The 230,686-nt window shown below is 34.6% G+C and carries 183 protein-coding genes, 8 tRNA genes and 25 pseudogenes (2 of these 216 running past the window's edge); 116 read left to right on the top strand and 100 right to left on the bottom strand.

What is annotated here, in order from left to right; all coding sequences use genetic code 11:
* A protein-coding gene (locus ABWU62_RS08185) for an IS5 family transposase (protein WP_353287093.1) occupies nt 1-555 on the top strand; the annotation gives its coding sequence in 2 pieces (ribosomal slippage) (nt 1-26 and nt 28-555; 792 coding nt in all); it begins 238 nt to the left of the window's first position.
* A 95-nt stretch (nt 556-650) separates the two neighbouring features.
* Here ABWU62_RS08185 and ABWU62_RS08180 read toward each other — a convergent pair.
* From ABWU62_RS08180 to ABWU62_RS08160, 4 genes and pseudogenes are all read right to left on the bottom strand, one after another.
* Nucleotides 651-1,332, bottom strand: a pseudogene (locus ABWU62_RS08180) (IS630 family transposase); the annotation flags it as partial.
* A 19-nt stretch (nt 1,333-1,351) separates the two neighbouring features.
* A protein-coding gene (locus ABWU62_RS08175; RefSeq protein WP_353287093.1) for an IS5 family transposase occupies nt 1,352-2,144 on the bottom strand; the annotation gives its coding sequence in 2 pieces (ribosomal slippage) (nt 1,352-1,879 and nt 1,881-2,144; 792 coding nt in all).
* Between the two features lie 60 nt (nt 2,145-2,204).
* Nucleotides 2,205-2,522: pseudogene (locus ABWU62_RS08170) on the bottom strand (IS630 family transposase); the annotation flags it as partial.
* Nucleotides 2,523-2,595: 73 nt separating this feature from the next.
* Nucleotides 2,596-2,802 (bottom strand): annotated as a pseudogene (locus ABWU62_RS08160) (IS110 family transposase); the annotation flags it as partial.
* A gap of 221 nt (nt 2,803-3,023) precedes the next feature.
* Between ABWU62_RS08160 and terL the strand changes: the two are divergent.
* The 5 genes and pseudogenes from terL to ABWU62_RS08135 form a co-directional block, all read left to right on the top strand.
* Nucleotides 3,024-3,572: pseudogene (gene terL / locus ABWU62_RS08155) on the top strand (phage terminase large subunit); the annotation flags it as partial.
* 121 nt (nt 3,573-3,693) lie between these two features.
* Complete coding sequence (locus tag ABWU62_RS08150; RefSeq protein WP_264330662.1) at nt 3,694-3,897, top strand: hypothetical protein; 204 nt, start codon at nt 3,694-3,696, stop codon at nt 3,895-3,897.
* Nucleotides 3,898-3,917: 20 nt separating this feature from the next.
* A pseudogene (locus ABWU62_RS08145) lies at nt 3,918-4,115 on the top strand (ankyrin repeat domain-containing protein); the annotation flags it as partial.
* Nucleotides 4,110-4,583 carry a hypothetical protein gene (locus tag ABWU62_RS08140; protein ID WP_353288200.1) on the top strand — a complete coding sequence of 158 codons (474 nt, stop codon included), beginning with the start codon at nt 4,110-4,112 and terminating at the stop codon, nt 4,581-4,583. The pseudogene ABWU62_RS08145 and the gene ABWU62_RS08140, both read left to right, overlap by 6 nt.
* A gap of 170 nt (nt 4,584-4,753) precedes the next feature.
* Nucleotides 4,754-5,995: an IscS subfamily cysteine desulfurase gene (locus tag ABWU62_RS08135; RefSeq protein ID WP_353288101.1), complete on the top strand. Its 1,242-nt coding sequence runs from the start codon at nt 4,754-4,756 to the stop codon at nt 5,993-5,995.
* A 43-nt stretch (nt 5,996-6,038) separates the two neighbouring features.
* Here ABWU62_RS08135 and rodA read toward each other — a convergent pair whose 3' ends face one another.
* Both rodA and ABWU62_RS08125 read right to left on the bottom strand, forming a co-directional pair.
* Complete coding sequence (gene rodA, locus ABWU62_RS08130) at nt 6,039-7,142, bottom strand: rod shape-determining protein RodA (RefSeq protein WP_353288100.1); 1,104 nt, start codon at nt 7,140-7,142, stop codon at nt 6,039-6,041.
* 45 nt (nt 7,143-7,187) lie between these two features.
* Nucleotides 7,188-8,636 (bottom strand): proton-conducting transporter membrane subunit, encoded by a 1,449-nt coding sequence (locus ABWU62_RS08125; protein WP_264330659.1) that lies wholly within the window; start codon nt 8,634-8,636, stop codon nt 7,188-7,190.
* Nucleotides 8,637-8,700: 64 nt separating this feature from the next.
* Between ABWU62_RS08125 and ABWU62_RS08120 the strand changes: the two genes are divergently transcribed.
* From ABWU62_RS08120 to virB9 (ABWU62_RS08110), 3 genes are all read left to right on the top strand, one after another.
* Nucleotides 8,701-9,006, top strand: a complete 306-nt coding sequence (locus ABWU62_RS08120; RefSeq protein ID WP_353288099.1) for an NADH-ubiquinone oxidoreductase subunit NDUFA12 family protein — start codon at nt 8,701-8,703, stop codon at nt 9,004-9,006.
* A 2-nt stretch (nt 9,007-9,008) separates the two neighbouring features.
* The gene (gene mlaD / locus ABWU62_RS08115) at nt 9,009-9,464 is read left to right on the top strand and encodes an outer membrane lipid asymmetry maintenance protein MlaD (RefSeq protein WP_353288098.1); all 456 of its coding nucleotides are present in this window, start codon (nt 9,009-9,011) and stop codon (nt 9,462-9,464) included.
* A 161-nt stretch (nt 9,465-9,625) separates the two neighbouring features.
* Nucleotides 9,626-10,411, top strand: coding sequence for a P-type conjugative transfer protein VirB9 (virB9, locus tag ABWU62_RS08110; protein WP_353288097.1), 786 nt, complete (start codon nt 9,626-9,628; stop codon nt 10,409-10,411).
* Here virB9 (ABWU62_RS08110) and ABWU62_RS08105 read toward each other — a convergent pair whose 3' ends face one another.
* Nucleotides 10,412-11,005 (bottom strand): ribonuclease HII, encoded by a 594-nt coding sequence (locus ABWU62_RS08105; RefSeq protein WP_353288096.1) that lies wholly within the window; start codon nt 11,003-11,005, stop codon nt 10,412-10,414. It abuts the gene before it with no gap.
* 5 nt (nt 11,006-11,010) lie between these two features.
* Nucleotides 11,011-11,991 carry a phospho-N-acetylmuramoyl-pentapeptide-transferase gene (mraY, locus tag ABWU62_RS08100; RefSeq protein WP_353288199.1) on the bottom strand — a complete coding sequence of 327 codons (981 nt, stop codon included), beginning with the start codon at nt 11,989-11,991 and terminating at the stop codon, nt 11,011-11,013.
* A gap of 157 nt (nt 11,992-12,148) precedes the next feature.
* On the opposite strand from mraY, the gene ABWU62_RS08095 reads away from it, so the two are divergent.
* Nucleotides 12,149-12,343 (top strand): hypothetical protein, encoded by a 195-nt coding sequence (locus ABWU62_RS08095; protein ID WP_353288095.1) that lies wholly within the window; start codon nt 12,149-12,151, stop codon nt 12,341-12,343.
* A gap of 59 nt (nt 12,344-12,402) precedes the next feature.
* On the opposite strand, the pseudogene ABWU62_RS08090 reads toward ABWU62_RS08095, so the two are convergent.
* Nucleotides 12,403-13,383 (bottom strand): annotated as a pseudogene (locus ABWU62_RS08090) (IS256 family transposase); the annotation flags it as partial.
* 14 nt (nt 13,384-13,397) lie between these two features.
* Nucleotides 13,398-14,403 (bottom strand): IS630 family transposase gene (locus tag ABWU62_RS08085; protein WP_353287090.1). Its coding sequence is split into 2 segments (ribosomal slippage): nt 13,398-13,940 and nt 13,942-14,403, totalling 1,005 coding nucleotides; the frame shifts between segments, so codons are not numbered across the junction.
* Nucleotides 14,404-14,554: 151 nt separating this feature from the next.
* Here ABWU62_RS08085 and ABWU62_RS08080 point away from each other — a divergent pair.
* On the top strand, nt 14,555-15,445 hold the full coding sequence (locus ABWU62_RS08080) for an alpha/beta hydrolase (RefSeq protein ID WP_353288094.1): 891 nt from the start codon (nt 14,555-14,557) through the stop codon (nt 15,443-15,445).
* 277 nt (nt 15,446-15,722) lie between these two features.
* Here ABWU62_RS08080 and ABWU62_RS08075 read toward each other — a convergent pair whose 3' ends face one another.
* The 5 genes from ABWU62_RS08075 to ABWU62_RS08055 all read right to left on the bottom strand — a co-directional run bounded on the left by ABWU62_RS08075 (nt 15,723) and on the right by ABWU62_RS08055 (nt 19,989).
* Nucleotides 15,723-16,202: a dihydrofolate reductase gene (locus ABWU62_RS08075; RefSeq protein ID WP_353288093.1), complete on the bottom strand. Its 480-nt coding sequence runs from the start codon at nt 16,200-16,202 to the stop codon at nt 15,723-15,725.
* Nucleotides 16,199-17,452: a dihydropteroate synthase gene (folP, locus tag ABWU62_RS08070; RefSeq protein WP_353288092.1), complete on the bottom strand. Its 1,254-nt coding sequence runs from the start codon at nt 17,450-17,452 to the stop codon at nt 16,199-16,201. Before folP ends, ABWU62_RS08075 begins: the two co-directional genes overlap by 4 nt.
* On the bottom strand, nt 17,449-17,835 hold the full coding sequence (locus ABWU62_RS08065) for a dihydroneopterin aldolase (RefSeq protein ID WP_353288091.1): 387 nt from the start codon (nt 17,833-17,835) through the stop codon (nt 17,449-17,451). The genes folP and ABWU62_RS08065 overlap by 4 nt, the downstream gene beginning before the upstream one ends.
* 18 nt (nt 17,836-17,853) lie before the next feature.
* The gene (locus ABWU62_RS08060; protein ID WP_353288090.1) at nt 17,854-18,513 is read right to left on the bottom strand and encodes a CADD family putative folate metabolism protein; all 660 of its coding nucleotides are present in this window, start codon (nt 18,511-18,513) and stop codon (nt 17,854-17,856) included.
* A 470-nt stretch (nt 18,514-18,983) separates the two neighbouring features.
* Nucleotides 18,984-19,989 (bottom strand): IS630 family transposase gene (locus tag ABWU62_RS08055; RefSeq protein WP_353287306.1). Its coding sequence is split into 2 segments (ribosomal slippage): nt 18,984-19,526 and nt 19,528-19,989, totalling 1,005 coding nucleotides; the frame shifts between segments, so codons are not numbered across the junction.
* On the opposite strand from ABWU62_RS08055, the gene ABWU62_RS08050 reads away from it, so the two are divergent.
* The gene (locus ABWU62_RS08050; RefSeq protein ID WP_353288089.1) at nt 19,983-20,123 is read left to right on the top strand and encodes a hypothetical protein; all 141 of its coding nucleotides are present in this window, start codon (nt 19,983-19,985) and stop codon (nt 20,121-20,123) included. The genes ABWU62_RS08055 and ABWU62_RS08050 overlap by 7 nt on opposite strands.
* A gap of 32 nt (nt 20,124-20,155) precedes the next feature.
* Here ABWU62_RS08050 and ABWU62_RS08045 read toward each other — a convergent pair.
* A pseudogene (locus ABWU62_RS08045) lies at nt 20,156-20,443 on the bottom strand (transposase); the annotation flags it as partial.
* 221 nt (nt 20,444-20,664) lie between these two features.
* Nucleotides 20,665-20,808: a hypothetical protein gene (locus ABWU62_RS08040; RefSeq protein WP_353288088.1), complete on the bottom strand. Its 144-nt coding sequence runs from the start codon at nt 20,806-20,808 to the stop codon at nt 20,665-20,667.
* Between the two features lie 297 nt (nt 20,809-21,105).
* On the opposite strand from ABWU62_RS08040, the gene ispD reads away from it, so the two are divergent.
* Complete coding sequence (gene ispD, locus ABWU62_RS08035) at nt 21,106-22,311, top strand: 2-C-methyl-D-erythritol 4-phosphate cytidylyltransferase (RefSeq protein ID WP_353288087.1); 1,206 nt, start codon at nt 21,106-21,108, stop codon at nt 22,309-22,311.
* An 84-nt stretch (nt 22,312-22,395) separates the two neighbouring features.
* On the opposite strand, the gene ABWU62_RS08030 is transcribed toward ispD, so the two are convergent.
* From ABWU62_RS08030 to ABWU62_RS08020, 3 genes are all read right to left on the bottom strand, one after another.
* Nucleotides 22,396-23,262 (bottom strand): ParB/RepB/Spo0J family partition protein, encoded by an 867-nt coding sequence (locus tag ABWU62_RS08030; protein WP_353288086.1) that lies wholly within the window; start codon nt 23,260-23,262, stop codon nt 22,396-22,398.
* Entirely contained in the window at nt 23,259-24,101 is an 843-nt protein-coding gene (locus ABWU62_RS08025) for a ParA family protein (protein ID WP_353288085.1), read from the bottom strand. The genes ABWU62_RS08030 and ABWU62_RS08025 overlap by 4 nt, the downstream gene beginning before the upstream one ends.
* An 84-nt stretch (nt 24,102-24,185) precedes the next feature.
* Complete coding sequence (locus ABWU62_RS08020) at nt 24,186-26,666, bottom strand: response regulator (RefSeq protein ID WP_353288084.1); 2,481 nt, start codon at nt 26,664-26,666, stop codon at nt 24,186-24,188.
* A 160-nt stretch (nt 26,667-26,826) separates the two neighbouring features.
* Here ABWU62_RS08020 and hemF point away from each other — a divergent pair, with 160 nt between their 5' ends.
* The 10 genes from hemF (at nt 26,827) to sucD (ending at nt 33,535) form a co-directional block, all read left to right on the top strand.
* Nucleotides 26,827-27,651 carry an oxygen-dependent coproporphyrinogen oxidase gene (gene hemF, locus ABWU62_RS08015; protein WP_353288083.1) on the top strand — a complete coding sequence of 275 codons (825 nt, stop codon included), beginning with the start codon at nt 26,827-26,829 and terminating at the stop codon, nt 27,649-27,651.
* Between the two features lie 78 nt (nt 27,652-27,729).
* The gene (locus ABWU62_RS08010; protein WP_353288082.1) at nt 27,730-28,521 is read left to right on the top strand and encodes a hypothetical protein; all 792 of its coding nucleotides are present in this window, start codon (nt 27,730-27,732) and stop codon (nt 28,519-28,521) included.
* 51 nt (nt 28,522-28,572) lie between these two features.
* A protein-coding gene (locus ABWU62_RS08005; RefSeq protein WP_353287097.1) for an IS630 family transposase occupies nt 28,573-29,578 on the top strand; the annotation gives its coding sequence in 2 pieces (ribosomal slippage) (nt 28,573-29,034 and nt 29,036-29,578; 1,005 coding nt in all).
* Entirely contained in the window at nt 29,556-29,933 is a 378-nt protein-coding gene (locus ABWU62_RS08000) for a hypothetical protein (protein ID WP_353288081.1), read from the top strand. The genes ABWU62_RS08005 and ABWU62_RS08000 overlap by 23 nt, the downstream gene beginning before the upstream one ends.
* A 131-nt stretch (nt 29,934-30,064) precedes the next feature.
* Nucleotides 30,065-30,136, top strand: a tRNA-Glu gene (locus tag ABWU62_RS07995).
* 32 nt (nt 30,137-30,168) lie between these two features.
* Nucleotides 30,169-30,864: a 16S rRNA (uracil(1498)-N(3))-methyltransferase gene (locus ABWU62_RS07990; protein ID WP_353288080.1), complete on the top strand. Its 696-nt coding sequence runs from the start codon at nt 30,169-30,171 to the stop codon at nt 30,862-30,864.
* Nucleotides 30,865-30,986: 122 nt separating this feature from the next.
* Nucleotides 30,987-31,060 (top strand) — tRNA-Pro (locus ABWU62_RS07985).
* 198 nt (nt 31,061-31,258) lie between these two features.
* Complete coding sequence (rpsU, locus tag ABWU62_RS07980) at nt 31,259-31,459, top strand: 30S ribosomal protein S21 (RefSeq protein WP_015588134.1); 201 nt, start codon at nt 31,259-31,261, stop codon at nt 31,457-31,459.
* Between the two features lie 30 nt (nt 31,460-31,489).
* Nucleotides 31,490-32,650 (top strand): ADP-forming succinate--CoA ligase subunit beta, encoded by a 1,161-nt coding sequence (gene sucC, locus ABWU62_RS07975; RefSeq protein WP_353288079.1) that lies wholly within the window; start codon nt 31,490-31,492, stop codon nt 32,648-32,650.
* 3 nt (nt 32,651-32,653) lie between these two features.
* A complete protein-coding gene (sucD, locus tag ABWU62_RS07970; RefSeq protein ID WP_353288078.1) occupies nt 32,654-33,535 on the top strand; it encodes a succinate--CoA ligase subunit alpha in 882 nt (293 codons plus the stop codon).
* Nucleotides 33,536-33,541: 6 nt separating this feature from the next.
* On the opposite strand, the gene dapF is transcribed toward sucD, so the two are convergent.
* Nucleotides 33,542-34,336, bottom strand: coding sequence for a diaminopimelate epimerase (gene dapF, locus ABWU62_RS07965; protein ID WP_353288077.1), 795 nt, complete (start codon nt 34,334-34,336; stop codon nt 33,542-33,544).
* 72 nt (nt 34,337-34,408) lie between these two features.
* Here dapF and ABWU62_RS07960 point away from each other — a divergent pair, with 72 nt between their 5' ends.
* The 3 genes from ABWU62_RS07960 to ABWU62_RS07950 all read left to right on the top strand — a co-directional run bounded on the left by ABWU62_RS07960 (nt 34,409) and on the right by ABWU62_RS07950 (nt 36,280).
* The gene (locus ABWU62_RS07960; RefSeq protein ID WP_353288076.1) at nt 34,409-35,197 is read left to right on the top strand and encodes a glycoside hydrolase family 5 protein; all 789 of its coding nucleotides are present in this window, start codon (nt 34,409-34,411) and stop codon (nt 35,195-35,197) included.
* Nucleotides 35,166-35,456 (top strand): hypothetical protein, encoded by a 291-nt coding sequence (locus ABWU62_RS07955; RefSeq protein ID WP_353288075.1) that lies wholly within the window; start codon nt 35,166-35,168, stop codon nt 35,454-35,456. Before ABWU62_RS07960 ends, ABWU62_RS07955 begins: the two co-directional genes overlap by 32 nt.
* A gap of 31 nt (nt 35,457-35,487) precedes the next feature.
* Nucleotides 35,488-36,280, top strand: a protein-coding gene (locus tag ABWU62_RS07950) for an IS5 family transposase (RefSeq protein WP_353287093.1) whose coding sequence is annotated in 2 segments (ribosomal slippage) — nt 35,488-35,751 and nt 35,753-36,280 — 792 coding nt in all. Because the reading frame shifts where the segments join, the coding sequence is not laid out codon by codon here.
* A gap of 116 nt (nt 36,281-36,396) precedes the next feature.
* Here ABWU62_RS07950 and ABWU62_RS07945 read toward each other — a convergent pair.
* A complete protein-coding gene (locus tag ABWU62_RS07945; protein WP_353288074.1) occupies nt 36,397-36,954 on the bottom strand; it encodes a nitroreductase family protein in 558 nt (185 codons plus the stop codon).
* A gap of 107 nt (nt 36,955-37,061) precedes the next feature.
* Here ABWU62_RS07945 and ABWU62_RS07940 point away from each other — a divergent pair, with 107 nt between their 5' ends.
* The 6 genes and pseudogenes from ABWU62_RS07940 to petA all read left to right on the top strand — a co-directional run bounded on the left by ABWU62_RS07940 (nt 37,062) and on the right by petA (nt 42,505).
* A complete protein-coding gene (locus tag ABWU62_RS07940; RefSeq protein WP_353288073.1) occupies nt 37,062-37,589 on the top strand; it encodes a biotin transporter BioY in 528 nt (175 codons plus the stop codon).
* The gene (locus tag ABWU62_RS07935) at nt 37,586-37,984 is read left to right on the top strand and encodes a DUF1284 domain-containing protein (RefSeq protein ID WP_353288072.1); all 399 of its coding nucleotides are present in this window, start codon (nt 37,586-37,588) and stop codon (nt 37,982-37,984) included. The genes ABWU62_RS07940 and ABWU62_RS07935 overlap by 4 nt, the downstream gene beginning before the upstream one ends.
* 68 nt (nt 37,985-38,052) lie before the next feature.
* A complete protein-coding gene (locus tag ABWU62_RS07930; protein WP_353288071.1) occupies nt 38,053-38,919 on the top strand; it encodes a tetratricopeptide repeat protein in 867 nt (288 codons plus the stop codon).
* 64 nt (nt 38,920-38,983) lie between these two features.
* Nucleotides 38,984-39,056: transfer RNA gene (locus ABWU62_RS07925), tRNA-Val, on the top strand.
* Between the two features lie 51 nt (nt 39,057-39,107).
* Nucleotides 39,108-41,811: pseudogene (gyrA, locus tag ABWU62_RS07920) on the top strand (DNA topoisomerase (ATP-hydrolyzing) subunit A).
* Between the two features lie 94 nt (nt 41,812-41,905).
* Nucleotides 41,906-42,505 (top strand): ubiquinol-cytochrome c reductase iron-sulfur subunit, encoded by a 600-nt coding sequence (gene petA, locus ABWU62_RS07915; protein ID WP_353288198.1) that lies wholly within the window; start codon nt 41,906-41,908, stop codon nt 42,503-42,505.
* A gap of 133 nt (nt 42,506-42,638) precedes the next feature.
* Here the strand turns inward: petA and ABWU62_RS07910 are convergent.
* Together ABWU62_RS07910 and ABWU62_RS07905 are read right to left on the bottom strand one after the other, a co-directional pair.
* Nucleotides 42,639-43,431 (bottom strand): IS5 family transposase gene (locus ABWU62_RS07910; protein ID WP_353287093.1). Its coding sequence is split into 2 segments (ribosomal slippage): nt 42,639-43,166 and nt 43,168-43,431, totalling 792 coding nucleotides; the frame shifts between segments, so codons are not numbered across the junction.
* Between the two features lie 90 nt (nt 43,432-43,521).
* Nucleotides 43,522-44,527 (bottom strand): IS630 family transposase gene (locus ABWU62_RS07905; RefSeq protein ID WP_353287090.1). Its coding sequence is split into 2 segments (ribosomal slippage): nt 43,522-44,064 and nt 44,066-44,527, totalling 1,005 coding nucleotides; the frame shifts between segments, so codons are not numbered across the junction.
* Nucleotides 44,528-44,608: 81 nt separating this feature from the next.
* Between ABWU62_RS07905 and ABWU62_RS07900 the strand changes: the two are divergent.
* A pseudogene (locus tag ABWU62_RS07900) lies at nt 44,609-45,142 on the top strand (transposase); the annotation flags it as partial.
* A 75-nt stretch (nt 45,143-45,217) separates the two neighbouring features.
* On the opposite strand, the gene ABWU62_RS07895 reads toward ABWU62_RS07900, so the two are convergent.
* From ABWU62_RS07895 to ABWU62_RS07860, 8 genes are all read right to left on the bottom strand, one after another.
* Complete coding sequence (locus tag ABWU62_RS07895; protein ID WP_353288070.1) at nt 45,218-46,291, bottom strand: ankyrin repeat domain-containing protein; 1,074 nt, start codon at nt 46,289-46,291, stop codon at nt 45,218-45,220.
* A 93-nt stretch (nt 46,292-46,384) separates the two neighbouring features.
* Entirely contained in the window at nt 46,385-47,164 is a 780-nt protein-coding gene (locus ABWU62_RS07890) for an SDR family oxidoreductase (protein WP_353288069.1), read from the bottom strand.
* Nucleotides 47,165-47,169: 5 nt separating this feature from the next.
* The gene (locus ABWU62_RS07885; RefSeq protein ID WP_353288068.1) at nt 47,170-47,814 is read right to left on the bottom strand and encodes an alpha/beta hydrolase; all 645 of its coding nucleotides are present in this window, start codon (nt 47,812-47,814) and stop codon (nt 47,170-47,172) included.
* Between the two features lie 97 nt (nt 47,815-47,911).
* Nucleotides 47,912-48,277: a hypothetical protein gene (locus ABWU62_RS07880; RefSeq protein ID WP_353288067.1), complete on the bottom strand. Its 366-nt coding sequence runs from the start codon at nt 48,275-48,277 to the stop codon at nt 47,912-47,914.
* Between the two features lie 95 nt (nt 48,278-48,372).
* Nucleotides 48,373-50,238 carry an aminopeptidase P family protein gene (locus ABWU62_RS07875; protein ID WP_353288066.1) on the bottom strand — a complete coding sequence of 622 codons (1,866 nt, stop codon included), beginning with the start codon at nt 50,236-50,238 and terminating at the stop codon, nt 48,373-48,375.
* A gap of 8 nt (nt 50,239-50,246) precedes the next feature.
* Entirely contained in the window at nt 50,247-52,442 is a 2,196-nt protein-coding gene (gene mnmG / locus ABWU62_RS07870) for a tRNA uridine-5-carboxymethylaminomethyl(34) synthesis enzyme MnmG (RefSeq protein ID WP_353288065.1), read from the bottom strand.
* A 91-nt stretch (nt 52,443-52,533) separates the two neighbouring features.
* A complete protein-coding gene (locus ABWU62_RS07865) occupies nt 52,534-53,064 on the bottom strand; it encodes a hypothetical protein (RefSeq protein WP_353288064.1) in 531 nt (176 codons plus the stop codon).
* 169 nt (nt 53,065-53,233) lie between these two features.
* A tRNA-His gene (locus ABWU62_RS07860) sits at nt 53,234-53,309 on the bottom strand.
* 143 nt (nt 53,310-53,452) lie between these two features.
* Between ABWU62_RS07860 and murJ the strand changes: the two genes are divergently transcribed.
* Both murJ and ABWU62_RS07850 read left to right on the top strand, forming a co-directional pair.
* The gene (gene murJ / locus ABWU62_RS07855; RefSeq protein ID WP_353288063.1) at nt 53,453-54,949 is read left to right on the top strand and encodes a murein biosynthesis integral membrane protein MurJ; all 1,497 of its coding nucleotides are present in this window, start codon (nt 53,453-53,455) and stop codon (nt 54,947-54,949) included.
* A gap of 252 nt (nt 54,950-55,201) precedes the next feature.
* Complete coding sequence (locus ABWU62_RS07850; RefSeq protein ID WP_353288062.1) at nt 55,202-57,700, top strand: AsmA-like C-terminal region-containing protein; 2,499 nt, start codon at nt 55,202-55,204, stop codon at nt 57,698-57,700.
* A 69-nt stretch (nt 57,701-57,769) separates the two neighbouring features.
* Here the strand turns inward: ABWU62_RS07850 and ABWU62_RS07845 are convergent, their stop codons facing one another.
* The 3 genes from ABWU62_RS07845 to ABWU62_RS07835 all read right to left on the bottom strand — a co-directional run bounded on the left by ABWU62_RS07845 (nt 57,770) and on the right by ABWU62_RS07835 (nt 60,946).
* Nucleotides 57,770-58,417: an ankyrin repeat domain-containing protein gene (locus ABWU62_RS07845; protein WP_353288061.1), complete on the bottom strand. Its 648-nt coding sequence runs from the start codon at nt 58,415-58,417 to the stop codon at nt 57,770-57,772.
* Nucleotides 58,418-58,527: 110 nt separating this feature from the next.
* A complete protein-coding gene (locus tag ABWU62_RS07840) occupies nt 58,528-59,718 on the bottom strand; it encodes an ankyrin repeat domain-containing protein (protein ID WP_353288060.1) in 1,191 nt (396 codons plus the stop codon).
* Nucleotides 59,719-59,770: 52 nt separating this feature from the next.
* Entirely contained in the window at nt 59,771-60,946 is a 1,176-nt protein-coding gene (locus ABWU62_RS07835; protein ID WP_353288059.1) for a phage portal protein, read from the bottom strand.
* A 269-nt stretch (nt 60,947-61,215) separates the two neighbouring features.
* Between ABWU62_RS07835 and lipB the strand changes: the two genes are divergently transcribed.
* The 3 genes from lipB to ABWU62_RS07820 all read left to right on the top strand — a co-directional run bounded on the left by lipB (nt 61,216) and on the right by ABWU62_RS07820 (nt 63,790).
* Nucleotides 61,216-61,833: a lipoyl(octanoyl) transferase LipB gene (lipB, locus tag ABWU62_RS07830; protein ID WP_353288058.1), complete on the top strand. Its 618-nt coding sequence runs from the start codon at nt 61,216-61,218 to the stop codon at nt 61,831-61,833.
* Nucleotides 61,833-62,801, top strand: coding sequence for an LD-carboxypeptidase (locus tag ABWU62_RS07825; protein ID WP_353288057.1), 969 nt, complete (start codon nt 61,833-61,835; stop codon nt 62,799-62,801). The genes lipB and ABWU62_RS07825 overlap by 1 nt, the downstream gene beginning before the upstream one ends.
* Nucleotides 62,802-62,997: 196 nt before the next feature.
* Nucleotides 62,998-63,790, top strand: a protein-coding gene (locus ABWU62_RS07820) for an IS5 family transposase (RefSeq protein WP_353287093.1) whose coding sequence is annotated in 2 segments (ribosomal slippage) — nt 62,998-63,261 and nt 63,263-63,790 — 792 coding nt in all. Because the reading frame shifts where the segments join, the coding sequence is not laid out codon by codon here.
* An 82-nt stretch (nt 63,791-63,872) separates the two neighbouring features.
* On the opposite strand, the gene ABWU62_RS07815 is transcribed toward ABWU62_RS07820, so the two are convergent.
* On the bottom strand, nt 63,873-64,916 hold the full coding sequence (locus tag ABWU62_RS07815; protein ID WP_353288056.1) for an ankyrin repeat domain-containing protein: 1,044 nt from the start codon (nt 64,914-64,916) through the stop codon (nt 63,873-63,875).
* Nucleotides 64,917-65,116: 200 nt separating this feature from the next.
* Between ABWU62_RS07815 and dnaE the strand changes: the two genes are divergently transcribed.
* The 6 genes from dnaE to ABWU62_RS07785 all read left to right on the top strand — a co-directional run bounded on the left by dnaE (nt 65,117) and on the right by ABWU62_RS07785 (nt 71,704).
* Nucleotides 65,117-68,446: a DNA polymerase III subunit alpha gene (gene dnaE / locus ABWU62_RS07810; RefSeq protein WP_353288055.1), complete on the top strand. Its 3,330-nt coding sequence runs from the start codon at nt 65,117-65,119 to the stop codon at nt 68,444-68,446.
* Between the two features lie 48 nt (nt 68,447-68,494).
* Nucleotides 68,495-69,268, top strand: coding sequence for a 30S ribosomal protein S6 (rpsF, locus tag ABWU62_RS07805; RefSeq protein WP_353288054.1), 774 nt, complete (start codon nt 68,495-68,497; stop codon nt 69,266-69,268).
* On the top strand, nt 69,268-69,546 hold the full coding sequence (gene rpsR / locus ABWU62_RS07800) for a 30S ribosomal protein S18 (protein ID WP_353288053.1): 279 nt from the start codon (nt 69,268-69,270) through the stop codon (nt 69,544-69,546). The genes rpsF and rpsR overlap by 1 nt, the downstream gene beginning before the upstream one ends.
* Before the next feature lie 3 nt (nt 69,547-69,549).
* Nucleotides 69,550-70,104, top strand: a complete 555-nt coding sequence (gene rplI / locus ABWU62_RS07795) for a 50S ribosomal protein L9 (protein ID WP_353288052.1) — start codon at nt 69,550-69,552, stop codon at nt 70,102-70,104.
* Nucleotides 70,105-70,340: 236 nt separating this feature from the next.
* Entirely contained in the window at nt 70,341-71,633 is a 1,293-nt protein-coding gene (gene purB / locus ABWU62_RS07790; protein WP_353288051.1) for an adenylosuccinate lyase, read from the top strand.
* A tRNA-Met gene (locus ABWU62_RS07785) sits at nt 71,633-71,704 on the top strand. The genes purB and ABWU62_RS07785 overlap by 1 nt, the downstream gene beginning before the upstream one ends.
* 515 nt (nt 71,705-72,219) lie before the next feature.
* Here the strand turns inward: ABWU62_RS07785 and ABWU62_RS07780 are convergent.
* Nucleotides 72,220-73,545: an iron-containing alcohol dehydrogenase gene (locus ABWU62_RS07780; protein ID WP_353288050.1), complete on the bottom strand. Its 1,326-nt coding sequence runs from the start codon at nt 73,543-73,545 to the stop codon at nt 72,220-72,222.
* A 42-nt stretch (nt 73,546-73,587) separates the two neighbouring features.
* Here ABWU62_RS07780 and dapE point away from each other — a divergent pair, with 42 nt between their 5' ends.
* Together dapE and ABWU62_RS07770 are read left to right on the top strand one after the other, a co-directional pair.
* Nucleotides 73,588-74,733, top strand: a complete 1,146-nt coding sequence (gene dapE, locus ABWU62_RS07775) for a succinyl-diaminopimelate desuccinylase (RefSeq protein WP_353288049.1) — start codon at nt 73,588-73,590, stop codon at nt 74,731-74,733.
* A gap of 676 nt (nt 74,734-75,409) precedes the next feature.
* Complete coding sequence (locus ABWU62_RS07770) at nt 75,410-75,589, top strand: hypothetical protein (protein WP_353288048.1); 180 nt, start codon at nt 75,410-75,412, stop codon at nt 75,587-75,589.
* Here ABWU62_RS07770 and ABWU62_RS07765 read toward each other — a convergent pair.
* The 5 genes and pseudogenes from ABWU62_RS07765 to ABWU62_RS07745 all read right to left on the bottom strand — a co-directional run.
* Entirely contained in the window at nt 75,586-76,131 is a 546-nt protein-coding gene (locus ABWU62_RS07765) for a hypothetical protein (RefSeq protein WP_353288047.1), read from the bottom strand. The two genes, ABWU62_RS07770 and ABWU62_RS07765, sit on opposite strands and share 4 nt — an antisense overlap.
* A gap of 21 nt (nt 76,132-76,152) precedes the next feature.
* A tRNA-Gln gene (locus ABWU62_RS07760) sits at nt 76,153-76,224 on the bottom strand.
* Nucleotides 76,215-76,550 carry a divalent-cation tolerance protein CutA gene (gene cutA / locus ABWU62_RS07755; protein ID WP_353288046.1) on the bottom strand — a complete coding sequence of 112 codons (336 nt, stop codon included), beginning with the start codon at nt 76,548-76,550 and terminating at the stop codon, nt 76,215-76,217. Before cutA ends, ABWU62_RS07760 begins: the two co-directional genes overlap by 10 nt.
* A 300-nt stretch (nt 76,551-76,850) precedes the next feature.
* A complete protein-coding gene (locus ABWU62_RS07750; RefSeq protein WP_353288045.1) occupies nt 76,851-77,744 on the bottom strand; it encodes a zinc ribbon domain-containing protein in 894 nt (297 codons plus the stop codon).
* A 2-nt stretch (nt 77,745-77,746) separates the two neighbouring features.
* Nucleotides 77,747-78,370, bottom strand: a pseudogene (locus tag ABWU62_RS07745) (IS256 family transposase); the annotation flags it as partial.
* A 79-nt stretch (nt 78,371-78,449) separates the two neighbouring features.
* Here ABWU62_RS07745 and ABWU62_RS07740 point away from each other — a divergent pair.
* A protein-coding gene (locus ABWU62_RS07740; RefSeq protein WP_353287090.1) for an IS630 family transposase occupies nt 78,450-79,455 on the top strand; the annotation gives its coding sequence in 2 pieces (ribosomal slippage) (nt 78,450-78,911 and nt 78,913-79,455; 1,005 coding nt in all).
* 13 nt (nt 79,456-79,468) lie between these two features.
* On the opposite strand, the pseudogene ABWU62_RS07735 reads toward ABWU62_RS07740, so the two are convergent.
* From ABWU62_RS07735 to ABWU62_RS07705, 7 genes and pseudogenes are all read right to left on the bottom strand, one after another.
* A pseudogene (locus tag ABWU62_RS07735) lies at nt 79,469-80,173 on the bottom strand (transposase); the annotation flags it as partial.
* A gap of 259 nt (nt 80,174-80,432) precedes the next feature.
* On the bottom strand, nt 80,433-83,243 hold the full coding sequence (locus tag ABWU62_RS07730) for a hypothetical protein (RefSeq protein ID WP_353288044.1): 2,811 nt from the start codon (nt 83,241-83,243) through the stop codon (nt 80,433-80,435).
* Nucleotides 83,224-85,578 carry a type VI secretion protein gene (locus ABWU62_RS07725; protein WP_353288043.1) on the bottom strand — a complete coding sequence of 785 codons (2,355 nt, stop codon included), beginning with the start codon at nt 85,576-85,578 and terminating at the stop codon, nt 83,224-83,226. The genes ABWU62_RS07730 and ABWU62_RS07725 overlap by 20 nt, the downstream gene beginning before the upstream one ends.
* 51 nt (nt 85,579-85,629) lie before the next feature.
* Nucleotides 85,630-85,995 carry a hypothetical protein gene (locus tag ABWU62_RS07720; protein ID WP_353288042.1) on the bottom strand — a complete coding sequence of 122 codons (366 nt, stop codon included), beginning with the start codon at nt 85,993-85,995 and terminating at the stop codon, nt 85,630-85,632.
* Between the two features lie 101 nt (nt 85,996-86,096).
* Nucleotides 86,097-87,578, bottom strand: coding sequence for a DUF350 domain-containing protein (locus tag ABWU62_RS07715; RefSeq protein WP_353288041.1), 1,482 nt, complete (start codon nt 87,576-87,578; stop codon nt 86,097-86,099).
* Between the two features lie 132 nt (nt 87,579-87,710).
* A complete protein-coding gene (locus tag ABWU62_RS07710) occupies nt 87,711-88,706 on the bottom strand; it encodes an NAD(P)H-dependent flavin oxidoreductase (RefSeq protein WP_353288040.1) in 996 nt (331 codons plus the stop codon).
* 5 nt (nt 88,707-88,711) lie between these two features.
* Nucleotides 88,712-89,233 (bottom strand): cytochrome b, encoded by a 522-nt coding sequence (locus tag ABWU62_RS07705; RefSeq protein ID WP_353288039.1) that lies wholly within the window; start codon nt 89,231-89,233, stop codon nt 88,712-88,714.
* Nucleotides 89,234-89,486: 253 nt separating this feature from the next.
* Here ABWU62_RS07705 and ABWU62_RS07700 point away from each other — a divergent pair, with 253 nt between their 5' ends.
* On the top strand, nt 89,487-90,659 hold the full coding sequence (locus tag ABWU62_RS07700) for an NADH-quinone oxidoreductase subunit D (RefSeq protein WP_353288038.1): 1,173 nt from the start codon (nt 89,487-89,489) through the stop codon (nt 90,657-90,659).
* A gap of 306 nt (nt 90,660-90,965) precedes the next feature.
* Here ABWU62_RS07700 and recJ read toward each other — a convergent pair whose 3' ends face one another.
* A complete protein-coding gene (gene recJ / locus ABWU62_RS07695; protein ID WP_353288037.1) occupies nt 90,966-92,705 on the bottom strand; it encodes a single-stranded-DNA-specific exonuclease RecJ in 1,740 nt (579 codons plus the stop codon).
* A gap of 674 nt (nt 92,706-93,379) precedes the next feature.
* Between recJ and miaB the strand changes: the two genes are divergently transcribed.
* Nucleotides 93,380-94,702: a tRNA (N6-isopentenyl adenosine(37)-C2)-methylthiotransferase MiaB gene (gene miaB, locus ABWU62_RS07690; RefSeq protein WP_353288036.1), complete on the top strand. Its 1,323-nt coding sequence runs from the start codon at nt 93,380-93,382 to the stop codon at nt 94,700-94,702.
* A 63-nt stretch (nt 94,703-94,765) separates the two neighbouring features.
* On the opposite strand, the gene ABWU62_RS07685 is transcribed toward miaB, so the two are convergent.
* Nucleotides 94,766-94,999: a hypothetical protein gene (locus ABWU62_RS07685; protein WP_353288035.1), complete on the bottom strand. Its 234-nt coding sequence runs from the start codon at nt 94,997-94,999 to the stop codon at nt 94,766-94,768.
* Nucleotides 95,000-95,137: 138 nt separating this feature from the next.
* Between ABWU62_RS07685 and ABWU62_RS07680 the strand changes: the two genes are divergently transcribed.
* On the top strand, nt 95,138-98,449 hold the full coding sequence (locus ABWU62_RS07680) for a class I tRNA ligase family protein (RefSeq protein ID WP_353288034.1): 3,312 nt from the start codon (nt 95,138-95,140) through the stop codon (nt 98,447-98,449).
* A 59-nt stretch (nt 98,450-98,508) separates the two neighbouring features.
* The gene (locus ABWU62_RS07675) at nt 98,509-101,262 is read left to right on the top strand and encodes a hypothetical protein (protein WP_353288033.1); all 2,754 of its coding nucleotides are present in this window, start codon (nt 98,509-98,511) and stop codon (nt 101,260-101,262) included.
* Here ABWU62_RS07675 and pheT read toward each other — a convergent pair.
* Nucleotides 101,259-103,598 (bottom strand): phenylalanine--tRNA ligase subunit beta, encoded by a 2,340-nt coding sequence (gene pheT, locus ABWU62_RS07670; RefSeq protein ID WP_353288032.1) that lies wholly within the window; start codon nt 103,596-103,598, stop codon nt 101,259-101,261. The genes ABWU62_RS07675 and pheT overlap by 4 nt on opposite strands.
* 110 nt (nt 103,599-103,708) lie before the next feature.
* Nucleotides 103,709-103,978 carry a hypothetical protein gene (locus tag ABWU62_RS07665; RefSeq protein ID WP_353288031.1) on the bottom strand — a complete coding sequence of 90 codons (270 nt, stop codon included), beginning with the start codon at nt 103,976-103,978 and terminating at the stop codon, nt 103,709-103,711.
* A 157-nt stretch (nt 103,979-104,135) separates the two neighbouring features.
* On the opposite strand from ABWU62_RS07665, the gene ABWU62_RS07660 reads away from it, so the two are divergent.
* The 7 genes and pseudogenes from ABWU62_RS07660 to ABWU62_RS07630 all read left to right on the top strand — a co-directional run bounded on the left by ABWU62_RS07660 (nt 104,136) and on the right by ABWU62_RS07630 (nt 109,202).
* Nucleotides 104,136-104,540, top strand: coding sequence for a hypothetical protein (locus ABWU62_RS07660; protein WP_353288030.1), 405 nt, complete (start codon nt 104,136-104,138; stop codon nt 104,538-104,540).
* Between the two features lie 111 nt (nt 104,541-104,651).
* Nucleotides 104,652-105,377 carry a F0F1 ATP synthase subunit A gene (locus ABWU62_RS07655; protein WP_353288029.1) on the top strand — a complete coding sequence of 242 codons (726 nt, stop codon included), beginning with the start codon at nt 104,652-104,654 and terminating at the stop codon, nt 105,375-105,377.
* A 59-nt stretch (nt 105,378-105,436) separates the two neighbouring features.
* Nucleotides 105,437-105,664, top strand: a complete 228-nt coding sequence (locus ABWU62_RS07650; RefSeq protein WP_006014985.1) for a F0F1 ATP synthase subunit C — start codon at nt 105,437-105,439, stop codon at nt 105,662-105,664.
* A 3-nt stretch (nt 105,665-105,667) separates the two neighbouring features.
* Nucleotides 105,668-106,147: a hypothetical protein gene (locus ABWU62_RS07645; RefSeq protein ID WP_353288028.1), complete on the top strand. Its 480-nt coding sequence runs from the start codon at nt 105,668-105,670 to the stop codon at nt 106,145-106,147.
* 7 nt (nt 106,148-106,154) lie between these two features.
* The gene (locus ABWU62_RS07640) at nt 106,155-106,631 is read left to right on the top strand and encodes a hypothetical protein (protein ID WP_353288027.1); all 477 of its coding nucleotides are present in this window, start codon (nt 106,155-106,157) and stop codon (nt 106,629-106,631) included.
* Nucleotides 106,632-106,636: 5 nt separating this feature from the next.
* Nucleotides 106,637-108,225, top strand: a pseudogene (locus tag ABWU62_RS07635) (glycosyltransferase family 2 protein).
* Nucleotides 108,207-109,202 carry a COX15/CtaA family protein gene (locus tag ABWU62_RS07630; RefSeq protein WP_353288026.1) on the top strand — a complete coding sequence of 332 codons (996 nt, stop codon included), beginning with the start codon at nt 108,207-108,209 and terminating at the stop codon, nt 109,200-109,202. Before ABWU62_RS07635 ends, ABWU62_RS07630 begins: the two are co-directional and overlap by 19 nt.
* On the opposite strand, the gene ABWU62_RS07625 is transcribed toward ABWU62_RS07630, so the two are convergent.
* Together ABWU62_RS07625 and ABWU62_RS07620 are read right to left on the bottom strand one after the other, a co-directional pair.
* Nucleotides 109,185-111,284, bottom strand: a complete 2,100-nt coding sequence (locus ABWU62_RS07625; RefSeq protein ID WP_353288197.1) for a biotin carboxylase N-terminal domain-containing protein — start codon at nt 111,282-111,284, stop codon at nt 109,185-109,187. The two genes, ABWU62_RS07630 and ABWU62_RS07625, sit on opposite strands and share 18 nt — an antisense overlap.
* 156 nt (nt 111,285-111,440) lie before the next feature.
* Complete coding sequence (locus ABWU62_RS07620) at nt 111,441-111,989, bottom strand: ankyrin repeat domain-containing protein (protein ID WP_353288025.1); 549 nt, start codon at nt 111,987-111,989, stop codon at nt 111,441-111,443.
* 143 nt (nt 111,990-112,132) lie between these two features.
* On the opposite strand from ABWU62_RS07620, the gene gltX reads away from it, so the two are divergent.
* Together gltX and ABWU62_RS07610 are read left to right on the top strand one after the other, a co-directional pair.
* Nucleotides 112,133-113,611 carry a glutamate--tRNA ligase gene (gene gltX, locus ABWU62_RS07615; RefSeq protein WP_353288024.1) on the top strand — a complete coding sequence of 493 codons (1,479 nt, stop codon included), beginning with the start codon at nt 112,133-112,135 and terminating at the stop codon, nt 113,609-113,611.
* A gap of 463 nt (nt 113,612-114,074) precedes the next feature.
* On the top strand, nt 114,075-114,782 hold the full coding sequence (locus ABWU62_RS07610; protein WP_353288023.1) for a pyridoxine 5'-phosphate synthase: 708 nt from the start codon (nt 114,075-114,077) through the stop codon (nt 114,780-114,782).
* Here the strand turns inward: ABWU62_RS07610 and ABWU62_RS07605 are convergent.
* The 3 genes from ABWU62_RS07605 to rplM all read right to left on the bottom strand — a co-directional run bounded on the left by ABWU62_RS07605 (nt 114,775) and on the right by rplM (nt 116,139).
* The gene (locus ABWU62_RS07605) at nt 114,775-115,086 is read right to left on the bottom strand and encodes an HU family DNA-binding protein (protein WP_353288022.1); all 312 of its coding nucleotides are present in this window, start codon (nt 115,084-115,086) and stop codon (nt 114,775-114,777) included. The genes ABWU62_RS07610 and ABWU62_RS07605 overlap by 8 nt on opposite strands.
* Nucleotides 115,087-115,231: 145 nt before the next feature.
* On the bottom strand, nt 115,232-115,633 hold the full coding sequence (gene rpsI / locus ABWU62_RS07600) for a 30S ribosomal protein S9 (protein ID WP_052264863.1): 402 nt from the start codon (nt 115,631-115,633) through the stop codon (nt 115,232-115,234).
* 47 nt (nt 115,634-115,680) lie between these two features.
* Nucleotides 115,681-116,139 carry a 50S ribosomal protein L13 gene (gene rplM, locus ABWU62_RS07595; RefSeq protein ID WP_017532138.1) on the bottom strand — a complete coding sequence of 153 codons (459 nt, stop codon included), beginning with the start codon at nt 116,137-116,139 and terminating at the stop codon, nt 115,681-115,683.
* 119 nt (nt 116,140-116,258) lie between these two features.
* On the opposite strand from rplM, the gene ABWU62_RS07590 reads away from it, so the two are divergent.
* The 4 genes from ABWU62_RS07590 to ABWU62_RS07575 all read left to right on the top strand — a co-directional run bounded on the left by ABWU62_RS07590 (nt 116,259) and on the right by ABWU62_RS07575 (nt 119,984).
* The gene (locus tag ABWU62_RS07590; protein ID WP_410542198.1) at nt 116,259-117,503 is read left to right on the top strand and encodes a TolC family protein; all 1,245 of its coding nucleotides are present in this window, start codon (nt 116,259-116,261) and stop codon (nt 117,501-117,503) included.
* Between the two features lie 10 nt (nt 117,504-117,513).
* Complete coding sequence (locus tag ABWU62_RS07585) at nt 117,514-118,035, top strand: PopZ family protein (protein ID WP_353288021.1); 522 nt, start codon at nt 117,514-117,516, stop codon at nt 118,033-118,035.
* Between the two features lie 75 nt (nt 118,036-118,110).
* The gene (locus tag ABWU62_RS07580) at nt 118,111-118,689 is read left to right on the top strand and encodes an RlmE family RNA methyltransferase (protein ID WP_353288020.1); all 579 of its coding nucleotides are present in this window, start codon (nt 118,111-118,113) and stop codon (nt 118,687-118,689) included.
* Nucleotides 118,690-118,978: 289 nt separating this feature from the next.
* Nucleotides 118,979-119,984, top strand: a protein-coding gene (locus ABWU62_RS07575; protein WP_353287646.1) for an IS630 family transposase whose coding sequence is annotated in 2 segments (ribosomal slippage) — nt 118,979-119,440 and nt 119,442-119,984 — 1,005 coding nt in all. Because the reading frame shifts where the segments join, the coding sequence is not laid out codon by codon here.
* Nucleotides 119,985-120,499: 515 nt separating this feature from the next.
* Here ABWU62_RS07575 and lysS read toward each other — a convergent pair.
* Complete coding sequence (gene lysS / locus ABWU62_RS07570) at nt 120,500-122,203, bottom strand: lysine--tRNA ligase (protein WP_353288019.1); 1,704 nt, start codon at nt 122,201-122,203, stop codon at nt 120,500-120,502.
* A gap of 64 nt (nt 122,204-122,267) precedes the next feature.
* On the opposite strand from lysS, the gene ABWU62_RS07565 reads away from it, so the two are divergent.
* The 8 genes from ABWU62_RS07565 to rsmD all read left to right on the top strand — a co-directional run bounded on the left by ABWU62_RS07565 (nt 122,268) and on the right by rsmD (nt 137,447).
* Nucleotides 122,268-122,564, top strand: coding sequence for a type IV secretion system protein VirB3 (locus tag ABWU62_RS07565; protein WP_006015054.1), 297 nt, complete (start codon nt 122,268-122,270; stop codon nt 122,562-122,564).
* Nucleotides 122,565-122,573: 9 nt separating this feature from the next.
* Nucleotides 122,574-124,979, top strand: coding sequence for a VirB4 family type IV secretion/conjugal transfer ATPase (locus ABWU62_RS07560; RefSeq protein WP_353288018.1), 2,406 nt, complete (start codon nt 122,574-122,576; stop codon nt 124,977-124,979).
* A complete protein-coding gene (locus ABWU62_RS07555) occupies nt 124,972-127,524 on the top strand; it encodes a type IV secretion system protein (protein WP_353288017.1) in 2,553 nt (850 codons plus the stop codon). Before ABWU62_RS07560 ends, ABWU62_RS07555 begins: the two co-directional genes overlap by 8 nt.
* Nucleotides 127,525-127,541: 17 nt before the next feature.
* On the top strand, nt 127,542-129,893 hold the full coding sequence (locus tag ABWU62_RS07550) for a type IV secretion system protein (RefSeq protein WP_353288016.1): 2,352 nt from the start codon (nt 127,542-127,544) through the stop codon (nt 129,891-129,893).
* Nucleotides 129,890-132,838 (top strand): type IV secretion system protein, encoded by a 2,949-nt coding sequence (locus tag ABWU62_RS07545; RefSeq protein WP_353288015.1) that lies wholly within the window; start codon nt 129,890-129,892, stop codon nt 132,836-132,838. The genes ABWU62_RS07550 and ABWU62_RS07545 overlap by 4 nt, the downstream gene beginning before the upstream one ends.
* 96 nt (nt 132,839-132,934) lie before the next feature.
* Nucleotides 132,935-136,180, top strand: coding sequence for a type IV secretion system protein (locus tag ABWU62_RS07540; RefSeq protein ID WP_353288014.1), 3,246 nt, complete (start codon nt 132,935-132,937; stop codon nt 136,178-136,180).
* Entirely contained in the window at nt 136,164-136,793 is a 630-nt protein-coding gene (locus ABWU62_RS07535; protein ID WP_353288013.1) for a hypothetical protein, read from the top strand. Before ABWU62_RS07540 ends, ABWU62_RS07535 begins: the two co-directional genes overlap by 17 nt.
* 105 nt (nt 136,794-136,898) lie before the next feature.
* Nucleotides 136,899-137,447, top strand: coding sequence for a 16S rRNA (guanine(966)-N(2))-methyltransferase RsmD (gene rsmD, locus ABWU62_RS07530; RefSeq protein WP_353288012.1), 549 nt, complete (start codon nt 136,899-136,901; stop codon nt 137,445-137,447).
* Here the strand turns inward: rsmD and ABWU62_RS07525 are convergent.
* From ABWU62_RS07525 to icd, 7 genes are all read right to left on the bottom strand, one after another.
* The gene (locus ABWU62_RS07525; RefSeq protein ID WP_353288011.1) at nt 137,405-137,737 is read right to left on the bottom strand and encodes a hypothetical protein; all 333 of its coding nucleotides are present in this window, start codon (nt 137,735-137,737) and stop codon (nt 137,405-137,407) included. The genes rsmD and ABWU62_RS07525 overlap by 43 nt on opposite strands.
* A 4-nt stretch (nt 137,738-137,741) precedes the next feature.
* On the bottom strand, nt 137,742-138,332 hold the full coding sequence (locus tag ABWU62_RS07520; protein ID WP_353288010.1) for a COQ9 family protein: 591 nt from the start codon (nt 138,330-138,332) through the stop codon (nt 137,742-137,744).
* 18 nt (nt 138,333-138,350) lie between these two features.
* Nucleotides 138,351-139,883, bottom strand: a complete 1,533-nt coding sequence (locus ABWU62_RS07515) for a Mur ligase family protein (RefSeq protein ID WP_353288195.1) — start codon at nt 139,881-139,883, stop codon at nt 138,351-138,353.
* A gap of 721 nt (nt 139,884-140,604) precedes the next feature.
* Nucleotides 140,605-141,610 (bottom strand): IS630 family transposase gene (locus tag ABWU62_RS07510; protein WP_353287306.1). Its coding sequence is split into 2 segments (ribosomal slippage): nt 140,605-141,147 and nt 141,149-141,610, totalling 1,005 coding nucleotides; the frame shifts between segments, so codons are not numbered across the junction.
* Nucleotides 141,611-141,943: 333 nt separating this feature from the next.
* Nucleotides 141,944-142,582, bottom strand: coding sequence for an endonuclease III (gene nth, locus ABWU62_RS07505; protein ID WP_353288009.1), 639 nt, complete (start codon nt 142,580-142,582; stop codon nt 141,944-141,946).
* A 21-nt stretch (nt 142,583-142,603) separates the two neighbouring features.
* Entirely contained in the window at nt 142,604-143,770 is a 1,167-nt protein-coding gene (locus tag ABWU62_RS07500; RefSeq protein ID WP_353288008.1) for a molecular chaperone DnaJ, read from the bottom strand.
* Between the two features lie 82 nt (nt 143,771-143,852).
* Entirely contained in the window at nt 143,853-145,280 is a 1,428-nt protein-coding gene (gene icd, locus ABWU62_RS07495) for an isocitrate dehydrogenase (protein ID WP_353288007.1), read from the bottom strand.
* 144 nt (nt 145,281-145,424) lie between these two features.
* Here icd and ABWU62_RS07490 point away from each other — a divergent pair, with 144 nt between their 5' ends.
* The gene (locus ABWU62_RS07490; protein WP_353288006.1) at nt 145,425-145,742 is read left to right on the top strand and encodes an RDD family protein; all 318 of its coding nucleotides are present in this window, start codon (nt 145,425-145,427) and stop codon (nt 145,740-145,742) included.
* 212 nt (nt 145,743-145,954) lie between these two features.
* On the opposite strand, the gene purD is transcribed toward ABWU62_RS07490, so the two are convergent.
* Nucleotides 145,955-147,226 (bottom strand): phosphoribosylamine--glycine ligase, encoded by a 1,272-nt coding sequence (gene purD / locus ABWU62_RS07485; protein ID WP_353288005.1) that lies wholly within the window; start codon nt 147,224-147,226, stop codon nt 145,955-145,957.
* Nucleotides 147,227-147,257: 31 nt separating this feature from the next.
* Nucleotides 147,258-148,538: a serine--tRNA ligase gene (gene serS, locus ABWU62_RS07480; RefSeq protein ID WP_353288194.1), complete on the bottom strand. Its 1,281-nt coding sequence runs from the start codon at nt 148,536-148,538 to the stop codon at nt 147,258-147,260.
* A gap of 127 nt (nt 148,539-148,665) precedes the next feature.
* Between serS and ABWU62_RS07475 the strand changes: the two genes are divergently transcribed.
* Together ABWU62_RS07475 and dusB are read left to right on the top strand one after the other, a co-directional pair.
* Entirely contained in the window at nt 148,666-150,162 is a 1,497-nt protein-coding gene (locus ABWU62_RS07475) for a hypothetical protein (RefSeq protein ID WP_410542197.1), read from the top strand.
* 7 nt (nt 150,163-150,169) lie between these two features.
* A complete protein-coding gene (dusB, locus tag ABWU62_RS07470; RefSeq protein ID WP_353288193.1) occupies nt 150,170-151,120 on the top strand; it encodes a tRNA dihydrouridine synthase DusB in 951 nt (316 codons plus the stop codon).
* Nucleotides 151,121-151,154: 34 nt separating this feature from the next.
* On the opposite strand, the gene ABWU62_RS07465 is transcribed toward dusB, so the two are convergent.
* The 13 genes from ABWU62_RS07465 to ABWU62_RS07405 all read right to left on the bottom strand — a co-directional run bounded on the left by ABWU62_RS07465 (nt 151,155) and on the right by ABWU62_RS07405 (nt 168,361).
* On the bottom strand, nt 151,155-159,674 hold the full coding sequence (locus ABWU62_RS07465; protein ID WP_353288003.1) for a DNA-directed RNA polymerase subunit beta/beta': 8,520 nt from the start codon (nt 159,672-159,674) through the stop codon (nt 151,155-151,157).
* A 58-nt stretch (nt 159,675-159,732) separates the two neighbouring features.
* Nucleotides 159,733-160,134 (bottom strand): 50S ribosomal protein L7/L12, encoded by a 402-nt coding sequence (gene rplL / locus ABWU62_RS07460; protein ID WP_007301986.1) that lies wholly within the window; start codon nt 160,132-160,134, stop codon nt 159,733-159,735.
* A 26-nt stretch (nt 160,135-160,160) separates the two neighbouring features.
* Nucleotides 160,161-160,679 carry a 50S ribosomal protein L10 gene (rplJ, locus tag ABWU62_RS07455; protein WP_353288002.1) on the bottom strand — a complete coding sequence of 173 codons (519 nt, stop codon included), beginning with the start codon at nt 160,677-160,679 and terminating at the stop codon, nt 160,161-160,163.
* A gap of 12 nt (nt 160,680-160,691) precedes the next feature.
* Complete coding sequence (rplA, locus tag ABWU62_RS07450) at nt 160,692-161,345, bottom strand: 50S ribosomal protein L1 (RefSeq protein WP_353288001.1); 654 nt, start codon at nt 161,343-161,345, stop codon at nt 160,692-160,694.
* A gap of 4 nt (nt 161,346-161,349) precedes the next feature.
* Complete coding sequence (locus ABWU62_RS07445) at nt 161,350-161,790, bottom strand: 50S ribosomal protein L11 (RefSeq protein WP_353288000.1); 441 nt, start codon at nt 161,788-161,790, stop codon at nt 161,350-161,352.
* 2 nt (nt 161,791-161,792) lie between these two features.
* The gene (nusG, locus tag ABWU62_RS07440) at nt 161,793-162,629 is read right to left on the bottom strand and encodes a transcription termination/antitermination protein NusG (RefSeq protein WP_353287999.1); all 837 of its coding nucleotides are present in this window, start codon (nt 162,627-162,629) and stop codon (nt 161,793-161,795) included.
* Nucleotides 162,619-162,819, bottom strand: coding sequence for a preprotein translocase subunit SecE (secE, locus tag ABWU62_RS07435; RefSeq protein ID WP_353288192.1), 201 nt, complete (start codon nt 162,817-162,819; stop codon nt 162,619-162,621). The genes nusG and secE overlap by 11 nt, the downstream gene beginning before the upstream one ends.
* Before the next feature lie 19 nt (nt 162,820-162,838).
* Nucleotides 162,839-162,911 (bottom strand) — tRNA-Trp (locus ABWU62_RS07430).
* A 12-nt stretch (nt 162,912-162,923) separates the two neighbouring features.
* A complete protein-coding gene (tuf, locus tag ABWU62_RS07425) occupies nt 162,924-164,096 on the bottom strand; it encodes an elongation factor Tu (protein ID WP_353287553.1) in 1,173 nt (390 codons plus the stop codon).
* Between the two features lie 12 nt (nt 164,097-164,108).
* The gene (fusA, locus tag ABWU62_RS07420; RefSeq protein ID WP_353287998.1) at nt 164,109-166,184 is read right to left on the bottom strand and encodes an elongation factor G; all 2,076 of its coding nucleotides are present in this window, start codon (nt 166,182-166,184) and stop codon (nt 164,109-164,111) included.
* Between the two features lie 21 nt (nt 166,185-166,205).
* Nucleotides 166,206-166,682, bottom strand: coding sequence for a 30S ribosomal protein S7 (gene rpsG / locus ABWU62_RS07415; protein ID WP_353287997.1), 477 nt, complete (start codon nt 166,680-166,682; stop codon nt 166,206-166,208).
* A 5-nt stretch (nt 166,683-166,687) separates the two neighbouring features.
* On the bottom strand, nt 166,688-167,062 hold the full coding sequence (gene rpsL, locus ABWU62_RS07410) for a 30S ribosomal protein S12 (RefSeq protein ID WP_353287996.1): 375 nt from the start codon (nt 167,060-167,062) through the stop codon (nt 166,688-166,690).
* Nucleotides 167,063-167,355: 293 nt separating this feature from the next.
* Nucleotides 167,356-168,361, bottom strand: a protein-coding gene (locus ABWU62_RS07405; RefSeq protein WP_353287090.1) for an IS630 family transposase whose coding sequence is annotated in 2 segments (ribosomal slippage) — nt 167,356-167,898 and nt 167,900-168,361 — 1,005 coding nt in all. Because the reading frame shifts where the segments join, the coding sequence is not laid out codon by codon here.
* A gap of 175 nt (nt 168,362-168,536) precedes the next feature.
* Here ABWU62_RS07405 and ABWU62_RS07400 point away from each other — a divergent pair.
* Both ABWU62_RS07400 and ABWU62_RS07395 read left to right on the top strand, forming a co-directional pair.
* Nucleotides 168,537-169,001: pseudogene (locus ABWU62_RS07400) on the top strand (IS5 family transposase); the annotation flags it as partial.
* 222 nt (nt 169,002-169,223) lie between these two features.
* A pseudogene (locus ABWU62_RS07395) lies at nt 169,224-169,613 on the top strand (IS110 family transposase); the annotation flags it as partial.
* Here ABWU62_RS07395 and ABWU62_RS07390 read toward each other — a convergent pair.
* A complete protein-coding gene (locus ABWU62_RS07390; protein WP_353287995.1) occupies nt 169,562-169,702 on the bottom strand; it encodes a hypothetical protein in 141 nt (46 codons plus the stop codon). The pseudogene ABWU62_RS07395 and the gene ABWU62_RS07390 overlap by 52 nt on opposite strands.
* Here ABWU62_RS07390 and ABWU62_RS07385 point away from each other — a divergent pair.
* The 4 genes and pseudogenes from ABWU62_RS07385 (at nt 169,696) to prmC (ending at nt 172,736) form a co-directional block, all read left to right on the top strand.
* Nucleotides 169,696-170,701, top strand: a protein-coding gene (locus tag ABWU62_RS07385; protein WP_353287151.1) for an IS630 family transposase whose coding sequence is annotated in 2 segments (ribosomal slippage) — nt 169,696-170,157 and nt 170,159-170,701 — 1,005 coding nt in all. Because the reading frame shifts where the segments join, the coding sequence is not laid out codon by codon here. The genes ABWU62_RS07390 and ABWU62_RS07385 overlap by 7 nt on opposite strands.
* Nucleotides 170,702-170,716: 15 nt before the next feature.
* Nucleotides 170,717-171,274: pseudogene (locus ABWU62_RS07380) on the top strand (transposase); the annotation flags it as partial.
* 239 nt (nt 171,275-171,513) lie between these two features.
* Nucleotides 171,514-171,810: pseudogene (locus ABWU62_RS07375) on the top strand (transposase); the annotation flags it as partial.
* A gap of 74 nt (nt 171,811-171,884) precedes the next feature.
* The gene (gene prmC / locus ABWU62_RS07370) at nt 171,885-172,736 is read left to right on the top strand and encodes a peptide chain release factor N(5)-glutamine methyltransferase (RefSeq protein WP_353287994.1); all 852 of its coding nucleotides are present in this window, start codon (nt 171,885-171,887) and stop codon (nt 172,734-172,736) included.
* Here prmC and ABWU62_RS07365 read toward each other — a convergent pair.
* Nucleotides 172,647-172,833, bottom strand: a pseudogene (locus tag ABWU62_RS07365) (IS1 family transposase); the annotation flags it as partial. The gene prmC and the pseudogene ABWU62_RS07365 sit on opposite strands and share 90 nt — an antisense overlap.
* A 230-nt stretch (nt 172,834-173,063) precedes the next feature.
* Here ABWU62_RS07365 and ABWU62_RS07360 point away from each other — a divergent pair.
* Both ABWU62_RS07360 and ABWU62_RS07355 read left to right on the top strand, forming a co-directional pair.
* Nucleotides 173,064-173,309, top strand: a complete 246-nt coding sequence (locus tag ABWU62_RS07360; RefSeq protein WP_353287993.1) for a hypothetical protein — start codon at nt 173,064-173,066, stop codon at nt 173,307-173,309.
* A 16-nt stretch (nt 173,310-173,325) separates the two neighbouring features.
* Nucleotides 173,326-173,586: pseudogene (locus ABWU62_RS07355) on the top strand (transposase); the annotation flags it as partial.
* Between the two features lie 10 nt (nt 173,587-173,596).
* Here ABWU62_RS07355 and ABWU62_RS07350 read toward each other — a convergent pair.
* Nucleotides 173,597-174,602 (bottom strand): IS630 family transposase gene (locus ABWU62_RS07350; protein ID WP_353287090.1). Its coding sequence is split into 2 segments (ribosomal slippage): nt 173,597-174,139 and nt 174,141-174,602, totalling 1,005 coding nucleotides; the frame shifts between segments, so codons are not numbered across the junction.
* A gap of 81 nt (nt 174,603-174,683) precedes the next feature.
* Here ABWU62_RS07350 and ABWU62_RS07345 point away from each other — a divergent pair.
* Nucleotides 174,684-175,232 (top strand): annotated as a pseudogene (locus ABWU62_RS07345) (IS256 family transposase); the annotation flags it as partial.
* A 35-nt stretch (nt 175,233-175,267) separates the two neighbouring features.
* Here ABWU62_RS07345 and ABWU62_RS07340 read toward each other — a convergent pair.
* Entirely contained in the window at nt 175,268-176,500 is a 1,233-nt protein-coding gene (locus ABWU62_RS07340; protein WP_353287494.1) for an IS256 family transposase, read from the bottom strand.
* Between the two features lie 75 nt (nt 176,501-176,575).
* Here ABWU62_RS07340 and ABWU62_RS07335 point away from each other — a divergent pair.
* Nucleotides 176,576-177,009 (top strand): annotated as a pseudogene (locus ABWU62_RS07335) (transposase); the annotation flags it as partial.
* Nucleotides 177,010-177,032: 23 nt separating this feature from the next.
* Here the strand turns inward: ABWU62_RS07335 and ABWU62_RS07330 are convergent.
* Together ABWU62_RS07330 and ABWU62_RS07325 are read right to left on the bottom strand one after the other, a co-directional pair.
* Nucleotides 177,033-178,265, bottom strand: a pseudogene (locus tag ABWU62_RS07330) (IS4 family transposase).
* A gap of 94 nt (nt 178,266-178,359) precedes the next feature.
* Nucleotides 178,360-179,331: a hypothetical protein gene (locus ABWU62_RS07325; protein ID WP_353287992.1), complete on the bottom strand. Its 972-nt coding sequence runs from the start codon at nt 179,329-179,331 to the stop codon at nt 178,360-178,362.
* A gap of 123 nt (nt 179,332-179,454) precedes the next feature.
* Here ABWU62_RS07325 and ABWU62_RS07320 point away from each other — a divergent pair, with 123 nt between their 5' ends.
* Both ABWU62_RS07320 and dcd read left to right on the top strand, forming a co-directional pair.
* Entirely contained in the window at nt 179,455-180,912 is a 1,458-nt protein-coding gene (locus tag ABWU62_RS07320; RefSeq protein ID WP_353287991.1) for a TrkH family potassium uptake protein, read from the top strand.
* Nucleotides 180,913-180,983: 71 nt separating this feature from the next.
* A complete protein-coding gene (gene dcd, locus ABWU62_RS07315) occupies nt 180,984-181,541 on the top strand; it encodes a dCTP deaminase (protein ID WP_006012513.1) in 558 nt (185 codons plus the stop codon).
* A 319-nt stretch (nt 181,542-181,860) separates the two neighbouring features.
* On the opposite strand, the gene ABWU62_RS07310 is transcribed toward dcd, so the two are convergent.
* Complete coding sequence (locus ABWU62_RS07310) at nt 181,861-183,096, bottom strand: metallophosphoesterase family protein (protein ID WP_353287990.1); 1,236 nt, start codon at nt 183,094-183,096, stop codon at nt 181,861-181,863.
* Between the two features lie 190 nt (nt 183,097-183,286).
* Between ABWU62_RS07310 and ABWU62_RS07305 the strand changes: the two genes are divergently transcribed.
* From ABWU62_RS07305 to ABWU62_RS07270, 8 genes are all read left to right on the top strand, one after another.
* Nucleotides 183,287-183,374: transfer RNA gene (locus tag ABWU62_RS07305), tRNA-Leu, on the top strand.
* A gap of 20 nt (nt 183,375-183,394) precedes the next feature.
* On the top strand, nt 183,395-184,480 hold the full coding sequence (locus tag ABWU62_RS07300; RefSeq protein ID WP_353288191.1) for a GTP cyclohydrolase II: 1,086 nt from the start codon (nt 183,395-183,397) through the stop codon (nt 184,478-184,480).
* A gap of 72 nt (nt 184,481-184,552) precedes the next feature.
* On the top strand, nt 184,553-185,233 hold the full coding sequence (locus ABWU62_RS07295; protein WP_353287989.1) for a virB8 family protein: 681 nt from the start codon (nt 184,553-184,555) through the stop codon (nt 185,231-185,233).
* A complete protein-coding gene (gene virB9, locus ABWU62_RS07290; protein ID WP_353287988.1) occupies nt 185,220-186,011 on the top strand; it encodes a P-type conjugative transfer protein VirB9 in 792 nt (263 codons plus the stop codon). The genes ABWU62_RS07295 and virB9 (ABWU62_RS07290) overlap by 14 nt, the downstream gene beginning before the upstream one ends.
* Before the next feature lie 16 nt (nt 186,012-186,027).
* Nucleotides 186,028-187,509, top strand: a complete 1,482-nt coding sequence (locus tag ABWU62_RS07285; RefSeq protein ID WP_353287987.1) for a TrbI/VirB10 family protein — start codon at nt 186,028-186,030, stop codon at nt 187,507-187,509.
* Between the two features lies 1 nt (nt 187,510).
* Complete coding sequence (gene virB11, locus ABWU62_RS07280; RefSeq protein WP_353287986.1) at nt 187,511-188,503, top strand: P-type DNA transfer ATPase VirB11; 993 nt, start codon at nt 187,511-187,513, stop codon at nt 188,501-188,503.
* A gap of 30 nt (nt 188,504-188,533) precedes the next feature.
* Entirely contained in the window at nt 188,534-190,537 is a 2,004-nt protein-coding gene (locus tag ABWU62_RS07275) for a type IV secretory system conjugative DNA transfer family protein (protein WP_353287985.1), read from the top strand.
* Nucleotides 190,538-190,637: 100 nt separating this feature from the next.
* Nucleotides 190,638-191,522 carry a P44/Msp2 family outer membrane protein gene (locus ABWU62_RS07270; protein ID WP_353287984.1) on the top strand — a complete coding sequence of 295 codons (885 nt, stop codon included), beginning with the start codon at nt 190,638-190,640 and terminating at the stop codon, nt 191,520-191,522.
* Between the two features lie 183 nt (nt 191,523-191,705).
* On the opposite strand, the gene topA is transcribed toward ABWU62_RS07270, so the two are convergent.
* Complete coding sequence (gene topA, locus ABWU62_RS07265) at nt 191,706-194,156, bottom strand: type I DNA topoisomerase (protein ID WP_353287983.1); 2,451 nt, start codon at nt 194,154-194,156, stop codon at nt 191,706-191,708.
* A 741-nt stretch (nt 194,157-194,897) separates the two neighbouring features.
* Between topA and ABWU62_RS07260 the strand changes: the two genes are divergently transcribed.
* Together ABWU62_RS07260 and radA are read left to right on the top strand one after the other, a co-directional pair.
* Nucleotides 194,898-196,169, top strand: a complete 1,272-nt coding sequence (locus tag ABWU62_RS07260) for an MFS transporter (RefSeq protein WP_353287982.1) — start codon at nt 194,898-194,900, stop codon at nt 196,167-196,169.
* Between the two features lie 66 nt (nt 196,170-196,235).
* Nucleotides 196,236-197,579 (top strand): DNA repair protein RadA, encoded by a 1,344-nt coding sequence (gene radA / locus ABWU62_RS07255; RefSeq protein WP_353288190.1) that lies wholly within the window; start codon nt 196,236-196,238, stop codon nt 197,577-197,579.
* A gap of 992 nt (nt 197,580-198,571) precedes the next feature.
* Here radA and ftsY read toward each other — a convergent pair.
* Nucleotides 198,572-199,483, bottom strand: a complete 912-nt coding sequence (gene ftsY / locus ABWU62_RS07250) for a signal recognition particle-docking protein FtsY (protein ID WP_353287981.1) — start codon at nt 199,481-199,483, stop codon at nt 198,572-198,574.
* Between the two features lie 176 nt (nt 199,484-199,659).
* On the opposite strand from ftsY, the gene iscU reads away from it, so the two are divergent.
* From iscU to hscA, 4 genes are read left to right on the top strand one after another with little or no spacing between them, the layout of a single operon-like run.
* Entirely contained in the window at nt 199,660-200,043 is a 384-nt protein-coding gene (gene iscU, locus ABWU62_RS07245; protein ID WP_006012607.1) for a Fe-S cluster assembly scaffold IscU, read from the top strand.
* Nucleotides 200,044-200,048: 5 nt separating this feature from the next.
* Entirely contained in the window at nt 200,049-200,435 is a 387-nt protein-coding gene (locus ABWU62_RS07240) for a HesB/IscA family protein (RefSeq protein WP_353287980.1), read from the top strand.
* Nucleotides 200,428-200,886 (top strand): iron-sulfur cluster co-chaperone HscB C-terminal domain-containing protein, encoded by a 459-nt coding sequence (locus tag ABWU62_RS07235; protein ID WP_353288189.1) that lies wholly within the window; start codon nt 200,428-200,430, stop codon nt 200,884-200,886. The genes ABWU62_RS07240 and ABWU62_RS07235 overlap by 8 nt, the downstream gene beginning before the upstream one ends.
* Nucleotides 200,864-202,729 carry a Fe-S protein assembly chaperone HscA gene (gene hscA, locus ABWU62_RS07230; RefSeq protein WP_353287979.1) on the top strand — a complete coding sequence of 622 codons (1,866 nt, stop codon included), beginning with the start codon at nt 200,864-200,866 and terminating at the stop codon, nt 202,727-202,729. Before ABWU62_RS07235 ends, hscA begins: the two co-directional genes overlap by 23 nt.
* Before the next feature lie 3 nt (nt 202,730-202,732).
* Here the strand turns inward: hscA and lepB are convergent, their stop codons facing one another.
* Nucleotides 202,733-203,518, bottom strand: a complete 786-nt coding sequence (lepB, locus tag ABWU62_RS07225; protein WP_353287978.1) for a signal peptidase I — start codon at nt 203,516-203,518, stop codon at nt 202,733-202,735.
* A gap of 199 nt (nt 203,519-203,717) precedes the next feature.
* Here lepB and ABWU62_RS07220 point away from each other — a divergent pair, with 199 nt between their 5' ends.
* Nucleotides 203,718-204,089: a TrbC/VirB2 family protein gene (locus ABWU62_RS07220; protein ID WP_353287977.1), complete on the top strand. Its 372-nt coding sequence runs from the start codon at nt 203,718-203,720 to the stop codon at nt 204,087-204,089.
* Here the strand turns inward: ABWU62_RS07220 and ABWU62_RS07215 are convergent.
* The 4 genes from ABWU62_RS07215 to ABWU62_RS07200 all read right to left on the bottom strand — a co-directional run bounded on the left by ABWU62_RS07215 (nt 204,076) and on the right by ABWU62_RS07200 (nt 207,566).
* Nucleotides 204,076-205,074 carry a pyruvate dehydrogenase complex E1 component subunit beta gene (locus ABWU62_RS07215; protein WP_353288188.1) on the bottom strand — a complete coding sequence of 333 codons (999 nt, stop codon included), beginning with the start codon at nt 205,072-205,074 and terminating at the stop codon, nt 204,076-204,078. The genes ABWU62_RS07220 and ABWU62_RS07215 overlap by 14 nt on opposite strands.
* Before the next feature lie 60 nt (nt 205,075-205,134).
* Complete coding sequence (locus ABWU62_RS07210; RefSeq protein ID WP_353287976.1) at nt 205,135-205,950, bottom strand: hypothetical protein; 816 nt, start codon at nt 205,948-205,950, stop codon at nt 205,135-205,137.
* Nucleotides 205,934-206,392: an ankyrin repeat domain-containing protein gene (locus ABWU62_RS07205; protein ID WP_353287975.1), complete on the bottom strand. Its 459-nt coding sequence runs from the start codon at nt 206,390-206,392 to the stop codon at nt 205,934-205,936. The genes ABWU62_RS07210 and ABWU62_RS07205 overlap by 17 nt, the downstream gene beginning before the upstream one ends.
* Before the next feature lie 229 nt (nt 206,393-206,621).
* The gene (locus tag ABWU62_RS07200) at nt 206,622-207,566 is read right to left on the bottom strand and encodes an IS110 family transposase (protein ID WP_265022222.1); all 945 of its coding nucleotides are present in this window, start codon (nt 207,564-207,566) and stop codon (nt 206,622-206,624) included.
* A gap of 596 nt (nt 207,567-208,162) precedes the next feature.
* Between ABWU62_RS07200 and uvrA the strand changes: the two genes are divergently transcribed.
* From uvrA to ABWU62_RS07185, 3 genes are all read left to right on the top strand, one after another.
* Complete coding sequence (gene uvrA / locus ABWU62_RS07195) at nt 208,163-210,964, top strand: excinuclease ABC subunit UvrA (protein WP_353287974.1); 2,802 nt, start codon at nt 208,163-208,165, stop codon at nt 210,962-210,964.
* Nucleotides 210,965-211,015: 51 nt separating this feature from the next.
* Nucleotides 211,016-211,720 carry a ComF family protein gene (locus tag ABWU62_RS07190; RefSeq protein ID WP_353287973.1) on the top strand — a complete coding sequence of 235 codons (705 nt, stop codon included), beginning with the start codon at nt 211,016-211,018 and terminating at the stop codon, nt 211,718-211,720.
* 343 nt (nt 211,721-212,063) lie between these two features.
* A protein-coding gene (locus ABWU62_RS07185; RefSeq protein ID WP_353287112.1) for an IS630 family transposase occupies nt 212,064-213,069 on the top strand; the annotation gives its coding sequence in 2 pieces (ribosomal slippage) (nt 212,064-212,525 and nt 212,527-213,069; 1,005 coding nt in all).
* A gap of 336 nt (nt 213,070-213,405) precedes the next feature.
* On the opposite strand, the pseudogene ABWU62_RS07180 reads toward ABWU62_RS07185, so the two are convergent.
* The 3 genes and pseudogenes from ABWU62_RS07180 to ABWU62_RS07170 form a co-directional block, all read right to left on the bottom strand.
* Nucleotides 213,406-213,653, bottom strand: a pseudogene (locus tag ABWU62_RS07180) (transposase); the annotation flags it as partial.
* 26 nt (nt 213,654-213,679) lie between these two features.
* Nucleotides 213,680-213,974, bottom strand: a pseudogene (locus tag ABWU62_RS07175) (transposase); the annotation flags it as partial.
* Nucleotides 213,952-214,212 carry a hypothetical protein gene (locus ABWU62_RS07170; RefSeq protein ID WP_353288207.1) on the bottom strand — a complete coding sequence of 87 codons (261 nt, stop codon included), beginning with the start codon at nt 214,210-214,212 and terminating at the stop codon, nt 213,952-213,954. The pseudogene ABWU62_RS07175 and the gene ABWU62_RS07170, both read right to left, overlap by 23 nt.
* Before the next feature lie 245 nt (nt 214,213-214,457).
* Here ABWU62_RS07170 and ABWU62_RS07165 point away from each other — a divergent pair, with 245 nt between their 5' ends.
* From ABWU62_RS07165 to ABWU62_RS07120, 10 genes and pseudogenes are all read left to right on the top strand, one after another.
* Nucleotides 214,458-215,402 (top strand): ankyrin repeat domain-containing protein, encoded by a 945-nt coding sequence (locus tag ABWU62_RS07165; protein WP_353287972.1) that lies wholly within the window; start codon nt 214,458-214,460, stop codon nt 215,400-215,402.
* 29 nt (nt 215,403-215,431) lie between these two features.
* A pseudogene (locus ABWU62_RS07160) lies at nt 215,432-216,663 on the top strand (IS256 family transposase).
* Nucleotides 216,664-217,023: 360 nt separating this feature from the next.
* Complete coding sequence (locus ABWU62_RS07155; protein WP_353287971.1) at nt 217,024-218,367, top strand: AAA family ATPase; 1,344 nt, start codon at nt 217,024-217,026, stop codon at nt 218,365-218,367.
* A gap of 622 nt (nt 218,368-218,989) precedes the next feature.
* A complete protein-coding gene (locus tag ABWU62_RS07150) occupies nt 218,990-220,810 on the top strand; it encodes a glycoside hydrolase TIM-barrel-like domain-containing protein (protein WP_353287970.1) in 1,821 nt (606 codons plus the stop codon).
* 51 nt (nt 220,811-220,861) lie between these two features.
* A protein-coding gene (locus ABWU62_RS07145; protein ID WP_353287090.1) for an IS630 family transposase occupies nt 220,862-221,867 on the top strand; the annotation gives its coding sequence in 2 pieces (ribosomal slippage) (nt 220,862-221,323 and nt 221,325-221,867; 1,005 coding nt in all).
* Nucleotides 221,845-223,302, top strand: coding sequence for a phage tail protein (locus ABWU62_RS07140; RefSeq protein WP_353287969.1), 1,458 nt, complete (start codon nt 221,845-221,847; stop codon nt 223,300-223,302). The genes ABWU62_RS07145 and ABWU62_RS07140 overlap by 23 nt, the downstream gene beginning before the upstream one ends.
* A gap of 48 nt (nt 223,303-223,350) precedes the next feature.
* Nucleotides 223,351-224,214, top strand: a complete 864-nt coding sequence (locus ABWU62_RS07135) for a hypothetical protein (protein ID WP_353288187.1) — start codon at nt 223,351-223,353, stop codon at nt 224,212-224,214.
* 74 nt (nt 224,215-224,288) lie between these two features.
* Nucleotides 224,289-225,629 (top strand): hypothetical protein, encoded by a 1,341-nt coding sequence (locus tag ABWU62_RS07130; RefSeq protein ID WP_353287968.1) that lies wholly within the window; start codon nt 224,289-224,291, stop codon nt 225,627-225,629.
* Nucleotides 225,630-225,751: 122 nt separating this feature from the next.
* Nucleotides 225,752-226,003: a hypothetical protein gene (locus tag ABWU62_RS07125; protein WP_353287967.1), complete on the top strand. Its 252-nt coding sequence runs from the start codon at nt 225,752-225,754 to the stop codon at nt 226,001-226,003.
* A complete protein-coding gene (locus ABWU62_RS07120; protein WP_353287966.1) occupies nt 225,993-226,559 on the top strand; it encodes a hypothetical protein in 567 nt (188 codons plus the stop codon). The genes ABWU62_RS07125 and ABWU62_RS07120 overlap by 11 nt, the downstream gene beginning before the upstream one ends.
* Nucleotides 226,560-226,722: 163 nt before the next feature.
* Here the strand turns inward: ABWU62_RS07120 and ABWU62_RS07115 are convergent.
* Together ABWU62_RS07115 and recG are read right to left on the bottom strand one after the other, a co-directional pair.
* A pseudogene (locus ABWU62_RS07115) lies at nt 226,723-227,210 on the bottom strand (transposase); the annotation flags it as partial.
* A 535-nt stretch (nt 227,211-227,745) separates the two neighbouring features.
* Nucleotides 227,746-229,785 (bottom strand): ATP-dependent DNA helicase RecG, encoded by a 2,040-nt coding sequence (gene recG / locus ABWU62_RS07110; protein WP_353287965.1) that lies wholly within the window; start codon nt 229,783-229,785, stop codon nt 227,746-227,748.
* Between the two features lie 144 nt (nt 229,786-229,929).
* Between recG and ABWU62_RS07105 the strand changes: the two genes are divergently transcribed.
* Nucleotides 229,930-230,686, top strand: the 5' portion of a protein-coding gene (locus ABWU62_RS07105) for a hypothetical protein (protein ID WP_353287964.1). It continues 218 nt past the right edge of the window; 757 of the gene's 975 nt are visible here — the first part of the coding sequence; the start codon lies at nt 229,930-229,932; its stop codon lies beyond the right edge, outside the window.

The raw sequence follows: 230,686 nt of genomic DNA, 5'->3' as shown, positions 1-230,686 counted from the left end.
GAGAAAGTGTTCTAGAAATTGTCTTAAAAAAAATTAGTTGGAGAGGTTCGTTTCAACAGTGGTCGGAATACAAAAACAAGCTTCTGCATCATTGATGCTCAAAGTGTAAAAAACACCGATATTGCTGAAGAAAAAGGTTATGATGCCGGCAAGAAAATTTCAGGAATAAAGCGTCATATTGCAGTAGATACGCAAGGTTTGCCACATGCAATTTATATTACTACAGCTAATATCGGAGATCGTACTGCTGCTGTAGAGATGATTTGTAACGCAAGAAAAAATCTTTCCGAAGTTCAAAATATACTAGTTGATGCAGGTTATACAGGAGAAAATTTTGCAACTCAAATAAAAACGACTATTGGTGCAACCGTTGAAGTAATAAAACGAAGTGAATTACATACCTTTGTTGTATTGCCAAAAAGGTGGGTTGTAGAGCGTTCTTTTGCTTGGCTGGAAAAGTGTAGACGGTTATGGAAAAATTGCGAGCGTAAACTCAATACTAGACTACAAATGGTCGTTCTAGCTTTTACTGCCTTGCTCCTCAAAAGATTATGAACAGGCTCTTAAAACAGTTGCAATTATAGATTATATAAAAGCTATGAAACAACAAATTTGTTGTGAGATTTTAATTGTTATACCAACTCTCATTATTAATGAACCAAATAAGAAGCATTGCAGAGTTGTTTAACCGTGGAAGGGGAAAGAGAGGTAATAAATTTACACAAAGCGCTCTCAAGCAGAACAATTGTATCGTAGATTTTATTGCGCAAAATGTTCTGTTTTATATATAACCAAAACCTCTCAACAGGATTGAGGTCAGGTGAGTATGGTGGTAGGTATATAATTTCGATATTTTTAGGTATCTTTAAACTTTTTGACTTATGCCAACTAGCGCAATCCATCACGAGAAAAGCCTTTCGTATTCCTAAATATTGCGACATCTGTTCAAGGAATATATTTATACAAGCAGTGTTGACGTTTGGTGCAAATAAGCTAAAATTCTCTCCATTTCTGGGATTAACTGCACTATAGAGATAAAAATTTTCCCTACCTAATTTTACCTTAACCTGTGTCCTACTGCCTTTTTTAAACCACCCATGTCCAACTTTTGAATGTGTACCAAACCGTGATTCATCGAAGAAAAATAGCTCTTTTTCAGAATGCATGACAATAGTTTCATTGAGGTTTTTTTTTAAACTCCTCTTGCTTATTTTTATCCTGTCCACTATGAACTGGTCTTGGTGTGATATATGAGAATTTCATTCTTTGCATATTACGATGTATTGTGGATTTGCTGATATTCAAACCAAATCTTTCTTGGATTCTTATTCTCATTTCTCTAAGAGCCTGTTCATAATCTTTTGAGGAGCAAGGCAGTAAAAGCTAGAACGACCATTTGTAGTCTAGTATTGAGTTTACGCTCGCAATTTTTCCATAACCGTCTACACTTTTCCAGCCAAGCAAAAGAACGCTCTACAACCCACCTTTTTGGCAATACAACAAAGGTATGTAATTCACTTCGTTTTATTACTTCAACGGTTGCACCAATAGTCGTTTTTATTTGAGTTGCAAAATTTTCTCCTGTATAACCTGCATCAACTAGTATATTTTGAACTTCGGAAAGATTTTTTCTTGCGTTACAAATCATCTCTACAGCAGCAGTACGATCTCCGATATTAGCTGTAGTAATATAAATTGCATGTGGCAAACCTTGCGTATCTACTGCAATATGACGCTTTATTCCTGAAATTTTCTTGCCGGCATCATAACCTTTTTCTTCAGCAATATCGGTGTTTTTTACACTTTGAGCATCAATGATGCAGAAGCTTGTTTTTGTATTCCGACCACTGTTGAAACGAACCTCTCCAACTAATTTTTTTTAAGACAATTTCTAGAACACTTTCTCTATCTTCATTCGGTTTTTTACTCCATCTCTTGAAGTAATCGTAACAATTGCGCCATTTTGGAAACTCTTTTGGTAGCATTCGCCACTGACAGCCACTTTTTAGCACATAAAGTACACCGCAAAATAACTCATATAAATCCAGTTTTCTTGGTTTTGTTTTTTTTCTACAGGATTCTAGATCTGGTAATATAATCTCAAATCTTTCCCGACTTATATCACTTGGGTATACACTCCTCATATATCCTAACTTATATACATTATCTCTTAGTTTATTCCTTTCTTGAGATCATGTACAGGTTCTAATAGTAATATTGGGGTTTTCCTCTATCCACACCTCAATTTGTTCAAGTTGACTTTGGTTCAATATAGTTTTTCTACGGCGTTGAGGTGGAGAAAATAATTTTTCTTCTCTTCCAAATTTTATGTGCTTTATCCATGTAGTAATTGCCTTTCTCGAAATGCAACATATTTTTGCTACAGCTGTTATACTGTGCTTTTTTGCTGCAATTACAGCATTTAGTTTTTTTGCAACATACGCATTATTTCTTACTTTCTTCAGCATCTCTTTTGCTGATTCCACCACTTTTTCATCCAATAATTTTGATCTTAATGCCATCTAAACCTCGCTATTTTACTTACTCCAGTATGGCTTTTTTTCCATTATTGTCTATTCGTTGCTTGTATAGCGGGAATTGGTATAAGCCAAGCTCATATTTTCCAGTGTTTTCTAAAGTTACTAGAGAATTAGGTAGGATATCTGAAAATTTTTGAAACAACTGTTGCCAACCAGTAGCATCATTGTCAAACTTGATAGCGCTCCTTTGGTTATAAGCTGCAGCAACATTTTTAAATTTTCCGATATCAATGCCAATGAAATTTTGATAAGATGTAATCATAATAAATAACCTCGATAGTTTAATTAATTTAAGATTGTAAACGGGTGCATACATATGTCCCATGCAACTATTCAAACGTATCGAGAGATGGGGCTAGTTTACCTTGATGGCTACGGTTGTAATACCAACTTTCATTCGGTCGCACACGCCCGTGATAGCCCTATTCCTATAGTGAGTAGGGTTATCTTTCCCTCTTATCTCTTTTATATCACATTTTTAACTTACAACTTTCAAGTGGTATAATTAAGCAAGAATGGTTGAAACGCTATAGAAATTTTCCTGACAATCTCTCACATATAACTCAGAGCTGGGACACTGCTGTTTCAACAAACGATTCTAGCGGCTTTAGTGTCTGCACTACCTGGACAAAGGTGAATAATAAGTTTTATTTACTCGATGTGTACCGTGCGAAGCTTGAGTATCCAAAACTTAAAGAACAAGTTCTGTCACTAGCTGCAAGATGGAAGCCACACTCAATTTTAATCGAAGCAAAAACAAGCGGTCAGCAATTGATTCAAGAGCTCAAGGCAATACCTATTATCGGGATAGTGCCACACGGTGGCAAACTTGCTCGATTCCACCAGATTGTTCCGATAATAGAATCTGGCAAGGTTTTTCTGCCACACCAAGCAGTATGGCTCAGCGATTTTGAGTATGAGATTTTAATGTTTCCAGAAACCCGCCACGACGATCAAGTAGATAGCGCTGTGCAATATCTTCAGTGGATGAGAGATAGTAGCTTCAGGGTTGCAGCTATACGAACATTGTGATTCAAGAGGCAATAATTTGCTACCCACAATTTCGATTATAAGCTCATTTAAAATAAATATTGATTTCTTATTTTAATTATTTAAAAATTAAAATAAATTATTTAAGATTGGGGTAAAAATTATGACAATAAATTATCAGCAGTGGCGGGAAGTATTAAGTACGGTTAATAGTGATAATAAATTAGATAAAAGGAACGTAATTGAAAAAGTAAAAGAAGAGCTAAAGGCAAGCAATGAAGAGGTATTTAAACAGTGGGAAGAGAGTAATTTTTATGTAAATTATAATTTGAAGTTGGAGATAATGAATTCACATTATTACATTTAACTGCTAAGTTAGGCTATACGAGCTTGACAAAGGCTTTAATAGTAACAAAAGGGATAGATGTTAATATAAAAGATGAAAATAAAAAGACACCTTTACATTTAGCTGCTGAAAATGGTTATAAAGAGGTAGTAGATGCTCTGTTGGAAAAAGATGAAATCAGGATTAATGAACAAGAAGATAAGGAGGGATGGACACCTTTACATTTAGCTCTTATGAATGGCCATGCAGACGTGGTATACTCTCTCGTAAGAAACGGTGCGGATGTTAATATACAAGATGAATATGGAATGCCACCTGCATTTTTGGCTATTCGAAGAGATTATGTATTTACTTTGCCAAAAAAACGTGAAGGCTCCTATGTTAATGTGAAAAATCATGCTAGAACTGCTTCTAGGAATTTAGCTAAAGAGGAAAAACAACGTACATCAGCAATTGCGAAAGGTTTTTTTGCCGGTAGTACAACTGCATTATCAGGTGTTTTAATAGCGAAAGCACTTTCTGCAACTGGAATAGTTACAGCTGAGTCAAAACCCTCTACACCAATAGCAGTGGTTGCAGTTATAGCAACAGGACTAGCAGTTGGTAGTGCTACATATATGATGTTAAAGCCCAGTACTAAAGTTGATGGAGTAGCAGTCTTAATGGATGGGCGTCAAGAAGCTGCTAGCACTAGTAGGGTTACCTAGCGCGTATTCGACCTAGCTGCATAAATACTGATCATAGAAAATGACATTACAGGGACAGTGGAATAACGTAGGAGAGAGCGCTGACAACTTGCGTTTAGGCAAGATTATATCTTGAAAAAATTAAGCTTTAGTGCTACTAAATATTGTAACTTCTATGCTGAAACCTGACTATGAATATGGAAAAAATACGCAATGCTAAAATAAAATTACCAATATTTCTCGATTATCAATCTACTACTAAAGTAGATCCTCGTGTTTTGGAGGTGATGATACCTTATTTTGGTGAGTTTAGTAATGCACACTCTCGTAGTCATTCATTTGGTTGGACAGCTGAGGAAGCAGTAGAAAAAGCAAGGAAGCACATTGCTGATTTAGTGAATGCAGACAGCAAAGAAATCGTCTTTACCTCGGGTGCAACCGAATCAAATAACATGGCTATCAAAGGTGTTGCTCATTTTTATAAGAATAAGGGAAATCATATAATAACTGTCTGCACGGAGCATAAGTGCGTTTTAGATTCTTGTCGACATCTGGAAAATGAAGGCTTTAAAGTTACATATTTGTCCGTTAAGCAAAACGGAATTATAGATTTGTTGAAGCTTGAGAAGGCAATCACTGATAAAACAATTCTGATTTCAGTGATGATGGCAAATAATGAAATCGGAGTAATGCAACCTGTCAAAGAAATTGGTGCAATGTGTAGAAAGCATAATATATTTTTTCATACAGACGCTGCCCAAAGCTTTGGAAAAGTTCCAATAGACGTAAATGAAATGAACATTGATCTTATGAGCCTTTCTAGCCATAAAATTTATGGATCTATGGGAATAGGTGCATTATATGTCCGTAGAAAAAATCCTCGTGTTAGGTTGACGCCACTAATTAGTGGTGGTGGACAGGAGAGAGGCATGCGCTCTGGAACAGTTCCTACTCCCCTTGCAGTTGGTTTTGGTGAAGCAGCACGTATCGCTAAAAAAGAAATGGAAATAGAAGCAAGCAGATTAGAAGAGTTGAGAGATATTTTGTACAACAAAATAAAAGAGGCATTTCCTGATGTTGTTTTAAATGGTGACTACGAAAATAGGATTCCAGGTAACCTTAACTTAAGTTTTCCTTATGTTGAGGGTGAGTCTCTTATCATGGCAATCAAGGATTTAGCAGTAAGCTCTGGTTCTGCATGCACATCTGCATCCCTTGAGCCTTCTTATGTTATAAGATCACTAAACAATGGCCACGATCTTGAGCATTCATCAATTAGATTTGGCCTTGGCCGATTTACAACTAAAGATGAAGTTCTATACGCAGCAGATCTTGTTACTAAAAATGTTGGACGGCTAAGAGAGATGAGTCCACTTTTGGAAATGGTACAAGAAGGAATAGATTTAAGCACCGTAAAATGGGATTCTCATTGAAGAACGTTAACCATTAGCAGAGTGATGGTTGTCTAAGCTCTTTCTATGGGTGAAATCGGAAACTTAGCTTTAAGTTCTTTGTAGATGCCACGGAACTAAGTAGCAATCCTATACATATTAAGCTCGCAGCAGTTGTGCTTCCGCCATAGGATAGAAATGGAAGTGGGTCACCTATTATAGGTAAGAAGCCTATTGTCATTCCAATGTTTATAAAGAAATGAGCACTAAAAAAGGCAAAAACCCCGATAGATATTAACTTAGAAAAGTAATTTTTTGACCTGTAAGCAATGGAGAATATTATAGCAAGCAATGTGGTATAGAGTAAAATCAAAGCCATGCTGCCTAAGAACCCCCATTCCTCACTAAGTACCGCAAAAGCAAAATCTGTGCGTTTCTCTGGCAAAAATCCAAGTTGAGTTTGACTCCCATTAACAAATCCCTTACCAAATAAACCTCCTGAACCAATAGCTATTTGAGATTGCTGTGCATTATAACCTATTCCAAGTGGATCTACTGATGAATCCAAAAATGATAATATCCTTTGCTTGTGATAAGGGCGCAAAAAAGGCCAAATAGCTGGTATTGCGAAAATGCCAAGAGTTCCAAAAATTATTAAATGAGGTCTTTCCATTATTGCTGTGAATATAATTGATGCTCCTATAAACAATATTATTACAGCTGTTCCTAAATTAGGTTGCTTCAATACAAGGAATACAGGTAAGAAAATAATTATAAGTGGCTTAAATAAACTTTGAAATTTCATCATTTTATACACACTTTGTTTATTAAAATAATGAGCAAGTGCAAGTATTAAGCCCACTTTTACAAATTCTGATGGTTGTAAACTAATTGACCCAATTCTTATCCATCTCGTTGCACCCATTATATGCGAGCCAAAAAAATTTACTGCTAACAGCGCAATTACTGCTGCTATGTAAAAAAAATAAGCGTGCTTCAAATAAAAATCTAGCTCTATAAATGACATAGCTATAGCAAGCAAAAGGAAGAAAGAGAATATGACCAATTGGTGAATTGCAAATGGAGCCCACTTTCCTCCAGCAGAAGAATATTGAACAACAATGCCAACGCAAAACAGAGCTATTACGTTAATGACTAATAATAAGTGAATCTTCTTCAGCTTATCCATAGCGAAAACTTTACAGACTTTTAGATACAATAAAACATAAGAAAATCAAAAAGCAAATTTATTAATTACCAACCGAATTGGACTACTATATATCCCAGTTATTACTGTTAAAATTGCCATAAATAATAGACAAAAGAGCATAAGTAATGGTACCTCATTAAGTGTCATTCCAGCGTTTGATGCTGCGCTATTTTCAAAATACATTTTCTCTACCACCCTCCACATATATATTAGTGCAAGAAAAGAGCCAGCAGCAAAAACTGCGAGGGAAATCCATGCATGAGATTCGATAATTGCTTTCATCATATACCACTTACTTACAAAGCCATTTGTCAAAGGTACACCGATTAATGCGAAACTAAGTAGAGTAAATGCAAGTGTTGTATAGGGCATTGACTTTTTTAGTCCTGATAAATTTTCTATTTTTGTCATACCAAACTTATAAGAAATACACCCTGCAGTCATGAATAAAGACGTTTTTATCATGCTATGATTTACTATGTGAAGAACTGCTGAAAACAAACCTGCTTTTGAATTTAAACCCAGCATTAAAATTATATAGCCAATCTGACTGATACTGGAGTGAGCAAACAGTCTTTTTATATCTTTTTCGATCATTGCAGATATTGATCCAAATACAACAGCACAAAGCGCAAGGATGATCATCACGTTGCTTAGTGGTAAGAAAAAATTTTGCTGAAAAACAGTGTAAAAGATTCTGATAAAAACATATATCATCACTTTGGTTACTGTACCTGAAAAAAATATGCTAATGAAGCTAGGTGCTTCACTATATGCGTTAACCAGCCATCTGCTGAGTGGAAACAGTGCCATTTTGATTGAGAGACCAACAAAAATGAATAATGTACCAAGTCTTATGATGTTATTATCGTATAATGGTACTATTCTTTCAGCCATGTCAGACATGTTGAGCGTTCCGGTCATAGAGTATAAAAGGCCGATGCCAAACAAGTAAAATGTTGCTCCTAGAGTACCACTAATGAGGTATTCAAATGCTGCAACTAAAGCTTTCTTATCCCTTCCCATTGAAACTAAAACATAAGAAGAAAGAGATGAAATTTCTAAAAAGACATAAAGATTGAATATGTCATTTGTGACTAAAATCCCAAGTAATCCACTTAGGCACAGTAGAAATAGAGAGTAAAAACCAGAGATTTTGTTTTTGCTAATCTCTTTTTCATTAATATGAAAGCTATAAAGCACACTAATCAGCGCTATAAAATTCACCAAAGTTAGAATCAAGGAGTTCAATATGTCAATTCTCAACTCTATTCCGTATGGAGGAGCCCAATCTCCAAGATAATAAGTTATAATTTCACCATTGTATGTTTTCACTAGCAACATTAATGAAATAAAGAAAGTAGCTGCCGTTGTAAAAAAAGAGATAAACCAGGACACCCTATGTTTCCTGGTAAGAAAGCAGAACATCGATGCAATTATTGGTATAATAACTTGTAGAATTGGTAATTGCATTAAACTGTTGTTAATACATCGTTAAAGTATTAGTATATATAATACTTTTTATTTTAATACCTTTATGTTATCTAAAATTTATAATGCAGTAACAAACTTATTAAGGAGAAAAGGTAAACTTATAGGTAGGGATGAAAGCGGAAATTCTTACTATGAGTCAAGTAAAGGGAAAAGATGGGTAATATATGGTAATGTTTCTGAGCCCACAACAATTCCTCCAGAATGGCATATATGGCTGCATTATACTAATAATGCAGTACCAGTTAATAATAACAAAAGAAAAACTCCTAATTTAACAGGTACGAAAGGTGCATACTACCCAAATCAAAAGGTGAAAAACTACTATGAAAGCTGGAATCCTAATAATTAAAGATGCGAAGGTCAAATATACTTGAAATAATTGCTGGATCGTTTGTATTAATTTTCACTATTTTTCTTGTCTTCTTCGCTATTAATAAGCTATCTTACATAAAGAGAAACTATAAGGATTGCTATAAAATACATGGCCTTTTTACTGATGCTAACGGTGTAGGGGTTGGTGATAGTGTCAAGATCTCTGGTGTAGAAATTGGAAGCATAACTGGTGTATCGCTTGACAAAGCTACCTACATAGCACGAATCGATATGTGCGTAAGCCGAGATATAAAGTTGCCAGTTGATAGCTCAGCTCTAATTGCTAGCAGTGGGGTTGTTGGTAGTAAATTTGTTAATATATCACCTGGTGCAGATCCTAAATTAATTTTACACGGTGGTAAAATAGCGCATACTCAAGCTGAAGCAAATATGGGTGGAATAGTGGATAAAATTATTGGTATGTTTACGAAATGAAATGGCAGAATTCCAAACTCAATTGAAGCTTCTGTAGTTCTAAAATACTCAAAAAGTTTGACTTATTTCTTTCTAATTTATAATTGAGGTTTATAGTACTGCTTAACAGTTGCAGTGCATGCCTATCAATGATAAGATGAAGACTAGTTTATTTTGATACTATGATTAGGTTGCTGTTTGCTGCGCTATTATTTTTTTGTGGTAGTGATGTGTTTGCAAAACAGGAAGCACGACCAATAGCCGGTGATAACCACATAAAGGTAATGAATTATAATCCACAGGCTATACATAAGTACACGGGCTTTTATGGTTATCAATCCAGCATATTGTTTGAGCCAGGGGAGATAATAGAGAATCTTTCAATGGGTGATGCAACTGGTTGGCAACTTCTTCCTCAAGGTAACAGATTGTTTATTAAGCCTATAGATGATATTGCGGATACTAATGCAACTATAATTACCAATAAAAGAGTTTATTATTTCGAGTTTCACGCTGAAGAGGCAACCGGACTAGATGATCCAAGGTTAGCATATGAAGTAAGGTTTCTTTATCCACTGTTCAACAGTGATGAAATTTATTCAACGAGTAACGGTGATATTCTAGAGCAAGCTAGTCATACCACTATCCCTGATATAAGTGATGTTGAGGTTATAAAGAAAGGCTTGAATTTTAACTATTCCATCTCGCACGTTAAAGGCAGTCAATCAATAATACCAATTAAGGTTTTTGATGACGGAAGATTTACATATCTACAATTCAATAAAATAAATTCTGATTTTCCAGCAGTTTTTATGGTTGATTCTGCAGGGTATGAGTCCTTGATAAATTTCCGTACAGTTGATGATTATCTAATAGTCGAAAGAGTAAGTTCGGTATTTACCTTAAGAAACGGATCAAGCACAGTTTGCCTATTTAATGAAAGTATGCCTTTCAAAAAAGGTAAGTGATTAAAGTGTCCGTATAGGTGCAAAATTCTTTCTATGGTGTTTCGTTATTCCATAAAGGCCAATAGCGCTGAGGTGTTCTTTTGTTCCATATCCTTTATTTCTATACCAATTATATTGAGGATGTTTATTATGCAATTCTTCCATAAGCCGATCTCTTGTAACTTTTGCAACGATTGAAGCGGCTGCAATTGATATACTTAAACTATCACCATTCACTATGGATTTTGTTTGCCATTTTACTTCAAGTGGTTGGTTACCATCAACCAAAACATAATCTAGTTCTAGATCCAAGTTTGCCAGCGCACGTTTCATTGAAAGCTTTGTTGCTTGCAAGATATTGTACAAGTCTATCTCTTCCACGCTTGCCATTCCTATACCAAATTTTGCAACAGATGTTATTTTTTCACATAGAACTTGCCTACACTTAGGAGTCAATTTTTTTGAATCATTAATACCATCAATAATTATGTTCCTATCAGTAAATACTACAGCTGCAGATATAACTGGACCAGCAAGCGGGCCTCTTCCAACTTCATCTACTCCTGCTATCATTCCTGACAGTGTATTTTCTAATGTAAAGTCTGGATATTTCATAATTCCTATAATAAGAAAGTTAAAGCAAAAATCGAATAAACAATAGAGATTATCCAAAATTTCATAACGATTGTATTTTCTGACCATCCTTTCTTTTCAAAGTGATGATGTATTGGCGACATAAGAAAAATTCTTCTTCCTTCTCCATATTTTAATTTCGTATATTTAAAATATGATACCTGAGTAATCACAGACAAAGTCTCTATTACAAAGATTATTCCAATAATAGCAAAAAGCATTTCTTTTTTAATTAGGACACTAGTTAACCCTAAAACTGCACCGATTGATAGGCTTCCAACATCACCCATAAATATTTTTGCTGGATGTGTGTTAAACCATAAGAAACTTAAAATGGCCCCTATAAATGCGATGCAGAATAAAGTAATATTTACATCTGCTTGAGTCATATATGCAATTAGCCCCAAAAAAGCAAAGGAAGTAATAGCTTGAGTTGCAGCAAGGCCATCTAGGCCATCTGTAAGATTCACAGCATTAGAAGAGCCGACAATTACAAATGCAGCAAATGGAATATATAGATAGCCAAAGTCGATTACTACTTCTTGAAACAGGGAAGTTTTTGTAAAACCTTCAGTAGCTTGTAGCTTAAGTATAGACATACAAACCAGAGCAACGGCAAACTGAATGAGTATTTTGGTTTTTGCACTTAAACCTTGGTGATGATTTGCCTTTAATTTTAAACAGTCATCAATAAATCCAAGTAGAGCAAAAAATAGAGTTATAAATATCAGCAATGAAATTTCTGGTGTTAATTGACTCCAAAACAGAATTGGTAGTAGAGCAGAAGTGAGTATTATTATTCCACCCATAGGTGGTATATTCTTTTTTGTTATTAAATGACTTTCTGGTCCATACGATCTGATTGGCTGTCCATCTTTACTCATCTTTTTTAGAAGTTTTATAAAATAGGGAAAAAGAATGAGCCCAAAAATAAATGAGGTAAAGAACGTCTTTGTAGCTAAGATCACCTGCCTATTCAAAATTAACTAGATATTATACCAAAAGCTTTACCTAATCTCAATTTATACCTTTTTAGCAGCTCATTTTATTTGGAGTAAATTTAGTTATTGATTAGTTATAGCAAAGTTTGCATACTGATATTTAGTTAATGGTAAGAGGTGGCATATGTTAGATTATATTAAAAAGCTTTTGTGGGCTACTACAGTACCTGATAATGAGAGTAGAGTTAAAAGTTCTTACACGCATATAGTAGAGAAACCTTCTTTTGGTGATGCAGCTTCAAAGTTGAGTAAGGAAGAAAGGTCAGAAGAGCATCTTGTTCTTCTAAAAGGTAAAGGCAATAGCTCGTTATCTAAGTGAAGAAGGTTGCCCCTCCTCACTCGACGGGAGTGTTAAATAAACTGTGTCAAGCCGCATTTTTAGTTCAACTCAATTTTCAGTCTGTTGGGAAAGAAAATGTCAAGCTGAGACATAGTTAATGACCAATTAGGCAAAGCTGTAGTCCACTTTTGCTCTACCTTTTTTATAGCACAATATACCTGTTTGTACAAGGCATTTGTATTAGTAAATGAGCCCTTAGTTTTAGTAAATTTCCTAATTTGTCTATGCAATCCCTCAATTGGATTGGTGGTGTAAATCAGCTTCCTAACTGGTCCAGAATACTTAAAATAACCAGACAAATTTTCCCAATTGTTTTGCCATGATTTTGTAACCAAGGGATATTTTTCACTCCATTTTTCTTCCAGCTCAAGCAAATAATTCTCAGCAATCTCTTTACTTGAAGCACGATATATTTTTTTCAAATCATTTATGAAAACTTTTACATCTTTGCTAGATACATACTTCAGTGAATTCCTTATCTGATGCACTATGCATAGCTGTACTTCTGCTTTAGGAAATACACTATTTATAGCGGTAGGAAAGCTTTTTAGCCCATCAATACAGGCAATTAGAATATCTTCTACTCCTCTTTCTTTGAGGTCATTTAGTACTCCCAACCAGAAGTTAGCTCCTTCACTTTCAGCCAAATAAAAACCTAATACTTCTTTTCTGCCATTTTGATTTATGCCCAATATATTATACATACATTTACTTATGCAATGTCCGTCCTCCTTGACCTTAAAAAACATGCCATCCATAAATACTATTGGATACACTGATTGCAGTGGGCGGCTGCGCCATTCATTGATTACTGGTAGCAGTTTATCGGTAATACTAGATATCTCTGCTGCTGATATTTTGTGGTCATATATTTCCTCAACATGTGAAGCTATATCTCTGTATCCCATGCCACTGGTATATGTGCTTAAGACCTTTGCTTCAAGTTCTGGATGTAGGCTTGTTTGCCTTTTTTTGACTATTTGTGGTTCAAAGCTTCCCTCCCTATCTCTTGGTGTTATACCAACTCTCATTATTAATGAACCAAATAAGAAGCATTGCAGAGTTGTTTAACCGTGGAAGGGGAAAGAGAGGTAATAAATTTACACAAAGCGCTCTCAAGCAGAACAATTGTATCGTAGATTTTATTGCGCAAAATGTTCTGTTTTATATATAACCAAAACCTCTCAACAGGATTGAGGTCAGGTGAGTATGGTGGTAGGTATATAATTTCGATATTTTTAGGTATCTTTAAACTTTTTGACTTATGCCAACTAGCGCAATCCATCACGAGAAAAGCCTTTCGTATTCCTAAATATTGCGACATCTGTTCAAGGAATATATTTATACAAGCAGTGTTGACGTTTGGTGCAAATAAGCTAAAATTCTCTCCATTTCTGGGATTAACTGCACTATAGAGATAAAAATTTTCCCTACCTAATTTTACCTTAACCTGTGTCCTACTGCCTTTTTTAAACCACCCATGTCCAACTTTTGAATGTGTACCAAACCGTGATTCATCGAAGAAAAATAGCTCTTTTTCAGAATGCATGACAATAGTTTCATTGAGGTTTTTTTTTAAACTCCTCTTGCTTATTTTTATCCTGTCCACTATGAACTGGTCTTGGTGTGATATATGAGAATTTCATTCTTTGCATATTACGATGTATTGTGGATTTGCTGATATTCAAACCAAATCTTTCTTGGATTCTTATTCTCATTTCTCTAATAGTAATATTGGGGTTTTCCTCTATCCACACCTCAATTTGTTCAAGTTGACTTTGGTTCAATATAGTTTTTCTACGGCGTTGAGGTGGAGAAAATAATTTTTCTTCTCTTCCAAATTTTATGTGCTTTATCCATGTAGTAATTGCCTTTCTCGAAATGCAACATATTTTTGCTACAGCTGTTATACTGTGCTTTTTTGCTGCAATTACAGCATTTAGTTTTTTTGCAACATACGCATTATTTCTTACTTTCTTCAGCATCTCTTTTGCTGATTCCACCACTTTTTCATCCAATAATTTTGATCTTAATGCCATCTAAACCTCGCTATTTTACTTACTCCAGTATGGCTTTTTTTCCATTATTGTCTATTCGTTGCTTGTATAGCGGGAATTGGTATTAATATATAAAAAGCTTAGCAAAATTATAAGAATAGTATATAATTGAAAGTATTTTATAGCGAGAATAATGCCTAACGAAATATATCTTATATTCTTTCATGGACTAGGGGATAATTATAAAAATGCAACTACATTCTGTAAAGATATGCAATCTGAGCTCATGCACCACCATGATATACCTAATTTTCACACTCATGCACACAAATACCCGGCTGCATTTCAAAATTATATAACTTATGCCTTAACCAGCTTCGTATGCTTACTAGCATCAATATTGCCACCTACTGTCATACTGCTCACTAATCCAATAACAGCTAGAACAGCTGGATTAGCAGTCTTATCAGCTTCAGCTTGTGTTTTTTTATCTATATTGCTACTCATGATTCCGTTTCTAAATAAGAATCAAAACTTATTCAAGTCTTCAATAGAGAAAATTAATCAACTAATAAATCAAGGTGTGAAACCCGAAAATATTATACTTTTCGGTCATTCTTTTGGAGGAGCAGTTGCATCAGAAGTATCAAGGCATTTTGCGAATAGAGATGTTAAACTTGGAGGAATTGTCTTCACTAGCACTTTTAGTTCTTTTCATACAGCAATAGAGCATTTTCCAATGCCTCAGACGAAAATTTTGAGTATACTGCCCTCATTCCTACTAAAAAGAATACTAAAAGCCTTCGATTTAGACTTTGATATAGTAGATAATTCACAAAAGTCACAAAATGAAAAAACGCCAATAGTAATTATTAATCACGCAAGAGACAAATTAATACCACTTCCTGCACAGTTGGCAAATGCAATGAGAGATGATCGATTATTAAATGGTAATCCGATTAAGATTCGTGATGATCTGTGTATATATGGAGATGATCCTCATAACAGTGTTTTGGATAGTGGCACACTGACTGAAGAATTAAGAGAAATGGTACTTAGTAAAGTTACGTCTAGAACGCGTTAACTTTTTTGCTGCTTTTTTTGGCTAAGGTCACACTTCATTATGCATTAAATTGTATGCATCTATTCAGGGAATTTGCTAATGTGAAAGCCAGTGCTTCCTTTCTTGCGATGTAGCTGTACAGAAATTGAAGATGTCATTTAGTAGCTCTCCCCTGTTACTTAAGTAGCTAACACTGAGATCCATAAATTTAACTGGATGCCAGTTTCTGGGCACTGACCATCATAAAGGAGCCAGTGTCATGCACTGATAGTTGTCTTTTCTCGCCTACCTTATTTTACTACTCTGCTGAACGTACACAATTGCATATAGTATAGTCTTCTGTTTTGGCGAGAATAGTTTTATTCCATTCGTCAAGAAGTGCTAAATTGAAATACGTATCACCTTTATAAGTTTTATGCATTTCAGTTATAATAAATTCTGAGATTAGGTTATGCTCTAAAAAAAGGTGTGCTATTTGTGCCCCACCAATCACAAAGACTTGAGAACTACTTTGAATTGACAGAAATTCTTGCATGGAAGAGACAACAGTACATTTTGGGCCTCTATTAAAACACTTGTTACGGGAGAAAACAATAGGTGTACGATTCTTTAGTATACTCTGAGGCACGGTTTCAAATGTCTTTCTTCCCATCACAATAACTTGTTTGTCAGTTACTTGGCAAAAATGTTTGAATTCACTTGGATAACGCCAGGGCAAATCATCATTTATTCCAATTACCCCATTAGGGTCAACAGCCATAATTCCAATAATCTTCATCCCTGTAAGGCAGCTTGGGCTACAAAAAATCGCATGTGGTCGCGTACATTATGCACTCGAAGGAAATCAATCTTATTTTGTAGTATAGCAGATGTAGCAATTGTTTCTAAATCTCTATTAGAGGCAGGCTCTGTGGAAAAAGAAGAAATAAATGACTTTCTAGAATGGCCAACTAAAACCTTGCAGCCAAAATTTTGTAAAGTTTCTATACTGCGTAAAATCTGAATGTTCTGATACATAGATTTACCAAAACCAATACCAGGGTCAATAACTATTGAATTTTCATCAAAACCCAGATCTAGTAGTCTGTTAATGTTCTTCTCTGCCCAATGATTTATTGTATCAATTGGGTCAGTGTCATATGGAATAATGTTGTCCTTATGTGTTGGTATCGAAAGCGAATGCATAATAACGATACTACACCCACTGCTAGCAACTTCTTTTAAGGTATTATTATTCAGATCTCCCCTCTGATCATTTACCCAGGCAATATTGTAGTGCTTCAAAACGTTCAAAATAACGTCTGGCCAAAAACTATCAATGCTGACTTTAATATCACCAATTTTCATATAATCGCTAAGATTATCAAGTACTGGTTTTAGACGTTCATATTCTTCCTCTGGCGTCTGTATTGAAGCTCCAGGCCTTGTTGATTGAGCTCCAAGATCAACTATGCTTGCACCATCTGATACCAACTGCAATGCCTGCTTGGTTGCTCGATTCGCATCATAATAAAGACCACCATCTGAAAATGAATCAGGGGTAATGTTGACAATACCCATAAGCTTTGGTGAAATCGTAAAACTCTTTGAAAAACAGTCTTGAACATTGAAAGCAAATGTTTTGTTAACCATTGCCATCAAGTGGAGCAAAAATGGTCTATTTACTAATTCTGGGTGAGGAATTTTAAGGTCAGGTATATCAAGCGTTAGATCATCCCATAACAAAATATCTAAATCAATAACACGAGGTGCCCATTTTTCGTAGACTTGTGGACGACCAATATCACATTCGATTTGTTTTAAGCCTTTTAGTAGCTCCTCAGGAGAAGAAGAACAACTTCCATAGACAATCATATTGAGGAATGGCTTGTTCCAATCAGGTGGAGCACCATTTGGTAAAATAGCCTTAGTTTCTAGAATGATCGAAGACTTTAAGTCTTTTAAATAGCTCTTCTTTAGTAACTCAGTAGCTTTTTGTAAATGGGAAAGGCGATTTCCTATATTTGATCCAATAGAAATATAGATCATTCTTGCAATTCATTACAGTAAGTAAAAAAAACGCCCCCATGCACACCAGGAACTGGTGGTGCGATTTTGTGAGTAGTCACTTTGACAGAAGAAATAATATGCTTCTTTCGCAGCAAAAGGTTACTAATGGCTCTGTATATCTCATGAGTTAAATGTTCGATTAAATTAAATTGCTTGCCCTGAACGAGGGATTGAATATTCTGCACTACTTCCAAATAGCAGATAGTATCTTTAAGTTGATCAGTTGTAAGTCCTAAAAGAGGAGATTTAAAAGTGAAATCAATATCAATACTCACCAATTGGGGAGAAAATTTCTCTTCTGCGCTACATCCTAAATGAACCCAAAGCCGTAAATCAGATATAAGAAGATTACATGCTACCACTGAACCTAGTATTTATAACTAATGACACACGTTAACATTCATCATTCCGTCAAGAAAGCCCCATAAGAGTTTTGCTCCTTTTTCAGCGCCTTGCATGACTTTCTCTTGCTCTTCTTCGCTTAAATCTGCAATAAGGTTTGCACATTCTTCAGAATGCCACTCATCAGCTTCCATATGAACGGTAAAAAATTTTAGAGAACGTTCGTCGTTTATTGAATAGTGTTTTTTCAGACCTTCAATTTTAGACTCAGAAACCTCTGGAGTTTGACGTTCATAAGCGTACAGAGCTCCAAGACCTTCTGCAAAACCTGATCTTACAATATCAAAGTAACCGTCAACTAATTCTTGCGTCTCTTTGATCTTTGCACCTTCACGGAGATCAGATCGCGCAACTCCAAGCCCTTCAGCAAAACGCTGCCATAACTCTGGGTGATTCTCGTCGCCTTGTTCTTCCTCTATTAAATTACCAAGCAAAACTTGCCGCATTTTCAAATTCGGACATAAGGAATGTATACCGCTGATATAACGAGGAAAAGCAGCAACGTGGTGATAATATTCCTTAGCATAGGTTTGCAGAGCCTGCAGGCTTAAGCTACCCTCATTCCATGATTCGTAAAACGGGTGTTTTAATAATTGTAAATTATCTAATTGATTATTAAGTGATTGAACAAATGTCATAAATAAACACTAAATTGTTTTAGGCTACGTTTAGGTTTATCAAATGTCAAGAGGCATTTCTCACTACCTTATCTCCGATTATAGAATTGTGCTCATCAAGTGAACACAATTCCTGAGTTAATTTCACTTTTTTTAGAATTCACAGATCGAAAAGAAGGGCTCAAGAGATAAAAACAGAAGTGATATGTGGAAAGAATAGTGAAAAAGAAATAGAGGAAAAGGAACAGTATTTTACCAATTTAAAGAATAAGTCAGAGTATACCTCAAAAGCTAACATCTCTGCAAATATTGAAATCAGTACTTCCTTCCTTTTCATCCAAGCTTTCGTAATGTCACTCAAGTAGCTGATACTGGGATCTAGATTTTTTAGACTTGATCCTATAGTCAACTCCACAACTACAAACGTTGTAATATAAGAGTAATATTCACCAAAAAGAATGTCATGCCAGTGCTCATACCAACTCTCATTATTAATGAACCAAATAAGAAGCATTGCAGAGTTGTTTAACCGTGGAAGGGGAAAGAGAGGTAATAAAATTACACAAAGCGCTCTCAAGCAGAACAATTGTATCGTAGATTTTATTGCGCAAAATGTTCTGTTTTATATATAACCAAAACCTCTCAACAGGATTGAGGTCAGGTGAGTATGGTGGTAGGTATATAATTTCGATATTTTTAGGTATCTTTAAACTTTTTGACTTATGCCAACTAGCGCAATCCATCACGAGAAAAGCCTTTCGTATTCCTAAATATTGCGACATCTGTTCAAGGAATATATTTATACAAGCAGTGTTGACGTTTGGTGCAAATAAGCTAAAATTCTCTCCATTTCTGGGATTAACTGCACTATAGAGATAAAAATTTTCCCTACCTAATTTTACCTTAACCTGTGTCCTGCTGCCTTTTTTAAACCACCCATGTCCAACTTTTGAATGTGTACCAAACCGTGATTCATCGAAGAAAAATAGCTCTTTTTCAGAATGCATGACAATAGTTTCATTGAGGTTTTTTTTTAAACTCCTCTTGCTTATTTTTATCCTGTCCACTATGAACTGGTCTTGGTGTGATATATGAGAATTTCATTCTTTGCATATTACGATGTATTGTGGATTTGCTGATATTCAAACCAAATCTTTCTTGGATTCTTATTCTCATTTCTCTAATAGTAATATTGGGGTTTTCCTCTATCCACACCTCAATTTGTTCAAGTTGACTTTGGTTCAATATAGTTTTTCTACGGCGTTGAGGTGGAGAAAATAATTTTTCTTCTCTTCCAAATTTTATGTGCTTTATCCATGTAGTAATTGCCTTTCTCGAAATGCAACATATTTTTGCTACAGCTGTTATACTGTGCTTTTTTGCTGCAATTACAGCATTTAGTTTTTTTGCAACATACGCATTATTTCTTACTTTCTTCAGCATCTCTTTTGCTGATTCCACCACTTTTTCATCCAATAATTTTGATCTTAATGCCATCTAAACCTCGCTATTTTACTTACTCCAGTATGGCTTTTTTTCCATTATTGTCTATTCGTTGCTTGTATAGCGGGAATTGGTATAAATTGCATGTTTTTCTTATATTAATGTTGTTATTTCTTTCCGAGAAGTAGTCTATATTGTCACAGATTTTTGCATTCTTTCTTGGCTTTATAATTGGTTTCAAATTATATTTATTGCATAATTTATATAAACTTGTTGTATCATAAGCTCCATCTGCAAGAAGAGACTTAATCTTATAGATGTCACATATTTCCTCCAGTATCTTAAATGCTGATACGCTATCATGTGAGAGGAAATTAGTATATCTAGTTGCTACAATCTTTTTACTGTTTATATCTAAAGCTACATGTAGCTTTCTCACCTGATCTGTGCCATTATATTTCCTTATCTTAGCGTTATCTTTGTTATGTTGAGTGCTGTTACTATAAATATGAATTGCAGTACTATCTATAGCAATTTCAATACTTTCTATATCATTTTTATCTGTCCTATGGTCGTAAAGTTTTAAATTAAGTTTATTTAATCGGCGACAAGCTTGTGAATACTTGGAGATTTTTTCTTATACTTTTCAGATATCCTTTTACAAATCCAACCCCTTGCCTTAAACCTATTCTAAACAGATTAACGATTATATGTATTACAATGACAACTTTATCGCTGTAAATCTCCGGCAACTTTTTCTGAAATTTCGTACCAGCTTTCTATAGCTTCATCGATGAAATGAAAAACATTCCCTCTTTTTTCTAGCAATTGGTTATATTCGCTATTGTTACTAACTCTCATCTTTTGTGGCATACACTTCTCAAAATATTCATTTTTTAATAGATTAACCACTTCTCTTCAGTTTTTCTCTCTTTTGTTTTCTCCTACCACTATTTGCTATGCAATAAAGCCTACCAGGATGCATTTTTATAATTATCACCTATTCCGTGGAAAAATATAAGATGTGTTTCCTTTTCTTTATTATATTTGGCAACATGCATTATTTCCCTCTAGCATATATTACACTTAGTAAAAGAATATTCTTTTTTGAGAATAAAATCAACTTTTTTAAAATGCTAAATAACCTGTTACTATACATTAGCACCGAAAATGATAGGCATACACATTAACAGACTCGAGAAATACAAGATAGCAGTATTGATAGTTGCAGCAGGAGTGGGCAGTAGATGCAATGTCAAAACCCCTAAACAGTATATAAAATTGGCAGGTAAATCTGTTTTATTTCATGCAATTAGGAAATTCTTAGCTAATCAGCACACAAATTATATAAAAGTGGTAATAAATAAAAGTCACGAAAACTTCTATAAGGAAACGATATCATCAATTGCAGATGCTAAATTACTAAGTCCAATATACGGGGGAGAAAGTAGGCAGAGTTCAGTTAAACTTGGACTGGAAAGCTTGCAAAAGATCAATCCAGATTTTGTCATTATACATGATGCTTGTAGGCCTTTTGTGTCAAATGCTCTGATAGATAACTTGGCTCAGTTCATGATTAATGATCAATATACAGGAGTAGTTCCAGCAATAGATGTTGAAGATACTATGTCATTGGTGAGTAATAATTTTGTTGAATCTACGATTTCAAGAGGAAAACTCAGAGCCATACAAACTCCTCAAATTTTTAATTTTGGAGAATTATTATCATGCCATCAATCAGTCAAAGAATTTACTGATGATTCATCACTAATGGTGGAGCATAAAAAACATGTTGCGATTATTGAAGGTGAGAAAAAGAATTTTAAGTTAACTACAAAAGAGGATATCAATATGGCAAAACTTCTTTTTGGAGAGCCAAAATTCCGTGTCGGAACCGGTTATGATATACATAAATTTGTTAAAATTCAAAATGATGCTAAGAGCTTTATAAAAATTTGCGGTGTGGAAATTGAGCATAATATGGCAATAGAGGCACATTCCGATGGTGATGTTGCAATACATGCAATCGTTGATGCAATACTAGGAGCACTAGGATGTGGCGATATAGGAGAACATTTTCCTCCTAATTCCTCTAAATGGAAGGATTGCAATTCATCTCATTTTCTTGACTTTGCTGCTAAAAAAGCACAGGAAAAAGGATATAGCGTGTCTAATTTAGATATTACTATAGTTTGTGAAGAGCCTAAAATATCGCCTTACAAAGCAGGAATGAAGGAATTCATATCAAAAATATTAGAAATTAATGTTGAATTCGTAAATATCAAAGCAACCACAGCGGAAAAATTAGGTTCTATCGGAAGAAATGAGGGAATAGCAACGTATGCTTCTGTGCTATTGCGTGCAAATTTTTATTGAAGGTAGAAACGAAATAACTTACTTGACAAACTCCACCATTTCACTTCCATTACAAGGAAAGTGGGAAAGTTTGTCAAGAAATTTCTATGAGCTACTTTCGACATTAATAGCTGATTCAAGTCTTCTATTCAAAATTTTCAATATAAAATCCAATTCATTTGAGTTGTTATAACGTATCATGACTTTACCCTTAGAATTACTATCATTAATTTTGATCTTTAAACCAAGCTGAGAAGATATAGCTCCTTCTAATGCTGCCATATCTTGATTTTTAGTACACTTATGCTCTTTTCGGTCGTTATTTTGTTGTAAGTCTTTTATCAATTTTTCAGTTCGTCTAACGCTCAGGCCCTGAGAAACTATTCTTTCTGCAATACTTTCCGCATTTTCAACATTAATCAATGCTCTTGCATGACCCATAGACAATTTTTTCTTGTTGATCATTGTTTTTACTCCATTAGGGAGTGACAGCATTCGTATCATATTGGTTATGTGACTGCGGCTTTTACCTAAAGTTGAGGCTAATTCTTCGTGTGTATAGGAGAATTCATCTATTAGTTTTCTATACGCCTCACCTTCTTCTATTGGATTAATGTCTTGTCTCTGTATGTTCTCAATGATGGATACTTCTAAGCATTCCTTGTCATTTAAATTTTTTATGGTAATCGGTACACTATCAAGATTTGCGACCTTACTTGCCCGCCAACGACGTTCCCCTGCTATTATTTCATAACCGTCATTATTTGGATCTTTACGCACTACAATAGGCTGTATGATGCCATTTTTCTCTATCGAATTTGCAAGTTCTTTTAATGATTCCTCATCAAAATATTTTCTCGGCTGAAATTTGCTCGGGTGCAGTAATGAAATAGGTAATCTATCTTCCTTATTATCATAATTATCACCTATGAGGCCGGCAAGACCTCTACCTAAGCGCCTATTATCCTTCATGCTGTACCATCACTTACCAGCTTTTTCTCTTTACAGATGCTCATGTGTTTCTCTAAAATTTCCTTTGCCAAACTTATATATGCTTGCGCACCAGAACACTTAAGATCATATACAATAGCGGGTTTTCCATGAGAAGGAGCTTCTGATAACCTTACGTTACGTGGAATAATGGTCTCATACAATGGGATGATAGTTTTATATACTTTATCGTTTAAATACTGGCAGATATCATTTTTAATCTGCTCACTAAGTTTATTGCGCCTATCATACATTGTGAGCAATATTCCTTCTATTGCCAGGAAAGGGTTTAGGTTATTTCTTTTTATTAGCTCTACAGTTTTAACTAAATGGCTCAATCCTTCCAGAGCGAAAAATTCACACTGGAGAGGAACAATAATAGAATCAGCAGCGATCAGGGCATTAATAGTAAGTAGACCAAGTGATGGAGGACAGTCGATGATTATGTACTCATAATTATTACATACTTTCTCTAGCGTATCTTTTAGTACGAATTTTCCCTTCTCAAGTTGTGATAGCTCAATTTCTGCAGCTGATAAGTCAACCACTGATGAAATTAGTGATAAATTTGGAATTTCCTTTATATTGAAAATTGCCGATTCCACCAATTCACTTTCACTGCTCAGCAGTATTCTGTATATATTTTTTTCTTTCCTGCTACGATAAGAAATCCCGAGCCCTGTACTAGCATTACCTTGAGGATCAAGATCTACCAATAAAGTACTTTTTCCCACAGCAGCAAAGGCTGTCGATAAATTTATACTAGTTGTTGTTTTACCAACTCCGCCCTTTTGATTTACTATTGCAATGACCTTGCTCACGCCTTTTATCTTATGTATAGAATAATTCTATTGTATACATGCAAGAAACTTTTGCATTAGAAAAGTTTTTGTTGTTAATGATACTCAAAGTAGACTGCTTTTTTTCTCCTTGTGTAACACACTTTGAACCTTATTTCCTAACTCATTCAGAGTAAATGGTTTTGGTAGAAAGTGAAAGTCTTCTATATTGATTTCATCGCTCTTTAAAAAAGCATCCTCTGCATACCCAGAAATAAAAATAACTTTGATATGTGGTCTATGTATCAATGCTTCTTTAACTATTTCTGGACCACTCACCTCTGGCATGATTACATCAGTGATTATTAGATCTATGTGTTGATTTTTTTTTCTAATGATCTCTAATGCCTCGCTGCCTATACTCGCTTCTATTACATTAAATCCTTTTCTTGTAAGAGCCTTAGCAGTAAATTCCCTTACTGAATCTTCATCTTCAATTAATAAAATTATACCATTACCTTTAATTTCTACCGGTTTCTCTATTTCTTTACTATCTTCCTCTTTATCATTTTCATCCGATATGTACACTATGGGCAAAAATATGCTAAATTTAGTTCCATGATTCACTTTGCTAGCAACATAGATGTATCCTTCCGTTTGTTTAATAATGCCATATACAGTAGAGAGGCCAAGACCTGTACCAGAAGTAATATCTTTGGTAGAAAAAAATGGATCAAACGCCTTTTCAATTATATCACTCGTCATTCCACATCCAGTATCAATCACTTCAATCACAACATAATTCCCATGTTCAATCGTTTCCTTATCTGGAGAAAACATATCCTGAGGTGTAGAATTTAATGAATCAACCTTTTGATTAAAGGTTCGTATAGTTAACTCTCCCCCCTTTTCCATAGCAGCACCAGCATTAACTGCTAAGTTAAGCATAACTTGCTCTAATTGCCCTTGATCAGCTCTAACAGCACCCAAATCGCTACCATAATAAATATTAAATTTTATATTTTCACCTATTAATCTTTTGATCATTTCATAAAGATTAGCTATCGTACCATTTACATTAATAATCTTTGGCTGCAAGGTCTGTCTTCTTGAAAAAGCAAGCAGTTGTCTTACTAAATTTGACCCACGTTTTGCATTTTGCTGTATTTGTATTATATCTCCAAAAGATGGATCGCTAGCTGAGTGCTGGAGTAAAAGCAAGTCACAAAATCCTATTATCCCGGTTAATATATTATTGAAATCATGTGCAATACCACCTGCTAACTGCCCTATAGCTTGCACCTTTTGATAATGCTCAAGTTTTATCTCTAGTTTTTTACGTTCAGTATTATCAATAAAATAACAAAGTATGAACATCACTTTATTATGAAGAAACTTATTAAAATATATTTTCATGTTATTACCGCCATTGAGCTGCACATCAAAGGACGCATTATTTATCCTATTGCTTGAAAAATATTCACGCACTTTCATATGATAACCATCTGATATCAATGCAAAGATAGAACCATTATTTGACCCCGCAAGTTTTACTAATGCTATATTTTTCTTTATAAAATTGCCGTTTATGTCGCATTGTGCAATAGCAATTGATGAATTTGCAAAACAAGGGTGTAGTTGATAATCAACAATATTTGATTCAGTTGGTGTTATAAAGCCATGTATATAGCTATGATTGTATTTATCACAAAATATAGCAGTACTCATATAAGCCTTGAATGGAGCACCACTTATAGTAAAAAACATAATTTCATTTTTGATTGTTGTATCTTCATACTTAGATTGAGATATAAAGTCATTAATTGAGCTGCCTTTTTCCAATTTTTTTAGTTCAAACATGTCTAAAAATCTTTCATTTACAGATAAGATAACTCCTTTTGTATTTGCAACATAAGTTGCTATATTGTGTTTCTCTATTAACTCTTCATATACCTGCTCTTTGTTTACCTGCGTTGCCTTCAATACAAAATACCCATTCGGTCTTGCTATTGGTGCTAATGATAAATTTAAAATTTTATTACTATTTATAGCAATTTGTGGATTATCTGGTATTGGCTCAGAGAGCAAAAGAAAGTTAGATACTTTATTCTTCTTGTTTAAGGAAATGCATACTTTTACAGAAGTGTTATTTTTTAATGCATGATAGAATGATTTTCTGTCTTTTTCTGACACATCTCCTGCTTCAAGAATTTTATCTAGCGTAACATCATCGTCTATATGATCTTTAAACCTTTCGTAGAACCTTGCATCAGCATAAATAACACCTTCATCTTTATATAAAATGAGACAAAACTCTGTATTATGATTTAGTGCATTTGCAAATATTGCATTTTGAAACTCTATGATGTTAAGTAGATACTTGTAACGTTTTATATTATATACCATAAAGAGAGCTATTAGAGTGCTAACTAACAAATTAATCTCTATGTTAACATGCTGACTATATACATTAGAAAAGTAGAGTACTGATATTGCTATTGGAGGTAAGAGCATAATAACTGCCATCACAACAATTGACATCCCATAATTCCTTAGTATAAAGTCAACTCTGTTCTCCTTTTTGTTATCTATGTATCTTTTACTCATTGTTATTGCTTGGTATCCTTGCGCATGTAAAAATATTCTACTATATTGATTTAATTATTATAGATTTATTAAAGCTCTTGATGGGTAATTGCTATTCCAATCTAATTAAGTTCTGTCAGTATAAGGCACAACAATATTAATAAGCCAGCAAGAAGACATTATGGAAAAACAAAAAACACAAGCTTTTGAATGGTTCTGTGCACTGAGAAACAAGATCACCGAATCTTTCTTATCAATTGAAGCACAGTCACTCACAGAACCAAAAATAGAAAAGAGAAAGTGGGATCGACCAGGTGGTGGAAGTGGCAAATCTACAGTTATCTTTGGTAATTTTTTTGAAAAAGTTGGAGTAAATGTTTCAAGAGTATATGGAAAACTCACAGATTTAGCAATTAATGAAATTCCTGGTGCAAGCGAAAGCAATGGGGAATTTTGGGCAAGCGGTATATCTTTAGTGTCTCACATGCAATCGCCCCTTATCCCTGCAGCACATATGAATACAAGGCTAATATATACCTCAAAGCAATGGTTTGGTGGAGGAATGGACTTTACTCCAATTTATAAAAATGAGGAAGATCGTAAGTATATTCACGAATCAATTAAAGCAACATGTGATAAGTTTAACATCGAATATTATCCAAAATTTAAAAAGCAATGTGATGATTACTTTTTCTTACAACATAGAAAAGAGCCACGTGGCATTGGTGGAATTTTTTATGATAATCTGAGTTCTGGCAATTGGGAAAATGATTTTGAGTTCACAAAAGCAGTAGGTGAAGCCTTTTTAGAAATTTACTTGCATATCATACACAAACATATGCAAAAATCTTGGACAAAAGAACAACGAGAAGAACAATTGATAAAACGTGGCAGGTATGTGGAGTTCAATCTTCTTTATGATCGTGGTACAAGGTTTGGTTTAATGACTAATGGTAACCCCGATGCAATTATGATGTCGATGCCCCCTCTTGTTAAGTGGTTATAGAACCAGCTATTAGCAAAAAACAAATCATTTTAGTTTAAAATTATACAATAATAGTGAGCTTTTATAGAGGGGTAAATCATGGGTATAATAGATAGTTTTTTAATTAAATTCGCTAAAAGTGGTAACATAAAAGGTGTGAGACTAGCTTTAGATCTTCATAGTATAGTAAATAGCTTTGAAAAACTCTTTTCTAGCATTAATCCTTTTAGAAATAAGGGAGTATCACTTAATGTTAATAGTAATCAAGCTTTAAACCACGCTTTAGAATGTTCAGTAAGAAATCTTGATCATAACGTAATGACATTGCTTATCGATGCTGGAGCAGATGTTAACGAAATAGAAAAAAATAGCATAGGAAATGTAGTTCTTCAATACAAAATAGCATCAGAAGCTATGCCGTATGGAGATAAGGAAAATCTCAGAAATCATAGAGAAAAATGTTGTCTAGTGCTTGGTGAGCTAATAAAAAATGACAGAATTCCTCAAGATGCTAAAGAAAGAAAAGAAATATTGGAGATTTTGAAACAAACGAAAGGTTATGATAAGCTTAAAGAGGAAGTAGAGCCAAAATTTAAGGCCAACTCACCTAAAAAACCTCCTAGAATTTTTGAGCATGATGATATTTTACTTTTAAAAGAGCCCATTTATGCTGAGGTGTATGACGCTAAGGTTAGTAACTCATTAGGAGAGTTGAGTGTATCAGATTATGCTGAAATATATGATTCACAAAAAGGATCCACTGAAAATTTATCATTGGAAGATAGTGGTTATTCTAGTATATCAGGAGAACCTATCTATGAAGGTGTAGATAATTTTTCAGAGCAAAAAAAGTCTGCTAATACCAATTCCCGCTATACAAGCAACGAATAGACAATAATGGAAAAAAAGCCATACTGGAGTAAGTAAAATAGCGAGGTTTAGATGGCATTAAGATCAAAATTATTGGATGAAAAAGTGGTGGAATCAGCAAAAGAGATGCTGAAGAAAGTAAGAAATAATGCGTATGTTGCAAAAAAACTAAATGCTGTAATTGCAGCAAAAAAGCACAGTATAACAGCTGTAGCAAAAATATGTTGCATTTCGAGAAAGGCAATTACTACATGGATAAAGCACATAAAATTTGGAAGAGAAGAAAAATTATTTTCTCCACCTCAACGCCGTAGAAAAACTATATTGAACCAAAGTCAACTTGAACAAATTGAGGTGTGGATAGAGGAAAACCCCAATATTACTATTAGAGAAATGAGAATAAGAATCCAAGAAAGATTTGGTTTGAATATCAGCAAATCCACAATACATCGTAATATGCAAAGAATGAAATTCTCATATATCACACCAAGACCAGTTCATAGTGGACAGGATAAAAATAAGCAAGAGGAGTTTAAAAAAAAACCTCAATGAAACTATTGTCATGCATTCTGAAAAAGAGCTATTTTTCTTCGATGAATCACGGTTTGGTACACATTCAAAAGTTGGACATGGGTGGTTTAAAAAAGGCAGTAGGACACAGGTTAAGGTAAAATTAGGTAGGGAAAATTTTTATCTCTATAGTGCAGTTAATCCCAGAAATGGAGAGAATTTTAGCTTATTCGCACCAAACGTCAACACTGCTTGTATAAATATATTCCTTGAACAGATGTCGCAATATTTAGGAATACGAAAGGCTTTTCTCGTGATGGATTGCGCTAGTTGGCATAAGTCAAAAAGTTTAAAGATACCTAAAAATATCGAAATTATATACCTACCACCATACTCACCTGACCTCAATCCTGTTGAGAGGTTTTGGTTATATATAAAACAGAACATTTTGCGCAATAAAATCTACGATACAATTGTTCTGCTTGAGAGCGCTTTGTGTAAATTTATTACCTCTATTTCCCCTTCCACGGTTAAACAACTCTGCAATGCTTCTTATTTGGTTCATTAATAATGAGAGTTGGTATAACTTAAATCATAAAGAGCAGCCAGAGCCTATTTATGCTAAAGTAGATTTATCCAAAAAGAGAGCAGAAAGACAAGCAAAATATATAAAATCTAGTTCTGGGACTTATCATGGATTAGTGCAGGATAAAGTGAATAATTTGCAAGTAAAACTAAATGAGCAAAGTGCTAATAAGCTAGCGAATCAGCAAATCAAGACCAAGGCTGGCTTTAGCGTAAAAGAAATAAGGCAAGGTTTTGAGCGTAGAGGTTCTGGATACGATTCTGGCTATGATTCCGATACAAAAGTTGAACAACAATTAGAATTAGGATCTAAATCTCCTAAATCTGAGATAGGTTGAGTAAGCATTGAACATGGAGTAATAGGAGGCTGTCGATATAAAATCACTGATATATCACTCTAACTATGTGATTCAAAATAATTGAATTGACTTTATATGTATAATCGATATAACTCAGTTAGATTCAAGTCGACTCTTTCGTCTAGTGGTTAGGACACCACCCTTTCACGGTGGTAACACGGGTTCAAATCCCGTAAGAGTCACTCAAACAGAATGCAAATAACTAAAGTTTTGAATGAAAAAAATTAGGCTTTATGTTGAAGAAGCTTTATCACAAAATGTAAGTTTGGCGCTTCATCCACGACAAAGTCACTATATTTACAATGTAATGCGGCTTAAGAAGCATGACAATATCTACCTTTTTAATGGAAAGGATGGAGAATGGTTAGGAGAAGTAGTGAATATATCAAGTAAATCGACAAAAATTATAATAAAAGAACGTACTAAACAACAACAACATGAAAAAAATCTATATTTGTATTGTGCTATGGTAAAAAGCGGCGCCTTAAGCAACATAGTAAGACAAGCAACTGAAATGGGAGTAACTTGCATTCAATTTATTTCAACAGAGCGTACAGTAGTAAAAAACATTAACCTAAGTAGAGCGAAATTACAGGCAATCGAAGCTGCGGAACAATCCGGTAGAACAAGTATACCAGAGATTTTGCTTCCTATTAATTTTTGTGAATTATCCGATTCCCAGAATAAAAATTTTGTTTTGTGTGATGAAACAGGTGAAGGACAATCTCCTAATAAAATTCTAAAAGGCAAGAAAAACGTTGCTATTATTGTTGGCCCCGAAGGTGGTTTTTCATCTTACGAACTTGATTCTGCCAATAAATTTTGTCAGAAATTGAGTCTAGGAAAAAGAATTTTGAGAGTTGATACTGCTGTAGTTGCTGCATTAACCTTCACCAATTGGTATAGCTAGATTTTTTAATATGGCTAGTGCAACTTGACCCTCTATATAAAGAAATCTGCATTATATTTTTCCTAAAAGAAATAAATGAAACTTGCATTTTTCCGAACTATCGATACTCTTAGTAAAGAAGTCGGGGCGTAGCGCAGCCTGGTAGCGCATTTGGTTTGGGACCAAAGGGTCGGGAGTTCAAATCTCTCCGCCCCGAGATTAGAAAAATTACAAGAGCACTGTAACCTAAGAGCAATTTTTATCAGTAAGTAAATGATTGACAGCAGAATGAGGCTTTTTTCATATAAATTACTGCATATCATATTCTAGCGCTCAAGTTTATAAAATAATTGACAATGTTAATTTTCTAATTTATAGATGGATTTTGAAATGATTACCGAAGGAGGTATAGAGTTTGATTGAAGTATCAGTCCATTATGGTGATGTAGATAGAGCTCTTCCAGTGTTGAAAAAAATAATTCAAAAGGAAGGAAGAGGGCTCAAAATGAAAAAAAAATATCACGAAAAGAAATCAGAGAAAACAGCTAAAAAAAAAGCTGAAGCAAGGAAAAAGAGGTATCAGCAAGAATGCAGAAGACAGCGTTATGGTTGGTAGTTTTTACTAAGGTTAATAATTAGTTATCTTATGAATATTCACGAATATCAAGCAAAGGAAATTTTACACAAGTTTAATGTTCCGGTACCAAAGGGTTTTGTTGCTACATCTGCAGAAGGAGTAGAAACTCAAATAAATCAACTAAAATCTGATGTATTTGTGGTTAAAGCTCAGATTCATGCAGGTGGTAGGGGTAAGGCTGGTGGCGTAAAGCTAGCAAAGTCAACTAAAGAAGCTCAGCAACTTGTAAAGGACATGCTTGGCATAACTTTAGTTACTCATCAAACAGGGCCAAGCGGACAGCAGGTAAAGAGAGTATACATTGAAGAAGGTTCAAGCATTAAAAAAGAGTACTATTTGAGTCTAGTAGTCGATCCAAAGCTCAGTAGATCAGTATTTATATTTTCCTCAGAAGGCGGGATGGATATTGAAGAAGTGGCAAAAAGTTCTCCTACAAAGATTGTGAAATTTGATATTGATCCTGCTACTGGTTTTACAAGCCTTGATAACAATAAGCTTGGCAATACCTTTAATCTGAGTTCAGAGCAAATAGGAAAGATAACAAATATTGCAAAAAATATATATGATACGTTTATTACAACTGATGCGAGCCAAATAGAAATTAATCCACTAGTTGAAACAAGTTTTGGAGATTTTGTTGCGCTTGATGCTAAAATTAATTTTGATGACAACGCTTTATATCGTCATCCAGAAATTGTGCAGCTCCGTGATTATGATGAAGAAGTAAAGGAAGAAATAGAAGCTTCAAGGCATGGGCTCAGTTATATAAAAATGGATGGCAATATTGGCTGTATGGTGAATGGTGCAGGTCTTGCTATGGCAACAATGGATATAATAAAATACTACGGAGCAGAGCCTGCTAACTTTTTGGATGTTGGTGGTGGAGCAAGTAAAGAGACTGTTACCGAAGCATTTAAGATTATACTGTCTGACAGTAATGTAAAAGGAATTTTAATTAACATATTTGGCGGTATAATGCGTTGTGACATCATTGCAAATGGGGTTGTTGAAGCCGCAAAAGAAATAGATATTAAGGTTCCTTTAGTTGTTAGGTTGTCAGGCACTAATTTCAAAGAGGGAAAAAGAATTTTAGAAGAATCAGGGCTAAATATTATTGCTGCAGATGAACTTGACGAGGCTGCGCAGAAAATAGTACAAGAGGTGAAGTAGAGTATGTCCGTTTTAGTAAACAAAAATACAAGATTAATATGTCAGGGTTTTACTGGTGCGCAAGGCACATTTCATTCAGAGCAAGCCATTAGCTACGGAACAAAAATGGTTGGTGGTGTAACTCCTGGCAAGGGTGGTAGCACTCACCTTAACTTGCCAGTTTTTAATACTGTAGCAGAAGCTAAAGAAAAAACTGACGTAAATGCCACGGTGATATACGTGCCTGCTAAATTTGCAGCTGATGCAATACTTGAAGCAATAGATGCAAAAATAGAGTTGATAGTTTGTATTACAGAAGGCATTCCTATACTTGATATGGTAAAAGTTAAGCATGCACTTATTGGTTCGAAAAGTCGATTGATTGGCCCAAACTGTCCAGGGGTTATTACACCTGAAGAATGCAAAATAGGAATTATGCCAGGACATATTCACAGACGTGGACATATAGGAATTATGTCTCGCTCTGGAACTTTAACTTATGAAGCGGTAGCACAAACAACTGCTGTTGGTCTTGGTCAATCAACATGTATAGGAATTGGAGGGGATCCTGTTCATGGTATGACGTTTGTTGATTGTATGGAGTTGTTTTTAAAAGATGATGACACTCATGGTATTGTAGTTATTGGTGAAATAGGTGGAAATGAAGAAGAGGATGTATCGCATTTTATAAAGGCGGAAAAAATTAAAAAACCAATTGTTGGATTTGTAGCTGGCCAAACAGCACCTCCAGGGAGACGTATGGGGCACGCTGGAGCTATTATCTCCTCTAGTGGCGGAAGTGCTGGTGCAAAGTTAGAGGTTATGCGCAGTGCTGGGATTGCGATTGCAGAAACTCCTGCTGTAATTGGTAAAAAGGTATTAGAAGTAATGAGTGTCAGTGCCTAGCCTAGGTCATAAAAACCCTATATCCCCAGTCATCAGTATATTTTTTGACCACTCAATCAATAACTGACCCCCTGGTAAATTTACTGAAGTTTGTTTAGTAGATAAACACTTACGAAGTATAGATGCAACAAATACTGCACAAGCCGCACTACCACATGAAGCAGTAATACCTGTTCCTCTTTCCCAAACTCTTAAGTTTATTTCTCCAGATTTTTCTATTTGCGCAATACTAACATTTGTTTTCTGAGAAAATAATTCATGATTTTCTAGCTTTGGTCCTAAATTCTGCAACGGTATTTCGCTTACGTTATCAACAAAAAACACTATATGAGGGTTACCAATATTGACTGCAACTGGCTCTTTCAGCATTTCAAGCTCTATAGGTAGATAAAGGGGATCGCATTCACAAGAAAGAGGAATTTCATGCCATTTAAGCAGTGGTTTACCCATATTGACCTTTATTGATTTATCACCTACTTTAAAACATTCTAAGATACGATTATTTATCAGTTCAATAGTGATATATTCAGTACCTTTTTCTGACATTATCAAATATCCAACACAGCGTGCTGCGTTTCCGCACATTTCAGCTCGACTGCCGTCAGTATTGTAGATATGCATAAAGCAGTTTGCAGCATTAGACATTGTTATAATTATCACTTGATCACAACTGCCTTGATCAGCAATTTGTCTATAATTCCAGTCTAAATTATTTGCTGAACGTGAGTCTATGATAACAAAACTATTGCCAGTACCGTGCATCTTTACAAACGGGATCTTGTCTGTTAGGTTACTTACCATTATAGCAAAATTATATAAGTGAAAATTTTTCTTCTAATTACAGCTGTTTTGTATTCTATAGTTTTCTGTAATGTGAGTGCTAAGTCAATACCGGAGAACAGCAAAATGCTCTTTTGGCAAACTGGAGTTAGAAAGGGAGCAAATGTTTTCAATAGAAAAGTTGATAGTGACTTAATCAAAGCAGCAAAGGAATACAAAATTGGTTTTATTCGTCTTGCTCCTGACAAATTTGAAACTACGCAACGTGACTTCCTCTTAGGCAATGCAGACAATTATCCGGGCCTGATTTCCAAAGACCTGAAAGTTCTGAAAGATGTTTTAGATGCTTTTCATCAACAAAAAATACCCGTAGTCTTAACGATGCTCAGCTTGCCTGGATCTAGGTGGAAGCAAAATAACGATGATAAAGATGATTTACGATTATGGTCAGATCAAGCTTTTCAAAAACAAGCAGCAAAATTTTGGCAAGACCTTGCAAAAGAGCTTAAAGATCATCCTGCTATTGTTGGATATAATATCTTAAATGAACCACATCCAGAAAGGCTTTATAATACCGTAGATTCGGCTATTTATAACGTAGAACAAAACAAAATTCAGAAGAATCTATTTGGCTTTTATAGCAGTGTGGTGAATAGTATCCGCCAAGTTGACTCAGAGACCCCAATAATACTTGATAGCAGCAGTTATGCTGACTCTAATACTTTTGATAAATTCAAACCAATTGATGATTCTAATATTCTTTATTCTTTTCACATGTATGAGCCCTTTGCTTATACAAACTTAAAATTAAACCAGGGTAACTTTACCTACCCTGGCCATATTCAATCTTTTGATGCAAAAAAAAGTGGAGTATTGGAATAAAGATAAGTTAAGATCATACATAGAACCCGTAAAAATTTTTCAAGAGAGGTATAATATACCAGATTATAAGATCCTTGCTGGAGAGTTTGGCGGACACCGCTGTTCAAAAGGATTAGAGCACTATTTTCGAGATCTTACTTCTATTTTTAATGAATATAATTGGCACTTTGCTGTCTATGGCTTTCGAGAAGATGTGTGGGATGGTATGGACTATGAACTTGGAAGTAAGAACCTGTACATGATCTCAAGAAAGGAATAAACTAAGAGATAATGTATATAAGTTAGGATATATGAGGAGTGTATACCCAAGTGATATAAGTCGGGAAAGATTTGAGATTATATTACCAGATCTAGAATCCTGTAGAAAAAAAACAAAACCAAGAAAACTGGATTTATATGAGTTATTTTGCGGTGTACTTTATGTGCTAAAAAGTGGCTGTCAGTGGCGAATGCTACCAAAAGAGTTTCCAAAATGGCGCAATTGTTACGATTACTTCAAGAGATGGAGTAAAAAACCGAATGAAGATAGAGAAAGTGTTCTAGAAATTGTCTTAAAAAAAATTAGTTGGAGAGGTTCGTTTCAACAGTGGTCGGAATACAAAAACAAGCTTCTGCATCATTGATGCTCAAAGTGTAAAAAACACCGATATTGCTGAAGAAAAAGGTTATGATGCCGGCAAGAAAATTTCAGGAATAAAGCGTCATATTGCAGTAGATACGCAAGGTTTGCCACATGCAATTTATATTACTACAGCTAATATCGGAGATCGTACTGCTGCTGTAGAGATGATTTGTAACGCAAGAAAAAATCTTTCCGAAGTTCAAAATATACTAGTTGATGCAGGTTATACAGGAGAAAATTTTGCAACTCAAATAAAAACGACTATTGGTGCAACCGTTGAAGTAATAAAACGAAGTGAATTACATACCTTTGTTGTATTGCCAAAAAGGTGGGTTGTAGAGCGTTCTTTTGCTTGGCTGGAAAAGTGTAGACGGTTATGGAAAAATTGCGAGCGTAAACTCAATACTAGACTACAAATGGTCGTTCTAGCTTTTACTGCCTTGCTCCTCAAAAGATTATGAACAGGCTCTAAGAAATTACCATGGAAAGATTGGCAAGCAATTGAAGAGGGTAGGATGAAAAAAAATTATTTGCCAGATAATTCAATTTTTAAGATATTAAGAAAAGAATGGTCAAGTCAGCTCGCTGGCCATTCGTCATAAAAAAATATTTCTTCTATTGGCTTTCTCTTCTTTTCTTTAACTTCGGCACCTTCTTCCTCGTAACCAACCGCTATCACTGACATTATATTAAAATCATCGGATATATTGAACTCTTTCACTATTTTATCTCTATCAAATCCACCCATTTGATGAGCCATTAAGCCTATAGCTGTAGCCTGTAGCATAAGTGCGTAATTTGCTGCACCAGTATCGTGATTAGCCCAAAAATTTTCTCCTTTACCTTGTTTTCGGAAGTTCTTAGCGCTTAGAGATATAATTAGTATTTGTGCATCTTTTGCCCACTTTTGATTAGATTCATCAAGGCAATCGAGCAATTTTTTCCATGCGCTTTGATTGTTTTGTTTGTTGTATATCACATATCTCCAAGGTTCATCACCAAAACATGAGGGAGTCAGCCTTACAGCTTCTATTAAAATATCCATTTCTTTCTGAGATATTGCTCTTGTAGGATCGTATGAACGTCCGCTGTGACTTGCTTTCATTAACAATAATAGATCTTGATTACTTATCATTTTTAATTTATAAATAATTCATTGTAGCGTAATATAAGCAAAATTTAAATTGCAAAACCTCTTATACACATATATTACATTTAGTAAGTTATTTTTATTGGGAAGATATGTTTATAACACAATCAAGCAGTAGGTCAACACCGGCTGAAATATTGTCTTGCGTTTTACTTTTATTCTTGATGGCTCAAATAAGCGTACCATCGCAGCCTGTACCTATCACATTGCAAACTTTGGGAGTAATGCTTATTGGGCTTAAATTTAACCGCAGAACAGCATTCTATTCTGTGCTTACATATCTATCACTTGGTGCAGCAGGATTGCCTATTCTTGCAAGTTTTTCTGGTGGTTATCACATTTTTCTCGGGCCAACAGGTGGATATTTGATTGGCTGTTTAGTTGCTGTTGTAGTAATGAGCAGAGTAAATGAATTACTGAACTCTAAATATAAATCATTTATGTGTAATTCTTTAAGTTGTCTAGCGGGTACAGTTGTAATCTTTATTTGTGGTGTTAGTTGGCTTGCTATTTACGTGGGTTTGGAACAAGCAATAATGGTAGGTGTTTTACCATTCATCCTTCCTGGTTTGGTAAAAATTTTTCTACTTGTAGCAGCTTTGCAGTATTTGAAAAAGTGATAAGGTTTCGTCCTCATCATTTCATGTGCACTCTTGCATTTCAAGGGTATGGGTATTCTCAGGGTTTTGTAGAAAATTATAAGAAGATAGCAAGTAAAGTAATTAGCGGTCCTAATACTCAAATCAAAGTAGTTGATAACCTTGACAGTATTTGTAGTGCTTGCCCAAGCCAGACTAAACAAGGCAAATGCACCAAACAAGCTAAAGTTTTAGAACTAGATAGAAGACATAAGGAAGTTTTAGGGATAAAAATTGGAGAGATTTTAACCTGGAGTGAAGCAGTAAAAAGAATTAGAGAGAAAATGTCTTTAGAGAAATTCGACTACGCATGTAAGGGGTGCAATTGGCAGCCACATGGAATGTGCAGAAGTGCCCTTTTAACTCATTCTAAATAGTGTCTGCCAATTAATAATATCTTTACTATTATATTAGATAAATAATTTAGCATTTATGAATTTGTAATGTGTTGCGTATAGTTCAAAAAAATAAGATTTATTGGTTACACACTGCAGCTAATCCCACAACACTAGGACCTATGTTTATCTGTATGTTAATTTGCGTTGTAATTTTATGGGAGTCTTCTATTACCTATGCTAGTGAAAATTTGGAGGTACAAAAGGCTTTCGATAATGTTGTCAAGCATATAAAAGCTGATAAAAAACATAAAGATCTTGATGTTATTGAGAGAAAAAGTGACAAATTTAATATCAAAATTTCGCAGAATTCTGGCAAGAGTTTTGACATATACTCTACTTTAAAAAAAGCAAAAGATTCCTTTGAGTCAGGAGATAATGAAACAGCTATTTCTCTCCTTAATCAGATTATTGCAAAGTTTCCTTATCATGAAAGTGCTTTAATTGGACTAGGGAATATCTATTACGCTAACAAAGAATTTAAAAGAGCCGTAGAGATTTATACAAGGCTGTTAAAAGAATATCCTAGCAACCCTTATGTATTAAAGAATTTTCTGACGATAATCTCACAATATGATCCTGATTTGGCATTGAGTGAAATGTTGAAATTGTATGATATACGCAGAAATTGCGCCCCTTTATCAGCAAATTTAGGTTTGATCTATATGAAAAAAGAGGATTACGTAAAAGCTAAAGAATACATGAAAGCAGCAATTTCTTTAGATCAAAACAATATTTTTTATACCTATAATTTAGCTGTTATTCTAGATAAGCTCTCAGATTTTAAAAATGCTACAGCATTTTATTCAAAGTTGTTGAACATGTCAAAAAATGCAAGTGAAAGAATACCTTTATACAAGGTAGCAGCAAGACTAAAATTTATACAACTCCATAGTGCGCACCCAGCGATTCCATAAGAGTTGCTTGTATCGCTATTTTTGTTTACAACAACAACATTGAACTATAGAATTACATCTAGAGGGGCAATTAGCTCAGCTGGTAGAGCATCTCGTTTACACCGAGGAGGTCGGCAGTTCAAGTCTGTCATTGCCCATTAGCCTAGTTGAATATTAATATTACAATTATTTCAATCAAAGTATAGAAAATGCAAGACAACATAGTACCAGTTTCAATAGTGAAAGAGCTAGAAGATTCTTATCTCTCCTACGCAATGAGTGTGATCATAAGTCGGGCTATACCTGATGTGCGAGATGGATTTAAACCTGTTCATAGGCGCATATTATACGCAATGTCGAGGGCTGGGTTCGATGCCGGTAAACCTTATAAAAAAGCAGCTCGTATAGTCGGGGATGTAATGGGAAAATATCACCCACATGGTGACATGGCTATCTATGACTCCTTGGTTAGAATGGCTCAAGATTTCTCTCTTCTTTTACCACTTATCGACGGGCAAGGTAACTTTGGTTCAATAGATGGAGATCCACCAGCTTCAATGCGATATACAGAAGCAAGGCTTCAGAAAGTGTCACACTTCTTACTAAATGATATTGATGAAGATACAGTTGACTTTAGACCAAACTATGATGGAAATGAAACAGAGCCTGTTGTACTGCCTGCAGAATTTCCGAATCTGTTAGTAAACGGTGGAAGTGGTGTTGCAGTTGGTATGGCAACCAATATTCCTTCTCATAATCTTGGCGAGATAATTGATGCTTGCATGTTATATATAGATAACCCTGGAGTTACTCTAGATGAATTGCTTGAAGTAGTACCAGGGCCAGATTTTCCAACGGGAGGAATAATTCTTGGTAGATCTGGAATAAGATCAGCGTTTGCTAAAGGCCGAGGTTCGATTGTCGTGCAGGGTAAAACCCATATAGAAAATCTGCCACAAGATAGACAAGCAATAGTTATTGATGAAATACCTTACCAAGTAAATAAAGTAAAATTAATTGAGAAAATAGGTGAGCTCGCAAAAGAAAAAAGAATTGAGGGCATAACAGAGATTAGGGATGAGTCTGATAAGTCTGGTATTAGGGTGGTAATTGATCTCAAAAAAAACACTGAAGCAGATTTTATATTGAATCAAATACTAGGGCTTACTCCTCTAAGAAGTAGCTTTAGTGTTAATACTTTAGTTCTGAGCAACAACAGACCTGCTTTGATGTCATTGAAAGAAATCATAGCTGCTTTTATTGATTTTAGAAAAGAAGTACTAATCAGGAGAACAGAGTTTCGTCTAAGAAAAACGAGGGAAAAAGCTCATATATACATAGGGCTCTACATTGCGGTTCTCAGCATAGATGAAGTGATAAAAATCATCCGTGGTGCAAAAGATCCTGAAGAAGCAAGTAGAGAGCTTTTAAACAAGGAATGGAAAACCTCAGCTGAAATAAGCACGATTATTGAACTAATCTCAGACAGTATGAGCTTTTTGAAAGATGGAGTATATAGATTAACTGAGCTGCAAACAAAAGCTATTCTTGACATGAAGTTGCAACGCTTAACAGGCCTTGAAAAAAACAAATTGGAAAATGAGCTAAATTCAATGCTTAGCCTGATAAAAGAATATATTGCTTTCCTTGGCTCAGAAGAGAAATTGATGAAAGAAATAAAAAACAATTTACAAGAAATAAAGAATAGATTTGCCATATCACGAAAAACTGCAATAGAAGAATCAGATATGGACATTGAGGCTGAAGATCTAATTCCACAGGAGGATATGGTGGTGACCGTAACTATGAATGGTTACATCAAACGTGTGAAGCTTTCTCACTATAGAACTCAGCATCGTGGTGGAAAAGGAAAGCTAGGACAGGGGTTAAAGGAGGAGGACGTAATCACAAAATTATTTGTTGGGAATACTCATACTAGCCTCTTATTCTTTTCTAATATTGGCCGAGTTTACAGATTAAAAGTTTATAAACTACCTCTTGCAGAACCAACTGCACGTGGAAGAGCGCTTGTTAATATATTCCCGCTTAGCGATGGTGAAACTATAACTAACATCATGCCGCTTCCAAGTGAGAATGACGAAAATCAAAATATAGTTTTTGCCACTGCTTATGGGAACATAAGGCGTAACTCCTTAGCGGATTTTCACTATATTCCAAGCAATGGAAAAATAGCAATAAAGCTCGAAGAAGGGGATAAATTAGTGTCAGTTAAAGTGTGTAGCGAAATTGATCACGTTCTACTTTCAACAACGCTTGGAAAAAGCATCAGATTTATTGTAAGCGATGTGCGTCAATTTAAGAGTCGCAATTCAGATGGCGTAAGAGGTATCAAACTTGCAAAAAATGACAGCGTGATATCCATGACCATACTAAACGGCATAGGCATTGCAACAGAAACAAAAGAACTTTACTTAAGAGTTCCGCTTGCAAAAAGGATGGAAGCTGCAACCAACAACTCAATTGATTCTAAATTAGAAAAAACTTTGAATGATTTAGGAATAGATAAGCAAACATTCTTAGAGCTCGCAGTGAATGAGCAATTCATATTAACTATTACTGAAAATGGTTTTGGTAAAAGAACTTCTGCATATGAATATAGGGTAACAGGTAGAGGCGGTATTGGTATTACAAATATCCTTACTACTAGCAGAAATGGCAATGTTGTTGCTAGTTTTCCAGTTGAGCAGGATGACAACATAATGCTTATTACAGATAAAGGAAAGTTAATTCGCATTTCGGTTAATGAAATTAGAATTGCAGGGCGTAGCACTCAGGGAGTCACTCTGTTTAAAACAGAAAGTAAAGAAAAGGTGGTATCGGTAGCAAAAATTGAAGATCCTAGCTCCACTGATAGAGAATACGTCTGAGGTCGAAAGCGCTATTTCTTCTTAATTGTATAGTAAAGGCTAAGCAAAAAGTGCAAATTTCTGTTGATTAATCTATAGTATTTAAACTAAAATATATATCTATGGTCAAGTAGAGATTGATGGATAAGAAATTAACTAGAAATAAAAAATCGTTGACAAAAGAGAAGAATAAAAAAACGTCTCCTATTCAAGATCTTACTAAAAATAAGAGTAGAAGAGATTTTATAACATTAACTACGTGCGCCATGGCATGTATAGGAGCTGCAAGCAGTCTTTGGCCATTGATTAAGTCTATGAATCCTTCTGCTGAGGTTTTAGCGATGTCTACGGTTGAGGTTAATCTATCTGATATTCAAGAAGGACAAGGAAAAAAGGTAAAATGGCAAGGTAAGCCAGTATTTATCCGCAAGCGCACAAAACAAGAGATTGAGGCTGCAAGAGCCATAAATGCAGAAAATTTGAGAGATCCTGAATCAGATGAAAAAAGAGTATATAAAGGGAAAGATGAATGGTTAATTATGATTGGAATATGCACCCATCTTGGATGTGTACCGGTTGATCACGCTACAAAAGACGGCAACGGTTGGTTCTGCCCTTGTCATGGTTCATATTATGACACATCAGGCCGAGTAATTGGTGGTCCTGCACCAAAAAACATGGCTATACCTGACTACTTTTTTCCAAGTGAAAATATTGTAGTAATTGGCAAGAAGGCTTAAGGGATTTTCATAATTAAAGTAACGAAAGTATATTGTATTTCAAGAAGCACACTGACTTCATAAGCAAAGCTCTTGAAGTCTATCAAGATAATTTTATACTATGCACATATTCGGGTGACAATTAAGAGCCTGTTCATAATCTTTTGAGGAGCAAGGCAGTAAAAGCTAGAACGACCATTTGTAGTCTAGTATTGAGTTTACGCTCGCAATTTTTCCATAACCGTCTACACTTTTCCAGCCAAGCAAAAGAACGCTCTACAACCCACCTTTTTGGCAATACAACAAAGGTATGTAATTCACTTCGTTTTATTACTTCAACGGTTGCACCAATAGTCGTTTTTATTTGAGTTGCAAAATTTTCTCCTGTATAACCTGCATCAACTAGTATATTTTGAACTTCGGAAAGATTTTTTCTTGCGTTACAAATCATCTCTACAGCAGCAGTACGATCTCCGATATTAGCTGTAGTAATATAAATTGCATGTGGCAAACCTTGCGTATCTACTGCAATATGACGCTTTATTCCTGAAATTTTCTTGCCGGCATCATAACCTTTTTCTTCAGCAATATCGGTGTTTTTTACACTTTGAGCATCAATGATGCAGAAGCTTGTTTTTGTATTCCGACCACTGTTGAAACGAACCTCTCCAACTAATTTTTTTTAAGACAATTTCTAGAACACTTTCTCTATCTTCATTCGGTTTTTTACTCCATCTCTTGAAGTAATCGTAACAATTGCGCCATTTTGGAAACTCTTTTGGTAGCATTCGCCACTGACAGCCACTTTTTAGCACATAAAGTACACCGCAAAATAACTCATATAAATCCAGTTTTCTTGGTTTTGTTTTTTTTCTACAGGATTCTAGATCTGGTAATATAATCTCAAATCTTTCCCGACTTATATCACTTGGGTATACACTCCTCATATATCCTAACTTATATACATTATCTCTTAGTTTATTCCTTTCTTGAGATCATGTACAGGTTCTAAGGTATTCTAATACCAACTCTCATTATTAATGAACCAAATAAGAAGCATTGCAGAGTTGTTTAACCGTGGAAGGGGAAAGAGAGGTAATAAATTTACACAAAGCGCTCTCAAGCAGAACAATTGTATCGTAGATTTTATTGCGCAAAATGTTCTGTTTTATATATAACCAAAACCTCTCAACAGGATTGAGGTCAGGTGAGTATGGTGGTAGGTATATAATTTCGATATTTTTAGGTATCTTTAAACTTTTTGACTTATGCCAACTAGCGCAATCCATCACGAGAAAAGCCTTTCGTATTCCTAAATATTGCGACATCTGTTCAAGGAATATATTTATACAAGCAGTGTTGACGTTTGGTGCAAATAAGCTAAAATTCTCTCCATTTCTGGGATTAACTGCACTATAGAGATAAAAATTTTCCCTACCTAATTTTACCTTAACCTGTGTCCTACTGCCTTTTTTAAACCACCCATGTCCAACTTTTGAATGTGTACCAAACCGTGATTCATCGAAGAAAAATAGCTCTTTTTCAGAATGCATGACAATAGTTTCATTGAGGTTTTTTTTTAAACTCCTCTTGCTTATTTTTATCCTGTCCACTATGAACTGGTCTTGGTGTGATATATGAGAATTTCATTCTTTGCATATTACGATGTATTGTGGATTTGCTGATATTCAAACCAAATCTTTCTTGGATTCTTATTCTCATTTCTCTAATAGTAATATTGGGGTTTTCCTCTATCCACACCTCAATTTGTTCAAGTTGACTTTGGTTCAATATAGTTTTTCTACGGCGTTGAGGTGGAGAAAATAATTTTTCTTCTCTTCCAAATTTTATGTGCTTTATCCATGTAGTAATTGCCTTTCTCGAAATGCAACATATTTTTGCTACAGCTGTTATACTGTGCTTTTTTGCTGCAATTACAGCATTTAGTTTTTTTGCAACATACGCATTATTTCTTACTTTCTTCAGCATCTCTTTTGCTGATTCCACCACTTTTTCATCCAATAATTTTGATCTTAATGCCATCTAAACCTCGCTATTTTACTTACTCCAGTATGGCTTTTTTTCCATTATTGTCTATTCGTTGCTTGTATAGCGGGAATTGGTATAATTGCCTGTATTGATGGGCTAAAAAGCTTTCCTACCGCTATAAATAGTGTATTTCCTAAAGCAGAAGTACAGCTATGCATAGTGCATCAGATAAGGAATTCACTGAAGTATGTATCTAGCAAAGATGTAAAAGTTTTCATAAATGATTTGAAAAAAATATATCGTGCTTCAAGTAAAGAGATTGCTGAGAATTATTTGCTTGAGCTGGAAGAAAAATGGAGTGAAAAATATCCCTTGGTTACAAAATCATGGCAAAACAATTGGGAAAATTTGTCTGGTTATTTTAAGTATTCTGGACCAGTTAGGAAGCTGATTTACACCACCAATCCAATTGAGGGATTGCATAGACAAATTAGGAAATTTACTAAAACTAAGGGCTCATTTACTAATACAAATGCCTTGTACAAACAGGTATATTGTGCTATAAAAAAGGTAGAGCAAAAGTGGACTACAGCTTTGCCTAATTGGTCATTAACTATGTCTCAGCTTGACATTTTCTTTCCCAACAGACTGAAAATTGAGTTGAACTAAAAATGCGGCTTGACACAGTTTATTTAACACTCCCAAATTTAACTGGACGCCAATGTCACAAATTAGCCTTCTCACCTATCTTATTTTGCCACTTTGCTGAACAGATACGTCAATTTCATCTACTGATGAGCTAGGTCTGCTGTCCTTTATATGTTGTACCAAAAGCTCCATAATTTTTTTTTGCTCATAAAATTGCTGAAATGAATATATTCCATTCGAGCCAACTAACGCAAAGAATCCTCCTTGTACATTTGGAGGATTCTCATGCCAGCTAATGTTTCTTACGTATTCAGCAACTTGTAAGGAAGTATCTCCTGAAAGGTTTTTAATATTAGGATCAGCACCTTTTTCTAGCAGTAATCTTGCCATTTTTTCATTACCTTTCATAGCTGCTATATGTAGAGGTGTATTGCCAAGCTGATTGCCAATATTGACATTCACCCCTTCTACACTAAGTAATAATTGAGCTACCTCGTCATGGCCATTATCAATAGCTACACACAAAGGATTCATACTGGTATCACAGCCATTGACTTTAGCACCATTATCAAGAAGCAACTTAACTACTGCTGCATGCCCATTCTGAGCAGCTAGATACAAGAGTGTGACATTATTTTTTTTATCTACCATGTTAACATCAGCATTTTTTGTGCTAATTAATAGTTCAACTATTTCAGTATGTCCATTCTGAGAGGCTAAGTACAGAGCTGTTATACCAAATTCATTGTCTTTAGCATCAATCTCAATTCCTTTAGTATTAAGTAACACCTTTACAACTTCTACAAGTCCATTTTGAGCAGCAATATGTAAAGGTGTCTTACCATGAGTATAGTCTTTTATATTGGGATCAGCTCCCGCTTTAATTAACTCCTCTACTATAGCTTTGCTTTTAGCTGCAACAGCAAAGTGTAAAACTGTACTGCCTTTAATAGTTCTTGCATGAACATTAGCTTCTTTACTGATTAGTAACTTTACTACGTCTAAATGTCCTGAATAAACAGCAAAATGCAAGGCTGTAAATCCTTTTTTGTCCTTGATATTGATATCAGTTTTTACATTAAGTAATAACCTAACTTCATTTATATTACCACTATAAGCGGCTTGATGTAATAGAATATTTTCAACCGGGAGCGATTGAGTGCTGAACATATTTACCTCTATATAATAGTATGCCTAGTGCTATTACATCAAAACAAGGAACTTTCAAGAAAATTTTTTGCATCTCTGGCAATCTAATTTTCTCTATTCTAATATATACAAACTCTTTAAACCCACCTTGTAATCAGGATAAACTAGAGAGACACCAAGATCTTTTTTAATTTTAGTATTGGTTACTTTTTTTGATCCTAAATAAAAACCCCGTGCGTAATTCGGTACGGAAGAAATCTCAACTGGCTTTGGAGGGCTAATATTAAGAAGCTCGGCTGCATAAGTTACCACTTCAGATTGCGTAGCAGGTAAGTCATCTGCACAATTGTATATTTCACAAGGCTTTATATTTTGCATGGAAGAAAATAAAATATTCGATATATCTTCAACGTGAATACGAGAAAAAATTTTTTTCACATTTCTTGCTTTGCCAAGCTGCAGGTCAATTAACGCATTTCTACCAGGACCATATATCCCAGCCAAACGAAAAATATGTACAGGCAATTTGCTACTTAGCCACTTCTTTTCAGACTCAAGGCGCTTTTCTCCTCTAATTTCTATAGGCTTTGTTTCAGATTCCTCATTCACCCAATTACCACAGTGGTCACCATAAACATTAGTTGCAGACAGATAACCAAGCCATTTAATATTCTCCAGACAATGACCGTATCTCTCCATAACATCATCGCCGTCTGGAGGAATAGAAACTAAAACATGCGTTACGCTTTTAAGCAGATCTTGATCAACCTTTTCATAATCAAAAAGTTGTATATCTTTATTTCTTGATGTACCGTTAACTTTCCAGCCTAAGTTTAGCAATTTCTTCGATAGAAATTTAGCTACATATCCGTAACCAAAGCAAAACAAGTGCATGGAAATTAATTTCCAAAATTCTTCTTGATAAATTCAACCCCTAACTTTATTCCTTCTTCATTAATAATATGGCCTAATCCATGAATTGGGTATCCTTGAGCGTTTACTCCATTTTCTTTCAGAGCTTTAACCGCTAAATTAAGGGAAGAAAAAGGTACCACGTCATCAGCATCACCATGAATAACACATATGCTGGGTTTTGATTTGATCTCCGGTGCAATTTTTGAAGGTGAAAGAAACCTACCAGAATATGCAACAACCGATGCACAAGACTGAAGCCGGGTAAGAGCTACATGCATTGCAAGCATTGCCCCTTGAGAAAATCCAACTAAAGAAAGCTGAGTATCTTTTAAATTAAGCTCCTTTAATTTTGTATCAATAAAATGATTTACAATTGATGCAGCATTTTTTACTCCACTATATAGCGCTTCCTCACTACGATCCTCTAAACTAAACCATTGATAACCATCACCTATTTCTCTTTCAAATGGAGCATTAGGCACTATTAAATATGAATCAGATAAAGACTTGCTCATAACTTTAGCAAGATGCACGAAATTATCGCCACTTGAGCCCCAACCATGAAAAAAAATAATCAAATTTTTCTTATTTCCATTTGGACAAATTTCTTGGCTTTGTAGTTCAATCATCTCTTCATCCCTTTATGTTTATATTTAATTTTACGGTAATACTAAATTTGAGGAACAAGACCTCACTACTGCTATAGCTCTTTGATATGAATAAATACTACTTAGCTTCAACTTTCTCTATCAATTTCTTGACCAAGCCTCTCAATCTTCTGCTGGAATCATCAAGCTCTTGAATTTGTAAAGCATCTTTTCTCATGAGCTCTTTGTGATTACTCTTTATGTAATCATACATTTCCTTCATCTGAGCAATCATCTTATTGATATCCATACCACCCATATCAGATATCATGCTAGGCATATTTCCTTCCAACATTCCACCAGCCATAAGCTGCTGAGACATTTGCATAAATGGCTTTAAGGTCTGTTGAAGCAAATTAGGATCGCTTGCTAATTTTTCTATTTGCTCCTTGCAAGTATCCATGTACTGCTTCATAAATTCATCATCTTGTACTTTATCTGTCATAATTATACCCATTTGAAACTAATATTATATATTGTTTTTTAATTAAAAACAATACAGAAACAGCCATATTAATACTTGATTAAATGACAAATTAACTATTTTAAAGGTTCACATACTCTCTTTAACCATTCCTTATCTTTTATGCCATTTTCTATATTTTTATAAACAAATTGGTGATAGCTATTTATCCATTTAACTTCATCTTCAGTAAGCATTTGTACATCTATTAGCTTTTTATCATATGGAATGGAAGTCAGTTGTTTAAAGTTTAAGAAGCCATTTTCTTGCTTTTCAACATACATAAGATTTTCAATCCTTATTCCATACTTTCCTGGAATGTAGTAGCCAGGTTCGTTAGAAAGTATCATTCCTGGCATGAGCTCCACTTTATTTCCTTTTGATATTGCTTGCGGTCCTTCGTGTACCGAAAGGTAACTTCCTACTCCATGTCCTGTACCGTGCATGTAATCCATTCCAAATTTCCATAAATGTATACGCGCTAATATGTCCAATTCTCCACCAGTAGTTCCAGAAGGGAAGACTGCAGTTGCTACCGCAATATGAGCTTTTAGTACTATTGTGTAATGAGCTCGTTGCTCGTTGGTTGGATTGCCAACTGCTACAGTTCTTGTAACATCGGTTGTACCATCAAGGTACTGACCACCAGAATCGATCAAATATAGTCCATTTTTTTGAATAGTTTTATTTGTTTTACTGCTTGCACGATAATGAATGATTGCTCCATTCTCGTTGAATGCTGAAATTGTTGGAAAACTCGATTGCTTAAATAAATCCTGCTCTTTTCTGTACTCTAAAACTTTTTCTTCAGCTTCAAGCTCAGTAATTTCATTGAACTTCTTATCTGAATAATCATCATCTTCCTTGATGTTATTCCAACACCTCATTTTGTCATTCCAGCGCGTGACGCTAGAATCTATGTTTTTTTCCTGGATCCCAGTATCAAGCACTGGGATGACAGTAGGAGATCCTGAGATGGCATCAGCTACATCTACGTTTTTCTTTTGGTCAGCTACTTGGGTAACATGAGGGTTTTTAACATTATTTTCAAGCCAATATAGAAAATTTGTAACTGCTACTCCATCTTTGATGTGTGCGTTTATAGCTCCAGTTATTTCAGTTTGATTTTTTACTGCTTTATGAAGCAAACAAGGATCCTCTCTCTCAATTATCTGCTTATTTTTTATCATAGCCATAATGCTCATTGGAGTCGTGCTTGGATCTATCATCACCAAATTTAACTTATGTAGTGAATTTTCTAGCTCACTAATATCAAAAACATTTATATGGTTATCAAAATTTGCTTTTATAGTTGAATGTTCTTTATCTTGAATAAATAAATCAACATTGGCATTTTTATACAATATAGCACGACCCAATATACAAGGAGTATATTCAGCACTTTCATTTCTTAAATTTAATAACCATGAAATTGAATTTGGATCAGTCAGAAGCACTGCTTCAGCCTCTATAACTTTCACTACTCTTTCACATTTATCCTTACTGCTCTCACCAGATGTATGTGAGACTATTGTTTGTGCCTTATGACTACTATCTTTTTCAATTAAGTAAGGTACTAGTTTACAAATGCCTTCATATTTTCTTATGTCCTTCATAGTAAAATATTGCGGATAGTAACCCAGTGAGGTAGTCAATGTTAAGTTTGCTTTTACCCATTTGTGTGGATCCTCTTCTTGTATATTATATACTCGAAAACTGCCCTGATCGAGCTGACTGCGAGCTTGTGTGATATAGCGTCCATCTGTAAAAAATGGGCACTTATTACTCTTTGTAACGATAAGTAGCCCATTTGTTCCCGTGAAGCCACATAACTCTGCTAACTCTTTTGAATATTCATTCAAATACTCATCTTTAGTATGCAACATAAATGCATCAACATTTGTTTCACACATAAATGAACGAAATTCTTCGATTTTTGACATGGAATACCTTACGCAGAATTAGCAGCTATTTTCGTTTTCTTATTCCTAAGGTACACTAATATGCTAACTATTGCTGCTGGAGTGATGCCCTGTATTTGCTTTGCAATGCCAATTGTTGCTGGTTTTATTGATTGCAACTTCTCTATCACTTCAGTTGACAAGCCTTTAATCTGTGAGTAGTTGAAATTAGTTGGAATTTGAGTATTAACTTCCTCTTGTAGAAACTTCATATCTGCTTCTTGCCTTACTAAATAAGGCTTGTATTTTGCTTCAATTGCAACTGCTTCATATATTTCATTTTTAGTTATGCTATCAGTTATAGTGTTATTCCAGCACATGACGCTGGAATCTACATTTTTTTCAGTGTCATACACACAACTGTATGAATCCTGTAATTTGTAGGTAGCAGGTGGTGTCATTCCAGTGCTTGACACTGGAATCCAGTTTTTTGATCGAAAGTGTCGCTGGTTGCAATCGGTTTTACTGGATCCCAGTGTCAGAGCACTGGGATGACATCCTTCTGGTAGATAACGTTGGCACAGTTGTGTGTTATGCACTGGGATGACAGGAGAGGGTTTAGTGTCAGCTACATCCACTCTGGTGTTATTCCAACATGTGGTGCTGTTTAACTCTGGCCATATTTCTCGTAATTTATTCCAGTCAATATTTGGATAACCGAGCAAATCTAGTGCTGTTTTTCTTATCCCGTCATAAGATATTTTAATGCCATAGGACCTGAGCTGCTCAGGAGTAATTGTTAGGCTCTCTAATTTCTCCTCAAGTTGCTTAATGGATTCAAGTTTACCCTGCAAAACAGAGTGTCTCTCATGCGATACAAGGGAAATATCATAACCTTTTTGTGTCAACCTTCTATCTGCATTATCTGACCTAATCGCCAGCCTGTACTCTGCACGTGAGGTAAATAATCTGTAAGGCTCAGCGATCCCCTTAGTGACCAGATCATCTATCATTACACCGATATACGAATCTGTACGATGAAGAACAAAACTTTTTTGAGATGAAGAAAGCGCTGCGTTAATTCCGGCAATAATTCCCTGCCCTGCTGCTTCTTCATATCCCGTAGTTCCATTAATTTGACCAGCAAAATATAGTCCTTTAACTTTCTTAGTTTCAAGAGTATGAAATAGCTCGCGTGGATCGATATAATCGTATTCAACTGCATATCCAGGTCTTAATATTTCTGCATTTTTAAGCCCTTTGATACTCTTTATCATTTCATACTGCACTTCGATGGGCAATGAATTTGAAATTCCATTTGGATATATAGTGTTATCATCAAGCCCTTCTGGTTCTAAAAATATTTGGTGATTATTTTTTTCTGCAAATTTTTTAACTTTAACTTCAATCGATGGGCAGTATCTTGGTGCAATAACGTTATCTAAATATGAAGAAGCTGATCTGTGAAGATTCTCTCGAATTATTCTGTGCGTATTTTCATTAGTATGAGTAATAAAACATGGGACTTGAGGCTGGTTAATTTTCTCTGTAAGATAAGAAAAAGGTATAGGTGGATTGTCACCCACTTGTTCTTGTAATACTGACCAGTTTATAGTGCCACGATCGAGTCTCGGTGGAGTTCCAGTACGCAACCTACCCAATTTAAAGTTATACTTCTTTAGCATATTTGCAAGCTCTATTGCAGGTTTATCTCCCATTCTCCCTGAAGGAGTTGTTTGCTCTCCTATATGAATCACACCACGTAAAAAAGTCCCTGTAGTCAAAACAACTCTGCTTGTCAGTATACATTCACCTGAGCCTGTTATTACAGCTTTTATATAAGATTCTCCGTTGCTATCACTTTCTATAAGAAAATCGTCAACTGACTCTTCTTTTACTGTCAAGTTGTTATAATTTAGAATAATTTCCTGTATTGCTTTTTTGTATAATTTTCGGTCTGCCTGTGCGCGTGGTCCCCATACCGCTGCACCTCTGCTACTATTTAGAACGACTGAGTGTATGCTTGCTCGGTCGATAGCTCTTCCCATTATTCCATCAAGGGCATCCACTTCCCTAACTACAACACCTTTTGCAACTCCTCCAATTGCTGGATTACAAGACATTTCTCCTATAGTTGAAATTTTATGGGTTATAAGTAGTGTGTTTGCACCAAGACGAGCTGCAGCTGTAGCTGCTTCACACCCAGCATGACCTCCACCTACTATCACTACGTCGTATTTATACATTAAGTAACTCCTACTCTATAATATTCCAACTATAGGAGACATGTCAAATCTTACAGATTCCAATGTTGCACGCTACTCTTACTTGATTAGCTCAAACTGCCGTCTCTCTCGCAGAAAAAACTTTTTCAACTGTAGGAGAGGTAATACTTTTATTAACTTCTTCTCCCGGAAAGGTAATACATTCATCTACTTCTTCTTCCTGAGATATTCCAACATATGTAGAATCTGTAATCGAAATTGCACTTGCTACAGATGTAATTACTGTTTCATCTGCACAACGCACTATAGCTACAGTTGCAAAAATCCCTAAAATCGGTGCTATCAGCCCTATCATTCCATTTATTAATGTAGATCCTATCCTTGAATTAGGAAAAATAGAATCTACACCTGCAGTAAGTATAATTCCAATTATAGCACTTGCAGATATAGTAATACTCAAAATAATTGCTGCTTTTTCATGCTTTTCCCCAATAGGATCCCTTTTGCAAAATTTGTATAGCAAACATTTTACGTGAAAAACCGCAATCAATGCTGGAGCTATACAACCAGCAATTCCACCTATAGGTAAAGTTGATGAAATGTCAAAACTCAACCACCAAGCTAATACTCCTAGTGCTGACACTATACTATAAGCTAACAAGCAAATATACATACAATCCCTCTCACTAATTCTATTTTTACTCTAAATCGCAAACTTCCCCTCCGCCATCTAAATACTAGAGCAACAAGGAATGCTAACGGCCGTGCAAAAATATCTAATGTTTATATTTATGTAAAGTGGAAAATTTTAGTGGGGCGAGCGACCAGGATTGAACTGGCGACATTCAGTACCACAAACTGACGCTCTACCAACTGAGCTACGCCCGCCAAGGTATAAAGTTTCTAACATAAAGGCATAAATAGTCAATTAATTATTTAAGCTACCTCCTTTTGCAGAGGGTTTAAATTCAGCCAATAAATATTTTCATTTATGCTTTTACCATTATACTTAATTGTATTGACATTGTGGTATGTTTAAAAGTATTTTCACATTTAGTTTTTTTACAGCTATTTCAAGAATTTTAGGGTTAATAAGGGATGTATTGATTGCTACGGTTATTGGTGCAACCTCTCTTGCAGATATATTCTTTTCCTCGTTTCGCTTTGCTAATTTATTTCGAGCGTTTTTTGCAGAGGGAGCATTTACTACCTCATTCATACCATTATACTCTGCAGAGTCATATGATAATAAAAAGGCATTTAATTTCGCAAGTAGTGTAATATCCATTACGTTTATTATTCTAGTAATTTTTTGCCTTATCACACAAACCTTCTTCCCTTACATGATCAAAGTCTTCACTCCTGGATTTGACCAAAATAAATTTACCTTTACTGTAACTTTGTCGAAAATTATGATGCCCTACATAATCTTCGTGTCAATCGCATCACTTATTAGTGGAATGTTGCAAGTAAAACAGCATTTTGCTTCAACAGCTATTGCACCAATCTTTTTAAATCTCTGTTTAATCATTAGTTTGTTTTTACCTTATATTGAAACACCGGCTCATAACCTTTCTATAGCAGTCCTGATCGGAGGGATTTTACAGCTACTTCTGGTACTGTTTAGTGCATATAAATTAAAGGCTTTCTTTTCTTTTAGTTTAGAATTAAGTAATGAAGTGAGGTTATTTTTTAAGCGTGTGATACCTGCAATTATCAACAACTGTGTAACTCAAATAAGCCTATGGATTGACACAATCATGGCGAGTTTTATACCAAATGCAGTTTCTTATATATATTATGCCGATAGACTAAATCAACTACCGCAAGGAGTAATTGGCACTGCAATTGGTACAGTACTTCTTCCCCTGATTTCAAAACGAATAAATGATACTGAGAATATAGTCAAAATACAGAACAAGGCCCTTAATATAGGGTTAATATTAATTATGCCAATAACTGCTGCTTTTATCATTATTCCTGACATAATTTTACTTACGCTTTTTTCTTACGGCCAATTTGATTATTATGCAGTGCAGCAAACTGTTCCTACATTAGTAGCATTTTCTCTTTCTTTACCTGCATTTATTGTAAATAAAGTACTATTACCCACATTTTTTGCTAAGGGAAAGCTAAAAATACCAACTATGTTCTCATTAATGTGCCTTGGAATTAATGTAATACTAAACCTTTTGTTGATGAATAAGTATCAGCACACAGGAATTGCCATTGCTACTTCCATTTCCACTTGGATAAATTCTATTTTATTGATTAATTATTTAACAATAAATAAGATGTATAAAATTAGCCAAGCATTATTACTAAATATTGTAAAAATTCTCACTGCAACATTGGTGATGTCAATAGTTCTTTATCTCTCTAATTACTTATCAGCAGGGTTGTTTTTCGATAGAGGGCTAGCTCGTATTGTTTATTTAGTAACTTTAATAGCTTTGAGTGTTATTGTTTATTTTTGTACTCTTTACCTAACTTTTAGAGGAAGTTTGAATAATTTGAAATATGTATAAACTAGATCTTTTGCTAAAGGAACAGCAAATAATGTCATCCCAGTGCTTGACACTGGGATCCAGATATAAAGATATTTGCAAATTATGCAATAGACAACAGATTCTAGGAGCATACGCTGAAATAATGCTCATGATGAAAATAAGATGGATCCCAGTGTCAAACACTGGGATGACACCTATCTTATTTGAAATCACGCTCATACTACAACTTTTGTGCAGTTACATGTCAAGCACTAGCATGAGAGGTCTACTATGAAATTTTCTTTATACGCCATATTATCAATCTTGTTGCTATTAATTCTCATGCACATTGCTGCAACTTTTAAGGATTGGAGTGGCTACAGAGAATATATCATAAAAGAGTTAGAGAAGAAATATGATGCTAAAGTACATGTTGGAGGAAAAATTGAAGTTTCACTCATTACTCCAAAACTCACTATTCATAATGTATATGCGCAATACAATAAAAACAAGGAGCAAAAGCTATCAGATTTAATTAGTGCAAAAAAAATTGAAATAAGGCCATCGCTATTATCGTTGTTTTCATTTTCATTGCAACCAAAGTCAATCTCATTTTTGGGCATGAAAAGCAACAAAGAAAATTTACTTAATATTATAAATACGAAAGCCAATGATAATATAGTTGATATATTAATAAAGGACAGCCAAATAAGTTTTAACGCCGATACTATTAACATCAAGGAAGTTGCTATAAAAAAAAATAAGCAGTTTTTTGGTGAAGTACAGATTGGTGACAACAATTACGATTTTTCTGGAAAGGTTAATGTAACAAAAAATAATGTACACATTAGTGTTGATTCAAATTTTGCAAATTTGCTATTTAAAGGTAATAGAAATCAAGAAGAGCTCAAGGGCAATTTAGTATTGACAATTAATAATAATTCTGATTCTATGAGCGACTTGGCAAAAATCATTAATCTTAGCTTCCTTTCTTATGTGATTCCCAGCGAAAATATTGAGATATCATCCAATATCAATCTCAATGAAAGCGAGTTTACGGCAACTGATTTAAAAATTGAGTCCAAAAGCATGCAAGGCACTGGTATAATACAAAATGATAGAAAAAGTGATCATACTAATATCAATATTAGCTTTAGTAAAGTCGACCTAAAAAACGGCTCACACAAAACAACAGATATGAAGGGTCTTTTAGAATCTTTTAGAGAGGTTGTGCCAAAGAACCTGAGCTTGGATTTTAATATGGAAGCTTCAAATATTCAATATCAAAACAGGATATTGGACAAATTTCATGCTACGCTAAAATTTGCTAATGGCGAAATAAACGTTGATACTCTTCTTCAGTTTCCTGGAACCAATAATATATCTCGCTTATCAGGAAAAGTTTCAAACAATGGCAACTTGTCTGAATTTAATGGTGATATATTGATAAAGGGTGAGTCGTTCATTTCAAATATTTTACCTTCTATCAAGATGCAAGAAAGAGAGAAAAGTCAATTTACAGCAAGTTCTAAACTATATTTAGCACCTAGAATATTATCTCTTTCAGATATCAGATTGCTAAATAACAAAGAATCTTGGCAAGGATCAATTAAGGTAAATCACACAAAAAAACACAATATGATTGATAGTAAATTTAGCATACATAACATTAATATAGATAAATATGATTATTCATTATTCAGCAGAGTGCAATGGCTGAAAAATCTTAAGTATGATGTAAATATAAGAACTAGTGTTAAAGATTATATATTCAATGGTACAAAAATTGAAAATTTGGATTTTTCATTAAAAATACAAGAGAACAAGCTAGTTGCAGATAAAATAAAGTTATTCGGAGAAGATTTCGATATTACCGGTAGTGTAAAAATATTAGTGGATCAAAAATACACTAAGCCTTTATTAGATGTAAACCTTACAGGTAATAAATTTAATGGAAATATCTTTAAATTACCAAAACTATTAGAGGTAAAAAGAAACTCAAGAAATGAAATAAATCAAATTCAATGGTCAACAAAGCAGCTTAATTTTTTAGATGAGAAAGGAGACTTTGATGCAAACGTGCAAATCAAAACTACAGAATTTAAAATTGGGCAGAACGTCTTAAAAGATTTTAACTTGGATACAGTGATAAGAAACAACACTATCACTATCAAACAGATAAGTTACATACTAGAACATGGACAAATGTTTTTTCAGGGTTATCTAAAAGCAGGCTCAATTCACACAAAATTTTCTATTGCAAATTTGGACACCAAGGAAGTTATAGGAGTTAATGACATAAATGGTAAGATAAGCTTAAGTGGTGAAATCAAAACTCAAGGGAAAAGCTTTGATGATTGGGCTAGTAACTTATCAGGAAATGTAAATTTTCAAGCACAGAAAATAGAGTTTACAAATGTGGATTTTAACTCATTCATCACTAAGTTGTTAAGCAGCAAGAACAAACCTGAAATTTCCAAACTTGCTTACGTTGATATATATAATGGCAGTACGCTTTTTGAAAATATCAATGGAAAAGTAAGTATTAACAGTGGTGTATGTTCAACTAGTTCACAGTTTAGTATCGATCAAGCATCAGGTTCTATCTCTTCTAATTTAATCTTATCTAATTTCTCCTTAACTTCTATATTTAGACTCTTTTTCATACTACCAAATCATAATATTCCTCTTTATATCGAGGCACACTTAGATGGCCCTATTTGGCTCCCTAAGATGAGTTTTGACGTAGATCAAATTTTTACCACTTTAGTTAGCAAGAAAAATAGTTAATTCTTTTAGATGCAGGATTTAAGAGACTATCTATATTCAAATTAGACCTTAGTGAAATATATTCTACTCTCACCAATGATAAAACTGATTGATTGTTTGTAACTTCTCAATGCTTGTGTCGTCGCAGATTGTGCTTGGACTCTCTGTCTCTCCAAGCAATAAACGTGTTATCTTCCTATAGTCTTCGCGAGCAGATACATGTAAAACAGTAACAGAAGAATTACTTGATATATTAACATTTGCTCCTTTTTCAAGCAATAATTTTACCATACTTGTGTGGCCTAAACGAACAGCATAGTATAAAGGAGTATAACCGAGACGATTTCTTACATCAATAACTGCTCCCTTTTTAAGCAATAATTCCACTTGCTCTAAGCGATTTCTTTTAGCAGCGTAATGTAAAGGAGTTCCACCATTACGATCTGCTGCATTAACATTTGCTCCTTTTTCAAGCAATAATTTTACCATACTTGTGTAGCCTGAACGAACAGCATAGTATAAAGGAGTATAACCGAGACGATTTCTTACATCAATAACTGCTCCCTTTTTAAGCAATAATTCCACTTGCTCTAAGTGATTTCTTTTAGCAGCGTAATGTAAAGGAGTTCCACCATTACGATCTGCTGCATTAACATTTGCTTTGCGTCTCGATGACAATTCTATATGAGGAAGAATAAATCCAAAATCACTTACTGAATTTTCTTGTCCTTGATGCATAAACTACCCCCAATTTATTACAGCTTAACGTAAATACCTGCACTCAATCTGGTAATAGCAAAAGCTTCTCTTTTCATATCATAATGCTAGCTGAGCTTATGTGTATTACCCTAACTACAAACCTGTCTAGCTCCCTGCAGTTGTTCAGCACTTGGACTATCCAAATTCTGACTTGGAATAGCTGCTTTACTTTTATCTAACAAATCCCTTCTGTCAAATGCCTTATCAAATTGGCTTACTATCGTATCAGTGTGTTCAGGAAATTCTGATATATATTCCAATACGTCAGAACACCTTATTTCATCATATTCTTTATCAGACAAATAACCTGCTAATTTATCCTCATCAGTCTCCCGCAGAAACTGATATAATGATATAGTGCTATTACTAAGCTTGATGTTCATCATCTCATTTTGATAATAATCCCATAATTCGGATAATTCACTATTTTCAACAATACACTCTGGTTTTGTTGTGGCTAACATAGCATATGTAATTATATGCCCTACTAGCATTATTTTATTGTAATACCTTGTTTTGTAATCATTAGCTACAATAGATAAAGGAGTCCTTCCTTTCTTGTCTACTGCATTAAGATTTGCCCCTTTCTCAAGCAGCAACTCTACTAATTCCTCATAACCATAATTAACTGCCATATGTAAAGGAGTGTGCCCGCGCCTATCTACTGCACTAATATTTGCCCCTTTATTAAGCAGTAATTCTACTATCTCCCTATTGCCTCGCCTAGCTGCAAAATATAAAGGAGTTATACCAATATTATCTACTGCATTAACATTTGCCCCTTTCTCAAGCAGCAACTCTACTAATTCCTCACTACAACCATAATCAACTGCCATATGTAAAGGAGTGTGCCCGCGCCTATCTACTGCACTAATATTTGCCCCTTTCTCAAGCAGCAATTCTACTAACTTCCCATTATCATACTTAAGTGCAAAATGTAAAGGAGTCATACCCAAATTGTCTATTGCATTAACAATTGCCCCTTTCTTAAGCAGCAATTCTACTAATTCCTTATGACTATTATACCTAACTGCAGCATGCAAAGGAGTCCTATTTCGCCTTCCTACTGCATTAATATTTGCCCCTTTCTCAAGCAGCAATTCTACTAATTTCCCATTATCACACCTAACTGCAACATGTAAAGGAGTCTCCTCTTCCGAAGATGTTACTGCATTAACATCTGCTCCAGCTTCTATCAACTCCGTAATTTGCTGTATATTCACTCCTTGAGAAGAATTTATTAATAGCTTATTTAATTCCATTTGTTCTCTTTTATTCATAATTTGCCCCGCAATTTCATTATAATTAATTTAATATGTAAAAAGAATAATATCAACTCAATTTATCACCACCGGGTAACGATTGCAAGCCAGAAGCTTCTCTTTTTTCATTGAGCGTCATGAAACTTGCGTTTTGCACGTATTTCCACATCTTTTGTCTTTTCTCCATTAGAATTTCTATCGCGTCTTTATCATATGACAAACATAAATCTTTGCCAAACTTGGGCACTAGCCAAGAATTTAAGTGACAAATAATATTTTCTAGCGTTGGTAAAATCGTCTGTTCCCAAAGGGAAAGACGTGCTTCGATCAAATTGCTATAAGTATTATCACCTGGTATGCCAAGCAACTGCTGCGGAACGCCAAAAGCTAAAGCAATATCACGAGCTGAGCTATGTTTTGACTCAATAAAATCCATATCCCTCGGTGATAAGCTCATTTCCTTCCACTCTAAACCTCCTTCAAGCAATATAGGTCTTCCAGCGTTGACAGGACCTGAGTAATGATCATTTATCTGTCCTTTTAAGCGTTGGTACTGCTCTTGACTTAAGTTTCCACCACTTCCATCCTTTTCTGATTTTACAACTATTGCACCACTTGGTCTTGCTCCATTCTGTAGCATTGCCTGATTCCAAGCTCCCGCTTGGTTATGCTGATCTATACTATATGCAGCTGCCTCAATTGGTGATAGTCCATACCAATCATTCAAAGGGTTAAAAGTTTTAAGATGCAGTACTGTTGAACGCCCAGTCAATTTATCAACTTTAAAGTCATAACTGTTGTTATTTACGGTATAACGATAGGCATAAGGAATGTTATTTCTCCCCGGAACAATTTCAACTCTATCGGGACGCAGAAGATAAAGCTCTGTTGGTTTGCTCTGCGGCTCAATCATCAATATATAAGAATTACCGTTAACTAATCGATAAGTCACAATCCCTTCAATAAATTCCGATTTTGATGTCATTGGATTAGGAGAATAAAGTAACTTCAGTAATGGATGTGCTTTTAGTTGTGATTTTCCCTGATCAGTAAGCTGGCAGAGAGTAAAAGGTACCGAAGATGCAGCACTTGCGATCATATTAATTGCTCGAAAGGCAATAACATTTTTTATGTAACCTTCCTCAGCAAAACTTACATAATCACGCCTACTCCAACTTGGTTCCATCATTAGTTGCAAAGCAGAGTATTCACTGCTTTTCTTTCTTTGAAAAATGTTAAAATTCATACGTGCCTCCTGAAAAATTGAATTTGTTAGAAGATTGAAATTATAGTTGAATTAATATGAGCTGTTAGAATAGCTGAAACTGGTTCCTTTATGATGATGTCATCCCAGTGCTTGACACTGGGATCCAGCTTTTCATACAATCTAGTCAAAGACGTTCTTTTTAGCGTAAAGCAACTATGCTCACCAGTTCAGTGTGCTATCTACAATTAAATTTCTGGATTCCAGTGTCAAGCACCGGAATGACATTGATAGACCTAAAGAAATAGAACATGACAGAATGGCTAATCTCTAACCAAATTACTGATTATAACCATGCTATAAAATTCATGGAAGCAAAAATTCAACAAATTTACAATAATTTGTCTGATGAGCTAGTATGGCTGCTCCAGCACCCTCCACTTTATACTGCAGGAATCGGTGGAGCAGATAATGACATTATTGAAAAACTCTTTCCAATATACAAAACAGGCAGGGGTGGTAAATATACATATCACGGCCCAGGGCAACGCATTATATATTTAATGCTAAACCTCAAAAAAAGAAACAAATGTGACATCAAGCTGTATATCAGGGACCTAAGTAATTGGATCATAAACGTTTTAAAGCATTTTAATATACTCGGAGAATTCAAAGAAGATAGAATAGGTATCTGGGTGAACAACAACGGAGTAGAAGAAAAAATTGCAGCTTTTGGTATTCGTTTGAGAAAATGGATAACTTATCATGGCATAGCGCTTAATGTCTCTCCTAATCTTTCTCATTATAAAGGTATCATTCCTTGTGGACTGAAAGATTACGGCGTTACATCAATGGAAAAACTAGGAGTAAAAGTTTCTCTTTGCGAATTAGATGATATATTAAAGCGAGAGTTTCATAAGATATTTTAATGTATTCCTTTATTCTTTATTTGCTATGCCTTTTACTCACTAATCCTGCATACACAATCAATCAAGTTGATATTATTGCTCCTTCTTCGAAAGGAAAAGAATCAGATCTGTCTACTATAAGAGAATACGTAAAAACTTTGGGTTTTAATCCTCATATTTCGGAGAAAATATACAGTAATGACAACCCATTTTATTCTAACTCTGATGAGTTTAGAGCGAATGATTTGGTTAATGCGCTCACTGATGATAGCAAAATAATTTGGTGTATCAGAGGAGGAGAAGGGGCTTCTCGGCTAATTCCCTATCTAGAAAAGTTACCCAATGATAAAAAAGAAAGAATTGCTCAAAATAAAAAAATTCTTATAGGCTATAGTGATATCACTGCTTTACATATTTATCTGCAAGTTAAATACGACTGGCAAACCCTCCACGGCACCATGTTGGAAATGATAGTAAATAACTCTGTTGCTGAAAGCTCTGTTGAAAAATTAAAAGAATTAATTCTTAACCAACGCAACTCTATCAGATTTGACAACTTAAAGATGATAAATAATGGAGTTAGACTAAAAAATGGCAGATTAGAGTCTAAAATCATCGGTGGTAATATGACTTTGGTTGAAAACAGTATAGGAACTGCTTGGCAAATAAACGCAAAAAACAAAATTCTATTTTTAGAAGACATAAGAGTTTATCCATATTCAATTGAGCGCAGTCTAGATCACCTAAAACAAGCTCATATTTTTGATGGAGTACATGCAGTAATATTCGGTGACTTTGTTAACTGTTATAATGATAATCTTGTTGAAATTGTAAAAGAAAGGTTTGCAAAAAGTGTTAACTTTCCAGTATTTACAATGAAAGGAGTAGGCCATGGACATATAAATGACCCTTTACCTCTCAACACTCACACTATCATCAGCATTCAAAACGAGAAGGAGTTTATGGATGTGCAACAGTTATACAAGTAGCTTTATCTCACACTCCTTTCATTCCATCACTTTCCCTTCAACCATTCAAGTAGCCCTCCTTCTTGTCATCCCAGTGCCTAGACACTGGAATCCAGATCAAGTACGGCTATTATCCAAATAACCCTTCGTTGTTAGAACCTGTACATGATCTCAAGAAAGGAATAAACTAAGAGATAATGTATATAAGTTAGGATATATGAGGAGTGTATACCCAAGTGATATAAGTCGGGAAAGATTTGAGATTATATTACCAGATCTAGAATCCTGTAGAAAAAAAACAAAACCAAGAAAACTGGATTTATATGAGTTATTTTGCGGTGTACTTTATGTGCTAAAAAGTGGCTGTCAGTGGCGAATGCTACCAAAAGAGTTTCCAAAATGGCGCAATTGTTACGATTACTTCAAGAGATGGAGTAAAAAACCGAATGAAGATAGAGAAAGTGTTCTAGAAATTGTCTTAAAAAAAATTAGTTGGAGAGGTTCGTTTCAACAGTGGTCGGAATACAAAAACAAGCTTCTGCATCATTGATGCTCAAAGTGTAAAAAACACCGATATTGCTGAAGAAAAAGGTTATGATGCCGGCAAGAAAATTTCAGGAATAAAGCGTCATATTGCAGTAGATACGCAAGGTTTGCCACATGCAATTTATATTACTACAGCTAATATCGGAGATCGTACTGCTGCTGTAGAGATGATTTGTAACGCAAGAAAAAATCTTTCCGAAGTTCAAAATATACTAGTTGATGCAGGTTATACAGGAGAAAATTTTGCAACTCAAATAAAAACGACTATTGGTGCAACCGTTGAAGTAATAAAACGAAGTGAATTACATACCTTTGTTGTATTGCCAAAAAGGTGGGTTGTAGAGCGTTCTTTTGCTTGGCTGGAAAAGTGTAGACGGTTATGGAAAAATTGCGAGCGTAAACTCAATACTAGACTACAAATGGTCGTTCTAGCTTTTACTGCCTTGCTCCTCAAAAGATTATGAACAGGCTCTTATTCAAGCAGCCCCTTCATTGTCATCCCAGTGCCCAGACACTGGGATCCAGGAACCTGCGTCACGCGCTCTACTATGAAGGAATGCCAGTAACTCCCCGCTGTTCATTTATTGAGTTGACAATTGGTTTTTCTGCTCCATCAACTTTAGTACTAGGCTTTAGTAATTCATATGTAGCACAACCAACTACCAGTGTTGCTGCTGTAACTGCAACCACTGCTATAACTATAGGTATCAACTGAGCTGTAATTGTTCCAGTTGTAAAAAGTGCCACTGCTATGGCAGTGCCTAATAATGTAGTTACTCCACCGGCAATCATTGATTTATTACGTGCTTTCACAATCATTGCCTTATTATTATGTTCTTCCACAAAAGAACGTCCTCCTGCGTCTAATAGAGCTTTTACTAAGTCTTGATTCTTAGCATAATCTAAAGGAGTCTTTCCATATAAATCTACTGCATTAACATTTGTTCCTTCTTGTAATAAAATCCCTACTATACCTACGCGACCATTCTTAGCATCATTATGTAAAAAAAGAGGTTCTTTTAAACCAAAATCTACTCCTCTTCCGAAAAAAAACTCTGTTATCTTTTTGTGACCATACAAAGCAGCATAGTGCAAAGCAGTGCGATTCGAACTATCTTTCACATTAACATCTGCTCCTTTTGAGATTAAAAACTCTACTACCTCTTTGCGACCATACAAAGCAGCATGGTGCAAAGCAGTGCGATTCAACACATCTTTCGCATTAACATCTGCTTCTTTTGAGATTAAAAACTCTACTATCTCTTTGCGACCACACAAAGCAGCATAGTGCAAAACAGTGCGATTCAACATATCTTTCGCATTAACATCTGCTCCTGCTTCGAGTAAAACCCCTACTGTCTTTGTGTAACCATTCTGAGCAGCTATAATTAATAACTTCTGCTTTCTGCGTAGGAGAATATCAAATGCATCATTTACATCAAATTCATCTTTCTCCCACTCTTGATATAGACCTTGATCCTGTTTCTTTAGTTCTTCTTGTATTTCCTCAATTATATTATCTTTATTTAAGCCTTCCTTAACCTCAATCGTCCTCAGTACTTTTTTCAGTAATTCATATTCTCCTGTCATGATTTTACCTTCAATATTAAACGATATGTTTAATTATTACATGATTATGATAAAAAGTCAATTAAAACAAGCTAATAACCGGGATTGTGAATAGTAAATTAGATTCAAATAGCCTCTTTAGTGTTATTTCAGTGTTAGACCTTTTCATATCCCTACGAGCAAATTAATGTTATCCTTTTATTGCTAATCTAAAGTTTTTTATGTTCATACACTTGCGTGTTCATAGCGTTTATTCTCTGCTTGAGAGTTCGGTTAAAATTGAGGAGCTGATTGGTCTTTGTTTGCAGAACAAAATGCCGGCAGTTGCAGTTACTGACTCAGGTAACTTATTTGGCTCACTTGAATTTGCAGAATATGCAGCAAGTAGGGGAATACAGCTAATAATAGGATGCAATATTATCGTTCGACACTTAGAACAAAATTTATCAATACTCCTACTTGCAAAAAATGAACAAGGGTACACTAATTTAGTCACCTTGGTGAGTGAGTCTTTTAAAAAGCGCAAGAATAACAGCGATATTCCTTACGTTGATTTTGATGAGCTATTAAATTTAAGTTCAGGCCTAATCGCCTTAACTGGTGGATATGACGGCATATTGGCTCAACTGTTATTGAAGCAAGATAAAGAAACGATAAAAAGACTGCTCTCAGCATTCGATGGTCATTTATATGTTGAATTGCAGCGTCATGGGCTGAATAAAGAGCTAGAGCTTGAAGAAGCTTTAATAGATTTTGCTTATCAGCTCAATATACCACTAGTTGCAACGAATGATGTATTTTTTCCCAACAGGTCTGACTATGAAGCTTATGATATATTAACGTGCATATCGGAGGGCAGTTATGCTCTAGAGAATAACAGAAAGAAGTTAACTACCGAGCATTACTTCAAATCTGTGGCAGAAATGGAGGAACTGTTCAGCGATATTCCCGAAGCAATTCATAACACTTTAGTGATAGCTAAGCGGTGCTCTTACATGCCAAGAAGCAGGCAGCCTATCTTGCCTAAATTTCCTTGTCGAGAAAATAAAACTGAGAATGAAGAACTGAGGGAGCAGGCAGTTTCAGGGTTGAAGCTGCGTATTGCAAATGAAACGGACATAGGCCTTAAACAATACTACGATCGGCTGAATTACGAACTAAGCGTAATAACTTCGATGAACTACGCTGGCTACTTTTTGATAGTTTCTGATTTCATTCGTTGGAGCAAAGCAAATGGCATTCCAGTTGGACCGGGAAGAGGTTCTGGTGCTGGATCGATTGTTGCTTGGAGCTTACAAATTACAGATCTTGATCCAATAAAGTTTGGTCTGATCTTTGAAAGATTTTTAAATCCTGATCGTATATCGATGCCCGATTTTGATATTGATTTCTGCAAGGAAAAGAGGGATTTAGTTATTGACTATGTTCAAAAGAAATACGGTTATGTTGCTCAAATAATCACTTTCGGAAAATTACAGGCAAGGGCTGTGCTGCGTGACGTTGGTAGAGTATTGCAGATGCCCTACGCTCAGGTGGATAAAATATCCAAAATGGTTCCTTTTAATCCGGTAAACCCGGTAACTTTATCACAAGCGATAGAGTTTGATCAAAATCTGCAGAAAGAACGAGATAGTGATGAAGTAATTGCAAAACTCCTTGATATCTCTTTGAAGCTTGAAGGAATATATCGTCACGTTTCAACTCATGCTGCTGGAGTTGTGATATGCGATCAAAAGTTAGAAAATTTTGTTCCCGTCTATTATGATCCAAATTCGGCTCTGCCAATCACTCAATACAGCATGAAATATGTGGAGAAAGCTGGGTTAATAAAATTTGATTTTCTTGGACTTGGTACGCTAACACTAATAGATCATGTATGTCGTTTAATTAATCGTGATGAAAAAAAGATCGATATTTCTTCAGTTCCTTTGAATGATCAAAAAACCTATGAGATGCTCTCTAGCGGTGATTCAATTGGAGTGTTCCAGCTTGAAAGTTCGGGAATGAGAGAAGCTTTAATCAAATTAAAGCCAGATTGCATTGAAGATATCATCGCTTTAATTTCTCTTTATCGTCCAGGTCCTATGGATAACATTCCAACTTATGTTGCAAGAAAGCATGGACTTGAAAAGCCAGATTACATTCATCCATTGCTTGAAAAGGTACTAAAAGAGACATTTGGAGTAATAATCTACCAAGAACAGGTAATGGAAATAGCGCGTATTCTCTCTGGATATAGCTTAGCAGAGGCGGATTTACTCAGACGTGCTATGGGTAAGAAAATTAAAGAAGAGATGGATAAACAACGTGAACTCTTTGTTCAAGGAGCAACAAAAAACGGTGTTGATTACGACAGGGCAAGTTATATTTTTGATCTTGTTGCAAAATTTGCTGGTTATGGATTTAATAAATCCCACGCTGCAGCATATGCGATTATATCTTACCAAACAGCTTACCTTAAGGCTAACTACCCGCTAGAATTTTTTACGGCCTTGATGAATCTCAACATTGATGATAGAGACAAACTGAATTTATTTTATCATGCTGCAAAATTCAGTGGAGTTGCTGTTCTTTCGCCTGATATCAGCAAATCTAAGGATGAATTTTCAATAGAGGGTGACCACATACGCCACGGAATTGCTGCTTTGCGTAATGTTGGTTTTTCTATAGCAGAAGGAATAGTAAATGCACGCTCAAGTTCTTATAAGGACATATGGGAATTCATTCAAATTTTGGGACATATAATAAATAAAAGGGCATTAGAAAGTTTAATTAAATCTGGAACATTCGATAGTGTGCACAAAAATAGAAAGCAGTTATACGAGTCAATAGACACATTGATTTACTTTGCAAATAAAAATAGGCAGTCAAATCAAGCTGCTTTGTTTGGTAATCTTGATGTTCCGAAGCCAAGACTTGAGAACGTGGAAGATTTTAATGAAGAGGAAAAATTAGAGCATGAGTTATTTTCATTGGGATTTTACTTAACTAATCACCCACTTGAAAAATTTAGAACTCTCTTGAAAAAATTAAATATTGGGTTTATTGGAGAGAGTAAGACGATAAAAACTGCTGGTGTAATATTAAATGTGCGTATGAGAACCTCAGAACGTGGAAGATTTGTTATCCTAACACTTTCTGATCCCCACAATGTTTCTGAAATAGCATTCTACAATAATGAAATAATAGAAGAAAAAAGGAATCTATTTTCACCTGGAGCATTTGTGATAATTGATCTTGAAATTTCAGAAAACACAACGAGACTATCAGGAAAGGACATATCTGAATTTACAGAAAAGGTTACTTCTCTAATGAAAGGATTAGTTTTAACTGCTGTATGTGCAGACTCGCAAAAAGTTGCTGAGGAGTTGAATGCAGTGTTGAAAAATGGAGGTAAAACCAAAATAATGCTAAAGTTTCTTCTCGAAAAACATAAAGTCAGCATCTTGTTGCCAGGTACATATTCAATCACCCCCCAAGCTATTTATGAAATATCTCACTTAAGTTGGATTGAAGGCGTAGAAATTAATACAAATAACTTGCTTATATAAAAAAGTTTTATATAATAAAGTGTTTAATTGATATTAAAGGAAGATATAGTGAATCTCTATGAATTTACTTTTATAGCACAACAGAACTTATTGCAGCAAGAAGTAGAAGAAATGGTCCAAGAATTGGCTATTTTGTTGAAAAATATTAAAGTAGATGTTATTTCTCAGGAGGTTAAAGGTCTTATAGAAAGAGAACATAGCACAGTTACAAAACAAGAGCTAGAGGCAAGTACTGAAAGCATTAAAAAAATTCTGATTGTTTACTCTGATTTTTTGGAAACTCTGACAAAAATTTTATGGGTTGAATTGGAAGAAGATTTTTCAAATTTGAAAGAAATGAAGTCAAAAATCGATGAAGAATTGAAAAGTGAACTAAGTGATGCGGGAGTAAAACAAAATTTTATGGACCTTCCAGGAGCTAATACTAAAAGTGCATTTATCTATAATGTAGTAAATGCTTTTAAGGAAAATATTTCACAACATCTAATAAAGCCTCTTCAAGAGGTTTTAAAAAGTTTTAAAATAGTAGACTCAAATCAATTGAGTAAAACGCTGGAAGTGCTTTTAAAAAATATTGAAGCTTCAGGATTGATAAAATATGAATATTGGGGTCTACTGGATTTTGCATACCCAATAAATAAGATGAAAAGTGGTCATTACTGTATGATGTGTATAAGTTTTACTTCAAGTATTATGGATGAATTTGAGCGTAGAGTAAAACTGAATGAGAATATTATTCGCCACTTGTCTGTACGGGTTAATGAGTTTTTTAAAGGTAAATCTTACATGATGGATAAACAAATTGAGGAGAAAAGTGCATAATGATGAAAAGACGAAATAGTTTTAATAATTCTTACGTGTCTGTAAATAACAGAACTGGTTTTAAGCGTTCTAAGGTCTGTCCTCTTGCTGAATCTAAAGATGAGGATATAGACTATAAGAATATAGATTTATTGTCCAAATTCACTTCTGATTATGGTAGAATACTACCTAGAAGATTAACAGGTGTGTGCGCAAGAAAACAAAGAAAGTTGCGCTTAGCAATTATAAGAGCACGCTTTTTAGCTCTTGCTCCTTACTGTACTAAAAAAGTTAGGTAATTTATGTTAATAATTTTAAAGGAAAATATAAGAACTCTAGGTAAGCTTGGTGAAGTTGTCAAAGTTAAGCCAGGTTATGCACGTAATTTTCTTTTTCCACAAAAAAAGGCGATGAAAGCCACTAAGGAAAATTTAATAAAATTAGAGGAACAGCGTTTATTATTGGAAGAAGAAAATACCAAAAAATTAAATGCAGCAAAAGTGCTTGCATCATCACTGCATGATAAATTTATTATATTAATAAAGCAAGCTTCAGAGGATGGAAAGATTTTTGGCTCTGTAACCACACGTGAAATTGCAAAAATTTTATTACAAGAAGGATATGATATAAGTCATCATAGTTTATCTTTTGGTGGAGTAAGTATCAAAAATTTGGGCGAATATCAAGCAAATATAGAACTACATAGTAAAGTGATAGTTCCAATTACTATATGCGTCGTGAAATCCGAAACAGATGCAAATAAGCTAAGGCAAGTAAAGCTGCAAAATCAGAAATCTGAGCAACAAGAGGCAGAGCAAGATGCGAGTAAAGAAGCTACTGATGGTGATGATAGCTGATCAAAGATGATCCCACGCTATAGCCGTAAAAAAATGTCTGCCATGGCTAAGCTAGTATCATCCCAGTGCTCCCCTCATGTCATCCCAGTGCGTGACACTGGGATCCAGTTTATTTCATCATGGACATTATTTTATGCTTCTAGAATCCGTTGTCCATTGAATAATTTGCAAATACTTTTATATCTGGATTCCAGTGTCACGCACTGGAATGACACCATTATTGGAATAAATCAAAAATGATTCCACGCTATAGCCGCAAAGAAATATCTTCCATTTGGGAAGAAAAAAATAAGTTCAACATATGGCTTAAAATAGAAAAACTGGCATGCAAAGCTCAAGCAAAATTAAAAGTAATCCCAAATGATGTTGCTGAAAAGCTCTCTGGTGCTATTGAATTTGAGATTGAGCGTATTAACGAAATTGAATCTATTGTAAAACATGATGTTATAGCTTTTCTAACATATATTGCTGAAAAAGCGGGAGTTGATGTTCGTTATCTCCACTATGGAATGACAAGTTCTGATGTTTTGGATACATGCCTTGCGGTGCAGTTGAAAGAGTCATGTGATATTTTACTCGGGAATCTAGAAAATATACTTGCGGCGTTGAAAAAAAAAGCTGAGGACTATAAAGATGTTGTTTGTGTTGGGCGTAGTCATGGGATGCATGCAGAACCAACAACTCTTGGATTAAAATTTGCTAGATTTTATGCTGAATTTAAACGCAATTATCAGAGATTAATTAGCGTGCAAAAAGAGATCTCAATTTGTAAAATATCAGGTGCAGTAGGTAATTTTGCAAATGTTGATCCGTTTGTTGAAGAGTATGTAGCGAAAGAAATGGGACTCATACCTGAAACCATATCATCTCAAGTCATTCCTCGTGATAGACATGCCATGTTCTTTTCGGTTTTGGGAGTGATTGCAAGTTCAATAGAAAATATTGCAATTGAAATTCGTCATTTGCAAAGAACTGAAGTTGGAGAAATTTCTGAGTATTTTTCCACTGGTCAAAAGGGAAGTTCTGCTATGCCGCATAAGTGTAATCCTATTTTAAGTGAAAATTTGACCGGGCTCTCACGCTTGATACGTAGCTATGTATTTCCTGCATTAGAAAATGTTGCATTGTGGCACGAACGAGATATATCGCACTCGTCTGTGGAAAGATGCATTACTCCTGATGCTTGTATAGCAATGGATTTTGCTTTAGTACGATTAACAGATTTGATAGATAAATTGGTGATCAATAAGGAAAACATTGAAAAGAACTTAAGTTCTTCAAAAGGCTTGGTTTTTTCACAACGAGTATTACTCGAGTTGGTAAATAGTGGTTTGGCAAGGGAAGAGGCATATAAAATTGTTCAGAACAATGCAATGAAAGTAAGGCAGAACAATAGTAATTTTCTGTCAGAATTAAAACAAGATAAATCCTTGCATGGAATTATTGACTCTGAAAAACTTGAATATTTGTTTGATTTGAAGTATTATACGAAACATATAGATTATATATATAGCAAGGTTTTTAATTAGGCTGAGTAGCTCAGTGGTAGAGCAGGAGGATCATAATCTCTTGGTCGGGGGTTCAAGTCCCTCCTCAGCCACTCAAGCTAAACTATGGTTTGGCAAGAGCAGCGCACTTGGCAAAACAGTATATCAGCTCATTGAAATTCAGTTGTGCTAGGTAATGATGAGTATGAAGTTATAGAAATTTGACCTTTGGTCTCTTTCAGATAACAGAATTTCACTACAAAACCTAACTTTTGTATCTGTTCAGAAGTGTGGTTAATGTGCAAATATTGAAGTAAAAGTGGTATTATTCAAAGTTTTTTTCTTCTCTATCTAATGCTTAAGCTTGGATGTTGCTATATAATACAATGGTGTCATCCCAGTGCTTGACACTGGGATTCAGCTTTTACATGATCTCGTCAAAGATGTTTTTTAGCATTACTTTTATGCTCATCAACTCAGCTGACAATTTTTATCTTCAACCCCACTATCCACTGAATCTATGTTCTTTTTTTCCTGGATCCCAGTGTCAAGCACTGGGATGACACCATTTTGTTGTAAACTCACTTTTACCTTATTTTTGCCACCCTGCTGAACGAATACACAAAATCTAACTTTTTTCTATACAACCAGCCAGGTCAAGAAAGGTAAATCTATCTCTTGTTGCAAATGTAAGATTGACTACCTTGCAGTATTGCTCTTTGTTCCAATTAAGATGCTCCGGTAAGTACGGAATTGATAGATCTTCAAATACTATCTGCAAGTGTTTTGCAGATAGTAAATTTTGCTTAATTAAACTAGAAATATTACTCCATTCTTTGCAAATAATCTCTTGAATTTTTTGCTGCATCATTTGCTTCTGCTTTAGAATTTCTATAAATTCGGTATTACCAAAGCACTGAGTTATATGTTTTATATCTAAAGTGGTCGGTTTGATAATCGGGCTTTGTATTGATAATATCTTTTCCTGTAAATTAGCCATAGTAATCGTCGTAACGGCAATTTTTTCGCCATGTAACGAGGAGGAATAATCTTTTGTTACCATTTCCATTGCATGAGCTATCATATGTTCTCCTTGGCTTGCAGAGTAGCTGCCTTTTGACATCACCATTCCAAGTCCTGAAATCAATAAGGCTTCCATAAGTAATAAAACTACTCTTTTATCTTTTTTAGCAAGTGCCAAGTGTTCTCTGAGTAAAATTTCCTCCAGATCGCGAACAAATCTAAAGGGAAACTCATTGTATTCTGTGCCAAGTAATAGATGAGATAATAGCCAATCTGCTTGTACTGTTGAACGGCAGATGAAATCTGCAAATCCGCTTAATGTGAGGCGTAGTGGTGCATTGGCAATTATATCGGTATCAATGTATATTGCCTTTGGAAGATGTGCTTCAAACGATTTTTTATATCCATCAACTAATATTGAAGCGTTTGCAGAGCTGTATCCATTCATGGAAGCAGCTGTTGGAAAGGATATGTAGTCTTTGCCTTCTAAATAGCTTGCGTACTTACAGATATCATTAACAGTGCCACTGCCAAATGCAACCATTAAGTCACTATCTTTTGCTTTATTTCTAACTAGATTTACAGTTTCAAGAGAGGCAGCTCCGTCTGGTGTCATTCCAGTGCTTGACACTGGAATCCATACTTTTTCTTCCTGGATCCCAGTGTCGGAGCACTGGGATGACAAAATCTTGGGAGCATCCGAGATGACGTAGGGTTTTGCAAGAGGCCTAATGGTATTACCTGGAATAATTAAATGAGAAATTTTACTAAGTATGTTTTTGTTTAAAAGTTTTGCTGTATTTTCATCTGCAATCAGAAAAATGTCATTCCCGTATTGTCTACATATTTCGTAGATATTATCAGCAAGTACTGTTACTTCCCTAATAAGAACTTGTTCAGTGTGCTGTAATATTTGTTTTAAATATCGCATAGAATGTTTACAATATGGTAATGTCAGTATTTCAAGATTGATATGAAGATTGACCCTGTAGAACTAACTAAGAAATTAATTTCTTTTAAAAGTATAACACCAAAAGACGATGGGGCAATAGAGCATATAGCAGCCATTCTCAAGAAAAGTGGTTTTGAATGTGAGATTTTGGAGTTTGGTGATAAAGTTAAAAATCTTTATGCAAAATATATAAATGGAGTACCAAACTTGTGTTTTGCTGGACATGTTGATGTTGTACCACCAGGTGAGTTAAAAGATTGGACGTCTGATCCATTTAAGCCAGAAGTTAGAGATGGAATGTTGTATGGAAGGGGTGCAGATGATATGAAAAGTGGAATAGCTGCATTTATTGCTGCAATGGTAGATTTCGTTGCAGAGAAGTTTCGATTCAGTGGTTCAATCAGTGCATTGATTACCAGCGCTGAAGAAAGCACGGAAGAACATGGAACAAAGGCCGTTTTGGAATGGATGAAAAGTAAGCAAAAAAAGATAGATTTTTGTATAGTTGGAGAACCAACGAGTAGTGAGAAATTAGGTGATACCATAAAAATAGGAAGAAGAGGTTCTGCAACATTTAAATTGATTTGCAATGGTAAACAAGGGCACGTTGCCTACCCAGACCTAGCGGATAACCCAATATATAAAATGATATCGATATTAAGTAAGATAAAAGATACCACTTTTGATACTGGTAATAAATATTTTCAGCCTTCACATTGCGAAATTACTACTATCAACGTTGGAAATAGTACTAGCAATCTAATACCTAATTCAATAGCAGCAAGTTTTAACGTTCGATATAACAATACACAAACACCGGACATTTTATATAAGATGATTGATTCAATATGCGCCAATGTGACTAAAGATTATAAACTTTCTATGCAGAGCAGCAGGGACGTTTTTCTCTCTACTCCTGATAGAAATACTGATATTATGCTTGATGCAATAAATAAAATTACCGGTATTGATGCTGTGCTGAGTACAAGCGGTGGCACATCTGATGCTGTGTTTATTAAGGATATTTGTCCAGTGATTGAATTTGGTATGATCAACAAAACTGCACATCAGGTAAACGAATGTGTGTCAGTAGAGGATATACACAAATTAACAGCTATATATAAGGAGTTTATAAAAAATTATTTTACCCCACTAATAAAATATTAAACCAGATCAATGTAATTGGTAATACGCCTGATGGTCCATTATTAGCTTGAGGTGCAGTTGCATAGAGAAGAAAACTTACTAGACACATTTTACCAGCCCCTTATTATAATATTAAGGGTATTTTTGACTCAAAACTTGTCTTTGATCTGTGCAATCTCAATAACAAAAACTCAGTAAAAAGCTTATTAGCGAAAATTATATGGTATCCGTTCAGCAGAGTGGCAAAATAAGATAGACAAAAAAAGTATAAGAGAGAACGGTGTCATGCAAGTAGCTGACACAGGTCCTTTTATAATGCCAGTGCTCAGACATTGGTTTTTGATCGAACTTGTTTGTGATCAATTTTCCAGTGTCGCGCATTGATCATTTTTTTCTATAGTTGTCTTTTCTCGCCTACCTTATTTTGCTACCCGGCTTTACCTATCCAGATGCTTATGAGAATTTCTTAAACATTTATAGCTCATACAAAACCCGGTCTGACTGTCATAAAGGCTACTCATTTCAGCAGATAACGTTCGTACAAAATTTCCAACAAATCTTAATTTTCAAATTAAAGAGGTACATAATGTCAAATAACTTCAATTTTAAAGAATTTTTTCACCATTACGAAACAAATAGCACTTTAGATGATATACAAAGGTACTGCATACTGTGGCAATCAGTGATATCACAGGCAATGATTGATGCAGCAAGTAACTGTAAAAAAACAGAAAGCTTGGTAGAGAAACGTAAAGCAATTTCCTGGCTATCAGACTTCAGTCAAGATTTTGTTGAAACATGTATACTGGCTGATTGCGATCCGTTATACGTAAAAAACAAAATACAGCCAATTTTAAAAAAGATAAAGCCCTTTTAATGAGGTCTACCCCTCTCACCAAGAAAAATATCATTTAATCTTTTTTCTATAGCTTCATCTATATCTTGAATTAATAGCTGCTTTATCATATTCACTTTCCGTTCTGCCTCTTGAAGATTATTGTTACCGTAACTGTTCTTATTACTATAACCATAACTACTGCCATTTGGTTTATTACTCATTTTTCTTCTTGTGCTGAGTATCTGAACTATCTTCTCCTTGAAAAAAGACTTCCAGCCTGTGCCAGAAAATAATTTGTAGAGAAAATGCGGAGTAAGAAACGCTACTAATATTCTAATAGAAACTCCATAACCCAAATCATCTCTATTTTCATAATACCATTTTAAATATTGATACAAATGGTAAAATGCATTTTTGAAAGAGCTAAATTCTACAGTATACCAAAAGCCATTGGTGAGAAACATGAGCATAATGCTCGATGTATAAAGATACAGAGTGAAAAGAAATAGCTTAACAACTATATCTTTCAAACTGCCCAGTACGTAATTAAATAACCTTAATTTATAAAAAAGTGATATCATTTTACGCACACTTTAATAAAGCTGGGGTGGAAGGATTCGAACCTTCGCGTGGCGGTATCAAAAACCGCTGCCTTACCGCTTGGCTACACCCCAATATTGTTTATATCAATAACATTATTAACCCAATTAGTAAAAGATTTATTCGCTTTTCCTATGGGTATTATCACAACGGTTGGTTGATCATAAGAATGCATTGCCTCGATTTTTTCTACAATCTTATCAGCCTGATCATTCCTGCTTTTCATAATTGCCACTACTTCACAATTACTATTAATTTTACCTTCCCATAAATACAGAGAATCTACTTCAGAAAATATATTTACACACACAATTAACTTCTCGTTTAACAATTCTTCAGAAATAGCCTGAGCCTCTTTCAAGTTTGAAAAAGTTATATAGACTAAAACTAAGTTGCTCATTAATCGCTACATAAATGCATTTTTACTATACTCTACTTAGATTTATTCATCAAGAGAAAATAGGAGAAACCTCTTCAGTGCTTGACACATAGAAATTGAAGATGTCATTTAGTAGCTCTCCCCTTGTCATCCCAGTAGTTCTCCTCTTGTCATTCAAGTAGCTATCCAGCCTTTCTTAACAACAAAAACTTAGCATGACTTTTGTGCTCAAAAAACTTCTGGATTCCAGCATCAAGTGCTGGAATGACATGGTGAAATATTATTCAAGTAGCCTCTGTCCCAGTGCCTATTCGGTGTCATTCAAGTCAACTCTTTTCTTGTCATCCCAGTGCCTAGACTGCTAGTACAACATTGCATAATTCTATTATGGCTATTTTGATCAAAATTTGCAAGACTTTTTATTCGAAATACTATATACAAGTGGTTATGGTTGATTTCAATTTGATGAACTAACATTCTAATAATATTTTGCTTAGTCTGCCAATCTACTTGATCAAGCTTTGATTCAACACTTGAGGAAAAGTTTTTTAAGCTATCTGTAACAAGGCTCAATTCTTGTTGTAATTTCCTTTGATCAAGTACTTTTTCTCTTTCCTCCTCAATTTCTTTCAAATGCTGTTTCATTGTTGTAATTCTTGGCTCAAATTCTTCTTGGCTTATAAACCCTTTGGCATAGCTATCAATAAATTTTTTGATACTTAATCTTAACTTATTTTCTTGCTTTTCACGTGTTTGATTATGTAGAGGTTTTTTGTTCTCTGACAATCTACGTTGATATTCATTTGCAATCCTATCTGGCTCTTTTAATATACTCTTAACTTCTTCCCATATAACTGTATCGAGTACATCAGTACGTATTGATTTATTGTCACATACTCTGTTGCCATTAAACCTGGAGCCAGAACAACGGTAGTAAGAATAACGTTGATTTCTACTATATGCACCACAATAAGTATATTGGCAGCGCTGACATACTGTTAAACTCCGCAACAAAAACGTTTCTTTTCTTTCCCGTACTCTTGCTCTTTGTCTATTTTCAGTTAGCTGTACTTGCACTGAATCAAATAAATTATCACTGATTATTTTTGGCACTGAAACATAAATCCAGTTCTCTTTATCATTACTAAAATGACCATTTTTGAGTCTACCACAAGTTCCTTTTGGGAGTGTTAAATAAACTGTGTCAAGCCGCATTTTTAGTTCAACTCAATTTTCAGTCTGTTGGGAAAGAAAATGTCAAGCTGAGACATAGTTAATGACCAATTAGGCAAAGCTGTAGTCCACTTTTGCTCTACCTTTTTTATAGCACAATATACCTGTTTGTACAAGGCATTTGTATTAGTAAATGAGCCCTTAGTTTTAGTAAATTTCCTAATTTGTCTATGCAATCCCTCAATTGGATTGGTGGTGTAAATCAGCTTCCTAACTGGTCCAGAATACTTAAAATAACCAGACAAATTTTCCCAATTGTTTTGCCATGATTTTGTAACCAAGGGATATTTTTCACTCCATTTTTCTTCCAGCTCAAGCAAATAATTCTCAGCAATCTCTTTACTTGAAGCACGATATATTTTTTTCAAATCATTTATGAAAACTTTTACATCTTTGCTAGATACATACTTCAGTGAATTCCTTATCTGATGCACTATGCATAGCTGTACTTCTGCTTTAGGAAATACACTATTTATAGCGGTAGGAAAGCTTTTTAGCCCATCAATACAGGCAATTAGAATATCTTCTACTCCTCTTTCTTTGAGGTCATTTAGTACTCCCAACCAGAAGTTAGCTCCTTCACTTTCAGCCAAATAAAAACCTAATACCAATTCCCGCTATACAAGCAACGAATAGACAATAATGGAAAAAAAGCCATACTGGAGTAAGTAAAATAGCGAGGTTTAGATGGCATTAAGATCAAAATTATTGGATGAAAAAGTGGTGGAATCAGCAAAAGAGATGCTGAAGAAAGTAAGAAATAATGCGTATGTTGCAAAAAAACTAAATGCTGTAATTGCAGCAAAAAAGCACAGTATAACAGCTGTAGCAAAAATATGTTGCATTTCGAGAAAGGCAATTACTACATGGATAAAGCACATAAAATTTGGAAGAGAAGAAAAATTATTTTCTCCACCTCAACGCCGTAGAAAAACTATATTGAACCAAAGTCAACTTGAACAAATTGAGGTGTGGATAGAGGAAAACCCCAATATTACTATTAGAGAAATGAGAATAAGAATCCAAGAAAGATTTGGTTTGAATATCAGCAAATCCACAATACATCGTAATATGCAAAGAATGAAATTCTCATATATCACACCAAGACCAGTTCATAGTGGACAGGATAAAAATAAGCAAGAGGAGTTTAAAAAAAAACCTCAATGAAACTATTGTCATGCATTCTGAAAAAGAGCTATTTTTCTTCGATGAATCACGGTTTGGTACACATTCAAAAGTTGGACATGGGTGGTTTAAAAAAGGCAGTAGGACACAGGTTAAGGTAAAATTAGGTAGGGAAAATTTTTATCTCTATAGTGCAGTTAATCCCAGAAATGGAGAGAATTTTAGCTTATTTGCACCAAACGTCAACACTGCTTGTATAAATATATTCCTTGAACAGATGTCGCAATATTTAGGAATACGAAAGGCTTTTCTCGTGATGGATTGCGCTAGTTGGCATAAGTCAAAAAGTTTAAAGATACCTAAAAATATCGAAATTATATACCTACCACCATACTCACCTGACCTCAATCCTGTTGAGAGGTTTTGGTTATATATAAAACAGAACATTTTGCGCAATAAAATCTACGATACAATTGTTCTGCTTGAGAGCGCTTTGTGTAAATTTATTACCTCTCTTTCCCCTTCCACGGTTAAACAACTCTGCAATGCTTCTTATTTGGTTCATTAATAATGAGAGTTGGTATTAGAATATCTTCTACTCCTCTTTCTTTGAGGTCATTTAGTACTCCCAACCAGAAGTTAGCTCCTTCACTTTCAGCCAAATAAAAACCTAATACTTCTTTTCTGCCATTTTGATTTATGCCCAATATATTATACATACATTTACTTATGCAATGTCCGTCCTCCTTGACCTTAAAAAACATGCCATCCATAAATACTATTGGATACACTGATTGCAGTGGGCGGCTGCGCCATTCATTGATTACTGGTAGCAGTTTATCGGTAATACTAGATATCTCTGCTGCTGATATTTTGTGGTCATATATTTCCTCAACATGTGAAGCTATATCTCTGTATCCCATGCCACTGGTATATGTGCTTAAGACCTTTGCTTCAAGTTCTGGATGTAGGCTTGTTTGCCTTTTTTTGACTATTTGTGGTTCAAAGCTTCCCTCCCTATCTCTTGGTGTTAGCAGCTCAAATGAGCCTGCACTCGTGCGTAAAGTTTTTGCGTTTCTCCCATTTCTTCGGTTATTTTCTTCACTTTCAGCTGACATGTAGCTTTCTATTTCACCTTCCAGACTTGCCTCTAGCAACCTTTTTATAAACGGTGTTAATGCTCCATCTCTTCCTGTCAATGGTCTTCCTTCTCGTATAGATGACAGGATATTTGTTTCTAATTCTTTATAATCTACCAAACCAGTAGTTCTATTTGCTTGACTCATATCAAACCTCCATTTTTTATATCAATTTATTACTTTTTTTTCGGTTTGACACACTTTTTTGAACGTTCCCTTAAATTTACATGAATTCCAGTGTCAGCTACTTGAATGACATCTTCAATGTTCTGTACATCTGTGCATTATGCACTGGGATGACATTATGAGAACTGAGATACAAAAAAAGAAACACTGGTTTCACATGCATCTGTCTCAGTGATGTAAATTCAACTTTACCCCATTTGCAACCATCAGGGTTTTTTGACTATAGACCTAACAATTCTTTTCTAATTTCTTCTTTTATTGTATCAATAATCTTTTGATCAAGTTTATTTATTAAGGAATCATCAATACCTGTGATATCATCTGGATTTTGTATCATTTTTTCAATAGCATCATCTATTTTCTTCACTCTTTCTTTATTAATTTCTTCAAACATAGGTTTAATCTTCACGTGACCAAGAGCGCCTTTACCATAAGTCCCTTTACTTTTGTTGATACAACCGCCAGCACCATATATTTTATTAGCATAGCTTTTACTACATTTTTTTACATTTTCATATCTAATCTCACCATTCCTTATGTATGCTATTTTATTATCCTCTCTAGAGTTTAACTCATCTCCTTTTACAACTTCTTCTTCTAATTTTAAACTTTCTTCATGAATTATTGTCTCTTTATGATCTATTTTTCCATAGGTTCTGTATGTACCACCACCTGCAACAGTAATTAAATCTTTACAAATTGTTTCTGAAGGGTCTCTGCACATTTTTATTAAAGTTGGTCCCCCATCTTTGTTAGATTTATAATCTTCTTGCCCACCACCACCTTCTGTTACTTTTACTTTAATGTAGGGATAATCGGGGTTGATTTTTAGTTTAGCTTTAATGTAATCACCTGGCCTTCCTTGCTTGCTTACAGTAGACTGAGCTTTACCAATTATATGACCAGCTTCACCACCTCCCCATGCTTCTATTTCAACATAATCATACATCGATAAGTCATTTGTATAGCCATCTCCAAGCTCATAAGACTCTTTATTACTCCTTTCAAGCTCCTGCTTCCTACCTTTCAATTGTGCTACTATTATTTCACGCAATCTCTTTTTTAAACCCTCTAAATCGAATCTGCATAATTTATCAGCGTAAAAGACTTCTGTTCTATTTGCTTTAATTGGATGATCTAACTTCTTTACAACTCCATTTTCATCCTGTGAAACTCTTAAGTAAAAAGGCTTGTTGTCCTTGTTCACATACTGTGTTGAGCGATTACATACCCCATCAAAGCAGAGGCAACCATCATCACCGTGATTACAGTTTTTTTCTTCATACTTTCCATCTATTAACTCATATACTATTTTGCATTTGTCACAATTTTGTTTTGTATCTACCTCTTTATCCTCTTTCGCCGTGCAGTTATCTCTAGGCTTATTTTCAGCAGGAATGGAAATATATCCTTTTTTATTGAATATTATTTCATTCAGTGCATCTTGTGGCTTTGCTAAAACCTCAATTGTTTCGTTACAGGGAAAATAATAAAGCTGATTAGACTCCTTTGAATAAACAGTATTGTGTTTAGCATAGCTTGCTCCTACTGACTTCAGTGATATTAGCTCACTTCCTTTTTCAAGAACAAACTCTTCTGGTTCCAGCTGCCAACCAGAAAGGCAGAGCATTTTACTTTTAGGATTTTCTTTGTATTTTACTTCTATTTTGGGATATCCTAAATTGTCTCGCTTGCACTTACCATCCTTATATTCTTTACATTCTGTTTCGATATTAGGAACATACCCATACTTTTCTAGAACTTCAAATTGCGAGTTATTTTTTAATATACCTTCTATTATATTATCAATATCACTTTTTCTATTACTGCTATTGGTTGTTTTTTCTACTATTGCTGGCTTTACTACTTTTAAAGGTAGATGGCCAATGTGTGTAGAAGAATTCGCATTAACATTAAAAGTACAGACTCCATTATTGTGAGTTCCACGTGCGTCATAAGTACAAACGTTCTCACTCATCTTCATTCTTACCTCTAGCGTATTTCCATTTACTACCTTTATTTCCTCAGGCTTTGGAGCAGGTGGTGCTGGAAAGCAGCGAGCAGGAAATTGTAATTTTCTTTTTGATTCTTCTCTTTCAGTACCAGAATATTCAGCACAGAGGCGACCTTTTTTTCTATAGGTTTTGAAATAATGGATAGTATCTTTATCTGAAATGGGATATGTCCAATTTGGAATGTTCTTGTGATTTGAAACAGCAGATGGAACATATATCTCCCTTCTTTCCTTCAATTCGCCAATAATGACTCCAACTCTCGGATTAAAGTAATCGTTGTCTTGGTTTCTTATAGGTACAATTCTAACTCGTGGAGGTGACATCGCAAGTTGCTCACAAAACGGAGGCGGACCAGGTGCAAGCGGCACAGGGGCACATTTTACCTTTTGTTTCCTTCCGTTCCATGAACAAGTGTCGCAAACGTTTTCCATATTCCCTGGACGGAAAATATTTTCCCCTGAAAAGATTCTAGAAAGACCTCCAAAAAAAGCTTCCATACAAGCCCCTTTTTGACTACAAGCACATATTTTAGGAGAGTTAGTAAATCTTCTTTTTTCCTCATCAGTAACACCATCTGCCCATTCCCATCCAAGACCTTGGGCAATTTCTCCTCCAGCTTTTGTTTTATCCCCTTCCCAATCAATAAAAGCTGCAGCAGAAACTCCAGCTCCTGTACTCTGCGTTCCATATATCTGGTGGCAGAATGTTCCAGTGGATAATATATAACAGTTGTCGTTCCCTTCGTAATCGCAGACCTTAATCTTTGGATCGAAGTAACCTTCTGGTCCCTGATTATTTACTGCTGTAACTTTAATAAATTGCAATAATTTTTTGTCAAAATCTATATTGCTCCAATCAAGGCTAATAATCTTCCAAAAGCCTTTACCTGTTTTACTTCCTGCAGCTTCAAGTTTAGTATTGCTCTCTACAAAACGCGGACAATCAGCATATCCTTGATAAGAAAGACAAAATATCAAGGAGAATATCAATAAAAGATTAAGCTTTACATTTTTCATAGAACACCGGTAACCACTTACTCACTTTCTCGCCCTTTTCCTTTATTGCTTCATACATATACTTTATAGTCTCTTTATTAGCTGAAAGTACATGTATTTCTTTCATATTTTTCAAATCTAGATTTAAAGTTACTAAACCTTTGTATTGCTTTATCAAAAATAAACCTTCCTGTGTTGGTGTTTGCAAAATGACATTCAGTTCCTCTTTCGACAGAGAAAATGCTTTCATGTATAACCTATTTGCATTTATGTTCGGCATCAGGATCCTTGTATCGACATGCTTATCTAAATATTGAGTAAACTTGCTAGCAAATGCTAGGTTTAAGTTTTCAGTACTTAGAATTACTACAACATTTAACTTTGTCATTCTTTGCATCCAGTCGTCAAACTCTTCCTCTGTAGGAAAAATATTACTTATCTCCCATGCTTCATCCAAAACAAGTATTGCAGGTGAGCCATCACATTTTGCTTCGAAAGAGTATAAGAAATAGTAAAGTATCACGGACATACATTCTTTTTGCTTAGTGAGATTTGCAGTATTGAGGGATATAGTTTTTGTTCCCCAGTCAATATCTGACTCATCACCATCTTGGAATAAGTAAGCAAATTCACCGTCACCACACCATTTACTTATTTTGCCCCCAAGAAGTAAAAGTACCTCAGAAATTTGAGAAATAGAGCGCGATTCTCTTGGTATAGCAAATATAGAATCTACAATTTTTTTTGTCTTTTCTTCTACGTCTACCAAACTTGCATCTGCAACCATCCTTTTGATCAATTCAACAAGCATATTGCGATTAGAAGCACTATCTTCAATGTTCAGTGGGTTGAATTTTAGACTTTTATCTTTATATTTTGGATCAATTATGTAATATTGGCCGCTTACTGCTTTAGTAAATATTATTGATTTTCCAGTATTATCCAATATAACAATCCTAGGGTTAAATTTTCTTGATTCCGAAAGTAAGAAATTGATCAGTGAGGTTCTACCTGAATTTGGAGCTCCAAGTATTGTGGTATGACCATTATTTTTTTTTCCATGAAAGTTAAAAAAGTAAGGGCTACCTTTTTTTGAAAAAAAGACTGTTACTGCTTCTTTCCATCTTCCTCCTTTTAACGTACCTGATGTAAAATCGTGCAACATAGCAAAGCTGCAAGCATATTTTTCTAATATATTTTTTGGTTGTGTAACAAAAGCAAAGTTTCCAGGAAGCTGTGCCCAAAAATGATTTTCCATGTGCAGATCAGTTCTAAACATCATCAAACCGATTAATGACATTACAGAGGATAGATCGCTGATATTTTTAGCTAATCTGTTCTTATCATCTGCAAAGATTGTAAAAATAATTTTCTGTTGACAAAAATCCATAGCAGAAATTTTTTCAAGCTCTATTATTTCATTTATTCCTGAATTTTGAAGTAAGGTATTGTCCTCACTGATTTGCAGTATATTAATTTGTTTTTTAAATTCTTTTACTGCTTTGTTATTACTAGTAAATATTATTATTTCTGTGATGATAAGCTCAGAGTCAAGTTGCAAACACCTATCTATATTTTCTAAGGGGATTTCTCGATATTCCTTTATGCAAAAAATAGAACCAAACTTCTGTTGACCTTCAAACGATGTTTGAAATTTATTGAAACCGAAAGCTACTTTTAGGTTTTTAACATGCTGCGATAGATCCCTTTCACATATTGGATAATCTTTGTGCGTTAATGTAATAATGTAATGGAGAAATTCCATCATTTGAGAATATGTTTTGCCTTCACTAGACCTAAGGCCCAGTTTTTTAGCTCCAAAAGGTTCTAAATCTTTTTGAATCAGGTCAGTTATTTTTTGCAATTCTTGATGATTTTTTTGTAAAAATAACTTGTGCCTACTCTTTATCCCGCCAAAAAAAAATGCATTATTAATATGTTTGCCAAAATCACTGAGTAACACCACAATGTACAGCTCATTTATATACTGTAGTTTACTATCAACTAGTTTATTAAACCACGTTGAGTGTAGCTGATCGGAAAAGTCTGCAGTTTTATTCCACTTTAAGCTCAATTTATTGCGCTTTCGGACAGTGTGAATCCAAACTGTAAAATATAAACTCTTGATATTTTTTGATATACTTTTTCTAATTTCAGTTCTAAGATCACCATAGTTATCAACTGAAGAATAGTCTTCTAACTTGATTATTTTTAACAATTCCCCCTGTTTTGTTAGTATAGTTTCTTCATCGTAGTGGCAAGCATAAGGGATAAAATCTAAATTAATACTTTCTAGTAACGCTAAATTGTTCTTTTTTTCAGAATTAGAGCTAGTGGCTGGTACTTTTGGTTGCATACAATATCATGCGTATTCAATAAAAAGATAATAAAGAACCATCTATCTTACTTAATTCTCATCTTCCTTTTTGCTATCAGATTGTAACTGTATGTCCTTTACAAAGTTGAATTTTTCTTTTAGGTAATCTGTTGCCTTTTCTGTGCTTCCAAACATCATGATCAGTACGCCAAACATTATCATGAAAAAAATTAGGCCTCTGAACACTACTGCAAGTATCACTGTAGCTATACATAAACCTATAATTGTTGAGGGACTCATATTTTCTACGGTATCTTTAACTGAAAATGAAGAAATAAGTTCTTTCAACGTTCCTGGTATATTTTTCAATTCATCACTTGCTTTACTAGGACATGACATGAAGATAAAACTTAACAGAGCTACAATAGCAAAAATCCTACCCAATTGAATATGCATCAGCTAAATACCTTTAAGATACTTTTCAACTATAACAATTTTTACATCAATAGACAAGAACCGAATTCACTTGCTCACCATAAGTAACTCATATTTAATTTTTACCATGCTGTAAGCTCTTTATTATCAATAAGAGGACTCACACTAATGGATGTCAATTTACTTGACAGAATATTTGAATATAGTTCAGCAGCTGCTGCTGTAGCAAACACTGCAGCCACCACAAACAGTCCTGCTCCTACTAATCCTGATGTCATTGCTCCTGCAACAATGCACCCTATTGCTAAGAGAGCAGAACTTGTTACAAGTGCGACGTGAAGATTTTTATTATGAGGTTCTTTAACTTTACTCTTATTTTCGTAATTAGCAGCTTCTTTTTTTTCGGATTGCATTGCCTGACTACCTGTCACTAAGATCACACACTGAGATGATTCTTTTTTAACTTGATCTTCAATCTTCCCATGATCTTTAGAAGGAGATCTTCTTCCGCTTGGCCCTTTGGGCCTTGTTTTGTTCGGATGTGCTAATTTTGTTTTTCCTTCATCTTTTGGTTGCAAATCATTATCTTCCTCAGCAGAGTTTGATTTTAAGTATACACTTTCCTCAGATGAAATGCTTGTTACTGAAGTTAAGTTGCTTCTTCTGCTACTTGATGCCAAGCCAGATGAATTTATTCCACTATCTAAATCACTACTACTACTGAGTTTAGAAGTATTTGTACCTCTTGGCACTTCTACAGGATCTGCAGTTGTACTAGGGTTTTTATTTTCTAAATCCTCACAAAATTGTCTAGAGAAGCCATTCAATTGTGATTGTGCGATCTCCTTTCTTGCTTGCGGTTGTGTTGATATAAGAACTGTTGAAGCATCATAATTATCTAAACTTCCCAAGGGATTATACGTTCCAGGGGTTCCTGTTCCACTTACACCCTTAGTTAAAGAATACCTATCTAGAGCACTACTATCCGAACTTTCAGCAACTGCAACTTCACTAGGAAAACTTTTTTTCTTAAATAATCCCATAGCATTATCTTGTCTATCTGTTTGATGACTTTTTTGATTTTGAATAGTGCTACTAGAATGATTTTTGTCACTACTTTTATTAGTAATCCCTGAAATTATTCCTAATATTTTCCCTTTTATTGTTGGTGATCTTTGTGATGATTTTTTTTCATTATTAAGTACTGAAGGTTTCATTAATTCCTCTGACTCTATCACTTTTGTTTTCAATGCTGGAAGAAATTTCTCAGTGTAATAATTATAATATTTTTGATATTCTTCTTTTCTCAGTGACTTTTCTAATTCAATTAATACGTTAGGATCAGCTCCTTTGCTGAACAACTCTATGCATTTTGTGATAGTCCCATCTTCCTTTTTTAGGTTTTTATGATTATGTGTTTTTTTTGTTACCTTTTTGTGTATAATTTCGTGCAACTCTTTTGTTTCTAGTGCAAAAGGATTCTCGACTTCTTTTCCTAAAGACTCTGAAGTTTTAGTAGGACTGCTAGGAAATTCATGAGTAATACCTCCTCCTGCCATACTATCAAACATCACTCTCCTATCATATGAACCTGAGTCAAACATAACATTCCTCTCATATAAATAAAATGTATGAGTACCTCTTTAGCGTTAATTTTGCATTAAAACTGGGTAGTTATGCCTTATTGCGGATAATTATAGCAATTTGCTAACTATTTTCTTTGCTGATTACTGATTTTACATTTCAACATAATTGCTTGCCTGTTGAACTAGCATATCTATCACTTCTTTTACAGGCTTTTCTCTGTCAACCATGCCAACACTTTGACCTGCCATCAAAGATCCTGTTTCAATATTTCCTTCAATCACAGCTTTTCTTAAAGCTCCAGCCCAGAACTTTTCTATTTCAAGTTGCCCCTCTTCTTTTGAGATTTCTCCATTTTGATATTTATCGATAATGTCTCTTTGATGCTTCATAAAATCGTCACTTGCTTTGTTAGCTATAGCCCTTACTGGAATTACAGGGAAATCAGCGCTGATCTGTATAGAAGACACAGCATTACGCGCAGCTGATTTGATGAATACTTCTTTAAAATTTTTATGAGCGATTGACTCATTCGTGCAGACAAATAATGTACCTATTTGACAGCCACTTGCTCCCATCTCTAGGTAGTTCATTATCATTTCGCCTCTTCCTATTCCACCTGCAACAAAAATTGGTGTTTTCTCGTTTTTAAAATGAGGTAATATCTCTTGTGCGAGAACAGAAGTGCTAACTGGACCTATGTGCCCACCTGCTTCCATTCCTTCTATTATCAATGCATCTACTCCCATTTTTACTAACCTTTCCGCAAGGCTTAATGCTGGTGTAAAGCACATAACTTTAATACCTGCATTCTTGATTTTTTCTATATTAGGCTTTTTTGGTAACCCGCCAGCGAGAACTATGTGGCTTATTTTTGTTTCAATGCATATATCTATTAACTCACTCAAATTTGGGTGCATAGTAATTAGGTTTACACCAAATGGCTTATGAGTTAATTTTTGTGTTTCTATGATTTCTTTTTTCAGTAAGTCTGGAAACATTGCGCCACATGCAATTACACCAAAACCACCGGCATTTGAAATTGCCGAAACTAAATTTCTCTCTGAAACCCAGCTCATGGCACCACCCATTATGGCAAATTCACTACCGAGAAAATTCGTTCCTTTTTTCCAGAGGCTACTTAACATATAACCTATATCATACGTTTAAAAATATTTTGTTTATCTATGAATGTATGTTTCAAAGCGCCAAGTATATGTAAGATTATAAAGAGTATCATAAAATATGCAAGAATTGAATGTAGCTGATTAGCTGCACTAGCTAGATCTTCATTCTGATTAATTAACAAAGGAATATGGAAAAAATATTTGATCTCTTTGCTAGAAGCAGAAGACATGACATAACCAGATAGTGGCATTAGCACCATCAAAGCATATAAACAAAAGTGTATCGTTTTGCTCGCATTAATTACAAATCGAGAAAAATTGGCTGGAAGTGGTGGAACATAAGTAAAGACGCGAAAAAATATGCGTACTATAATTAATCCAAGAACGGTGATACCGCAAGCCTTATGAATAGCGTATATGCTGAATTTAATTTCACTGCTAATCAGCAAACTTTTCATGTATAGTCCAGAACAAAGCATTCCAATAATAAGAGCAGACATTAACCAATGAATGATTCTTAAACCTAAGTTGTATTTATTGTCTTTCATTAATTTTGATTACTCCAAAATAAAACTTGAAAAACTATTTTTTAGTCAAAATTATCTATACATAATTTTGCTACCTTAATCAACACAAGTATAATAATTGTAGTTCAAATAAATATTATCTATCAGATCATAAGGAGATGGTGAATTTTTAAGGAGTTTTTCTATTGTAACGATAGTTGTACTTGTGCAAGAAGCCTATTGACTTTAAGCACATTTTACCCTATACAATTTCAATACCTTAAACTACCAAAGCATGCCTGATCTAAAGACAATGATGTTAAACTTTGGTCCTCAGCATCCAGCTGCACATGGGGTGCTACGCCTTGTTTTAGAGATGGATGGCGAAGTCATCGAAAGAGCAGATCCTCATATTGGGCTTTTGCATCGTGGTACTGAGAAGCTAATAGAGCATAAAACGTATCTTCAAGCTCTGCCTTACTTTGACCGCCTTGATTATGTGTCACCAATGTCACAAGAGCATGCATATTCGTTATGTGTAGAGAAATTGTTGCAATGTGAAATTCCAATTCGGGCAAAATATTTGCGTGTTTTATTTTGTGAGCTAACAAGGATACTAAATCATTTACTGAATGTCTCTTCTCAAGCGCTTGATGTTGGGGCGATGACTCCTCTTTTATGGCTCTTTGAAGAGAGAGAAAAAATACTCGAGTTCTATGAAAGGGCCTCAGGTGCAAGATTTCACGCAGCTTATATAAGGCCAGGTGGACTTGCAGCAGACATTCCAGAAGGTTTGATTGAGGATATTGCAAAGTTTATAGAGCAATTTCCAAAGTATATAGATGATGTTGATGAGCTTTTGACAGAAAATAGGATATGGAAGCAACGCACTGTAGGAATTAGTGAAATATCAATAAAACAGGCGCTTGATTGGGGCTTTAGTGGACCAATGCTCCGTGCTGCTGGGCTTGTTTGGGATCTGCGAAAAAGCCAGCCATATGAGATATATGACCAATTAGATTTCGATATACCAATTGGCCAAAATGGTGACTGTTATGACCGTTATTTAGTAAGAATGGCGGAGATCAGACAATCTATCAGCTTGGTGAAGCAATGCATAGAGAAGATGCCTGAAGGGCCAATAAAGACTGAAGATAGAAAGATCTCTCCACCGCCAAGAGCGGAAATGAAAGAATCCATGGAAGCTATGATTCATCATTTTAAGCTTTATTCAGAAGGATATCATGTGCCAGAAGGTGAGGCTTACGTAGCTGTTGAAGCACCAAAAGGCGAGTTTGGAGTATATATAGTTTCAGATGGTACCAATAGACCTTATAGATGTCGAATAAGAGCACCTGGCTTTGCGCATTTACAGGCCTTAGATTTCATGGCAAAGGGACACATGCTTGCTGACATTGCAGCAATTATCGGTTCACTTGATATAGTTTTTGGCGAGATTGATAGGTAATTGTTGTAAAATCAGCGTACCCGTTCAGCGGAGTGGCAGAATAAGGTAGACAAGGTGATCTAAAAAGATAATCATAGAGCAAAAGTGCGGTAAGTCTTTATAACAAATGGTGTCATCCCAGTGCTTGACACTGGGATCCAGTTGAGCTACTTCAACAAAAATACTGCATTTAAGATGAGCTCTTATTCTCACCAGACTTATTTACGAGTATAACAATCAAAGTCTGGATTCCAGTGTCAAGCACTGGAATGACACCACTTTTGCTTCAATATTTGCACATTAGCCACGTCCCTGAACAGGTACAAATCAGCTAACAGTCAACACATCTTCTATTAAAAACTGCACAAATTCATTGCCATTCCAGTAATTCATAGAGATTTTACCTAAAATTGATTTAACATTACCCTGCATGATAGCAGAGCCAAGCTCAGTATTTGCAGAGCGAAACGCAATAGCTCTTACCATAACATTGTCGTCAGTAATAAAACATTTTATATGATCAACTCCTATAACTTCCGGCTTTCTTATCTTTGCCCCCTGAATGATGAATCTCGGTTCAGGATTGCCAACACCAAATGGCTCTAAGCGTTGCAGTTGGTTCCACAGGGATAAGTTTATTGCTTTAGCTGTTACTATGCCATCGGCTTTTATGATTTTGTCATTTGTAGAGTTTGCAAATCTTTCAGTAAAAAAATCATGTAGATCACTTATTTTGTCTTCCTTAATCGAAAATCCCGCTGCCATACTGTGACCACCACCTTCAATGATTAGGTTGGTAAATTTTGCAGAAAGAACCGCGGCACCAATATCTACTCCAGAAATTGACCTACAACTTGCTTTTCCTATTCCATTGTTTAAAGATATCACTATTGTTGGTAAGTGAAATTGCTCCTTTAGTCTTGATGCAATAATACCAATTATTCCCTGGTGCCAATTGCCGCTTACCATTATAAAATTTATACCTAGTTGCGCAAATTTTTCCGCTTGTGTTGTGGCTTCCAAAATAGCCTCATTTTCTAGCATTTTTCTTGCATTATTTAAATCTATTAATTTTAGTGCGATTGAATGCACCTCTTCTTCATTATCAGTGGAAAGCAACCTTGCACCGAGTGATGCTTCTCCAATTCTTCCTCCAGCATTTATACATGGCCCAATGTTAAACCCTAACCGTGAAACACTTGGTTTTTCAAGGATTCCCAAAGCATCAAACAAAACACGCAAGCCAACGTTTTTCCTTGCTGACATAACTTTTAATCCTTGCAAAACAAATGCTCTATTTAGGCCTATAATCTGCATAACATCGCAAACAGTTCCAAGAGCAACCAAATCCAGTAGATCAAATAAATCTGGTTCTTTTTTGTGGGTAAAAAATCCTTGCTCACGTAGGCTTCTGTTAAGGGCAACAATTAGCAGAAATGACACTCCAACTGCTGCAAGGTTAGTATAAGGAGAGCTCTCATCAAGGCGGTTGGGATTAACAACTGCTACAGCACTTGGTAATTTTTCTGTACCAAGGTGATGATCGACAACTATAATATCAAGTCCAAAAACCCTTGCCTCTTCTATCGGTTGATATGCAAGCGTACCGCAATCAACAGAAATACATAAATCAATTCCGTTCTTTTTAAGTTGTAATAAAGCATCTACGTTTAATCCATAGCCCTCATCAACACGATCTGGAATGTAGATTATAGAGTGTGTTCCAATCGTTCCTAGATACCTATTAATCAATGCTGACGATGTTGCTCCATCAACATCGTAGTCACCAAATATTGCAATATTTTCATTATTGTTTATTGCTTTTATTATGCGAGAAACAGCTTTATCCATATCAAGGAGGTGAAAGGGATCTGGTAATAGCGATCTGATTAGTGGATGTAAGAAGTCATGTGCATTTTCGATGTTAACACCACGACTAACTAATATTCTTGCTAATATTTCTGGCAACTCAAATCTCTGTATAAGAGTTAAGATTTCCCTTTGATCTGCTTCTTGTAACTTCCACAGTGCATTTGTTATGCTGCGTTTTTCAATATCAAGTAGCATATCTTTTGTAAATAAAACTACTTTACCAGAACTTTTAAGCTTGTTCTATAATTGTGTTAGACTTCTGTATAACCTAAAGAAAGATATAGGAGGGTGTCACCTGAAAGAAATCACATTTATTTTGACAAAGAACATCTGCAAAATCTGATACTTCTTCTTGCATAACATGCTCTTTAATTAGTATTATATCTATATTGGCATATAAGTGTGAATATTATATTAGTGTAATTACTTTTTAGGTATGCATGGCAAACTTATGCCTGGAAACGGTTTTTGGTTACTCAAACCTTTTCTACCTTTATTTCATATTCTTTAAAGTATTTTTTGCACTTTCTTTATAAAAACCATAGGTACCAATCGGTTTTTAGCTTAAGAATAAAGGTCAAGTATCTGGAATTCTAGACATAAAATCCTCCTGTGTAAAAAAGATTAGAAAGAAAATGCAGCGCACATACAACAGAATTTGAACACGTGCTGAAGAAGATACACTACGTTTTTTGTTGAAAAATTGACTGAAAAGTCTGCAGACGGAGATAAATTTTTGAGCTCTTAAAATACCGCTACTGTTAGTAGTAAGGAAAGTGAGAAGGTTTGTCAAGCAATCTTTATTGGCTGTTGTACTAGAACCCAGTTTTTCGTATAATTTGCTAGAATTTGTGTGAAGAATTTTAAATATGAAAGGCCTATACATTAAAACTTACGGCTGTCAGATGAACGTTTATGACTCCGTTTTAATGGAGAATATAGTTAAGCCTCTAGGGTTCAGTGTTGTGAGTGATGCAGAACAAGCTGATTTGGTGATATTAAATACTTGTCATATTAGAGAAAAGGCAGCAGAAAAGCTTTACTCAGAGCTTGGAAGGATTCACTCATCACAAAAAAATAAAGAAATGACCATAGTGGTGGCTGGGTGTGTAGCGCAAGCAGAGGGAGAAGAAGTGTTTAAAAGAGCTCCTTTTGTTGATATTGTTGTTGGTCCGCAGAGTATCGCTGCTTTACCGGAGCTGATAGTTAAAGCAAGTAGAAGTAAAGGTCATGTAATAAATACTGATTTTCCTGAAGTTGCGAAATTTGATAAATTACCAAATGAATGTTATGGCAATAATCAAGGGTCTTCTGCGTTTCTTGCTATACAAGAGGGTTGCGATAAATTTTGTACGTTTTGTGTAGTCCCTTACACTCGCGGGGCTGAGTATTCACGACCAGTAAATGAAATATTCCGTGAAACATTAAAGTTAGTTGCAAATGGGGCAAAGGAAATTACTTTACTTGGTCAGAATGTCAATGCTTATCATGGGGAGTGCGAAGGAGAAGTGTGGGATTTAGGAAAATTAATTAGTTACATGGCTAAAATTGAAAAGCTAGAAAGAATCCGCTACACAACTTCTCATCCAAGAGATATGCACGAATCTCTCTACTTGGTACATACGGAGGAATCAAAACTCATGCCGTTTGTTCATCTACCTGTGCAATCAGGTTCGAATAAAATATTGCACGCAATGAACAGGAAGCACACTGCAGAGGAGTATTTGGAAATAATAGACAGATTGCGCAAATTGAAACCTGAAATTGAATTTTCTTCTGATTTTATCGTTGGTTTTCCTGGAGAAACTGAAAAAGATTTTGAAGAAACTATGAAATTAGTAGAAAAAGTAAAATATGCTCAGGCTTATAGTTTTAAATATAGCCCAAGACCAGGTACACCGGGAGCGGAAAGAAAAGATCAAGTACCAGAAGAGGTTAAAACAGAGCGCCTTCTTCAGTTACAGGAATTAATTAGCAAGCAACAACTTGAGTTTAATCAGAGTATGGTGGGGAAAACTATTCCTGCTTTGTTCAGCGATAAAAAAGGTAAACACCAAAATCAAATAATTGGTAAAAGCCCATATATGCAATCAGTGTGTATTGATGACCCTGACGATAAATACAAAGATAAAATAGTAAATGTAAGAGTGTTGGAAGCTCGGCAAAATAGTTTATTGGGATGCGCTGCCTAATTAGAGAAAAGTGCTCCCATGGTCTCATGTAGAAGCACTTTGTGTGTTTTATAAGTTTATAAGCTATCTAGATTTAATCCTTAAAGGACTACAGCTCTCTGTTACGCAATCATATGAGACTTGATATAATAGATTCGCGGGATTTTTTTTCTTTTCCCACTGATAGTGTAATTTTTCAATCTTTCCAGAATTATTATATTCATAAGAAAGTGATCCCCAAACAAAGCTGCTTTTACTATTATTTTTGTTGGCATCATGAAATTTCTGATAAGGCCAACTTCTATTGTCTTTATTCATCTTCAACCTAAATAAATAAGTCTAATGAATTAATATGTTGTATAATGATGTCAATACCTATCTATGTTTATAGAAACGGAGTTTTTGAATTTGTAATTTTCTGGAAAGCTCTATATTCTTTGATTTTATCCAGTTGAAATGAACATGAAGCATTATCCTGATACAAGCAGCAGTCCTGATTTTTCATTGCTAGAAAAGGAAATCATAAAATTTTGGCAGGAAAATAAAATTTTTGAGCAGTCAGTCGAGAAACGTTCCAAGGGTCATTGTTTTGTATTTTATGATGGGCCTCCGTTTGCAAATGGACTTCCGCATTACGGACACTTACTTACTGGTTTTATAAAAGATGCATTTGCAAGATATCAAACTATGCTGCAAAAAAGGGTTGAACGCAGATTTGGTTGGGATTGCCATGGGCTACCGGCTGAGATGGGTGCAGAAAAGGAGCTTGGAATATCTGGCAGAACTGAGATAGAAAAATTCGGGATTGAGAAATTCAATAATCATTGCCGTACTTCTGTGATGAAATTTTCATCAGAATGGGAGAAGTATGTAAATAGACAAGCAAGATGGGTAGATTTTCACAATGACTATAAGACCATGGATAAATCATTTATGGAGTCGGTCATGTGGGCATTTAAGCAGCTTTATGATAAAGGTCTGGTCTATGAATCAGTGCGCGTTGTTCCCTATAGCTGGGCGTGCGAAACTCCTCTCTCCAATTTTGAAACAAGGCTTGATAATGCATATAGAGAAAAAACTAGCAAAGCTGTAACTGTTGCGTTTGAACTTTTAGAAAACCCAAAGCAATTTAAACAAAAATGTAAGTTGCTTGCTTGGACTACAACTCCTTGGACATTGCCGAGCAACCTTGCGCTGGCAATAGGGAAAGATATTAAGTATTGTGCAGTGTCAGTCCACCCTTTGATGTCATTCCAGCGCGTGACGCTGGAATCTAGAGAAAAAGAAACCTGGATCCCAGTGTCAAGCACTGGGATGACAAAAGAAGGAGGCACTGGGATGACAAAGGAAAGTGCTGGGATGACAGCAGCAGAAGGCAATGAAGGAGATTTAGTGAATAATGAGATATATATCTTTGCTAAAAGCTATCTAGAAAAATTTATTGATCACTGTACAAAGAGCAATATTCCATATGAAAACTGCAATATAAAGCTTAAAGCAGATGATCTTGCAGGTCTTTCTTATAAACCACTGTTTGATTACTTTAAAGATACAAAAAATGCATTCCGTATTTTTATTGCTGATTATGTTACAGCAGAAGATGGTACTGGTGTTGTGCACACTGCTCCTGGATTTGGTGAAGAGGATTTTAGTCTCTGTCAAAGCCACGATATCCCGGCTGTTTGTCCAATTGATAATGCTGGAAAATTTACTGCAGAAGTTTCAGATTTAGCAGGAGTTCATGTTTTTGATACCAATGATACAGTAATAAAGAAATTAAAAGGGCAGGGGAGTTGGTTTAAGACTGAGCAATATATTCACAATTATCCTCACTGCTGGAGAACTGATACTCCTTTGATCTATCGCACTATGCCTTCTTGGTACGTTGCCGTTACAAAATTCAAAAGCAGAATGGTAGAGCTAAATAAGAGAGTTAATTGGATGCCAAATCATATAAGAGATGGTCAATTTGGAAAGTGGCTTGAAGGAGCACACGACTGGTCTATTTCACGCAATCGATTTTGGGGTACTCCAATTCCTATATGGAAATCAGACGATGCAAAATATCCAAGGGTGGATGTGTATGGTTCAATAGCAGAATTAGAGCGAGATTTTAATGTTAAGATAGATGATTTGCACAGACCGTTTATAGATACTTTAACAAGACCAAATCCTGATGATCCAACAGGAAAATCGGTTATGCGTCGTGTGCCTGACGTATTTGACTGTTGGTTTGAATCTGGTTCAATGCCGTTCGCTCAAGTTCACTATCCGTTTGAAAATAAAGAGTGGTTTGAAACTGCAGATTTTATCACTGAATACATAGCACAAACCAGGGGGTGGTTTTATACGCTCTTTGTATTGTCCACTGCTTTGTTTGATAGGGAACCATTTAAGAATTGCATATGCCACGGTGTAGTTCTCGATGTAAAAGGGCAAAAATTATCCAAACGTTTGAATAACTATGCAGATCCAATGGAGGTTTTTGACAAATATGGTTCTGATGCGCTGCGTTTTCTTATGCTTTCTGGATCTATTGTTTGTGGTGGTAATTTGCTACTCGACAAAGAAGGAAATTCGATACGAGATATTCTAAAAAACGTAATAAAACCTATTTGGAACAGTTATCACTTTTTTACTATGTATGCAAATGCAGATGGAATTAAAGCTGAGGTTTGTAAGAATTATCAAAGTACTATTGATCGCTACATGATTTCAAAATGTTTTGAAGCTGTGGAAGGTATGCAAGCTTCTATGAACAGCTATAACTCCCAGGAAGCTTGTAAAATTCTGACAGATTTTTTTGAAGTGCTAAATAACTGGTATATTCGTCGCAGTCGTGAGCGTTTTTGGAAAGGTGATTTAGATCAAGACAAAACTGACGCTTATAATGTTCTATACAAAGTTTTTTATTACATACTTCGAGCTGCAGCTCCTTTGTTGCCACTCATAACAGAGACTATATGGCAAGGGCTGAAGTATAAAGAAACATCTGTTCATTTGGCTGATTTTCCACAATTAGAGAAGTTTGATAGCGAGCTTATTGCCAAGATGGATTTTGTGAGAGAGATATGCAATGCTGCACTCTCTATTAGAAACACGTTTAACATACGTATCAGACAGCCACTTGGCAGTATGACCATTTATCATAAGTCTTCCTGCGATTTTCTTGAAAATGAATATCAAGAGATAATAAGAGATGAGATAAATGTAAAAAAATTAGAATTAGTAAACAGACTTGAAGATATTGCATCACTAGAGCTAAAACTAAATTTCCCGCTACTTGGCAAGAAGATTCCAGATAAAATCAAGAAACTAGTTCAATACGTTAAGGAAGGGAAGTGGAAGCAAGTTGAAAACGAACAGATATTTCTGGGAGATGAAACAGAGAACTATATCATAGAAAAAGGCGAATATGAACTATTGTTAAAAGCAAACAGTGGATTCTCCTCTGTATTTGATAACAACAAAGGGGTTGTTATCCTAAACACTACTTTAAATGATGAATTAATTCTAGAAGGACTTGCGAGAGATATTGTGAGGCTCATTCAAGAAACTAGAAAACAAGCTGATTTCCATATATCAGATAGAATCAGAGTAATAATCAAAGCAGAAGATGAGAAAGTTAAAGAGGCAATCAATACATGGAGTGAATATATAAAAGAGCAGACTCTTGCCTTATCTTTAGAGATCAATGTAGAAATTGGAACCGACTTTTATTCTAAAGAGTACCAAGATTTAATGATTGGTATTAAGTTAATTTGTTAAAAAATTGCAAATCACCGATACTTATGCTACACTTAGATTGCTTTAGGTAGAGTGATAATATGAATCAAGTTGTTACAATTGTTGATTTAAATAATAATCGTGATTTCTCTAAAAAAGAGCCCATTGCTATTTTGGAAGAGGAAGAAGAGTTTTTTGATGCTATGGAAGATGTTTCTAATGTAGAAGAAGGCAATGATTTAGGTCTTGCTACTTCAGAAGAGGAGGAAGAGTTTTTTGATGCTGTAAGTGAGCAAACTAAACAAATAGCTGCTTTTAATGTTCCACTGAGTATATTTCATTATAAAGATTATGACTCTGGCTTTTTTACCTCCTGGTATAATATGTCAAGCGAAATATTGAAAGAGATAAACAGAGCTTGCCCAGAGAAGAAAGTATTAAATTTAGCTCTGTCAGTCTTAATGCTCCCTTATATTGCTTTTACTGCGCTGGGGTTAGTCATATACAGTAGATTTAAAGCAAATAGCAAGACACAAGAAGGTGTAGGAGGGGATAAGACAAAAAAGAGTGAAACAGGTGTACCAAAAAGATTAGCATATGGTGTTCTTGCTGCAATAGCAATTTTTGTTAATGTGACGGTACTTGTAACTTTGGTTGTTCCTGCAACAATTGCTTTAGCTACTTTTTATCTTTTAAATAGAGATTTATCTCATTCTTTAGTTGCTACTCTTAAAATAAGTATGGGGCGGTATTCTAATGAGCACCAAAATATTGAGGTATCTTTTCATGAAACGGAAATTTCTGGATCAAGCATTGCATATGATATGGAAATAAAGTTTCCACCACAATTTAAACAATTACTTAGAGACTTATGTGAGAATGAAAATAATAAATGGTTTAGTGTAACGTGGGATTCAGAGCATAATATCGTACTGAAATTGTCAACTAACATCAATTTAAAAAATGGTCTTAAGCCCTTACGCAATGAAATCAATGATGTGCTTGCGACTTCCATTCAAGAATTTGCAAAAGCTATGGAAGAATTGATGAAGCTAGAAAAAAAAGAGATTACATATGATAAGATGAAGGCATTGTTGAACGGGTTTAGGTTGAAAGTGGTGGATAGTATAGATTCTAAGTTGACAACTCACTTAATAGAAAATGCTTATCAAGTTGCTTTTATACAAGCAATTAAATTTGCACAAAAAAGAAAAAAAGATTTTTCATTAAAAGATGCGCTAAGAGATATATTAGTTAAACAAGAGTTGGAGAGCCAAGGTAAGGAATTACCAAATGAGAAAGAAGTGATAATCAAAGATTTGAAAGAACTAAAAATAAAGGAGTCACTTAATTTGACTGATGAAGGTGATCGGCTAGAGTCCCTTATGAAAGTAGGTGATATAAGTGATGATGCACTTCCTGTATTTAAAGCAAGATGGGAGCGGCTTATACAAAAAGAGAAAACAGATAAGAGTGCAATCATTTATGTTTATAATCATACGCATCCTCAAGAAACAAAGGAAGCCCTAAGTAATGCTAAAAAAAGAATTAAAGATTTAAAAAAACAAGGACAAGTAAGATATACTGGGATACGTGAAAAATTGAAAGCAATATATGATGAAGGAAAAAATAACTTAACAGATGATGATTTAAAAAGGAAATTAGAAGATCTTTTTAAATTCGAATATAATGATCAAGAGGTTGAGAAAAGGCTAGTAGAATCGAGAATAAGGACTATTCAAACTCTACTAAGTAAGTCAGATAACAAAATAAAGCAGTTTTTAGCAGAAGATCTGAGTGAATTAAATAAAACAAAGACTTCGGATAAAATGAATGACTTTGTAGAAAAGATGTATTTAGAAATAACAAGATGTAGAATTCAAGAGTTATTTGAAAAGCAAGGGGAAAGTATAAAGAATGTAGAAGATAATAAGGACATGCTATTCAATGGAGAAGGTGAAAAACGTCTAGTAAACAAGATTGTTTCTTATCGGGAGAAAATTGGAGGATATTTAACGTATCCTGTGAGATTGAAGGAAATAATAGAAAAGCAGAATAAGAATTTGAATGTTGAGAAAAATAGTAAAGAAAAGGGATCTCCAAGTGTGGAGTTAATAGAGTTATGTTTGAAACATAACCAAGAAATTCTAAAAGCATTAGAACAGTTAAAATTAGAAAAAGAAGGATTATTGATAAATGAAAAAACAAAAAATAATTATAGAGAAGAGCTAGAATCTCGTGAAAAAATAAAATTTGCAATAATAGAAGATGATTTACTGGAGGCGTTCGAGCATGAAATTTTTGATGAAGAAGCAATTAAGAAGTTGCTAGAGAAAGTAGAACTTGAGTACTATTTGGTAGAAAAGTGCATAAAAACTCCTATTATTAAAATAAAAAATAATATCAAACACTTTTGTCAAGATTTATTGTCTCCTTTAATAAATAGGTTGGTGGAAAATATAGTAAATAATGTACCAAAAGATAATGAGAGTGGTTTGTGGAGGATTTGTAACTCTCTCAAAGTTGTTTTTAATTATAATGTGATTGGATGGTCAGCTGTAAACAAAGATAATAGCACAGAAGGGAAAGCATTGAGTGAGGCACATGATACTCATAAGGAAGTAGAGACATTTCTTCAACATTTTCAATCAAGTTATGAAGAAATAGGAGTTTTTTTAGGTAATTTATTTTCTGATGATGGAACGACATTTAAAAATGATGTCTGGCCTAAAGTAGAAGAGCATTTGCATGGAATGTGGGATAGATTTTTTAAGGATATTGAATTCAAGATAGAGAATAGATTGGATGAAGTAAACGTGACACAGCAAAATCAGGGAACTGTGATTACAGTTTAATGATGAGCTCTAAAAGTTCCTTCGGTATTTTCACACACTAAGTTGACTATCATATTTGATTCTTTTTGAATTTCCTCTTCAGTTAAAGTGTGAGTTGGAGAGCAGAAAGTAACTGAAAATGCGATGGACATCTTATTCGCCTCTATGTTGTTTCCATGATATACATCAAATATCAAAACTTCTGTGATGAGCTCTGAGCTTTTTTTTACCATATTGATTATACTACCTACTACTATGTCTTTACTCACAATAAACGCAAAATCGCGCTTTGCACTTTGATATTTATAATCGATAAATTTTTTCTTACTTATAGGTAAATTTCCAATATTTTCTAATATTAATTCAAAGGCTACAACTTTTTGTTTGATGTTAAAAAAATCCAATATACTCGGATGCAATTCCCCAAAATAACCAACTATTTTACTTCTAAAAGATAAGGTGCCTGACTTTCCTGGGTGATAATATTCTTTTTTTGCTCTCTCTATCATTAAATTATCACAGTTGATATTCAAAAATTCCAAAGCCATTATGAGATCAGCCTTTGCGTCAAAAACATCTACTTTTCTATCAGTGTTATAATGGTTTCGTGGCAAATCATTTCCTGATCTAATTCCACTTAAAACGTACTTAGACTGAGCTTCACCATTGTAAATTGGTCCAATTTCAAAAATTGCAAGATCAGGTATGCCATGGGCAGTATTATCTGCAGTAACTTTCAACAAATTTGGTATGACGCTTGGTCTCATTATATTAAAGTCATTATTAAATGGGTTGTCGATAATAAATAATTTATCCGAGTAACCAAATTTTTCAGCTATTGATTCACTCATAAAAGACCAAGTTATCACTTCATGAAACCCTCTGCTTGTCATCAAAATACGCAAATCATCTTGTGTATCTGCTTCTACTGTAACGTCTTCTGCTAGTGGCTCTTCCTTTATTTTATCATAGCCGTATATTCTTACTACCTCTTCAACTAAGTCAGCAGGTATAGTTACGTCTGGCCTCCAGCTTGGTATCTGTACGCTCCAATTATTTTCAGTTCTTTTATCAATACTAAACCCTAATTTTGTTAAAATATTGAGTACTTCATCAGGTGATGCAGATACACTTCCAAGTTTGTTTGCATTCTGATAATCAAAATTTATCTTGGTATCAGCCTTATTCAGATTGCCAGCAGACACTACGCTTGACACTTCTCCACCACATAAATCCAAAATCATTTTGGCTGCAAGATTGAGTCCATCAAGGGTAAAATCAGGGTTAACTGAACGTGCAAATCTGTAACTTGAGTCTGTGGAGATGCTTAGCTGCCTTGAAGATTTAGTGATAGAGATAGGGTCAAACCAGGCAGACTCTAGAAAGATATCAGTAGTTTCAAGAGTGCATTCACTGTATTTACTGCCCATAATTCCAGCAATTGCATGAACATTTTTATCATCAGAAATAACGCTTATGTTTTTGTTTAATGAGTATTCTTTATCATTTAAACCAATAAATTTTTCTCCGTCGTTTGCTTTGCGTACTATGAGCTCTCCTTCTATTTTCTTTGCATTATATGCATGCATTGGGCGGCCAAAGGATATCATGATGTAATTAGTAATATCAACTATTGCAGAAATGGAGCGCATTCCTATCGATTCTAGTCTGTCTTTTAACCATTTTGGGCTCTCTTTATTTTTTACATTGGCAATGTATATTCCACTAATAAAACTCTCCCCATCGATGACTTTGACGTTTATTGGTGAGGCCATAGAATAGGTAAGTTGTGGAACGCTTAAAGTCTTGAGTGTCCCAATTCCAGTTGCTGCTAGATCACGTGCTATTCCATAAACGCCTAAGCAATCTCCACGATTTGGAGTGATGTTTATGTCAATTACAGGATCGCAATTAAAAAATTTATCTCCTGTTTTATAATCATCAGAAAGCTCGATTATTCCTTCACTTTCATCTTGAGTCAGTGCAAGTTCGAAAGCAGAACAGAGCATCCCTTCACTTAACACTCCTCGTATTTTTGCAGGCTTAATTGTGAAGTCATTTTCTGGTAATGTGCTACCAAGAGATGCAAGTACAGTTTTCATGCCTTCTCTAACATTTTTTGCTCCGCAGACCATCTGCAGAACTTTACTTCCATCATTTACTTTGCATAGCTTTAGTTTATCAGCATCTGGATGAGGTGCGATTTCTAATATTTCTGCAACAATAAACCCAGCTAATTTGGTATTGTTGACCACATCTTCTACTTCCAGCCCTATATGAGTTAGCTTATCAGTAATTTCTTCTAAACTAGCGCTTGTTTCTAGATGATCTAATAACCAAGATAATGTGAATTTCATCTATCTAACAAGAAACAAAAATTTATTGTAATGTAAAATATAATGATTTTAAAGCTTGTTGTAGTGAGTAGCTTCTCTATTGTAAAAAACGAAGGAGAAGCCTACTTTTTCTACAAAGAAAGGATTTTGTTTATATCACCTTTACAATCCATCTCCATGCAGAGTTGAATATTCATATTGTGATCATCTATATGGAAATTATAAATGTAAGCATCGCCGGTGAAATTTCCTATAATATCATGGTTTTCATCTAGCATTTCACCTGCCATGTGGAAAAGACCAGTGTCTGGATTAGCAGAATAATCTGTAAACTTGACATAACCGTTGCTACATTCCTGTTCTAAATTTAAAGGTGGATTAGTAAAATCTATTTCGTTCATAATTGCCTCATATTAAAATTAAATTATAGTTAAAATAAGATATTAAGTCAAGAATTTAAAGTAAAGTTGGTAGCTAACTATAATTATATCTTATTAATTATATACTTTCTTGATATACTATTATTATAATAATGATTTTAATTATGTAGGTATTAATATGGATAATACAATAGCATTTGAATTTCAACCAACAGATAGCAATGATGGCGAGATGAATTTTAATTTTTATGCTCATCCCGACCATGAAGGTACGGACCTGCAAGTAACAGCAATGCAAGGTAAGGATGCTGTAGTGATAAATTATGATCGTTCTTTTGATCAAGATTCAGGTGAAGTGGATAATTCTTCTTTAGAATTTATTAAATATTATGATTATTATGGTCCCGATTTGGCAGAGCAATTTAGTGATATTTTTGAAAGTAATCTAGTTATCAAGAAAGTAGAGTTTGATCGTGAAAATGATAAACTTGTTACTGCAAGAGTGGAATTTGAAGCTGATACTGAAGGAAATGCTGTAAAGGTCAAAAATAAGGCAAAAGCTTATGGCCTAAAGGTAAAATAAATAAAAAGGGCTCTATACACAAACATAGAGCCTACATAATCTTAATTCTTGACTTTATACTATAAAATTTATACTTTATTTACTGTTGCAGTTTTATTACATAGGGTAAAAGTGGCGTTAAATCCGCTAGAACAATTTAAAGTATATACAATAATAGAACTACCAAAGTTATTTGGGTATGACATAAGCTTTACCAACTCATCTCTTTTTATGATGATTTCGGTAATATTGATGGTACTATTTTTGCTTCTTGGAGTAAGAAAAGGGGCAGTAATACCAGGATATTTGCAGGCCGCAGTTGAATATGTATATGATTTTGTTATTTCAATAATAGAAAATAACACTGGAAGTAAGAGTCTAAAACATATTCCATTGATATTTACAGTATTTATTTTCATTTTATCATGTAATTTAGTTGGTGTTCTGCCTTATAGTTTCACGGTCACAAGTCATGTAATAGTCACTTTTGCTTTGTCGATGGTGGCTTTTATTTATATAACGATTGTTGGGTTTAAGGAAAGAGGAGTAGGATTTTTGCGCATATTGCTACCAAAAGGAACTCCTTCGTGGCTTGCGCCTATAATAATTATTATTAAGTTATTTGCTTATTTAGTAAGACCGATTAGCCTATCAATAAGGCTTGCAGCAAATATGATTGCGGGTCATACGATCATTAAAGTGATAGCAGGATTTATCGTAAATATGAACATATTTTTTACACCTGCACCTTTTTTGTTTATAATTGCACTAATAGGATTTGAAGTATTTGTTGCAGTTTTGCAAGCTTATATATTTACTATATTAACATGTGTATATTTGTCAGATGCAGTAAAGTAATTGACTTCCTTGCAGAATATTTTACAATTATATTATAAAGAAATAGTTAAAGGTAATATATGGATTTAGTGGCTTTAAAATTTATAGCAATTGGTTTGGCTGTATTTGGAATGCTCGGTGCTGGTTTAGGTATAGCTAATATCTTCTCTGCTATGTTAAATGGGATTGCGAGAAACCCTGAGTCAGAAGGTAAAATGAAAAGTTACGTTTATATTGGTGCTGCCATGGTTGAAATCATGGGGTTGCTTGCGTTTGTACTTGCAATGTTATTAATATTTGCTGCTTAACAGATGCCACAGCTTGATGTTTCAACTTTCTCTTCTCAAATTTTTTGGTTTTTGATTTCTTTCTCTTCACTTTTTTTTGTAGTAAGTTGTTTATTCTTACCAAAGTTAGATGAAATAATAAACACTAGGAGTAAAGCAGTATTAGATTCTTTTAATAGTGCTATTCACCTTTTAAGGTTTACGGAAGATCAGATTGCCAAGTATAACGCAGCTTTAAATCAAGCTAAAGTACAGGCAAAAAAAATCATAGATGATGCACTTGCTCAGGTGGAAGAAATGAGAGCGAGTGTTAAGAGTATATTGGGGGAGGAGGACAAAAAAATAGTCAAGCTTGTTGAAGAAAGAGTGGCGAAATTTAAATCTAAGTATATTAGTGAGTTAAAACAAATGGCTACTAGTATTGCTTTAATTTACTACACTAAGTTAACTAATTCTGAAATTGAAGAGGAATTTGTTGCTGACTTGGTGTCCAAAGAATTTTAGGGTTTTTATGTCTACATTACTAGTTATCAGTCTTGCTTTTTTAGTAGGTTTTATCCTTTCGTATAAATTGCTAGGGAAGGTAATAAAAAACGCACTTAACAATAAACGTAACAAAAGCAAGTTTTCAAGTGAAGAAACTGAAAAATTCAGAAAAGATATGTTGGAGTATTACAAAAAATCTTCTGAAAAATACAAAAAATTAGATGCAGAAGTTAACAAAATGATAAATGAAGCACTTGATAAGGCTAATAGTATTATTAAGCATAATAGACAGCAACTCGATCAAACGTTAGATGAAAATGCCCATTCTAATTTGAAGAAAGTTACTGACCAAGTTGAAAAAGCTCTTGGGGATTTACAAGCTAACACAGCGAGTATAGCTGCTGATGCTGTAAAAAAAATAATGCATGAACGTAAAGATGATAAGCGTAGTAGTGAGGTTATATCTTCGTTTTCACGTGACTTGAGCAAAAAGTTGCATTAAGTTTAATGCCTGTACTTCAAACTGATAATGTAGAAAAAATTAAATTTGATTCTAGTTTATGCAAAGAACAAGAGAAACTTTTCTACTATAGGTTTAATATAATTCCTTGGCAAAAATTAAATGATACTACTTTTTTTATGGTTGAAGACATAAGCCAAGATATCAACCTTTGGGTCGAATCTCATTACGGTATTGAATATGTATTAATAAAAGCGAATAGTGAACAGATTTTAAATCTTCTTAACTCGCACTTTGGTATTTCAGAATTCGCAAGTAACTACTTATATTATAAGAATCGTAATTTTTCAGCTAAAAGCATTAGGCTCAGTTCAATCTTTTTTTCCTCTTTTTTTGTTATAATTTCGACTTTAACACTGACAAAAAAATATGCATATTTTGCTTTGGTGTTGATATTTATAATCGGATGTTCTAGTTCTTTATTCAAATTCGTAACTAAAATTTTGGCTTACGCAAAATTTCTAACCAAAAAGTAGATTATGATAAGATGGATGAACCTATATATACTATTTTGTTGCCTGCTTTTAGAGAGAGTGCGGTGATAGAGCAATTGATTGAAAGCATTGAAAGTTTGGATTACCCAAAATCAAAATTAGATGTAAAGCTTGTGATAGAGAGCGATGACCAAGAAATGCTAGCAGCTATAGAAAAATGTACTTTACCGCAGTATTTTGAAGTAATAAAAGTGCCTCATTTTTTACCTAGAACAAAAGCTAAGTCATGCAATTATGCTATGAGCTTTGCTAGAGGAAAGTATGTGGTAATATATGATGCAGATGATAGGCCAGATCCGTTGCAGTTGAAAAAAGCACTAATTGAATTTAATAATGGTGACGAAAAGTTAGCTTGTGTACAGGCGAAATTAAATTACTATAATTATGATTATAATTTTTTCACAAAATCCTTTTCTCTAGAATATATGAATTGGTTTCAATATTTATTGCCTGGATTTCAAAAAATGAACATGCCAATACCTTTAGCTGGTAGCAGCAACCATTTTTCAGTAGAAATTTTAAAGAAAGTGCTTTTTTGGGATGCTTACAATGTAACTGAAGATGCTGATCTCGGTTTAAGACTTGCACAAATGGGATATAAAACCAGGATTATTGATTCAGAAACATTGGAAGAATCACCAACTACTGTGTTTGCTTGGATCAAGCAAAGAGCACGCTGGATCAAAGGTTATATGCAAACTTACATTGTTCATTTAAAAAATATAAAATTACTTTTTAAGCACACTGGGCTCAAAGGAGTTTTGCTATTAAACCTTTTTGTTGGTTTCTCAGCCTTTATATTTTTCACTACTCCTTTTTTGTTACTTTCATTGATAGTAAATCAAGTTTTAAGCGGATTATTTTTATATTATTTTGTAGTAGTATACGTTATTAACTTGATTTTTTTGATAATAGCTATCAAACAGCAAAAAATGCCTTTTTATTTTTATATAGTATCAATATTTTTTCCCGTCTATAGTCTGCTACATAGTATTGCAGCTTTTTTTGCTTTGTGGGAATTTGTTATTCACCCTCAGCAATGGAATAAAACTCAGCATGGATTATGGAAGCAAAACCTGTAGCTATTTGGCTTTTTCTCTGCTCTCTCATGGTGATTTGCATGGTGGGAATTGGTGGATTTACCAGACTTTCAAAAGCAGGATTGTCAATTACGGAATGGAAACCAATTACCGGAACATTGCCACCGCTGAGTGAACAAGACTGGCTAAAAGAAAAATCAAAATATGAAGCTACACCTGAATATAAAGCATTTAACTATGGTATGAGTATGGAAGAGTTCCGCACCATATACTTAATAGAATATGTGCATAGGTTGATTGCAAGGCTGACAGGTTTAGTTTTTATTTTACCATTTATATACTTTACACTAAAAAAAAGAATACCTAAAAATGCAGTAATAAGGTTATCTACAGCACTATTATTTGGAATTTTACAAGCTTTTGCTGGTTGGTATATGGTTAAAAGCGGTTTGGTAGTCAATCCTCATGTTAGTCACTATAAGCTCGCACTTCACTTACTGCTTGCATTGGTTATTTTTGCATTATTGTCATATCAATTTTTTGATTACCAAATCAAACCAAAGCAAATAATTAAAATTAATAGCAACATTACATGTTACATATGGATAATTTTAATCCTAGTGACAGTACAAATAATCTTCGGTGCATTTGTTGCGGGATTAAATGCTGGCTTAATTTACAATACCTTTCCACTAATGGATGGACAAATTGTTCCAGAAGATTTATTTTTCTTACAGCCTACATGGCTAAATATCTTTGAAAATAGAGTAACAGTGCAATTCATACACCGGACATTGGCATTGCTGATATTAGTTCTGACAGCAATACTCACAATAAAAAATGCCAGTGTAAAACCAGTATATATTATGCTACTCTCCGTCATTATTCAGGTAATTTTAGGAGTAGTCACTTTGTTGCTGCATATACCAATGGCCATTGCCATAGCCCATCAAATGTTTTCATTTATCTTATTTGGGTCAGGTTTATATTTCTTGTGTTATTTAAGAAAGCAGATCTAATACCAAATCACCAGCCTGTACATTTTTCCCCTCTGTAACAGGGATATTTTTTATCACCATTTCTGATTCAGCACATATGATATTTTCCATTTTCATTGCCTCCACAACAAAGAGAGGTTGTCCTATTTCTACCTGATCTCCAGCATTTACGTGTAATTTAACTAATAAACCAGATATTGGGGATTTTACAGCATCTACTAAAATCCCTTCTGTTTCATTATTTAGCATTAACTTGCTTAGTTCAGCTATGTAAGGTTTCAACACACAACATTCAGCTTTCATACCTGCATGTCTTATGAAGTACTTGCTGTCTTGTCTTTCTATTTTAAGTGCTATGTTGGTATCGCCATTAATTATGATATGTAGCAATCTACAACTTGATTTCCACCTACCTACCACGGAGTATTTATTGTGGTTATATACTGTTGTTAATATATTATCTTGGTATTTTGCATTTATGGAGTACTCATTGTCATTTATTTTCACTATGAATAAATCTCTTGCATGGTCATCTGTTGTTTCAATGCCATAAGGTATCACCCGAGTAGCTGACACTGGTGCCCCTTCTTTTTTACTAGATTCCAGTGTCACGCACTGAAATGACACCTGAGTTGTTTCATTTACTGCTTCGTGATAGTACCTTTCTTCATTTTCTAAATGAACATACAGTGCAGCAAAAATAAATATTTTAATACATTCCTCTGTGATAAAATCGCCTTGAAACCCACTGGGATAATGGTCTGGAATGAATCTTGTGTGGAGTTTTGCTGCAATAAAGTTTGGATGATGGAAAATGGATTCTAGAAATTCTATATTATTTGTTACTCCTTCTATATAACATTCAGACAATGCTTTTTGCATTCTGCTGATTGCTTCTATTCTATCTTTTCCATATGTTATAACTTTTGCAATCATCGAATCGTAGAACATGCTGATTTCTGAACCTGCAGCAACTCCATCATCTATTCTTACATAATTATTTTCATCCGGTTTATCGTAATATTTTATTCTTCCGCTGGAAGGGAAAAATTTCTTTGATGGGTCTTCAGCACAAATTCTACTTTCTATTGCAGAACCAGTAAGTTTAATATCATCCTGATTGAATCTCAATTTTTCTCTACAGGAAGTTCTAATCATTTCTTCTACTATGTCTATTCCAGTTATAAATTCTGTTACTGGATGCTCAACTTGTAATCTCGTATTTACCTCAAGAAAATAGAAGTTTTGGTCTTTATCTACAACAAACTCGACAGTACCTGCTGAAAAATAACCAACTTGCTTTGCCAAAGAAACACATTGGGCATACATTTTTTGTCTTACTTCTTCACTAATAAATGGACTTGGAGTTTCTTCCATTATTTTCTGGTTATTCCTTTGTATCGAGCATTCCCTCTCTCCAAGACACACTATATTGCCATATTTATCTGCTATGATTTGTATTTCAATGTGTCTTGGCAGCTCTATATATTTTTCTATAAAAATACTGCCATCTTTAAAACTTTTCTCCGCCTCGTTTGTTGCTGATGTAAATGCTAGTACAATTTCTTTTTTGGAATGTACAATTCGCATTCCTTTGCCACCACCACCTGATGCAGCTTTGAGCATAACGGGAAAACCAATTTCTTCAGCAACCATGGATGCGTGGTCAGCATCTTCGATCTTACCCATATATCCTGGCACTACATTTACTCCAGCCTTTCTTGCCTCTTCTTTTGCCGTTATTTTGTTGGCTGTAACTTCTATTGTCTTTGCACTTGGACCAATGAAATCTATGTTATGTTTTTCCAGAGCACGTGGAAAATCTGGATTTTCCGCTAAAAATCCATAGCCAGGATGAACCGCCTCAGCACCTGTTTCAACTGCTACTTCGCATGTTTTTTCAATATTTAAGTAACTGAGGTAAGCAGGCGAAGGACCAATGTGCCTTGACTCATCTGCTTGCTTTACATGCACAGAATTTGCGTCTGCATCTGAGCACACACACACACAAGATATACCCATCTTGCGCGCAGTCTTGATTATCCTGCAGGCAATTTCCCCTCTGTTTGCTATTAAAATTTTACTATACTTCTTTCTTATCATCTTATCAGTATACTTTCTTAACTTAAGAAAGTAAATTGTTGCCTGCAAGTAATTCTTTCTCTCTACTAAGGAGTCACAACTTGTCCTATTGGAATAATATTAACTTCTTCAACTAAAGTACTTTCATTATGCAAATCATATATCTCGTTACATGCTTTAAATAACAGACATGTAGCCCCCCCCAGAAGCTATTGTTGCTATTGAAGCCAATGCAAGAGACTGAGAAACTGAAAACAGAAGATACAAAGATACACACATAGCAATAGTACACACTATAGCTCCCACTACATATAAACCCAGGCGAAACTCCTGAGTACCTATAATGCTGTCTTTTATGCCTGCAATTTTCTTAATTTCTTTTCGTTGTTCTTCATCTAAGAAATAGAGAGGAGCTACTGCTACTCTACCAAAAAGAAAGGAGCTTTTATCGCAGAGTGCATTTTTAATATATTTTTTATTACGTTTAAGTTCCTCTTTTAATCCTTTTGATTCTTTCCACTTTTTGGCTTCTTCTGCCTTTTTAATTTCTCTCTCTAAATCAGAGATAACCTTTCTTACTGTAGGTAGCAATATTCCGCTCTTTGCTGCTATGTGAAGTAGATTACCGTCTTCGTTGCGCATAGTTACAGAAGCAATATTCTCCTTACAAGCTCTAATGAATTCATCTTCATTACCTTCTCTTGCAACCTCAAATAAGTTACTCATTACATACCTCGCTGTATTTCTAAATTATACAATGCAGTTTATTAAAGATAAATATAAATTGATCTTTCAAATTTACAATAGTTCCACGTTGTTGCAAGTGCAAATTTTAGTTATCATCAGTTACATTATTACAATTGATAAATATGTCAGGTATAGTCACTAGATTCGCTCCATCACCAACAGGATTTTTACATATTGGAGGAGCTCGCACAGCTTTATTTAATTGGCTCTATGCGAAGCATCATGGTGGCAAATTTTTACTGAGGATTGAGGATACCGACAGAAAACGCTCAACACAAGAAGCAATTGATGCAATAATAGATGGGCTAAAATGGCTTAGCATCAGTTATGATGGAGAAATAATATATCAATCAAAAAGAATAGATAGACATGTTGAAGTTACAAATCTTTTAGTTGAAAAGGGTAGGGCGTATCACTGTTATTGTCCTGAAGATGAAGTTGCAGAAAAGAAGGCAAAAGCAAGAGAAGAAGGAAAAATATATAAGCATAAATGTACTAGTTCAGCATCAGGTGCAAAGCCTGTTGTTCGCTTTAAAGTGCCAGACTCAGAAGATATTGTTGTTGAAGATAAGATATACGGCCAAGTTAAAATAAATAGCGACCAGCTTGATGACATAGTAATCTTACGTTCTGACAATACTCCAACATATATTTTTGCTGTAGTGGTTGATGACCATGATGCTGGAATAACCGATATTATACGTGGCTCTGATCATCTCACTAATACCTTCAAACAATTACTAATATATCAGGCTCTTGATTTTTATGTTCCACGCTTTGCACACGTACCGCTTATTCATGGAGAAGACGGGAATAAGTTATCTAAAAGACATGGTGCTACAAGTGTTTGCGATTATGAAAAGATGGGAATATTGCCAGAAGCAATGCGTAACTACCTGCTTAGACTTGGTTGGAGTCATGGTAACGATGAAATTATTAGCGATGAGCAAGCAATAGAGTGGTTTAATTTAGAAAACATCGGTCGTTCACCTGCACGACTTGATTTTAAAAAATTAGAGCATTTAAATAATCATTATATTAGTAACATGAGCAATGAGGATATTTTAAGTATTATTATTCCAATGTTTGAGAGTAATGCAAAAGATCTTTCTTTAACCCAATCCTTGATGTCATTCCAGCGCGTGACGCTGGACTCCAGAAAAACAAAAGAATGGATCCCAGTGTCAAGCACTGGGATGACAAGTGGTAATGTGTTTTTGATTGATAAGAAAAAGAATTATTTATTACAAGGACTAACAGAGCTAAAAAAAAGAGCAAACTATCTAACCCAACTGCTGGATTTAGCAAAGTTTTATATTCAAGTTGATTTAAGTGAAGAAGCTCAACAAATTATCAAATCTAACCTCGGTATAATTAAGTTACTTGCATCATTTCTTTCAAATGTCAGTGATGAAGATTGGAATAAGAACTTTTTATCCTCTCAGATTAAGGAATTTTCAGAATTACATAATATAAAAATGAGTGATGTATACCACTCATTGCGCGCTCCTATAACAGGAGTAATGGATGCACCTGGAATCATCGATATAATGGTAATTCTTGGTAAAGATGAGTGTATAAAAAGATTGCGAGCAGTTTAAATAAAAAATTACTTGACAGACTCTCGTGGCTTCATTATAGTGGAGAATGAAGGTTTTTTAGGATCCAAAATCTATCTTCACCAGCAGGTTTTTTCATCAAATAACCAAATTTCAGCAAAAAATATATAAGTTTATTTTTGCTAGCTCTTTATTCATATAGGAGGGTTTATGTCTAGAATTCCTGATACTTGACTTTTATTTTTAAGTTAAAAAAACAATTGGCGCCTATGGTTTTCACATTAAATCATTTTAAATTGTTAAAGTTAATGCGGGCTTTTTTTGCCTTTTTTTATTGGTATTTTTTTCATATTTTATTATATCATTATACTGTGGTACCATATAGACTTCAGTTTCATGATAAGGGGAGCAGGCAGAGTAGCTCCGTCTCAGCTATGGCATTAAACGATGACATGCATAAGATCTAATAATATGTATAATTTATAAATAATTTTTGAGGTAAATTGTGAAATTAGGTGTTAATATTGATCATATTGCAACCCTTCGCAACGCGCGTGGAGCCTCTTATCCAGATCCATTAAAAGCAGCAAGAATAGCTATTGATGCTGGGGCAGATTTTATTACTGTACATTTGAGAGAAGACAGAAGGCATATCAGAGATGAGGATGTATTCAATCTAAAAAAAAGTATTAGTACTGAGTTAAATCTTGAAATTGCAGCTACGGAAGAAATGCTCGAAATAGCAAAAGAGGTAAAACCCTATTCGATTTGTATAGTACCAGAAAAAAGAGAGGAATTAACAACCGAAGGTGGCTTGGATATTTTGAATATGCACAGTAAACTTTCTGGTATAATAGAGGAAATGCATAGCTTTGACATAAAAGTCTCACTGTTTATCGATCCAAATATTAATCAACTAAAATATCTTGAGAAGCTAGAAAGAAAGCCTGACGTAATAGAAATTCACACAGGGGATTACTGTGATAATCCATCAGAAGAAAAATTAAAACTTATTACTAACTCTGCAGAATACATTAATAAGCTAGGAATAGAATGCCACGCAGGGCATGGCATAAATTATAAACATGCTAAAAGAATAAAAGAAATACCTCACATCTCAGCTCTTAACATAGGCCATTCTTTAATCAGCGAGACTATATTTCATGGCTTACACAGTGTAACTAAAAAGATGAAAATGACTATATCTAAATAGCTGGTGCTTTCTCTTTGTTATTTAAAGTACTTGAAAGAGCTTGACTTGCTTTAAACCTGACCCTTCTCTTTTCAGGAACAGTCATGATATCACCGTTTTGGGGATTGCGGCATTGTCTTTCCTTACTTATAGCAGTAGAGAATGTCCCTATTCCATGTAAACGTATTTCACCTTTACGATTTAGATCGTTCTTGATTATTTCCATAAAAATATCATGAAGCTTACCTAAAATAGCTTTTGTTATATCTATACCTTGACTAGAGCACTCTTTACTCATTTGGTTTACTATATCTTCTTTACTCATAAATTACCTTAATATTGAAAAATTACATAAACAGCATATTATGCTAGTGCCAATAGTCAACTAAATTCATCATAAAAAGAGAAAATGTCATAAACCCTTGTAAGAACTTGTATAATATTTACAAAAAAATACCATTATGAAACAATTATCTCTTAGAAAACTGACATTTTTTTCGAGCTTTATGTTGACCATATTTCTTACGCTCAACAACACGTGAATCTCTAGTTAGGAATCCACCTTTACGTAATATAGAGTGTAGATCTTGACTTATACTACTTAAAGCTCTGCTTATTCCATGAGCTAAGGCACCTGCTTGGCCAGATAGTCCTCCACCTTTTACAGTTGCAAACACATCATACCTATCTAACATAGAAGTTACTATGAATGGTGCTTTAATCATTTGACACACTGATTCTCTTTTAAAATAAGAAATTAAATCATCTTTTTTATTAACACTAAATTTTCCACTTCCTGGCTTTATCCACACTCTTGCCACAGATTCTTTCCTTCGACCTGTAGCATATGAACGACCAAGTGAGTCAATCATTGCCTTTTTTGGCTGATCATTATTATTTATTTTCACTTTTTACTCCATTATTTCTTATTTTTACGATTTAAAGAGGCAAAATCTATTTTTTCAGGTTGCTGCCCTTGATGCTTATGCTCTGAACCAGAATAAACATATAAATTTTCAAACCGTCTACGTGCCATAGGACCATCATCAAGCATTCTTTTTACTGCCATTTTTATCACACGCTCAGGGAATTTGCCATTTAAAATATTATCTGGAGTAGTTTTCTTTAAACCACCAGAATAACCTGTATGCCTATAGTAGATTTTATCTTTAAGTTTCTTTCCGGTAAAATGTACCTTTTCTGCATTAACAATGATTACATTATCACCACAGTCCATATGAGGTGTATATTCAGGTTTATGTTTTCCACGCAATAACATTGCTACAAATGCTGCAAGCCTTCCTACTACTAATCCTTCTGCATCTATAACAAGCCATTTTTTATCAATTTGTTTCTCTTTTAAGAAAAAAGTCTTCATATATCAATACATAACAGTGGATTATGATATACTAAGTTGCTTGATAGTGTCAACAACATTAGTTATTGATTATTAAAGTAATTTATGCTAATAACTTAAATAACATGCTAGAAGGCAAAATGTTTCGATTGATTATTATATTTGTAATTGCTTTTGGTACTATAGGTTGCTATGCAATCGATTTGCAAGAAGCTATAAGCAAAGCTATCAAAAATAGCTCAAAAATAAAGTCTCAATTTTACCAATATAAGAGTGCTGAAAAACAGCTAAAATCTTCCGGCTTGGTTGGATTTTTACCTGATATCAATTTAGGGTACAGATTTAATGAAAAATTTGATTTTGAGGATAAGACTGGTGGTAGACTTGGTCTTGGAAGTAGCTTAACATTAAATCAAAAGCTAATAGATGGTGGTGGCACTTTTGCTACATTCAGCCGATCAAATTATCTTCTCCAGGCGGAAAAAATGCGATTTCAGCAATCTAAGCAAGAAGTTGCACTCAGCGCTGTGAAAGCATATGTTAATGTTTTACAAAAGGCAGAAATATTAAAATTGGGGGAACATAAAGAACGTGTTTCTTTAGAACATTTGTCAGCTATGAAAAAACGCTTTTCCCTTGGAGAAGTTACTAATGCTGAAGTTTTGTTCGCAAAAGCAAAATTTTCATCTTCTATATCCAAAAGAGTTGATGCTGAAGGTGAATTAAAGCTCGCTAATATTGCTTACTATCATTTAATTGGTGAAGATGCTGATAATCTTTATGAGACTAATGGTAAACTACCTTCTATACCAGAATTAAATGAATGTTTACAGTTAGCAAAAACCAATAACTTATCCCTAAAAGCAGCAATTTATAAAAAAAGGGCTGCTGGAATGGAAGTGATTTCTGAAAGTTCCAAGTGGCTTCCTTCTTTGAATCTAAGTGCAAGTAAAAATTTTGGAAAAGACAATATAAAATTAGACACGTTACTAGAAAATGTGAATGTTGTCTTTACTCTTGATATTCCGATCTTTAAAAGAGGTGTTAATGTTTTTGGTGTTAGTAGAGCTAAAATGGATGCAAAACAATCCACTTACGATTATTACGAAGCAGTAAAAAAGATAGAACAAGCAGTTATAAATGCTTGGAATAACGTGCTGACAGCAAAAGCTATTATTAAAGCAAGTCAAGAAGCAGAAAAAGCAGCAGCTTTAGCATTGGAAGGAGTTGAGCAAGAAGTAAACTTAAATTTAAAGAGCACAATTGATCTTTTGGATACTGAAGATGAACTATTTAAAGCACGTTCCGATCTAATTCAGGCAAAAAGCAATTATGTAATTAGTGTTTACAACTTGCTTTTTATGATAAATAGTATAAACCTTTAAATTTAATGGTATGAGCGATAATCAATCTGTAAAAGATATACTAGAAGATATAAAAAAAGCTATATCGGGTAAAAATCCAAGTGGCGATAGAGCAGAAATAATAGATGAAGATAATGAAGTATTATGCCTTGAAGAGGAGTACCCAGAAGACATCGAAGAAAAAGAAAATAGTGAAGAAGAGAATAATTGCCAAAGTGAGAAAATGAATAACCAATTTAATAGCCATAGTTACAACTCAGAAGAGAAAAATTTGTATAATAATATCCAAATGAGTAGTAACAAAGTGAGCTATCAAGAACAAAGTAACGAGCATTTAGTTTTAAAAGAAAATATGGAGGAAATTAAAACATTGCTTGAAAAGATGCAAAGCGAACTACGGCATAAACAACAAAAAAGAGCGGATCTTACTGTTGAAGAATTAGTTGTATCTCTTTTAAAACCTCAGCTTTCAGAGTGGCTGAATAAGTATCTACATGCATTGGTAAAAGAAGTAGTTGAAAAAGAGCTCAAAGATATAATCAATAATAAGTAGGTTATTAGTATAAAGACCAGAGTAAAAACAGCTAGAGGTAGAAAATTATCTTCAACAAGATGGCTACATCGCCATTTGAATGATCAATATGTGCAAAAAACCAATAAGGACGGTTATAGATCGCGCTCGGCATATAAGTTAATAGAAATAGACGATAAATTTAAACTACTCCAACAAGGGCAAAAAATTATTGATCTTGGCGCTTTTCCTGGTGGATGGTCACAAGTTGCATCTAAGAAGGGAGCGAGTGTGATTGCTGTTGACATAAAACCAATAAACGCAATTAGTGGAGTAGAGTGTATACAGTGTGATATTATCAGCGAACTTGAATTTTTAAGAGAAAAATTCAAGGATCACAAATTTGATGTAATTTTATCTGATATGGCACCAGAATCTTGCGGTTTAAAATCGTTAGATCATATCAGAATTATGCTTTTATGCGAAGCAGCACTCAATTTTGCAAAGCATTTTTTGAATCATGATGGCAAATTTGTAGTAAAAATTTTTCAAGGAGAGTCTGATAAAGATTTCTGCAATGAGCTAAAAAAAATGTTCAAAACAGTAAGATACTTCAAACCAAAATCAAGTAGATCTGAATCTACAGAAATGTATTTAGTAAGTTTAGGCTTTATTAGTGGCAACTATTCTGTATAGCAGGTACTTACAGAAATGTTGACGAATCTTATCCTATTAAACTGAAGATTAATAACGCTCGCACAAAAGCCCCTTTTTCTTGTTTAAATATTTATGATAATTAATTAAATTCTTAACTTTATTGCTTAAGTATATGATAATTAAAGTATATTATTATTTTTATAGGAGAATTTTATATGTATTTAGAATTGTTCAAACATATATTAATACCAATTCCCGCTATACAAGCAACGAATAGACAATAATGGAAAAAAAGCCATACTGGAGTAAGTAAAATAGCGAGGTTTAGATGGCATTAAGATCAAAATTATTGGATGAAAAAGTGGTGGAATCAGCAAAAGAGATGCTGAAGAAAGTAAGAAATAATGCGTATGTTGCAAAAAAACTAAATGCTGTAATTGCAGCAAAAAAGCACAGTATAACAGCTGTAGCAAAAATATGTTGCATTTCGAGAAAGGCAATTACTACATGGATAAAGCACATAAAATTTGGAAGAGAAGAAAAATTATTTTCTCCACCTCAACGCCGTAGAAAAACTATATTGAACCAAAGTCAACTTGAACAAATTGAGGTGTGGATGGAGGAAAACCCCAATATTACTATTAGAGAAATGAGAATAAGAATCCAAGAAAGATTTGGTTTGAATATCAGCAAATCCACAATACATCGTAATATGCAAAGAATGAAATTCTCATATATCACACCAAGACCAGTTCATAGTGGACAGGATAAAAATAAGCAAGAGGAGTTTAAAAAAAAACCTCAATGAAACTATTGTCATGCATTCTGAAAAAGAGCTATTTTTCTTCGATGAATCACGGTTTGGTACACATTCAAAAGTTGGACATGGGTGGTTTAAAAAAGGCAGTAGGACACAGGTTAAGGTAAAATTAGGTAGGGAAAATTTTTATCTCTATAGTGCAGTTAATCCCAGAAATGGAGAGAATTTTAGCTTATTTGCACCAAACGTCAACACTGCTTGTATAAATATATTCCTTGAACAGATGTCGCAATATTTAGGAATACGAAAGGCTTTTCTCGTGATGGATTGCGCTAGTTGGCATAAGTCAAAAAGTTTAAAGATACCTAAAAATATCGAAATTATATACCTACCACCATACTCACCTGACCTCAATCCTGTTGAGAGGTTTTGGTTATATATAAAACAGAACATTTTGCGCAATAAAATCTACGATACAATTGTTCTGCTTGAGAGCGCTTTGTGTAAATTTATTACCTCTCTTTCCCCTTCCACGGTTAAACAACTCTGCAATGCTTCTTATTTGGTTCATTAATAATGAGAGTTGGTATTACCAAGAAAAACTTGGCATAACTTTTGTGCTCAAAAAAACTTCTGGATTCCAGCATCAAGTGCTGGAATGACATGGTGAAATATTATTCAAGTAGCCTCTGTCCCAGTGTCCATTTGGTGTCATTCAAGTCAGCTCTCTTCTTGTCATCCCAGTACTGGGATTCAAAAAACTGACCAGGTTGGTTACGTGCTGGCTCTCTAAAATTACTTTAGTTATAAATATCAAGAAATTTACTAAATAAAAAAAGACAAAAGAACCCCCGTATAGCGAGTTTTAATAATTTAAATTGATAATGTGCTAACAAGCGCGATTTGGCTGAATGTAGAAAAAATAAAAAAGACATGCAGCCGCTATAATTTTATGTAATTTGCCAATAAATATCTGGATTTTGTCGTTGAGCCCAAAAACAAGGATAAATACTCTTATTAATATAAGAAGGAAAGTGGGAAAGTTTGTCAAGTAGTAAAACTAGAGAGCTCAAAAAAAGAAGGTAAACTCTAAAGTGTACGTTCAGTAGCACTTTCTATAAGAGAGATTGTATTATCTATCCCATAAAGCTTGATAAAAGATCCCATTCTAGGACCGGTTTTTTGGCCAAGCAGTGTTTCATACAGCAGCAGAAACCAATCGCGTAAGTTATTGTAATTATGTTTTTTCCCGATGGAGAAAACCTGAGATTGAATCTCTTCAGCAGTGATTGTAATAGGCAGGGAATGTAGGTTATTTTTTAAATCTAGTAACGCTTCTTTCTCTTTTTCGTTTGAAGTTTTATACGCTTTTGTTGGCTTGATAAAGTCGTGATAATACCTAACTGCAAAATCCGAAAGCCTATCTAGCATTTTGTTGCTTTCTGGTGTAACGTTTGGTGCATAAGTTGATATAAAACCCCAAAGAATCTCTTTATTTTCAGCATTACAAGCTGCTGCCAGGTTTAAAAGTAACGAAAAATTTATGCCTGAAGTTTCCACATTTGGAACTTTACCTTGGTGGATGTGCCATACAGGATTAGATTCCTCATTAGGTGTCATTCTAGTGCTTGATACTGGAATCCATGCTTTTTCTTTCTGGATCCCGGTGTCAAGCACTGGGATGACAGCAGAAGACTTTGGAATGACAGTAGATGATTCTGAAGTAGATGCATTATTTTTCTCATTTTCATTATAGCGCTTAACAAACTCCAAATACTCATCGGTTGATTTTGGTATCACATCAAAATGTAAACGTTTAGCTTTTTTAGGACTCTGAAAGATGTATAACGCTAAACTCTCTGTGGGTGCATAAGTTAGCCACTCCTCAATTGAAATACCATTTCCTTTTGATTTTGATATCTTCTTTCCTTCTTTATCAAGAAATAACTCATAGCAAAACAAAAGTGGTGGCTTTTCTCCAAGTATTCTGCATATTTGACTTGAAAGCACAGCAGATGGAGTCAGATCCTTTCCATGAGCTTCGTAATTAACTCCAAATGCAGCCCATCTCATTCCCCAATCAGGTTTCCATTGCAATTTGCATCTGCCTTTTGTTACTGGAACTTCTATTTCTTCTCCATTTGCTTCTTTATATTTGATTGTTCCTTTATCTGTATTTCTTTCAATTACTGGAACTTGTAGAACTTGAGAAGTTTTTGGGCATAACGGTAAGAATGGACTGTAGGTTTGCTGTCTTTCTTCTCGGAATGATGGAAGCATTACCTCCATTACTCTGTCGTAATTTTTCAGCAAGAGTAAGAGCTTTTCATCGTAAACACCAGATCTATAACACTCTGTAGCGCTTCTAAATTCGTATTCAAATTCAAACAAATCAAGAAATTTACACAACAACGAATTCATGTGATGACCATAACTCTCATGAGTGCCAAATGGGTCAGGTATCATGGTTAATGGCTTGTTCAGATTCTCTCTTAGCATTTCCTGATTTGGTACATTATCTGGTATTTTTCGCAAACCATCCATATCGTCGGAAACTGCAATGATTTTGGTTTTTATACTAGGAGCTATTTTTTTTAGAGCGTTTGCAATAACTGTGGTACGAAAAACTTCCCCAAAAGTACCAATATGTGGTAAACCTGAGGGACCATAACCAGTCTCAAATATTATCTCTTTTTTATTAGGGAATTCTTGTAGTATTTTTTCTGCTTCTTGAAATGGCCAGCTTATAATCATTGAATTTAAATTAATTATCTTACCTAAAGTGCTATTCATTTCAATAGATTTTTAATTAATGATGTAGTATTAGTGTTAGAGCTCTTATTAGAAGGTTAAAGATATGTCTACTGGCAGCATACAAACGAATCAATTATTTAAAGGTCTTACAAGACCTGCAATGCTCTTTGGTGTGAGTTATATGTTTGCAATATTAAACGTTCTAATTTGCATGCTAATTTTCATTAATACAAATGATCTTAGAGTAATTCTTCTGATGTTACCAGGTATACATGGACTTGGCTATATAGCTTCTGCAAAGGAACCGTTGTTTATTGAGTTATTTATGGTAAAGTTGGGAAAATGCTCCAAATGTTTAAATCGGTTTTATCATGGAGCCAATTCTTATGACATTACTTGATGTTATGCAATGTTGAGATTTAGAGCTATTGAATCAAAGAATAAATCTATTCTAGGTAGGGAGGTCCACGCTGCTGAATTTATACCTTATTCTTGCTATTGGAATAGTACAACCTTGATAACACAGCAGAATTGGTTAGTTAAATTTATAAAATTAAATGGCTTTGCGTTTGAAACAGCCGATGATGAAGACTTGGTGATACAAAATAACATCAGAAATCAGATGCTAAGAAGCATTTCATCTCCAGCATTTAGTTTGTACTTTCATACCATTAGGCGCAAGAAGAATATTTTTTCTGATGAATTTGCAAGCCAGAATTTACCAAATTTTTTTGCTAACCATGTAAATCTAAAATGGAGAGAAAAACACGCAACTAGGCAATCTTTTATTAATGATTTATACATTACGATTATTCGTAGGGCAGACACAAAGGGAGTAGAATTTTTATCACATCTACTGAAAAAAATTGGGCATGTAACTTCAAAACATGCTTGGGAAAGTGATATGCGTGATACCTATGAAGATTTAGAGGAAACGACAAATCGTATAGTAACAAGCCTTAGGAATTATTCGCCTAAAGTACTTGGAGTAAAAGAAACTCCAAACGGACTGTTTTGTGAAATAATGGAGTTTCTGTCTAGAATTGTAAATTGTGGGTTTATTACAAACACGCTCTTTCCACTAAAAACTGAAATATCAAGATACTTACCAGTTCATAGGTTATTTTTTGGCCATAAGATGATACAGGTTGTGACTCATAATGAAAGTAAATATGCTGGAATAGTTAGTATCAAAGAATATGGAAATAATACTTCTGCAGGAATGCTTGATTCTTTTTTACAACTTCCTTATGAATTTATTATCACGCAGTCTTTTCAATTTACAAATAGGCAAATGGCAATTGCGAAAATGCAGATACAGCAAAATCGTATGATACAATCTGCGGATAAAGCTATTTCTCAAATAGCGGAAATTTCTCATGCGCTTGATGATGCAATGAGTGGTAAAATTGCGTTTGGTGCACACCATTTAACTATCTTATGTATAGAAAAAAGCCCTAAATCATTGGACAATGCTTTATCATTGGTTGAATCGGAGCTTTCTAATTGTGGTGTTTATCCTGTTCGTGAGAGAGTTAATCTAGAACCAGCATTTTGGGCGCAAGTTCCTGGTAATTTCGATTGTATAGTGAGAAAAGGTACAATAAGTAGTCTTAATTTGGCCGGTTTTGCATCTCAACATAATTATCCTACTGGTAAAAAACTCAATAACCACTGGGGAGATGCTGTTACAGTTTTTGATACAACATCTGGCACTCCGTTTTTCTTCAACTTTCATATAAGGGATGTTGGACATACTATGATAATTGGGCCAACAGGTGCTGGCAAAACTGTTTTAATGAATTTTTTATGTGCTCAAGCAATGAAATTTTCTCCAAGAATATTCTTTTTTGATAAAGATCGCGGTGCAGAAATTTTTTTAAGAGCACTTGGTGGTATCTATACTATAATAGAACCAAGAACTAAGACAAATTTTAATCCTCTGCAACTTGACGATACTCCTGATAATAAAACATTTTTGATGGAATGGATAAAATCTTTAATTTTAGTGTACAACGATAAATTCACTTCAGAAGATATTGCTAGAATTAATGATGCAATTGAGGGAAATTTTAAATTAAAAAAAGAAGACAGATTTTTGAGAAATCTTGTACCATTTTTAGGACTTGCGGGCCCTGATACTCTAGCTGGAGCAATATCTATGTGGCATGATGATGGCTCTCATGCTGCAATATTTGACAATAAAGAAGATTTGCTAGATTTTTCAAAAGCAAGAGTGTTTGGCTTTGAGATGGCTAGCTTGCTAAAAGATCCTGTTGCTCTTGGGCCGGTCTTGATTTATTTGTTTCATAGGATTAGTATATCGCTTGATGGCACTCCATCTATTATTGTTCTTGATGAAGCATGGGCGTTAATAGATAATCCAGTTTTTGCACCTAAGATAAAAGACTGGTTGAAAGTGCTGAGAAAGTTAAATGCTTTTGTGGTTTTTGCTACTCAGAGTGTTGAAGATGCAAGTAAAAGTGCTATTAGTGATACGCTTGTACAGCAGACAGCAACACAAATTTTTTTGCCAAATCTGAAAGCTACTAGTGTCTATCGAGATGTTTTTATGTTAACTGAACGTGAGTACATACTGATCAAACACACAGATCCAAGTACTAGATTCTTTTTAGTAAAGCAGGGAGTTAATGCTGTAGTAGCTAGAATAGATCTGAAAGATTTGGATGATGTGGTCAACGTATTATCTGGCCGTGCGGAAAGTGTTCTATTGTTATATGATATACTGAAAGAAGTCGGAGATGATCCAAAGATGTGGTTGCCTGTGTTTTATCAAAAGGTGAAAAATGTTTAAAACTAAACTGTCATTACTGTTAGTTGCGATATTTTTGTTAAATATAGATTTTTTGCTCTCGTATCCAGTGTTTGCAGATACAGTAAGTGGTACTGACAAAACGAAATTTGTTAGCAGATTTAATTCTACTGGTAGCTTTAGCCGTGCCTCTAATCCTGACTGTAAGGCGTTTGAAACAGCTGCAGCAGTTGCTGGGATAGCAATTGCTATTGGTGCAATATTTACTGGTATTGTTTTGATTGTCTCTTCTGCTGGTTTATTTACTGCTCTTGTTATCGTTGGAATGATAGCTGCAATTGTTGGAGTCTGGAAAGCAATAGGGGGGCTTGTTGTTTGTGAACATAGTTTTGTTAAACACCCAGTTGCACGTGGTCATGATGGAAAATACAAAAATTTTAAAGAAGACACAGGTTATAGTGGCTGCACCAATAAAAATTATCGAACAGAAGATGAATATTTTTCTTGTTTGCAAGATAAAGCTCGGGAAAACGTGAACAAAAAAGACTATGACGGGAAAAGAGTAGAAAAAGAAGCCTTAAATTCTAGCGTTCAGGAGAGTACAGAAAGTTATTACTGGCCAAAAAACGGTGTGCAATACAGTGAATATATAGAAATATGTCATCGAAATCCTTTAACTTTTGGTAATCTTTTTAACAAGAAAGACTTTGATTCCAGAGAAAAACCTGGATATATAGACTTTGATGTAAGGGAAAAAGATACTGGATATGTAGATGGGTCATGGTCCCCGACGGTCGATGGTGAGCTGAAATGTAAAGTTCTCAAAGCAGGACAGAGCGAACCCATACATGGATCAACATTTAAAGCAGTGAAAAAAATGGGCAGATTATGTGTGGAGTTAGCAAGTGTGAGAATGCTTGGTATCGAAATGATTCCTTGGCCGCAAGGGGTTGATATGGGGTGCACGGAATTGCCACCTGACCCACTTGCTCCTATGTGTGAAAAATCTGTGATGAAATTCAAAAATAAAGATGGTACGGGTGAATATAAGGTTGATCTTAGCGACCTTATAAATAAAGATAAAGATTATAGAACTATTATAAGGGAAAAGGAAAAAGAAGGAAAAATTTTTGTAGGTTATGACAATAAAAGCTGTTTTAGCTCGTATGTCTCTGAAGCTTGCTACAATCAAGCGGGAAGTAAGTCATTATCTCCTATTCCTATAACTTCTATGATAGTGCAATGCATTAAGGAATCGTTAGATAATTTAGTTGCAGGTATTGACTCAAATGGTGATAAGCTAAAATATGAAGATGGAGAAAAAAAAGGACAGGAGAAGGGTAGTTTTTTATCTGTAGCACAAGGAAGGTTGAAAAATACTGTAACTGCTGTTCTAGTTTTAGCTTTAATACTGTTCTCTATAAAAGTTATGTCTGGTGGAGTGCGTAGTCCGCAAGAAATGTACATGTTGATCATTAAATTCGCTTTAGTGATTTACTTTACGACAGGTAGCACTATGTCTCATTATTACGGGGAATTAACAAAACTTTCGAACGGCTTATCAGAAATAGTGCTTAAAGCTTCATCTGAGAGTAAAAATATATGTAATTATGAGGCAGGTAAAGATTATGAATACGATCGTGCAGGGCAGAAGGTATCCTACAGTTATCTTGCACCTTGGGATAGGCTTGATTGCAGAATTTTATTTTATTTAGGTGCCCCTTTAGATGGAATTGGTGGCAAAATTGGTACTGGAGGTGTTGCAACGTTAGCGGTTTTGCTTGGCGCTGCTCCTGTCTTGTTAGTTGCAGGTTCGGTGATTGGTATTATTTTCGCTGGTGGACAAATTTTAGTAGCTCTTGTCTGTATATTTATGGCCATTTTGCTGATGATGGTTATTTTGTGGATGTGCTATGTATTTATTTTATCTCTAGTTGCTTTAAGTGTAATTGTTATTCTATCACCTTTGTTTATTCCTATGGTTTTATTCCAACACACCAAAGGATATTTTGACGGCTGGGTGAAAGAGTTAATTACCTACAGTTTATACCCAGTTATCCTTTTTGCTTTTCTATCTTTTATGTTCATCGCATGTGATAAAATCTTTTATAGAGGTCTAAATTTTGAGAAAGAGCAACTAGGCAAGGAAACATATTGGTTTAAATTGAAAGAAGGAGAATGTACTAACAATCCAAATACTTTAGCGTGCATGCTACAAGAATACAAATGGGAGAAAAGTATGCTGCTTGGTCTGGTTGATTTTGCGTATGTTGAATTTAGCAACTCTGTACTTGGAGAGTTAATGAAGTTATGTTTGGTGCTATTTTTATTTTACCATTTTTTAAACGTTCTTCCCGGCATGGCTGCTGAACTTGCTGGTAACCACAGAGCAGCACTTGGTTCAGGCAGCACTCCTGCACAAATGGTGAACAAAGCTTTATCTGCTGCCAAAGCTGCTGCTGGAGGTGCTGGTCAAGTTGCTGCTGCGGCTGTAAATAAGGCAAGAGGGGCTATTGGAGGAGGTGGAGATGCTAATAAGGGATCGGGATCCTCCTCTAGTGAAACTATAAAATCAGGTGGAGAGTGAGCGCAGGTGAGTAAAAGATGTTTGAACATTTGAGCAACCAAAACTTGGGTAAGCTATGCATAAATTTTGTGATACTCTTTTTATTATCTGGGTGTGGGTGTATTAAGCCAGAAGATTTATCAGGTTTGCGTGAGAAATTGGATATAGTGTCAACAGAGCAGAAATGGGTTGATTCTGGTATCTATATCTCAGATAAAACAAAAGTAACAGAGATTAATATAGTACCTGACGAGGTTAATTTTTGTTCACAGTATAAAGATTTTGCAATTCGACCTGGAGAAAATCCTGTGCTGTTGCCGTTTGCGCTGAGAAAGGGAAATACACTAAGCTTTAGTGTTGTTGGAAGTAAAATGTGTGAAAATAATAATGGCATGATCACCTATAAGAAAATTAACGAGAATTGTGGTGAAGAGGAAAAGGAGTATTTTTCACATATTTTAAACCACGAGGATTGTCAAGGTGGAATATGTCCTAATAAATATGAAATAGGCAATGCACAATGGTTAAATGGAAAAGAGTATTGGTCTTCAGAATTAGATCAAAGTGAAAGAGAGGAAATTAAAAATGTCATCAACTCTATAAAACAACAAGGGGAAAATGTAGACTGTAGCAAGCTTTCAGAGAGCAGTGCAAGTAAGATAGATACGCGCATTTTAAATTTACTCTGTGGACGTATATGTAAATTTTCTTCTGGCAGCGGAAACAAAGATTGCGCGTATATTGAATACAATAGTATAGAAGATGAGATATCTAGGTCTGTCAATATTGAAGATATTAGTAAAATACTAAAAGAAAAACAGGTAAAAACTGACATTACACTTTTAAGGATTAGCATGAGTGATGAAAGTTTTGAACATATTTCAGGAGGCGGTATATGTACTAATTGTGATCATAAGATAAATAATGACCATCCAGTACCAAAATTAACTTTCGAGTTAGGTAATAGTAACGGTAAAGGTGGTTTTAACATAAGAGTAACAAGAATCCCTAATTTAGAAAAAAGCTTATATATAAGTGTTTCTGACAAATTTCCCGAGCACAACCCTGGTGAAACTCAGGAAGATATACCTGTAGACATTAGCAAAGTTTATAATACTCAATATATGGAAGGCTTAAAAGAAAAGCTAAAGGACAAGAGTGGCACTATATATTACGGAATAAGAGATCATGGCTGTGATTATAAGAAAAATGAAGGTCAGTTTAGCATTAACCTTACAACTAAAGAGCCACCTGTAAGAACTTTTAGTGCGATATATAATTTCTTTGATGAAAAAGTGAAAACTGCATTTTTTGGCTCTAGCTACAAAGACACTAATGCGACTCACTCTGATAATAGCCCTGTGAGGTCTCTTTACGAAAGTTTTATAAAATCAAACAGAACAAATACCATTAGATCTACGATAATATCGCTACTAGTATTGTATATAGTCTTATATACCCTTTATTACTTTTTTGGTTTAACTCATGTTTCTATATATGAGTTTTTAATTATATGTGTAAAGATAGGAATCATTACCCAGCTATTGAAGGATAATAGCTGGAACTTTTTTTATAAAAATGCATTTTCTATTTTTGTTAATGCTCCAAAACAGTTAATAGAAATAGCAAATTTCAGAGGTACAACATCAAATGTTTTTGAGTTTCTTGATTTACCACTCAATAGATTTTTATCAGCACACTCAGTGTTATTAATAGTATCCCTTATATTCTCCGGTCCTTTGGGTATTGTGTCATTTTGCTTGGTGATTTGGGGTTTGATAACAGTAAGCTTATCAATTTTTAATGCCTTATTTTCTTTTATCACATCTATAGCAATAGTTGCATTATTGCTTTCCTTGGCGCCTCTTTTTATTATTTGCCTTCTATTTGGATATACTAGACAGCTGTTTCACAATTGGGTCAAAAATTTAGCAAGATTTGCAATTCATCCGGTAGTGCTTTTAATTTTTATATCATTAATAAGCCAGGTTATGGATTATATTGTGTATTCGGTCTTTAATTTTGAGGTCTGCCCTACATGTATACTTAATCTTAACTTAAAGATTTTTAATCCTTGTATTCTTTATGGTTATGCTTCCAAACATGCACCTAACATCACAGCTATGATGGCTTTTGTGATTTTGGGACATGCCATGAAAGCTTTAGTTGAGGCATCTTCAACAATATCTGATTCGTTGTTTGGTGTTTATGTAGCAAACGAACCAGGAAGGCAATATCAGCAAAGCTTAATGGGAACAGTAGGTTTAGATGAACAAAGTATTCAAAGAAGAGCAGGTCAGCAATCTGGTACACCAAGTCGAAGACCTCAAATACCACAATCAGCTCAAAGATCAGCACCTAAAATACCGACAAACACAGGAAATCAATGATGAGCAGAAGATCATTATTATTGATACTATGTCTTGTAATTACTGGCTGTACAATGGATTGTATTGAACCTAGGTTGCAGAGCAGAAATACTAGTGTCAGTATAGATGTTCCAGTTCGTGAAGCTGGCGAAGGAGTTAAAATTCATTGGGTTGATTCTGGTCAAGTAATTAGCAAGGATGAGAAAATCAAATTTACTCTTGGTGGGTCAGTAAATTTTTGTCCTCTTAAAGAAAAGAAGAATCCAAAGAAAGTAGTTGTGCCTGCTGTATTTTGTACTGATGATTCAGAGCCAGATTATGAAAGTGCTAAGAACATTAGTAGTGTACCTAACAATTATGGCATTAATGAAAATGAATTTTGTAATAGTAAAGGATTTGGTGGCAATAGACGTTATGTAGATACTGGAATTAAAGTAAATCCTGGTGATAAGTTAAGCTTTAGCTTAATTCCCAGAGAGATAACGATTGATTATGACAATCCACAAGGAAAAGGTATCAGTTTTGATGATAATTGCTATAGAACTGAAGAAGGGGATGAAAAAGACAAAGCTACAATAAAAGACATGATAAACGGAGGAGAGTTCTTTTGTGGAGAAAGTGGTAAAAGGACTAAAGTAGAATTTCCGTCGCTTAGCAAAGAAAAAATGAAGAAAAGAAAAGTGTTAGTTGGTAACGGCTACACTCCATACGATAATAAAGTACATTTTAATAAGGATTATATTAAAGATGAAAGTCCATGGATGAATGGTGCGTTGTTAGATATACGACGAACTAAAATAGGACTGAATGAATTATGTAATGGGAAAAGGTGTGATTTTAATGAGCTGAACAAGTACAGTTCTTATGAGCTTAATTGTTACTATCAGAAGATATGTTATGCCAAACAAGGTATGGATTTTAATGGAAATTGTGTTTCTTCTGTAAGGTACAAAAATTATGATAAGAACAACAAATGTGATATGTATTCTCATCTTAAAGGAGTTGAAGATAAACTTAAAAAGATTGAAGAAAATAAAGATAGCACTGATTTTATATCAAACATTGAAGAAGAAACTGAAGATATCTCCTGGGCCGAAGCTCTTGTTGCAAAAATTGGCGATTTTGATGATCAGGATACTGCTAAAGGTATTCAATGTTTTCCAAATGAGAAAGGTGCGAAAGGAGATAATGTATGTTCACAGATTAATTATAAATTTGAAGATTACTCTCTGAGATTAAATCATGATTATAAAATAAAAGGTATAACACCTGGTAGTAGTGTGATGCTTGCTATAGCAAGTAATGGCAACTACCAACTTTATAGAGGTGGATATCATGTTGAAGTGACTAGATCGTGCAAATTCACTGACGGCAGAAAGTTGTATGTGTATCTAGGTGATGAGCTGCCTAAAAATAGACCTGCTGACACTAATAATTTTAAAAGAGTAAGAGATTTAATTAAAGTTAAAGAAGATAGCATAAAATATTACATAATAGATGGAAGTCATTTGGGGGATAAAGAATCTAAGAAGGTATATTTTGGTATTAATGTGCACAATGTAGAGAAAGATGATATTACGGACAAAGAAGGCAAATATTATGAAGATAACAAATACACAGTAAATTTATTTTTAAAAAGAAAAATAAACGATTTTATTTCATCAACTATAAGAAATATCTTTTGTATTGCAACAGGAAGAGAATGCCCCTCATGTGATACAACAGCAAGAGAAAAATGCTCCTCATGTACTGAGACAGCAGGAAAAAAATGCGAAACAGGAATTGTAGGTAGTGTTGAAGATTTATACAAAGGATATGCAAGAGGCCTTCTACAAGGAGTAAGAGCTTTGCTTATTCTATACGTTATATTTACTGTTGTTGGCTATATGCTTGGAACAATACAATTAAGTAAATTCGATTTTATTATAAGAATATTCAAAATAGCATTTATAGCTTTTGCTTTTAGTGATAGAAGTTGGGAATTCTTTGGTACAACTTTGTCTGGGCTTTTTGTTGATGGTAGCATTTATTTAGTTGATAGTTTTTCTGGCTATATAGGAGAAGGAGGTAAAAAATTTGCATTCTTAGATTTAACAGCGGGAGTATTATTTACAGGAGAAACATGGCTGAAATTTTTGTCTTTAATGCTATCAGGACCTTTTGGCTTTATTGCATTTTTGGCAATACTTTATGCTACTTTTGTGTTTTTAAGATGCATTATTAGTGCTACGTTTAAGTATGTAATATCTACTGTTTTAGTGGCATTTTTATTGTCATTAGCACCTTTATTTATCGTATTTATTCTATTTCAACAAACTAAAACATTATTTGATAATTGGATAAAAACGCTGGCTCATGTTTCATTGCAACCAGTCATTTTATTTTCATCCTTGTCTCTTTTAAACCAGTTAATGTATTCAGTTCTATACAACCTCACAAATTTTTCTGCATGCTATCAATGCTTAATTAGTGTAAATTTTTTATCGTATGATCTGTGTCTTATGAAATCAATATTACCTCTTGGGTATAGTCCTGGTACTAGTGTTGATGTTGCGCTCAGTACTGGAGAAAGGGCTGGTGGGCACTTTGCAGCATTACCTATAGATCTAATCCAGGCATTTATATATCTCATCATTGCTAGTGCAATGGAAGCTTTTGTTTCTATATCAGAAACTATGGCGCAGGCGTTGTTCAGCTCTGGTTATGGAGTTGCCCAAAGTGTTAGTCATATTTCTAGGAGCGCATCACAAGCTATGCTGTCAACTGTTGGCCTTGATGATAGAACCCAAAATATGATACATAACATCAAGCAGGGAATGAGTAAAGATCGTAGCAAAATTGAAGCTAAATTGCCTGATACACCAAAGCAAGCAGATGAGAAAGGGAGTTCTGGCGAAAAAACGAGCAAATCTGAAACACTAAGCCAGCCAGATAAGCAAAAGGATTCTGATAAAACAAAAGGATAAGTCAAGGAAGATTGATGAGATATATGGAGTAACTAATTAAAAAGATATTTGAAGTAAGGTTTTAGAAATTTATTCTGTATTGGAAAAAGTTTAGGTATGCAATCACGCTTAGGCAAATGTTGGTTTAGGTTATTAATTTTGGTAATCTGTGTTCTGGTTACAGGTTGTGGTAAGAATGATATGCCTTTTCCAAGATGTATATCTGCTGATTATTTTGGTCCTGAACCTATTGCAATTGGTGCTCATTTTCCAATCGGTCATGATGCGTTTTTTCCAGAAGGTGAAAGTGGAGAACCTATTGATCCTGAAACCGGAGAAATCAATTATGGTTTTCACCCTAATCAAGTGGTGAAGTGGAAAGATACTGGATTTGAAACCAATGGAGATAGTTTAGTAGTACGAGTAAATGGTGCATGGACGTCTTGGAGTAATAATAATAAAGAATCTAAAGGTAGTTATAATTTGCAAAGCTTGGAACAGCTAAAATATGCGACTAAGTTTGAAGGTAAACAAGGCGATAATAGTTTGCCTGACTTTTGCTTAATTTGTAATGATTACGAATCTAGTACACAAAAAATTTCAAGTAGTCCTAATGCAAGTTGTACTGTAAATTGCAAGTGTATTAGTGAAGATGATAACAGAGAAAAACGCGGTGCTCCATGTTGGTTTACTAACGGCCATGGTGCTTATCTTTTATTTAAAAGGCCTAGCGATTCTAGTCCTAACGAAAATTTAAAATCCATGCGTAACCCTGAGTCTCCTACTGTACATCTAGGTTACAATTCCGTAGCGGAAGATGGAAGTGGGCTTTTTACTTTAGACAGAGATAACACCACATTACAGGACAGGAATTGTAATACGGTGAGGTTAGAAAAAGGATGGAAAATATATGTAAAGATATTAGATAGATATTATCTAGATAATGCAGGTGGCTACTCTTTTGAATTTTTGAGCGGAGTGCAGAAACCAAGTACCTTTGGATTTTTTGATTACGTTTATAACTATCTAAAATGTGTATTATTGATTAACGAAAATTGTAAAAAGCATTTTGATAGCAATGATCCTGCATCTGCACAAGCTATGTTTCAAAATATAGCTGAAAGAAGTACGAGCTTTCACAATTTTGTTCTTTCCTTGCTTGTTCTATTTATAGTGATTTCATCGCTTCTTTATCTTTTTGGAATGATAAGAGAAACTAAGCATGATATGCTCATCAGAATGATGAAAATCACTCTAGTAATAGTGCTTATATCTCCTGGAAGTTTTAGATTTTTCTATGATCATTTTCTTGTTTTATTTGTCAAAGGTCTTGAACAATTGATAAGCATAGTTACTAATTTTGCTCCCAACATGAACACCGGAGGTAATTCAAACGTTGCTCAAGGAAATGAAGCTAAATTGTTTAGCTTCATGGAGGATATGTTTAATAAGTTTTTTGCTTACTCTGTTTGGAAAAAGTTTGCAGCATTTTTACATTATCAAATGTGGGCAAGTCTCCTTATGATACCGGCAATTTTTATAGGGATTGTCTTATATTTCCTGCTGTGTATGTATGCTTACATAATATTCCTTTCTGGTTTTATGGGTATAGCTTTTCTTGTAGCTATAATGCCGCTATTCCTAATCTCTATTTTATTTTCACCACTGAAAAGTCTATTTGAGGGTTGGATAAAATTCTGTATTAGTTTCTGTTTGCAATCAATTATGATATTTACCCTGCTGTCATTACTTGCTGCGATGATAATGAATACCTTTTATAAACAGTTAGGCTTTACTGTGTGCTATAATAAATGGCTTGAAATAAAGTTATGTGCTCCAAGATGGGTATTTGGTGGTTTTTGTATAATTGATAAAGAATACTTTAGCTGGACTCCAGGGCAAATTTTTGTACCTTATGCTATTGGAGAGGCTTCTCCATTGAACGTAGATAAGAATATAGAAGGTATAGAAAAACTAAGCAGAATAGGTGGTACAGTAAAGTTTACTGGTGGCACTGGATATATCCCTCTTCCACCAGATTACATTAATAAAGGTTTTCGTTATATAGATTATCCTTTCTTTAATCCAATTCCTGGAACTAAAGATAATCCAGCAGACCACTATATTGCGGAAAGTGATATGATAGTTAGTAATGGCTGTAGTGCAAAAGATCTAGTACGCTTAACAAATAGTTTATCTCATGCATCAGAGAGGGCTGACATTATATTACTGATCAACAATATAGAGAAAAGGATAGGTGATGTTAGTGAAATAATAAAACGCTACTGTCAAGATATAAATAAATGCAATAGTTATAGGGAAATAATTAATGAAATAAGATCTTTAGTGCGGAGTGCGATAAAAAAACAAGGTTGTAGAATACTGAAACTTCATGATTTATATAAGGATCCCAACAGTGAATACTGTAAGAAATGTAAAGATTGTGAGGATTGCAAAAATTATAAAGAAAATAGTGATTACCAAAGGGTGCAAGACATACAGAGAGGTTATTTAATCAACGCAGGAGAGATCTTTGTATTGTTCTTGCTTTCGTTTTTGATGTTTTCTTTGAAGGAGTTTGTACAACAGATGGGCTCAAGCATTGCCGGTGGTGGGTTTGGTGTTTACAATATATCTAGTATGTATCAATCATCACCTGTGACTGGTTTAATGCAGGGATTAAAACAACAGATGCAAGATAAAATTGGTGGAGGGCTAGAGTCTTTAGGTAATTGGGCTACTCATGTACCGGACAGATTAGCTGGAGGTACAGCTAATTTGCTAGGTAGAATACCAGGAGTTGGGGGTGTGCTGAAATATGCTATTAATGTGCCACGTAAGCTTGTAGGTGCTACTATTGAAGCAACAAAATTTGCAACATTACCTAAAAATGATGTTGATAAGCTTGAGGAAAAAATCTACAGGGCGTTTGGAATTGATAAAGAAGATATTGCACGTAGAAGAATTGATAAATATTTAGAATATTATAAAGGATATGTAGGATCACATTTGGGCTATACAATAGAAGATGCTATGAAGTTTACTTGGGAACATGGTCTCGACTCTATAGGAATTAACCCTGCTACAGGAGAAAAGGATGGTTACCAGCATAATCTACTCTATAGAGCAAAAACATATAGACGGGAATTTCTTGAGAAGCTTCATGACTACACTATTGGCCGCAAGAGAGAACCAGAAGAAGATGAATCATCAAAAGAAAATAAGCCTAATCAATCAAATCGAAAATTAGGTACGGAACCAGAAACCCTAAAAAACACTACAGAAGCTATACGTGCCGGAGAAGATAGAGAGCGTCAAGATAATGAAAGGAATGAGAACATAGAGAATGATGAAGAATCGTAATTTCAAAGGGCTAAGTTATTATGGTCTTCAGCAAGACGAAGATGGTAATATCAAGTTAAACGATTACAATGATGTTTTAAATGCGCGCAGAGCGAGGGTAGATTTGTTACTAGATAGCACTAAGCAAGGTGATGTTAGTCTTTCAAAGTTAAATAAAGCTCTGAATGAGAGACTTATAGATGATAAAGGGCTATCGTCAGAATTTGACAAAGAAGACAAAGAAATTGCACAGAAGGAGCTTAAGATGTTCTCTATTTTAGACGATCTTGATAATCTTGCAAACATTGAAAGTGAAGATCTATTAGAGGTTAGTTTGTTACTATCAGATCTTAGTTTTATAGAGAGAAATATTGTGTTGAATGCCGATCAGAGTTCTGATCTAATAGGGTTCAAAAGTCTATTTATAGAAAAAAAAGCATCTGGTGAGGAATATAGTGATGAAGAGTGTCACAATTTCCTCGATAATATAGAGAAAATCAATACTATAATTAAGTTAGAGTTAGAAAGTAGAATTGAAGGGCTAAGTCATGATGAAAAAAATAACCATGATGATTTACAAGACGAGATTGGTCGTGCAGTGAGTATAGCAAATAAATCAAAGAAAGGCGATTGATCTTGCACTTCTCCACAAGCAACTTTCTCTCTATTAGACTACTAAAGCCATGTTGACATTAAATGTGTATTATTAAATAATTAGTTAATTTGGAGCTTATTCTATATGCTACGTGTTACTGCAGGCAAATATCGTGGAAGAAAAATAACCACAGACAAGCATTTAGCTGCACGGCCAACTATGAGTATCGTCCGAGAAGCAATATTTAGTACACTTTCTTCAAGAAAACCTATTGATAACTTGAATGTGCTTGATTTATTCTGTGGAAGTGCCTCTTTTTCATTTGAAGCGCTTTCTCGAGGTGCTAAACATGCATTTATGGTAGATTCAGATTATTACAATTTGCAACTGCCTAAAAAAACAGCAGAAGATTTTGGAATTACGAACGATATCACGTTAATTTGTTGCAATGCTAACGGATTACCAAGGCCTACTTCAAAGTGCGATATAGTTTTTATAGACCCACCTTACAATAGCAATCTAGTTGAATCAACGTTGAATGGACTAGCTCGCTCAGGCTGGTTAAGTGATGATGCATTGATAATTCTAGAGATTAGGAAAAACGAAGATTTTGAGTGCAATAAAAACTTCAGTATAATTTTGGAACGCACCTACGGTATAGCGAGAATAATTTTTCTTTCTCTATTAACTTGAACTTTCATATACTTTTCATTGATGAGTTCCAGTTCTATTTTCGTCAAGTTTCCGGAGAAATTACTTATTCTGTACTGCCCTAGATCAAAATTTTTATTAAATTCAGAGTCTATTAAATATTCATGCGCTTCTTCAATAAATTTATTTTCTTTTTCTTCGTAACTGTTGTATTTTGTTATACCATTATTATCCTCACGATAAACTAAATGTTCTTTATGATCAGCATGAACATTTTTATTTTCACAAACCTTTTCAGGATTGTGTTCAAGTACTTTTCTACCAACAATCAATAGCTTATAAGAAATTTCCTATGATTCCTTTTAAGCGAGTTTTGAATTTTTGAAATGTCATGACATTGTTGATACGTTTGTCAAGAAACGACAGGGTATCTGCAAAATCTTCTGAATAATCATTGATAAAAAAAAGTATCGTACTTAAGTACACTCCAGCTAATATTGCTCTTTTTGTATAGTAGTTAAAATCTGTTGATTGATCATGAATGCCATACCAAATCGCGCTAACAGTTCTGTACAAGAGTTTACTAGAAAAATATGTATTTTTGGGTAATATAGAGAATGATAAAACATTTTTTAAAAACTCTCTGTAATTTTGTAACTTAGCATAGTTTGAAAGGCGTATTTGGACAGCTAACTTTATCCGCTCTCTTACCTTCATATCTTCTAAATTGGAATTCCAAAGTTCAGTTTCCATTGAGCTATTTAAGTCCTCTGCTATGTACTCCAAAGCACTATATATTCCATTTTGAAATTTACAAAAACTATTGGCTAGGTTAAGGTTCGTGCACACTTTCAATAAGGTTGCATCACTTATTCCTTCAAATGGAATAACCTTAATCAGCTCATCTACTATTAACTTTTGTTCCATACAATATTATACTAAACATCACATATAATTATACCTGAGATTTTCAAACATTCTGCAAAATGCTTCACCGCGCTCTTCAAAATTTTTCCACTGATCAAAAGAAGAACATGCAGGAGAAAGTAATATCGCTACTTCTTCTTTGCTATTTATGGCCTCTTCAAAAGCCAGTTTAAATGCGTTTTCTAGATTATAGCACTTCATATAATCTATTTTGTTCTCCATAATGTTTGCAAAAACTTCAGTTGATTCTCCAATAAGAAAAGCTTTTCTAATCTTGGTGAAATGCTTGCTTAATGATTCTATTCCGCCTTTTTTGCTTTTTCCGCCAACAATCCAATATATGTTTTTATAAGATAAAATTGCCTTTTCGGTCGATTCTGCATTGGTTGCTTTGCTATCGTTGATAAAAAGTACATTATGTATTTTGCCAAGAAATTCATTTCTGTGTCTTAGCCCTGGAAAGGATTTGATTTCATTGACAATAGTGCTGCTATCTACTCCAAGTAACTTGCACACAGCGTGTGCAGCTACTATATTTTCTACATTGGATACTAGGTTTACTTTCATATCACTCATTGATAAGTTGTGATTCTCTAGTTTTAGCGAGATCTCCTGGATCTCGGCGCCCCTTTTGTCATCCAAGTAGCTGACACTGGGATCCAGATAATTTTGATCTATACCAGTAATCTGTTCACTATAATCAAGCAAATTGTTATCTGCCAATGATATTAGATCTCTTGCACTACCCTCTGCCATCTGAGTAGTTGGCAATGGTTTTTCTTTTCTGGTCACGCGCTGGAATGGCACCAGGGAATATGTTACTGAAATTGGAATTTTGTTTCCAGTGAATTTATTGAATACATCAGCGGTAATTTTGTTATCACATCCTATCACGGCAATCTTGCTACTGTTTATCAGTTTTAATTTAGTTGCTATGTAGTTATTCATACTTTCATGTCTATCTATGTGGTCTGGTGTGATGTTGAGCAATACAGAAATGTCTACATTAATTTTATTTATTAGCTCCAATTGAAAAGAGGAAAATTCAATTACATAAATTTCTGCGTTTCTCTCTAAATCCAAAATAGGCACACCTAAATTCCCTCCAATAGCTACTTTTTTGCCTGTGGATTTTAATATGTGCCCTATTAGTGACGTGGTGGTTGATTTGCCATTTGTTCCGGTGATGCCGACAACCTTCTGGCTTGTAGTTTTAGTTTCAAGAAATAGCTCAATGTCTGATTTTATTTTGCAGTCAAAGCTTCTTGCAAGTTTTACTATCCAATGCGTTGTTATTGGCACCCCAGGGCTCAAAATTAGTGTGCTTATCTCATGCCAATTATGCTCATTGGGATGAATGAAATTACACTCTTTATATATTATTTTTGCATTTGCTATTTGCTCTTCATTATCATCCCATGCGTATATTTTTGCACTGCTCTTTGTTAGAGCATTAATGACAGACAAACCAGTTTTACCAAGACCGAAAACCGCAACACTTTGATTTTTGTATTTGTTTAGTTGCACTGCTAGATAATTTATGCGGACTATTTTATAAAAATATCGTACAAATTACAACAGATTTCTTAAATGGTTTTTGGTAACACGTAACTGTTGTAACAGTTTCAGTCAATAGAGAACCCTTGACACATTTTGCCAACTCCCTTATTATGATAATAAGAGTATTTATCCTTGTTTTTGGGCTCAACGACAAAATTCAGTAAAAAAACTCATGTATTTATTGGCAAATTACATAAAATTATAGCGGCTGCATGTCTTTTTTTATTTTTTCTACATTTAGTCAAATCGCGCTTGTTAGTACATTATCAATTTAAATTATTAAAACTCGCTATACGGGGGTTCTTTTGTCTTTTTTTATTTAGTAAATTTCTTAATATTTATAACTAAAAGAGCAGCGCGTGACGCACAGCTGTACGAACATTGAAAATGTCATTCAAGTAGCTGACACTGGAATCTAGAAATAAAGAACCAATGTCTGGAAACCGGAATGACATCATCATAAGGTAAAACTGGATTACAGCGGATTTCTTGCATAAACATCTCAGTCTGGGGGATCCAATAAGAAAGGCTGGATCCCAGTGTCACGCACTGGGATGACAAGAAGAGTTGGTCCAGGTTATATTTTGGTGGGGAAAGTTACACCAAGGAATAGCGTTGGGATGACAAGAAAGGAATAGCACTGGAATGACTGGAAGAGGACTACTCGGATGACATCATCATAAAAATCAGCTACTTATACCAACTCTCATTATTAATGAACCAAATAAGAAGCATTGCAGAGTTGTTTAACCGTGGAAGGGGAAAGAGAGGTAATAAAATTACACAAAGCGCTCTCAAGCAGAACAATTGTATCGTAGATTTTATTGCGCAAAATGTTCTGTTTTATATATAACCAAAACCTCTCAACAGGATTGAGGTCAGGTGAGTATGGTGGTAGGTATATAATTTCGATATTTTTAGGTATCTTTAAACTTTTTGACTTATGCCAACTAGCGCAATCCATCACGAGAAAAGCCTTTCGTATTCCTAAATATTGCGACATCTGTTCAAGGAATATATTTATACAAGCAGTGTTGACGTTTGGTGCAAATAAGCTAAAATTCTCTCCATTTCTGGGATTAACTGCACTATAGAGATAAAAATTTTCCCTACCTAATTTTACCTTAACCTGTGTCCTACTGCCTTTTTTAAACCACCCATGTCCAACTTTTGAATGTGTACCAAACCGTGATTCATCGAAGAAAAATAGCTCTTTTTCAGAATGCATGACAATAGTTTCATTGAGGTTTTTTTTTAAACTCCTCTTGCTTATTTTTATCCTGTCCACTATGAACTGGTCTTGGTGTGATATATGAGAATTTCATTCTTTGCATATTACGATGTATTGTGGATTTGCTGATATTCAAACCAAATCTTTCTTGGATTCTTATTCTCATTTCTCTAATAGTAATATTGGGGTTTTCCTCTATCCACACCTCAATTTGTTCAAGTTGACTTTGGTTCAATATAGTTTTTCTACGGCGTTGAGGTGGAGAAAATAATTTTTCTTCTCTTCCAAATTTTATGTGCTTTATCCATGTAGTAATTGCCTTTCTCGAAATGCAACATATTTTTGCTACAGCTGTTATACTGTGCTTTTTTGCTGCAATTACAGCATTTAGTTTTTTTGCAACATACGCATTATTTCTTACTTTCTTCAGCATCTCTTTTGCTGATTCCACCACTTTTTCATCCAATAATTTTGATCTTAATGCCATCTAAACCTCGCTATTTTACTTACTCCAGTATGGCTTTTTTTCCATTATTGTCTATTCGTTGCTTGTATAGCGGGAATTGGTATTAAATGAAACAAAGAGGCAACTTGTATGACATTCCATTATGTCATTCCAGCGCGTGACGCTGGAATCAAGAAATAAAGAACAATGGATCCAGTATCAGCTACTTGAATAACAAGAAGGAGAGGACATTCCACCATATCATTCCAGCACTTCTTATTACCTGTTCTGGATTCCAGTGTCAGCTACTCGGATGACACCATCATAGAGATCAGCTACTTGGATGATAAAAGTAAGGAATATCGGAGTAGTGTGCTAGACTTTATACCTCTTGCATTCAAACTCACATAAATCATGAATTGTGCACGCTTCACACAAAGGTTTTTGTGCCTTGCAAATGTATCTACCGTGTAAAACTAGCCAATGATGAGCATAAAGTAGGTATTTTTTTGGAACAACATTCAAAAGAGATTGTTCTGTTTTAAATACATCTTTTTCTTTCACAAGCCCAGCTCTATTGCTTACTCTAAAAACATGAGTATCAACTGCCAATGTTGGAATAGCAAGCCCTGAATTTAAGAACACATTAGCGCTCTTTCTCCCAACCCCTGGTAAAGATACCAAATCATCGAAATCAGTAGGCACTTTGCTATTGTGCTTCTCAATCAATATTTTGCTGAGCCCGATTATGTTTTTTGCTTTGGAATTATATAAACCAATACTGCTTATACATTTTCTTAGCTCACTTTGCCCAAGATTCAGCATTTTTTCTGGCGTATCAGCGATACTAGATAGCTTTTTTGTAATTTTATTAACGCTGACATCGGTTGTCCGTGCTGACAAAACTATTGCAACCAGAAGCGTAAAATGATTGGTATAATTTAGCTCTATTTTTGGTGTAGGATTTGATTGTTGAAACTTCTCAAATATCAATTCTACTTTTTTTGAGTCCATGCATAGAGCTAAAAGCTTATACTACACTGTTTGTTGTGTAAATCCAACTCCTTGAGGTTCAAATTGCTGCTCTGCCTTGACATCAGACATATTAGTGTTAAAATTCCTCTCAGCAAACTCGCTTGCCACTTCTGCAAAACACTTTCTAACAAGAGGCATGATAATTGGCATTAACAGTTTTCGTGGATCATACCGTCCTAACAGATCAGTTTCTTTTTGTACTCTATCTCTTGAATCCTCTTCTAGTAAATCTTTTGTATGCTTGTCAGCATATATTTCAGAGCCTTTTGAGAAAATAGGAGCTAATGCTTCAATTAATACTGCCAATAACAATAGCGGACCAAGTATAGCTCCACCAACAGTTAATCCATTAGCAATGAAATTTGTTGTAAGTAGATAAACAGAAAAAGCAGCTAAAGGATAGTTGATAAGAAGCTTACTGCCTAGCATGATATAGCTCATTTTACTTATGAATTCATCAGTAGAAATTTCTGAATTTTCATACTTCTTCTTATAATGATTCGCTAATGAACCAATGACTTTATTATCAATGATATTAAATGCTATTATATACCATGAAAAATAGCAACCTATAGTAATTGTAGTTAATATAGTTAAAGGCAGAATACTTATTACTTGTACGAGCAATAGAGCATTTTTGCGCTCTATAAATTTCAATGCTAACTGTTTTTTATCCTCATCTACTAGATCCTTTTTGTTCTGTAGAGGAGAAATATAAGAGCGTAATTGCTCAACATCATCTCTAGCACAATCCCCATAAAGCTTTTTTCTAATTATAGAATTCAATTTTTCGTAATCCCCACCTATAGCTTCTTCACCAATCCCTAGTGTATCGAACAGCTTTTTCCTATAGTGAAACTCTCTTGCCGTTAAACGTCCATCACTTTCAGCGCCAACACTGACTTTAACACAAGGATTTCCTAATTCTAAAGGCTCAATATATTTTTTTAGCTCTTGATAAGCTTTATAAATTCGATCAAATCTATCTTTGTCTCCACCTTTGTCAGGATGATTTACAAGAATTAACTTCTTATGCTGCTTCTTCAAAGTTGCGCTAAGCTCTTCATAATTCTTGTCTACAACTTGCTCAGCTTTTATTTCTAATACTTTAAGCAGGTCAGCGTTATCATAAAACTCCTGACTAGTTAACTTAAAATGTTGATTCATTACTGTGCCTCACATAAATATACCATGCTGTTAGCATACCACATTTTGTATTTTACACAAGCATAAAAATATTCAATGATCATTAAGAGAAAAACCCTTCTTTCCCATCATATAAATACAACTTATCCATTCTCACTACATCAAAGCTATTTTCTTCAAGTTTTATTAGTAGGTTATTTACATCACTATTTGTAATAGCTTGTTTTCCATTATTTGCGATAAACCTGCAGGTTATTTGATCACTTGAAGATTCTGAACTTCCTGGCCAAATTGCAAGACCTTTTGAGTATATTGCTATCATTTGCAAATTACTCGATTCAAATAACCTAACTATTTGATCAAAGTTGCTAGATTTGTTCCAAGCAAGCGTTATGTCGCTACCAACCAATTTTCTAACTTTGTAATCCTGTTCATATTCATTCTGTGTTTTGTTCACTTTACTATCTGCACCGCTACCAATTACAAGCTCAGGTAATATTCCAGGTTTCTTTTCTAGATTATCTATAACGGCTTCTTCAAATTCTTTGGTACCAACTTTTTGTTTACTCCTTTTCTCTTTATATAAATCAGCAGTATGTATTCCATCCTCCAAAGTCTTCAGCCACGCATCATAAATTAGTTTTGCAGTAGCAGCTTGACCTATGTAAATTAGCATATGCACTGCAGCATTTAAAAGTCCTGAAGGATTAGCTATATTTTTTCCTGCAATATCAGGAGCAGAACCATGCACTGCTTCGAACATTGCATATCCATTACCTATATTGCTACTTCCAGCGAGTCCTACAGATCCAGAGGCTTGTGCCACTATGTCTGATAATATATCACCATACAAATTCTCGGTTACTATAACATCGAAATTCTCAGGCTCTGTGGCAACACGTGCCATTCCAATATCAACTATATAATGTTCTGCTTTTACATCTGGGTATTCTGCTGCAATGCGATCAAACGCCGCATGAAAGGTGCCATCAGTCATCTTCATTATGTTGTCTTTAGTTAGGCAAGTTACTTTTTTTCTGTTGTGTTTTTTCGCGTATTCAAAAGCATACCTGCATATTTTCTCTGAACCTGACTTAGTAATAATTTTAGTGCATTGGTAAGAATCACCAGTGAGCCTGTGCTCTATTCCCGTGTAAACGTCCTCTTCATTTTCGCGTATTACCACGATATCAAACTTATCAAATTTATTTTCTATAACAGGATGATACGAAATACACGGCCTGATATTTGCATATAACCCTAAATTCTTCCTCAGTGCAACGTTTAAGCTTTTGTGCCCTTTACCTTGAGGAGTTGTTGTCGGAGATTTGAGTAATATCTTTGTCCTTTCAATTGACTCCCAACCACTTGGAGAGATTCCGTGAGACCATTCCTTACTATAAACACGCTCACCTATTTCAATAATATCTATTGAGATCTTCGCTTCTGCTTCGCGCAATATCGACAGCACCGCTTCCATAATTTCTGGCCCGATACCATCGCCATACGCAACTGTGATTGGTGTTGACATAACTTTCCTAGTGATAAATGATTTAATATTAATTTAAATAATAGAGTGGCACAAGTAGCTAATATTACCCAAGTTAGTATATTTACGGTTATTTAATAACGTATTTTTATATTATATGATGACATTATGAAAATAGGAGGGTGTATGGATACTGAAGTGAGTTATGCAGGGATTACAAAACGCTCTTTAGCAGATGTAATTGACCGCTTTATCATGACAGCAGTAATGTGTCTAATCACTTTTCTTTTTATAATACAACATTATAGTGCTAACAAAGAAGAGGCTTTTGACCCTAACATATACAAACTATTATGCGTGTCCTTTACGGTAATATCCACTTTAGTACTAGAAGCACTATTGATAACAAGATTCAGTGGTACTCCAGGACAATTGCTATGTGGTATTCATATGAAACATGCGAACACATTTAAAAACCGTCACCCTCATGCAAGCAATAATTAGATGTGTTTCTAGAGAAGTTATTCTTACTATGATTTCTCTCTTAACTAGACGCATTTCTGGGTGGTTTGCAATCTTTGACAAACGCAAACAGTTTCTTCATGATAAAATTGCAAGAACAGTAGTAATAGACTATAAATCTAGTTGATATTTTTCTTTAATTATCCGTATTACTGCTTGTAAAGTGACTTTTTTCGTTTCTGTATGAGCTAACATTAACTACCAATATCATACCTGAAGAACCCACCTGGCCATTCTAGAAAATTTAACGCTGAGTACACTTTACTTTTAGCTTCTTCCACAGTGTTTCCTTCTCCTACTATATTTAGTACCCTTCCGCCATCGGAAATCCAATTACCATTTTCATCTAGCTTAGTACCAGCATGAAATACTAGCACTCCAGGAATGTTTTCAATTTTATCTAATCCTTTAATTACCTCTCCTTTTTGATAATCACCAGGATAGCCTTTACTTGCAACGACTACACAAACTGTAGTTTTGTGATTAAACTCCACCATTTTTGTATTTAACTTGCCTTCTGCAACTGACAACATCAACTTTAGCAAATCACAATTTGGATCAAGTCTAGGTAACATAGATTGTATTTCCGGATCCCCAAACCTAACATTATACTCAAGAAGCTTTGGACTATCTTTGCAAATCATTAAACCAGCAAAGAGTACTCCTTTATAGGATGTTCCCATGTTAGTCAGTGCTTGAATTGTAGGATATATTATTTTTTGGATAATTTTTTGCTCCATCTCCTTACTTATAATCGAAGGTGATGAGTATGACCCCATGCCTCCAGTATTTTGTCCCTCGTTATTTTCACCAACTCTCTTATAATCTTCTGCACATCCAAGAGTTACTACTTTCAACCCATCAACAAGAGCAAAAAAACTTACTTCTTCTCCAATTAAAAACTCTTCTATGATTATTTCTTCACCTGACTCACCAAGATTTTTCTCCACTAGCATTGAATCTATTGCTGAAAAAGCCTCATTTTCTGTATGGCATATTATGACACCTTTCCCTGCTGCAATTCCATTTGCTTTAATTACAAGCGGCAATTTTATTTTATTACTACGGACAAAATTTTTAGCTAACCTTTCATCAATAAAACGTTCATACTTGGCGGTCGGTATACCATATTGTTTACATAGTTCCTTCGTAAAAGACTTTGATGCCTCAAGTTTTGCAGCTGCTTGACTTGGAGCAAAAACGTTTATCCCCTCCGCAGTTAAATCATCAGCAAGTCCATTAATTATCGGTTGCTCTGGGCCAATAATTACTAGCTCTATATTTTCTTTCTTGCAAAATTGTGTAACATCCACTGAATCTTGAATATTTATATTCACAAGAACTCCAAAATTCTCCATGGCCGGGCGACCAGGAGTAACATATAACTTAGTCAAGGTAGGAGACTTCTTTAGAGCCCAAAGTAAAGCATGCTCACGCCCACCAGAACCTACAACCAGAACCTTCATCTTTATTTCCTCGCTTTTCTATATGTCAAAATTATTGTTTGCTTATAACAGTATCATTACTCATGTATCTTTGCAACACGTTTGGTATTGTAACTGACCCATCGGAATTTTGATAATTCTCCATTATGGCAACAATTGTTCTTCCTATGGCTAAAGCTGAGCCGTTTAAAGTGTGAACGTATTTTTTTGTTTTTCTGTCAGTTTCTAAGAAGTATTTAGTGTTCATTCTTCTTGCCTGAAACGTACCGCAATTTGAGCAGCTTGATATTTCTCTGTACTTATTTTGCTCAGGTAACCACACCTCTATATCATAAGTCTTTTGTGCAGCAAAGCCCATATCACCACTACAAAGCAGCACTATTCTATACGGTAATTCTAATTTTTTTAATATTTCCTCAGCAGCATTTGTCATGCGTTCAAGCTCATCATTTGACTGGTCTTCAGTTGTGATGCTTACCAACTCCACTTTACCAAATTGGTGTTGCCTTATCATACCTCTTGTATCTCGTCCTGCGCTGCCAGCTTCTTTACGAAAACATTCTGAATATGCAGTAAAACGAATAGGCAGTTCTTTTTCTTCTATTATTTTGTCAGCAACTAAATTTGTTAAAAATACTTCACTTGTAGGAATTAATCTTAACTCATCGGCAGTTAAATATGAATCATCGGAAAATTTTGGTAGCTGACCAACGTTATACATCGCCTCGTTTTTTACCAGGGCTGGGTGGTACACCTCAGTGTAGGCAAATTCATTAACATGTGTTTCCAGCATAAAATTTATTAATGCTCGTCCAAGCTTAGCTAACTGTCCTTTTAATATTGTAAACCTTGATCCAGAAATTTTTGCTGCTTGCTCAAAATCCATCAAGCCTAACCTTTCTCCGAGCTCATAATGAGATTTTGGCATAAAACTAAATTGCCTTTTTTCTCCATATTTTCTGATTTCTACGTTGGAGCTCTCATCTTCACCTGTTGGCACGTTTTGTGCAGGGATATTTGGTAAGTTAGATAAGATATTCATTAAGTTATCTTTCTCCGTTTGCTCTTTTAAGCTGATTGCTTCTATCTCATTTGTGATACTTTTTGACAACTCTATTTGCTTTTCACAGGGATTTTTGTTTATTTTAAGCTTCTTTATTTCCTCTGTGATTTCATTGCGCTGCCTATTTAAATCTTGCAATTTAGTGGTTAATGACCTTTTCTTGTGATCAATTTCTAATACCTCTTTTGCAGTAAACTCTCTTATCCCCCTGCTTTTCATTGCCTTTTCAAATCCTTCATGGTTTTTGCGTATATCTTCTATATCATGCATATATTGTGCTATTACTAACATTATTACTGTACTTCAAAAGCTTTTAATGCTCAATATTTTTACATATAAATGCTAATATTGATTTTACCTTCATAATTTGCTAGAATTGATAAACGTGAAATATAATATGTTAGGCATCATAGAAAGATATAATAAATTTAAAGAGAGTACTCACTTCACCAAACTTAAGGCTGGTGGAAGATTTGCTGTCTATGCTTTTGGTATATATCTGGCAACTACATTTACCATTGGCTGTTTGGGATTAATAATAGGATCTACCTTCTTAACTTTACCACTTGCTATGCTAATTTTTCATCCTATAGCTTGGATTTTGATGGGAATAGTGCTTACAGTGACATACAAAATGGTCGTTGAGCCTTTATTTCACTTGGCAAAGAGTTACATCAATGAAAAAGTAGCTGTAAAGGAAGAAAAGAGTCCAAAAGAGCAAAAATTCACAAGAAGTAAATCACTGGATAGTGGACTAGATACTATATCAAGAAAAACAGATGATTCGGATAAGAGGGTACGTAGAAATTCCTATTCTCCATCTACAGATAGTGGTATTATACCAGGCAGTGAACCTATCTCAAGGAACAATAGTCGTAAAAGTTCAATCGCTTCAGGAGATAGTGGTTTGGGTGGCAAAGAGTTTCATGAAGATTTACAAACTCTTATGCATCAGACAAATAGAGAAAATTACTATTACTGGCTACAAGAACATGATATTTCTCATATTGCAAGAGCTGTATATAACTATTCAGAAAATTCAAGTGGCAATGTACTTTTTTGTATTCCTGGTGATGTGAGTACTTTAAACTCAAAACTGGAAGAGTATAAAATAGAACAAGGGAACACAAAAAAAATCTTTGCCTCGATTATTAATTTAGGAGGAAATCACTGGGTAACACTGATAGTCACATGTAATGGTAACAGACAATTTAGAGCTTATTATTGTGACTCATTTGGTAATAAATTATCAAATGAGGTTGAAGGAAAGGTAAAAGACGATATAAGTCTTGCTAATGAGATTGCTGAGAAGTGTCTAGTACCCTTAAGTAAGGAGGTGGGAAGTTTAATACGGGAAAGAGAAAATAATCCAGATAATGCTAGCCTTAAAGAGAAAAAAGATGATGTTGAAAAAACATTAGGTCATGCAAGAGAAGATAGAAATAAGTTAGTTAGTAAGCCAATTGATACTAGTTATATAGTGGGCATATTGCAGGAAACCTTAGAGATAGGAAATGATAGCATAAAGAGTTCTGCGGTTGATCAGCAAGAAGATGGCTGTAATTGTGGAGTATTTGCTTTAGAAAATGCTCATAGGATTACGGAAATGCTCAACGAGGATAAATCATTTGATGAAATTGACAGAGAGTTATCAAATTACAAGCCTAGGCCAGGACAATTGCACGAGAAGAGAAGAGAGTTCGCAAAAGCACTTATGGAGGACGAAGAGTGGAAAGAAGCTATTGCTGAAGGTGGAATTTTACATGATGCTCTACAGCAGCTTAGTCTTGAAGATAGTAAGAAAGAGGAAACACAACCTGCCACAAGTTCATCTCTGCAAGATGCTATAATAATGGCTTGTAACAGTGTCAAAAATACATTTTTTAGCAACTAGAAAGCCTGTGTCTCTCCAAGTAGGAAATCTAACTATTGATTCTCCAGTTATTTTAGCACCAATGTCTGGAGTGACTGATTATCCGTTTAGAAGTATTGTAAAGAAACTTGGTGCAAGTTTGCTAGTCTCAGAAATGATTGCAAGCAGAGCTATGATCATGCAAACTCGCCAGAGCATGCAAAAAGCAAAAGTCGATGAACTAACCGCTGTACAACTTGCTGGTTGTGAGCCTGATATTATGGCGGAAGCTGCAAAGTTAAATGAGGACATGGGTGCAAAAATCATAGATATAAATTTTGGTTGTCCAGTTAAAAAAGTTGTAAACGGTTACGCAGGATCAGCACTTATGCGTGATGAAAAAAAGGCTGCTGAGATAATAGAAGCTGTAGTCAAGGCAGTGAGTGTGCCAGTTACAGTAAAAATGCGTACTGGATGGAATGACGAAAATCGCAATGCTCCGCGCTTGGCAAAAATTGCAGAAGATTTGGGAGCAAAGATGATTACTGTACATGGAAGGACAAGGGCACAGCTTTATAATGGTCAAGCAGATTGGAAATTCGTTAGAAATGTTAAAGAGCAGGTAAAAATTCCAGTTATAGTAAATGGAGATATTAAGAGTTTGAATGATGTTCAAAGTGCACTTAAAGAATCTGGGGCAGATGGAGTAATGATAGGTCGTGGTGCTTACGGCAAACCTTGGCTGATTAATCAAGCAATAAACTTTTTGAGTGGAAATAAAGTTTCTGAGCCAACAGCCTCAGAGAGATTAAGCATAATACTCAAGCATTGTGACAGTATTCTTGAGTACTATGGAAGCGACACAGGAATAAAGATGGCCCGCAAACATATAGGATGGTACAGTAGCGGGCTTCAAAACTCATCTGAATTTCGTGTAAGAGTAAATAACATGACAGACAGCACAGAGGTGAAAGAAAATATAATTGATTTTTTTAGTTAAAAATAGATTAAACATACTGCCTCATTAGCTATATTCAATTTGACTGATCATAGTGCGATGCCACCACACTCTCTTCTTCATCAGAATGTAGTTGATAACTATTATCACTCAGCAATTTTTCGTCATAAGTCTCAATATCAAAATATTTTTCATATTTATCTATATTTTCACAAAGCGAAAGTGCTTTCACCTTATTCATAACCAGACCCGTACCAGCAGGAATTAATCTTCCTACTATAACATTTTCTTTCAACCCACTTAAAGGATCACTCTTTCCGCAGAATGCTGCTTCTGTAAGTACTTTTGTTGTTTCTTGGAAAGAGGCAGCAGAAATGAAGGAATTAGTTTCAAGGCTTGCTCTAGTAATTCCCTGCAGAATAGGAAGATAATGAGCAGGTCTTTTTCCAGAGTTATTCATAGCATCATTTTCTCTATCAACTTCCAGCCTGTCGATATTTTCTCCAATTAAGTACATAGTATCACCAGGATCGGTAATTTCTACTTTTTGCAGCATTTGCTTTAAGATCACTTCTAAATGCTTGTTATCTATGCGCACACCTTGCAATCTATAAACTTGCTGTATTTCAGAAATCATGTAGTGTGCTAACGCTTCTATCCCAAGCACACGTAGAATATCATGAAGATCAGGGTCACCATCCATCAATAAATCACCTTTACGCACAAAATCACCTTCATTGACTATTACATGCTTACTCCTTGATACTAAATACTCAACTGGAGAAACTTGCTCATCTACAGACTTTATTACTATACTGCGTTTTCCTCTACGATCTTTTTCAGAGAACGTTACATAGCCGTCTATTTCACTAACGATAGCATGCTCTTTAGGACGACGTGCTTCAAATAATTCTATAACCTTGGGCAAACCACCAGTAATATCACGAGTTCTAACTGACTCTCTCGGCGTTCTTGTGATAACATCACCTGCATGAACCTTTTGGCCATCCTGTACATTAAGCACTGCACCAACTGGTATAAAGTAACATGCTTCCACACCACTTGCAAGTGTTATTACTTTTTCATTATCATCAAGCAGTGCAATACGAGGACGTAAATTAGCTACACCAGAATGCAATTTCCAATCTTTTACTACTCTATTTGATATTCCTGTAGATTCATCCATCACTTCAGTGATCGAAATTCCATCTTTTAAATCCTGATAAGATATTGTACCAGTCTTTTCCGTAATAATAGGTAGTGTATACGGATCCCATTCCGCAACTTTATCACCAATTTTTACTAACTTACCCTCATTTACATAAAGTTTAGCACCATAAGGCACACTGTGCTTCAATTTTTCACTACCAAGGCTATCAATTAAGACGACTTCACAGGAACGGCTTATCACAATTTTATTTCCGTTTTTATCTATAATTATATTACTATTGTTTAATTTTATTCTAGCATTAATAGAAGCTATAATATTTGAGGATTCAACACCTCTAGTCATTACCCCACCTATATGGAAAGTGCGCATCGTTAACTGAGTACCTGGCTCTCCAACAGATTGAGCAGCGATAACACCAACTGCTTCACCTATTGAAACAATTTTACCAGTTGCAAGGTCTCTTCCATAACACAAAGAACACACACCAGGACTTATTTCACAAGTTAAAGGCGATCTAATTTTTATAGCATCAAGACCTGCAATGTTGATTTGCTTTACTTTATCTTCATCAATTAATTCCCCTGCTTTTAATAATAACTTTTTGGTTACTGGGTTATACATATCATTTGCAGCTGTTCTACCCAGTACAACACTCTCTAGAGATGCAACTATAGTACTCCCTTCAACTATAGCTCTTACAATAAGGCCATTTTTCGTTTTACAGTCATGTTTTGTAACTATGCAATTTTGAGATACATCAACCAAGCGACGAGTTAAGTATCCAGAGTTTGCAGTTTTAAGTGCAGTATCAGCTAAACCTTTACGCGCACCGTGAGTAGAATTAAAGTATTCAAATACATTCAATCCCTCGCGAAAATTAGAAATTATAGGTGTTTCTATAATTTCACCAGAAGGTTTGGTCATTAACCCTCGCATTCCTGCTAACTGCTTCATCTGGGAAGTAGAACCTCTTGCACCGGAGCTAACCATCATATATATTGAATTGTACTTACTATTTTCATCATACACAGATATCGCTTTTAACATATCATTCGCTATTATATCTGTGCACTTAGACCACTCATCTATAACTTTATTATACCTCTCACTTTTAGTGATTAGCCCGTCTTGATACTGTGCAGAGAATTTCTTAATTTCACCCCTTGTATAATCAACGTGTGTAGCTTTAGTTTCAGGTATGACCATATCGCAACGACTAAAAGAAGTACCAGAAAATGTAGCATACTCAAAGCCAAGTGTCATCAATTTATCAGAAAATACCACTGTAGCACTTTGACCGCAGCTACGATATACTAAATCAACTATACTAGTTATTTCCTTAACTGTTAATACCTGATTTATTAAATCGAAGCTTAGATTCTCATGTTTAGGAAAAATCTGCCATAATATTAAACGTCCAGGAGTTGTACAAATAGTTTTATACTGAATATTTCCATCGCTATTGATGTATTCCATTTTGTACTTTATATGAGAATGAATATGTAGAGTATCGTTGTTTAAGGAATGCTCAACTTCACAAAAAGCACAAAAAAGTGGTAAATCATCCTCCTTAAGTTGCTGTAAAGTTAGGTAGTATATACCCAGCACTATATCTTTGCTAGGAACTATAATCGGTCTTCCATTAGAAGGACTTAAAACGTTATTAATTGACATCATCAACACTCTAGCTTCAAGTTGAGCTTCCAATGAAATTGGCACATGCACTGCCATTTGATCACCATCAAAGTCAGCGTTAAATGCTGTACAAACAAGTGGATGAAGCTGTATTGCTTTACCTTCAATAAGGACTGGCTCAAAAGCCTGAATACCAAGCCTGTGTAGCGTAGGCGCTCTATTTAGCAAAACAGGATGCTCTTTTATTACTTCTTCAAGCATATCCCAGACTTCTGGCTTTTCTGCTCTTATTAATTTGCTAGCAAATTTAATAGTTGGAGCCATAGCATATATTTTAAGCCTTGAGTAAACAAAAGGTTTGAATAACTCAAGAGCCATTCTTTTTGGTAATCCACACTGATTTAGTTTCAAAGTTGGACCAACAACTATTACAGAACGTCCAGAGTAATCTACCCTTTTTCCTAAGAGATTCTGACGGAAACGACCTTGCTTTCCTTTCAGCATATCGCTAATAGACTTTTTATATCCAGTAGCGCCAGCTTTATTTACCAGAGCATTACGACGACTATTATCAAAAAGAGAATCAACTGCCTCTTGTAACATTCTTTTCTCATTACGAATCATAATCTCAGGAGGATTTAAACTTAACAATTTTCTCAATCTATTATTTCTATTAATAATAGTTCTATAATGATGATTTAAATCAGAAACTGCAGGTCGACCACTTTCAAGCGATACCAAGGGACGCAAGTCAGGTGGTAAAATAGGTATAGCTGTAAGTATCATCCACTCAGGTCTGTTTCCAGACTTGATAAAATTTTCAACAATACGTAATCTCTTTATAATTTTCTTTCTTCTCATTTCAGAAGCAACAGACTCTAACTCCTGTCTTAAATTCTTCCTAATTTGATGTAAATCAAGGCGTGTTAGCAATTCTCTTATAGCTTCAACACCTTGCATAGCTATAAAGCTATCGACCCCATAACTATCTTTAGCTTCATTATAAGCTTTCTCACTAATAATTTCACCTTTTTCAAAAGAGGAAACAAGAGGATCTATTACAACATAATTATCACTATATAAAATACTTTCGATATCTCTAAGAGACATATCTAATAATGCTCCAATTCTTGAAGGAAGTGACTTCAAAAACCATATATGAGCAACAGGAGATGCAAGCTCTATATGACCCATTTTTTCTCTTCTTACTTTAGAAGATGTAACTTCTACTCCACATTTTTCGCATATACGGCCCCTATGTCTTCTTTTTTTGTACTTTCCACATAAACATTCATAATCATTGACAGGACCAAAAACTTTAGGACAAAATAATCCACCTTTCTCAACTTTGAATGTACGGTAGTTTGCGGTTGAAACATCCGTTATCTCTCCATAAGACATACGTTTAATACTTTCAGGGCTAGCAATGGAAATGCTAACCTCATTAAAAGATTGCGCGATGTTAGTATGAGATATATCTTCAATTACTATGTCATTTTGCTTCAAATCCACATTAAAACACAAGGAACGCAACTCTTTTATCATGACATTAAAGGATTCAGGAATTCCACATTCAAAGTTACTGTCACCTTTTATTACCGATTCATAAATCTTAACCCTGCCATTAATATCATCAGACTTCACAGTTAACATTTCCTGCAAAGTGTAAGCAGCACCATAGGCTTGCAATGCCCAACATTCCATTTCACCAAAACGCTGACCACCAAAATGAGACTTTCCTCCAAGAGGTTGTTGAGTAACCAAACTATAAGGTCCCACTGAACGCGCATGAATTTTACCATCTACTAAGTGATGCAACTTAAGCATGTACATGTAACCAACTGTAACTTTGCGATCAAACTTCTCACCCGAGCAACCATCATATAATACAACTTGCCCAGAGTTATCCAATCCAGCAAGTTCAAATAGCTTTACTATTTGTTCATCGTTTGGACCTTCAAATACAGGTGCAGTAACAGGAATGCCATTACGCAACTTATACGCAAATTCAATGAGGTGATTATCATTAATATCGCGAATATTATTACAAATAGATAAATTACTGCCACAACTATAAACCTTGATCAGGAAGTGACGTAAACTACTGTGTGCATCTTTACAAGAGTTAAAATAATTTTCTACTAATGTAGTCAATTCATTATTTAATTCATCCTTATTAGGCATATCTAAAATAGAAGCCGTTATTTCATCATCATTAATATCCTCAAATTTTTTATTATCAAGATATACTGCTGCAAATTTTACAAAATCATCATCACTGAGAGATCTAATTGCCTTACAAAAAGCACGTTTGATTTTATTGATCTCATCAAGAATATTGCCTACTTTTTCTCCTAATTTTTTACAAGCCCAACCTACATGCGTTTCCAATATTTGCCCTACATTCATTCGTGAAGGAACGCCAAGAGGGTTAAGAATAATATCAATAGGAGTACCATCTTCTAAATAAGGCATATCTTCTACTGGAACAACTCGAGAAATCACACCTTTATTTCCATGTCTACCAGCCATTTTATCCCCTGGCTGCAAACTATGTTTTACAGCAATAAAAACTTTTACTGACATCGACACACCTTGAGGCAGATCATAACCTTCATGCAATTTTTCTACTTTTCGCTTAAAGTTTGCTATTGCATGTGATACTTTTTCATCAAAATCTTTTTTTAAGCTCTCAACTTGCTTAGAAATAGATTGATTTTTCAATCCTATATCCCACCATCCCTCACGTTCAATAAAATTAATACTTTCTCGATCTTGAGAACCAGAATTAATAAGAATTTTTCTTAATTCATCATAGAAATATTGATTAATAACATTGATTATATGGTCCTGCTCTTTCTCAAAATCATTTACCTCTTTTTGCTTAATAAGAAACGCCCTTTCGTTTTCTTCTTCCCCTCTGCGTGTAAAGACCTGTACATCAATCACTATCCCTTCAATATCTGGAGATGTATATAAAGAGGAATCCACACAATCGAATGACTTTTCGCCAAAAATTGTCATTAACAATTTTGTCTCAGGAGGCAATGAAAGAGAATGCTTAGGTGTAACTTTCCCCACCAAAATATAACCTGGACCAACTCTTGTACCAACCTTCACTATACCACTATCATCCAAGTGATAAAGATTTTCTTCATTAACACCGGGTATAGCACGAGTTATTTTTTCCGACCCTAAAGGAGTGTCATGCACAACACATTCAAATTCTTCTATATGAATAGAAGTAAAGAGATCTTTTTTAACAACTTCACTAGAAATAATGATTGAGTCTTCAAAATTATAACCTTGCCAAGACATAAAAGCGACTAGCAAGTTTTGGCCAAGTGCCAATTCACCGTTATTAATAGCAGGGCCATCAGCTATCACATCACCTTCCTTAACACAATCGCCTACATGCACCAGTGGTTTCTGGTTAATACAAGTATTATGGTTAGAACGCTGAAATTTTCTTAGATGATAAATATCTACATCCAAGTAGTCAATTCCTTCTTTGTCAAAAGCACGTATAACTATAGAGTTACTATCTGAGCTGTCAACTATGCCACCACGTTTTGCTAAAACTACAGCACCAGAGCCAGAAGCTACGAAAGACTCCATACCAGTAGCAACCAAAGGAGCAGTAGGCTTCAATAAAGGTACAGCTTGACGCTGCATATTTGAACCCATTAACGCTCTATTAGCATCATCATTTTCTAAAAATGGAATTAAAGAAGCAGCAACCGATATTACCTGCTTAGGAGATAAATCAATGTAACTTACTTGATTACTATTTACCATTACAAAGGTACCACCATACCTACAGTACAACATATCATCAACAAAGCAGTTGTTTTCATCAAGCTTTGCGCTGGTATCGGCTATATAATATAAACCTTCATCTATAGCAGACAGATACTTGATTTGATCAGTAACAATCTTATTAACTACTTTCCTGTAAGGACTTTCAATGAACCCATATTTATTAATACGAGCGTATATAGCTAAGCTGTTAATTAAGCCTATATTCTGCCCCTCAGGAGTTTCAATAGGGCAAATTCTTCCGTAATGAGTTGGATGAACATCACGCACTTCAAATCCCGCTCTCTCTCTTGTTAAACCACCAGGACCTAACGCCGACAACCTTCTTTTATGTGTTATTTCAGATAATGGATTAGTCTGATCCATAAATTGAGATAATTGGGAAGAATTGAAAAAATCTCTTAAGACATTGGTTAACACTTTTGGGTTTATAAAATCAGATGGAGAGACTTTATCTAAACTAGAAGTAGACATAGAATCAACTACTGCCCGTCCCAATTTTAATAATCCAGTTCTAAATTGATTTTCTATAAACTCTCCAACTGAACGGACTCTTCTATTTGCTAAATGATCAATATCATCTACAGATCCTTGACCATCACGTAACAATACTATTTTTCTTATAATTTCAATAATGTCTTCATGTGTTAAAGTAGTTAAATTTTCCTCATAATTTAACCCAAGGCAAGAGTTAAGTTTTAATCTACCAATGTTAGACAAATCATAATATTCCGGACTGAAGAAAAGATTACGAAAAAACTCCTCTACTATCTTTAAAACGGGAACTTCACCAGGACGCAAAACCTTATATATTTCATATAGAGCGTTCTCATAAGACATATTTTCATCTAAGAAAAGTGTGTTTAATATGTAAGGTCCAACAGAAACATTATCTATGTTCAACACTGATATTTTATCTATAGATAATAATTCAAGCTTTTTTATATCCTCTAATTTTATAGATTCACCAGCAGATAAGATTTTTGTAGAACTAGCACTATCTATTAAATCTTCTGCAAGAAATAAACCACATATAGAATCATAAGGAATTAGATACTCTTTTAACCCGTTATCATATAGATTTTTAGCTAATTTCGAAGTAATACGAACGTTAGCTTTAAGTAACACATTGCCTTCAACATTCTTTAAATCGAAAGGAAGCCTCACTCCCTTGAATTTATCAGGGAAAAAAGGTACTTTCCAACCACTTTTATGTTTTATATACTCTATTTTTTCATAAAATTTATTAAGTATGTCATTATTTGATAAGCCCAAAGCCTTTAATAAAACTGATATTGGCAACTTTCTCTTTCTATCAATACGAAAATACAAATGATCTTTAACATCAAACTCAATATCAAGCCAAGAACCTCTATAAGGAATAACTCTGGCAGAATAGATCAATTTGCCAGAATTGTAAGTTTTTCCCTTATCACTATCAAAAAACACTCCAGGAGATCTATGCATTTGTGAAACGATAACTTTCTCTACGCCATTGATGATGAAAGTACCTTTATCAGTCATCATAGGCAGTTCACAAAAGCGAACCTCCTGCTCTTCAGCAGATTTTATAACAATTGCAAGCTTAGAATGATCATCACCTTCTTTAATCTCTTGATATTTTTCAAGAGAAACACCATCCTGCATAATAACAAGACGTATAGAAGCAATAACCTGAGCAGAAAAAGTTATACCACGTTTTATACATTCAGATTCATTATACTTAAGATCATCTACCCTACAATTCAAAAACTCGATAGTAGCCCTATGCAAAGGATCAGATATTGGAAAAATTGTATGAAAGATAGCTTCAAGTCTTTCATTACTCTCATTATTAGGAGTAAAGGAATTATATGATCCCTTTTGGACTTTAACCAAATCCAACAAAGAATCTTTTAAATCAATCGACCTGGAATAAGAAACTCTAGGAACAAAAGCACTAGAAGGACACATATAAGAAGAATCAACCATTAAAATACCTTCACTAATTAAAAGAGCTATATCAACATAAAATTAATATACTAACATTTTATTCAAGCTCAACTTTAGTTGCTCCTGCTTCAATAAGTTTTTGCTTTATTTTTTCTGCTTCGTCTTTAGAAACATTAGCAGTCAAATCTTTGGGTAAAGACTCAACTAATTCTTTCGCTTCTTTTAAATTCAATGTAGAATTAACTTCTCTAATAGCTTTAATCACTCCTATTTTTTTGCTTGCATCAATCTCTTTGATTACAACTTTATATTCAGCTTTTTCTTGAGCAACAGGAGCATTAGCATTATCACTAATAGGCACCCCAGCACCAACAGCTCCACCAAGAAAAGAACCACTAGGCAACCCTATTTTTTCTTCTAGAACTTTTACAAGTTCAGAAGCTTCTAATAGATTTAAAGATAATATTTTATCAACCAAATCACTTGTTACATTATTCATACTGACCACCTTATTTAACAACAAATTTATTTTTTAGAACTATAGTAATCCAAAACTCTCATAAGCCTCATAGAAGATGAATTAATAGACAATGCTAACCGAGCAGGAATATCATAAGATATTAAACGCATAATTTTAACACGCAATTCATCCAGAGAGGGCAGCTTAGCCAATTTATTAACATCTTCTACTGTCAATAATTCATTTATATAAGCTGCACAAATCACAGACATTTTTTCTTTATTGATGTTAACAAAATCAACTGTTAATTTTGCAGCTTCTACTATACCACTAGAGTATATAATAGCAACAGGACCAGAAAATTTGCCTAATAAATAAGAAAATCTGCCAGCTCTTTCCAAAGCTAAGCAGGCTAGAGTATTTTTAACTACTAACATCCCACCCATTATAGATTTTAGACTATTCCTAAGAATTAATGAACTGCTAACATTCATAGACTTGAAATTTACCAATATTAAGAAATCATTATTTACAAACACATTCATTATGTTTTGTATAAATTCATCCTTATCTTTACGCTTCACAATTTCGCTCCCTTAAATTATATCTTCTACTTTGTTTATTTTATGAGCTTTACCCATAGTTGAATTTAAAAAAACGCTTTTAAAGTAAATTCCTTTTACAGAAGCAGGTTTATTGTCTCTGATTACTTTAAGAAAGGCTTTTAAATTTTCCAGCAAATCATCAATATCAGATTTAATACTTCCTAATTTGCCATGAATAACCCCATTTTTATCTATCCTGAATTTTATTTGACCAGACTTAATGGTTTTAGTAGCTTCTGCAACGTTAGAAGTCACAGTACCAAATTTAGGGTTAGGCATCAGCCCTTTAGCACCCAATACTTTTGCAATAGGAGTGATTTTTGCCATGAAATCAGGAGTAGTGATGCACCAATCAACATTCAATTTTCTACCTTTTTTTATCTCTTCAACTAAATCTTCTCCTCCTGTAATATCAGCACCAGCTTTTTCAGCTTCTAATAAGTGTTTATCTTGAGCAAAAACAGCTACTTTAATATTCTTCCCGATACCTCTAGGCAAAACTACTGTACCACGCACCTGCTCTTCAGATTTACGTGAATCTACACCTAAATTGACTGCGATATCAACTGATTCATTAAATTTTGCTGAAGCAGACTCAACAATCTTCTCCAAACACTGCTTAGAATTATCATTATATGCACTCATTTACCTAACCTTCCACAACTTCTATACCCATAGATTTTGCAGTGCCTATAACCATCTTCACTGCTGAATCTTCATTATCCACTTTCATATCAACCATCTTACACTTTGCCACTTTAATGATAGCAGACATAGATAATTTAGCCACTAATTCTTTACCAGAATTACCAGAACCTTTACTTAATTTAGCTTCCTGCTTAAGCAAATAAGCCACAGGCGGACCGCTGACAGTAAAATCATGAGAGCGATCATCCTTTATGGAAATTCTCACTGTTACTAAATCACCTACTTTATAACTAGCGTTAGCAGCGCTAGTAGCTTTATTAAAAGCTTCACAAAACTTAGGAACAGGTATACCACGCGGGCCAAGTACTGAAGCAATTTTCGGTCCTGGAACTGCTTTCCCAGCTTCCATAAGTAAGCTAATCTTAGCAACTACATTACTCATAATTAATCCTCTATTTTCTCTACTTGAGCCAAATCAAGCTCTATTATTGTTGGCTTACCTAAGATTGATACTTCAACATTAATAATTTTTTTCTCATCATTTACCATATCTACCTTACCAGTAAAATTTTGAAAAAGACCATCATTAATCTTTATTTTTTCACCTTTCTCATAACCATAACTCAACTTTTTCGTTTCTTGAGCATTGTAAAGCGCACTACACATTGAGCGAATCTCATTATCCTCAATCACCTTTGGAACATTACCATTTTTCAAAAATCCATAAACCTTAAGAGATTTTGGTATATTATTAATAAAATTTAATACCTCATCGCATAAATTCATGTATAAAAAGACATAACCAGGAAAGGACTTCCTTCGTTTAGCATTTTTTTTAGATTTTAAATCCATCTCACTTAATTCTTCACAAGGAATAAAAACCCTATTAAAATAATTATTAATATTCAATCTCATAGAATTTTCTAATATATATTGGCGCACTTTCTCTTCATAATTAGAGGCAACTCTTAAAATGTACCACTTATACCTATTAAACTCCTTACGTTTTAAAATTATTTCATCATCTGAAATCATCTCAAAATGACCAAACTCATCACCACAAAACCCAGTCATTTGATTCAAAATATTTTTGCTTTCATCACACAGATGCATACATATATATACCTCACATAACTCTTTTATATCAGATTTTACATCACATACTGTCTGATAAGGAATAAATACCTCCTTAAAGTAAACAGTATTGATTGCCAACTCGCATATATCTTTCTCATACCCATAATCGACTTTAATGATATACCATTTATACTTATATTCCATAAATAATTCCAAATAAAGTCTTAATTATGTAAAGAGACATAAAATCTACGAAACAAAAGAAAATCGAAAAGCATAATATAACAACTATTACAATAAACAGAGATGACAATACCTGCTGTTTTTTTATCCAAGCAATTCTCCTTATTTCTTGCCTTATATCGCAAAAAAAAACATAAAGGTTTTTTAACATTTCTACCATAATATTAATGCAGGAGCGATAGGAATTGAACCTACAACCTCTGGTTTTGGAGACCAGCGCTCTACCAATTGAGCTACACTCCTATAATTCAAAATTTACTCTAAAATTTCCGAAACAACGCCAGAACCAACAGTTCTACCACCTTCTCTTATCGCAAAACGCAATCCTTTATCAATCGCTATCGATACTTGCAACTCCACTTCTATACTTACATTGTCCCCTGGCATTACCATCTCCTTTCCATCTAGCAATTTTATGCTCCCAGTTACATCCGTTGTCCTTAAATAAAACTGTGGCTGATAATTTCCAAAAAATGGTGTATGCCTTCCTCCTTCTTCTTTCTTCAATATATACACTTCCGCATTAAATTTCTTATGCGGGGTTATTGCCCCTGGTTTTGCCAATACTTGCCCTCTCTCCACTTCTTCTCTCTTTGTTCCTCTTAGTAGTATTCCTACATTGAGTCCTGCACTTCCCTTATCCAGCAACTTCTTAAACATCTCAACACCTGTGCATATCGTCTTTTGCGTCGCTTTCAGACCTATTATCTCTATCTCTTCTCCCGTCTTTATCTCTCCCTTCTCTATTCTTCCTGTTACCACTGTTCCTCGCCCTGATATCGAAAATACATCTTCGATTGGCAATAAAAATGGTAAATCCACAGGCCTTGGTGGAACCTCTACATATTTATCTAACTTTTCCATCAATTTGTCTATTGATTTCTTTCCATACTCACTACTATCATCCTCTAATGCTTTTAACGCAGACCCAACTATCACAGGCACTTCATCTCCTGGAAATCCGTACTTACTCAGCAAGTCTCTCACTTCCATTTCCACCAAATCTATCATATCAGCATCAGCAACATCAGCTTTATTTATATATACCACGATATATCCAACACCCACCTGCTTTGCCAGCAATATATGCTCTCTTGTTTGTGGCATCGGCCCATCAACCCCTGACACTACCAATATCGCTGCATCCATCTGTGCTGCACCTACTATCATATTCTTTACATAATCAGCGTGCCCAGGACAATCAACATGCGCATAGTGTCTCTTTTCTGTTTGATATTCAACATGCGCTGTTGCTATTGTTATCCCTCTCTTCCTTTCTTCTGGCGCTTTATCTATTTGATCATATGCTACAAAATTACCATAATGCTTTGTTATCGCCGCTGTTAACGTTGTCTTCCCATGATCCACATGTCCTATCGTTCCCACGTTTATATGCGGCTTTCCAAATGCTTCTACTATCGCTGTCATAATTACTAACCTTTAATTATACTTTAACTTTAACTCATCAACCACATATTGTGGTACTTGTTCATAACAAGAAAAATGCATACTATATTGAGCTCTTCCCTGAGATATAGAACGCAAAACATTTATATAACCAAACATATTTGCAAGAGGAACCGAAGCAGTAATTATTTTGCTATTATTACCTAAATCCAGCATATCAACAACACTGCCTCTTCTACTATTTATATCACCCATAACATCACCCATATATTCTTCAGGAGTAATGATTTCCACTTTCATTATAGGTTCTAGCATTTTTGGACCAGCTTTATTTGCCATTTCCTTAAAAGCACCTTTGGCAGCAAGTTCAAAAGCCAAAGGACTAGAATCAACATCATGAAAAGCACCATCAAGAAGAGTAGCCTTAAAATCAATCAATGGAAAACCAGAAATTATACCACCTTCTTTTATCAACTCTAAGCCATTTTGAACTCCAGGTATATACTCTTTTGGAATAGCACCGCCTACAATTTTGCTCTCAAATTGAAACCCAGATCCAGGCTCAAGAGGCTCAAATTTTATCTTAACTTTAGCAAATTGACCTGCACCACCTGACTGTTTCTTGTGAGTATAATCAATTTCAACAGATTTAGTAATAGTTTCACGATATGCAACTTGAGGTGCACCAATATTAACACTAACATTGAATTCACGCTTCACTCTATCTGCGATAATTTCAAGATGCAACTCACCCATGCCTTTTAATATAGTCTGACCACTTTCTGAATTGACTGACATCCTTAAAGAAGGATCTTCTGCAACTAACCTATTTAAAGCGATGCCCAATTTTTCTTGATCTGCGGTTGTTTTAGGCTCTACAGCAATTTCAATCACAGGCTCAGGAAATTCCATACGCTCCAACAATATGGGACGATCAGAAGAGCATAAAGTATCACCAGTAATTGTTTTCTTTAATCCAACTAAGGCAACTATATCACCAACTTTAGCTTCGTTTATATCTTCTCTGTTATTTGCATGCATAAGCAACATTCTACCAATTCCTTCAGTCTCATTCTTTCCAGCATTTAACACAGCAGATTTAGATTTTAACTTACCGGAATAAATACGAATAAACGTCAAGCTACCTACAAATTTATCTGTCATCACTTTAAATGCAAGAGCAACGAATTTCTCTTTTTCTGAAGGTTTGATCTCAATTTTCTTTTCTGAATCCTTAGGATCAGTTCCAATAATTACATCAACATCAATAGGAGAGGGTAAAAAATCAACTACACCATCTAAAAGTGATTGCACGCCTTTGTTTTTAAAAGCCGACCCACATAATACAGGGACAAATTTTCCCTTAATGGTCCCGCTTCTCACACACTTTTTCAATAAATCAATTGGCAGATCGTTAGATTCAAAGTAAGTATTTATCGCCTCATCATCCATTTCAGCTGCAGCATCTAATAAAAGATTTCGATACTCTTGAGCCTTATCAAGCAAATCAGAAGGAATATCTTCATAAGAAAATTTAGCGCCTAATGTTTCTTCTTGCCATATAATGGCTTTCATAGAAATAAGATCGATTATACCTTTAAAATCTTTCTCACTTCCTATTGGCAACTGAATAACTAAAGATGTTGCGCCAAGCTTCGTTTTTATCATATCGACACATCGATAAAAATTTGCCCCAATTCTATCCATTTTATTAACAAAGCAGATACGAGGAACGCTATATTTATCAGCTTGACGCCAAACTGTCTCAGACTGAGGCTCAACTCCAGCAACTCCATCAAATACAGCAACTGCACCATCCAAAACCCTCAAAGATCTCTCAACTTCAATAGTGAAATCAACATGACCAGGAGTGTCTATTATATTAATCCTATGATCATTCCAAAAACATGTTGTTGCAGCAGAAGTAATTGTAATGCCACGCTCCTTCTCTTGCTCCATCCAATCCATAGAAGCTGCACCATCGTGCACTTCACCAATCCTATTTTGTTTACCAGTATAAAATAAAATACGCTCTGTTGTGGTGGTCTTGCCAGCATCTATATGAGCCATTATCCCTATATTTCTATACCTAGACATTAAAACTTCCATACAACAATCAATCAGCTAATATTAAAAACGAAGATGAGAAAATGCCTTATTAGCTTCAGCCATTTTATACTTTTCTTCACACATCTTAAATGCACTACCACATTTATTATAAGCATCTAATATTTCAGATTGCAAACAATCAACAGTAGTTCTGCCATTCTTTTTTCGAGTAGCAGAAGTTGCTCTATTAATCCATCTTAATGCCAAAGAAATCGCCCTATCTTGCCGAATTTCAACAGGTACTTGATAAGTTGTACCACCAATACGTCGAGAACGCACTTCTATAGAAGGAGTAACATTTTCTACTGCTGTTTCAAAAATTGACAAAGCATCTTTGCCTATTTTCTTTTCAGCTAAAGACAAAGCACTATAAGTAATCTTTTCTGCAATGGATTTTTTACCACATTTCATAATTGTATTAATAAAACGCATAAGCAATATACTACCATAACGAGAATCAGGAACTGTTCTTTTTTTTGATTTATTACTGCGAGCCATAAACTTTAACCAGATTTCTTTACACCATATTTTGAACGAGCTTTCTTTCGATTTTGCACACCACGCAGATCAAGGGCACCTCTTATTATATGATAACGCACACCTGGTAAATCTTTAACCCGCCCACCACGTATTAAAACAACGGAATGCTCTTGTAAATTATGACCTTCGCCAGGTATATAAGCCGTCACTTCACCGTATCCACCAATCTTTACCCTAGCTACCTTACGTAGTGCTGAATTAGGCTTCCTAGGAGTTGTAGTATACACCTTAGTGCAAACACCTCTCCTTTGAGGGTTGCTTTCTCCCAAAGCTGGCACCTTCTTCTTGCGAGTTAACTTTGATCTACCTTTAAATGTTAATTGATTTATCCTAGACATACATTATAAACTCAAAGCCCTAAAAATAACTAAGCCCTAATCATAAAATAATAAACCTCAATAGTCAATATAAAATAAACATTACCACTCTAATAATCTCATCCTAATTGCCTTGAAAACTACTGATAGTCATATGTCAAAGGCGTGTTGGCTTGAATATCAAGAAATTATCACTTACTATGCTTAAATTAATATAGATCTAAAACAAGTATATAGTGTGATGGCTATCAAAGAATATGCAGAGAATACTGCTTATATAAAGAGCTCAAAGCTGCTAATACCAACTCTCATTATTAATGAACCAAATAAGAAGCATTGCAGAGTTGTTTAACCGTGGAAGGGGAAAGAGAGGTAATAAATTTACACAAAGCGCTCTCAAGCAGAACAATTGTATCGTAGATTTTATTGCGCAAAATGTTCTGTTTTATATATAACCAAAACCTCTCAACAGGATTGAGGTCAGGTGAGTATGGTGGTAGGTATATAATTTCGATATTTTTAGGTATCTTTAAACTTTTTGACTTATGCCAACTAGCGCAATCCATCACGAGAAAAGCCTTTCGTATTCCTAAATATTGCGACATCTGTTCAAGGAATATATTTATACAAGCAGTGTTGACGTTTGGTGCAAATAAGCTAAAATTCTCTCCATTTCTGGGATTAACTGCACTATAGAGATAAAAATTTTCCCTACCTAATTTTACCTTAACCTGTGTCCTACTGCCTTTTTTAAACCACCCATGTCCAACTTTTGAATGTGTACCAAACCGTGATTCATCGAAGAAAAATAGCTCTTTTTCAGAATGCATGACAATAGTTTCATTGAGGTTTTTTTTTAAACTCCTCTTGCTTATTTTTATCCTGTCCACTATGAACTGGTCTTGGTGTGATATATGAGAATTTCATTCTTTGCATATTACGATGTATTGTGGATTTGCTGATATTCAAACCAAATCTTTCTTGGATTCTTATTCTCATTTCTCTAATAGTAATATTGGGGTTTTCCTCTATCCACACCTCAATTTGTTCAAGTTGACTTTGGTTCAATATAGTTTTTCTACGGCGTTGAGGTGGAGAAAATAATTTTTCTTCTCTTCCAAATTTTATGTGCTTTATCCATGTAGTAATTGCCTTTCTCGAAATGCAACATATTTTTGCTACAGCTGTTATACTGTGCTTTTTTGCTGCAATTACAGCATTTAGTTTTTTTGCAACATACGCATTATTTCTTACTTTCTTCAGCATCTCTTTTGCTGATTCCACCACTTTTTCATCCAATAATTTTGATCTTAATGCCATCTAAACCTCGCTATTTTACTTACTCCAGTATGGCTTTTTTTCCATTATTGTCTATTCGTTGCTTGTATAGCGGGAATTGGTATTAGAACCTGTTAAGAATCTTGGAAAGATGAGGTAAAATAGGCATAGATTTAAGAAAGAGGTATATCTATGCAAAAAAAATTATCCAAGTGATATAAGTCGAAAGCAATTTGAAAAAATCAGAGCAATTTTAGAAAATAGTAGAAAAAGAACAAAACCAAGAAAACTTGACTTATATCATGTATTTTGTGGAGTGCTATACGTTCTAAAAAGTGGCTGCCAGTGGAGAATGTTGCCAAAGAACTTTCCAAGGTGGGAAAACATATATTACTACTTTCAAACTTGGAATAAAAGAATGGAGAAGAATCAAGTTTACTAGAATTGGTCTTAAAAAAAATTAGTTGGAGAGAACAATGGTCGAAAAGAGAAAACCAGTTTCTGTATAATTGATGCCCAAAGTGTTAAAAATAAAGATACCGCTGAAAGTAAAGGCTATGATGCAGGTAAAAAGATTTCAGGCATAAAACGCCATGTTGCAGTTGATACGCAGGGTTTACCACATGCAATTTATGTAACAACAGCAGACACAACTGATCGTAGCAGTGCTATGAAAATTGTAAGTTAAAAATGTGATATAAAAGAGATAAGAGGGAAAGATAACCCTACTCACTATAGGAATAGGGCTATCACGGGCGTGTGCGACCGAATGAAAGTTGGTATTACAACCGTAGCCATCAAGGTAAACTAGCCCCATCTCTCGATACGTTTGAATAGTTGCATGGGACATATGTATGCACCCGTTTACAATCTTAAATTAATTAAACTATCGAGGTTATTTATTATGATTACATCTTATCAAAATTTCATTGGCATTGATATCGGAAAATTTAAAAATGTTGCTGCAGCTTATAACCAAAGGAGCGCTATCAAGTTTGACAATGATGCTACTGGTTGGCAACAGTTGTTTCAAAAATTTTCAGATATCCTACCTAATTCTCTAGTAACTTTAGAAAACACTGGAAAATATGAGCTTGGCTTAGCACATTTTCTTGTTGATAAGAATGTTGCTGTACATCGAGCTAATACTCGTAAAGTAAAAAGTTTTATCATATCACATGGAACTTTAGCAAAGACAGATCAATCAGATGCAAGAGCCCTTGCTCAATATGGTTTTGAACGCTATAGTGCTCTATCTCTATTTGTGCCTATGTCAAAAGAACAAACCGCCTTATACCAATTCCCGCTATACAAGCAACGAATAGACAATAATGGAAAAAAAGCCATACTGGAGTAAGTAAAATAGCGAGGTTTAGATGGCATTAAGATCAAAATTATTGGATGAAAAAGTGGTGGAATCAGCAAAAGAGATGCTGAAGAAAGTAAGAAATAATGCGTATGTTGCAAAAAAACTAAATGCTGTAATTGCAGCAAAAAAGCACAGTATAACAGCTGTAGCAAAAATATGTTGCATTTCGAGAAAGGCAATTACTACATGGATAAAGCACATAAAATTTGGAAGAGAAGAAAAATTATTTTCTCCACCTCAATGCCGTAGAAAAACTATATTGAACCAAAGTCAACTTGAACAAATTGAGGTGTGGATAGAGGAAAACCCCAATATTACTATTAGAGAAATGAGAATAAGAATCCAAGAAAGATTTGGTTTGAATATCAGCAAATCCACAATACATCGTAATATGCAAAGAATGAAATTCTCATATATCACACCAAGACCAGTTCATAGTGGACAGGATAAAAATAAGCAAGAGGAGTTTAAAAAAAAACCTCAATGAAACTATTGTCATGCATTCTGAAAAAGAGCTATTTTTCTTCGATGAATCACGGTTTGGTACACATTCAAAAGTTGGACATGGGTGGTTTAAAAAAGGCAGTAGGACACAGGTTAAGGTAAAATTAGGTAGGGAAAATTTTTATCTCTATAGTGCAGTTAATCCCAGAAATGGAGAGAATTTTAGCTTATTTGCACCAAACGTCAACACTGCTTGTATAAATATATTCCTTGAACAGATGTCGCAATATTTAGGAATACGAAAGGCTTTTCTCGTGATGGATTGCGCTAGTTGGCATAAGTCAAAAAGTTTAAAGATACCTAAAAATATCGAAATTATATACCTACCACCATACTCACCTGACCTCAATCCTGTTGAGAGGTTTTGGTTATATATAAAACAGAACATTTTGCGCAATAAAATCTACGATACAATTGTTCTGCTTGAGAGCGCTTTGTGTAAATTTATTACCTCTCTTTCCCCTTCCACGGTTAAACAACTCTGCAATGCTTCTTATTTGGTTCATTAATAATGAGAGTTGGTATTAGTTGCACTCTGTCAACGTCGTGATGACATTACACAAATGAGAACTCAAGAGAAATGTAGGCTTGCAGCACCTGAAAACGACTATATAAAGGAAAGTTGCCAAAAAACAATAGACTTTTTTACCAGTCAGATAAATGAGTTCAACGATGCCATACAAAGAATTATTGATAAAAATCCAGAGTTACAAAAGCGTCAAAAGATCTTGAGAACAGTGCCAGGAATAGGTCTCAAGTTATCACAAGTTTTTGTGTGTCTAATGCCAGAACTTGGCCACCTAAACAAAAAAGAAGTTGCAAGTCTTGCTGGAGTTGCTCCACATCCAAAAGAAAGCGGTAAAACTATTGGTTACCGAAGGATAACAGGTGGTAGAAGCAATGTTCGTGCAAAGCTTTTCACAGCTGCTATGGCTGCTGCAAGATCTAAATCTGCACTTGGTGCTTTTTATTCTGATCTTATTGGTAGAGGTAAAAAGAAGATGGTAGCTATAACAGCTCTAATGCGAAAAATCATAGTAATTGCCAATGCAAGACTTAAAGAAGCAATTAATATGAAATAAAAAAATCTGTATAGAAAATAGGTTAACGAATATGTGCGTCTACACACATTTAAAGCACATATTCGTTAACCATAAAATCTAAGCAGTGCTTGCTGTTTGATATAAATTTCTTTCTGTATAAACTAGGGTTTTTGTTGCCAAAATACATTTTTCAATTGAATAAAAATACAAAATTATCAACAAATGAGACTAAATTCAAAAAATTTTAAAAAACATAGTTGATGGTTGAAAGTGCGCAAGAAAATCTCTCTGAGGTCAAAAATGTACTTGTTGATGCAGGTTACACGGGAGAAAAATTTGCAACTCAAATAAAAGATATTATCGGTGCAACTGTTGAGGTTATAAAGCGCAGTGAGTTACATTCTTTTGTTGTGCTGCCAAAGAGATGGGTTGTCGAACGCTCTTTCGCCTGGTTGGAGAAGTGTAGACGACTTTGGAAAAATTGCGAGCGTAAACTTAATACTAGCCTACAGATGATTGTTCTCTCCTTTTACGAAGATTTTAAACAGGTTCTTAAACTTGACATTGGGATTTAGTGCAGCTACCCTAAATTCAAAACTCTATACTCAATTTTGCTGTTCTTACATACAAGGAACACGTTTTTAGAATAATGAAAACAATCAGCGCTTTAATTAAAGAAGGGTCAAAGCTACTATCGTCGCATAGAATTGAATCACCACATTTGGATTGTGAAATCATCATGCAGCGCGTACTTGGAGTAGAAAGATCATTCATAATCATGAATCACACCAATCAAGTACTAAGAAACAAAGAACTTCTATTCTGGAAATTAACAAAAAAAAGAGTAGAAAGATATCCAATATCGCAAATAGTAGGTAATCGTGAATTCTGGAGTAAAAATTTTATAGTTAACCAACATGTTCTAGATCCAAGGCCAGATAGTGAGACAGTAATTTCAACAGTGTTAAAATATTACCAAAATAAGAAGCAAAAAATAAAAATTGCAGATTTTGGCACAGGCACAGGCTGTTTGTTGATCTCCGTACTTAGTGAGTATGAATATGCTATTGGAATTGGTTTTGAAAAAAGCCTGGAAGCATACAAAATTACCTGCCAGAACACAAAGAAACATAATCTTCTCAGTAGAGCTAAAATATTTCCAAATTCGTGGACAGAATGCAGAGATTTATTTGATCTCATAATAAGCAATCCTCCATATATTAAAAGAAGTAAGTTAAAAGGTCTGCAAGCTGAAGTGCAAAAAGAGCCAAGAATTGCTCTTGATGGCGGTATCGATGGATTGAGCTGTTACTTGAGTATTTTTCCAATATTGAAAAAGTGCCTTAAAAAAGATGGGTTTGCGATACTGGAAATAGGCGAAGATCAAAGCAATATTGACAAAATAATACCCTCATATGGACTGGCTTTTCAGGAATACGTATACGACTTGGCTGGAATGAAAAGATGCATTGTTATAAAGCAAGATAAAAAATATGACTAGTAGAATGCTGGTTGCTTAAACTCTTGGAAAATGACAAAGTCTTTCTGACTAAACGTCCAATTCTTTGCCGCATTGTACAATTAAACCGCTCTATATAGATCAGAGTGTTTATAAACTTCAAGTATTGCTGGAAAATTTGTAGTATTAAGAGTCTAGCTTATCAGAAATAAAATTGCTATATGCTTGTGGTATACTTTGAAATAGTTTAGCTGCATCTTCACTGCCTCAACATGTAAGCCAATTATCTGTCTGGTTCATTGAACCTGCTGTAAGAGAGAGGGAATGGTTATATAACAGGGAGGTATAGCAAGAGAATAGAGAGGGAAGATGAGCTTAAATTACCATAATCTAAAAGAACATCCGAGAAATTTTCGAGATGTAACAGGTTTGACAATAGAAGAATTCGAAAAGGTTGTAGAAAAAGTGCGCCCAGAGTGGGAAAAAGTTCAAAAACAGAAGAAATGCCATGGAAGAACGTCAAGATTGCCTGTATTGGAAGACAAAATACTCTGTAGTTATGGGAACGTTCAAAAAAGTGTGTCAAACCGAAAAAAAAGTAATAAATTGATATAAAAAATGGAGGTTTGATATGAGTCAAGCAAATAGAACTACTGGTTTGGTAGATTATAAAGAATTAGAAACAAATATCCTGTCATCTATACGAGAAGGAAGACCATTGACAGGAAGAGATGGAGCATTAACACCGTTTATAAAAAGGTTGCTAGAGGCAAGTCTGGAAGGTGAAATAGAAAGCTACATGTCAGCTGAAAGTGAAGAAAATAACCGAAGAAATGGGAGAAACGCAAAAACTTTACGCACGAGTGCAGGCTCATTTGAGCTGCTAATACCAACTCTCATTATTAATGAACCAAATAAGAAGCATTGCAGAGTTGTTTAACCGTGGAAGGGGAAAGAGAGGTAATAAATTTACACAAAGCGCTCTCAAGCAGAACAATTGTATCGTAGATTTTATTGCGCAAAATGTTCTGTTTTATATATAACCAAAACCTCTCAACAGGATTGAGGTCAGGTGAGTATGGTGGTAGGTATATAATTTCGATATTTTTAGGTATCTTTAAACTTTTTGACTTATGCCAACTAGCGCAATCCATCACGAGAAAAGCCTTTCGTATTCCTAAATATTGCGACATCTGTTCAAGGAATATATTTATACAAGCAGTGTTGACGTTTGGTGCGAATAAGCTAAAATTCTCTCCATTTCTGGGATTAACTGCACTATAGAGATAAAAATTTTCCCTACCTAATTTTACCTTAACCTGTGTCCTACTGCCTTTTTTAAACCACCCATGTCCAACTTTTGAATGTGTACCAAACCGTGATTCATCGAAGAAAAATAGCTCTTTTTCAGAATGCATGACAATAGTTTCATTGAGGTTTTTTTTTAAACTCCTCTTGCTTATTTTTATCCTGTCCACTATGAACTGGTCTTGGTGTGATATATGAGAATTTCATTCTTTGCATATTACGATGTATTGTGGATTTGCTGATATTCAAACCAAATCTTTCTTGGATTCTTATTCTCATTTCTCTAATAGTAATATTGGGGTTTTCCTCTATCCACACCTCAATTTGTTCAAGTTGACTTTGGTTCAATATAGTTTTTCTACGGCGTTGAGGTGGAGAAAATAATTTTTCTTCTCTTCCAAATTTTATGTGCTTTATCCATGTAGTAATTGCCTTTCTCGAAATGCAACATATTTTTGCTACAGCTGTTATACTGTGCTTTTTTGCTGCAATTACAGCATTTAGTTTTTTTGCAACATACGCATTATTTCTTACTTTCTTCAGCATCTCTTTTGCTGATTCCACCACTTTTTCATCCAATAATTTTGATCTTAATGCCATCTAAACCTCGCTATTTTACTTACTCCAGTATGGCTTTTTTTCCATTATTGTCTATTCGTTGCTTGTATAGCGGGAATTGGTATAACACCAAGAGATAGGGAGGGAAGCTTTGAACCACAAATAGTCAAAAAAAGGCAAACAAGCCTACATCCAGAACTTGAAGCAAAGGTCTTAAGCACATATGCCAGTGGCATGGGATACAGAGATATAGCTTCACATGTTGAGGAAATATATGACCACAAAATATCAGCAGCAGAGATATCTAGTATTACCGATAAACTGCTACCAGTAATCAATGAATGGCGCAGCCGCCCACTGCAATCAGTGTATCCAATAGTATTTATGGATGGCATGTTTTTTAAGGTCAAGGAGGACGGACATTGCATAAGTAAATGTATGTATAATATATTGGGCATAAATCAAAATGGCAGAAAAGAAGTATTAGGTTTTTATTTGGCTGAAAGTGAAGGAGCTAACTTCTGGTTGGGAGTACTAAATGACCTCAAAGAAAGAGGAGTAGAAGATATTCTAATTGCCTGTATTGATGGGCTAAAAAGCTTTCCTACCGCTATAAATAGTGTATTTCCTAAAGCAGAAGTACAGCTATGCATAGTGCATCAGATAAGGAATTGGGAACGTTCAAAAAAGTGTGTCAAACCGCATTTTCAATTCAACTCAATTTTTAACCTGCCAGGAAAAAAGATATCAAGTTGAGACATAGTTAAAGCCCAGTTAGGCAAAGCAGTAATCCACTTTTGCTCTACCTTTTTTATAGCACAATATACCTGTTTGTACAAGGCATTTGTACTGGTAAATGAACCTTTAGTTTTAGTAAATTTTCTGATCTGTCTATGCAACCCCTCAATTGGATTGGTGGTGTAAATCATCTTCCTAACTGGCCCAGAATACTTAAAATAACTAGATAAATTTTCCCAATTGTTTTGCCACGATTTTGTAACTAAGGGATATTTTTCACTCCATTTTTCTTCCAGCTCAAGCAAATAATTCTCAGCGATTTCTTTACTTGAAGCACGATATATTTTTTTCAAATCATTCATGAAAACTTTTACATCTTTGCTAGATACATATTTCAGTGAATTCCTTATCTGATGCACTATACATAGCTGTACTTCTGCTTTAGGAAATACACTATTTATAGCTGTAGGAAAGCTTTTTAGTCCATCAATGCAGGCAATTAAAATATCTTCTACTCCTCTTTCTTTGAGGTCATTTAGAACTCCCAACCAGAAGTTAGCTCCCTCACTTTCAGCCAAATAAAAACCTAATACTTCTTTTCTGCCATTTTGATTTATACCCAATATATTATACATGCATTTACTTACGCAATGTCCGTCCTCCTTGACCTTAAAAAACATGCCATCCATGAACACTATTGGATACACTGATTGCAGTGGACGGCTGCGCCATTCATTGATTATTGGTAGCAATTTATCAGTAATACTGGATATCTCTGCTGCTGATATTTTATGGTCATATATTTCCTCAACGTGTGAAGCTATGTCTCTGTATCCCATGCCACTGGCGTATGTACTTAAGACCTTTGCTTCAAGTTCTGGATGTAGGCTCGTTTGCCTTTTTTTGACTATTTGCGGTTCAAAGTTTCCCTCCCTATCTCTTGGTGTTAGCAGCTCAAATGAACCTGCACTCGTGCGTAAAGTTTTTGCATTTCTCCCATTTCTTCGGTTATTTTCTTCACTTTTAGCTGACATGTGGCTTTCTATTTCACCTTCCAGACTTGCCTCTAGCAACCTTTTTATAAACGGTGTTAATGCTCCATCTCTTCCTGTCAATGGTCTTCCTTCTCGTATAGATGACAGGATATTTGTTTCTAATTCTTTATAATCTACCAACCCATTAGTTCTATTTGCTTGACTCATATCAAACCTCCATTTTTTATATCAATTTATTACTTTTTTTTCGGTTTGACACACTTTTTTGAACGTTCCCAAGGAAATTCACTGAAGTATGTATCTAGCAAAGATGTAAAAGTTTTCATAAATGATTTGAAAAAAATATATCGTGCTTCAAGTAAAGAGATTGCTGAGAATTATTTGCTTGAGCTGGAAGAAAAATGGAGTGAAAAATATCCCTTGGTTACAAAATCATGGCAAAACAATTGGGAAAATTTGTCTGGTTATTTTAAGTATTCTGGACCAGTTAGGAAGCTGATTTACACCACCAATCCAATTGAGGGATTGCATAGACAAATTAGGAAATTTACTAAAACTAAGGGCTCATTTACTAATACAAATGCCTTGTACAAAAGGTATATTGTGCTATAAAAAAGGTAGAGCAAAAGTGGACTACAGCTTTGCCTAATTGGGCATTAACTATGTCTCAGCTTGACATTTTCTTTCCCAACAGACTGAAAATTGAGTTGAACTAAAAATGCGGCTTGACACAGTTTATTTAACACTCCCGAAAAATGAGCAAATTTATTGAACTCAAAGTTGATATTCTTGTTTTTCTATATTTATCTTTTAAGGAGAATTTTGACCAGGTTGAGATGAGTTTTTTGAGGAAAATTTGCACTTTACTGACTACACAATTTAATGTTAAGAATAGCTCTCTAACTCGCCTTTTAAGCTCAATAAATTCCTTTGTTAGACTAACCCTTTTTTAGTTCTGTACAACCCATGAAACATAAGAATCGCACACAATTTAGCATATAATTCACATAATACCCTATATGGCTTTCCTTTTAGTTTATCAAGTCCTATATGGCTCTTATATAATTTAAATAATTTGCCATCTTACTCGGTAAATTGTTAACAGCACTAATTTTACTTCTTGGAACATTAGTTTTGACCAATCCAATAACTTTTGATTCCTTTTAGAAGATCATGTGATTTTGCTAATCTATTAGCCTTCCTTCTCCTTGCCATATTCAGTTAGCTTTTATTCTTACTCTAATCTTTGCTTCTTTTCCTAATAATACCTCAGTTTCTAAAAATAGCTTACCCTCTAAACATTTCAGTAACTCCATTTTTTGATTTGTTTCTATATCATATATATTGGTATCAACGACTAATAAAATAAGCTCCTGTTTCGTTAATCTGTTTAAAAGAACTTGGCACAAAATAACCAAGATCAGATATTAGCAAATCGTTACTTGATATATTACTCAAATGTTCCCTATATCCTTCTTATTCCCTCCGTTATGTTTAATTGATCGAATGTCTGATTTAAGTAGTCGAAAGCTAATTGCAACTTTATCCCAGACTTGGTATCACTTTCATAGCCGCTGTAGCTGGTACCATATCCTTTATACATATTCTTCATACTGTTAGGTAGAGCTACTGTCCAGTAATTTTACGCTATTAAATAGCTGTAGGATTTTGCAATCAACTTGCAAGATATTTTTAAATAGAACTATAGATTCATTATACATCCTTTTCATAAATTCCACTGCCTCTTCAGTAAACCTAAAATCTAGACCCTGTTTTGTTATTACTACAGATGCTTCGTTTAATAATTGGCACATTGTATCTATGCTGCAGTTTGCAACTCCTATATTACCCCAAATTATAGCTTTTATGAATGATGAACTACTCAATTTTCTCTTCCTTTTCTGTTTTAATTATTTGCTCTCTCATTGAAAAATTTGTTGAGGTAATTTGATAAGCAAGTTATTTTATTCATCATTAGTTCTCTCACTAAAATATATCCGAGAGAACTTATACCTTGTTATCCTATCTTCTTCATACCTTTATTTCCTTAACTTGACGCGTATGCTTTATTTAACACTCCCTCTTTTTTTGTTCAATTGAGAGAGTTGTGCGTTTTGTAGAGCATGTTTGGTTCTAGGCTTCTCTATAGCTATTCCACGATTTTCTTCTATGCTTTTTTGTTCTGTGTAATCCTTAACTTCTTGAATAAAATCTTCAAGCCACTTCTCACTACCTATCTTGGCATGTCGTTGTTGCTCACCTTTAAGAAGTTTTATTACATCTGCATCTTGATTTTCAGGAGCTCTTTGATTTTTAAGCCACAAGTCACGAATATCAGGAGAAGCGTTTTTCAAATGAGCTTCAAAGGTTGCTTTTTTGTCTTTTATACTTTCTTCTTGTTGATCTTGATGGAATTTAAACCAGAAATCGCGAATATCAGGAGAAGCTTTATCCCAAAGAAGTTTACTAATTTCTTTTATATTTCTCAGATCTTCTTGTTTCAATCTTTTACCATCACCTATATATCGTTTATTAAGACCAACTTGTAAAGGATAAAGTAAAAGGGTAGTTTTGCTCTGTGAATGTATAGGTCTATTTAAAATCATTGCTAGATTTGTATCGCAATCTTCTAATACTGCTTTAACTTTTTTAACATCTAAATAATCTATTGCTTGACGTAATTTGTGATGAAGATCACTCATTCTCTTTAAGTTTTTCACTTTTTGCATATGCGAATCATCACTTACTTTCGCTTCTTGCATAGCTAAACCACTTGGAATACTCTCAATTTTTTGCTTCATTTTCTTTGTATATTGGTTAATTTCCTTTTGGTTTTTTTGGAATGTAATAAACTGTAAAGTGGTACAATGGTTAGGCAAATCCTCTTGAAACTTTTCTTGTATATCGCTAGGCAGTTTGCTTTTCAAAACTTCTTGTATATCGCTATCGTGATTACTTTCTATACTCTCAAAGTTGCCTTGTATAGCTTCACTAATTAATGAATCTCGAATTTCTTTTTGTCTGCCAGTTAATAACATACCTTACCTCTATCTCTTATGGCAAATTTAGCGCTATGATTATACGTATTTATAATCAAGTCAAGAGAAAAATTAGCAAAGCGGTTGAAGTTTTAATAACATATAGCTTTCACAGTACTGTCTATGGAAAGTCTGCAAGTTTTACGTTTAATTGCGTTTATTGTGGGAATTTTTCTATTGTTGTTTGGCGTAGCAATGCTTATTCCTGCTATTACTAATAATTATCTAGGTTACGAATGGAAAAATTTTCTGGTTGGATTTATAGTTACCTGCACATTTAGTGCAATTTTTATTTTATTGGGTAAACTAAGTAAGTTACATGGAATGCCGGCAATTTTTGCGATTACCAGCTGTACCTGGATTGCATTATCTCTATCTGCAGCTATTCCATTTTATCTTGATAATCTAAGCTACATCGATGCATTATTTGAAGCAGTATCTGGCATTACGACCACAGGAGCAACTGTGTTTGGCGATATTGAAAAACAATCTCCAGGAATACTGCTATGGAGAGCAATGCTGCACGGTATAGGGGGTTTTGGAGTAATTACTATAGGAATTGCAGTTTTCCCCATATTTAAAGTTTTGAGCTTAAATAATTTACTCTATTCTGAGTACTCAGATGCTCTTAAAAGAAAGTTACCACATACGCGAAGCGTAGTAATACATATTGCAGAAATATATTATGGCCTAATTTTATTGTGCATATTTTCGTACTATCTAGCTGGCATGCCATTATTTGACGCAGTATGTCACGGAATGTCCGCTGTATCAACTGGTGGATTTGCTAACTATAACGATTCTATAGGCTACTACAATAACCCTATATTGGAGGTCATAACAATTATCTTTATGATTTTAGGCTCTTTACCTTTTCTGAGCTATTTAAAAATTATAAGACGATTAGACGTTTGTTATGATGAACAGTTCTCTTACTTTATTAAGATAGTTGTTATCTCATCTTTGCTTGCTTGTTTTTGGTTATATAAAAATTTTGACTTAGGAGTATTTTTATCATTTAGGTACAGCACATTCACCATTACCTCCTTTATCACATCAACTGGCTATGTAATGTGCAACTACTTGAATTGGAGCTTTATTTCAGTCTTAGCTTTCTTTTTAGCCTTTATTGGTGGATGTGGTGGTTCTGCTAGTGGTGGAATCAAAATCTTCCGTTTAGTCATTTTTCTAAAGTCTATAAGGAATTACTTTAGCTCTTTATTAAATCTAAGTGAAAGCGATAGAGTAAAACTCAATGGTAAAATACTGGAAAATGATGAAGTTCAATCCGTCTTTACGTTTTTTGCGATTTACATGTTAACGTTCGCTATATCATCAATAGTGATGTCTTACTTGAGCAATGCGGACTTTATAACTAGCATCAGCTCTGTTTCTGCAATGCTTACAAATTCTGGCCCAGGGTTTAGTAACCTAATAGGTCCTTCAGGTAATTATTCCTCCTTTAGTGGTGGAGTAAAGCTATTTCTATCGTTTTTGATGCTGCTTGGCAGGCTTGAAATATTGCCAATTTATTTTTGTATAGGTAGTTTATACTGGAAACTTTGCCATTCCAGAGTGTAACGCTAATTCAGGTTTACATTTAAATTCCATTACATATTATTATAAGTATTACAAAACTTTAAAGGACAATTATGGCAGTTATGCCAGACAAATGGATAAGGGAAAAGGCTGAAAACTCTAGAATGATAGAGCCTTTTGTGAATCATAAAAGCAGTAAGGGTGTTGTATCTTTCGGATTATCATCTTATGGCTATGATGCAAGAGTTAGTAATAAGTTTAAGATTTTTACTAATGTTAATTCAGCTATTGTAGACCCCAAGAATTTTTCTGAGAATAGTTTCATAGATAAGGAAACAGATGTATGTATAATCCCACCAAATAGTTTTGTACTTGCCAGCACGGTGGAATATTTTCGTATACCAAGGAATGTACTGGTAATTTGTGTTGGTAAATCAACTTATGCAAGATGTGGTATTATAGTAAACGTCACACCTTTAGAGCCTGGATGGGAAGGTCACGTCACACTTGAATTCTCTAACACTACTCCACTTCCTGCAAAAATTTACGCTAATGAAGGAGCATGCCAATTTGTGTTTTTAAGCGGCGAAAGTGAATGCGAGAAATCATATGATGATATGAAAGGAAAATATATGAATCAGCATGGTATCACTTTGCCGCTGGTGAAATAATCTGTAATTGCGGTAAATTTTTGATCATTGGCAGCCACTTCTCCACACTGCTTCCATACATATTCTCAACTTCTCCTCGCTTTTACTGTGTATTCCTTTTGTGCTCTTTAAAACGGTAACTTCTCTATATTTATTGTCATTAGGCTAAGTTACCGCTTTTTCCCATTTTTATACTTCTTGACCTTGATTAATTTGACCTGCTAACATTTTGTTTACAGGGCCTGCTATTAACTCTGCACAATTTATTCTCATGGCAAAAACTTCTTCTATACTTTTTTTCGGCAAGGTCAGTAATGGATAACAACAAATAGTCCTAATTTTAATTTGTTTTAAGTTTAAAGTCTTTCGTTAGGTTTGCAGAATACATTTCCTTATTATCTTGGTTATAGAAAGTAAATTTGTGATCGTCTAAACCTAATATTGCAAAGCCAAAGCCGAAAAAGTTTCTAACTTCGTGTGCTAAGTAATTTCTACTATTTGGATAGTTAAATTCTACGTTTTGATAAACAGGTTCCTGATCTTGAGCGTGTAATAATGCACTGCCGTTTCCAACTATAATCTGATCTGGAACATTATCCATTAATAAAATCTGGGCTATGTGAATGTGGCCAGAAACTATGGTAGTAACATTGCTTGGAAATTTATCTCCAAAAGCTTCAATTTGTGTAAGATTACCATGGCTTTTTAATGTCAAAAATTCTTTTTTTGGAGATCTCCAAAGTGGTTTATGAGTCAAAAACCACGTGGGCTTATCTTGTATCAATTTATCAAACTGCCTCTCAAAAGCATCAACTGTGCTTTGGGTTGTAAAAATTTCCTCACCGGATGAAGAGTCGAAGATAAAAAACTTCATCGGCCCAGCATCTAAGAACCAACTGGAAATAAGATCTTCACATTTTTGAGGGAAAAAGGGATATGAATCTAAATATCTGAACCATCCTTCATAAGCTCTATTACAACTCTCATGATTTCCACGAACAAAAAGAAAAGGAGATTGTGTTAAAATATCTTTTGCAGGCTCAAACCAATCAGCGTACCAAGCTTCTTTGCTATATCCATAAATATCGCCGCACTTTTTTGTGTTTCTACATTTTGTTTGTCTATAATGATAATCACCAACATGGATAATTAAATCTGGTTTATGAAAAGCGATTGAATCTAAATTTTTTTTCAAAGGCCAGCTATCTACAGAATTACATTCTTGCTGAAATAACATATTTATTCTACATCCTGTATCGCCAATGAAGGCAATTTTGCTGATCTTTTCCGCTAATACGGGAACTTTTATATTGTCAATACTAATGTTTTGAGCATTTGTTTCTACTATCAGTTCACAAACTGTTTCGGTATTGTTAATTGAGCTGCGATTTAGCATTTCTACTTCCTTATTATCGACGTAAGCAATGGGACACATGTTATTGTCTATAATCGCACGTATGCTTAATTTATTTTCTGGAATGATTTGAGACCATGTGTACAATATTTGTGCATGAGTGGAGTGAAAGCTAATTGTAAGAGATAGAATTAAAAAAATGAAGATATTAGCTACTTTCATTTGTATAAAGACCTAAATTAAGAATTAGTAGTAAGATTATCTTAAATGATTAAAGTTTGTAACCATAAAATTCATAGTTAAATTATACAGGCATTTCCTAAATTATCCTAGTATCAGATTGACACTTTAGATGAAAAACCCTAAAATGATTAAGTAATTTAAGGTAATTATATAAAAACTAGAATAAAGTGCGGTCGTGGTGGAATTGGTAGACACGCAGCGTTGAGGTCGCTGTGGCTCACAAAGCCTTGGAAGTTCAAGTCTTCTCGACCGCACCAAGTTGTTTGGTGTAGGTGAAATGTTTATAGAAAATCAAAGTAGAAATAAAGTAGAAAGGGCCATCAGTGAAGTCAGGCGTGGTCTTCCAATTTTAATATATGATGATGAAAATAACTATCTATTGCTTGCTGCTGCTGAAACTTTAGAAAAAAATTTATTTAGTCAATATAAGCTTATATCAGGTAATGTGTATGTTACTTTGACTGCAAGTAAGGTAAAATACATATGTCAGAGTAAAGAACATAGTAGCAAACGTCTGTTGGTGAATAATTTTGATGAACTGCTCCATTTGATAAATTGTTCAAAGGAAGATTGCATAAAAGAATTGCAACGCTCAAAGACAATAGATGAATATGCTATTGCCTTGCTTAAATTCTCAGAATTATTGCCATACGCATTAGTGGCTGATATGACTTTTGAGAATAAACATGAAATGCGAAATTGGTGTGAAGAAAATGACATTATTGCACTAAATACGTTGCTTGTGAATGATTTTCAACAAAATCATAGTGTGTATGAAGTGTGCAAAACATCATTATTTTTAAAGCAGACTCAAGAAGTAGATATCATATCTTATAGAACCAAAAGTGGCGGAAGAGAACATTATGCAATTATCATTGGCAATCCAGATAAAGATAATGAGCCATTAGTGAGAATTCATTCTTCATGCTATACAGGAGACTTATTAGACAGCTTATCATGTGATTGCAGAAGCCAGTTACATCAAGCGATTCAAATAATGACTGACTTTGGGAATGGCATTATATTATACTTGATGCAAGATGGGAGAGGCATTGGTTTAACTAATAAGTTAAGAGCATACAGTATGCAAAGAAAACATAATCTTGATACTGTTGATGCAAATAGAGTATTGGGTTTTGAAGATGATGAAAGGAGCTTTGCTGTTGCAGCTAAAATGCTTAAGAAATTGAACATTAACAAAATACAATTACTTACAAACAATGGTAGAAAGTTATCAGAGTTGAAAAATAACGGTATAGAAGTTACAAAGTGTATACCACTTATTATGGAACGCAATGAATATAATGATTCATATATGGAAACAAAATTTGGCAAGTTAGGCCATGGATTAAGGGTTTGTTAGCTTTTTTGTTATAACTACTTTGTTAGCTTGCTATGTTCATTAATATAAGTTAAGATTTTTAAGAATATTGAGATGCTGAAATTTTTAAAACAAGAAAAAAGTAATGGGTCATTGGATAAGGATATAAATTGGAATTCAAGTCGCTATAGCACAGTTGTTGCTCAGAGAAATACTTTACTTTTATTTACATTAATATTACTAGTTGCAATTTCTATAAGCATATTAGCTATATTTAAAATTAGCACAAGTAGCACTATTGAGCCATTCGTTATAGAAATTGACAAAAAGTCAGGAATAGTGCAATTGGTTGATCCTGTTACAGTAAAACAATATTCTGCAAATGAAACGCTGAACGATTATTTTATTTCAGAATATATAAAAGCAAGGGAGGTTTTTGACCCATATAATTATAATTATAATTATTATACAAAAGTAAGGTTGTTTTCTTCGCCTAGTGTATATAGTGAATTTAGCAATTATATAAAATCGCAGAATATGAATGACCTTTTTAATTTATATTCAGATGCTAAAGGTGAGTTGAAAATTCGTTCAATTCAAAAATTAGGTAATGATGCTCTTCAAGTGAGATTTTCTATAGAATTTACACGAAAAGATGGAAACTCCTCAAGGAAAAATAAGATAGTTGTGATGTCATATAAATATGCATCGCTTGAAATGAATGATCAGCAAAGATATATTAACCCGTTAGGGTTTCAAGTTATTTCATATAGAGTAGATGATGAATATGTGTAGGATATTGTTAGTTTTAGCTTTACTAATAAGTGGCAACTTAAATGCATCTATTAATAATAAACCTATTTCTGTAGATAGTAGAATAAAGACCTTTGTATATAGCCCTAATGAGGTGTTTACAGTAATTTTTAGTCAAGGTTACTATTCTTATATTGAGTTTGCAGAAGGGGAAAAAGTCAAAAATATTGCTGTTGGTGATGCATCAAGTTGGAAAATTAATCCTTATGATAATAAACTGCTTGTCATGCCATTTGAAGTCAGTAGTCGCACTAACATGATTATTACGACAACTAAAAAGAGAAATTACATTTTTGATCTAATTTCAAGACCAAATTACGATAAATACCCAGATGCTGATGCTAAAAAAGTGGATCATGATTATTCCGTCGAAAAGGATATATCTTACGTAATACGTTTTTATTACCCTCAAGAAGAAGATGAATTTGATGTTGATTTAGATGAGGTTTCTTTACCTACTCAAATGCAATACATTATAGAAAAGCCAGAAAAAATGATACAAGAAAATAATACAAGGTACAACTATACATATATTGATGAAGGTAGTAACGTAGATATAGTTCCAATTGAGTTATTTGATGATGGTTATTTAACCTATCTAAAGTTTAGAAATAGTAATAAAATTCCTCAGGTTTTTATAGAAGGGGAATCCTGTAAAAGGCTGTTATTGGATGGTTATGTTATAATAAAAGGAGTACATAAAAAGCTATTAATGCGTTATGAAGGTAGTGAAGTTGAAGTTATAAATAGGTCACTTTAGTTGTGGTACATGTAATATGAATAAAGAAAGGCATAATAGTGTAGAAGATGAATCAGAGATAGAAAGCAAGGTAGTAACAGTTGGCTCTAATCAAGGTTATAAGGCATTGATGATAGTTATTGTAGTGCTCTTAGTTGGTGGAGTGTACTATCTTTATTTTAGTCCTTCTAATAAAGAGGGTCCAGAGATTGTTAAAAAAGAGGAAACAAAGCAAAACATTCAAGAATTGAAAGGAAAGTTAGAACAAGTTCCAGATAATGTAGTAGTTTCCGAGAGGATAGCAACTGATCTCTTGCCACCCTTACCTCCTCTTCCTATTCCACAAGTCATACCAGAAGTAAAACAAATCAAAAAAGAGGAAGTGACAAAAAAAGAAGAGCAACTAAAAGAAATTCCCTTGTCAAATATACCTGTTTTACCAAAGCAAAATTTTCCTTCTGGTAATGTTATTAGCAATTTGCCTACTTCATTTCCTACAATAGGAAGCGGAGGTTATCCTAGAGAAAGGCGTAGTGCACAAATGTTAGCAATTTCAGGTAGTAGCGGGGAAGATAAAGCTACAGATGCTATTTTATCCAATACCTCAGCACAGTCGAGCAAAGCTACCAAAGCTGGAAAGCTTGGTTTAATGATTATTCAAGGTAAAGTTATTGACGCTATTCTTGAAACTGCAATAAGTTCTGACTTACAAGGAATGCTCCGTGCTGTTGTTAGTAGAGACGTTTATGCAGAAACTGGTGATACAATTTTAATACCAAAAGGCTCAAGGTTAATAGGTGGTTATTCATTTGACTCAAACGTTGCAAAAGCTCGCGTGAACATAAATTGGAATAGGATCATTCTTCCTCATGGTATAGATGTTGCTATTGCATCATCTGGTGCCGATGAGCTTGGAAGGGCAGGGATAGCTGGAATAGTTGATAATAAAATAGCAAGTGCATTATTCTCTTCAGTGGCACTTGCTGGTGTTTCGATTGGTTCATCTGTTATAGGGCAAAAGGCTTCCAATCTTATTGATACGCTAACTCCTATGAATGCCGTAAGATCAATCACTGCAACTGAAATAGATATCTCTCCCCTTAAAGATATTATTGGTAAAAAGAGCCTTTCTAAGGAAGATGAGGAGAATGCAAAGAATGATAAGTGGAAACTTGGGCTTGGAGCTATTAGGAAAATTAAGAATGCATCTAATGAACAAAGCTTAATTGAGATATTTAAGCAGGTAATAAGGGATTTAGGTTTAGTCTCAGTTGATGGCAGTAAAGTTGATGAAATAACTTTGGAAGATATAAAGCAATTATTACAGAGACAAGGGAGCAAATCTGTTTATGAAGAGGCAATTGGAAAATCAATCGATGATTTTTCTAAAGATATGCGAGATATAGTTGATAGGAGTGTAGATAAAAAACCAACTATTTATGTTAATCAAGGAACTGCATTGAAAGTGTTTGTTAACCAAGATATAGTATTTCCTCCACAGTCAATATTAAATAACTGAGATGAACTATGCTGCACTTGACACATATTTAGAGCCATTACAAGGGATATTTCAAGAAGAAGGCGTAAATGAAATATCGATAAATAAGCCGAAGGAAGTATGGATTGAAAATCGCGGTGAAATAAGATGCGAAAAGTTAGAAATATTTGATCTTAACCATTTAAAATCTCTTAGCAGGTTGATTGCTCAAGCTACAGAACAAAAACTGAGCGAAGAAGCACCATTGCTTTCAGCTACACTACCAAATGGTTATCGTATACAGATAGTGTTTCCTCCAGCATGTGAGCCTGATAAAGTAGTCATTTCAATTCGTAAACCTTCTTCTATGCAATTGGCATTGGATGATTATGAAAAAATGGGGGCTTTTTCTGAAACTGTTATAGGAGTGACCGATAATCCAGTAGATCGTCACCTAGATTTACTACTGAAACAAAAAAAAATAAAAGAGTTTTTAGAATATGCTGTAATAAATAAGAAAAATATCATAATCAGTGGTGGAACTTCCACTGGTAAAACCACTTTTACTAATGCTGCTTTGCGTGCTATTCCATTTGAAGAAAGAATTATTACTGTTGAAGATGCGAGAGAGATAGTTTTGAATGATCATCCCAATAAAGTCCATTTAATTGCCTCTAAAGGAGGGCAAGGCAGAGCAAAAGTGACCACTCAGGATTTGATAGAGGCGTGTTTGCGTTTAAGACCAGATAGAATAATAGTTGGTGAGCTGCGTGGAGCAGAAGCTTTTAGTTTTCTCAGGGCAATAAATACTGGTCACCCAGGGTCAATATCAACTCTTCATGCAGATAGTCCGGCAATGGCTCTTGAACAAATAAAATTGATGGTGATGCAGGCAAATCTTGGTATTCCCCCAGACCAGATTATACCATACATTAGAAATGTGATTGACATTGTTATTCAGCTAAAAAGAATTTGTGGGGGTAGAAGGATCATTTCTGAGGTATTATTTACTAGATCTTCAAATGGAAATGCTTAAATTTATACGTAAGTTAAGAAAAAGTAGTTTATGAGTAATGGAAATCACCTACGTAATGTTCTTATAGGAGGTGTGGTATCTTTTAGCATATTTGAATTTTGCTTCTATTTGTCTGGTATATTATTCTACCTGTTTGTTGACGGTCCAGATGGTGTAGATTTTAGAGCAATTAACCCTAGTTTGACGCCTTTTCCTCAAGCTCTCTGGCCAACAATTTTTGATCATATACAATATTGTTGGCATCATCCAGAGCTATATAGTTTTGAGCTCAAAATTAAATTAGTTGTATCTTCTCTACTGCCTATAATTGTGTTGATGATTATTTTGTGGAATGTGAGAGAAAGACTAATTGAATGGCGGCCATTTAAAAAGAAAGAATCACTTCATGGAGATTCACAGTGGGCATCAGAGAAAGACATACGAAAAGCAGGATTAAGAAGCAAAAAAGGTCTATTGCTTGGTAAAGATAAGAGAGGATATTTTATTGCTGATGGGTTTCAGCATGCATTGCTCTTTGCGCCTACAGGTTCTGGTAAGGGTGTTGGTTTTGTAATTCCTAATTTGTTATTTTGGAATGATTCAGTAATTGTGCATGATATAAAATTAGAAAACTATGAAATAACAAGTGGTTGGCGAGAACGACAAGGACAAAAAGTATATGTATGGAACCCAGCGCAGCCAGATGGGGTAAGCCATTGTTATAATCCACTGGAATGGATTAGTGAAAAACCTGGACAGATGGTCGATGATGTGCAAAAAATAGCTAACCTAATCATGCCTGAACAAGATTTTTGGCAAAACGAAGCAAGAAGCTTATTTGTTGGGGTGGTACTATATTTACTTGCTGCACCAGAGAAAGTTAAATCTTTTGGTGAGGTTGTGCGTACGATGCGTAGCGATGACGTAGTTTACAATCTTGCTGTAGTTTTGGACACAATGGGTAAAATAATACATCCCGTAGCGTATATGAACATTGCAGCTTTTTTGCAAAAGGCTGACAAAGAAAGATCAGGTGTTGTGTCAACTATGAACTCTTCACTTGAATTGTGGGCAAACCCGTTGATCGATACTGCAACTGCGACAAGTGATTTTAATATTTTGGATTTTAAAAAGAAGAAAACTACAGTTTATGTTGGTTTAACTCCTGATAACTTAACTAGGCTCAGGCCTTTAATGCAGGTTTTTTACCAACAGGCAACTGAGTTTTTATGTAGAAAATTGCCATCAGATGACGAGCCTTACGGTGTATTATTTTTAATGGATGAGTTTCCAACACTTGGAAAAATGGAGCAATTTCAAACGGGCATCGCGTACTTTCGTGGCTATCAAGTAAGGTTATTTTTAATTGTTCAAGATACTGAACAGCTTAAAGGAATATATGAAGAAGCAGGAATGAACTCCTTTTTATCAAACTCAACCTATAGAATAACTTTTGCAGCCAATAATATTGAAACGGCTAATTTGATATCTCAGCTTATAGGAAACAAAACTGTACAACAAGAATCATTAAACAAACCTAAATTTTTAGACTTGAATCCTGCATCAAGATCATTGCATATCTCTGAAATACAGAGAGCATTGCTCTTACCTCAAGAAATTATTATGCTGCCACGTGATGATCAGATAATTTTGATAGAATCGACTTATCCAATCAAGTCAAAGAAAATTTTGTACTATAGTGATAGCACATTCACAAGAAGGCTGATTAAACCAACACGTGTGCCTACACAAGAGCCATATGATCCAAACAAGGTCTTTTCTGCTGCTAACAACAAAGATAAGATTAGTAATGAAGAAGAGAGTAATGCTATTGAAGATGCTGATTATCCTGTTGAAGTTAAAACTGAAGATGCAATATACGATGAGCCAGAGATTGAAGATGGATTTGAAGACGAGGATATTGATGATAAATTTGAAGGTGGTGATGGGTTTGATGATGAGGAAGACGATGATGGGTTTGATGATGAAAACAGTAAGGATGAATTTGAAGATGAGGACAAACTAGACGGCAATAAAATCGAGGATAGAGGTTAATTTTACCTATTTTTTAGCTTAGAAAATAATTAGTTTTTTCATATTAAATCATTTTTAATTAATTAGTACTAGAGTGGCTATTTTAACTAGAGGAATAGTCATGATGAGTAAAAAAACATTAGCAGTTACAGCACTTGCTTTATTGTTGTCACAACAATCTTTTGCAAGTGAAACGGAAGGATTTTACTTTGGTGGTGGATATTACGGTCAATATTTGAACTTGGGTAAGTTGAAAGCAAAAATTGGAGGCAAAGATGCTACAGATGATAACCGTGTATCTATAAATGACATAGACGCTCAGAGAACAGAGGGTCAGTTAATAAGTAAGTATAAAGGAGATTATAACCCACCTTTTGCTGCAAATGTAACGTTTGGTTACACAGGAGAACTAGGCAATAATAGCTATAGAGCTGAATTGGAAGGGATGTACTCTTCTGTAAAAGTAGATAATATTGGTTTATCAAGCAATCAAGTAACTGTTTCGTATCTAAAAGACGTTAGTGAGGGTGCTAATGAAAAAACTTATATGTATAAAACTGTAATTAATCATGACCAAGTAGAAAACGCATCTGTAATGGCAAATGTTTATCATTATTGGAAAAGTGATAGTTTCTCTTTTTCTCCTTATGTTGGGGTTGGAGTCGGTGCAACAAGAATGACAATGTTTGAAAAATTGTCAATAAGACCTGCAGGTCAATTGAAAGCTGGCTTTGATTATCGTATAAACGAAGATGTAAATATGCACATCGGATATAGAGCTTTTGGTGTTCTTGGTAGTAATGTTGATTTTGAAGCAGAGGTGTTAGGAGAAATGAAAGCAAAGCAACAGGTAAACTCAGATGGAAAAAAGATGTTAGAATTGAAGGAAGGTCAAAAACCATCGGACCGGAAGTTACACAAAGAAAGTATCAGTATAGGCAATCAAGTGTTTCACACACACGGTATAGAAGCTGGTCTTACTTTTCATTTTGCCAGCAAAGCTTAACTCTGATAGAGACATTTTCCTGGTAGTACGTCTGCGTCACACGACTGTAGCTGCTAACCAGGTGACAACTTTCTCGTTATCTGAATATTTTCTTTCTTGTAATTCAGGCTCTTTTTTCTCAGTTCCAGCGTGTAGCGCTGGAACAACAATAAAGAACATATAAAGAGTAGTTATGCAAGGAGTCTATTTTTTATTCTTAATTAACTCTAAGGCTTTCTTCAGATCTATACTTTCAATATCTGCATTCTTGCCCAAAGCAACGTTTGTTTTACCGCATTTTATATAGAATCCGTACCTACCGTTGCAGATAAAAACTTCTTTTCCCTTTTCATTAAAACCAAGAGATTTTAGCTCTTTGCGTGGGCTGCTCTCAATAATTTGTATAGCTTCGTTTAATTGTGTGTCTAATACCTCCTTAGAGCTTTTTTTAAGAGAAAAGTATCGACCATCATAGAGAATATAGTACCCAAATCGTCCAAGACCTATTTTTACTTCCTTTCCAGTTTCAGGATGTTCTCCTACTACTTTCGGCAAGGAAAGTAATCGAGTGGCGGTATTTAGATCAATATCATTAACATTTATGTCTTTTGGTACAGAAATCTTTTTTTTCTTTTCTGACTCACTATTAAACTCCAGATAAAGTCCAAAAGGACCTTTTTTGATCATTACCTCTTGGCCTGTCACATCATCTATACCCAAACTTTTTGGATATTCTGAATTGTCATTACTACCCGTAATTTCTTTTGTATGATTGCATGCAGGATAGTTAGAACATCCAAGAAACACACCGGCTTTTCCAAAATTTAATTTCAATATACCACCAGAGCAATTAGGACATTTTTTACCTATTTCTTCCTTTCCTTTCTCTGAGCAAAACCAATTGACTACCAAATCATGAATACCACTAAAAATCGCATCATGTGTCATTTGCTTAACAGAATTTACATGATTAAAAAATGGCACCCAAAAATAGCCTAGTTCTTTTTTCCAATCTGCATGTCCATTTGAGATTGAATCAAGCCTTTCTTCCATTTGTGCTGTAAAGTCATACTCTACACAACGCTGAAAAAAAGTTTCCAAAAATATAGTCACGATCTTACCGCGGCTGCTTGGAATAAATCTTTTATTATCAAGTGTAACGTATTCACGATCTTGCAATACCGAAATAATTGTTGCATAAGTTGATGGGCGACCTATACCGACTTCTTCCATTTTTTTTACTATACTCGCTTCACTATAACGAGGTGGCGGTTGAGTAAAGTGCTGTTTCGGATCAACAGAAATCAACTTGCACGCTTCCTCTTCCTTCATGGCAGGTAGCAAGCCTTCATTTTCGGCTTCCATGTTATCTTGATAGACTTTATAAAAACCATCAAAGAATATACTTGATCCACTTGCTCGCAGAATCACTTTCTGGTCAATAGAACTAATTTCAACTACCACTTGATCAAGAATCGCCGATTCCATTTGACTTGCAATGGTTCTTTTCCAGATTAAATCGTACAATTTAAATTGCTCTGGCGTTAAGTAATCCTTAATACTACCCGGCGTTCTATTAATATCAGTTGGCCGGATTGCTTCATGTGCTTCTTGAGCATTTTTGACCTTTTTTACATATTTACGAGGAGAATGCGGTAAATATTTATCACCATATAATGACTTAATTGATCCCCTGATTGAGTTTATAGCCTCATCTGCAATATGAAACCCATCTGTACGCATGTAAGTTATCAACCCTACGGTTTCACCACCAATATTGATACCTTCATATAAATTTTGCGCTACTCGCATAACATTTTTCACATTAAAATACAGTTTATTCACTGCATCTTGCTGAAGACTTGAGGTGATAAATGGAGGAAGCGGGTTTCTCTTAACTTGCTTGCGTTCTACTGTGCTTACAGCATACTGCCTTGACTCGATCTCCCTGACTAAGTTCTTTGCCTCTTCTTCATTCTTAATATCAAATTTTTCTAGCTTTTTATTGTCATAGTGGCTTAGCATAGCAAAAAAAGCCTCATCTTTGCTATTTTGCATTTCTGCCTTTATGCTCCAATACTCCTGTGTTATAAACTTACTGATTTCATCCTCTCGTTCGCATATAAGCTTTAATGCAACAGACTGCACTCGCCCTGCAGATTTGCTTCCCGACAATTTTGTCCACAGCAGCGGTGACAAGCTAAATCCAACTAGATAATCCAAAGCTCTTCGTGCTTGCTGTGCATGTACTAAGTCCATGTTTATTTCGCGTGGATTTTTTATAGCTTCTTGCACTGCTCTTTTTGTTATTTCGTTAAAGACTACTCTATGAATGTTGCTTTCATCATTGATTGCTTTTCTTTCCTTTAGTGCCTCTATCACATTCCAAGCTATTGCTTCCCCTTCTCTGTCTGGATCTGTTGCAAGGTATATATCTGATGTTTTACTAGCTTCCTTGACTAACTCTTTTACATACTTTTCTGCTTTTTCAATAATCTCATACTTCATGGCAAAGTCATTATCAGGATCAACGGAACCATTCTTCGCTGGCAGATCTCTGACGTGGCCAAAAGATGCAGCTACTTTGAACTCTTTACTTAAATATTTGCCTATCGTCTTTGCCTTTGCCGGCGACTCAACTATCAATAATGCCATAATTATTAGTACTTAAAGGTAATATGTTGAAATATATAGAATAAAAAGTAAAAAAATATTTTAATAGTCTTCTCACTTTTTTAAGTGAATTGTTTTAATGTTAGCAAAAAACCTAATGAAAGAGCCTACTTTACAAATTTTCCCAACTCCCTTACCATAAGGATAACGCTATACTATTTATCTTCGTCTGTGGAGATTAAACGACAAAAGCATAACGCAGTTGTCGTCTTATTTTTAATTTTTTGCACTATGTGCATCTTATTTCTTTACAGAACTTTCAGTTTTTTACCATATAAGCTGAAACGGGCTGTTTAAGACAGGCCAATTTTCAGGATTAGAGCTAGCTAATAGGGGGGGTTTCTTTTGTCTTTTTTCTACTTGGTAAATTTCTTGATATTTGTAGCTAAAATAATTTAAGAGAGGTGTCATCCCAGTGCTCCGACACTGGGATCCAGTTAAATTTACGAGTATAAAAGTAATCAACGTTTCTGATGATGGAAAAATGGATCCCAGTATCAGCTACTCGGATGACAAGAAAAGGAGTACTGGAATGACAAGAAGGACATTCCACCATGTCATTCCAGCGCATGACCAGATTTTCTTATTTGATCCCAGACTGGCTGGTTATGCAAGTTCCAATTTTAATAATATTTAAATTGCTACATATGAACCATACGCTTGAGTTGCAAAGTTCTAGAAAGCAGCCAGAATAGAATAATGAAACATTTACAATTAAACTAAGTGCACAACCAACAAACAAGGGTATTGACTGCAACAATACTCTGCAGAATTGCAATATGGTATGACCATATGCTCTTTATTGATCTGGTTAACATAATTAGTAGAGAATTTTGTTATGCAAAAGATATCTACTACAGCATATTGCAATTGTTTGGAATTGCAGGATTGGGCGCTATGGTAAGACCACTTGGTGCATCTGTATTTGGTCACATTGGTGATAGGTATGGAAGGAGAATGGCGTTAACGATTGCTATCTTGCTAATATCGATTCCTTCTAGTCTCGTTGCATTTATTCCAAGTTATAGTAAAATAGGAATAACCTCTACTATGTTGCTTCTTACAATCCATCTGATACAAGGGGTTGCACTTGGCGCTGAGCAAGGAGGTAGCTCTGTTTATCTCATAGAGCATTTACCTAATAAGAAAAAACTAGGAATGTTTTTTGGAATAATAAGTTTTGGTCGCTCCATTGGCATATTGCTCTCTGTGGTTGCAGTGATCATCTGTAAAAAAACCACTGATTTTAACGCTTGGGGTTGGAGGCTGCCGTTTATTTTTTCAGCCATTTTAGGATTAATAAGCGCATATAGTATATATACACTAGGAGAAACTCCAGCGTATGAAAAAAATCGAGAACAAAGAAATTTACCTAATTTACCAATAATAGAGCTTACAAAACGCTATAAGAGAGCCCTGATACTTGCAATTTTAATATCTGTACCTGTTAATGTTGCTGTTGGATTTACCATATTTCTTAGAACAATTGCAAAAGAAATAGTGTCTGTTGAAACTTATGTAACAACGTATGTCAACGAAGTTGTACTCATTATAACCAGTATATTAATGCCGATATCTTCAATAGTGCTTGGAATTTTAGCTGATAAAACAGGAAGAGAACGTACTGCAATCTTATTTATAGTGATAACAATGGTATTATGTTGTCCTATGTTATCTATTGCATATTACTATAAAAGCTACCTAATAATTATGTTGAGTGTGATGGCTCTTTCTATAATCGAGAGGGGTATCAATCCTATAGGGATAGTTACTGCTGAGCTTTTTCCTACCAATGTTAGATTTAGTGGTGTGAGTTTATCACGTAACATCTCTTTTGCCCTGCATGGTGGATTTACTCCTATGATATGCACTTGGTTTACTATAATGTTTCCTAAAATAGACTTTGCTGCTGGGCTTTATGTAATTTTTTGCTTATTAGTCAGTTTAGTAGCAATATTGCAAATAAAACCACAAGATAAAAAGTGTGATTGGTAATTTTCTCTATTTAAATTTATTTCACTTATTTAGCTAATTTTTATTACAATCATAATTTTGGCTTTTATGAAAACTGCATACGTATGTCAATTCTGCGGTCATAGTACTGGAAGGTGGGTAGGAAGGTGCATTGCATGTGACAGTTGGGATACGGTTGTCGAAGAAATAGTACTAAAAACAGAAACGAGAAGTACATCTGCACCAATTTCAATAAAAGCGTTATCAGATAGTGAAATTATTACCCCCGATCGTTTTTTAACAGGAATAGAAGAGTTAGATAGAGTTTTTGGTGGAGGTATCGTTCAAGGTGCTAGCATTTTAATTGGTGGTGAACCTGGAATTGGAAAATCTACTCTTTTGCTTAGGATTGCAGCTAATGTTGTGCAATTTTCTTCTTTTGAATGTCTTTATGTATCTGGCGAGGAATCTTTAGAGCAAGTGAGCCTCAGAGCAAAGCGTCTTAAGATAAATGAACCTAAAATTAAGCTTTTATCTACAGTATCTTTAACTGATGTAGTAACAACAATAAGAAAAAATAAAAGTATTAGGTTCTTAATAGTTGATTCTATACAAACTATGTACGATAGCAAAGTCACATCAGCACCAGGAACTGTAACTCAAGTCCGTACCTGCGCTCATGAATTGACTGTTCTTGCAAAGCAATATGGTATTTCTCTCTTAATAGTTGGCCATATAACGAAGGATGGACAAATAGCAGGACCCAAAACTCTGGAGCATATGGTAGATACAGTACTATATTTTGAGGGTGAAAATAGTAATCAATATCGCATTTTACGCACTATTAAAAATAGATTTGGCCCTGCAAATGAAATTGGTGTTTTTGAGATGTCTGAAGCAGGACTCATGCCTGTTGATAATCCATCATCATTATTCTTGACCGTACATGATAGAGAAGTAGTTGGCAGCGCCGTATTTGCAGGAATTGAAGGCTCAAGACCAATCTTAATGGAAGTGCAAGCATTAATAGCAAGGACTAATATGGCAACTCCAAGAAGAGCAGTAGTTGGTTGGGATATTAATAGGTTAGCTATGATCATCGCGGCGTTAAATGCTCGTTGCAAAATGTTTCTGCATGATAAAGAAGTATACCTAAACATTGCGGGAGGACTCAAAATACAGGAACCATCAGCTGATCTTGCTGTTGCTGCTTCTCTTATTTCAAGTTTAGTAAATTTACCGCTACCAACTTCTTCAATAATCTGCGGTGAAGTTGCACTTTCAGGAGAAATTAGAAATGTTTCGCATGCTGATCTCAGGCTAAGGGAAGCACAAAAATTAGGGTTTAAAAAGGCGATTATGCCTAAAAATGGCAATTATTCTTCTCATGATATTGAGATAATTAAGCTTGGTCATATAAAAGAGTTAAAAGAGGTCTTCAATCACAGTTAAATACTATCTACATGAACATTTTGCTTGTGGGAAGGATGTCACCCCAACTTCCATAATGTCATTCGAGTAGCTGACACTGGCTTCTTTTTTTCTGGATTCCAGTGTCAAGCACTGACCATTTGCTGTTTTTACTCATAACTACCTTGACTGAACAAATACGAAAACAAGTAGCTAATTATCGCATAAAAAAAGAAGTGAACCAATATCTTCTGTGATTAAAGATACATTAAATCTTGACTGTGCATTTCCTCTGCTATAAGCAATAATTTTTCGCTCTCATCATAAAGATTTTTTGCACTAGCTGCTAATTTCTCACTAATTTGTGAATGATGTTCAGGAGATTGATACTCCCTATTACATTTGTTCTTGCATATGGCTTTCGAGAAGCTACTACCATGATGTCTCCTTTCACACATTCTGTGGCATTCGTCATGTGGATCAGGTACCCAGGAATTTTGTGTAGATGTTATTATAATATACTCCTTAAATTTTTATAATATATTTATATTGACATATAAGTATAAATATTACATTAATATAATTGCTTTTTAGGCATGAGTGACAAGCTGAAGTGGTTTTTAATTACTCAAAAAACAGAAACGTTTCTATTTCCTACACTTTCTAAAACCATAGGCGCCCATTATTAGCTAAAGTAAAGGTCAAGTATCTGGAATTCTGGACATAAAATCCTCCTGTGTAAAAAAGAGTTAGAAAAAAATGCAGTGCACATACGACAGATATACACTGAAGAATACATTTTTTAATAAGTTTGATTAAAAAGTATGCAGACTAAAGATAGATTTTGAGCTTTTAAAATATCTCTATTTGTAATTATAATGAGATTGAAAATATGCGGAAGTAATTTTTATACGTTAACGGCTCACCCAACCCAATAATCACTTGCAACCAGTGTCACATGTTGGAATTAGACCATCTAAAAACGGCTTCTCATGATAATTAAGCTTGGTCATATGAGAAAATTAAAGAGATCTTCAATCACATTTAAACAGCGCTTCAGCAAACTCTTTGCCAGTAAATTCCCTCAGGTCTTCTATACTTTCACCAATTCCTATAGCGTGTAATTTCACCTTATAAGCTTCTGCAAGCCCAATCACTACTCCACCTTTAGCAGTACCATCTAGCTTTGTTACAATTAACCCGGTAACACCAACCATTTTACTAAAGGCCTCTAATTGGCTATAAGCATTTTGGCCAGTAGTTGCATCAAGAACTAAAATAACATCATGAGGAGCAGTATCATCCAATTTCTTTATCGTTCTATGTATTTTTGACAGCTCTTGCATGAGATTTACATTGTTTTGTAGCCTTCCGGCTGTATCAATCAAAACAACATCAACGCTATCTTTTATCGCTTGATTTACAGCTCTATATGCCACACTTGCAGAATCACTACCATATTCTCCAGTAACAATGGAGCAGTCAGAACGTTCTGCCCAAATATTTAATTGCTCACTCGCAGCAGCTCTAAATGTATCGCATGCAACAAGCATAACGGATTTTCCTTTTTCCTTATATTTATAGGCAAGTTTACCTATAGTTGTGGTTTTACCATTACCGTTTACTCCGCATACCATTATTATGTGGGGTTTTTTATTCAAAATGAGCGGCTGCACGACAGGGTTTAATATTGTTTCTATTTCGCTCATTAACTGCTGTTTGATAACGTTGTGCTCGACTTCTGATTCAAATTTGATACTTGCGAGCTTATCGATAAGAAGTCTAGAAGTTTTATGACCTATATCCATGCTAATTAGCAGCTCTTCCAGCTCATCTAAAAGCGACTGATCTAATTTTTTTTTGCCAGAAAAAATATTTTTTACTCCATCACTAAAACGGGAGGAGGTTTTTAATAGTCCTTGATAAAGATTACTGAATAAACTCAAGAAATACTCCTTCTAAAATTACCATATAAAGAATGACATGCACTATATGTATTTGTAAAGTAAATACACTCGTAACCTATATATTTTGTGAGTAAAATGTACCGCTTGCTAGTGTATTTTACTTTAGTTTTTAACCTAAATATGTTATAATGTAAGTAATGGTTTACGGATAATCTATGAGTTATAATGAGAAAATTTTAGATCATTACGAAAATCCAAGGAATGTTGGTTCTCTGGATAAAAATGATCCAAATGTTGGTACTGGTCTAGTTGGTGCACCATCGTGCGGCGACGTAATGAAGCTGCAAATAAAGGTTAACGATAAAGGTGTTATTGAAGATGCAAAATTTAAAACTTTTGGTTGTGGTTCTGCTATAGCTTCAAGTTCTTTGCTTACAGAAATGATCAAAGGAAAAACTATTGAGGATGTAACAAAGATAAAGAATACTCAAATAGTGGAAGAATTGTCTTTGCCGCCAGTAAAGATACACTGTTCAGTACTTGCTGAGGATGCTATAAAAGCTGCTATTCATGATTATCAAAATAAACAAAAACATTGAGGAATATGAGTGAATTTCAAGGAGTAAATTCTGTTAAAAAACCTATCACTCTAACTGCAAATGCAGTAGGGAGGGTAAGGTCTTTATTGGATAGAAAGAAGCATGCTAATCTTGAAGAAGCAATAGGAATAAGAGTTCTAATTAAGCAAAAAGGATGTTCTGGTTTAAAATACGATATTGAATATGCATATGATGTTCGTCCTTTAGAATCGGTAATTGAAGAAAGTTGCAGCGATGGTCAAAAAGTCAAGGTGCTGATCGATCCAAAATCTATCATGTTTATTCTTGGCTCTGAAATGGATTATGTAGAGGAAAAATTCTCATCAGGTTTTATTTTCAAAAATCCTAATGAGAAAGGAAAATGTGGTTGTGGAGAGAGTTTTCATGTCTAGCAACCATTTCACATTATTTGGAATTGAACCGGCTTTTAACATCAGCTTTGATGAGTTGGAGAGAAAATATATTGAGCTAAGCAGAGCTAATATAAATGAAAGAGAGTCCAAAAATATGGAAAATATCAACAAAGCTTATCAGGTACTGAAGTCACCGCTAAAGCGTGCCGAACATTTGTTGGATCTTTTTGACGTACAAAGCAAAAAAGAGCATCTTGATCCTGAAATATTAAATGAATCAATGGAAATAAGAGAATACTTTCTAGACTGCGATGATTTACAATTTGCAAGTAGGATGATTGATGAAAAGGTAAAAGATTGTACTAAAAACCTAATTAATGCTTTTGCTACAAAAAAATTTGATGAAGCTGCTACGCAAGTTTTTAGATTAAGATATTTATATAAGTCATTTGAGGAGATGAAGGAAAATGCGGCCAGTTCAAATTTCTGAACCAAGTTCAAATGAGGTAGTTTTTGGTATAGATCTTGGAACTACTAACTCTTTAATTGCCATGGTAAATAAAGCTGGCAATGTAGAAATATTTAAAGATGAGCAAGGTCGTGAACTATTACCTTCTGTCATTTCATATGAAAAGGATGTACTAAAAGTAGGCTACGATGTTGGCGAAAACGCTATCTGCTCTATAAAACGCTTAATGGGTAAAAGTGTTAAAGACTTGCATAAAGAAGGTATCAATTGTGAAATAGATAACGAAAGTGAAAAAGTTATTAGGGTAAAATGCTCAGAAGAAAAGTATCTCACTCCTATTGAGATCTCTGCTGAGATACTAAAAACTCTATGCAAGAGGGTAAAAAAATTCACAGGGATGAAAGTTAACAAAGCAGTGATTACTGTACCAGCTTATTTTGATGATTCAGCACGTAACGCAACCAAATATGCAGCAAAATTAGCTGGCATAGATGTTCTTCGCCTCATTAATGAACCAACCGCTGCAGCACTTTCTTACTCCATTGAAAAGAACAATAACAGTGGCATATATGCAGTTTATGATCTCGGTGGTGGAACATTTGACATTTCAATATTAAAATTACATCAAGGAGTGTTTCAAGTTCTTGCAGTTGGTGGTGATACTAAACTTGGTGGTGATGATTTTGATCATCTACTTAGTTTAATCGTGCTTGAAAAGTATAGAGAACAGGTAGGTTTAAGCGAAAGTGTCATCCCAGCGTCAGCTACTTGTATGGCAGGGCCATCACTTATTGAATCACGTATTGTAAAAGAATATCTTAGTAATAATACCTCTGGCACTTTTAAATTTAATATTAGACTTTCTCCTGTCATCCCAGTGCGTGACACTGGGATCCAGGAAAGAAAAAATATGTGGTCACGCGCTGGAATTACACCAGATTGTGCTGCTAATGGTGTATTATTTGAGTGCAAAATCACCAAAGAAGAATTCGAGCAAGCAATCAGTCCTTTGGTTAACAAGGCTATCAATATAGTCACTCGTACTATAGACGATATAGATCTTAAAATTGACGATATAAAAGGAATAATTTTAGTTGGTGGCGCAACTAGAGTGCCATTAGTGCAAAATTCACTAATCAAACTCTTTGGCAATAAAGTGCTGAATGACGTGGATCCGGACAAAGCAGTTGCCAATGGGGCAGCTTTGCAGGCTCATTATTTAACTTCAAACTCAAAAGATAGGAATATTCTCCTTGATGTGCTGCCTTTATCACTTGGCATAGAAACTATGGGGGGAATAGTTGAAAAAATTATACCAAGAAATACACCACTACCAGTTTCAGAAATAAAAGAGTTTACAACTTACGCTAACGGGCAAACAGCAATGAAAATTCACGTTTGTCAAGGAGAACGTGAAATGATAAAAGATAATAAATCTCTAGCACGATTTGAACTCAAAGGTATACCACAATTGCCTGCAGGTTCTGCAAAAGTTGAAATAGGATTTACAGTTAGCATTGATGGAATATTGACTGTCACTGCAAGAGAAAAAACTACTGGAGTCGAACAGACAGTTGAAATAAATTCAAGCTCTGGCTTAAGTGAAAAAGATATTCAAGATATGGTCAATCAGTCAGTAAGTAACTTTGATGAAGACATGAAGGCTCGTTCCCTTGCAGAGGCTAAAATTAACGGTAACAAGCTCATACATCTAGTTGAAAATGTTTCCACTGAGCAAAAGTTAAAAATTCTACTACAGAACGCAAAAGACGCTTTACAGGAAAATGACTTAGACAACATTAATAATGCTATCGCTGAGTTAGAAAATTCTGCTTTAGAATTATGCGAATCAGCAGACAGATAGAGTTCATAAAACTTTGTGAAGTACCCTATCAAATCTCAGAGCAATAGGTAACCTAAAATTAAACGGCAACCAATCAACTTTGCTTAATTTAAACGATAAACCAACCATGTTCACGCGTCCAATTATATTTTCCGCTGGTATGAACCCAATTTCAGGAAATCTACTATCAAAAGAATTATTTCTATTGTCTCCCATCACAAAAAATTGATCATCAGGTACAGAATAAACTAAAGTGGTGTGTGGTGGCTTATTATCGGATGCATTGTCTATTAAAATCTCATGCTCCTTCCCGCTCGGGAGTGTTTCAACGTATCTTGTTATGTCACGCTTTAACTCATAATCAAAAAAACTTTCAATTTGCCTTCGCTCTACTTTTTGACCATTTAAATATAACTCTCCCTCTATCATTTGCACTTTATCGCCCGGTACTCCTATTACCCGCTTAACAAATCTAATGCTGTCATTTCTTGTAGGCTTGAAAACTATTATGTCACCATGCTCCGGAGGGGTGTAAAAGATTCTTCCACTAAAGATGTTTGGAGAAAATGGAAAAGAGTGTTTACTGTAACCGTATGAATATTTACTGGTAAAAATATAATCTCCCTCAAGTAGGGTGCTTTTCATTGAACCAGAAGGAATGTGGAATGGCTCAAATAAAAGACTGCGTATTGATAGAGCAATCAGCAGTAAAAAAAACAGTGAAGATAAAAACTTCCTCGTTCTTGCTATCCTACTTTCTCTTAACTTTCTCAATTTTATTTTTTTATAAATAGCTTTATTGTAACACATAAAAGTAGTGATGTCAAATTTTACTCATAGGTGTTATTGCTCTTTTTCAAAAGTCGAAATAAGCTCTCAAGTAATTGACAGTGATTGACAACCAATAGACATCATTTGCTATGCAATATTGTATAAATCACAATGCTAGTTTTACTGAAAATTATACTATTTTAGATATAATTATAATATTTAAACTTAAGGTATAGGGATGAACCCTACAATTAGGAAGGTTTTTTATATTCTTCTTATAATATTATTTATTTCTTTTTCTCATGTTGGAAGTGCTGCTAACTCTAATGACGATACAACTGCTCAAGTAATATGTAATATTATTGGCTACGTTTGGGGAATAGGTGGACCGCTTATGACCGTAGTGATAATAGGAGCAGCTTTGCTTGCAATATTTGGTAGAATGCCGTGGCCTGCTCTTTTCGCCCTCGGTGTATTTTGCGCTGTGTTTTTTGGCGCTAAAACTATTGTCATAAAAGTAATGGGTGGTATAAACTCTACAAATGCTTCTTTTATGGAAGAATGTGGAACGGGAGAGAAAAAAAGGGTTAATAGGGCTATTTCTTTCTAAAGCAGACTTGGTGCACAGCTTCAACTATATCTTCCATTTGTGGTAATGCTTTCTTTTCTAGGTTTGCAGCATAAGGTAAAGGAACATCCTTACCAGTTACGCGTACAACTGGAGCATCAAGATAGTCAAATCCTTGTTCCATAACCACAGCTGAGAGTTCTGCACCTATTCCTGCAAATGGCCAACCCTCTTCTACGCTTACTAATCTATTAGTCTTCTTAATAGAATTAATAATAGTTTCAGTGTCAAGTGGTCTTAAGGTTCTGAGGTCAATAACTTCAGCTTCTATACCTTCACCTGAAAGTAAATCTGCTGCGTTTAAAGCATCCATTAATTTCAGTGAGAAAGCAGTGATAGTTACATCCTTTCCTTCCCGTATAACAGCGGCTTTGCCTATCTCAAGTAGATAATCTTTATTTGATAGCTCATAGTCAGAAACTTCATGCTCATGTCCATAAGCGATCTCATTTTCTAGAAATATTACTGGATTAGGATCACGAATTGCAGCTTTAAGCAGACCTCTGCAATCAGAGGCAAAGTAAGGTGCTATTACTTTCAAACCTGGAACATGCGAATACCAAGATGCAAGGCACTGAGAATGTTGTGCGGCAACTCTTGCTGCAGCACCATTTGGTCCACGAAATACTATAGGGCATCCAAGTTGTCCGCCTGACATATAATTTGTTTTTGCTGCGGAATTTATGATTTGATCAATTGCTTGCATAGAAAAATTAAAAGTCATAAACTCAACAATGGGTTTGAGCCCAGCAAACGCTGCTCCAACAGCAAGACCAGCAAATCCGTGTTCGGTAATAGGTGTATCAACTACCCTATTTTCTCCGAACTCTTTCAGTAATCCTTTTGTTACTTTATAAGCACCATCATACTCTGCAACTTCTTCACCCATGATAAATACATCAGGGTCATTTTGCATTTCTTCTCTGATTGCCGTGCATAACGCTTCTCTTACACTTAAGCTTGCCATTTGTAAATCTGTAAATTTCAACTGAAATAACTATATCAAAATTACCAGGAAGCGCACAAGTTAAGTTTTACAAGCATCATGTTGCATTGAGCATTGAATACTTATTTCTTTTAATTCAGTAGGTTTTGTTGATATTGTATATGTCACTACACTGGCTATTAATGCAGATGTCACAGAAGTTGCAATCATCAATAGAATTGGTAATTGGAAAGCTACACTAAAGATAACACCTACTGTCAACATGGTTACAAGATTTACAGAAGCAATTTTTAAGAAACACAGTTGTGTTTTTTCTACTTTATTTGCTTTGGTTTTGCTTAATTCACTATTAAGTGTTGTATTCTCGTTTTCCAGATTTTTTATTTTTTGCTTTAGTGATTGATTCTCTTTACTGAGCTTATCAAGTATTTCTAACCGAGTTTCATGTTCAGCTAAGTCACTCTTTAACTTTTCTAGTGCTTTCTCAACATGTTTTAATTCTTTACCTGGCTTTTCTAACTTCCGAATTTGTCTATCTTGCAACTGAATTTGAGGTTGCAGACTTTCTGAAGTTTGGTCATCAACTTCATTAGCTGCCCCATCGTTATTTATTTCAGAGCAGAAAGAAGTATCAAATGTAGACTCAAGATCTAGACCGCTGTCGTCACTACTAACGCTTTCACCAATAGGAGTCTGTTTACCACTATATGTAACACTTCCTCTTTGCGGTGACTCAAATTTTTCTACCATATTCTTAACACCAGCATGTAAGTATTGCTCACTTACTACACTGTCACTACTTTCGCACGTAACAGGAGCCTGTTCACCACTACGTATGGTATTGTATTGTTTCACAGAATTTATAACATCTGCTGGTACATCAGTTTTTTTTCTCATGCTTTGTATAAAAATTTTGTTCTGCTTTCTTTAACATTTTCTCTATAGCTTCTTTATTCTCTGTATTACCAACTATCTCTCTTGGAGTCTTATTTTTGCTTTTTAATGAAGGATTGACTCGATTGTCATTTAGTAACCGTTTTACCATGTCTTTATGTCCACAAGAAGCAGCAATATGCAAAGCAGTTAGTCCATCATTTTTAGAACCATCTTTTACTCGAGCGCTAACACTTGCTTTCTTTTTTAGTAGAAGTTCCACTATTAACATAGTGTTGCATGCTGTAGCAAGATGTAACAACGTCCAATCTTCCGCAGCTTCTTCTGAAATTTTTATACTAAATTGACGTTCTTTACTAAAATTTTTACTAAACTTGTTGTACTCTACTTCATCTTTTCCTTTTAACTCATTCTTTATTCTTTCAAGTAAATTATCTTCATCCAAACCTCCATCAACTATGTTTTTTAAAATTTTTTGAATTTAGTCTCATTTGTTGATAATTTTGTATTTTTATTCAATTGAAAAATGTATTTTGGCAACAAAAACCCTAGTTTATACAGAAAGAAATTTATATCAAACAGCAAGCACTGCTTAGATTTTATGGTTAACGAATATGTGCTTTAAATGTGTGTAGACGCACATATTCGTTAACCTATTTTCTATACAGATTTTTTTATTTCATATTAATTGCTTCTTTAAGTCTTGCATTGGCAATTACTATGATTTTTCGCATTAGAGCTGTTATAGCTACCATCTTCTTTTTACCTCTACCAATAAGATCAGAATAAAAAGCACCAAGTGCAGATTTAGATCTTGCAGCAGCCATAGCAGCTGTGAAAAGCTTTGCACGAACATTGCTTCTACCACCTGTTATCCTTCGGTAACCAATAGTTTTACCGCTTTCTTTTGGATGTGGAGCAACTCCAGCAAGACTTGCAACTTCTTTTTTGTTTAGGTGGCCAAGTTCTGGCATTAGACACACAAAAACTTGTGATAACTTGAGACCTATTCCTGGCACTGTTCTCAAGATCTTTTGACGCTTTTGTAACTCTGGATTTTTATCAATAATTCTTTGTATGGCATCGTTGAACTCATTTATCTGACTGGTAAAAAAGTCTATTGTTTTTTGGCAACTTTCCTTTATATAGTCGTTTTCAGGTGCTGCAAGCCTACATTTCTCTTGAGTTCTCATTTGTGTAATGTCATCACGACGTTGACAGAGTGCAACTAAGGCGGTTTGTTCTTTTGACATAGGCACAAATAGAGATAGAGCACTATAGCGTTCAAAACCATATTGAGCAAGGGCTCTTGCATCTGATTGATCTGTCTTTGCTAAAGTTCCATGTGATATGATAAAACTTTTTACTTTACGAGTATTAGCTCGATGTACAGCAACATTCTTATCAACAAGAAAATGTGCTAAGCCAAGCTCATATTTTCCAGTGTTTTCTAAAGTTACTAGAGAATTAGGTAGGATATCTGAAAATTTTTGAAACAACTGTTGCCAACCAGTAGCATCATTGTCAAACTTGATAGCGCTCCTTTGGTTATAAGCTGCAGCAACATTTTTAAATTTTCCGATATCAATGCCAATGAAATTTTGATAAGATGTAATCATAATAAATAACCTCGATAGTTTAATTAATTTAAGATTGTAAACGGGTGCATACATATGTCCCATGCAACTATTCAAACGTATCGAGAGATGGGGCTAGTTTACCTTGATGGCTACGGTTGTAATACCAACTTTCATTCGGTCGCACACGCCCGTGATAGCCCTATTCCTATAGTGAGTAGGGTTATCTTTCCCTCTTATCTCTTTTATATCACATTTTTAACTTACAACTTTCACCTACCTCATTTATTATTTCAAAAAACTTCTGCTTCTCTATTGCCATAACCTTTCCCTCTCAATTTATTTTTATCGTTGCATAATCTCACAAAAAAGTTAAATATATCAAAATTCTATATTTTATATAAAATAAAATTTCCTGTTTCCAAAAATTGGTAAGCATGTTTTTGATGAGATTGTAGAAAACATACTTTTATGACACCATTTGTTGTACGAACTAACTTGGCGAAAACAGATGTTCATATAGTTGTGTGGCAAAATGTTTTGCACTACCTCGTTTTCTGTAATAGTTAAAAAAATTAGTAGCAAGTTGTTGTGAGTTTATGTATTTTGAGGCTGTAATGGTCAAAGGTATATGAAGTATGATCAGAGTTAAAGGTGCAAGAGAGCATAATCTGCAGGGTATAGATGTCAATATACCGAAAAATAAGTTAGTTGTTATAACTGGGCTGAGCGGTTCTGGTAAATCAAGCTTAGCATTCGATACGATTTATGCAGAAGGCCAACGCCGATACGTTGAAAGTCTATCGGTTTATGCACGTCAATTTCTTAACATTCAAGATAAACCAGATGTTGAGTCAATCACAGGCCTCTCTCCTGCAATATCAATTAATCAAAAATCGATCTCAAAAAATCCAAGATCAACCGTTGGAACTGTTACTGAAATTTATGACTATCTACGCTTAATATATGCACGAATAGGAATTCCTTACTCGCCTGCAACTGGATTACCAATAACGAAACAGACTGTATCTCAAATTGTAGATATTATTACAGCATTACCTTTAGAAACTAAAGTATATATACTTGCTCCTATTGTGCGTGGCAGAAAGGGAGAGCACCTGAAAGAGATATTGGAAATTAAAAAGCAGGGTTACGTAAGACTAAAAATAAACGGTAAAATATATCATATAGATGAGTTGCCTAAACTCGATAAAAACAAGAAGCACGATATTTTCGTAGTTGCAGATAGAGTATCTATATCAGATGATATAGGAAATCGACTACCAAGCAGTATAGAATCAGCATTGAGACTTGCCCATGGCTTGATATATGCAGAAATAGTGGAATTACCCGACAACCATAATTCCGAATATAAAAACGGTCAAGTTTTAACTTTCTCAGAGAATTTTGCATGTCCTGAGTCTGGCTTTACTCTTGAAGAAATAGAGCCAAGATTGTTTTCTTTCAACAGCCCCTATGGTGCGTGCAGTTCATGTAATGGGCTCGGTAAGAAAATAAGTGTTGATGCAAACCTGATAGTGCCAGATGAGACACTCTCAATATCTGAGGGTGCTTTAAAGCCAGTAGGTCAAATGCATGCAAATTCTGGGTCTCTAAGAAATGTAATTCTATCATTGGCTGAAAATTGCAAATTTAGCCTTGATATTCCGTGGAAAAATATAGATGAAAAAGTGAAGGATTTGATACTCTTTGGCTCTAGAGAACTAAAATTTCAAGGCTTGGTCAGTATCCTAGAACACCAGATGGATTATAATGAAGCACTTATTGAGAAATATTGCTCTATCATGCACTGCAAGGAATGTACTGGCTATAGATTGAGAAAAGAAGCACTTACAGTGAAAATTGATGAAAAACATATAGGTGAAATATCAGAGCTCAGCATCGATGAATCCCTTAAGTGGTTTGAAAATTTGCCAGACAAGCTCACAGAACAACATAAGCAAATTTCAAATAAAATATTAAACGAAATAATCAAAAGGCTGACATTTTTAAAGGATGTAGGGCTAAATTACCTTACACTTGACCGTGAATCTAGCACTCTCTCTGGTGGTGAAAGCCAGAGGATCAGGCTTGCTTCGCAAATTGGCTCTGGTTTAACAGGAGTGCTATACGTGCTTGACGAACCCTCAATTGGCCTTCATCAATGTGATAATGATCGATTAATTGCCACACTTAAAAATCTGAGAGACATGGGTAATACTGTGATTGTTGTTGAACATGATGAAGACACAATAATGGCTGCTGATTATGTGATTGATATTGGTCCTGGAGCTGGTGTAAACGGAGGAAAAGTTGTTGCAGAAGGAACACCAGGTCAGGTACAAAAAAATTTAGAGAGCATAACAGGACAGTATTTAAGTGGAAAGAAGGAAATTTCAATTTCAAAAAGAAGAAAGCAAGCAACTCAGTTCATAAAGGTAGTTAACGCGTGTGAGAATCACTTAAAAAATATAAATGTTGAATTTCCTATAGGGAATCTCATTTGTGTTACTGGAATATCAGGAGGAGGAAAATCAAGTTTAGTAATAGAAACACTATATAAATATTCAGCACAGAAGATAAATCATTCATCTGTAAAGCATGGCCGATGCGACAAGATAGAAGGCCTTGAGTATATAGATAAAATTATAGAAGTTGATCAATCGCCAATTGGTAGGACCCCAGCATCAAATCCAGCAACATATGTTGGTATGTTTACTCACATCAGAAATTGGTTTGCAGGTCTTCCAGAATCGAAAGCTAGGGGATATAATGTGAGCCGATTTTCATTTAATACCAAGGGAGGAAGATGTGAAGCTTGTAAAGGTGATGGGCATTTAAAGATCGAGATGCATTTCTTACCGGATGTTTATGTGAAATGTGAGCAATGTAGAGGACAGAGGTATAACCGAGAAACATTGGAAGTTACTTACAAGGGAAAATCAATCTCTGATGTACTTGATATGACAATAGATCAAGCATGTGATTTTTTTGCAGATCTTCCAATGATAAAGGAAAAGTTGATTTCTTTACAAGAAGTAGGGCTTGGCTATATAACGCTTGGACAGTCGTCAACGACATTGTCCGGGGGTGAAGCACAACGAATAAAGCTGTCTAAGGAACTATCAAAGCGATTTACCGGAAAAATATTGTATATTCTCGATGAGCCAACAACTGGGTTACATTTTGAAGATGTAAATAATTTACTGAAAATACTCCATAGGTTAGTTGATTTAGGAAACACTGTTATAGTTATTGAGCACAATTTACACGTTATAAAAACTGCTGATTACATAATAGATATTGGTCCAGAGGGTGGAGTAAAAGGTGGCGAAGTGGTTGCTGTAGGAACTCCAGAAAAAGTTGCACAGACTCCAGAAAGCGTTACAGGCAAGTATCTTAAAACATATTTATTGGATCAAGTATCGACTATTTCTTAATAATTAGGTTATGAGGAGTATTTTAAAAGGTATACCTAACATATTTAATTCATGAATCTTCTCTTGCTAAAAAAAGCTACAGATCTCATATTTCCAAACGCATGCGTAAGTTGTGAATGTATAATTGATGAAAGTTATGACTTATGCAGTGAATGCAATAAAAAAATTAATTTTTTAACTAAGCATTACTGTAATGTTTGTGGTGTAGTAATTCCAGATAACATTTATACATGTGGCAAATGCATCAGCAGTCCTCCATTATTTGAAGTGTTAAGATCAGTTTTTGCCTACGATGAACATAGCGAAAATATGATTATAAATTTTAAATTTTTTGATAACTTAAATTATGTGAAAGTCTATGCAAAGTGGATGTACAAAACTAACAAAGACATATTTCAAAATGCAGAGGTCATAATTCCCATACCGCTACATAAAATACGCTTATTTAAACGTAAATATAATCAAGCAGCATTGCTCGCGAAGGAATTAAGTAAGTTATCTAATTTATCTTATACACCATTTGCAATAAAACGTATTTGTCACACTGTACCTCAAGCTGGTCTTTCACTTAAACGGCGTGAAAAAAATTTAAAAAAGGCTTTTAAAATAAGCAACAGCGAAATTATCAAAAACAAAATCGTGATATTGGTTGATGATGTAGTAACAACTGGCGCAACCGCAAGGTCTTGCTCTCAGGAAATTTTAAACTCTGGTGCAAGAGAAGTGAGAGTGCTATCGCTTGCAAGAACTGTATGAAAATCAGCTAAGGTACAACGTTTCATTTTTAGTAAAGGTTTAGTGTTTTACTTTACAAATTCCTCTCAAAAAGTCCAGTTATAGTGTATGCTGGGTCTATAGTTATTTTCTAAATTGAAAGATATAGGGAGTACGCCTACAAAACTTCCTTTTTTGATTAAATAGACATTGAATTGTAAATGTCCATTTCATCTGCTATAAGCGATAACTTTTCGCTCTCAAAACGGAGATTGCTTGCAATATCTGTTAACTTTTCACTAATACCAATTCCCGCTATACAAGCAACGAATAGACAATAATGGAAAAAAAGCCATACTGGAGTAAGTAAAATAGCGAGGTTTAGATGGCATTAAGATCAAAATTATTGGATGAAAAAGTGGTGGAATCAGCAAAAGAGATGTTGAAGAAAGTAAGAAATAATGCGTATGTTGCAAAAAAACTAAATGCTGTAATTGCAGCAAAAAAGCACAGTATAACAGCTGTAGCAAAAATATGTTGCATTTCGAGAAAGGCAATTACTACATGGATAAAGCACATAAAATTTGGAAGAAAAGAAAAATTATTTTCTCCACCTCAACGCCGTAGAAAAACTATATTGAACCAAAGTCAACTTGAACAAATTGAGGTGTGGATAGAGGAAAACCCCAATATTACTATCAGAGAAATGAGAATAAGAATCCAAGAAAGATTTGGTTTGAATATCAGCAAATCCACAATACATCGTAATATGCAAAGAATGAAATTCTCATATATCACACCAAGACCAGTTCATAGTGGACAGGATAAAAATAAGCAAGAGGAGTTTAAAAAAAAACCTCAATGAAACTATTGTCATGCATTCTGAAAAAGAGCTATTTTTCTTCGATGAATCACGGTTTGGTACACATTCAAAAGTTGGACATGGGTGGTTTAAAAAAGGCAGTAGGACACAGGTTAAGGTAAAATTAGGTAGGGAAAATTTTTATCTCTATAGTGCAGTTAATCCCAGAAATGGAGAGAATTTTAGCTTATTCGCACCAAACGTCAACACTGCTTGTATAAATATATTCCTTGAACAGATGTCGCAATATTTAGGAATACGAAAGGCTTTTCTCGTGATGGATTGCGCTAGTTGGCATAAGTCAAAAAGTTTAAAGATACCTAAAAATATCGAAATTATATACCTACCACCATACTCACCTGACCTCAATCCTGTTGAGAGGTTTTGGTTATATATAAAACAGAACATTTTGCGCAATAAAATCTACGATACAATTGTTCTGCTTGAGAGCGCTTTGTGTAAATTTATTACCTCTCTTTCCCCTTCCACGGTTAAACAACTCTGCAATGCTTCTTATTTGGTTCATTAATAATGAGAGTTGGTATAAGTGTTACTTTTTCTGGTGAATGGTGTTCAGGAGCTTTAGTATTCCTATTACAGTCGGCCTTGCACCAAGATCTATTAATTTTCGACAATAAATTATCACTCCAGTATTTATTTTCACACTGTCTGTGGCATAAGTTAAGTAAATCAACTCCACGCAATGTCAATGAAGTAGAATCTTGTATAGATTTTGTCATAATATATCCTTAATTAAATAATATAATATTAATGGATATTATATTAATTTCGGTATAATTACTTTTCAGATACCCTTTCTTTATTGAAAAATTCAGGAAAATGCTGTGTAATCTTTGGTAAAACTTTACGTTAATTTCTCAATTTTGCTAATAGACAATCTTGTTACTTTAGCAATGGTAGTAATATCCATGCCTTCAGCAAGCAATGCTTTTGCCACTTCAGTCTTTCCCGCAATTTTTCCTTTTTCAATACCTTCTTCCATACCTTTTTCTGTAGCATCATCAAGTTTCCGAGCAAGAATAGCCCTTTCATCACAAATACGCGCTTTATTTCTTGTTCATAAGTTATGAATTCTTTTTCTGACCAGTTATAGCCCTTCTCATAATAGTCTAAAAAGGTCATAAAAAGGAAGAATCAATAGAATAACGAAAAGATGAAAATAGAGTCCTGATTCTGTTTTTTATAGCAAACCAATTATGCTCAATTTTGTTAAAATCTGGAGAATATGGAGGCAGATATATAACTTCAGCACCGACACTTTTAACAAATTCACTTATTTTCTATGAAAAGTTGCATTATCCAAAATCACCCAGCAAAAAGCTTGAATTAGCTATTAAAAACGTCTGTATTGCAGTAGCCTTCAAAAATCATAGGCGCCATAATTTTTCCCTTATTCAAAGCTGCAATCATATTTTTGAATACTCACTGCATTCAGAAAAAAATAGGTACATGCTAGTGTAATAGCAGTGGATATAATAATTGGAACAAGTAAAAAAGCCTCTATTAGCTTTCTCACAGAGCTGGCTGGTTTAATGCTGTTATTATTCAATGATGCAAAATAATTTTCACTAAGGTTGGCCATCCATTTTGCGCCAGATAAGACCCTCTCACTATTTTTTTTAGATAAGTTGACTTGTATTTGCTTTCCCATGTTTATAATTATGCTAATAATAAATATGATAAGATCAATATAAATTTTTTACTTCCGTGTTTTTTCTATTGTTGTTTATAATGACTATAGTTACATCACATATTTCTTTCAATTAAATGGATCAGTTATTTATTGCAAATCACTGACTTTTTCAATGGTTTCTTTTTTTAAATAATTCCTAAAAATGTGTTTACTTTTGTTTGTAATTGTGTAGTAACTGCAACGTAAAGTTATAGGAGGTAAAGATGGATTTTGAAAATCTGAAAAAGATATTAAGTGCAATTGATAAAGATGCAAGTGTAAATAAAGATAACGTAATTAATAAAATAAAAGAGGTATTGCGAAGGGAAGATACAATAGCGTATCAAGAGTGGGAAAATAAAAATTTTAGTATAAATCATACATTCATCCAAAGTGATCCTGATGCCGAATTTACATTATTAATTGCAGCTGCAGCAGCTGGCTGTAAGGATTTAGTGAATGTTTTATTAGATAGGCATGCGGATGTTCATGTAGAAGGTGAAAATAGAGAGACTGCCTTGTATCATGCCATTTATAGTGGATGTATAGATGTAGTAAATGCTCTACTAGAAAAAGGTGCGGATGTTAATGTAAAAGACAGAAGTGGCAGTACTCCTTTGCATTATGCTACTGTATATAACTTCATAGATGTAGTAAATGTTCTACTAAAGAGAGGTGCAGGTGTTAATATAAAAGACAGAAATGGTCGGACTCCTTTGCATCATGCTACTATATATAAATTCATAGATGTAGTAAATGTTCTACTAAAAACAGGTGCAGATATTAATGTAAAAGATGAAAATGGTAGTACTCCTTTGCATTATGCTACTTTAAGTAACCATGTAGAGGTAGTATATGCTCTGTTAGCTGAAGGCGCAAGTGTTCATGTAAAAGATAGAAATGGTAGTACTCCTTTGCATTATGCTGCTAAAAATGGCTATTTAGAGATAGTAGATGCTCTACTAGACAGAGGTGCAGATGTTTATGAAAAAGATAGTTTGCAGAAAACTCCTTTGTATTATGCCATTATAAATCACCAAGAAGATATGGTAGAGAGTATAAAAGGGTTTTTAAAAAGTAAAGTAGTTCAAGGTAGTGTAGTTGTTGGTGGCTTAGTTGCCATGTTATGGGAACGTTCAAAAAAGTGTGTCAAACCGAAAAAAAAGTAATAAATTGATATAAAAAATGGAGGTTTGATATGAGTCAAGCAAATAGAACTACTGGTTTGGTAGATTATAAAGAATTAGAAACAAATATCCTGTCATCTATACGAGAAGGAAGACCATTGACAGGAAGAGATGGAGCATTAACACCGTTTATAAAAAGGTTGCTAGAGGCAAGTCTGGAAGGTGAAATAGAAAGCTACATGTCAGCTGAAAGTGAAGAAAATAACCGAAGAAATGGGAGAAACGCAAAAACTTTACGCACGAGTGCAGGCTCATTTGAGCTGCTAACACCAAGAGATAGGGAGGGAAGCTTTGAACCACAAATAGTCAAAAAAAGGCAAACAAGCCTACATCCAGAACTTGAAGCAAAGGTCTTAAGCACATATGCCAGTGGCATGGGATACAGAGATATAGCTTCACATGTTGAGGAAATATATGACCACAAAATATCAGCAGCAGAGATATCTAGTATTACCGATAAACTGCTACCAGTAATCAATGAATGGCGCAGCCGCCCACTGCAATCAGTGTATCCAATAGTATTTATGGATGGCATGTTTTTTAAGGTCAAGGAGGACGGACATTGCATAAGTAAATGTATGTATAATATATTGGGCATAAATCAAAATGGCAGAAAAGAAGTATTAGGTTTTTATTTGGCTGAAAGTGAAGGAGCTAACTTCTGGTTGGGAGTACTAAATGACCTCAAAGAAAGAGGAGTAGAAGATATTCTAATTGCCTGTATTGATGGGCTAAAAAGCTTTCCTACCGCTATAAATAGTGTATTTCCTAAAGCAGAAGTACAGCTATGCATAGTGCATCAGATAAGGAATTCACTGAAGTATGTATCTAGCAAAGATGTAAAAGTTTTCATAAATGATTTGAAAAAAATATATCGTGCTTCAAGTAAAGAGATTGCTGAGAATTATTTGCTTGAGCTGGAAGAAAAATGGAGTGAAAAATATCCCTTGGTTACAAAATCATGGCAAAACAATTGGGAAAATTTGTCTGGTTATTTTAAGTATTCTGGACCAGTTAGGAAGCTGATTTACACCACCAATCCAATTGAGGGATTGCATAGACAAATTAGGAAATTTACTAAAACTAAGGGCTCATTTACTAATACAAATGCCTTGTACAAAAGGTATATTGTGCTATAAAAAAGGTAGAGCAAAAGTGGACTACAGCTTTGCCTAATTGGGCATTAACTATGTCTCAGCTTGACATTTTCTTTCCCAACAGACTGAAAATTGAGTTGAACTAAAAATGCAGCTTGACACAGTTTATTTAACACTCCCCTTTCGTAAATTTTTACTTCCGCACTTCTTTAGTGTTGCTTATAATAACTATAGATTTAGATCTTAATTAGAGGCTTTAATTACCTACTTTAAGTTATTGAATTTCTTGTCATAGCATCTGTCATTCCAGGGTACTGGAATGACAGAAAAAGAACACTGAATTAAAAATACAACATACCATCTTATATCTTAATACTGCATAATACTTCGATCATAGATTGATTAAAGAAACCTTAAGTTATTTCTTTAGCTGGTCTTGCTTTACTATGAAAAGCTTGTACTCTTTAAATATATTATTTATAAATTAATTACTTATAAGCTAAAATATGTTTAGTAGAACTAATATACCTTTTCTTACAGCTGGTGCTATTGCTTCTCTTGCACTACTTACATCTGGAGTTTTTGCTGTAGCTCCTTACGTTACATTTTTATCTTCAGTTGCAGCTTTAAATATAGCTCCCCCTTTTATTTTTATTTTATTTGCGCTTTCTGCAGTAGTAATTGTGTTTTTATATAAAATGATTAAACAAAATAAAAAATCTCAAGAAAACTCGAAAGCTGAAGTCAATGAGCCGAATAAAGGGTTAAGGAAAGAAGAAAATACTCGAGCTCCAATCATAGAAGTATCAGAGGATAAAGGGGCTAAAGAAAATAAAGAGAAGTTTAGTGGTCTAGAAAAAAAAGTCGACAGAATTTCAGAGAATTTTGCAACGAAAGATGAAGTGGATGGGTTAAAAAAAGAGGTTATTGATCTTTCTGCAAAGTTAATTAATAGTCCTGCAACAAAAGATGAAGTAGAAGTAAAGCTGAATATGAAATTTTACGCAAAAGGTGAAGAAAGAGGATGGAATACAGCATTTGATGATATTATATTACCAAGTAGCATAAAAGAAGATCTGAGAGAGATTTGTAAATCAAAAGGCGGAGGATATTTATTGAATGGCAAAGGAGGGACAGGTAAGACTAGTATTTGTGAGGCGATTGCAAATGAAATTAAATCTCAATTTGCTGTCATACGTATTTCTGCATCTTCCTTATGTAATGTAGCGAATATAGATCAAGTTTTTGAGAGGGCAAGAGAAAGCACTCCTTGTATAATTATTATGGAAGAGATTGACGGCATTGGTCTAGATCGCGAGAGTGGTAAAAACAGGAATGTAGAATCTTTAACTCATTTACTCGATAAATTGAATAAAACTTTCCTTGAAGAGAATATAGTAATTGCCACAACTAATCGTGCGAATGATTTAGATGGAGCACTAGTTAGGCATGAGCGCTTGAGAAAAATTGAGATTCCTGTGCTAGAGAAAGAAAGTACACGTAGGGGGATACTAAAAGAACATCTAAAAGAATTAAGCTATAGAGATGTTGAAACTATTGTAAATAGTACTAATGATTTTTCAGTAGCAAATCTTATTGGTTTAGCCAAGTATATACAAGAGGAGAGGGAAAAAATGAAAAGTAAAGGCAAAAGTATACCTATTTTCACTTTATGTGAAAGATTTAAGAAGGAGCATAACATTGAAGATAAGAAAAATGAGAAACATAGTAACGGAAAAATTAAAAACGAGGGTACAAGGATGTCATCTGGCTCATCTAGAAGCTCGTCAGCGAGCTCTTCATTAAGTGATGTTTTTTCTCAAGTAAGTGCACAGCAAATCCAGCAATAAGGAGCGTTACTACACAGTCTGGGATAACGCCATGCAAGTGACACAATTCGAATCATGTCATACCAGTGCTTGACAATAGTTTTTACCCAGAAGGTTCATTGAACTTCTAAAAGGGTGTCATTCCAGTACTGGAATCCAGGAATTTTTTGAGCACGCAAGTTATGCCAAGTTTTTTGTTGGTAAGAAAGGCTGGATCCCAGTACTGGGATGACAGGAAGAGGGCTACTCGGGTGACATCGAAGGGACTACTTGCATGACAACAAAGGTGCTGCTTGCATAACTCAAATTCAAAGAAAAATCATTTAATGTCATTCCAGCGTGTGACGCTGGAATCCAGAAATAAAGAACAATGGATCCTAGTGTCAGCTACTTGGGTGGCACCTATATTCCAGCAAGTGACGCTTTATTAAGTTGTCATTCCAGCACTTGATGCTGGAATCCAGATTTTTTTATTGGATCCCAGTGCTTGACACTGGGATGACAGGAAAAGGAGCACTGGAGTGACATCCTTTTTTTTCTGGATACCAGTCGCATGACACTACTATACAGTAGATCCCAATTTCATCCCAGTCTGGGATCTTCTTTAAAAAATTCAAAAAAATCTATCAAAAAGGAGAATATTATGTCTACAATAATTTTATCATCAATTTTAAGTAAAGCGGGCAGTATTTTTGGCCCAATTGGCCAGATTGTTGGCTCAGAACTCGGTGCTCTTCTTGGTGCACAGCTTGATAATGCAATATTTGGTCTTGGTGCTGAGCAAAAAGTGATACACGGACCAAGGCTAAAAAATCTGCAAGTTCAAACCTCAACCTATGGTAAAGCAATTCCAATTATCTACGGCACTGCTCGTGTTGCTGGAAACATTATTTGGTCACAGCCAATAAAAGAAGAGGCGATAACTACCAAAATTGGAAGAGGTATAAATATTGCATATAACTACTATGCAACGCTTGCAATTGCAATCTGCAAGGGGGAAGTAGAAAGATTAAACAGAATCTGGGCGAATACAAAATCGCTCAGTTTTGATGAAATAGATTATACTTTTTATCACGGCAGAGAAGATCAAAACCCTGATCCGTTTATATTGTCTCTTGAGGGAGAAAAAAACGTACCTGCCTATAGGGGAATATCTTACATAGTTATCAAGAATTTTCCTTTAGCAGACTACAACAATCGCGTTCCGGTGTTTACATTTGAAGTGCAAACTGCGTTAAAGCTTAGTGGATTCTCAGTCGCAGAAAACGTTGAGAATATCAATATTATACCAGGTTCAGGAGAGTTTGTGTATGATACAAAAATACAGAAGAAAATTGCGCGAGAAAAAATAAGCAGTAGCCAATATATCCCATATGGGCTGGCACAAAGGGTAAATCACAATAATCACACAAAAAAGAGCGATGCTATGCTTTCTTTGGACCAATTGAAGGAAAGTTTACCAAATGTTGAATGGGCATCGGTAGTGGTTAATTGGTTTGCGAGCAGTTTAAATATCAAAGATTGTAAAATATATCCTGCAGTTGAATTTCAAGACGATTCTGCTATAGTACCTGATGATTGGCAAGTAGGCAGTATTACCAGAGATAAGGCTCAGCTGATTTCAAAAGATAATAATGGAAATCCAAGGTATGGTGGTACAGTTAGCGATGCAGGATTGATTAGATATATAGAAGAACTACATAGTAGAGGTTATAAGGTGATGCTCTACCCAATGCCCTTGCTTGACACAAAAAACAAAGAGTGGCGAGGAAAATTGAGCGGTACTCCTCAGGATATAAGTGATTTTTTTGAGAATCAGTATAGCAAATTCATAGAGCATTACACGAGCATTGCCAAACAAACTAAAGTGGAAGGGTTTATTATTGGTTCTGAGTTTGCTCAGCTTACCAGAGTAAAAGATGTAGAGGGCAATTATCCTGCAGTGGTAGAGCTGGTCAAACTTGCAAAGCGAATAAAACTTCAGCTCGGGAAAGAAGTAACAGTGACTTATGCTGCTGATTGGAGCGAGTATCATTCATATGATGGTTGGTATAATATGGATGAACTTTGGTCTTCGGAGTTTATCGATGTTGTTGGTATAGATGCTTATTTTCCACTCACCGATGGCCCAGAACCTCCTTTTGGTTATTCTGCGGAAGATGTAATCTATGGTTGGAACAGCGGAGTAGGGTATGATTATTTTTACGATTACTCAAAGAGTAGAACCGAAAAAGTAAAATATAACAACAGTAAATACGCGTGGAAGAATATAGAAAAATGGTGGAGTGAAGCTCATGTAAATCCAGGCGGTAGCAAGACAAAATGGCAACCAAAAATGAAGAAAATATGGTTTACCGAATATGGATTTTCCAGTATGAATGGCTGCACTAATGAGCCAAATGTATTTGTTGATAAAGGTAGCATAGAAAGTAATACCAATTCCCGCTATACAAGCAACGAATAGACGATAATGGAAAAAAAGCCATACTGGAGTAAGTAAAACAGCGAGGTTTAGATGGCATTAAGATCAAAATTATTGGATGAAAAAGTGGTGGAATCAGCAAAAGAGATGCTGAAGAAAGTAAGAAATAATGCGTATGTTGCAAAAAAACTAAATGCTGTAATTGCAGCAAAAAAGCACAGTATAACAGCTGTAGCAAAAATATGTTGCATTTCGAGAAAGGCAATTACTACATGGATAAAGCACATAAAATTTGGAAGAGAAGAAAAATTATTTTCTCCACCTCAACGCCGTAGAAAAACTATATTGAACCAAAGTCAACTTGAACAAATTGAGGTGTGGATAGAGGAAAACCCCAATATTACTATTAGAGAAATGAGAATAAGAATCCAAGAAAGATTTGGTTTGAATATCAGCAAATCCACAATACATCGTAATATGCAAAGAATGAAATTCTCATATATCACACCAAGACCAGTTCATAGTGGACAGGATAAAAATAAGCAAGAGGAGTTTAAAAAAAAACCTCAATGAAACTATTGTCATGCATTCTGAAAAAGAGCTATTTTTCTTCGATGAATCACGGTTTGGTACACATTCAAAAGTTGGACATGGGTGGTTTAAAAAAGGCAGTAGGACACAGGTTAAGGTAAAATTAGGTAGGGAAAATTTTTATCTCTATAGTGCAGTTAATCCCAGAAATGGAGAGAATTTTAGCTTATTTGCACCAAACGTCAACACTGCTTGTATAAATATATTCCTTGAACAGATGTCGCAATATTTAGGAATACGAAAGGCTTTTCTCGTGATGGATTGCGCTAGTTGGCATAAGTCAAAAAGTTTAAAGATACCTAAAAATATCGAAATTATATACCTACCACCATACTCACCTGACCTCAATCCTGTTGAGAGGTTTTGGTTATATATAAAACAGAACATTTTGCGCAATAAAATCTACGATACAATTGTTCTGCTTGAGAGCGCTTTGTGTAAATTTATTACCTCTCTTTCCCCTTCCACGGTTAAACAACTCTGCAATGCTTCTTATTTGGTTCATTAATAATGAGAGTTGGTATAAGTATCCACGATACTCAAACGGAGAGGTAAGCTTTCTTTCGCAGAAAATTGCAATCGAAGGAACACTAAAAAGGTGGCAAAGCTCAGAAATGGTGGAGAAAATGTTCCTCTGGGCGTGGGATGCAAGACCATTTCCTTATTTTCCCAATTTATGTGATATGTGGGCTGATTGCCATAACTGGCAGACAGGCCATTGGATTCAAGGGAAAATTTCACAACTTGATATATTTGATGTTTTATCTGATTTATTACAAAAGGCCGGCTTAAAAAGCGATCAGTTTGATACAAGTGATGTTAAAGGATTGCTGTCTGGGTATGTAATAAATGACCAGCAATCAGTACGTTCCATCATTAGAATGCTACAAAATTGTTATTTCTTTGATGTTGTCGAGCAAGACTCTAAACTGAAATTTATTCAAAAGGGCAGGGGAGTTACAACTGTAGTACCCATTGATGAGATAGTTTCCAATAACAGTTTAAGGTCGGTACAACTTAGTCAATTAGATTTAAACAATAAGATCAACGTCGTTTATTTTAACCGCAATTTTGGCTATCCAATTGATGTGAAATATGCTGAACTGCCAAAGCAGGGCAATGCTGCAACAGTTCCAATACCGCTAATTATGGAAGAGGGTGAGGCGCAAAATATAGCTGAAGTTTTACTTTATTCTTCGTGGCAAGAGAGAAATGTATACAACTTTAAGCTACCGATAAAATATGCATGGCTTTTACCAAGTGATGTCATAGCAATTTCAGATGGCGAGAAAAGACATACGATAAGAATTGTAAAGACAAAGTTTGAAAGCATGTCCATTCAAGTAATAGGAGTTGGTTATGATCCCTCTATATACAAGCTCTCCTTTTCTTCAACAAAATCACTTATGCTGAAAGAATATCCTCCTTCTCATATCAGTAAAACCATCATAGAAATGATCGATTTACCGTATATTAAAGGTAATATTACAAATTTTACTTTAACTAGTGAAGAGGAAAATTGGAAAGGAGCAACGCTCTTTATTTCGTATGATGATAAAGATTATAAGCCCATCGCAAGTGCAAACATACAATCTACTTACGGATATGTAATCGAATCTACCGATGAGGGAATTACAGTAGTGCTACGTTTTGGTAAGCTAGATGTCATGAGTCCAACTGTGTTAGCTCTGGTTGGCAAAGAGGTAATAAAATTTGAAAGTGCAAAGCTTATAGACAAGAATAAATACAAATTGAGTAACCTCATTAGAGAACAAGAGGGCACTAAGAAATATGAATACACCTCAGGTGAAAAATTCGTTCTACTTGATGATTCAATAATTTCTTTCGAAGTGCAAGAAGGAAGAAAATTTTACCTAAAAGCAGTCACTTATGGTGATTCATTGGAAAATACGGAAACAAAAGTTCTCACAATTGACAATTAACGCAGTATATGTTAGTATTATATGTGTAAAGTAATTATAAAGCTTATTATGTCAAGAGAAATGGTTAATGCATTGAAATCTCAAGTAAAAGAGCTCAAACATGCTAATTTAGTAGCTAAAGGATTAAGCTCACAGGGTTGGTATGAAATTTACTCTGGCAAGGGAACATATATAGATCTCCATAGATGCGGTGATATTACTATTAATGGACAAAAAGTAACTAGTGAGTTTATTGGAGAACTATACTCAAAGCATGAAAGTCTGGTTATAATAGGAGACAACTATCATCCATTTCTGAAAGCAGTTTTTACAGAAATGTTTGAACACGTTGGTGCAGCAGTTCCTAATGACTATATTATGGAAGAATTGATAAATAACTATTATCAGGGCGGATATATTTTTTTCGTTGTTTCTATTCCGAATAAAATACTTAATTCGTTAGAATCGTACGCAAAAAATAAAATAATAAAGCACAATATGGATTGTCATGAACCCAATTGTCTAAAACTTAGTTTCAGTGTGAAATATACAAATATAGTGGACATGGATAGTTATGGTGGGATAATGTGTATCAAAGAACACGATTTATGCAATTCAGTAGAATTTAATCTGAAATATAAGGGCGAAAATGTGACATATGAAGATGGTAAAATTCTACTTAAAATCCCCAAAGAGTTAGAAAATTACAAAGCTGGTAATGACAGTCTGCTCGATAAGCTTACTGATATTATTAATAAGCTTGTTGAATACTTTAAAAAGCTCTGCGAGAAATTGGGCTTTAAGTTTGATACAAAAATAGAGTACAATTCTGAGCGTAATATAAACATAGAGCACAACCTTGGTAAGCCACTGAAGGTGATAGATGAGCCAGATATATATGCTGTCAATGGCTTAGAGCTCAGAGGACGCTGAATTCAATCAGAAGCGAGAGCTTTTAGTTGAGTTTTTTTTTTGCTAAAATCTTATTATAGTATAAATGTGTTGAGATGACCGGCGATGTAAAAAAATTATCAAATAAAGCGCCAATAATACTAACGTGGGTACCCAGGGTACATGGTACATCTTTACCTGATGGTAAGAACAGCGACCTTAATTACTTAGATATAATCAAAAACCATAAATTAATAAATAAAGAAGAGAGGGATATATATTTGGTTATTAATGGTCCTGGATTTGAGCAAAGTCAAATAGATGACTTGAAACATAAACTTAAGGAAGTTAAAGGAGTACATGTTATAGATTTACACCAATATAATTGGGGCAAAATAGATCAAGGATGGAAGATAGATGGAAGGGATATCAGTATAAAAGACTTCTTTAGAGATATGTATAATATGGAAGAGAAGGAAAGGATGTATTTTGCCGTTGAAATAGATACACTTAGATTAATTGCTCTTGCTCTTGTCAAGCAGTTTGCAAAACAAGGAAGTGCAATATATATAGATTTTGATGCTCTAGCGGCTATTAATGTTCATATAGGAAAGAACATAACAATTCCTAAAGATATATTATTGGGGTATGTTGGAGTATCTTACGATTCTTCTAAAAAGAAAGTTATTGAAACACGCTTGAATAATGATCTGATTGCAATAAGTAATCAAGATGTAGCAGTTGACATTTTATCTGAGTATAAAGCTAAGATACTAAGTCAAAAAGAAATGTGTGATGAATTAGTCAGGTTTGTGCCATTTTTCAGAGAAAAGCTAGCTCGATCCAAAGAATTCTATTCTTCTATTTTGAAAATTATTGATAATCAGCTGGAAAGAGCTCTTATATTAAAAGAAAGTATTGATAACCTGGAAGTAGCTATTGAATCAGGAGAAATTGGTGATGCAGCAGTTACTATATGTAAGAAAAATTTTGATGGTTCAGTGAGAGACTGGATTGAATGTGTTAAATTGGAAAAGGCTAATGGTAAAATGGAAGATGTTATAAAGAAATTAAATGAAACGAAGCATGAATATATAAGAAACCTTAGTGAAATAAAACTTCAAGAAGAATGTCTTGCGAAATTCAGTGATAATCCTACAATAAAGGGGTTATATGAGGCAGATGTGGTAGCTCATATTAATGATCCTAGTAAAAGTTTGAATTCAGGTCACTGTGCTACTTTGAGTAAAGTTGACGGGGAATTGATGGGTAGTAGCGAGCAAAATAAATGGAAATTGTTTTCTTTTCCAGAGAAGAATGGTAACTATGTTAATGTTAAAGATAGTAGTGATTTATCATGGGCAAGGGAAGACTTGTATTGTAAGCAGCAAGTAAGTGGCAAATTAGAAGAGGCAAAGGTGGGTCGGGTAGCAATGGAAAAGCTATCGCTTGTATAACAGTTATTAAAGAGTTTTCTATTTTTAGTATAGAAAGTTCTTTAAAGCGATCTGCAAATGAAAAAGTACGGAAGTGGAATAGTTGATAATCATATGTTAATCTATGTGATAGAGGGAGTAATATGGCAAAAAAAATAGTTAATGCATTAAAATCTGAAGTAGAAAAGCTCAAGTATGCTGATTTAAAATCAGTGCAAATAAAATCAGATGGTTGGAACTCTGGTTACAAAGCATATATTGACCTTGATAGATCGCACAACCTTACTATTAACGAACAAAAAGTAACCAATGAGCTTGTCAAGGAGCTATATTCAAAACATAAAGATCTCATTTTAGGGAATGAAAAAGGAAAAAAATTATTGTTTGTTTCTTAAAGTAGTTTTTATAGAAATGTTTATACGTATTGGTGCAACAGTTCCAAATGACCCTATTATGGAAGAATTGATAACTAGTTATCATCAAGAAGGATATAATCATTTTCTGTTTTTCCGTATATTTAGGGTCCTTTCCTCATTTGATTTGCTTATGTTAGATTCTGACCTAACAGCAACTTATAGTATGGATTGCCGTGACTCCAACTGTCTAAAACTCAATTTTAGCATGGAATGTATAAAGGTACGTAGCAGTGATATTGTTAATGATATTAAAACACCAAATTTTCACAGTTCAATAGAATTTAAGTTAAAATCTAAGGGTAGAAATATAACATATGAAGATGGTAAAGTATCTCTTACTATTCCAAAAGAGCTAAAAAATTATAAAGCAAGTGGTAGAAATTTTTTTGATATTGCTACTGAACGTTTTCAAGAATTTTGTGAGAATTTAGGATTTAATTTTGAGGCAAAAGTGGAACATAGCTTGGATGAGCCACTTACGGTATTAAAAGATGCAAATACATTCCATGATAAGAATTTAAGCTTGGTTAAGTAATTCAAGATAAGATATTGAGATTCGCGTTTTTAAAGCTAGAAAATACATCCCTTGAGAGAATGATTTCTACTGAAAGCAAAAGGCCGGGAGTGTTAAATAAACTGTGTCAAGCCGCATTTTTAGTTCAACTCAATTTTAACCTACAAGGAAAAAAGATATCAAGTTAAGACATAGTCAAAGCCCAATCATGTATAGGCACAGTCGATTTTTCTCCTGCCTTCTTTATAGCACAATATACCTGTTTATACAAGCTAGTAAATGAGCCCTTGGTTTTAGTAAATTTTCTGATCTGTCTATGTAACCCCTCAATAGGATTTGTGGTATAAATTAATTTTCTCACAGGGCCGGAATATTTAAAATAACTAGACAGATTTTCCCAATTATTCTGCCAAAACCAAAGGATATTTTTCTCCCCATTTTTCCTCCAGTTCAAGTCTCGGCTATTTCTCTACTTGTAGCACAATATATTTTTTTCAAATCATTCATGAAAACTTTCACATCCTTGCTCGATACATATTTTAGTGAATTCCTTATTTGATGCACGATACATTTCTGCATTGGAAAATACACTATTTATAGCTGTGGGAAAGCTTTTTAACGCAAGCTATCATCTACTCCTCTTTCTTTGAGGTCATTTAGCACTCCCAACCAGATTCTTTATAGTCTACCAATCCGGTAGTTCTGTTTGCTACTTTTTGACTCATTGTCAAACTTCCATTTTTTGTTTCTATTTTATTTTTACTTCTCGGTTTGACACAGTTTATTTAACACTCCCTCAAAACCCTTTTTGCACCACCTTTTAAACCTCTTATGTATACTTCTGTAATTGTGGTAAATTTTTGATCATTGGCAGCCACTTCTCCACACTGCTTCCATACATATTCTCAACTTTTCCTCGCTTTTACTGTGTATTCCTTTTGTGCTCTTTAAAACGGTACCTTCTATATATATATTTATTGTCATTAGGCTAAGTTACCGCTTTTTTTCCATTTTTATACTTCCTGCCCTTGATTAATTTGACCTGCTAACATTTTGTTTACAGGGCCTGCTATTAACTCTGCACAATTTATTCTTATGGTAAAAACTTCTTCTTCACTTTTATTTTTCCTTAACTTGACGCGTATGGTTTGTTGAATACTCCTGTTTGTCAAGGAATTTCTATTGATGAAGGTTATGGCTCAGAAGATTACTGAAATTTTGAAAAATGCAGCCTACTTCTATATTCAAATATATCAAGCAGTAATTCAAAATTAGCTATTATACCTTTTGCATTATTATATGCAAGATTGAGCAACTCTCTGTCCTCATATAAATCAGCAAATTTAAATTCCATGCACCCTGATTGTTTTGTGCCTAGAATATCTCCGCTACCCCTCAGCATCATATCCTTTTCAGCAATATAAAATCCATCTTGTGACTCACACATAATCTTTAACTTTGAATACGAACTTTTACTGAGATTATCATATAACAGTACACAAAAAGATGGCTTGTTTCCTCGCCCTACTCTACCTCGTAGCTGATGTAATTGCGATAACCCGAACTGCTCTGCATTCTCTATAATCATAATAGTTGCATCTGGTACATCTATACCAACTTCTATCACAGTGGTTGCAACAAGCAGAGAAAATTCATTCCTCTTGAAGGAAAACATCACTTGGTCTTTCTGCTCTTGAGTTAGTTTTCCGTGTATTATTCCAACTCTATCAAAAAATGTCTTTTGTAGTTCCTGAAAGCGCATTTCTGCTGCGGCAATATTGAGTTCTTCGTTTTCTTCTATATATGGACAAATCCAATATGCTTTTTCGCCTCTATTTATAGCATCTTTCAGTCTTTGAATAATATCTGATACTTTTTTAACGTTCATAATAACGGTTTTTATTGGCAATCTAGATTTTGGTTTTTCCCTTAAAATAGAACATTCAACATCACCATACATAGCTTGCTGCAAGGTTCTTGGAATGGGAGTTGCAGTAACAAAAAGTATATCGGTATTTTCTCCTTTTCCTACCAACCGATTCCTCTGCATCACTCCAAATCGCTGTTGTTCGTCTATGACTGCAAGCCCTAAATTTTTAAATGTAACGTTAGCTTGAAATAATGCATGAGTACCAATTACTATATTTAAAATACCACTTGCAAGTTCGTTCATGATAGTCTTTCTTTCCTTGCGCGTAGTTTTACCAGTGAGCAGAGCAACTTTTATATCAGTGCAAGATAGAGCTTCTTCGATCCAATTATAATGTTGCTCCGCTAAGATAGTGGTTGGTGCCATTAGAGCTGCCTGCATATTATTTTCTACCACATTCAGCATCGCAAAGAGTGCAACCACGGTTTTTCCACTACCAACGTCACCTTGCAGCAGACTTACCATACGGTATCTGGATTTTTGTCTTTCTGAGACTTCATCTATCGCTCGAATTTGATCATTTGTTAATTGGAACGGTAATTCATTTAAGACCTGCTCTTTGTATTTACTCAATATTATAAATTCTCTTCCCCCCTTTTTCACATGATTTTCCCTCGCAAGTTTTAGCGCCAGCTGATATGCAAATAGCTCATCATAAGCAAGTCTTTCTCTGCAAACTTCTGCTTCTGCGAGTGAGCTCGGTCTGTGTAATCTCATGATACTTTCTTTCCAATTCAGCCATTTTTTTTGCTTTATTAATGTTTCATCTATCCACTCTGGCAAATCAGGCAAATCTTTTAAGTTAGAACTTATTATGTTTCTAATGCTCTTGTTAGTAATACCGCGACATAATTGGTAAATTGGCTCTATGCAGGCTATTTCTTTAAATTGATTGATATCAGATAACATATAATCTGGGTGAGTAATTTGCCAATGTTCGGCAAACTTTTTAAGTTTACCACTGATGACTATATCTGTTCCAACTGGAAATAATTTATACAAATATTTAACTGAGTAATTAAAAAAAACTATAAATAAATACTGACTTTCACTTTCAACGATCATTTTATATGGCCTACCTCTAACAGTGGGGCGCTGGTGCTCATACACTTTTGCCACAAAAGTTGTAAATTCTCCCACTTGAGCGTTAGGTAGTGATTTACTTCTATCCACATAACTGAGCGGCCTATAAAACAGCAAGTCCATTACTCTATCTCCACCGCAAAGTTTAGGCAATATTGCGGAATGAAACCTTGGTATATTCTCAATTTTACTATTTAGAAAAGTCAGTACACTTGACTGCTCATCAACATTCATACTGTGTAAAACCGTTTATTCATAATAGAGCCTTACTAAAATCCTGTCACCCTATTATGACTGTCTATGTTAAGTATATTATTGACATATTAACTATTTTTATGTATTATTATACTATCAGCAATTCATATCAAAGTATTAACAATGAACAACTCTATACAGGAAAAAAATGAAAATCCAGTCGTTACACTCAAAGCTCAGGCAGAAAAGTTCGATTTTAGCAGGTTAAGGGCCGATAAAAATAATGAGTTAGCAATCACTGGAAAGCAGATGTATGACGATTTTCGAAGAATGAGATTTGTTATTAACAGAAAAAGTCTAGACGAAAATTTAATTGGTGCATTGATAGATGGAGTCGATCAAAATAATAATTTTGATGAAGTTTGGGATAGACATTATAAAAAGCAAGAGATACCTGGCAATAAAAAAACCGACCAATATAAAGAGGAGTTTGAAAGGTTTTACAATCTAGGTGAAGGGTACACTCATCTATTACTAAAAAAAGGAGATAAAAACAATAATTATCGTCCAATTGCAAAAGAAGTTTTCAGGGAAATGTTCAAATATGCTGAAGCAAAAGTTCCAAGTGATCCTATTTTGGAAGAGTTAATCACCAGTTGTAACCAACTTGGTTATGAAGGTAATTTGTCTTTTTACGTTGATATACCTGCGTTAGGAAGTTATAGCCTCTTCTCTGGGGTTCTCACGAAAACAATAAATATTAATTGCACTGAATCAAGTTGTACAAAAATTGAATCTAAAATATCTACATCTGTATTAGACCCTAACAAGACAAGGGGACATGAAAATTCAAAAGGTGCATCTATAGCTACTATACAAAGTTCAATTGAATTTACACTTGAATCTCAAGATGGGAAAGATGATGTAGTATATCAAGATG

This window comes from Wolbachia endosymbiont (group B) of Gerris lacustris (assembly GCF_964028355.1).
GTDB lineage: Bacteria > Pseudomonadota > Alphaproteobacteria > Rickettsiales > Anaplasmataceae > Wolbachia.
The sequence above is the reverse complement of the archived record's forward strand: the minus strand, read 5'-3'. Positions and strand labels throughout refer to the sequence as shown.

What these genes read in the sequence shown, in the direction of transcription:
- ABWU62_RS07680 (WP_353288034.1), top strand. Translation starts at nt 95,138, where the DNA reads ATGAACATGAAGCATTATCCTGATACAAGCAGCAGTCCTGATTTTTCA.
- icd (WP_353288007.1), bottom strand. Translation starts at nt 145,280, where the DNA reads ATGTCAACACCAATCACAGTTGCGTATGGCGATGGTATCGGGCCAGAA.
- ABWU62_RS07235 (WP_353288189.1), top strand. Translation starts at nt 200,428, where the DNA reads ATGTCTAGCAACCATTTCACATTATTTGGAATTGAACCGGCTTTTAAC.
- ABWU62_RS07155 (WP_353287971.1), top strand. Translation starts at nt 217,024, where the DNA reads ATGTTTAGTAGAACTAATATACCTTTTCTTACAGCTGGTGCTATTGCT.
- ABWU62_RS07705 (WP_353288039.1), bottom strand. Translation starts at nt 89,233, where the DNA reads ATGAAAGACAATAAATACAACTTAGGTTTAAGAATCATTCATTGGTTA.
- ABWU62_RS07210 (WP_353287976.1), bottom strand. Translation starts at nt 205,950, where the DNA reads ATGAGAAAAAAAACTGATGTACCAGCAGATGTTATAAATTCTGTGAAA.
- ABWU62_RS07240 (WP_353287980.1), top strand. Translation starts at nt 200,049, where the DNA reads ATGAGTGAATTTCAAGGAGTAAATTCTGTTAAAAAACCTATCACTCTA.
- ABWU62_RS07780 (WP_353288050.1), bottom strand. Translation starts at nt 73,545, where the DNA reads ATGCGATATTTAAAACAAATATTACAGCACACTGAACAAGTTCTTATT.
- ABWU62_RS07360 (WP_353287993.1), top strand. Translation starts at nt 173,064, where the DNA reads ATGAGCTTAAATTACCATAATCTAAAAGAACATCCGAGAAATTTTCGA.
- ABWU62_RS07630 (WP_353288026.1), top strand. Translation starts at nt 108,207, where the DNA reads ATGGAAGCAAAACCTGTAGCTATTTGGCTTTTTCTCTGCTCTCTCATG.
- ABWU62_RS08120 (WP_353288099.1), top strand. Translation starts at nt 8,701, where the DNA reads ATGTTATCTAAAATTTATAATGCAGTAACAAACTTATTAAGGAGAAAA.
- ABWU62_RS07140 (WP_353287969.1), top strand. Translation starts at nt 221,845, where the DNA reads ATGCTTCTTATTTGGTTCATTAATAATGAGAGTTGGTATAAGTATCCA.
- rsmD (WP_353288012.1), top strand. Translation starts at nt 136,899, where the DNA reads ATGCTACGTGTTACTGCAGGCAAATATCGTGGAAGAAAAATAACCACA.
- ABWU62_RS07465 (WP_353288003.1), bottom strand. Translation starts at nt 159,674, where the DNA reads ATGGTTGATTCTTCTTATATGTGTCCTTCTAGTGCTTTTGTTCCTAGA.
- ABWU62_RS07660 (WP_353288030.1), top strand. Translation starts at nt 104,136, where the DNA reads ATGGATAATACAATAGCATTTGAATTTCAACCAACAGATAGCAATGAT.
- ABWU62_RS07620 (WP_353288025.1), bottom strand. Translation starts at nt 111,989, where the DNA reads ATGAGTAACTTATTTGAGGTTGCAAGAGAAGGTAATGAAGATGAATTC.
- ABWU62_RS07135 (WP_353288187.1), top strand. Translation starts at nt 223,351, where the DNA reads ATGTCAAGAGAAATGGTTAATGCATTGAAATCTCAAGTAAAAGAGCTC.
- ABWU62_RS07270 (WP_353287984.1), top strand. Translation starts at nt 190,638, where the DNA reads ATGATGAGTAAAAAAACATTAGCAGTTACAGCACTTGCTTTATTGTTG.
- ABWU62_RS07895 (WP_353288070.1), bottom strand. Translation starts at nt 46,291, where the DNA reads ATGTTCAGCACTCAATCGCTCCCGGTTGAAAATATTCTATTACATCAA.
- ABWU62_RS07585 (WP_353288021.1), top strand. Translation starts at nt 117,514, where the DNA reads ATGAGCGATAATCAATCTGTAAAAGATATACTAGAAGATATAAAAAAA.
- ABWU62_RS07555 (WP_353288017.1), top strand. Translation starts at nt 124,972, where the DNA reads ATGTTTAAAACTAAACTGTCATTACTGTTAGTTGCGATATTTTTGTTA.
- ABWU62_RS07170 (WP_353288207.1), bottom strand. Translation starts at nt 214,212, where the DNA reads ATGGGAAAGCAAATACAAGTCAACTTATCTAAAAAAAATAGTGAGAGG.
- dcd (WP_006012513.1), top strand. Translation starts at nt 180,984, where the DNA reads ATGGCAGTTATGCCAGACAAATGGATAAGGGAAAAGGCTGAAAACTCT.
- iscU (WP_006012607.1), top strand. Translation starts at nt 199,660, where the DNA reads ATGAGTTATAATGAGAAAATTTTAGATCATTACGAAAATCCAAGGAAT.
- virB9 (WP_353288097.1), top strand. Translation starts at nt 9,626, where the DNA reads ATGATTAGGTTGCTGTTTGCTGCGCTATTATTTTTTTGTGGTAGTGAT.
- ABWU62_RS07815 (WP_353288056.1), bottom strand. Translation starts at nt 64,916, where the DNA reads ATGACAGGAGAATATGAATTACTGAAAAAAGTACTGAGGACGATTGAG.
- ABWU62_RS08125 (WP_264330659.1), bottom strand. Translation starts at nt 8,636, where the DNA reads ATGCAATTACCAATTCTACAAGTTATTATACCAATAATTGCATCGATG.
- ABWU62_RS07765 (WP_353288047.1), bottom strand. Translation starts at nt 76,131, where the DNA reads ATGATATCACTTTTTTATAAATTAAGGTTATTTAATTACGTACTGGGC.
- ABWU62_RS07130 (WP_353287968.1), top strand. Translation starts at nt 224,289, where the DNA reads ATGACCGGCGATGTAAAAAAATTATCAAATAAAGCGCCAATAATACTA.
- ABWU62_RS07665 (WP_353288031.1), bottom strand. Translation starts at nt 103,978, where the DNA reads ATGAACGAAATAGATTTTACTAATCCACCTTTAAATTTAGAACAGGAA.
- ispD (WP_353288087.1), top strand. Translation starts at nt 21,106, where the DNA reads ATGATAGGCATACACATTAACAGACTCGAGAAATACAAGATAGCAGTA.
- cutA (WP_353288046.1), bottom strand. Translation starts at nt 76,550, where the DNA reads ATGAGCAACTTAGTTTTAGTCTATATAACTTTTTCAAACTTGAAAGAG.
- ABWU62_RS07325 (WP_353287992.1), bottom strand. Translation starts at nt 179,331, where the DNA reads ATGTTATTAACTGGCAGACAAAAAGAAATTCGAGATTCATTAATTAGT.
- ABWU62_RS07590 (WP_410542198.1), top strand. Translation starts at nt 116,259, where the DNA reads ATGTTTCGATTGATTATTATATTTGTAATTGCTTTTGGTACTATAGGT.
- recG (WP_353287965.1), bottom strand. Translation starts at nt 229,785, where the DNA reads ATGAATGTTGATGAGCAGTCAAGTGTACTGACTTTTCTAAATAGTAAA.
- ABWU62_RS08095 (WP_353288095.1), top strand. Translation starts at nt 12,149, where the DNA reads ATGTTAGATTATATTAAAAAGCTTTTGTGGGCTACTACAGTACCTGAT.
- ABWU62_RS07200 (WP_265022222.1), bottom strand. Translation starts at nt 207,566, where the DNA reads ATGATTACATCTTATCAAAATTTCATTGGCATTGATATCGGAAAATTT.
- ABWU62_RS07835 (WP_353288059.1), bottom strand. Translation starts at nt 60,946, where the DNA reads ATGAATTTTAACATTTTTCAAAGAAAGAAAAGCAGTGAATACTCTGCT.
- ABWU62_RS07700 (WP_353288038.1), top strand. Translation starts at nt 89,487, where the DNA reads ATGCCTGATCTAAAGACAATGATGTTAAACTTTGGTCCTCAGCATCCA.
- ABWU62_RS07285 (WP_353287987.1), top strand. Translation starts at nt 186,028, where the DNA reads ATGAATAAAGAAAGGCATAATAGTGTAGAAGATGAATCAGAGATAGAA.
- ABWU62_RS07940 (WP_353288073.1), top strand. Translation starts at nt 37,062, where the DNA reads ATGTTTATAACACAATCAAGCAGTAGGTCAACACCGGCTGAAATATTG.
- topA (WP_353287983.1), bottom strand. Translation starts at nt 194,156, where the DNA reads ATGGCATTATTGATAGTTGAGTCGCCGGCAAAGGCAAAGACGATAGGC.
- ABWU62_RS07710 (WP_353288040.1), bottom strand. Translation starts at nt 88,706, where the DNA reads ATGTTAAGTAGCCTCTGGAAAAAAGGAACGAATTTTCTCGGTAGTGAA.
- ABWU62_RS07340 (WP_353287494.1), bottom strand. Translation starts at nt 176,500, where the DNA reads ATGAGTCAAGCAAATAGAACTAATGGGTTGGTAGATTATAAAGAATTA.
- ABWU62_RS07850 (WP_353288062.1), top strand. Translation starts at nt 55,202, where the DNA reads ATGAAATTTTCTTTATACGCCATATTATCAATCTTGTTGCTATTAATT.
- ABWU62_RS08080 (WP_353288094.1), top strand. Translation starts at nt 14,555, where the DNA reads ATGCCTAACGAAATATATCTTATATTCTTTCATGGACTAGGGGATAAT.
- ABWU62_RS08000 (WP_353288081.1), top strand. Translation starts at nt 29,556, where the DNA reads ATGCTTCTTATTTGGTTCATTAATAATGAGAGTTGGTATAACTTAAAT.
- ABWU62_RS07945 (WP_353288074.1), bottom strand. Translation starts at nt 36,954, where the DNA reads ATGATAAGTAATCAAGATCTATTATTGTTAATGAAAGCAAGTCACAGC.
- ABWU62_RS07490 (WP_353288006.1), top strand. Translation starts at nt 145,425, where the DNA reads ATGGATACTGAAGTGAGTTATGCAGGGATTACAAAACGCTCTTTAGCA.
- rplL (WP_007301986.1), bottom strand. Translation starts at nt 160,134, where the DNA reads ATGAATAATGTAACAAGTGATTTGGTTGATAAAATATTATCTTTAAAT.
- ABWU62_RS07990 (WP_353288080.1), top strand. Translation starts at nt 30,169, where the DNA reads ATGAAAAAAATTAGGCTTTATGTTGAAGAAGCTTTATCACAAAATGTA.
- ABWU62_RS07125 (WP_353287967.1), top strand. Translation starts at nt 225,752, where the DNA reads ATGGCAAAAAAAATAGTTAATGCATTAAAATCTGAAGTAGAAAAGCTC.
- ABWU62_RS07535 (WP_353288013.1), top strand. Translation starts at nt 136,164, where the DNA reads ATGATGAAGAATCGTAATTTCAAAGGGCTAAGTTATTATGGTCTTCAG.
- ABWU62_RS07295 (WP_353287989.1), top strand. Translation starts at nt 184,553, where the DNA reads ATGCTGAAATTTTTAAAACAAGAAAAAAGTAATGGGTCATTGGATAAG.
- ABWU62_RS07605 (WP_353288022.1), bottom strand. Translation starts at nt 115,086, where the DNA reads ATGAGTAAAGAAGATATAGTAAACCAAATGAGTAAAGAGTGCTCTAGT.
- ABWU62_RS08105 (WP_353288096.1), bottom strand. Translation starts at nt 11,005, where the DNA reads ATGAAATATCCAGACTTTACATTAGAAAATACACTGTCAGGAATGATA.
- mlaD (WP_353288098.1), top strand. Translation starts at nt 9,009, where the DNA reads ATGCGAAGGTCAAATATACTTGAAATAATTGCTGGATCGTTTGTATTA.
- serS (WP_353288194.1), bottom strand. Translation starts at nt 148,538, where the DNA reads ATGCATGATATAGAAGATATACGCAAAAACCATGAAGGATTTGAAAAG.
- nusG (WP_353287999.1), bottom strand. Translation starts at nt 162,629, where the DNA reads ATGGAATATAAGTATAAATGGTATATCATTAAAGTCGATTATGGGTAT.
- ABWU62_RS08150 (WP_264330662.1), top strand. Translation starts at nt 3,694, where the DNA reads ATGACAATAAATTATCAGCAGTGGCGGGAAGTATTAAGTACGGTTAAT.
- rpsI (WP_052264863.1), bottom strand. Translation starts at nt 115,633, where the DNA reads ATGATTGACTCACTTGGTCGTTCATATGCTACAGGTCGAAGGAAAGAA.
- ABWU62_RS07875 (WP_353288066.1), bottom strand. Translation starts at nt 50,238, where the DNA reads ATGTCAAAAATCGAAGAATTTCGTTCATTTATGTGTGAAACAAATGTT.
- ABWU62_RS07685 (WP_353288035.1), bottom strand. Translation starts at nt 94,999, where the DNA reads ATGAATAAAGACAATAGAAGTTGGCCTTATCAGAAATTTCATGATGCC.
- gltX (WP_353288024.1), top strand. Translation starts at nt 112,133, where the DNA reads ATGTCAGGTATAGTCACTAGATTCGCTCCATCACCAACAGGATTTTTA.
- sucD (WP_353288078.1), top strand. Translation starts at nt 32,654, where the DNA reads ATGTCCGTTTTAGTAAACAAAAATACAAGATTAATATGTCAGGGTTTT.
- ABWU62_RS08020 (WP_353288084.1), bottom strand. Translation starts at nt 26,666, where the DNA reads ATGAGTAAAAGATACATAGATAACAAAAAGGAGAACAGAGTTGACTTT.
- recJ (WP_353288037.1), bottom strand. Translation starts at nt 92,705, where the DNA reads ATGCTACTTGATATTGAAAAACGCAGCATAACAAATGCACTGTGGAAG.
- hemF (WP_353288083.1), top strand. Translation starts at nt 26,827, where the DNA reads ATGGAAAAACAAAAAACACAAGCTTTTGAATGGTTCTGTGCACTGAGA.
- ABWU62_RS07825 (WP_353288057.1), top strand. Translation starts at nt 61,833, where the DNA reads ATGTATTCCTTTATTCTTTATTTGCTATGCCTTTTACTCACTAATCCT.
- ABWU62_RS07390 (WP_353287995.1), bottom strand. Translation starts at nt 169,702, where the DNA reads ATGCCATCTAAACCTCGCTATTTTACTTACTCCAGTATGGCTTTTTTT.
- ABWU62_RS07750 (WP_353288045.1), bottom strand. Translation starts at nt 77,744, where the DNA reads ATGCGGCTTGACACAGTTTATTTAACACTCCCAAAAGGAACTTGTGGT.
- murJ (WP_353288063.1), top strand. Translation starts at nt 53,453, where the DNA reads ATGTTTAAAAGTATTTTCACATTTAGTTTTTTTACAGCTATTTCAAGA.
- ABWU62_RS07730 (WP_353288044.1), bottom strand. Translation starts at nt 83,243, where the DNA reads ATGAAAAATGTAAAGCTTAATCTTTTATTGATATTCTCCTTGATATTT.
- ABWU62_RS07150 (WP_353287970.1), top strand. Translation starts at nt 218,990, where the DNA reads ATGTCTACAATAATTTTATCATCAATTTTAAGTAAAGCGGGCAGTATT.
- virB11 (WP_353287986.1), top strand. Translation starts at nt 187,511, where the DNA reads ATGAACTATGCTGCACTTGACACATATTTAGAGCCATTACAAGGGATA.
- ABWU62_RS07565 (WP_006015054.1), top strand. Translation starts at nt 122,268, where the DNA reads ATGTCTACTGGCAGCATACAAACGAATCAATTATTTAAAGGTCTTACA.
- ABWU62_RS07725 (WP_353288043.1), bottom strand. Translation starts at nt 85,578, where the DNA reads ATGCAACCAAAAGTACCAGCCACTAGCTCTAATTCTGAAAAAAAGAAC.
- uvrA (WP_353287974.1), top strand. Translation starts at nt 208,163, where the DNA reads ATGATCAGAGTTAAAGGTGCAAGAGAGCATAATCTGCAGGGTATAGAT.
- ABWU62_RS08140 (WP_353288200.1), top strand. Translation starts at nt 4,110, where the DNA reads ATGAATGGCCATGCAGACGTGGTATACTCTCTCGTAAGAAACGGTGCG.
- ABWU62_RS08060 (WP_353288090.1), bottom strand. Translation starts at nt 18,513, where the DNA reads ATGACATTTGTTCAATCACTTAATAATCAATTAGATAATTTACAATTA.
- ABWU62_RS08075 (WP_353288093.1), bottom strand. Translation starts at nt 16,202, where the DNA reads ATGAAGATTATTGGAATTATGGCTGTTGACCCTAATGGGGTAATTGGA.
- ABWU62_RS07500 (WP_353288008.1), bottom strand. Translation starts at nt 143,770, where the DNA reads ATGAATCAACATTTTAAGTTAACTAGTCAGGAGTTTTATGATAACGCT.
- ABWU62_RS07550 (WP_353288016.1), top strand. Translation starts at nt 127,542, where the DNA reads ATGTTTGAACATTTGAGCAACCAAAACTTGGGTAAGCTATGCATAAAT.
- virB9 (WP_353287988.1), top strand. Translation starts at nt 185,220, where the DNA reads ATGAATATGTGTAGGATATTGTTAGTTTTAGCTTTACTAATAAGTGGC.
- ABWU62_RS07770 (WP_353288048.1), top strand. Translation starts at nt 75,410, where the DNA reads ATGATTGATGCAGCAAGTAACTGTAAAAAAACAGAAAGCTTGGTAGAG.
- ABWU62_RS07475 (WP_410542197.1), top strand. Translation starts at nt 148,666, where the DNA reads ATGTTAGGCATCATAGAAAGATATAATAAATTTAAAGAGAGTACTCAC.
- ABWU62_RS07165 (WP_353287972.1), top strand. Translation starts at nt 214,458, where the DNA reads ATGGATTTTGAAAATCTGAAAAAGATATTAAGTGCAATTGATAAAGAT.
- secE (WP_353288192.1), bottom strand. Translation starts at nt 162,819, where the DNA reads ATGTTAAAAAACCTTTATGTTTTTTTTTGCGATATAAGGCAAGAAATA.
- ABWU62_RS07540 (WP_353288014.1), top strand. Translation starts at nt 132,935, where the DNA reads ATGCAATCACGCTTAGGCAAATGTTGGTTTAGGTTATTAATTTTGGTA.
- ABWU62_RS08135 (WP_353288101.1), top strand. Translation starts at nt 4,754, where the DNA reads ATGAATATGGAAAAAATACGCAATGCTAAAATAAAATTACCAATATTT.
- ABWU62_RS07625 (WP_353288197.1), bottom strand. Translation starts at nt 111,284, where the DNA reads ATGATAAGAAAGAAGTATAGTAAAATTTTAATAGCAAACAGAGGGGAA.
- fusA (WP_353287998.1), bottom strand. Translation starts at nt 166,184, where the DNA reads ATGGAAGTTTTAATGTCTAGGTATAGAAATATAGGGATAATGGCTCAT.
- rpsG (WP_353287997.1), bottom strand. Translation starts at nt 166,682, where the DNA reads ATGGCTCGCAGTAATAAATCAAAAAAAAGAACAGTTCCTGATTCTCGT.
- ABWU62_RS08030 (WP_353288086.1), bottom strand. Translation starts at nt 23,262, where the DNA reads ATGAAGGATAATAGGCGCTTAGGTAGAGGTCTTGCCGGCCTCATAGGT.
- purD (WP_353288005.1), bottom strand. Translation starts at nt 147,226, where the DNA reads ATGAAGGTTCTGGTTGTAGGTTCTGGTGGGCGTGAGCATGCTTTACTT.
- miaB (WP_353288036.1), top strand. Translation starts at nt 93,380, where the DNA reads ATGAAAGGCCTATACATTAAAACTTACGGCTGTCAGATGAACGTTTAT.
- rplI (WP_353288052.1), top strand. Translation starts at nt 69,550, where the DNA reads ATGTTAATAATTTTAAAGGAAAATATAAGAACTCTAGGTAAGCTTGGT.
- radA (WP_353288190.1), top strand. Translation starts at nt 196,236, where the DNA reads ATGAAAACTGCATACGTATGTCAATTCTGCGGTCATAGTACTGGAAGG.
- ABWU62_RS07220 (WP_353287977.1), top strand. Translation starts at nt 203,718, where the DNA reads ATGAACCCTACAATTAGGAAGGTTTTTTATATTCTTCTTATAATATTA.
- rplM (WP_017532138.1), bottom strand. Translation starts at nt 116,139, where the DNA reads ATGAAGACTTTTTTCTTAAAAGAGAAACAAATTGATAAAAAATGGCTT.
- ABWU62_RS07520 (WP_353288010.1), bottom strand. Translation starts at nt 138,332, where the DNA reads ATGGAACAAAAGTTAATAGTAGATGAGCTGATTAAGGTTATTCCATTT.
- rplA (WP_353288001.1), bottom strand. Translation starts at nt 161,345, where the DNA reads ATGAGTGCATATAATGATAATTCTAAGCAGTGTTTGGAGAAGATTGTT.
- purB (WP_353288051.1), top strand. Translation starts at nt 70,341, where the DNA reads ATGATTCCACGCTATAGCCGCAAAGAAATATCTTCCATTTGGGAAGAA.
- ABWU62_RS07310 (WP_353287990.1), bottom strand. Translation starts at nt 183,096, where the DNA reads ATGAAAGTAGCTAATATCTTCATTTTTTTAATTCTATCTCTTACAATT.
- ABWU62_RS07840 (WP_353288060.1), bottom strand. Translation starts at nt 59,718, where the DNA reads ATGAATAAAAGAGAACAAATGGAATTAAATAAGCTATTAATAAATTCT.
- ABWU62_RS08040 (WP_353288088.1), bottom strand. Translation starts at nt 20,808, where the DNA reads ATGCCACAAAAGATGAGAGTTAGTAACAATAGCGAATATAACCAATTG.
- ABWU62_RS07645 (WP_353288028.1), top strand. Translation starts at nt 105,668, where the DNA reads ATGCCACAGCTTGATGTTTCAACTTTCTCTTCTCAAATTTTTTGGTTT.
- ABWU62_RS07215 (WP_353288188.1), bottom strand. Translation starts at nt 205,074, where the DNA reads ATGGCAAGCTTAAGTGTAAGAGAAGCGTTATGCACGGCAATCAGAGAA.
- ABWU62_RS08050 (WP_353288089.1), top strand. Translation starts at nt 19,983, where the DNA reads ATGCCATCTAAACCTCGCTATTTTACTTACTCCAGTATGGCTTTTTTT.
- ABWU62_RS07880 (WP_353288067.1), bottom strand. Translation starts at nt 48,277, where the DNA reads ATGACAGATAAAGTACAAGATGATGAATTTATGAAGCAGTACATGGAT.
- sucC (WP_353288079.1), top strand. Translation starts at nt 31,490, where the DNA reads ATGAATATTCACGAATATCAAGCAAAGGAAATTTTACACAAGTTTAAT.
- ABWU62_RS07720 (WP_353288042.1), bottom strand. Translation starts at nt 85,995, where the DNA reads ATGCATATTCAATTGGGTAGGATTTTTGCTATTGTAGCTCTGTTAAGT.
- ABWU62_RS08010 (WP_353288082.1), top strand. Translation starts at nt 27,730, where the DNA reads ATGGGTATAATAGATAGTTTTTTAATTAAATTCGCTAAAAGTGGTAAC.
- rodA (WP_353288100.1), bottom strand. Translation starts at nt 7,142, where the DNA reads ATGGATAAGCTGAAGAAGATTCACTTATTATTAGTCATTAACGTAATA.
- ABWU62_RS07275 (WP_353287985.1), top strand. Translation starts at nt 188,534, where the DNA reads ATGAGTAATGGAAATCACCTACGTAATGTTCTTATAGGAGGTGTGGTA.
- ABWU62_RS07845 (WP_353288061.1), bottom strand. Translation starts at nt 58,417, where the DNA reads ATGCATCAAGGACAAGAAAATTCAGTAAGTGATTTTGGATTTATTCTT.
- nth (WP_353288009.1), bottom strand. Translation starts at nt 142,582, where the DNA reads ATGGACTCAAAAAAAGTAGAATTGATATTTGAGAAGTTTCAACAATCA.
- tuf (WP_353287553.1), bottom strand. Translation starts at nt 164,096, where the DNA reads ATGACAGCGATAGTAGAAGCATTTGGAAAGCCGCATATAAACGTGGGA.
- ABWU62_RS07650 (WP_006014985.1), top strand. Translation starts at nt 105,437, where the DNA reads ATGGATTTAGTGGCTTTAAAATTTATAGCAATTGGTTTGGCTGTATTT.
- rpsR (WP_353288053.1), top strand. Translation starts at nt 69,268, where the DNA reads ATGATGAAAAGACGAAATAGTTTTAATAATTCTTACGTGTCTGTAAAT.
- mnmG (WP_353288065.1), bottom strand. Translation starts at nt 52,442, where the DNA reads ATGTATAAATACGACGTAGTGATAGTAGGTGGAGGTCATGCTGGGTGT.
- dapF (WP_353288077.1), bottom strand. Translation starts at nt 34,336, where the DNA reads ATGGTAAGTAACCTAACAGACAAGATCCCGTTTGTAAAGATGCACGGT.
- ABWU62_RS07560 (WP_353288018.1), top strand. Translation starts at nt 122,574, where the DNA reads ATGTTGAGATTTAGAGCTATTGAATCAAAGAATAAATCTATTCTAGGT.
- petA (WP_353288198.1), top strand. Translation starts at nt 41,906, where the DNA reads ATGGATAAGAAATTAACTAGAAATAAAAAATCGTTGACAAAAGAGAAG.
- prmC (WP_353287994.1), top strand. Translation starts at nt 171,885, where the DNA reads ATGAAAACAATCAGCGCTTTAATTAAAGAAGGGTCAAAGCTACTATCG.
- ABWU62_RS07715 (WP_353288041.1), bottom strand. Translation starts at nt 87,578, where the DNA reads ATGTTTGACTCAGGTTCATATGATAGGAGAGTGATGTTTGATAGTATG.
- dnaE (WP_353288055.1), top strand. Translation starts at nt 65,117, where the DNA reads ATGTTCATACACTTGCGTGTTCATAGCGTTTATTCTCTGCTTGAGAGT.
- ABWU62_RS07675 (WP_353288033.1), top strand. Translation starts at nt 98,509, where the DNA reads ATGAATCAAGTTGTTACAATTGTTGATTTAAATAATAATCGTGATTTC.
- ABWU62_RS07300 (WP_353288191.1), top strand. Translation starts at nt 183,395, where the DNA reads ATGTTTATAGAAAATCAAAGTAGAAATAAAGTAGAAAGGGCCATCAGT.
- ABWU62_RS07640 (WP_353288027.1), top strand. Translation starts at nt 106,155, where the DNA reads ATGTCTACATTACTAGTTATCAGTCTTGCTTTTTTAGTAGGTTTTATC.
- ABWU62_RS07545 (WP_353288015.1), top strand. Translation starts at nt 129,890, where the DNA reads ATGATGAGCAGAAGATCATTATTATTGATACTATGTCTTGTAATTACT.
- lepB (WP_353287978.1), bottom strand. Translation starts at nt 203,518, where the DNA reads ATGTGTTACAATAAAGCTATTTATAAAAAAATAAAATTGAGAAAGTTA.
- ABWU62_RS07190 (WP_353287973.1), top strand. Translation starts at nt 211,016, where the DNA reads ATGAATCTTCTCTTGCTAAAAAAAGCTACAGATCTCATATTTCCAAAC.
- lysS (WP_353288019.1), bottom strand. Translation starts at nt 122,203, where the DNA reads ATGAATAGCACTTTAGGTAAGATAATTAATTTAAATTCAATGATTATA.
- ABWU62_RS07885 (WP_353288068.1), bottom strand. Translation starts at nt 47,814, where the DNA reads ATGATTGAACTACAAAGCCAAGAAATTTGTCCAAATGGAAATAAGAAA.
- ABWU62_RS07320 (WP_353287991.1), top strand. Translation starts at nt 179,455, where the DNA reads ATGGAAAGTCTGCAAGTTTTACGTTTAATTGCGTTTATTGTGGGAATT.
- lipB (WP_353288058.1), top strand. Translation starts at nt 61,216, where the DNA reads ATGACAGAATGGCTAATCTCTAACCAAATTACTGATTATAACCATGCT.
- dapE (WP_353288049.1), top strand. Translation starts at nt 73,588, where the DNA reads ATGAAGATTGACCCTGTAGAACTAACTAAGAAATTAATTTCTTTTAAA.
- pheT (WP_353288032.1), bottom strand. Translation starts at nt 103,598, where the DNA reads ATGAAATTCACATTATCTTGGTTATTAGATCATCTAGAAACAAGCGCT.
- rpsL (WP_353287996.1), bottom strand. Translation starts at nt 167,062, where the DNA reads ATGTCTAGGATAAATCAATTAACATTTAAAGGTAGATCAAAGTTAACT.
- hscA (WP_353287979.1), top strand. Translation starts at nt 200,864, where the DNA reads ATGCGGCCAGTTCAAATTTCTGAACCAAGTTCAAATGAGGTAGTTTTT.
- ABWU62_RS07890 (WP_353288069.1), bottom strand. Translation starts at nt 47,164, where the DNA reads ATGCACTTGTTTTGCTTTGGTTACGGATATGTAGCTAAATTTCTATCG.
- ABWU62_RS07445 (WP_353288000.1), bottom strand. Translation starts at nt 161,790, where the DNA reads ATGAGTAATGTAGTTGCTAAGATTAGCTTACTTATGGAAGCTGGGAAA.
- folP (WP_353288092.1), bottom strand. Translation starts at nt 17,452, where the DNA reads ATGATCTATATTTCTATTGGATCAAATATAGGAAATCGCCTTTCCCAT.